Here is a 187,217-nt window from a genome sequence, read left to right on the forward strand (position 1 = left end):
AAACATACAAGCGTCGCTGGCGGCGCGATCATCCAGCGTCGAAGGAAAAGGCGAACGCCACAGAGGGCACAGAGCACACGTAAAACAAGTTTTCTCCGTGATCTCTGTGCCCTCTGTGGTGACGGTGCTTTTGATTATGGTCAGCTATCGCGCCGCCAGCGACGCTCCTACGGCAAGGGGAGGGAGTCGGGTAGGGGGGCATCAAAGCCCCGGCACCACCCGGGCGTTAAGGTGCTCAATAAAACGTTCCGGCCCCATTTCACCCAGTACCCGGGATTTGGGGATTTCGTTGCTGGCAGGGGTGAAGAATACCAGGGCCGGCAGGCCGAGGATGTTGTATTGCTCCATGATGGCCTGGCTGTCGGCGTTGATCTCGGTGATATCCACCCGGTAGAGGTCAAAGCCTTGCATTTCGGTGAGCACGGCTTCGTTGCTGAGGGTGGTTTCCTCCAGCACCTTGCAGGCGACGCACCATTCGGCGAAGAAATCCACCAACACGGGCTTGCCCGCCTGGCGGGACGCGGCGAGTGCCTGCTCCAGTGATGCCTTGCCGACAACCGTTTTCCACGGGCCGTGGTCCTGTGTGGCCGGGTTGGCTTGTTGCTGCACTGTTGCTGCCGGCTGGGTGAGCGGCTGCAAGGGTTGCAGCGGATCGCTGCCGCCACTGAGAGCGCCAACAATCATCACCGAGCCGTAGAGCGCCAGCACCAGCGCTACACCTCGCTTGAGGCGGGCCAGACCTTCGCCGGCGGCATCCAGCGCGCCAAGCTGCACGCCATAGATGGCCAACAGCAACCCGTACAGGCCGAGGGTGAGGGTGTCACTGATAATGCGGTCCAGTAGCCAGATGGCCACGCCGAGCATGACCACACCGAAGAAGCGCTTGATCTCTTCCATCCACATGCCGGCTCGTGGCAGCAGGCTGCCGCCGCCGGTACCAAAGATGATCAGTGGCACCCCCATTCCGATGGACAGGGCGAACAGTGAGGCGGCACCGGTAGCCGCATCGCCGCTGGCAGCGACATAGATCAGCGCACCCGCCAGGATCGGGGTCACGCAGGGAGAGACGACCAGTGCCGAGATCACCCCCATGAGGCCCGCGCCCAGCAGACTGCCGCGCTTCTCTTCGCCGGGTTGATGCAGCTTGTCACGCAGAAAATGGGGAAGCTGTAGCTCGTACAGCCCGAACATGGATAGGGACAGCAGAACAAAGATCACCACAGAGGTGATGATGGCAGCGGGTTGCTGAAGCAGGAACTGCAGATTCAGCCCGGCACCGAACAGGGCGACCAGCAACCCGGCCAGGGTATAGGGCACGGCCACCCCGAGAACGTAGGCGCTGCTCAGGACAAAGCCGCGAGAGGTGCTGGGCTTGTCTTGGCCGGCAATGATGCCAGACAGAATCGGCACCATGGGAAACACGCAGGGGGTAAATGCCAGTAACAGGCCGCCGACAAAGAACAGACCTACGATCAGACCGATGGACTGGTTTTCCATCCATTCATTGAAGGCATTGGCATCATCGGAATTCAGGGTGTCAAAGAAATCCGCGTCGTCAGAGGCGGCTGGGCTGGTGGACGACGCGGCGGGCGACTTTTTTTCCGGCTGGGGGCTGGCAAATTCAACGATCTTTTTGGTGGGGGGATAACACAGGGTGTCTTCGATGCAGCCCTGGTAACGCACTTCCAGTCGGGTATCTACCAGCGGCACGGATTGCAGCGGCAAGGCCAGTGACAGGCGGTGAAAGTAGACTTCCACATCACCAAAAATCTCGTCGGTCTTGGCTTTGCCCTCCGGCAGGATGAAATCGGAGAAGTCATCCAGCACGTTGCCGTTGGTATCGGTCAGGGTGAACTTGAACTGGTGCTGGTAAAGATAGAGGTTGTCGTACAACTCAAAGTCGAGCAGCACTTGCTGGTTGTCCCAGTCGGCATCGGTGACCAGTACGATGGCTTCATCTACGGTGGGCAAACGATCCTGATCGCCAAACAGGCTGTCGGCATTCGCATGGGCAGTCATAAAGACTGGTGCCAGGGCAACCAGCAGCAAGCAGTGCCGCCAAATCAACATCATCATATTCTCCCGTCCGTCCCTCAGCCCGGATTCAGACCGCGAGACAGCGCCACGGTTCCTGAGGCCACAAGCGGGGTATTGTCGTCATCTGGGGCGGGCAAGGCAAAGGGCAATAGGCTGACCGCAACAACACGCTGACGAATGCAGGAGGGTTGGGTGTTGGGCTCATCCCTCATGTATAGTGAGTGACGGACTGATCTTGGGAGTGATCATGAGTAACGAGAAGTTCAGCGAAAAAATGGGGGATGCAATGCTGGACCCCCGCAACAACCGGATCTGGAAAGGATTGATGTGGTTGCTGGTACTGCTGCTGCTGGTCGATGTGTTGCTTGGCTGGTACTGGAGCCAGGAACCTGATCTGCGCACGGTGACCCCTGTGCCCGATGCGGTGCCGGGTGAAACCACCACCCGTGAGCTGATTTTTGTTGCCGATACCTTGCTGTCCAAGCCGGGTGGTTACCTGAGTAATGACATTCTGCCCCATCGTCTGTGGCTGGATAACATGCCCAGCTGGGAATATGGCGCGCTGGTACAGGTGCGGGATTTCACCCGGGTATTGCGCCGGGACATGAGCCGTTCCCAGTCCCAGAGCCAGGAAGACCGCGACCTGGCCATTGCCGAACCCCAGTTCAACTTTGACGCCAAAAGCTGGACCATGCCGGCCACCGAAAGTGAGTACCGCCGCGGGATCAGCGCCCTGCAGCGCTACCTGGACCGGTTGACTGACGCCAACGAAAACGACGGCAAGTTCTACGCCCGTGCAGATAACCTCAACTACTGGCTCAACGAAGTGCAGAACCGGTTGGGGTCCCTGAGTCTCAAACTCAGCCAGAGCGTCGGCCGTAGCCAGCTCAACGTGGACAAGGATGGTGCCCTGGCCATGGCCAAGGTGGATGCCGACGAGGAATTTGTGAAAACCCCGTGGCTGAAAATCGATGATGCGTTTTATGAGGCCCGTGGTGCCACCTGGGCGCTTGCGCAACTGATGCGCGCAGCGGAAGTGGATTTCGCCGAAGTGCTCCGCAAGAAAAACGCCACCGTCAGCTTCCGCCAGATGGTACGCGAACTGGAAGCCACCCAGGAAACCGTGTGGAGCCCGATGATCCTCAACGGCGACGGCTTCGGCATGCTCGCCAACCACTCGCTGGTGATGGCCAACTATGTTTCGCGTGCCAACGCAGCGTTGATTGATTTGCGCAAGCTGTTGGTGGAAGGCTGAGACTTCAGTGAACAGTTAACAGTGAATAGTGAACAGCGTCGCGGGCCTGGTCTTTCAGGGTCTTCAACGCAAGAGGCCGCGCTCAAAGGTTGGGCGCGGCCTCTTGCGTTGAAAAACAGTAAAACGTTGCTCGCGCAACTGTTCACTATTCACTGTTAACTGTTAACTGTTAACTGTTAACTGTTCACTGCCATTTTCTTCCCCTTAGGCTCAGGCAGCGTCTTGCGCCATTCCTCGATCAGGGCGCTGTTGTCATCGTCCCAGGGGTGGAAGCCGGGTTTCAGGTAGGAGAACCAGGCGGGGATGATGCTGCTGATCACGCCTTTGTAGCCGAAGCCTTTCCACAGACCTTTTGCCAGGGTCAGGGGCTTCTTGTGGACGTTGTCCCGTTTGAGCATTTGCCAGGTGAAGTAGCTTGAAAAGCCGATCAGGTAGGCAGTGCTGGAGAGGAACAGCCGTTGGCGTTCCAGGTAGTTGCCGTTGACGTCTTTGTACAGGTCGTAGGCCACCGCCTTGTGTTCGGTCTCTTCGATGGCGTGCCACACCCACAGGTTCCGTACTGCCGGGTCCATCTTGTTCATCAGGTCCGGGCGGCGAAGAATGGCGTCAGCCAGAATCGCGGTGAAATGCTCCAGGCCTGCGGTGGCGGCCAGTTGCTGGCGTTTGCTCATGTGCTTGCGGGCACCAGCTAACAGTTTGTTGGTAACGGCCAGGGCCTTGCCGACGATGTCGTCGTACTTGCCATCGGCAATCAGGTCATTGAAGGCCTGGTGCTCCAGTGAATGCATGGCCTCCTGGCCGATAAAACCGGAAATGTCCTTCTGGCGATCCTTGTCATCGACCTGGTCACGCAGGGCACGAACCGAATCCACAAAGAAACGTTCACCGTCAGGAAACGTCAGCGACAGGATGTTCAGCAGGTGTGTCAGTACCGGGTCGTTATCGAACCAGTAATCATCGTGCTGTAGGCCTTCAAAAGAGAACCCCATGCGACGAGGGGTAATCGGGACCGAAGGGTGGGTGTGTTTTTTCACCAGAGACAAATTCATTTTACACTCCGGGCAATATGCCGTTGATGACATCGCTCAATGGCAACTACTATGCGATGTCATGCAGTTAATGGTCTTGTCGCGGAGGGCCAACAAATGGTGAGTTCGGGCCGTCCTTGGGGAAATGCCGGTGTTCCTGGCATTTATGTGGTGTTGCTCTATGACCTGTTGGTCTCGCTGGACCTTGATGCCCCCGCCTTGCTGGCGGGGTTGGGGGTCAGCCGGGATGAGTTGCTGGCGGTAGACCGGCGGGTATCCATGTCGCTGGCCCAGACGGTGGCGGAGCGTGGCGTGGAAATGGTGGGGGAGCGCGGTCTGGGGTTTCGCTATGCCCGGGCCATGAGTATTACCCTGCATGGGCCTGTGGGCCTGTTGGCGCTGTCCAGCGCCAGCGCCCAGGATGCACTGGATGCCGCCTGCCGTTTTCTCGGCTTGCGGGCCCCTTTTCTGGAAATTCATCAGGCCCGAAAAGGGGACTTTGCCCACCTGCAATTGCGCAGTACCCGCTCGTTGGGGATTGCTCATGACTTCATTATTGAGGCCATGCTGGTTGGGCTCGTGTTTATGGTCGAGCAGCTGCTGGAGACCTTGCCGGAGGGGACACTGATCCATCGGCAAGGTGCTGCCCCGGAGTGGCTGTCTGCGTTGAAAAAGGACGTGGGCGTGCCGGTGTTATTCGAGCAGTCCAGCGATGCCCTGATTTTCCCGTTGTCAGCGTTGGCGGCGCGGCCGCGGTTGGCTGACCCTCAAGTGGCTGCCATTGCCCGAGAGCAGTGTGAGATGCAATTTCGTCAATGGCGCACAGAAGAGGAAGGGGTGACCGCAGAGCGGATTCGCACCGCCTTGCAGGACCACCCGGCACCGCTGCCCTCACTGGAAGCCATGGCCGACCGGTTGGCGGTCTCTGCCCGAACCCTGAAACGGCATTTGCAGCAGGCCGGGCTCAGCTATCGTCAGTTGCAGGATGAAGAGCGTTATCGGCAGGCGCAACGGTTGCTGGAAAAGCCTGATCTCAGTATCAGTGAGGTGGCTTACACGCTGGGTTACAGCGATGTGGCCAACTTCTCCAAGGCGTTCAAGCGCTGGAGTGGGGTGACCCCGAAGGGGTATCGGGAACAGCGTTGAGCGGTTATCAGCTGTGAGCTACAGCTTGATTGGAAGGGCAGCCCCAGAATAGTTCCTGGGTTTTAAGAAGAACGGGAATGCCTTACAGATCGTTGAGTTCGGCGAACTCAAATAACCTATGGCCCAGTAGGAGCTATGCTTGCATGGCGACCCGAGCCCAGGCGAGGTATAGATTCCAGAGCGAATGTAATAAAGGGCCTCGCTGTCGCTCGATTCGCCATGCAAGCATAGCTCCCACAGACAGGGCATTTGAGCTCCGTTTGCGCCATGGGGGAATGTTGAACCCCTTGTAGGAACCGGAGTGCAACGGAGGTAACAGCTGCAGGCTGGCCCGAAGGGTGAGCGAAGCGAATAAAGCCAACTTGTTGGCCGAAGGGCAGTCAGGTTGGTGCCGCCTCTGCAGAGTGACCCATGCTCAGTTCGGCCAACAAGCTGGCCCTCGCGGTTTTGTCGTTGGCATGTTGCGTGATGCATGCAGCGTGTTGCAGCCGTAGAGCGGCCAATAAAAAACCGCACCCAGGGGTGCGGTTTTTTATTGGCTGGCAGCGCGGGGCGAGGTATTCGATTTCGGTATGACCTGGACCCGCGTTGCAGCTTGTAGCTTGTATCTGCCTTTCGCTTACTTGCTGCTTTCGTAAGCTTCAACAGACTTCAGGATCTCGGCCTTGGCGGCGTCAACGCCGTCCCAGCCGTCAACTTTCACCCATTTGCCTGCTTCGAGATCCTTGTAGTTCTCGAAGAAGTGCTTGATCTGTGCCAGCAGCAGCTCGGGCAGATCGTTGATGTCTTTCACGTTGTCGTACAGCTTGGTCAGCTTGGTGTGCGGTACGGCAACCAGCTTGGCATCTTTACCGGCTTCGTCGGTCATGTTCAGGATGCCAACCGGGCGGCAGCGGATTACGGAACCGGGAACCACCGGGTAAGGGGTGACAACCAGCACGTCCAGCGGGTCACCATCTTCGGACAGGGTGTTGGGGATGTAGCCGTAGTTGGCCGGGTAGAACATGGGAGTTGCCATGAAACGGTCGACGAATACGGCGTTGCTGTCTTTATCGATCTCGTACTTGATCGGGTCAGCGTTGGCCGGGATCTCGATGGCCACGTAAATGTCTTCCGGAATCTCTTTACCGGCGGGAACCTTAGCAAAATCCATGGTCTGTCCTTCTCAACAGGGTTGGTGGTGGGCGCGGATTATAGCAACGGCGAGGCCTCGCGGCTAATGGCCGAAGGTCGTAGCGGGGGAAAGAATGGGAATATGCTTATTCCGGTGCCGTCAAAGGGCACCGGGGTAAGAAAAACGGCTTATTTGCTGGCTTGCCAGCCCGGGAAATCGCCTTCCAGGAGTTTTACATGCTTGAACCCGGCGTTTTCCAGTGTGGTAGCGGCCGCACTGGCGCGACGACCGGACTGGCAGTACAGCACGATCTCTTCCTTCTTGTACTTCTCAAGCATGTCCAGGTGGTGTTCAACATTCTTTGCCGGTACCAGAATGGCACCAGGAATGTGCCCGGCAAGATATTCGTCCTCATCGCGAACGTCGATGATGATTGGGGTTTTACCCGCTTGCATGGCTTGTTTCAGCTCACTGATGCTAATGCTGTCTGCCGCCCACAGGGGCGAAGCAAGTAGCGAGCAGGTGATAACAAGGATCTGGATCAGTGACTTCATAGTTGTGACTCCTGTCGAAGGCTTTCCCATTCCTGCAGTTCCTCCCAGAGTTTGTCGGCGTCGCGAACCATGCTGGCGATGGACGGTTTGGCGGCCGGATTGGAGAAACTGGCGGCCAACGCGCGGCTGGCACACTCATAAACAAACTCTTTTCGCTGCATTTCGGCAAGGGTCTTGTTCACGGTCTGATCCTGATTTTTCTTTTCTTTGACATTAGCACCGACAAACCGGGGGCGATACCCCAGTGGACAGGATGTACACCAGTGACATTTGAGCTGTAACCCGCACAATACTCACAGACAGTTTTTCTCTGGAGCCAACGACCCATGTCCATACATGAAATTCGCCACCCCCTCGTTAAACACAAGCTGGGTTTGCTCCGTCAGCAGAGCCTGAGCACGCGCAGTTTTCGCCAGCTTACGGCTGAAGTGGGCAGCCTGCTGACCTATGAAGCGACCAGCGATCTCGAGCTGGAAGACTACAATGTGGAAACCTGGATGGGGCCGGCGCCAGCCCAGCGCATCAAGGGAAAGAAGGTCACGGTAGTGCCGATTCTGCGTGCCGGCATTGGCATGCTCGATGGGGTACTGGAATTGATTCCCAGTGCCAAGGTCAGTGTGGTGGGGGTGTATCGGGATGAGGAAACCCTGGAACCGGTGGCGTATTTCGAGAAGCTCGCCCATGACATTGATGAGCGGCTGGCACTGGTGATCGACCCGATGCTGGCGACCGGCGGTTCTCTGGTGGCGTGCATCGACATGCTCAAGAAAGCCGGTTGCAAACAGATTCGTGCGTTGGTGCTGGTGGCTGCGCCAGAAGGTATCGAGAAGGTCACGGCGGCCCACCCGGATGTGGATATCTATACCGCGTCGGTGGATCAGGGACTGAATGACGCGGGCTATATCGTGCCTGGGCTTGGTGATGCAGGTGACAAGATCTTTGGCACGCGGTAGGACGTGAACGGGAGAAAGGCATGAGCCAGGCAGGCGGTTTCTGGAACTGGAAAATCATACTGATCGGAGCGCAGATGCTGTTTGTGGCGTTTGGCGCAATGGTGCTGATGCCGCTGCTGACCGGACTCGATCCCAGCGTGGCGCTGTTCACCGCAGGCTTGGGGACGCTGCTGTTCCAGTGGATTACCCGGCGTTCCATTCCGGTGTTTCTGGCTTCTTCGTTTGTGTTTGTCGCGCCAATCTCCCATGGGGTAGAGCAGTGGGGCGTACCGGCAACCATGGGCGCGCTACTGTGTACGGCGGTGGTGTATGTGATTCTCGGGGCACTGGTGAAGTGGCGAGGCCCGGGTTTTCTGCACAAGCTGATGCCCCCGGTCGTCACGGGGCCAATCATCATGGTGATTGGCCTGAGCCTGGCGCCCACCGCCGTGAATTTCGCTATGGGCTTGTCCGGGAATGGCGAGACAGCGTTGTTTCCCTACGGTGAAGCATTGCTGGTGGCCATGATCTCCCTGCTTACCACGATGCTGGTGGCCACGCTGGGGCACGGGTTGTTCCGGCTGCTGCCTATTCTGTGCGGTGTGCTGACCGGTTATCTGACCGCCCTGTTCATGGGAATGGTGGATTTCTCCGCGGTGGGTCAGGCCAGCTGGCTGGCGGTGCCCACCTTTATTGCTCCCACGTTCTACTGGCCGGCGATTCTGTTCATGGTGCCGGTGGCGCTTGCCCCGGCCATTGAGCATGTGGGGGATGTGTTGGCAATCAGCAATGTCACCGGCAAGGACTATATTCGCAAGCCCGGTTTGCACCGCACCCTCACAGGGGACGGTGTCGCCAGCATGGCGGCGGCACTGTTTGGTGGGCCACCTAATACGACTTATTCCGAAGTGACGGGTGCAGTGATGCTGACCCGGGTGTTTAATCCGGTGGTGATGACCTGGACAGCGATCTTTGCCATTACTCTGGCCTTTATCGGCAAGTTCGGTTTGTTGTTGCAGAGCATTCCTACACCGGTGATGGGGGGCATCCTGATTCTGATGTTCGGCTCCATCGCCAGCGTGGGCATGAATACCCTGATCAAGGCGCAGGTCGATCTGCACGCTCAGCGCAATCTGGTGATCGTGGCGGTGACCCTGATCTTTGGAATTGGCGGTATGGTCATGGGTAATGGTGACTTTACCCTGCAGGGGATCAGCCTGTGTGGTCTGGTGGCGGTGGTGCTCAACCAGGTTTTGCCGGCGGCGCCGCAAATTGCCGACGATCTCCATGAGGAGCAAGCCTACGTGGAAGACCTGCTGGATCATGCCCGTGGCAAGAAAGAGCAGCCTTGATATTGCGCTGCCCTGCCGGTGGAGGGCGGTGCCCAGCCTACGGTTGCGCCAGCATCAGTTGCCAGGAGACGCCGAAACGGTCCTGCACCCAGCCGAATAACGGATTGAAGCCGTAGTCATCCAGTGGCATCAGCGCCTTGCCGCCTTCTGTCAGGGCAGCAAAGGTCTGCTTCACCTGCCTCTCTGTCTCCAGTGTCAGGCACAGGGAGGTGGAGGGGGTGAAATCAAAATCATGGGGAACCGGGCTGTCGATGCAGTGCACGGTTGCGTTGCCGATAGTAAACATCGCTTCCTGCACGCAGCCTTCCTTGCCGGGGCCGTCCGGTCCGTACCGTACCTTGCGACGCAGGGAAAAGCCCTCGATCACTTCGGCATAAAGCGCAAGGGCATCGTTGGCCTGTCCCTGGAACATCAGTTGTATCGTCAGTGCTGTGCTCATCCTATGCCAATACCTTGCGATAGTGCGCTTCCAGTGCCGTATGGCGTGGCCAGAAAGCACTGCGGGCCTGGCCGTTCAGCTCTTCAATGAGAATGCCAAGGTGGGTGTGCCAGCCGCTGGCCACGCTGGTGCGGGTATCCAGATCACCGGGCAGCTTGCGATGGGTCAGCAACAGATGGACCTGGTCCCCGTCTTCGCTGAGCTCGAAGGTGACTTCGCCCTCGTTCTCCCCCCAGGTATGAGCCAGCACATGGGGTGGCTCGAAGCGGGTGATGGTGCCGGTCAGGGTGGCGCCGTTTTCCAGATGTCGGTATTTCTCTGGAGCGGGTTGTTTGTGTCCGGACAGGTTCTGGTGGTGGAAATGGATTTCCACCGCGCCGCCAACACACTGCCCCAGCGTGCCGCCCCCCAGCCAGCGGGCTCGTTTGTCCGGATCCGTCAGATAGGCCCAGACGCGTTCGATGGGGCCGGGCAGAGTGCGCTCAACCGTGAGTGTGGTGGCGCTTTTAAATTGTACGTCCGTTTCCATGATGAACCTCCTGTCAGTCTCCATCCCTGAGTGCCTGTTCCAGCGCATCCAGGCTGTGATTCCAGAACGCCCGGTAGCGTTGCAGCCACGCCTCTGCCTCGGCCAGGGGATCGGCATTGAGTCGGCAGTGGTGTGTGCGGCCTTGCACCTCGCGCATGACCAGCCCGGCTTTCTCAAGCGCCCTGACATGCTTGGAGGCACCCGCCAGCGACATCGCATGCGGGGCCGCCAGCTCGCCGATGCTGCAGGGGCCTTGTTCAAGCTGTTGCAGCATGGCTCGACGGGTTGGATCGGCGAGAGCGGCAAAAACAGAGCTGAGATGTTGATCGTTATATTTAACCATAAGGTTTAATTTATGGCTGGCGGCGAAGACATTCAACCATATTGTTTAATAATGTCCGGTGAACCGACAGACGGTCAGACCCGCCCGAGGTTCCAGCAGCCTTGGCGGTAAAGATAACGCCGTGCATTCGTATTGATGAAAGGCTGTGGATGGGGCACCTTTAGGGAACCTCAGATCATGCAGGGTTTGTTCAGAGGCCGGATCGGCACAGGATAAACCGGTTGATCAGTGGAATCAGGGAGGTGCCTGGATGGCTCATCACAGTATCGTAATCCTATTGCAGAGGTCGGCTTTCATGGCGTTGTTATTGCCTTCGCAAGTGTTGGCATCGCCGCAATGTGCAGACGCGGTGGGTTGCGAACGCAAGTTCTGTGAAATGGAAAGGCAGATCGATGAGGCAGAAAAACAGGGTAACCGCCGTCAGGCTGCGGGGCTGGAAACCGCGTTGGCTGAGGCCAGAAAATCGTGCACGGATACGAGCCTCTATCAGGACATGGCAAGAGGATATCGATGCATCAGAATCGGATCTCGCTGAATACCGGGAAGATCTTGAGCAAGCCCGCCGGGAAGGTGATACACGAAAAGTCGCCAAATACTTGCAGAAAATAGAAGAAGAAAAAGCGGAACTGGAAGCCTTGAAGCGCGAGCAGGCGGACGCAATGCACCCAAAAGAGGGTGGGGGCATGGTGGCACCATGAGAATCAAGCGGATCATGTCGAATACCACCACGCAGGACCCGGAAAAGGCCAGGGCTTTCTACGGCGACATTCTGGGGCTGGATCTGTTGATGGACCATGGCTGGTTCCAGACCTTTGGCGGTGACGAGATGATGCGTGTTCAGATTAGTTTTGGTTCCGAAGGCGGGGCTGGCACCCCGGTGCCGGATCTTTCCATTGAGGTTGATGATCTTGAGGAGGCGCTGGGGCGGTTTAAACAGGCAGGCGTTCCCATCGAATATGGGCCGGTCGTGGAATCTTGGGGAGTGCAGCGCTTTTATGTGCGAGACCCGTTCGGCAAACTCCTTAACATTCTTCAGCACATCTGATCCTGCATTCCGGCAACGTATCACGCCTTTTGCGCCCGGTTGCGCTACAATCGCATGCTGTTTCCGACGCAAGCTCCGGGCCCGACAGCAGACAAACCCAGCATGACTCTTTCTTCCCCCATCGGCATTTTCGATTCTGGTATTGGTGGCCTGTCCGTTGCCCGTGCGGTACGTGAGCGCTTGCCGGGTGAGTCGATCTTGTATGTGGCCGATTCCTGCCATGCTCCCTATGGAGACAAGTCCGATACCTTTATTCGTGAACGTATGCATGTGATCACGGATTTCCTGCTTGCCCAGGGCGCCAAGGCCGTTGTGGTGGCTTGCAATACGGCTACCACCGCGGCCATCGCCCAGTTACGTGCGAGTTTTTCGGTGCCGATTATCGGCGTGGAGCCGGGGGTCAAACCTGCTGTCGAGGCGACCCGCAGCGGCGTGGTGGGGGTGCTGGCGACCCCGCGCACCCTGCAAACCCATTCCTTTGAATCGCTGGCGGCGCGTTTCAGTCGTGATGTGACCTTGTTGGTGCAACCGTGCCCGCATCTGGTTCGCCAGATCGAGGTGCTGGATTTCGACGGGGATGAGACCAGGGCGTTGCTGCGTGAGTACCTGGCGCCGTTATTGTCCGAAGGGGCCGATACGATTGTGTTGGGGTGTACCCACTACAACTATCTCGCCGAGCAGATTGCGGCTGTCGCTGGGAGAGATATCACGATTATCAGCACTGAGGTCGCAGTGGCCCGAGAGGTTGGCCGGCGGCTTGGTATGGCTTCCTTGCTGGCTGCCGGTGAAAACGGCGGTCAGGGCAAATTTTTCACCAGCGGCGATACCGGGTTGTTCCGACGTCAGCTGGATTGCCTCTGGGGAGAGGGTGCAGTGATGGACCTTTTCGAAGAATAAATCGGTTCCCTGTCGAAATCCCGTTTCTGGATTCGATTACTGGGTGATGGCAAAAGCCGTTTTGCCCACGTCACTCTCAGGAGAGCCAAGATGTCCCGTATGCTTTTTGTCAATTTACCGGTGGCAGATCTACCCGCCTCAATGGCGTTCTATGCTGCGCTGGGGTTTGAAAATAATCCGCAATTTACCGATGAGACTGCCGCGTGCATGGTCTGGAGCGAAGCGATTTATGTGATGCTGCTGACGCACGAAAAATGGCGGACTTTTACTGACAGGCCGATTCCTCCCTCTCATTCCAGTGAAGTGATGCTGGCGCTGTCTCATGATAGCCGTGACATTGTGGATGCAGTAAATGAGGCGGCGGCACGGCATGGCGGCAGTGCGGATATCAATCCCCGGCAGGATCTGGGTTTCATGTATAGCCGCAGCCTGGCAGATCTGGATGGACATGTCTGGGAAATGATGTGGATGGATATGTCCGCCATGGATAACGGCTAATCATAGAACAATAAAAAGGTTCATCGCGGATTAACCGGAATCGTCCACTGAAAAGACCATTCCGCAGGAACGTCGGTTATCGCGCCGCCACCGAGCGTAGCGATGGAACGCCCGCAGGGCGGCCCGAAGGGTGAGCGGAGCAAATAACCGACGCTCCTACGGGCAGGCCTCGGCAGCAGCATCTTCCCGCTAATCCGCGATGAACCTTTTTTGCCGCTTTAAGGTCGCTAGACGCTTCACTCAACAGGCCAACCCAAACGTAGGGCGGAAATCGGCGCCAGCCGATCTCCGCCGTGCCGCCGCACGCGACAAGGTTACACACCACCCTCATCATCCTGTCGGAGATGGGCTCACGCCCATTTCCGACCCACGACGGCAGAGTCACCCACGACGAATTTGCCACGCAAGGCTATCTGTAGGAGCGTCGCTGGCGGCGCGATTCCAGACCAGGATCAAAAGCCTTTTCACCACAGAGGGCACAGGGGGCACTGAGGAAAGACGGTTTTTCTCTGTGGATCCTGTGTTAAATCAGTCTTTAACGACGTGGGCTATCGCGCCGCCACCGAGCGTAGCGATGGAACGCCCGCAGGGCGGTCCGAAGGGTGAGCGGAGCGAATAACCGACGCGCCTACGGCAAGGGACGGAGAGATTCAATCGGGCAGCCACGATGAACCATAAAAAAGCCCCGCAATGCGGGGCTTTTCATGATCACGTCTGTATCAGATCTCGAAGACGTCGTTCAGCTTCTTTGTCACCGGTGCCAGCTTGAGCTTGGCGAACTGGGGCAGGCCATTCTTGTAAGGGGGGTAGGATTCGCCACCGATCAGCGGTGCAAGGTACTCGCGCGCCGACGGGGTGATGCCGAAGCCGTCTTTGCTGATGAACTTGCGCGGCATGGGCTTTTCCACGTTGGCGACTTTTTTCAGCGGGGCCTCACCGATGGTCCAGCTGTATTTCTTGGTCTTCTTGCGTTCGATAGTGGGCATCACCGCGTTCTTGCCGGCGACAGCAAATTCCACCGCAGCACGGCCGACTGCGTAGGCTTGCTCCATGTCGGTGGCTGAACCGATATGGCGGGCCGCCCGCTGCAGGTAGTCACTCACCGCCCAGTGGTATTTATAACCCAGTTCTGCTTTCACCATCTGCGCAATCACCGGTGCGACGCCACCCAGTTGTTTGTGGCCGAAGGCGTCGGTGGTGCCAGCGTCAGCCAGGAAGGTGCCGTCTTCATAACGGGCACCTTCGGAGACCACGATGACGCAGTAGCCCACTTTTTCAACGGTGGCCTGTACCTTCTTCATGAAGGCTGCCTTGTCGAAGGCGATTTCGGGGAACAGGATCAGATGCGGAGCATCGTCGTTCTCTTCCTTGGCCAGGCCCGCGGCGGCGGCGATCCAGCCTGCGTGACGGCCCATCACTTCCATGACGAACACCTTGGTGGAGGTGGCGCACATGCTGGCCACGTCCAAGGCGGCTTCACGGCAGCTCACGGCGGTGTATTTGGCGACGGAGCCAAAGCCCGGAGACACGTCGGTGAAAGGCAGGTCGTTGTCCACGGTCTTGGGTACGTGGATGGCCTGGATCGGGTAGCCCATTTTTTCTGACAGCTGGGAGACCTTCAGGCAGGTGTCAGCGGAATCGCCGCCACCGTTGTAAAAGAAATAGCCGATATTGTGCGCCTTGAAGACCTCGATCAGTCGCTCGTATTCGCGCTGGGAGGTTTTCAGGTCTTTCAGTTTGTAGCGACAGGAGCCGAAGGCACCACCGGGGGTGTACTTGAGCGCGTCGATGGCGCTTTTGCTTTCTTTGCTGGTGTCGATCAGTTCTTCGGTGAGGGCACCGATAATGCCGTTGCGGCCGGCGTAAACCTTGCCGATGACATCCTTGTTCTCACGGGCGGCTTCGATCACGCCGGCAGCGGAAGCATTGATGACGGCGGTAACACCGCCAGACTGAGCGTAGAAAGCGTTTTTACGCGCCATGTGACAGACCCCTTGGTTCGATTTGTGGGCATTCTAGCGAAGGCAGGGCGGAAACACACCCGATGTTGTCGGACGAAGCAGCTTCGAGCCATGAGCTACGAGCTACGAGACGCGGGATAGCAAGCCATCAATGTGATTCGCTGTGCCCGCGAGCATAGGGCACGGAAGGATCTGCACCTTGCGCTTTTAGCTTTTTCTGATAGCTCGTCGCTCATAGCTGGTAGCTGTTTTTCCCCCGCTCTGGAAGAATAGCGCCCCATGAATGCACTCATTACCTTGTTCTGGCGGTTAGCCATCTTTCGGGCCAGCCCGGAACACACACCCTATTCCCAGTCTGTGTTTGCGCTGGTGCTGTTGCTGTGGTCCGGCCTGCAGTTACTGGTCGGTCTGTTGCAGCAGGGCTTGCCTGCGTCATTGCTGCTGGGCAGCCAGTGGATTGCGCTGACCGTATTGCTGGGTGGCACCTTCATCATGCTGGCCTTCAAGGGGCTCGGTGGGCGCTGGCTGCAGACGGCGACCTCCCTGGTGGGGGTGGATGTGGTGTTGTCGCTGGCCAATCTGCCGTTGTTGCTCAGTGGCTGGTTGTTCGGACCCGGCGCTGACTGGGTGCAGGTGTTTATTCTGCTGCTGGTGAGCTGGCAATTGGCCGCCCAGGCATTCATTTTTCATCGTGCCTTGAATGTGGGGCCCTTCCTGGGGTTGGGCATTGCCATGGCCTTGCTGGTGGCCAGCTATGGCAGCGTGGCGGTGCTGTTACCTGCGGTAATGGCCCCGGCTGGTTGAAAAGCAGCTGCGAGCTATGAGCTATCAGCTGTGAGAAAAAGCTAAAGACCACAGGCGCCTTTTTTTACCCGCGCGGGCACGGCTTATCAGGTTGATGGCTGACTCTGTTCGCGTCTCATAGCTCATAGCTCACCGCTGTCCTCAATACCGCGTCAGCAGCTGGATCACCATGGCGGCAGCAGCGGTGCGATTCTCCACGCCCAGCTTGCGAAAGATCTGTTCCAGATGCTTGTTTACCGTACGAGGACTCAGTTCCAGGATCTGGGCAATTTCCCGGTTGGTTTTGCCGTGGGCGATCCAGGCCAGCACCTGGGCTTCGCGTTGCGTCACGTGCAAGGCGGTTTTCAGCATCTCCAGTTCGGCATCACTGTCATGGTGCAGTAAACGGAAAAGGTGTTCGTGGTTTTCGGCCTGGCCGAGATAACGCACCTGCAGGTTGCCCGGTAGCTGGTTGAGCTGTTGTCCGCGTTCCGGTTGGTGGCTCATCCACCGTTGAATCGCCTCGGCCAGCTGTTCGCGGGGAACGCCGGTCTTGTCCAGCAGCTGTTCCACTTGTGGTGTTGCCCAGCGCCATTCGCCTGCCGGGGTGGTAGAGAAGCTGGTCTGGCCCAGGCGGTCCAATGTGGTGTGGGCGCTTTGGGTCATGCGGGCGTTGTTCAGGTGGACGCGGATCCGGGCAATCAATTCGTCGGGGCGCACCGGTTTGGTCACGTAGTCGACGCCACCGGCTTCCAGGCCGCGAACCACATCTTCGCTTTCGGTCAGCCCGGTCATGAAAATCACCGGGACGGATGACAGGGAAGGGTGCTGTTTCAGCCGGCGGCAGGTTTCGAAACCGTCCAGGTTCGGCATGATGGCATCCATCAGGATCAGGTCCGGTGTCATCTTCTCGGCGATGCCCAGGGCCTGCTGGCCCTCCAGTGCGACCAGGGCGGTCAGCCCCGCCTGATCCAGTGCGTGATGAATCATGCCAAGGGAATCAGGGGAGTCGTCGACGACCAGAATCAGGTCTTTGCGTTGTTGGGCGGCGTTCATGCGGCAGTCTCCAGCAGGCGGATCACCGCCTGAAAATCAAACAGGGTCAATCGGGAATCCAGATCGCCGGCCAGGGCGGTGGGCAGTTGTCCCTTGGCTTTGGCTTCGTCCAGGCGCTCGCGAAGGGCGCTGAGGTGGCCAATCTCGGCCAGTGCCAGTAGCTCATCGCGTAGTGTCTGGTCGAGCAGGATCACCGGTTCTTCGGTAACAGGAATGCGCTTCTGCGGGGCGCTGTTTTGGTGTAGCCAGGTCAGGCCCAGTTGCCGGGCCAGGCAATCCACCAGCGCGTTCAACTTGAACGGCTTGGTGAGGTAATCATTGTGCAGCCCTTCCGGGATGTCTGGCTGGTTTTCGCGGGCGTTGCCCGACAGCATCACGATGGGCCCGCGGTAGCCCTGGCGGCGAATATGCTGGGCGGTTTCCCAGCCGCTCATGCCCGGCATGGAGATATCCATCAGGATCAGATCCGGGTTGATATGTCGCGCCAGTTGCATGCCGGTTTCCCCGTCCGGTGCTTCATTGAGCACAAAGCCCAGTGGCGTCAGCAGATCGCTGATCAGGCCGCGGTGAGAAGGGTCGTCATCGATAATCAGCAGGCTCTTTCGCTCACCGGTATAGCCGATCACTGGGCTGCGCTCCTGGTGGACGGGATCCGGGCCATTGAGGCGTGACAGCATCACCGACAAACGGAATTCACTGCCTTGCCCGGGCGTGCTGCTGACCTGAATGTCGCCGCCCATGATATCGGCCAGTAGTTTGGTGATCGTCAGTCCCAGGCCGGTGCCGTGAACACTGGGTATACCGGGCTTTCGCACGCGCTCGAAGGGGCGGAAAATCCGCTGCAAGTCTTCCTCGTCGATGCCCACGCCGGTATCGGCAATGGAGAACTCGGCCACCTGGTTGCGATAGCGGAAGGTCAGGGTGACCTGTCCCTCGCGGGTAAACTTGATGGCATTGGAAAGCAGATTGATAAGAATCTGCCGTAGCCGTTTTTCATCGGTGGTAACCCAGCCGGGGATCGGGGTCTTGCTGCGGAATTCGAAGCCGATACCTTTTTCGGCCGCCTGTAACTGGAACATGGTGACCAGCTCGTCGATCAGTTCCGGGACGCAAACCTGATTGCGATACAGTTCCAGCCGACCGGCTTCAATCTTGGAAATTTCCAGCAAGCCTTCGATCAGATCTGACAGGTGCTCGGTACTGCGACGAATAGCGCCGATGGCATCGCGGCGGTTGTCCGGGATGGTGGGGTCCTGTTCCAGCAATTGTGCGTAACCGAAGGCTGCATTCAATGGCGAGCGCAGCTCATGGCTGAGACCGGTGAGATAGCGGCTCTTGGCCTGGTTGGCGGCCTCAGCAAGCTCTTTGGCTTTTTGCAGCTCCCGGTCAGTCTTTTCGTGGGCCTTGATTTCTTCCATCAGCATGCGTGTTTGTCGGCGGCTTTCCTCCTGGGCCACCACCCGGCTTTCGTGGGCCAGCACGAACAGCCAGGCCACCACGCCGCTGATGATGATGAGAATGGCAAACACCTTGATCAGCGTGTCAGCCATCAGCGCTTGAACGTGGGGATCGCTGACCGGAATCTGGTAATACACCAGTGCCAGCAGGCCGCTCATGATCAGTGTGATGGCAACCAGCAGACCGAGGAAGTGGCCCATGCGTGACCGCAGTGGTCGAATCATGGTGTCCGGTAACAGGCCGCCGAGCCATTCCATCATTTGTTCGGAAAAACGTGCGTTGGTTTTGCAGCTGTCGTTGCAGCGGGCATCCAGCGAACAGCACAGGGAGCAGATCGGCCCGTTATAGGCCGGACAGAAGGCCATGTCTTCACGATCAAAGGTGTGCTCGCAGATACAGCAGGCGTGGCCCTCCAGCTCCCGGGTGGAATCCGGGGTGCGGGCAATGTAATAGCGGCTGCGGGTAAGGAGCGCCAGCAGGGGGGTGGTAACGAAGGTGCTGGCCAGGGCAATGAAGGAGGCAAGAGCCTCCGGTGTGGCGCCCCACAGGCCGGTCTTGGCGGTCAGGCCGATCCCGGTGGCAATGAGCATGGAGCCAAAACCCACCGGGTTGAGGTCATAGAGGTAGGCCCGTTTGAATTCGATGTGTTTGGGGCTGAGCCCCAGCGGCTTGTTGATGACCAGATCCGCGACCAGCGCTCCCATCCAGCCCACGGCCACCAGCGCATAACTGCCAAGGATGGATTCAAAGGCTCGATAGATACCGATTTCCATCAGCACCAGGGCAATCACGACATTGAAGACCAGCCAGACCACCCGGCCCGGGTGACTGTGGGTTAGCCGCGAGAAAAAATTGGACCAGGCAATGGAGCCGGCGTAGGCATTGGTGACGTTGATCTTGAGCTGGGAAAGGATGACGAAAATTCCGGCCAGCGCCAGCAGAAAGGTGGGGTTGGTGGTCACATGACTGAAAGCCACCAGGTACATGTGCATGGGTTCCTGGGCTTGTTCCAGCGGCAGGCCATGGTAAAAGGCGAGCACGGCCAGAAAGGAGCCGGCCAATACCTTAAGGCCGCCAATCACCGTCCAGCCTGGCCCGCCGCACAGCAGCGCCAGCCACCAGCGCGCCCGGTTGCCCTTGCGCGATTCGGGCATGAAGCGAAGAAAATCCACCTGCTCGCCAATCTGGGCTACCAGTGAAAACAGCACCGTGGCGCCGGCCCCGAACATGATCAGGTTGAAATGGCCGCCATCGTTGTTCAGCCCTTCAAAGGCGGTCCAGCGCGGTAAGGTTGAGGGGTCCTGAAACAGAATGAACACGAACGGCAGCAGTTGCAGCAGTACCCAAAGGGGCTGGGTCCATAGCTGGAAGCGGGTGAGGGTGGTGATGCCATGGATGACCAGTGGAATCGCCACCAGAGAGCTGACCAGGTACCCGATCGTGAGGGGAATGCCAAACAGGATCTCCAGTGCCATGGCCATGATGGCCGCCTCCAGGGCAAAGAAGATAAAGGTGAACGAGGCGTAGATCAGTGAGGTGAGCGTGGAGCCCAGGTAGCCGAAGCCAGCGCCGCGAGTCAGCAGATCGATATCCACCCCGTAGCGGGCGGCGTAGTAACTCACCGGCAGGCCAAGCAAAAAGATCACCGCCATCACCGCCACGCAGGCCGCCATGGCGTTGATGAAGCCGTAGTTGAGCGTCATGGCGCCGCCAATGGCTTCCAGTGCCAGAAAGGTCACTGCGCCAATGGCGGTGCCGGCCACCCGGCCGGCAGACCAGCGCCGGGCGCCCTTGCCGGTAAAACGCAGGGCAAAGTCTTCCAGGGTCTGGTTTGCCACCCACTGGTTGTAGCTTCGGCGTACGCGAAATATGCGCTGTTCAATGGCCATAGGGGGACCCGGTTCGGCAGCGGAAATCCCTGTCGCGGACGCCGTGTACATGTGCAAGCAGGCCATCATGGCCTGCGCAGCCCCCGGAAAACGGGGCATCTGGCAATGCTCTGATTTGATGCATATTCCATGCCCGTTTATTTACTTCGCGCCTGAGCATAGGTGGCTTTGGGTGGCCCCGGTATGCGTCAAATGACGTACCTCGATGGCGCAATCTCCGAATGGGAGGCAGGGGGGCAGATTTCCATACTCGTTGGCGAGGGAAACGACGTGCTTCCCGTGACATTCGCTGATGAGGGGTACACCAATGAAATTGAGCAAAACCCGTTCTGCTAACCAACGGTCGTCCTGGACGCGCCGTCACCTGCTGGGGGGGCTGATGGCGTTACCTGCGCTGTTTGCCTTGTCCAATTCCGCACTGGCGGACGCTGCCAATACCACCGGGCTGGCGGTGACCGACGACACGGTGAAGGTAGGTATCCTGCACTCCATCACCGGCACCATGGCGATCAGTGAGACCGGTTCTGTGCAGGCCGAGAAGCTGGCCATCGAACAGATCAACGCCTCCGGGGGTGTACTCGGTCGCCAGATCGAATATATCCAGGAAGATGGCGCCAGTGACTGGCCTACCTTCGCTGAGAAATCCCGCAAGCTGCTGGTGAACGACAAGGTGGCCGCCGTGTTCGGTTGCTGGACTTCCGCTTCCCGTAAAGCGGTACTGCCGGTGTTCGAGCAATACAACGGCATGCTGTATTACCCGACGTTCTACGAAGGTCTGGAACAGTCACCCAACGTGATCTACACCGGTCAGGAGGCGACTCAGCAGATTCTGGCAAGCATCGACTGGCTGGCCAAAGAGAAGGGTGCCAAGACTTTCTACCTGCTCGGCTCTGACTATATCTGGCCGCGTACCTCCAACAAGATTGCCCGCAAGCACATCGACAAGCTGGGCCTGAAAGTGGTGGGTGAAGAGTACTACCCACTGGGTCACACCCAGTTCAACTCCGTGATCAACAAGATCAAGTTGAAGAAGCCTGATGTGATCTTTGCTTCTGTGGTGGGCGGTTCCAACGTGGCCTTCTACAAGCAGATGAAAGCCGCCGGTGTCGATCTCACCAAAGAGAAGCCGCTGCTGATGACCATCTCGGTAACCGAAGATGAAATCCTGGGTATTGGCGGTGAAAACGTGGAAGGTGCCTACGCCTCCATGAAGTACTTCCAGAGCCTGACCAACTCCAACAACGAAGCCTTCGTGAAAGCGTTCAAGGAACGCTGGGGCGATGACATCGTGATTGGTGACGTGACCCAGGCGGCTTACCTCGGCCCCTGGCTGTGGAAAGCTGCGGTGGAAAAAGCCGGCTCTTTCGATATCGAAAAAGTGCAGGCCGCTTCTCCCGGCATCGAGCTGACCACTGCGCCTGAAGGTTATGTGCGCATTCACGAGAACCATCACCTGTGGTCCAAGGCACGAATCGGCCAGGCCCAGACTGATGGTCAGTACAAAGTGATCTACGAAACTGAAGACCTGATGGAGCCGGATCCGTTCCCGGAAGGTTACCAGTAAGCACTTGCGTTAACCGGCGCCCAGGTTTGATCGGGCGTCGGCCTTTCCTTTCCTGACCTGTTTTTTTGTCTTGCCGCTTTACCTAATCACAGTACGCCAATCACTGTTCGGGAGTACCTGCCATGTTCGCTGACTACACCATGACGGAGTTGACCTCGATCTTCGCCATGCAGGGATTTGCCGGCCTGTCGCTGTTTTCCATCTTTGTGCTGATGGCGCTGGGGCTGGCCATTATTTTTGGGCAAATGGGCGTGATCAACATGGCCCATGGTGAGTTCATGATTCTGGGTGCCTACACCACGTATCTGACTGCCCAGGTGTTTGAAAGTGTTATGCCCGGTTTATACGGGGGTTATTTCTTTGTGGCCATGATATTGGCCTTTGTCGTCACCTTTGCACTGGGGGCATTGGTGGAATGGTTGATGATACGGCATCTCTATCATCGGCCGCTGGATACCTTGCTGGCCACCTGGGGCCTGAGTCTGATTCTTCAACAGACCTACCGCAGTGTGTTCGGCGCCCGTGAAGTGGGGGTCAGCCTGCCGGACTGGATGATGGGCTCCATTGCGGTCACGGATCTGGTGGAGATCCCCATCAACGGATTGTTTGTGATGGTGCTGTCGTTGCTGATCGCCTTCGCCGTTTACCTGCTGATGTTCCGTTCCGGTTGGGGCCGTCAGGTGCGGGCCGTGGTGCAGAACCGTCCCATGGCCGAAGCTGTGGGTATCGACAGTGGCCGGGTTGACCGGGTCACCTTCGCGCTGGGTTGCGGCATCGCCGGTGTGGCGGGTAGCGCCTTTACCATGATTGGTTCCACCGGCCCGACCTCTGGTCAGCTGTATATCGTCGATACCTTCCTGGTGGTGGTGTTCGGTGGCGCCCAGAGTCTGCTTGGCACCATTGCTTCTGCCTTCACCATTTCCCAGGCTCAGTCCACCATGGAGTTCTTCCTGAGTGGTTCCATGGCCAAGGTTCTGACCCTGCTGTTTGTGGTCGGCATTCTGATGCTGCGCCCGCAAGGTCTGTTCGCCCTGAAAGTGCGTCGCTAGGAGGCTGCCATGAAAGCAAATCTGTTCATCGAATGGTTGAAGTCCCGCGAGGGCATCTACTATGTGCTGCTGGCGCTGCTGCTGGTAGTGGTCTTCCCGCTGGCACTGGAGTCTTTCCGCCTCAACATGGTCGGCAAGTACCTGACCTATGCCTTCGCGGCCATGGGACTGGTGTTGTGCTGGGGCCGCAGTGGCATTCTCAGCCTGGGGCAGGGGATCTTCTTCGGCCTGGGCGGTTACTGCATGGCCATGTTCCTCAAGCTGGAAGCGTCCAGCCCGGAGAACACCGCCATTCAGTCCACCCCGGGGATTCCTGACTTCATGGACTGGAACCAGCTCACCGCGCTGCCGTGGTTCTGGGAACCCTTCCACAGCTTTTCTTTCACCCTGATTGCGGTGCTGGCGGTACCCGCCTTGCTGGCCTTCATCATTGCGGTGGCCATGTTCAAGCGCCGTGTGGGTGGCGTGTACTTCGCCATCATCACCCAGGCCATTGCCGCCATCCTGACCATTCTGATCATCGGTCAGCAGGGCTTCACTGGCGGGGTCAACGGGATTACCGATCTGCGTACCCTGATGGGCTGGGATATCCGCACGGATGAAGCCAAGACACTGCTCTACTTCGTGTGTGTGGGCATGCTGTTTGTCTGCCTGATCGTGGGTGCCTGGGTGATGCGCAGCAAGCTTGGCCGCATTCTGCTGGCCATGCGTGACCAGGAAGACCGGGTGCGATTCTCCGGTTATGACGTGGCGTCCTTCAAGATCTTTGTGTTCTGCCTGGCGGCCATGTTTGCCGGTGTCGGTGGCGCCATGTTCACCCTGCAGGTGGGTTTCATGTCTCCGTCGTTCGTGGGCATCGTGCCGTCCATCGAAATGGTGATCCTGTGCGCGGTGGGTGGCCGCAACTCCCTGCTGGGTGCCATCTACGGTGCACTGATTGTGAATGCCGCCAAGACCTTCTTCTCTGAGTCTTTCCCGGAACTGTGGCTGTACGGCCTGGGCGTGTTGTTTATCGCTGTGGTACTGGCCTTCCCGGATGGTCTTGCCGGTCTCTATCGCCGCTATGTGATGCCGCTGGAAAGCAAACTGCCGGCCATGCTGCGCCGTGGCAATGCTGAAGCACAAACCCTGCCTGTGGAGGAAGCCAAATGAGCCCGAGCAAACAAGATTTCATTCTTGCGGTAGAAGGGTTGACGGTGTCTTTCGATGGCTTCAAGGCCGTGAATGATCTGTCCCTGTACCTGGAGCCAAAGGAAATTCGCGTGATCATCGGCCCCAATGGGGCCGGCAAGACCACGGTGCTGGATCTGATCTGCGGCAAGACCAAGGCCACGGACGGCTCCATCAAGTTCCAGGGGAAAGAGCTGACCAAGATGAGCGAGCACAACATTGTTCGCGCCGGGGTCGGGCGCAAGTTCCAGAACCCGTCCATCTATGAAGATCTCACTGTGTTTGAAAACCTGGAAGTGTCCTATCCCGCCGGACGGTCGGTGATCGGCGCGCTGGCCTTCAAGCGAGATGCTGCGGTAATTGAAGCGGTGGAGGAAGTGGCAGAAACCATCTTCCTCACCGACATGTTGCATCAGGAAGCCGCTCTGCTTAGCCATGGCCAGAAGCAGTGGTTGGAGATCGGCATGCTGCTGATCCAGAAGCCGGATCTTTTGATGCTGGATGAGCCAGTGGCGGGCATGTCTGTGGCGGAGCGGAAAAAAACCGCCGAGCTGCTGCGGGTGATTACCGAGAACCACACCGTGCTGGTGATCGAGCACGACATGCAGTTTGTCGGTGATATTGCCGACCGGGTGACGGTGATGCATCAGGGCAAGGTGTTGTCCGAAGGCTCCATTGATCACGTCAAGCAGGATCCAAAAGTCATCGAAGTTTATCTGGGACACTGACGCTGAGGCGAGGTACTGACTATGTTGAATGTATCGAATCTGCAGGTGGCTTACGGCCAAAGCACCATCATCAGCGACATGAACCTGAACATCGCCGAGAACGAAATCGTGGCGGTGGTAGGGCGCAACGGCATGGGCAAGACCACGCTGATGAAATCCCTGATCGGAATGGAAAAAATGCGTGGTGGCACCGCGCAACTTGATGGCCAGGATCTGACCGGACTGAAAAGTTTTCAGCGCGTCAAAGCCGGGCTCGGTTTTGTGCCCCAGGGGCGAATGATCTTCCCGACCCTGACGGTGAAAGAAAACATTGAAACCGGGCTGGCGGCGGTGGGTGAAAAGAAAGTGCCGGAGGATCTGTATGAACTGTTTCCGGTACTGAAAGAAATGCAAAACCGTCGCGGCGGTAACCTGTCCGGCGGTCAGCAGCAACAGTTGGCCATTGCCCGGGCGCTGGCAACCCGGCCCAAGGTGCTGTTGCTGGATGAACCCACCGAAGGGATTCAGCCTTCCATCATCAAGGACATGGCGAAAACCCTGAAACGTATCCGTGACGAACGTGGCCTGTCCATTGTGGTGTCCGAGCAGGTGCTGAGTTTTGTGATGGATGTGGCCGACCGCATTCTGGTGATCGAGAAAGGCAAGATCGTTCACGAAGAAAGTGGCGACGACGTGAACCAGGAAAAGATTGCCGCGTATCTGGCGGTATAACCCCGCCCGTTTTTTGAACCCATTTTCCAGGAGAGAGTCATGCGACACGGGGATATTTCCAGCAGTAACGATACCGTTGGCGTAGCGGTAGTGAACTACAAGATGCCGCGTCTTCATAACAAGGCGGAGGTATTGGATAACGCCCGCAAGATTGCCGACATGATCAAGGGCATGAAGCAGGGCCTGCCGGGCATGGATCTGGTGGTGTTTCCCGAATACAGCACCATGGGCATCATGTATGACCCGGACGAAATGATGGAAACCGCTGCCACGGTACCCGGTGATGAAACGGCGATCTTTTCCGCGGCCTGCCGGGAAGCCAATACCTGGGGGGTGTTCTCCCTGACCGGGGAACGTCACGAGGAACACCCGCACAAGGCGCCTTACAACACCCTGGTGCTGATCAATAACGAAGGGGAAATCGTCCAGAAATACCGCAAATGTATTCCCTGGTGCCCCATTGAAGGGTGGTATCCGGGTGATACCACCTATGTGACGGAAGGGCCCAAGGGCCTGAAGATCAGCCTGATCATCTGCGACGACGGCAACTACCCGGAAATCTGGCGTGACTGTGCCATGAAAGGGGCCGAGTTGATCGTACGTTGTCAGGGCTATATGTACCCGGCCAAGGAACAGCAGGTAATGATGGCCAAATCCATGGCCTGGGCCAACAACTGTTATGTGGCAGTTGCGAATGCCACAGGCTTTGATGGTGTGTATTCCTACTTTGGTCACTCGGCCCTGATTGGTTTCGATGGCCGCACCCTGGGTGAATGCGGCGAAGAGGATATGGGCGTGCAGTATGCGCAGCTGTCCGTGAGCCAGATCCGTGATGCCCGCGCCAATGATCAATCGCAGAATCATTTGTTCAAGCTGCTGCACCGCGGCTACACCGGCATGCATGCGTCAGGTGATGGCGACAAGGGGGTGGCAGACTGCCCGTTTGATTTCTATCGCACCTGGGTGATGGATGCACAGAAGGCGCGGGAAAATGTGGAAGCCATGACCCGCAGCACGGTAGGTGTTGCCGAGTGTCCGGTGGGCGAACTGCCGGTGGATGGCAAAGAGAAAAGTGCGGGGGGCTGATGCCTTTCATCAATGACAAGCTGGAAGCTCACCAGGAGGAGGTGGCCCGGCAGCGCTGGGCTACCGGCTCTGGGCGCATGAACCGTTTCGTGTTCGAGCCTGCTGAGGTCATGGCCCATTTGCGCAAGCACATTGTGGGTCAGCCCCAGGTGTTGGACGCCATGGCAGACATGCTGCAGGTCATCAAGGCGGATATCGGTGCGGAAGACCGCCCCCTGTCAGTCCAGTTGTTTGTCGGCCCCACCGGGGTCGGCAAGACAGAAACCGTTCGCCTGTTGGCCCAGGCGATTCATGGCAGTGCCGATGCGCTCTGCCGTATCGATATGAGTACCCTTGCCCAGGAGCACTATGCGGCGTCACTGACCGGCGCACCGCCGGGTTATGTGGGCAGCAAGGAAGGCCAAAACCTGTTCGATGAAGAAGCGATTCGTGGCAGCTTCAGCAAGCCCGGGATTGTGTTATTCGACGAACTGGAGAAGGCCAGCCCTGAAGTGGTGCGCACGCTACTGAATGTGCTGGAGCGGGGGCGCTTGCGATTAACCGCCGGCAATCGGGACATCGATTTTCGTAACAGCCTGATCTTCATGACCAGTAATGCAGGGGCCAGTCAGATTGCGGCCTTGCATCCACGCCGCTGGTGGCAGCCAGACCGTAGCCGGCAGCGCATTCCGGACCTGGTGGATCAGGCCCTGCACCGCCAGTTTGATCCGGAATTCCTGAATCGTATCGACCGTATCCTCACCTTTAATACGCTTGACCGGGACCTGGTCAGTCAGCTGCTGGATATTGAGCTGGACAGGCTCAAGCGGCAGCTTGATCGGCGGAAAGTGGTTCTGAGCCTTGGCGACGGCGCCCGACGTCACCTCTGCCGCCCAACCGACACGCGCTTTGGTGCCCGCGAGATGGGCCGGCGCATCCGCAACGAACTCTCCCCACCACTGGCCAGAGTGATGGTGGATTACCCCCAGGCCGATACCTTTGAAGCCAGAATGGAGGGCGGTTCGCTGATCGTGATCCCGGTGTAGGGACGCAGGATGCCTGATGCAACATCCCGCGCTCCGGTGGCAGGGGCAGGTTTCACCACGAAAAGCGCACTTTCCCAGGAGCTGCCCCGTTCCTTCCTTTCCCCGTTGGCGCTTTGCTCGTAACGCGAAGACGTCCCCCCTGCGTCCTGCCAACGTATCCCTTCGCCTTGCAAGCAAGGCTCCAACAACAGAAGCGGGAGTGTTGGCGGTGGAGAGTGGCTGTGGAAGTGTGCAGGTGTTGATTTTTATTTTTTCCGTCCTGCGTTCTATCAATACGTCAAATGACGTACCCCAAGTGGGACATGGGCGAATGGTGGCCATGACAGGATTTGCCGATAGTGATTCCGGAACGACGGGATTGCCTTTTCTGGTTGGCAATCCCCGTGTCAAACCGGAGGAGAGCACACCATGGCTGAAACGATCATCAAGATTGACCTGAACCAATCCCCTTACGAGAACGAGAATATTCATAACCGCTGGCACCCGGACATCCCCATGGCAAAAATGGTGAAGCCCGGTGACGACTTTATTCTGGAATGCCACGACTGGACCGGCGGCCAGATCAAGAATGATGATTGCGCCGATGATGTGCGTGATGTGGATCTGACCCAGGTGCACTTCCTTACCGGCCCGGTCGGTGTAGAAGGCGCAGAGCCCGGCGATCTGTTGGTGGTGGATATTCTGGATATCGGCACCTTTGACGAGAGTCAGTGGGGTTTCAATGGTTTCTTCTCCAAGCAGAATGGCGGCGGTTTCCTGACGGAACACTTCCCGGAAGCGCAGAAATCCATCTGGGACTTCAACGGCATGTTCACCAAGTCCCGCCATATTCCCAACGTGGAATTCGCCGGCCTGATTCACCCGGGCCTGATCGGCTGTCTGCCGTCCAAGGAAATGCTCGACGAGTGGAACACCCGTGAGAAAGAACTCTACGACACCGAGCCCGATCGCGTGCCGGGGCTGGCCAACCTGCCCTACGCGGACACTGCCCACATGGGCAAGTTGAGCGGTGATGCCAAGGCCAAGGCTGCTGCAGAAGGTGCCCGTACCGTGCCGCCCCGCGAGCACGGCGGTAACTGTGACATCAAGGATCTGTCCCGTGGCTCCCAGGTGTACTTCCCGGTCTACGTGAAAGACGCCGGTCTGTCCGTGGGGGATCTGCACTTCAGTCAGGGCGATGGTGAAATTACGTTCTGCGGCGCTATCGAAATGGCCGGCTGGATTCACCTGCGCGTCAACATCATCAAGGGCGGCATGGAGAAGTACGGCATCAAGAACCCGATCTTCAAGCCCAGCCCCATGGCGCCGAAGTATGACGACTACCTGATCTTCGAAGGTATTTCCGTGGATGAGGAAGGCAAGCAGCATTATCTGGATGTGCATGTGGCCTATCGTCAGGCCTGTCTGAACGCCATCGAGTACCTGAAAAAATTCGGTTACACCGGAGCCCAGGCTTATGCATTACTGGGATGCGCACCCGTGCAGGGGCATATCAGTGGGGTAGTGGATGTCCCCAATGCGTGTGCAACGCTCTGGTTGCCTACGGACATCTTCGACTTCGATATCAAGCCGGGGATGGATGGACCGCAACACAGCGTGGCAGGCAGTACCGACGTGCCGCTGTCCAAAGACAAGTAAACGGATAGAGAGGAGCTGATCATGCCGTTGTATGACTACAAGTGTGCCGAACACGGTTTGTTTCACGATCTGGTGCCCATGCAGGCCTCAGGCGAGTGCGCCCCTTGCCCCAGCTGTGGCGCGCTGTCTGCACGGGTCATCATGGTGGCGCCGGAGTTGCTGGACATGGCCCCGGAAAAACGCGATGCCATGGCGCGTAATGAAAAGGCCGCACATGAACCGCGTCACGGCAATCAGGCATCGGAGAAAGAGCAGGGCTGCTGTCATCACAAGCGCAAGTCCAAGCTGTTCTACACGGCAGAGGGCAACAAGATGTTCCCATCCGCCCGGCCCTGGATGATCAGTCACTAGAAGTATCGGGTTTATCGGCAGTAAACCTTCCCTTGCGGGCAACTGGATGTTGCCCGTTTTTTTATGCGGTCTACCGATTGATCAAACAGCTCCGTAGATTTGGAGACTCGCTAGTGTGAGGCGGACTGGATGCGTTCCAGTGCCGCGACCCGTTGTTGTTCCGTCTCGCTGAACATGGCATTGCGTAGTTGCGCCAGTTGCTGTTCCTGATCCTGCCGGGACAAGCCAGATGACTGAATCACCTGACGCTGCCCATGGTAGTCGTCCAGCCGCTGTTGCCAGTCTTGTCGCTGTTGGTCCAGTGCCTGCAGGCGCAAGGCTGCAGCATCACCGAAGCGCTGCTGATGCAGGGCAAACAGATCGGCGTCGTTGGCGCCAGCATCGCGAAGTTGCTGCTCATCCTGTTGCAGGGTCTGCAGGTTGGTTTGTTGTTCGAGCTGTTGCGCCAGATGCGCCGGGAGCGACTGTCGAAGCGTGCTCAGGGCTCGGGTTTTTTCCCGGTCGTCCATGGACGAAGCCAGAATGTCATGGCGCTGAAGACTGAAGCGGTCGTAACGGTCTTCGTCGGCAAACAGGGCAGCCGCATCGTCTGCGCCAAAGGTGTCATCGCGCAGTTGTTGTCGCAGGGCCAGCTGATCGCGGATAGTGCCGCTGCCGGTGGCGGCATACTCACCGCTGGCAAATTGCTGCCGATAGCGCTGATAGCGGTCATATAGGGCGAGCAAATCGTCTGCGGCTGCCTCGCCAGCGTCGCCTGTCGCCCATTGCTGCATGAGGTCACGAATCCGGGCGTCGGGCATTTCCCCGCTGAGAGACAGAAAGTAATCCATCACGGCCTTGCTGTTGCTGTCGACCACCAGTCGCCCGGCCTTGTTGATCGTGAGGGTGGCGGGCACGGTGGTGTCAGACAGGGAGGTGCTTTTCAATTGTTTGGTCAGTTGTGCAGCCAGTGGCGCCGGGGCGGTTCCAGGTTGTGTGTTTGCCGACGCGGAGTATGTCGGTGCCTCATGCGCAACGGCGGTGTGTGCCCGGCTCGTGTTGCCCGGGTAAAGCACATCAGGCACGGGCAGGTGTTTGAGGGCAATAAAGACGCCACAGGCCAGTATCAGCACTGTGGTAAGCAATGCCAGGTGTCGTTTCATGATGCGCTCCGGTCAACGGCGGGGCAGAGCCCCGCCGTGGGGGGCTTACAGGCCTGCGTTTTTCAGGCGGTTGGCATGGTTGCGGTACAGGGTCTTGGGATCGGTTTCCCAGCCCATCAGCCCAAACAGCTGGCGAATGGCGTCAGCGTGGTTGTGGTTGTAGTTGTGGCGAATGGGTTTGCCCAGATACATGCCACACACTGGTAGTACGCCGTCATGGGCTTCGCCATTGCTGAAGGCAAACTGGGTCACGGTGACCAACAGGGAATCAAACGGATCGAAAAGGTTGGTATGCACGCCGTCACCCCCCCAGGACCAGTAGCGCACGCCATTTACCGTGTGCTGGCCGCTGGTGCCACAGGCTGAGGTTGGCATGGCCTGTGGGTAACGCTGGTTGAATGCGGCAAGCCCTTCGGTGGTGGACGCTGCCAGGACATCGCGGGTGGATTGGTCCCCCGGATTGGGGCCGCCCGACAGGCTTTCCCAAAGCGCGCCAAAGGCATTACCGATGCTGTTGGCCAGGCCTTCGGTGATGCTGCCTTCCGGTACGACACCGCGGATCACATCCGCGACGGCGGTACCCCGGTTTTCACCGTGCACTGAGGTCACGGATGCAATCAGGTCAGGGCGGACGGCGGCCACATAGCGGGAGGTGGGCGAGCCCTGGGAATGGGCGATCAGATTAACTTTTTCCGCTCCGGTGACCGCCAGATAGTTCTCGATCTGGACGATCAGCTCTTCACCCCGGTACTCGTTGCTTTGCAGGGCGCTGACATTGCTTTCGTAGACCTCGGCGCCGTAGTCGCGCATATCATCGGCAATACCGTAGAAGTAATCGATGCCTGCGATGTCATCGAAGGCAATGATGCCGCCTACCAGTACGATGGGGTATCGGGTGTCGGCGTAGCTTTTGTCTTTGCCAAACCACCACCAGGCGTGGGCCTGGGACGTTGTTGCGCACAGTATCAGGGCCGCGCAGAGCCCGCGTAGCGTGATCGACATGGTGTTCTCCTGTTTGTTCTTTTATGCAGTCGGCGCCTGACTGCGGTTTTTTGTCGACGATTGGACTATAGGCGGGTTCAGTGGTACTAAACTTGTAAGAATTCGGGCATCGATTTGTCATCTGTGATGCGGCTCGCAAACCGGGCAACAGAGAGAAAAACAACAATGACAGCAGATCAGGCGCCAATGGAGTCGCCCAGCGCGACGCTTTATCTATGGCCCCAGCGCACCCTTTATCTCGGGTTTATTGGCCCGTTGTCGGCGCTCACCCAAGGCGCACACACGCTACTGTTTGGGCTCGATGGCGCGATTCCGTTTACCGTTGGCGATGACACCGTCACCACCCGTTGTGCATTGTTGCCTGCCGGTTTGACCTTCTCTGCACAAGCCGGGGAGGGACGCATTGCCTGTTGTTTTCTCGACCCTTTGGGGCGGGACTTGCTGTTTCATCAGAGCCGCATGGAACGCCATCCGAGTGGTCTGTTTCTGCCCGGAGATTTCGCACAGGAACAACAGCAAGTACTCGAACGTCTTTTTCAGGAGCAGGCGCTTGCTGATGAGGCGTATGCGGCGCTCCAGGGGATTCTGTTTCCTGCTGCTGATGAGGTGGTGCCAGGCTTTGAGGCGGATGAGCGGGTGCGGCAGGTGATCGAGCGAATCCGCCAGGACCCGACCGATAACCTGTCCAATGACGCGCTGGGCGACATGGTGGGCCTGTCTGGCGACCGGCTCCAGCGTTTGTTCAAGGACGCCACCGGGATTCCGATTCGGCGCTATCGACTATGGCATCGCCTGTTTGTGACCTCCACCATGATGGCCATGGGCAGCAGTTTGACGGATGCCGCGCTGGCGGCAGGGTTTTCGGATTCCTCCCATCTCACCAATGTGTTCAGGAACATGCTGGGCATGAGCCCGTCTATGGTATTGCGGCGTTCCCGGCAGATCCGCATTCTGGTGGGCAGCGAACCCTGTTAGCGGTTTATGTAGAATAGCGCCAACCATTCCTGATGCCGGGCTCGCCCTGGCACGATCATGACCAACAGGCAGTTTTGTCCATGCATATTCATATTCTCGGCATCTGCGGCACATTCATGGGTTCTCTGGCCCAGCTGGCCAAGGCCCAGGGGCATCGTGTCACCGGCAGTGACCAGAATGTCTACCCCCCCATGAGTGACCAGCTGGAAGCGGCGGGGATTGAATTGATTCAGGGGTATGACCCGGCACAACTGGACCCCGCCCCGGATCTGGTGGTGATTGGCAATGCCTTGAGCCGTGGCAATCCGGCTGTGGAAGCGGTGCTTGATAAGGGGCTGGCGTATACCTCCGGGGCGCAACTACTGGAAGAAGTTGTCTTGCCGGGGCGCTGGGTACTGGCGGTGTCAGGGACCCATGGAAAGACCACCACCAGCTCTATGCTGGCCTGGATTCTGGAGTATGCCGGGCTCAAGCCGGGCTATCTGATCGGTGGGGTGCCGGGCAATTTTGGCGTCTCGGCCCGCCTGGGAGAGACGCCTTTCTTTGTGGTGGAAGCGGATGAATACGACACCGCATTTTTCGACAAGCGCAGCAAGTTTGTTCACTACCGTCCGCGTACCGTGATCCTCAACAATCTCGAATTTGATCACGCCGATATCTTTGCCGATCTGGCGGCTATCCAGACCCAGTTCCATCACCTGATTCGCACTGTGCCGTCCAGCGGCCGATTGATTCTCCCCCATGGCGAAGCGGCTCTCGAAGAGACGCTGGCAAAAGGGTGCTGGAGCGAAGTCGAGCGCTTTGGAGAAGACGAAGCGCTGGGTTACCGCCTGGACAGCGAAGATGGGTCTGTTTTTACCGTGCTGGAAAACGGCGAACCGGTGGCCAGGGTCAACTGGGACCAAACTGGCAGGCATAGCGTGAATAACGGTATGGCGGCCCTGTTGGCTGCCCGCCACGTGGGGGTGACCCTGGCCGATGGCGCGGCGGCGCTTTGCGAGTTTGTAGGCGTTAAGCGGCGTATGGAATTGCGCGGCGAGGTGGCCGGTGTGAAGGTTTACGATGATTTTGCCCATCACCCGACGGCGATCGCGACCACCCTGGACGGCCTGCGCCGCAAGGTTGGTGAGGGCAAGATTCTGGCCGTGATTGAACCGCGCTCCAATACCATGCGAATGGGTAGCCACAAGGCCGCATTGGCGGCCAGCACGGGTTGTGCGGATGAGGTAATCTGGTACCAGCCGCCGGGGTTGGACTGGTCGCTGGAATCTGTACTGGCGGAGGCGCCGGTGCCTTCATCCGTCAGTGATTCGCTGGACGATATTATTGCCCGGGTTGCCACGCACAAAGGAGAGAGCCTGAGTGTGGTGGTCATGAGTAACGGCGGCTTTGGCGGCATTCACCAGAAACTGCTGGATGCGTTGGCAGACTGAGCCGGTAGCGATCATCAAGACAGGAGAGCGTGATGTTCTGGTCCGTGTTGTGGGCGTCGGTCCACTACCTCAGCATTCTGATGTTGTTCGGATGTCTGTACGGCGAGTTGCTGTTGTGGCGCACAGGCATCAATGAGCGCAACGTCAGAACCCTGTTGTGGCTGGATATTGGCTACGGACTGTCGGCGTTGTTTGTGCTGGTCAGTGGTCTGGCCCGTGCTGGCTGGACCGAGAAAGGCCTGGATTTCTACATGGCCAACCCCTGGTTTCATGGCAAGGTGACGGTGTTTGTGCTGATCGCCTTGTTGAGTCTGTACCCCACCAAGGTCTTCATGGGATGGCGCAAACAGGTGAAAGCCGGGCATGTGCCAGAGATTGATCCAAGACTGCAGAAAAACCTGCGAGGAGTATTGGTGGCGGAAATTCACCTGGTCACATTGATGCCTGTTTTGGGTGCCCTGATGGCCCGCGGCGTCGGGATGGGTTCATGAATCAGCGTGTCACTCTTGCATTCACGGGGGCGTCTGGTGCGCCTTACGGTCTTCGTTTGATGCAGTGCCTGTTGCTGGCGGACTGCGAGGTCTTTGTGATTCTGTCCAAGGCCGCGAAGGTGGTGATCGGGATGGAAACCGAGCTGGCATTACCCTCCGGAACCGGCAAGACCGAAGCAGCGCTTCGGGAATGGGCTGGCACCGATAAAGGCCGGCTGGTGGTGTGCGGGTTGGAGCAGTGGACGGCGCCGGTGGCCTCGGGCAGCGGTGCGCCAGCTGCCATGGTGGTGTGCCCCTGTTCTACTGGAACGCTTTCCGCCATTGCCTGTGGTGCCAGCGACAATCTGATTGAACGCGCAGCCGATGTGGCAATCAAGGAAGGGCGAAAGCTGATCCTTGTCCCAAGGGAGACGCCTTTCTCCGCGATTCATCTGGAAAACATGCTCAAGCTGTCGCGGCTTGGGGTGACCATCATGCCCGCCGCCCCCGGTTTTTATCACCAGCCGGAAAGCGTCTCAGACCTGGTGGATTTTATGGTCGCCAGGCTGCTGGACCACCTGGGCATTGAGCAAAGCCTGCTGAAGCGTTGGGGGGAGTGAATTATTAGCTGTGAGCTGTGAGCTACGCTTGATTGGAAGGGCAAACCCAAAATAGTTCCCGGGTTTTTCGAAGAACGGAAACGCCTTCCAGATCGTTGAGTTCGGCACCAATAAATAACCTGAGCACTCCGTAGGAGCCATGCTCGCATGGCGAACCGAGTCTAAACGAGGTAAGGATTCCAGAGCTTATGAAGGATACGGCTCGCATGGCGAACCGAACCTAAGCGAGGTTATAGATTCCAGAGCCTAACAAGACAAGGCCCCAAGCGAGACAAGGACTCCAGAAACGCAACCAAAAAACGGACCACCAAACCCGGAAACGCCCGGAACCCCCTTCGCAATCAACTCGCACCGTGCCTGTGACCACGCCACCGGGCAGCCCCGGCGACAATTGCCGCTTAACTATTGGTCAGGCTGTAATCTACCGGCGCAATAACTTTCACCGGGATGGTTTCCAGATCTTTCGGCGGTGCGTCAAAACGCAGACGAGCGACCAGTTCGGTGGTGGCGCGATCCAGAATCCGGCTACCGGAGCTTTCCACGATCTCCACCTGTTCGGCGCGGCCGCTGGCATTAATCACGAACGAAATTTTCACCGTGCCCTGCTGACGACGCATCTTGGCGCGGTGCGGGTACTGCTTGTTGTAATCAATGGTGTTACGCACCTTGGCCAGATAACGGTTGAGAATGTTATCCGTGTCGCCTGAACGGTGGACACCCTTGCCGGGGTCGCCAGCAATACCTTTTGCGCCAACCGGCTGATTCTGGGAGGCCGCTTGTTCGCTGACTTTTTCTGCTTCCTCTTCGCTGGTCTTGGCGACTTTCGGTTCAGGCTCGGCAACAGGTTCAGGTTTGGGTTCCGGCTTGGCCACAGGCTTCGGTTTTGGTTTCGGCTTGGGCTTTGCCTTGGGTTTTGGCTTCGGTTTGGGCTTGGGTTTCGGCGCGGGGGCTACCGGTTTCGGCTGCACGGGCGCGGCAGCAGGCACCGGCGCGGGCGGCGCCGAGAGGTTGATAGCAATTTCAGTGACGCCGGGTTTGGCCGGGCGCCCGCCTGCCAGTGTCAGGGCACCAACGGTGACGATGACGCTGGCGTGAACCAGAATGGACAGGGACCAGGAGAGCAATGTGCGACCGTTCATTGTGCGGCCTCACTGTTAGCGGTCAGTGCTGGTGCTTCCATGCTTTTTGCTGCGGGGTCACTCTGCGTAACCAGACGAACTTGTTCCACACCGAGTTCCTGAAGGGTTTCCAGACGTTCGCGCAGAGCGGCCATGGTAATGCCGGCATCGGCCATCAGACGCACTTCAGATTCTTCCGGATTGTCACCCAACAGGGCAACCAGGGCGGTGCGGTCCAGAGGCTCGTCATTGTCCTCGGCAAACCATTGGCCATCCGGCTTGAGAATCAGCATCAACTTGTCACGGGCTTCCTGACCATTGGCGCTCTGGCTGACGGGCGTTTCCACCGAGACAGTCGGACGCTTGGCCAGTTGCCCTGCCAACATGAAGAAAATCAACAGCAGGAATACCACATTGATCAGCGGCAATACCGGCTCCAGCGGCGGGCGCCGGGAAGAGGTTTCCATGATCATCATGGTAACAACTCCAGTTGGACGTCTTTCACACCGGCGGCCTTGATGGCATCAACGGCCGTGAGTGCTTGCTGCAGGTTGGCATCCGGGCTCACAGTTACCCACACCTTGTTTTTCTGTGGGTCCAGTCGGTCGGCGATGGCATCGGGGGTAAAGCTGACTCCGTTCAGGGTCAGATTGCCGTCGGTTTCCACCTGCACGACCAGCCATTGTTCATCAGGCTTGTTGGTGCCGTCTGCTGGCTGCACGTTTACGGGCAGATCATTGAACTGCCCGAACCGGGTGGCCAGCATAAAGAACACAAGCAAGATAAAGACCACATCAATCAGCGGTGTCAGGCTGATAAAGGGGGCCCGATGGCGTTCCGGCTCAATATGCATGCGATACCGCCGGGTCGCGATCTTCTTCTACCGGCTCGGATTCTGCGTGGATATTACGCACCACTTTGAGGCGCGAAAGGCGATCTTGCAGCTTTTCGCGGCACTGCTCGATGCTACGATCTGCCCAGTGGAAGGCTGCCAGAGTCGGAATCGCCACGGTCAGGCCTGCGGCGGTGGTCAGCAGGGCTTCCCAGATGCCGCCGGAGAGAATGGAGGGGTCTACCTGGGAGCCTGCGGTTTCCAAGGCCTGGAAAGCGCCAATCATGCCGAATACGGTGCCCAGCAGACCCAGCAGTGGTGCGATGGCACTGATCACTTCCAATACCCGCAGGCCGCCGCGCAGATCGTCCAGCGCGGTGCGTGCCAGACGCAGGCTTTCTTCCTGCCAGGCGGCTTCTTCCAGATTACGGTTTTTCCAGCACTGCCACAGCACCTGGTCGATGGGGCTGCTCAGCTTGCCCGGCTTGGCGGGCTGCTTGCCCTGACGCAGGGCGTCCAGCAGCTGGTCTGCCTGGCGGGTATTGCCGGGACGAACGCGGGCAAACTGCAGGATCTTGGAGATCAGGGTGGCCAAGGCGATCACTGACAGCAACGCCAGCACCCACATGGTGGCGCCACCGCTGACAAACCATTCGGGCAAGTGCAGAGAAATGGGAGGCATGGAAAACTCCTGCATGGGGGCCGGTGAAGAACCACAAAGACCAGCGAACCCCGGTTAGTACAACAAAAAGGCGGGCCAGATTATCCGCACGGCGAGTGACAATGATATGTCAGACAGACCCGGGAACGCTCCATGGCGCGCAAGAAACAGCGAATCAGCTTCATTCAGGGCTCGGAATGATAGGGAAGCGACGCAGTTAATGCAAGTCATTCCTATTTACAGATGGGCAGCCATGCTCCTGCCAGCGGACCGCTGACAGGGGGATGGCTGCTGGCTGGAGCGCGCCCGCAAGGTGATGAGGGCTTTGCAGTGGCCTTACTTGCGAAGCAGCCGATAATTCAGGTTGCTTTCGATCGGATTGCCATTTTCGTCCAGTAGCTCGACCGCATTGACGGCATCCCGCAGAAACTGGCGGTCACTGTCCGGATCGCTCGGGTTAATGGTGTAAACCTCCATCTGCTTGTTGTCCTGCATCCGGGTGGTCTGGCTCCAGTCCCCGCGCTCGATTGCGCTGGTGGCGACTTTGGAACCATTCATGTATTCCTCGCGCAGATGAAAGCGGGTGGGGTTGTCGAACTGGTCCCGGTACAGGGTCAGGGTGGTACGAATGCCGGAACAATCGGCACAGGGCAGCATGCCACTGTAGGTGATTTGCTGGGCGGTGGGGTTCACCGGTTCTTCCGGTTGGCTCTGACAGGCGCTCAGCAGCAGTGCGGCGCCCAGGCCAAGAATAATAGAACGGGATTGCATGGCATTGTCTCCTTCTCAGTTCCCTTCTGTCAGGAATTTAGAGGATAACGCTGCGGATCGGTTCTGGATTTAAGGTGATTTTATGAATTTATTGCAATGTTCACACCGGCCGCAGGGTGTCACAGGTGCAGGTTATGCCGGGTTATCAGGTGCAGATTGAAGTCGGCTGTTGCCAGTTCACCTTGCGGATGCTGCTCCTGCGGAAGCGGATCATGATGGGCCTGCTTGAGCACCAAAAGGCAGTGTGACAGAGCCAGCACGGTGGCAAAAACCAACAGGAAGTAGAGCAGAATCATGATGTGTGGACCTGTAAACATATCGTCCTTTAACGTTATGTCCAGGCGGCGATCAACTCTATCGTCTCTTTGTTAACAGCTGTTGGCATCCTGTAGCTTCGTTAGCGTCGTTGTCCGATGAGGATGAGGGACAGGGGCTGATGGGACTCGGGACATAGCGGTTCGCGCAGGGCGGCAACGGTGAACCCGTGCTGCTGTAACAGGTCGAGCCAGGCTGAGAGAGGGCGGAAATACCAGGGCGGGGCCGGGCCGAAGTCTCCTTCCAGTCCTTGCCAGTCGCTGCGGCGCCAACCTGCGCGGTAATCCCCTTGATGGGTCATGGCAGGATGCAAAGTCTGGATGAGTAGATGTCCCTGGGAGGAAAGCAACGGGGGTAGCTGGCGGATCAACTGCTGTACGGACTGATCACCAAAAAGGGAAAAGTTGCAGACGGCCACATCGAAGCCGCGCCCCGCCAGTGGGCCCGGCAGTTGCTCATAGGGCAGGTGTAGGTATTCACCGTCATGATGTTGCCGCCGGGCTGCGTCGACCAGGGTATCGATACCGTCCACCCCTGTGGTCTGAATACCTTGCTGGCTGACGGCACGGCTCAACCAGCCTTCCCCGCAACCGATATCCAATACCCGCTTTGGCTGCAGGGCAAGCAGTGCCTCCACTATGGCCGGGTCTGTAATGCGCCGGCTGGCGAGCGACCGGTTTTGGATCAAGGCTGTCCAGGGCGCGGCATTGCGTTGCCAGCTGTCCAGTATGACTTGCTCATTGGTATCGGTCGTCATTGCCTGGCTCCCTTGCTGCGCGTGTTCGTCCCGTCGGTACGGCGCCAAAGCGCCCCCGGGTACGGGACTACGGTTAGCTCATGGGGCTCAGTGGGCCCGCTTTCTCCACGGCTCGCTGATAGGCGGGGCGTTGCTCCATTTGTTCGAGGAAACGGCGGATGCCGGGGTAATGGTCGAGGTTGGCACGGGCACTGGCGGCCTGCAGTGGAAAGCTCATCATGATATCCGCACAGCCAGGGGTATCCCCGGTGAACCAGGTATTGGCGGACAGATGTTGCTCGATTTGCGCGAGATGGGTGTCCAATTGCGGATCGATAAAGCTGCCGATGACCTTGCCGCTGATGCCCCGGGCGATGGGCTTGGCGAAGAACGGCATGGGGGACTGGGGGATACGGCCAAAAATCAGTTTCATTACCAGCAGGGGCATCAACGAGCCTTCGGCGTAATGCAGCCAGTACCGTTCTTCAAGCCAGCGGGTATCGTCGCCCGGGGGTTGCCATGCCTCGCCGCCATAGCGACGGGCCAGGTACTCAATAATCGCGCCGGACTCCACAATTGCGGTTGCACCATCGGTAATCGCCGGCGACTTGCCAAGTGGATGGATCGCTTTCAGTTCTGCGGGCGCCAGCATGGTTTTGCTATCGCGTTTGTAGTGTTTGATCTGGTAGTCGACACCCAGTTCTTCCAGCATCCAGACAATGCGCAGTGAGCGGGAGTTTTCCAGGTGGTGGACGGTAATCATGGTGTTCTCCTGATGAAGAAAAGTCGGGGGCGGTTGCGCACCCCACAGCAATAACTTGGCGGTGGAAGGTTATTGGCCAGCGGTACGTACATCCTGCTTGCGGGCAGCCAGGTGCACTTGCTCGATCAGTTCATCCAGCACCGTCTCTGCCCCCCAGGCCCGGGCGTCATTGATCATGGCAACCACCGCCCAGGTGGTATTGTTTTCGTCCCGGGTGAAGCCGGCAATGGAGCGGACATCCTTCAACGAGCCGGTCTTGATGTGGCCCATGCCTGCCATGTCTGCATGGCCCAGCCGTCGGCGCATGGTGCCGTCCATGGCGACAAGGGGAAGTGAAGCGATCAGTTCGGCGGAAAAGCGGCTTTCCCAGGCATGCTGAAGCAGCGAGGCCATTTGTCGGGCGGTGATACGTTCCTTGCGGGATAGCCCCGAGCCATTTTCGAAAATCATGGCGGTGTCATCCACCCCCTTGTTGATCAGCCATTCGCGGATGGTGCGGTCGGCAGCGGCCAGGTCGTCAGCATCGGTTTGCTGGCGGTTTTCTGCTCCGAGCGTCAGGTAGACCTGACGGACCATCACGTTATTGCTCCACTTGTTGATGTCGCGAACCATGGTGACCAGATCCCGGGAGGACGTGGTGGCGAGTAATTCGGTGGTGTTGTCTCGCGGATGCAGCCCTTCACGGATCTGACCGGTGAGCGTGCCGCCAAGCTGTTGCCACAGGCTGACCAGCAAGGCGCCGGTATAGTCGGCCTGGTCCATCAGGGCAAGATAGCTGGCGGTAGTGCAGCCATTGGGCAGTACCCCGGTTACGGTGATGGCAGTCAGGCCGTCTTCACCTTCGCTGGGAGTGTATTCGAACTGGTAACGGCGTGGGCAGTGGCCGTATTTGCGCGGCACCATGCGGTTGTCCAGTTGTACCCCGAACAGGGAGGGCTCCATCCAGCTGTGAATGCCGCGGTCGTCGGCCCGTGACCGAATGCGTACTACATTGAGGTTGGTCAGCAGGCCGCTGGGTTTGACCAGAAACGGGGCATTGGGGTTGCCGCCGTCGTCATCGAAATCGGCGATGCCGTTGGGCAGGTTAAAGACACTGCCATCCAGTACCAGATCGCCCTGAATATGGGTGATCCCCATGGCGCGTAGCTCGCGCAACAGCAGCCACAGGCGTTCTTCGGTGAGTTTGGGGTCGCCACTACCGACAAAATACAGGCTGCCCTTGAGGGTGTCGTCTTCGATGACGCCATCGGTATAGATACGGGTATGCCACTGGTAGGTGGGGCCGAGCAGTTCCAGTGCCGCAAAGGTGGTGATGACCTTCATGATTGAGCCCGGGTTGAAGGCTTCATTGGCATTCAGGTACTGGGGCTCGCCGGGGCCATTCAGCGGGATGGCGGCCATGGTCAGGCTGTCGTGATCAAGCTTCAGCTTGTCGGCGGCGGCCAGTACAGGCTGTAAAACAGGCACTGGCTGGCTCGCCAACGACAGCGTAGGGAACAGGAACAACAGATATGTCAGCAACACGCGAGGGCTGGGTGCTCCCCGGGCGAATACAGGCAACATAGACAATAAACCCCGAAACGACGGTGAGGTAGCGATGTGCCTAGAGAGTAGCGTAAAGCAGAGTGTCGGTCAGTGGGCCAAGAGGGGAGGAATTGTAAATTCCTCCCGGCGGGGGCGAGTTACGGGTTAGGTTTGTGCAGGCCCACATCCACTCCCTGATGTTGCAGGTCCGCATGGTAGGAACTGCGCACCATGGGCCCGGATGCAACGGAGGTGAAGCCCAGTTCTTCAGCTACCCGTGCATATTCCCGGAATTCATCCGGGTGCACATAGCGTTCTACCGGAGCGTGGTGTTTGCTCGGTTGCAGGTATTGGCCGATGGTGATCATGTCCACGTCGTGGGCGCGCAGGTCGCGGATGGTGCCGATAACCTGCTCGAACGTTTCGCCGAGCCCGACCATTATGCCGCTTTTGGTGCTGACATCCGGCCGACGAGCCTTGTACTGCTTTAGCAGATCCAGCGAATGCTGATAACGGGCGCCTGGGCGAATGTGCTTGTACAGCTCGGGAACGGTTTCAATATTGTGGTTGAACACGTCGGGGGCGGTTTCCACGAGAATGTCCACCGCGGTGTCGAGACAGGGACGAAAATCCGGCGTCAGAATCTCGATGCGCGTATTCGGTGTGCGGCTGCGTACCTGACGGATGCATTCGGCGAAATGCTCGGCGCCACCGTCGGCAAGGTCATCGCGGTCCACCGAGGTAATGACCACATAGCTGAGGTTCAGGTTCTCTACGGACTCGGCCAGATGCAGAGGTTCTTCCGGGTCGAGGGCGTTGGGGCGACCGAAACCGACGTCACAGAAGGCGCAGCGGCGAGTACAGATGTCGCCCATGATCATGAAGGTGGCGGTGCCGCCGCCAAAACATTCAGGCAGGTTGGGGCAGGCGGCTTCTTCGCAGACAGTGTGCAGTTTCTGCTTGCGCAGCAGACTCTTGATGCGCTGAATCTCGCCATTGGCCGGAACTCGTACGCGAATCCAGTCGGGCTTGCGCTGATAGCCGGTTTCTTCGTTGACCATGGGGATGGTGCGTACCTTGTCCGCACCACGCAGCTTGTCACCAATCTGAACCTTGCGTTTGGCTTGTGCCTGCTCGCTCATGAAGTGTCCGTCACCGTGTGTGGCTGAGGCTGTCAGCCAGCAGAAAGAGTGGAAGGGCTATTGTACCAGTCCGGAAGGGGCGCTGTCCGTGGCGTAAGGCCAAGACGTTTGGCTAATACGGTCACCAATTGTTGCTCCATTTTCTCGCGTTCCAGGGTCACTCCCAGTGCACGCAGCGTGGTCATGGGCTGCCCCACATGGCCGCAGGGGTTGATGCGCTGCCAGGGCGACAAATCCATATCGCGATTGATGGCGAGTCCGTGATAAGTGGCGCCACGGCGGATGCGCAGCCCCAGTGAGGCAATCTTGGCGCCGTTCACGTATACCCCGGGGGCGTCATCACGGCTGGCGGCGTTAATGCCCAGATCATTGAGAAATTCGATGATGCTGTCCTCAATGGCGGTGACCAGGCCTCGGCTACCGAGGCCGATACGTTTGATGTCCAGCATCAGGTAGATCACGGTCTGCCCGGGCCCGTGATAGGTCACTTGGCCTCCGCGGTCGGAGTTCACCACCGGGATGTCGCCCGGGTTCAGCACATGTTCGGGCTTGCCTGCCTGGCCGAGGGTAAAGACCGGGGGGTGTTCCAGCACCCAGAGTTCATCCTGAGTGTTGTCGCCACGCTGGTCTGTCAGCGCACGCATGGCCTGCCAGCAGGGGGAATAGTCAACAGTGGGGAAATAACGGATGAGGGCGTCCATGGCGCGATTATAAGGCCTGCCCATGGTGTGGCGCCAACAGGAAAACGAGCATGCACCGTGTCGGATTGTCTTAGTTCAGATGAAGTATGTGGGGAGCCAGCCTGCTGGCAATGTGCCGCAGTGCCGATCTTGTGCTGCTCTGCGAGTGAGGCAAAGAAAAGCCCGGCAAAGCCGGGCTTAAGGGCAGACCCCATTCGGGGTAACAACAGTTAACCAGATACTTTTGCTGTCTGCTTTCTGTTCGGTCAGATCAGTCGATTCCCTGTTTTCTGGTTTACCAGATGCAAATTCAGTTCCTGAACGCTGATGCCGAACTCGATGCCGTCATCGTCGTGCAGGTTAATGGTTTCAAAGGCGTTGAAATGCACGGGCAGGCTGTTGGCCCGTTGCAGAATATGAGGGCTACGGGGCATCGCCGGGATGATGTCAGCAGGCGCTGGCATGCCGGCGTGACGATAGCTGTCGGATGGCGATGAGCCGTACTGGAAAGCGACGATAACCACCAGAGTGCTGAGCAGTCCCATGAGTGTCAGCATTTTCATGATGTGTATCCCCTGTGGTTGTTGTTATGGAATCGACATTACGGGGACGGTCGTGCCAGTGATAGGCGCCATTGGTGGGGGTTGGGTGTCAGGCTGTTTCCCGCGGTAACGGTGTGTAAGTGGGATATGTGACGCTGTGCACATCAGTGTGGCTGTTTGCGTGGTAGGCCTGCGGGAGAGGTGGAGGAGGGCTGGGGGCGCCCGATCTCCGGGCGCGGGTCCACTAGATCGTCATTTTGACGTGGGGACACTCGTTAAGCGCCTTATAGATTGCTTCAACCTGCTCACGATTACGCATGGTGACCTGTGCGGTAAATGACACAAAGGTTCCCTTGCTGCTCGGTTTGCTGGTCAGATGGCTGGCTGCATCAAAGTCGTCCAGATGGGTAGAGAGAATATCGATCAGCGCCTGCTCCAGCGGGGCGTCAGCGGCGCCCATCACTTTCAGTTGCATGGCATGGGGAAATTCCCAAAGGTGTTCCTGAATGGCCATGGGGCTACTCCTGGTCCAGGCCGCACAGGCGGCGTTTAAAATTCACATAGTGCCGGGCAACAGTCTTCCACACCGGGCCAGGCTGGCCGCTGCCTACCGGACTGTTGTTCAGCTGGATGATGGGAACGATCTCCCGGGTGGAACTGGTGACCCAGATTTCTTCCGCTTGCCGCAGTTGGCCCTCACTGATTTCCTGTTCTGCAACCGGCAGCCCCTCGGCGACGCACAGCTCCACTACCAGATCGCGGGTGATACCGCCCAGAATGGCATGGCACTTGGGGGGCGTGACAATGGTGCTGTTGCGCACGATGAACACATTGCTGGCAGAGCCTTCAGTGACAAAGCCATCACGAAGCAGGATGGCTTCGGCTGCACCAGCCTCCACCGCTTGCTGCCGTAGCAGGCTGTTGGGCAACAGCGAGATGGACTTGATGTCACAGCGGGCCCAGCGGATGTCATCGAGGGTGATGGCCAGTGACCCCTGCGCAGTGTCGGGGCTGTCTGCGGCGGGCACAGCCACCGGGCTTGTCATCATGAAAACCGTGGGGGTCACCGGTGGAACGGGAAACGCATGGTCACGCTTTTGGGCGGCGCCACGGGTAATCTGCAGGTAGACCGACAGATTGCCACCGCCGTTGTGTGCCACCAAAGAATCACACAGCGAGCGCCACTGCGCGGGATCATGGGGATTGTGAATGCCGATTTCTGCCAGCGAACGTTCCAGGCGCTGCAGGTGTTCGTCGAAGCGAAACAGGACGCCATTGTAGGCGGGGATCACTTCATAGACCCCGTCGGCAAACAGAAACCCCCGATCCAGCGGCGAGATGCGCGCCTGGTCGGGGGCCATGAAATTGCCGTTCAGGTAGACCTGCGTCATGCCGGTTCCTGGGGCCTGTTCACACTAATTCCGTGGCCCCTGCTGGAGTCATTTTTTTGTCCAGTAGTTCCAACCGGTGCGCAGTGTAGTGGTTCTACATAAGTAACGGTTGGAGCGGCTGGACGGAAAAAGGGCCCAGCCCTTCGGGTTGCGGCCCAAAATGCGCCACTCGTTGTTGCTCGTCGTTCATTTGGAGACACCAAACATCCCTCCTCGCGCCTAGATTGGCGCATTTTGGGCCGCAACAGGGACCACGGAATTAGTGTGAGCAGGCCCTAGAACAGGCCCTTGAAGAATAGCAGGATGTGGTGCCACAGACGGGTAAAGAGACCCGCCTCTTCGACACTTTCCAGCGCCACCAGGGGTTTTTCTACCAGAAGCTCGTTATTCATCCGAACGGTTACGGTACCGTACTTTTCCCCTTCGTTGATGGGGGCCTGCAGCTGGGGATTCACGGTGACCTCAGCCTTGAGGTTTTCATGGCTTTCGCGGGGGATGGTCAGAACCAGGTCTTCGGCAAGCCCCAGGCGGACCTGATCCTTGTCACCCATCCACAGTTCGGCGGTGTCCAGAATGTCGCCAGCGCTGTAGGCCTTGTAGGTTTCGAAGAAGCGGAAGCCGTAGGTCAGCAGTTTCTGGGATTCCCGTGCGCGGGCCCCTTCGGAATCGGTGCCCATGACCACGGCGATCAGACGCATGCCGTCTTTTTTGGCGGAAGAGACCAGGCAGTAGCCAGCTTCTTCAGTATGGCCGGTTTTCAGGCCATCCACGCTCTCATCCCGCCACAGCAACAGATTGCGGTTCTGCTGGGTGATGCCGTTGTAGGTGAATTCCTTCTCGGCATAAATATCGTAGTGCTCGGGGAAATCACGCACGATGGCACGGGCAAGAATGGCCATGTCGCGGGCGGTGGTGAAGTGGTTCTCCGCCGGCCAGCCGGTGGCGTTCATGAAGTGGCTCTGGTTCATGCCCAGGCGACGTGCGTGCTGGTTCATCAGGTCGGCAAAGGCGTCTTCGGAGCCGGCGATATATTCCGCCATGGCCACGCTGGCATCGTTACCGGACTGGATGATGATGCCCTTGAGCAGGTCGCCGACGCTGACGCGGGTTCCCTCCTTAACGAACATCCGTGAACCGCCCATTTTCCAGGCCTTGACGCTGATCGGGGCCATGTCGTCTTCGGACAGGTTGCCCTTCTGCAGCTCGGCCTCGGCGATATAGGCGGTCATCATCTTGGTCAGGCTGGCGGGGGGCAGGCGCTGTTCCGCGTTGTGCTCGACGATGATGTGGCCGCTGGCGGCGTCCATCAGCAAGTAGCCACGGGCATCAATCTGCGGGGCTCGGGGGACCATGCTGGCGCTGGCCTGCAGGGACAGGGCGGTGCCCATAAAGGTAAGGACGACGAAAAAGAAAAAACGAAACGACTGGGGGCGCATGATTATCTGCCTGTGGTTCCTTGTCAGCCTGAGAATTCAGGGGTTATTGGGGTCGGGGCTGGCTGTACTTTTCTGATGCAGTGACAGCGAAAAACCCGAAGGCTTGCAATGGCCGCATTCTAGGCGTTGCCAGCGGGAATTTGTACCGTGTCTCAGTAACTCACCGGCATGGGACGGTCAAAACCGGCATCGGCTACCAGTTGTCTTGCCTGTTGGCGCTGGCCGTCGTCGCCGTAGGGGCCGATCCACACCCGGAACAGGCTGGCCTGCTGGCGGATCTCCGTGACCATGCCCAACTGCGCTTGCAGCGCCTGTTGGAGCCTTTCTGCGCTGCTGCGGTCCTGAAAGGCACCCGCCTGAAGGTAGAGGTCGTCACCGGTTGCCGCCGCGGTGGCAGGTGCAGGTGGCGGGCTGTCTAGCGCTGCTCGCACGGCGGTGGGGACGGTATTGCCCTGGGGAGAGCTGCTGGCGGGGTTGATGGCTTCCACGCGCACCCGGCCGGTGCCCGCCTGATCGATCCCCAGGCGTACTGCGGCAGCCCAGGACAAATCGATGATGCGTTCCGAGTGGAAGGGGCCGCGATCATTGACCCGGACCACCAGGCTCTTGCCATTGTCCAGATTGGTGACCCGAACGTAGGTCGGCAGCGGCAGGCTCCGATGGGCTGCCGTGAACTGGTACATGTCGAAGGCTTCACCGCTGGAGGTGCGATGGCCGTGGAATTTTTGACCATACCAGGAGGCCTTGCCTTCTTCCACGTAGCCGTCTGCGCTGGGCAAGACCCGGTAGGTTTTGCCCCAGACACTGTAGGTTTCCGGGTTGCCGTAGCGGCTCAGGGGCTCGTGTTTTGGCACAGGCTCCTGCACGCCGGAAATGTCACGGGGTGCGTGGGGAGCGGTGTCTTGCTGCAGGCTGTAGCGGTCGGAGCCTGGCGCTCCCTGGTTGACGGCGGGGGGCTCCTTGTCGCTGTCCGGTGCGGGGGCAGTGACACAGGCGCCCAGAAAGACGCTTGCCAGGGTAACGGTGGCCAGCCTTTTCATTGTCCGCTCTCCAGTGCCTCTGCCAGTTGTCGGGACAGTTGTAACACGGCCATGGCATACAGGCGACTGTGGTTGTAACGGGTAATGGTGTAGAAGTTGTCGGTGGCCAGCCAGAATTCGGCACCGTCCGTGCCTTGCAAGTCGAGCAGGGCAACGCGGGTGGTGTCCGGGAGATCAAAACAGTATTCGCTGGCAAAGCGGCCATCGCAGCTCACCGGGGTAACGCCGGCCTGGCGCGCCTCGGCAAGGGTGAAGGAAGGTTTATAACCTTTTTTGGCCAGCGCTTCGTAGCCATTGCCCGAAAGGTGCGCGCGGGCGGCCACTGGCAGCCCCGGTTTCCATTTGTGCTCGCTGAAGTAATTGGCCACCGAACCGATGGCGTCTACCGGGTTATTGACCAGGTCGATGACGCCGTCGTTGTCGAAGTCAACGGCATAGGCCTGATAGCTGGTGGGGATGAATTGCCCAAAGCCCATGGCGCCCGCATAGGAGCCTGTGATGCTGTCGGCATCAATATGCGCACGTTGTTCCAGTTCGAACAGGGCCTGTAGCTGCTTGCGGAAGAAGGTGGCCCGTGGCGGATAGTCGAACCCCAGTGTAGCCAGGGCATCGACCACCCGGTAGGTGCCCATATGCTGGCCGTAGCGGGTTTCCACGCCAATAATGGCAAGAATAATTTCCGGCGGGACACCGTAGGTTTTCTCAGCGCGTGCAAGCGCATCCGCGTGGGTGTGGGCGAATTCCACGCCTTTCTGGACACGACTCTCCTGCAGGAAAATCTTCTGGTAGGTTGCCCAGGTATGAGTCTTTTCCGCGGGTCGGGCGATGGATTCCAGAATTTTGGGCTGGCATTCGGCGCTGTCCAGCAAGGCGCGGATACGGGCTTCGTCGAGCCCTTGTTTGACCAGCGCCTGAATCATCGGGGCGGCCAGCTCGCGGTTGGCGTAGTCACTGCTTGGTGGGCAGACGTGTTCCAGAGCCGGCTTTTCGGCCTGGGCGAGGGAAGACAGGCCGAGCAGGCCAGCGAAAATAGTTGGGTAAAGTCGACGCAACGTCGCTTCTCCTTGTTGTCTGTATTCAGTATCCAATAAGCCGGCGGTGCGTGTGTACCGACATGAGCATGCCGAAACTGGCCAGCAGCGTCACGATCGAGGTGCCGCCGTAACTGATCAGTGGCAGCGGAACCCCTACTACGGGCATGAGTCCGGTCACCATGCCGATGTTGACGAACACGTAGATAAAGAACGTCATGATCAGGCTGGAAGCCAGCAGTCGGGAAAAGGTTTCCTGTGCCTGCCAACTGATGAAAAAACCGCGCCCGACAATAATCAGGTACATGCCCAGCAGCAGACAGACACCCATGAGTCCGAATTCTTCACTCAGCACCGCAAGAATGAAGTCGGTGGAGGATTCCGGCAGGAAATCCAGCCGCGACTGGGTACCGTCGAGCCAACCCTTGCCGTCCAGTCCACCTGAGCCGATGGCAGTCTTGGACTGGATAATGTTCCATCCAGTTCCCCGGGGATCGGCTTCGGGGTTCAAAAAAGTGTCTACCCGATTACGCTGATAATCGTGCATCACGAAGAAATACATGACCGGGGCGGCGGTCACGACCAGCAACACTGCAACGGCAATGAGACGCCAGGACAGACCGGCCATAAACAGCACGACCAGCCCGCTGGCGGCAATCAGAATCGCGGTACCCAGATCCGGCTGTAGTCCGATCAACATGGCGGGGAGACCCAGCAGTAACAAGGCGGCCAACACATCGCTGAGCCGCGGGGGTAGGGTGCGTTCACTGAAATACCAGGCGACCATGGCCGGAACCGCCAGTTTCATGACCTCAGACGGCTGAAAGCGACCCGCACCGGGAATGCTCAGCCAGCGTTGCGCGCCCTTGGCTTCGGTCCCCATGACCAACACAAGAATCAGCAATATCAGGCCGACAGAGTAGATGACTGGCGCCCAGAACCGGTAGCTGCGGGGGGGGATCTGTGCCAGCACGAACATGGCGGTGAGCCCGGCACCAAAGCGAATACACTGACGAACGACCAGCTCCATGCTTTCCCCGCCGGCGCTGTAGAGTACGGTCAGGCCGCCGAGCATCAGCAGGAGCAGGCTGGCCAGCAACGGGGCGTCCAGATGCAGCCTTTCTGCCAGTCCCGGAGACAAGCTGCCTGGGGCATGGCCTGGCATCTGGCGGATAAATTCGCGCTGGCTCACGGGGTGTCTCCGCTGTTGTCGGTCAGGGTGGGCTCTGGTGCACTGGCACTGTCGCCAAACACTTCTGGCACATCCAGTTCGCCCTGCTCATTCAGTAACCACGCATCCATCACTTGGCGAGCGACCGGCCCGGCGGTGGAGCCGCCATGGCGACCATTCTCGACCAATACGGCTACCGCAATCGCGGGCTTGTCGGCGGGGGCATAGGACACCATTAACGCATGGTCCAGCATCCGTTCTGCCAGTTCGTCTTCGTTGTAGGTTTCGTCCTGCCCCACGGAGAACACCTGGGCGGTGCCGGATTTTGCTGCCATGCGGTATTTGGCGTCTACGGCCATGATACGGGCGGTGCCGCGGGCCCCGGTGACGTCCACCATGGCGTCAGTCATCTTTTGCCAATTACTTTCGTCGTTCAGAACAATGGTGTCCCGTTCTACCGGCTGGCGCTCGCCGCCCAGGGTGGGAATCACCTGTTTGCCGTGATTGGCGGTAATGGCGGTGGCGGTGGCCAGCTGTAGCGGAGTGGCGAGCATGAAGCCCTGTCCGATACTGGTATTGATGGTATCGCCATGGAACCACGGGCGGCCGCGGGCGGCTTTTTTCCATTGTTTCGACGGCATGATGCCGGTGGATTCGTTAAACAGATCAATGCCAGTGTGCAGCCCCAGGGAAAACAGGTTCATGTAGCGATGCATGCGATCAATGCCGAGCTTGAAACCCATGTCATAGAAATAGGTATCGCAGGATTGAACCACCGCCAGATGCAGGTCGACGCGGCCGTGTCCCCAGCGCTTCCAGTCACGGTAGCGGTGTGGGTCGTTTTCCAGCTGGTAGTAGCCAGGGTCGAAGATCGAGCGTTGCCAGTTGGTCACCCCGGCATCGAGCCCGGCAATGCCGAGCATGGGTTTGACTGTCGAGCCCGGCGGGTAACGGCCCTGCAGGGCACGGTTGAACAGGGGATTGTCGTGATCGTTGCGGTAGGCGGAATAATCATTGTGGCTGATGCCGGTCACGAACAGATTGGGGTTAAAGCCGGGGCGGCTGACAAACGCAAGCACACTGCCGTCGCGGGGGTCGATGGCCACCACCGCGCCACGGCGCTCTCCCAGGGCTTCATAGGCAGCCTTCTGCACGCGCATGGAAAGCCGCAGGCGCAAGTCTTTGCCGGGGACTGGAGGCTGCTCTTCCAGCACCCGCAGAATTCTGCCCCGGGCATTGGTTTCCACCTGGCGGTAGCCAACCTCGCCATGCAGGCGATCTTCATAAAAACGTTCGATCCCGGTACGCCCGTAGAAGTGGGTGCCAGCGTAGTTGCGTTGTTGCTCCAGGGTCATGGCGTCCAGATCCTGGGCATTGATGCGATTCACGTAGCCAAGGACATGGGAGAACAGAATGCCGTGGGGGTAGTGACGGATGGGGTCGGCCGAGATGCGCACGCCGGGCAGGCGAAACTGGTTGACGGCCAGACGGGCAATTTCTTCCTCTGTGAGTCGGCCACGGACAGGGACCGGTTCCCAGGGGCGACGGGCAGCGGTGCGGCGCTTGTCAAAGCGCTCCAGGTCACCGGCATCCAGCTCCACCAGTTTGCCCAGCTCGGCCAGCAGGGCTTCCAGATCCCCCGCCTGCTCAATAACCACTTCCAGTGAGAAGTCGGGCCGGTTATCGGCAAGGATGACACCGTCACGGTCGGTGATCAGGCCGCGCGGAGGCGAGATCGCCCGGGTTTGCACGCGGTTGTTGTCGCTCAGGGTGGTGTAGCGGCTGTGCTCAATGATTTGCAGCCAGAACATGCGGGCCAGCAATACGCCGGTCAGCAATAGCACCAGAAAAACGCTCACCACCAGCCGCACACTGAAGATGCGCTGTTCGTGGTGATGATCTTTCAGGGTAAGCGGTTTGCGCATAAAAGGCGTCGGGTGAGCGTAAAACGATCAGCGATGATAGGGGTGGCCAGTCAGCAACGTCCACCCCCGATACAGTTGTTCAGCCAGTAATACTCTCACCAGTGGATGCGGGAGGGTCAGGTTGGACAGGCTCCAGCGTTCCTGCATCTGGGCTGAGAGCTCCGGGCAGAGTCCGTCCGGGCCACCCACCAGAATGACCAGATCCTGGCCGATGTCCTTCAATTCGCCCAGCTTGTGGCTGAGAGCATGGGTATCCAGCGCCCGGCCACGCACTTCCAGCGCCACGGTTTTCGCGCCTGGATACTTCTCCAGGCGTTTGCGAATGGCGTCGGCCTCGCTGCGTACCAGGCTGGCAGTGTCACCCTTGGCCCGTTTGGGCATGGGGATTTCTTCCAGCTCAAGCCGCATGTCCGGCGGTAAGCGCTTTTGGTACTCGGCGAAGCCGTCATTGACCCAGCCTGGCATACGCGTGCCGACAGCCAGGAGAAAGATGCGCATGGATCAGGCGTCAGTCTGCTGGTCGCGGTTGGGGTGATGGTCCGGGTTGCGCCACAGACGTTCCAGGTCGTAGAACTCGCGGGTAGCCGGGAGCATCAAGTGAACGATCACATCGCCCAGATCGACCAGTATCCACTCTCCGGTGTCTTCGCCTTCGGTGCCGATGGGGGGGTGTTCCGCCTTCTTGGCGGCCTCGACCACATTGTCTGCCAGGGCTTTGACATGACGGTTGGAGGTGCCGCTGGCGATCACCATGTAATCGGCCATGCTGGTCACGTCGCGGACGTCCAGCTCGGTGATGTTCTGCGCTTTCAGTTCTTCCAGGGCGTCAATTACCTGTGGCAGCAGCGGGGTGTCAGCGCTCATGGGGCCTCGTGATCGGTTGAATAGGTTGTTGTCGGGACATTATACAGATGATGGCAGCGAATATGGGCGCTCACTGCAGGATCCAGTGCCGGGCAATCGCCCTTGCGTGCCAGTGCTTCCCGGATCGCGGTGGCAGAGACGTCCAGAAAGGGGCGTTTGAGCATCAGCCGTAACCCGGCGGGCTGTCCACAAAGCCCATGAGCATCACTTTCCGGAAAGGCTGCAAGCACCTCGCCACTGGCCAGTTCACTGTCTGGGCGAGGCACCACGGCTAGGTGACACAGCGTGGCGTAGTCCTGCCAGCGGTGCCAGTGGTGGAGGCTGGCAAAACTGTCTGCGCCAATCATGAACACCAGCGGGGCCTCGGGATGTTGCTGTCGAAAGTGTTGCAGGGTCTTGAGGCTGTAGCTGGGGCCTTGCTGGCGCAGCTCCCAGTCATCGACGATAAGGCTGGGGTGCTCGTGACAGGCCAGCCGCAGCATGGCGAGCCGTTGTTCGGCATCCGCTGTCGGTTGCGGGCGATGGGGCGGGACTGCATTGGGGAGCAGGTGCACAGGGGCGTCCCCCAGTACCTTTGATACCGCCCGCGCCGCGCTGATATGGGCGCGGTGGACAGGATCGAAGGTGCCGCCGAACAGGACGAGAGGGACGCTGACACGCATCACGCTACACGCAACACGCTGGAAACAGGCTTCGCGTGCAAGCGTGTTGCATCAAGCGTGTCAGCGTTATTGCCTGATATGCCCATCACCCAGTACCACCCATTTCTGACTGGTGAGTCCTTCCAGTCCGACCGGCCCACGGGCGTGGATCTTGTCGGTGGAGATGCCAATTTCGGCGCCCAACCCGTACTCGAAACCGTCGGCAAAACGGGTGGAGGCGTTCACCATCACCGAGCTGGAGTCCACCTCGGTCAAAAATTGACGGGCCCGGGTATAGTTTTCGGTGATAATCGCCTCGGTATGGCCGGAGCTGTAGCGATTGATATGATCAATGGCTTCATCCAGATCCCGAACAATTTTCACCGCCAGCACCGGTGCCAGGTATTCCTCGCCCCAGTCGGTTTCGGTGGCCTCGCTCATGCCGTCCACAATGCTGCGGGCCAGCTCGCAGCCGCGCAGTTCCACGCCGGCATCCTGATAGCGGGCGGCCAGCTGCGGCAACACTTGCTGGGCAATGGCATTGGCTACCAGCAGGGTCTCGGTGGTATTGCAGGTGCCGTAGCGCTGAGTCTTGGCGTTGTAGGCCACCTCAATGGCTTTGGCGATATCGGCCTGATCATCAATATAGGTGTGGCAATTGCCATCCAGGTGCTTGATCACCGGTACCCGGGCCTCGTTGCTGATCCGCTCGATCAGACCCTTGCCGCCGCGGGGAACAATCACATCCACATATTCGGGGTGAGTAATCAGCTCGCCAACGGCCGCCCGGTCGGTGGTCTCCACCACCTGGACTGCGGTATCCGGCAGGCCTGCCTCACGCAGACCGATGCGCAGGCATTCGGCAATGGCCTGATTGGCATTGATGGCTTCTGAGCCGCCGCGAAGAATGGCCGCATTGCCGGATTTCAGGCACAGGGCAGCAGCATCGATGGTCACGTTGGGGCGAGACTCGTAAATGATACCGATGACACCCAGTGGTACCCGCATCTTGCCAACCTGAATACCCGAGGGGCGATAGGCCAGATCTGTGATCACCCCGACCGGATCCGCCAGACTGATGATCTGCTCTAGCCCTTCTACCATGCCGTCAAAGCGATCCGGGGTCAGTTCCAGGCGATCAAGCAGAGCGGCATCCAGGCCGTTACTGCGACCGTTATCCAGATCCTGCTGATTGGCCTGCAGAATCGCGCTGCGGTGGTTGCGCAGGGCGCTGGCGATGGCCGCCAATGCCTTGTTCTTGTCGCCGGAACTGGCCCGGGCCATTGACCGGGAAGCCAGGCGAGCCTGCTCGCCCAGTCGCTGCATGTATTGCTGGATATCCATAGGGTTACAAATGTGGTTCAAATGAAGGCTGCCATTATAGCGATAACTGGCGCTTTACGCTTGCACCCAAATGATGAAGAATTGAAGGCCTTTGCTGCGCCATTGAGGCTAACTCACTGTTTTATGGCACGATTGTGCCAAAAGCGCAGCAGCCGAGGACAAATAAAACCTTGCGTGCCTGCCATCAGGCACCTTACAACAAGAACAACAGAACGGAGCCAGAGACCATGGCCATCCAGTATCAGGAGTACACCCGTTCAGCGATCAAGGCAGATCCTATCCAGCTGTGGGCAGGAGACTGGCGGATTGACTATCTTGCCTTCTCTAGCCCGGCCAATGCCCATAAACCGCCGCTACTGGTGGTGGGGGGCGCCTTTCAGAATTTCACCTCCTATAAGTACTGCGTAGAACGTATTTACGAAGATTTCCCGGTGATTCTGGTGGACCTGCCCTCGCTGGGTAATAACACTCAGATCGCCCCCGATTTGAGTATGGAAGATCTGGCGGACTTGCTGTTCGAGTTCACACGTCTGTCCGGTCTGGAGAAAGTGCATCTCATGGGCCTGTCACTGGGCTCCGCCATTGCCAGCACCTTTGCCTACAAGTACCCGGCAGAAACCGGCAAGCTGATTGTCGCCGGGATCGTTACGCGCCCTCGCAAGAGCTGGCGCATGTTGGTGGATGAATCCAAGCGAGTGCTGGGTGAGGGCCGCATGGATGAGTTCAGTCAGGCAGTAGTGCTGTATCTGGTGAACTACAACCGGATCAAGGAAACCGGCATCACGCCCACGGCGCGAAAACTGTTTTACCGGCAAATGAAAAAGCTGTCGGAGAACGAGCAAGAGCGTTATGTCATCAATGGCAGCCGTCTGTTGTCTGTGGAGGGGCTCCTCGGGTATCCGGAATGCGAGACTCTGGTGACCACCGGTGAATACGACAGTTTCACCTTGCCCTGGGAAAACGCCTCGTTTGCCGAGAAGTGCCCCAATGCGCAGTTCGTGTTGATCAAGGGCGCGGATCATTTGCCCCAGTTGGAAAAGCGTGAAGTCTCACTGGATCTTTTTTCCACCTTTCTGCGTGGCGAGTCCATCGAGAACGTGGAAGGGACCCGTTATTTCCGAAAAGGGGAGTCCAAACAGCTCGACCGCCGCCGTGCCGAGCGCCTGATTCCTTGCAACACCCGTGGCCATGTCACTAGCGAATCCCGGGTCGGTGACCGCTTTCGCTTCAACAAGCCGGTGAAGGTGGTGGACATCAACTTTTTCGGTTGTCTGATCAAGCTGGATGAGCCGGGTTTTTCCCTGGCAGACCATGCCCGCGATTGCACCCTGTATCTGGAAAGTCCCGAACTCAAGCTGGATTTGCTGGTGTTCGATTACGACGGCGAAGGCTATCTGCGTTGCCTGTTCAAACACGGCAACATCGCCCTCGCTGAACGTTTCACCGAGCTACTCAAGGACAGCCAGTATTTTTTGCGCCCCAAAAGTGAAGACAAGGTGCACCGGATTTACGGATAAGCTCGGAAGCAATTAATAGTTAATAATGAATAATTAATAGCTAAAGAAGAGCCAAGAAAAGGCCGCTCCATGTGAAATGAATGGAGCGGCCTTTTTGTTTTCGGGGTTTAGTTATTCATTATTAACTATTAATTATTCATTGCCTTTAGTCGCTTCCAGAATCCGCACCATCGGATTGCCTCTCGTGACCGGGATCGGTAACTGGCCGTAATGGTCTGCCGGATTGTGAATCAACAGGTTGTCGAAACCCTGTGCCTTGAAGTGGGCAATGGCTTCGTCGTCGGCGTGAAAGTGGAAGCCGACCTGGCTGCGCGATACTGCGCCAAGCAGGTTGCCCAGCACTTTCAGGGTGCGGTAGAAGGGCATGCCCCGATACAGCGGATAGTTGTCGGTGAGGTAAGTGCCTTGGGGAAAGGCGGACAATGCGGTTGCCAGTTTGGTCCAGAACTCTGAGATGACTGGTAGCGGGAAGTAGTTCACCAGCCCTTCCGTAATCACCACTACCGGTTTGCTCTGATCCAGCTGGCTGAGCACATGGGTCAGGCTCAGCTCGCCGTCTTCGGCAAAAATATTGATGGGCATTACCCGGTGACGATCGCTGAGCACCCCATGTTCCTGCAGCAGTTGCTGTTTGCGATGTGCCATGTCAGGCAGGTCGGTTTCCAGATAGGTGAGCTGCGGATACTGCTGGCAGAAGCGGTGCCCCCGAGGCGACAGGCCACAGGCGATCTCCACGACCTGCGTTACACCGGCTTCGATCAACTGGTGCAGGCGATGATCAATCAGATGATGCCGTTGCAGTAGAAAGGTACGGATATTGCCGCCGACAATGTGACGGCCGACAAATTCGAACGGGGCAAGAGCACCGTAGAGAAACGCGCCGCCGCGGGTGCGGAAGAACGGAGCGGAGATGCCGTCGCGGGTCCAGACGTGGCCGGTATAGAGTGCAGTAAAGCTGATCGAGGATGTGTCGCGAGGTTCGCTCATTGTTGTTCTGCTGCTGTTGATCGTGGACTGACAGGCTAGCAGAATTCTGCCATTGGGTGATGGCAGTTTGAGCCAAATATGGGGTTCGCAAGTGTCTTGTTGCTTGCAGGGGCGGCTGATCGCCTACAGGCTGGCTGCGTCGCTGTTGTGGGAGCCAGCCAGCTGGCGTAGAGCACGGCCCTACGCAGCATCGCTTGCAGGCAAGCTCCCACAGGGTGTGGTGTGACGGTAGGGAGGGGCGCTGTCAGCCGCTCTTTATATCACCATTGGGGTGGCGACCTCGTCGCGCTTTTCCTGGCCGCACAGCGCGTCGACCAGGGCAAGGGCGAATTCCAGTGCGGTGCCGGGGCCGCGGCTGGTGAGGCAGTGTCCATCCCGTACTACACGTTCCTCTAGCCGTTGTTTGTTGGGCAGGGCATCGGTAAAGAACGGATGGCCTGTGGCCTCCACATCATCCAGCAGGCCGTGGGGTGCCAGCGCCACCGCGGGGGCGGCGCAGATGGCGCCATAAAAACGGCGACTGGCTTTCTGATCCTTTAGTTTGGCGATGAGCTTCTCGTTGCCCCCCAGCGCATCGGCGCCAGGCATGCCACCGGGCAAAACGATCAAGTCGTATGGTGTGTCCACCAGATCATCAATCAGGGCGTCTGCCTCGATGCGGGTACCCCGTGCTGCCACGATGCCGGGTTTACCGGTGACGCTGGCGACGGTGACCTCAATGTCCGCACGGCGCAGTACATCGATAAGAGTGACGGTTTCGATATCTTCACTGCCGTCGGCGATAGGGATCAGGGCGGTGGGCATAATCTGACTCCAGTAGTGGCTACACGCTACACGCTACACGCTACACGCTACACGCTACACGCTACACGCTACACGCTACACGCTACACGCTACACGCTACACGCTACACGCTACACGCTACACGCTACACGCTACACGCTACACGCTACACGCTACACGCTACACGCTACACGCTACACGCTACACGCTACACGCTACACGCTACACGCTACACGCTACACGCTACACGCTACACGCTACACGCTACACGCTACACGCTACACGCTACACGCTACACGCTACACGCTACACGCTACACGCTACACGCTACACGCTACACGCTACACGCTACACGCTACACGCTACACGCTACACGCTACACGCTACACGCTACACGCTACACGCTACACGCTACACGCTACACGCAATTGGATCAGGAGGAGCGAAAAGGTTCCCGGGTTTTCCCAAAGACCAGAAAGGATTTTCAGATCGTCGCGTTGGGGCCAATAAATAACCTCTACACTACAGGGGAGGTTATCGTTCCAGGTTTCTCGGCAGGGGCTGGCCGGCCAGGCGCAGGGCAAGGTTGGTGACATGTTGCCAGGGGTCGCCTTTGGCCATGCCTTTGACGCACTGATCGGCGCGGATCGCGCTCGCCTGGGCGGCCCGCAGTTGCTGCGGGTTGAGACGGTTGGCCTGGGCCTGCATGGCGCGGGCTCGCTGTGGGGGCAGGCGTGGTGGTGGCCCGCCGCCGAGCATGCCGTCAAGAATGCGAATGTCACGGCTCAGAGCCCACAGTAATACCGGTGGTTCGACGCCTTCTGCTCGCAGGGTCTGGATGATATGCAGTACCCGATGGGCATCGCCCTGGGCGGTGGCTTCGGTGAGGTCAAAGGGGGAGTAACGGCTGGAATCGCCGACCGCCTGTTGAACATGCTCAGGGGATACCTGGCCGTTGTCGACCAGCAGGGCAAGTTTGTCCACTTCCTGGGCGGCGGCCAGCAGGTTGCCTTCGCTCCGTTCGATCAGCAGGGCAAGGGCGTCATCGCCAGCGTGCAGTCCGCGGCTGGCGAGCCGGTCCTGTAACCAGTTACGCAGTTGATTGCCTTCCACCGGCCACACCTCAATGATGGCGCCAATCTCGTCAAGGGCCGTGACCCAGGCGCTTTTTATGTCTTTGCGGCGGTCCAGTTTGGAACAGCGGATCAATATCAGGGTGTCAGGGGAGGGGTTGGCGAACAGATCACGCAGGATCTGGCTGCCGTTCTTGTCGGGGCGCTTTTCGCCAAGCACCAGTTCGAGAATCCGGCGTCCGCCGAACAAACTCATACTTTGTGCTTCATTGAGCACCGCATTCCAGTCGATGCCAGTGTCGGCGGAAAAGCGATGGCGCTCGTCATAACCCTGATCGCGGGCGGCACGGCGCAGGTCGTCCAGCAGCTCCTGTTGCTGCAGGGGTTCGTCGCCGGCGACCAGATAGACCGGCAACAGCCCTGAGGACAGATGCTTGCCAAGTTGCTCCGGACGCAGGCGCATATTAGTAGGGCTCCCAGCGCTGGGATGCGGTGGCAATCTGGTTGATCAGGCGGTAGCTCATGTCTTCGTAGAGATCGTCGCGCACCATGGTTTCTTCGTCAGAGGATGCCGTGGCGTTCTCCGGATACCAGGGCAGGGTGCGCAGTGCCATCATCCGTTTGGGCGTGGTGAGCAGGGCGCCGGTCTTGCGATCCTTGATATGCCAGTAGAGCGTGTAACGCAGCTCGATTTCGGCCTGGCGCCCCTGCGCATCCACGGCAGAGGTGCGACGCATCCAGTCCTCATCATCAATGACCAGGAGATAGGGAGATTCGCCATGCACCAGGACGCCCTGGTTTTCCAGCTCATCTTCCAGGGTATAGCGTAGCTCGGTACTGGCACCGGTAACGGTGAGGGTTTCAAGGTTGGGCTTGCTGGTGGTGCCACGCAGCTGCCAGCCGCAGGCCGACAGCAGCAGGGTCAGGATCAGGGCGGTGATACCGGCAGACGCCTTCATGGAACTCTCCATTCACACAGACCATCGACACAGGGGCGGAGATCGGCAAACACCGATCTCCGCCCTGCGGTTCAATTGGCGACGATGTTGACCAGTTTGCCAGGGACGACGATAACCTTGCGAATGGTCTTGCCTTCGGTGAATTTCTGCACGTTGGGCTCATCCTTCGCCAGGGCTTCCACGGCTTCCTTATCGGCATTGGCCGGCACATTCAGCTTGGCGCGCACTTTGCCGTTCACCTGTACTACCAGCTCGATGCTGTCTTTCACCAGGGCGCTTTCGTCCACGGTGGGCCAGCCGGCGGTGAGTACGGTCTCATCATGCCCAAGGGCCTGCCACAGGGCATGGGCAGCGTGGGGGATGATGGGGGCGAGCAGCAACACGGCCGCTTCCAGGGCCTCGTGTTTCACCGCGCGGTCTGCCTCGCCGGGACCCTCGAAACGGCTGACTTCATTGATCAGTTCCATGACGGCGGCGATGGCAGTGTTGAAAGTGTGGCGGCGACCGAAGTCATCGCTGACCTTCTGGATGGTTTCGTGGGTCTTGCGACGCAGCGCCTTGGCGTTGTCGTCCAGGCCGGTGAGATTCAGCGCAGCGGGCAGACCGGCTTCCACGTGGTCGGCCACTTGCCGCCAAAGGCGCTTGATGAAACGGGACGCGCCCTCGACGCCGGAATCATTCCATTCCAGTGATTGCTCCGGCGGTGCGGCAAACATGATGAACAGACGTACGGTGTCAGCACCGTACTGTTCGATCATTTCCTGCGGGTCCACGGTGTTGCCTTTAGACTTGGACATCTTGGCGCCATCTTTCAGCACCATGCCCTGACACAGCAGTTGCTTGAACGGCTCGTCGGAGTCCACCAGGCCGGTATCACGCAGCAGCTTGTGGAAGAAGCGCGAATACAGCAGGTGCAGGATGGCGTGTTCGATACCGCCAATGTACTGGTCTACCGGCAGCCAATAGTTGGCGGCGGCGGGGTCCAGCATGGCCTGATCGCTCTGCGGTGAGCAGTAGCGGGCGTAGTACCAGCTGGATTCCATAAAGGTGTCGAAGGTGTCGGTTTCGCGCAGGGCTGGCTGGCCATTGAGCGTCGTCTTGGCCCATTCCGCATCGGCCTTGATCGGGCTGTTCACCCCATCCATTTCCACATCGGTGGGCAGTACCACCGGCAGCTGGTCGGCGGGGGTGGGGTGCAGTTCACCGTCTTCGGTTTCTACCATGGGGATGGGGGCGCCCCAGTAACGCTGACGGGAGACGCCCCAGTCGCGCAGGCGGTAGTTCACTTTCTTCTCGCCCAGGTTGCGCTCGCTCAGCCAGGCCGCGATGGCGTCGAAGGCTTCGGCGGAGGTCTTGCCGGTGAATTCACCGGAGTTCACCAGTTTGCCTTTTTCGGTAAAGGCCTCGTTGGCCAGGTCGATGGACTCATCACCGGCAGGCTCAATCACCTGGTTGATGGGCAAGTCGTATTTCTTCGCGAATTCGTAATCACGCTGGTCATGGGCGGGTACAGCCATCACCGCGCCGGTGCCGTAGCCCATCAGGACAAAGTTGGCGATCCATACCGGCACGGGCTCTCCGCTAATCGGGTGAGTCGCGGTGAGGCCGGTGGCGATGCCTTTCTTTTCCATGGTGGCCATGTCGGCTTCGGCGACCTTGGTGTGCTGGCACTCTTCTACAAAGGCGGCCACGTCAGCACGGGTGGCGGCGGCTTTCTGCGCCAGTGGGTGACCGGCGGCCACGGCTACGTAGCTTACTCCCATCAGGGTGTCCGGACGGGTGGTGTAGACGCGCAGCGGGTCTTCACCGTCGATGGCGAACTCCAGTTCCACGCCCTCTGAGCGACCGATCCAGTTACGCTGCATGGTCTTGACCTGTTCCGGCCAGCCATCCAGTTGGTCCAGATCGTTGAGCAGTTCGTCGGCGTAATCGGTGATCTTGATGAACCACTGAGGGATGTTCTTCTGCTCCACCGGGGTGTCACAACGCCAGCAGCAACCTTCGATCACCTGTTCGTTGGCCAGCACGGTCATGTCGTGGGGGCACCAGTTCACGGTGGACTGCTTGCGGTACACCAGCCCTTTTTCGTACAGCTTGGTGAAGAACCATTGTTCCCAGCGATAATATTCTGGCGTGCAGGTGGCCAGTTCGCGGTCCCAGTCGTACCCGAAGCCCAGACGCTTGAGTTGGCCCTTCATGTAATCGATGTTTTCGAAGGTCCACTTGGCCGGGGCCACCTTGTTTTTGATGGCCGCATTTTCCGCAGGCAAGCCGAAGGCATCCCAACCCATGGGTTGCAGCACGTTTTTGCCCTGCATGCGCTGGTAGCGGCTGATCACATCGCCGATGCTGTAGTTGCGCACATGGCCCATGTGCAGGCGACCGGAAGGGTAGGGAAACATGCTCAGGCAATAGAACTTTTCCTTGCCGGCCTCTTCGGTGACCTTGAAGCTTTGGTTATCCTCCCAGTACTGCTGGGCTTGGGCTTCGATCTGATCGGGGCGATACTGTGCGTCCATCGGGTCTCTTTACTGATCAAAAAAACAACGGGTGTACGGGTTCGGAACCTTTGGCTGGCCAACAGGGCCACACTATCCAGAGGGTGCCGGCAAAGGAGACATAGGATACATGAGCTTGGCGTGGATTTCTCAATGGTCTGAGTGTCATTTGGCATTCCTCTCAGGCCCCGGTCGGGGATGGCAGGCATGGGGCTGACCTGGCTGGCGTTGATGGTGCTGGTCGGCGCCACTCTGCCTGCGGTGGTGAGGGGGCTGTTGCCACCGCTGCCGCGTCGCAATACCGGTATTTCTCCGCAAGCCGTGGTGGTGGTGGGGGCGGGGCGCCGACGCCAGAACGGCCAGGTCTCCCTCACCACCCGGGGCCTGCGTCGGTTGCAGCTGGCGGCGAGTCTGGCCAACGAGCATGGGCTGCCATTGTTGGTGAGCGGTGGCATGAACCAGGCTCCGCAGTCGGATGGGGAGCCCACGGAAGCCGCGTTGATGGCGGAACAGGTACGCCGGCGCTGGCCTGCCCTCGAGGTGATTGAGGAAGGTCAAAGTCGCAATACCTGGCAAAACGCGCTCAACAGTGCGGAGTTGCTGGCGGCCAGGGGGGTGGATGAAATTATCCTGGTGAGCGACCGTACCCATCTTCCCCGTGCCCTGCTGTGTTTCCAGAGTCAGGGGGTGTTAGCCCAGGCCGCCTGGCAAAAGCGTCTGCCGAAACATGCCTGGCGACCGTCTGCCGGGGCTCTCTCCATGGTGCCGGAAATCTGGTACGAATGGTTGGCGTTGGTGTGGTACCACTTGCGGTATCTCTGAAGAACGCGATTGGCCAACAGGGTTTCAGGTCCGGAGTGGGGCGTGGCGGTGAAGATTCGCTAGCCCAGAGCCTCTACGGCCAGGTAGTGGCTCAGGAATATCTGGCCGCTCAGCTCGCTTTCCAGCCCGGTTTTTTTCAGCAGGTCCATGACGGGGCCTTTGACTTCCGATAGATGCAGTTGCACCCCGGCGGCGTCCAGCCGGGCATTCAGGCTTTGCAGGCTTTCCACGGCGCTGGCATCCAGATGATTTATTGCGGAGCACATCAGCACCAGATGGCGCACCTCTGGCCTGGCCATGGTGCGATCGTAGAGCAGGTCTTCCAGCGATCGAGCGTTACCAAACCAGAGAGATTCATCCACGCGAATGGAGAGAAGGTGTGCCTGACGCTCCACATCGTGGCGATCAATATTGCGAAAGTGATGGGTGCCGGGGACCAGCCCGACTTCTGCTACGTGGGGCTGGCTGGTACGCCACAGAAACAGGCCCAGTGACAGCACCACGCCGATCAGCAAACCGGTTTGGACATTGATCAACAGCACTCCGGCCAGGGTGGCCGCCATGGCCACGCAGTCCGGTCGGCTGAATTGCCACAGGTGTTTCAGCTCCCGCCATTCGATCAGTGAAATGACGCTCATGACGATGATGGCGGCGAGGGTGGCTTGTGGAACGTGGGTAAACCCGCCGGTAAACCACAGGGCAACGCCGCCCATGGCAAGCCCGGCCAGCAGGCCGGTCATGGGGGTGCGGGCACCTGCGTCAAAGCTGACGGTGGTGCGGGAAAAGCTCCCCGTCACTGCAAAGCTGCCGGATACGCCACTGGCCATATTGGCCAGCCCCAGGCCCAGCAGCTCCCGGTTGGCATTGATGCGTTCGCGGCGTTTGGCGGCCAGGGCCTGGGCCAGAGAGATGGATTCCACAAAACCGATCAGCGCCAGCAGCAGGGCGGGCATCAGCACCTGCTGCCATTCGTCCTGGCTGAGTCTCGGCAGCGCCGGTTGTGGCAGCCCACCGGGGATGGTGCCGACCACGGCAAGCCCCTGCTGGTCCAGCTGTAGCAACAGGCAAAGCACCGTCGTCACCAGCATTGCGAGGACCGGTCCGGACTTGCCCAGAAAAGCGGCGAGCCAGTGGGGCAGAGAGGCGCGTTTGAGAGCCCCGGCCAGTTTTTTGGGGAGTACCAGGCAGATGATGGCAAGCATCGCGATGGCGACCGTGAGCCAGTGGGTCTCGTTAAGGTGGGAGAACAGGTTGAACCCCAGCTGGATCAGGTTCTCGCCATGGGCATCAATGCCGAGCAAATGACGGAACTGGCTGGCGGCAATCACGATGGCGCAGCCGCTGACAAAGCCGAGAATGACCGGGTGGCTAAGCAGGTTGGTCAGCCAGCCCATGCGCAGGGCCGCCATGACGACCAGGATCAGGCCTGAGAGCAAGGCCATGCCGATGGCGGCCTGCAGGAAGCGTTCCGGGTCGCCTGCGGCGATGGCCCCTGCGGCAGAGGCGGTAATCAGGGAGGTGAGGGCGGCGGGGCCTACCGAGAGTGCCCGGCTGGTGCCAAACAGGCCGTAAACGATCAGAGGCAGCATGCTGGCATACAACCCGGTTTCCGGGGGCATGCCAGCCAGCAGGGCATACGCGAGGCCCTGGGGCACCAGTAACAGGGTGACGATCAGGGCGGCAATGGCATCCCCCGTCGCATCGTCCTTGCTGTAGCGAGCCAGCCAGTCGCTGGCCGGTAGCCAGCGCAGCAGTCGGAGGGCTCGCGGCATGGATTACTGGCCCCGGCGCTGGTCGAGGCGGTCGGCCAGTTTGCTCAGGTCATAGCCGGCCTGGCCCGCGGTAGTCAGGATGCTCTGGTTATCTTGCTCCCCGGCCTGACTCAGTGCCCACAGGGTGGTGCAGCGGGTGCCTGTGCGGCAGAACGCGAGTACCGGCGTGTCGGCCAGTGAGACGATGGCGTCGAAGCCATCAATGTCTGTTTCGGCGATGTTACTGCCGACCACCGGCTGGTGGGCGTACTCCAACCCTGCTGCTTCCGCGGCGGCGGCCATTTCGGCGCTGCTGGGCTGGTCTTCACCTTCCCCGTCCGGGCGATTGTTGAGCACCGTGCGGAAGCCGGCATCGGCTACGGCTTGCATGTCTTCCGGGCGCAGCTGGGCGGAGACAAAAAGGGTGTCGGTCAGCTTCTTGAAATCGGTCATAGGTTTCCCTTGATAGCGTTGCCGTTAGTTGTCGGAGGCGATCAGCTTACGCAGTTGTGGCGCCGATCTCATCCTTGGGCGGCAAACAGGTTCAATGGAATTTTGAGGTACTGCACGCCGTTGTCTTCTGCTGGCGGTAGATGGCCTGCCCGCATGTTGACCTGTACCGATGGCAGAATCAGTCGCGGCATGTCCAGGCTGGCATCGCGGGTTTCACGCATGGTCACGAACTCGGTCTCGCTGATGCCGTCGTGGACATGAATGTTGTGCTGGCGCTGTTCGCCCACGGTGGTCTCCCAAATGAAATGGTCGCGGTCGTCGGGCAGGTAGTCGTGGCACAGAAACATGCGGGTGGCGTCGGGCAAGGCCATTAGCGTCTGGATAGAGCGATACAGGGTACGGGCATCACCGCCGGGGAAGTCACAACGGGCGGTACCGTAATCGGGCATGAACAGGGTGTCGCCCACGAACACCGCATCGCCGATGACATGGCTCATGCAGGCGGGGGTGTGGCCGGGCGTGTGCAGGGCCCTGGCCTGGAGATTGCCGACCCGATAGGTCTCTCCATCCTGAAACAGGTGATCGAACTGACTGCCGTCCCGGGCGAAGTCACTGCCGGCGTTAAAGGTCTTGCCGAAGGTGTCCTGCACCGTGCGGATGTGTTCTCCAATGGCCAGCTTGCCGCCCAATTGCTGCTGTAGCCAGGGCGCAGCAGAGAGATGGTCGGCATGGACATGGGTTTCCAGCAGCCATTCCACGGTCAAGGACTGCTCACGTACGAAATCGACAATGCGCTGGGCGCCGCTACAGGAGGTGCGGCCGGCGTTGGCAGCGTAATCCAGCACCGAATCCACAATGGCGCAGTGACGGGTTTCCGGGTCGGCCACCACATAGCTGACGGTATGGGTGTCCTGATCGAAAAAAGCAGTGACATCGGGCCGGGACATGGGATCTCCGTAGGTCGTCGGACAAGATCGGATGCCCTATTTTCAGGCGATTACGGGCCGAATGTCAAATAAGGTTATAAGCTTATTCCCAAAAGAGATATTAAGTGAGGCTTTTCATCCTCAGTGTCCAGCCAGCCAGGATCAGCAGCCCGGATACCAACAGCCATGGCCATACACCGGTGGCCATGAACGGGGTTACCCCAGCTCGCGGTTGGTAGTGGCTATAGAGCACATCGCGGGTGAACTGGGGCAGCTCATCCACCACCTTGCCGTGATGGTCAATCACCGCGGTGACTCCGTTGTTGGTGCCGCGCAACAGCCAGCGGCCGGTTTCCAGTGCGCGCATGCGGGCCATCTGAAAATGCTGGAGGGGGCCGGCAGAGGTGCCGAACCAGGCGTCGTTGCTGATGGTGATCAGGGCATCGGCATCATGGCTTCGTTGCGCCACCAGTTCCGGATACAGAATTTCATAGCAGATAAACGGGGCGATGGTGTGACCCATAGCCGTCAGGTTGGGTTGCTGGGGATCTCCAGGGGTAAAACTGGACATGGGCATGTCGAAAAACGGGATCAGGCCGCGTATCAGGGATTGAAGAGGAACATATTCCCCAAATGGCACCAGTTTTTGCTTGTGATAAACCCGCTCATGGCCCTGGCCATCATCCAGGGGGATGGACGCAATGCTGTTGTAATAGGTAACACCGCTGTCGCTCAGGGTCCGCCAGGGCACACCGGTGATAAAGCCGCCGCCACGTTCGGCCAATGCTTTACCTTCGCTTTCCACAAACGGCGTGATGGCCTGGTACAGCTCGGTGAGGGCGGATTCTGGCCAGATGACCAGATGGCCGTCAGGGATGTGGCTGGTCAGTTCATGGTAAATCTCCCGGGTGCGCGAACGCATGGAGGTTTGCCACTTGAGGTCCTGGGGAATGTTGCCCTGCACCAGCGCGACCTTTTGGTTCTGGCCCGTGGCCTGGGTGAATTGTACGAAGTGCGAGGCTGCCGTGATGACCCCGAGCAGTGAGATAACGGCCAGGCTGGTCAGGCGGGGGGTACCGGCGGTCCGGCATTGCACCGCACAGCTTGCCAGCAGTACCGCGGTGAGCGTCAGCAGCCAGACACCGCCAATAGGCGCGAGGGGGGCAAACGGGGTGTCGATCAGGGCGTAGCCGGCATAAAGCCAGGGAAAGCCGGTCAGGAACCAGCCCCGGAACCAGTCGATCAGCAGCCAGCAGCCGGCAAACGCCAGCGCGGCGCGTCCCAGTCGCCAGCTGGCATAGAAGGCAAGACCATTGAAGAGCGCCAGAAAGGCGGCAAAGAGCGCGGTAAAGGGGATTGCCATCCACAGGGGCACGAAGCCGTAATCATGCATTGAAACGTGCACCCAGCTTACCCCGAAACCGAACATGCCCAGCCCGTAGAGCCAGCCACGCAGCATGGCTTCACGGGCGCTGGGGGCGTGACGCAGGCTCCAGAAGCTGGCGCCGATGCTGACCAGCAGCAGCGGCCAGAGGTCGTAGGGCGCAAAGGCAAGCGGAAATAGCAGGCCGGCAATCAGGGCCAGCAGACGGTCACGCATGGGTATCCTTGTTTTATAGCCGCCTGGCGGCCAACGGTAGAGTCTGTGCAATGGATTGAATAAAGTAGCGGACATAATAACGTTCAACCGCCGGGGGGCAGTTGAACTTTCAACTGGCCCAGGCCTGAAAGGGCAGCGGCGGCTTTGGGGGCATCATAGTGAATCACCCTTGCAAGTACCATCCGGCCACGGAGGCGCTCTGGTTTTGTCGTCATGATGGTCTGTTTCTGTGTCAGCAGTGTGTGGATGGCCGGGAAGACAATCTGGTGGAAGCCCGCTGCCTGTTGTGTAACCAGGATGTGGAGGCCACCGGGCAGTCGGGCGGTGGCCCTCTCTGGCAACAACTGGAGCGTTGCCTGCGGTTGCCCTTCACTCCAGTGCTGTTGCCTGTGTTGCTGGTCTGGGGGCTGGTGGCCGCCTTGATTCCGCCGGTGCCTGAGCTGCTCGCCTTGACCTTGCTGGGCGGCGTGCCGGCATTCGGATTCGGGCAGGCGATCATGGCTGCCCGGACCCATCCGCGCCGGGGGCGGGCGGTGGTGGCTGTCCCTGGCTGGGACGCGTTGTCTTCAGGGCAGGGCTGGAAAGGGGCCTTGTTGCAAGCAGCCCCGGCGTTGCTGGTCATGCTGATGGCCGGGGCGGTGATGTGGTTCTTCTCTGTGCCGGCGGGATTGGTGATGGGGGCCCTGTTGTTGTTACTGGTACCCGCCCTGTGGTTGGCGATCCAGGTGCAGGGCGCCGAGCCAGGTTCTTATGCGGCGGCTCCTGCCTATCTGGTGAGTGTGCCCCGTGACTATGCCGTGGCGGCGGGTCTGGCTTCTCTTGGCGGGTTGCTTGTGGTGGCTGTGTTGCTGGTAGCGGTAGATGTGATGCCGAGCCCGCTGGTGCAGGGGCTCGGCGGTGTGCTCGCGGCTGTCTGGTGGTTATCGTTGGCGGCCCTGTGCGGCGAAATGCTGGGCCGCCATGGGCGGTTGTGGGGCATCAATACCGGGAGCGCGAGAGTGACCACCCCACTGGCCGCTCGACGCCAAAACGTACAGCTATGTGCGGGGCGTTACGACAAGGTATTGCTCAGCACTGCCAAGGTCGTGAAAACCAAAAAGGCCACCGTGGCCGATTGGCAGCGTCTGGACCGATTGCTGCAGGTGCTGGGACGTGAGGATGAGCGACAGGCCAACGCCGAGCCCTATCTGGATGCGCTGGTGAGCGCGGAGAACTGGTCCGCTGCCCGGCAACTGATCGCCGAGCAGCAGCAACGTCAGCCGCAATGGTTGCCGGGCGATCCCGGGCTGCGGTTGGTGTTGGCGCGGGGGCTGTATGACGTTGATCCTAAATTGGTGGTCAATCTGCTCAAGGAAATGCACGAGCGCCACCCGGAGTTTTCCGAGTTGGGTAATGCCTACCTGCTACTGGCCCGTGCGTTGGCAGAAAAATTCGGGCTCGGTGGCAAGGCTGAGCAGTACCTGCGCTTCGTGGAAAGCCATTGCCGCGATGCCAGGCTACGGCAGCAGGTAGCGGAGTACAGAGCGGCCTGGGGGGCGTAGCGATCTGGGCCGCTATGGTTCACTGTGTTGTGGGGTGGCTGTCCCGATAACGTTGTTGTAGCTGTGAAATCAGGTTTTCCATGGAGGTTGCCGAGACGCTGGTGGGGTTGCCGTTCAGGGTGGCCGATACCGGTATGGAGACTCCGGCTGCCGCCACTGCGGTTTCCTTGTAACCACTGAGCAAGTAAAGGTTGGCCTTGCTCGAGGCGAGTTCGTCCGCACTCACGTTGGCTGCGTTGAGCAGTTTCAGCGGGTCGGTAATAAAGGCGGTTTTTGCGATTTTCAGGCCGGTCAGCAGATTGGCGTTACGCAGGATTTTTGCCTCTTCCATAATCTTGGCCTGATTGACGGGAAAGTCATCGGTGGCCAGATACAAATCAAAGTGGACCTGACTTTTGGCCACGGCAAAGTCGGCCAGTGCCAACCGGAATGATTCGATATCGGCGAGGGCTTGATCATCACCGGGAGCGAGTGAGTCCTGTTGCCAGCGTTGCGCCAGGGGTTGATCGAAGCCTGCGATAAACTGGCCATAACGTGCTGCACCAATGAGGCTGCCTGAAGGCGGTAGCTCAGAGAGCAGACGCTGGCTGTCCAGTGCGAAGACTTTCAGATAATCCGCAGCGGGGAAGCGCTCATCGAAGTTATCCATCTTGAGAATGAAGTAGGGATATTGCTGTGGCACCACGGCGCTGTAATGGGTTTTGCTGTCTTGCGACCAGTGCTGGCTACGGTTGAGCAAGGAGAACATATCGGCACTCACACCATCGCAATCGAGTGTGTCTGCCTGAACGGACTGGGTGCCATTCATCAGCCGTGTTGTGGCGGCATAGAGGCCATCACTGTCAGCCAGAGTGGCCTGGTCCATGCGCAGGCTAACGATGGGGGCGATGCCCTTGCCGTAGGTAGCGGGTAACCCGGACCACGTGCCGGGATGAAAATACGGATCCACATAACTGAGGAAGTTCATGCAGATGTCTGCGGGCAGTCCGGGGTAGGGACGTTTCTGGGTGAGTTTTCCGTTGCTATCCAGCGTCAGTACCGTGGGCTCCAGAACGATGTGTGCATTGTCGGCAAGCTGGTCCTGCATCGCCTGATACAGGTACAGCGCATAAAAACTGGTTTTTTCCAGACTCTGTTGCAGGGCCTTGGGGTTAATGTCCAGTTGACGTTTGAATTTGGCCACCATCTTTTGTTCTTTCTGATCCGCCATTCTGGCCATGTAGGGCGTATGGTCGGCAAACAGGGTGGCAATAGCGTCGCGGTGTTGCGGTTCGATCCCCGCGGGATAACGAATGCTGATGACCGGGAGGGTCGTCGTTGTCTGATTGAGAGAGGGAGCCGGCTGATAGTAGCGGTCCGGCAGATTGTTGCGGGGAATGTCGGCGCTGTTACATCCGCTGATACCTGCCACCAGCAGGCCGAAGGCTGTGATTCTTTTCAACATGGGTATTCCTTTATCGTCAGCGGGTCAGTGCTTTGGCTCGATGGGAGAGCCCTTCTTTTTCCAGCGCCTGACGCAGGGTTCTGATTGCACTCTTGCGGGACTCATGGTCATCCAGTTGCCCCACCAGCGCTTCCGCCTGCTGGAACTCTCCGGCCCGGGTCAGGGTTTTGACCAGCTGCCAGCCGGCCTGGGTTTCGATGGGGGTGTGACTGCGTTGGCGGAACTGTTTCCAGCATTGGCTGACCTGGGTCGCCTGTCCCGGGGCATCAGCGGGGTGGCTGAACAGGGTGTTGGCCAGGTGCTGCCAGGCAAGTTCCTCTTGGGCCAGTTGCAGTGCGGTGAATTGCCCGGTGAGCGCATCAAACTGCTGCGGCTCGCTCTCCAGAAGGTTGCCGAACGCGTTGGCCGCAGCCTCGCCGTCCAGTCGGGCGAGGGCTTCCCAGCCCTGGGTTAATCCCTGTTGCTGTTCCGGGGTGAGCGCCGGTGCCGCCTGGGTGTCAGTTGCATCAAAGGATTCGCGGGGCAGCAGTATCTGAACCAGCAGCGCGCTGCCAGCCAGCGCAATGATGCCGGCGCACAGGGCGGGCAGCAGAGGGTCGGCCTGCAGGGAAAGGGCAGCCAGCAGGGCGGCGGGAAGTGCCCACAATGCCACGGCGGGAAGCGTCAGTTGTTTGCCGTTGTCACCGGGTAACGTCAGCGACAGGGGCGTTTTCTGGCTGGCGATGGCTGCGCCGAATAACCCCAGCAGGGCGGGAGCGGCGCCATGCAACGGCAGTTGGCCAGGCTGTGCCAGTAGCAGATAGCCGCCACCGGCAAGCAGGCAGCCGGCAATCCAGACCAGCAAGGTTTTGCCATGACCGATGCGCTGTTCCAGCGGGGCGGCCAGAGGCACCAGTAGTGCCAGTGCCAGCAGCGTCAGCCAGAGCGGGGCGCCGGTGAGCGGAGCGGTGAAAAAGTGGGCCGGTCGCGGGGCCTGATCGGTGAGCCCCCAGCGATACAGGGGGCTGCTGGCCAGTTGTGCGGGGACTTGTGACCGCAAGGTCTTCCACTGCTCTCTTTGTGAGGCAGTCCAGAAATCTCGGGCGCGGGCGTCGCTATCGGCAACAAAATCGTTAGCGAACAGGGCAGCTGCGTAGGCGTGGTGGTCACCCTGGCTGAGCTGTTGTTCCAGCCGGCGGGCTTGCTCGCCCTGGCCGTTGAAGCGTAGCCAGGAGAGGTAGTTATCCCATTCCAGCTGTTGCAGTCCGCTTTGTGCGTACCAGACCAGTGCGGGTTGTTTGCCTTGCCCGCTATTGAACAGCGCGCCTGCCAGCAGGCAGAGCGCCAGTGTCAGGATAACCCAGGGCAAGCGCTGCCAGATGGCGGTGTCAGCTTTCTGCCTCACTGACGATGTTGTCATCCTGTTCTTCCCCCGGCGGTGTCACCCGCAGCAATCTTATTGTTCTGCCGTCGGCGCTGAGTACGGTGAAGAGATAGCCGTTCAGCTCCACGCTTTCATCCCGTCCTGGCAGGCGCCCGAACTTCTGCATCACCAGTCCCCCGATGGTGTCGAACTCTTCATCGCTGAACTCGCAGTTGAAGTGTTCGTTGAAGTCGTCGATGGGCGTCAGGGCCTTGACGGTATATTCCTCGTTATCCAGATCCTTGATCAGGTAATCGTCTTCTTCGATATCGTGCTCGTCTTCGATTTCTCCGACGATTTGTTCCAATACATCCTCGATGGTGACCAGCCCGGCCACGCCACCGTACTCATTGACGACGATGGCCATGTGATTGCGGCTGATACGGAATTCCCGCAGCAGGGAATCCAGTCGTTTGGACTCGGGTACTACCATAGCCGAGCGGATGTGATCCTTGATGGCAAAACGGTCCATACGGGCCGGTTCGAGGATCAACGGTAGCAAATCCTTGGCCAGCAGAATGCCAATCACTTCATCCGGATCGTCGCCCAGCACCGGGAAGCGGGAATGGGCACAGTCGATGATCGTTGGCAGAAAGTCCCGAGGGTCGGAGCTGGCCTTGATACTGACCATCTGGGAGCGGGGGATCATGATTTCCCGCACCTGCATGTCGGCCACACCAATGGCCCCTTCAATGATGCCGAGGGTGTCCCCGTCGATAACGTCGCTGTCGCGCATGGAGCGCATCAGGTCCAGTAATTCGCTCCGGTCTCCCGGAGTGGAAGAGAAAAACTGGCCGACACGCTCCAGCCAACTTCGGCCGGTACCGTTATCCGAGTAATCGTCTGACATCAGGGGGCTTGCTCCGTGTTGTGGTCGGGCCCGGCGTAGGGGTCGGAATAGCCCAGTTCGCCAAGCGCTTGAATTTCCAGGTTTTCCATGACGGCAGCGTCGTCGTCATCAATGTGATCATAGCCCAGCAAGTGCAGAACGCCATGGGTGACCATGTGAGCCCAGTGGGCATCCAGAGCCTTGCCTTGCTCGTCGGCTTCACGGCGAACTACGGCATCACAAATGATGATGTCGCCAAGCAGGGGGTCAATGGCATCCTGTGGTAATCCTTCCGGCATTTCAAACGGGAAGGAGAGCACATTGGTGGGTTTGTCCTTGTCGCGGTAGTCGCGATTCAACTCGCGAATTTCACTCTCATCGACAATCCGCAAGGTAATATCACCAACCACACCGCCTGCGGCGCGGCTGGCATTGCGCACCCATTCGCACAGGTGGTTTTCGTCGGGGGCATCCGGAGCGTCGGTGGCCCACTGGATCTCAACGGTCGGGGTCGGTATCCCGTTCATGACGGTCGTAGGCCTCTACAATGCGTTGAACCAGCGGATGGCGAACCACATCCTTGCTGTCGAATCGGGTGATGCCGATACCTTTCACCTCTTCCAGGACTTCCAGGGTATTGATCAGCCCAGAGCGTTGATGGCGGGGCAGGTCAATCTGGGTAACGTCACCGGTGATCACGGCACGGGTGCCGAAACCAATACGGGTGAGAAACATCTTCATCTGTTCCGGGGTGGTGTTCTGGGCTTCGTCCAGAATCACAAAGCTGTTGTTCAGGGTGCGGCCGCGCATGTAGGCCAGCGGAGCGACCTCGATCACCATGCGCTCCATCAGCTTGGCCACTTTTTCGAAGCCCAGCATTTCATAAAGGGCGTCGTAAAGGGGACGCAGGTAGGGATCGATTTTTTCGGCCAGGTCGCCGGGCAGGAAACCCAGCTTTTCGCCCGCTTCCACCGCCGGGCGCACCAGCAGAATACGCTGGACTTCGGCTCTTTCCAGGGCGTCGACGGCACAGGCTACGGCCAGCCAGGTCTTGCCGGTGCCGGCCGGGCCAATGCCGAAGTTGATGTCGTGCTGGCGAACCTTCTTGACGTATTCGCGCTGGTGTTCGCCGCGGGGTTTGATACGCACCCGACGGGTACGAATTACCACCTCGTCGGTGGGAAAGGCGACGGTGTTGTCGGCCTTGTCAGCCACGTTGGATTGCTGCAGGTGCAAATGCACCATTTCCGGGGTCAACTCGGTGCCGTCACGGGTCTGGTCGTACAGCTCGTTGAGGATGGCCCGGGCCGCTTCCACCAGATCCGGCTCGCCGGCCAGATGAAACTGGTTGCCGCGGTTATGAATATCCACGTGCAGCCGGTTGGCGATCTGCTTGATGTGCTCGTCCAGATGGCCGCAGAGGCTGGCCAGGCGACGGGAATCGTTCGGTTCGAGGCTGATGTGCTGTGAAGCGAGTGGTGTGTCCAAGATGGAAAAGGTGGCCCTTCGGGCTGTTGCGGTGGCTTCCAGAATACCCCGAAGCCAGGCTACGGGGAAGCGAAATTCGCGGTGCAGGCTAGCGCGTGTATTGACCATCAGCAAGCCCGCCGGGGCGAATGTCGAACAACCGGCAGGGGGCTCCAAGACGCAGGGCTTTACCGTAAGTCATCAAAGCCTTACTCAATGTTACATCCGTTGGCGTTGTCTGCGGGTATCAGCAGCAGGATCTCGCGTCCCCACCAACCGGCTGTGGGCCGGAATTGATATCCATCAAGGAGATAACGCATGAATGCGAACGGCAAAGGTTTTTTGTGGCTTTCACCGCTGGCCATGGCGGTAGCGCTGGCAGCCTGTGGGAGTGACGATAACGACCGGGGACGGATTACCCTCCCGGGTGAGCAGCCGGGCAATCAACTGCTGGTGATGCATAACGGCAGCAGCAATGCCGGACAGGTGGATCTGCTGGATGGCCGCCTGAATGTGATCCAGACATTTAACGCCGATGCCAATGAAGGCATTGCGCTGGACCTGCTGGGGAATCTCTATGCCGCCAACGACAGTGGTGGCGCCCCGAGCCGTTTGCAAGCGCTGCACAAGGTGGTGGAGCGCAGTGATAATGCCTCTGCGGTCTCGACTCTGGATCGCTCCCTGCCTGCCGCGGGGTCTATGACACTCAAGGGGATTGCGATTGCCCATGAAGCAGGGTTGGTCATGGCGGCCAATCTGGGTGGCAACAGTATAGAAGTCTTTGGTACTGCCGCCGGTGAAAACGCGGTTCCGCTGGCCAGTACTCCCTTGGCGGGCAACGCCTGGGATCTGGTATACGACGAGCCATCTGATCGGCTGTTTCTGGCCATGACCAATGGCACGGTGGTGGTCGTGGACGATTATGTGGCTGGCGGGTTCATGGCGACTCCGTCACGTACCCTGACCCCGGATACGGCCGGTACGGTCTCTAATATCCACGGTATTGCCTACCAGGCGGACACCGATACGTTGGTGATTACGGATGTGGCTGACGCTGCAGTCGCTGATGACGGGCGCTTGTATGTGATTGGTAATGCTTCCACGGCTAATGGCACGGTAACCCCCTCCCGGTCCCTGTTTGGCCCGGCCACGATGATGGGTAACCCGGTGGACCTGGTGCTGGATGGCGACAAGGCGTACATCGCGGAAAAATCCAATGATGCGGTGCTGGTCTACAACAATGTGGTCTCCGGTAATTCGGGTGATGTGGCGCCGGATAATGTCGTCGACAGCACCAAACCGGAGTCTCTGGTGCTGGTGGTCAACCAGCCGGTGCTGGCAGACCTTTCTGACATTGATGAAAGCGGCACGGGCTTCACAGGCGTTGCGGTGACCAGTAATGCGCCAGCGTCACCCTCGGACCCGGATGTCGTGGTGCTGGACCTCGATCTGGGCGCCATGCAGCGTGGCTTTACCACTGGACTGGATCGCGAAAGCCTGGGGTTCAATCAAATGGGCGATGCCTACATCACCTATGACACCGGCTTGGCGGTGATCAACCGCCTGGCCACGGGCCGTGATGGTGAAATGTTTGCTGCCAGCCGCGATCGGCTGATTGAGGGCGCCAACACCGGATTGTCATCACCCAAAGGATTTGATGTAGCGGACCAGCAGGGCTGGGTGCTGGTGACCGATAATGGTGACCCGGCGGTGCGGGTCTATGGTGCTCAGGCCGGTGGCGATGTGGCCCCTCTATTCAGTACTTCCTTGAGTGTGGCGCCCTGGGATCTGGATTATGACCCCGATGAAGACCGGCTGTATGTTGCGCTCACCGATGGTTCGGTGGCGGTCTTCGACGAGTACAGCACTCGCCGTGGCAGTGCGGGAGCTGACAGGGTCATCACTCCGGCAGAGGGCGGGGTGGCCTTTGCCGCCCCCACAAATCTTCACGGTATCGTGCATGTGGCAGAAACCGATCAGCTGATTCTTTCTGATGTTGGCAGTGGCGCAAATCCTACCGATGGCAAGTTGTACGTGCTTGGCAATGCGTCTGGTGCTGATGGGCTCACGGAGGTGTCGGTGCGCATTGATGACGGTGATAATAATGCGGTTGGTGCCACCCAGCTGGGCAACCCGGTGGATATTGCCTTCGACGGTGAGCATCTTTATGTGGCGGAGAAGTCCCAGGGCATGGTGCTGCGTTTCGACAACATTCTGTCCTCCACTGGCGGCGATGTGGCGCCGTCACTGACCTGGATGCAGTCCGCTCCGGAATCCGTGTCACTGATCAGCGATGATCTTGGGCGCAGCCCGGAGTAACGGTAAGCACAGCCTGTCTTGACACGGTCTTCTCGTGGGGTGGTGGAGTATCAAGGCTCCATTACCCTTTCGGGAAACCGTTTCATGGATGATATCTCCGCAGATCTGGAGGCCGGCAATGCCCTGATGCAGGCATGCGCTGGTGGCGATCGGCAGGCCTTTCACCAACTTTATCTCAATGAGGCGCCGCGCATGCTGGCCTTTGCGCGGCGCTTTACCGGTGAGTCAGCTTGCGCCGAAGATGCCCTGCAGGACACCTTTGTACAGGTCTGGAAAAACGCTCACCGTTTTCGCCATGAGCGAGGCAGTGCACGCGCCTGGTTGTACGGATTACTCCGCTACCGTTTGCTAAACCAACAACGGCGGTCATCGCGCTACGAAGTCGGTCATCTGCCAGATGAAAGCTGGCCGGATCCGGGGTTGTCTCCCGAGCAGTGCTCGCTGGCAGACAATGATCGCAAGGTGATGATCGAATGTCTCAAAACACTGCGATTGGAGCGTCGTCGCCCCATCCTGATGGCTTACTACATGGGGCTGTCCTATGAACAGATAGCGGATTCTCTTGCGGTGCCGCTGGGGACCATCAAGAGCCGTATTCGATCTGGATTAAAAGGGTTACAGGAGTGTTTGCGACTATGATTCCTGATGATCCGCAGGAACGGCAGCTACTGATTGCCGAGCATGTGCTGGGATTGCATGACCCGCAACGCCGCCAGGAGATAGATGCCTGGCTGGCGCAAGATGAGGACGCGTCGCGGCTGGCTGGTCACTGGCAGGAACACTGGCTTGGGGCAGCAGAGCTGCTTGAACCGGCCCCGTTGCCTTCAAGGTTGTGGCGCCGGATTGCCCGTCAGGCAGGTGTGGCACCTTCCCGTTGGCAGTGGGTGTGGCAGAGTCCTGTTGTGTGGCGCACGGTGAGTGCAAGCCTGCTGGTCGTGGTGGCCTTGCTGTTGGGGCCCTTGCGTCAGCCAGCACCGGTCTACACGGTGATCTTGCAGGCGCCGGGAGAGGCTGCTGCGCCGGGTTGGCGAGTCACGGTCTCCGCGTCAGGTGACCTGCAACTGATTCCTCTGCAGGAGGTGGCGTATCCCCGTCAGCACAGTGTCCAGTTCTGGACCCTGCAAGATCCGGCCAAGGGACCGCGATCGCTGGGGCTGGTGGAGCGGGGCCAGCCGGTAGTGATTCCTGCATCGCAGGTGGGAGAGGTGAAAAGCGGGCAGCTGTTTGAGCTGACCCTGGAACCCCCCGGCGGTTCGCCGGGGGATCGTCCAACCGGGCCGGTGTTGTTTATCGGCCGTGCGGTGGCTTTGTAACGTGGCTATTACCCCGGGTTGCGTGGGTCCGTACCGAGCAGGGAGTTGCTGTAGGCTTCGGCGATGGTGACGTCCACGAACTTGCCAATCAGGTCCGTGTCGTCGCAGCGGAAGTTCACTACCCGGTTGTTCTCGGTGCGGCCCTTGAGCTGGCCAGGGTCCTTCTTGGAAAAGCCGTCGACCAGAATGCGCTGGGTGCTGCCCACCATCTTGCGGGAGATGTCCTGGGCATTCTGGTTGATGCGTTGCTGAAGAATCGCCAGCCGCTGTTTCTTGACCTCCATGGGCACGTCGTCTGGCAGGTCGGCTGCCGGGGTGCCGGGGCGGGCACTGTAGACAAAGCTGAAGGACATATCGAAACCGATCTCGTGGATCAGGTTCATGGTGTCTTCGAAGTCGCGGTCGGTTTCACCGGGGAAGCCAATGATGAAATCGGAGCTAAACGAGATATCCGGGCGAATCCGCTTGAGCTTGCGCAATTTGCTCTTGTATTCCAGCACCATATGGTTGCGCTTCATCATGGCGAGAATGCGGTCGGAACCGGATTGCACGGGCAGGTGCAGGTGGCTGACCAGCTCGGGGACTTCGGCGTAGACCTGAATCAGGGCATCCGAGAATTCCACCGGGTGGCTGGTGGTGTAGCGAATGCGGTCGATGCCATCGATGTCACGGATCAGCAGGATCAGGTCGGCCAGATCCAGTACCTCGCCGTTGGCGCCCTGGCCACGGTAGGCATTCACGTTCTGCCCCAGCAGGTTGACCTCGCGAACGCCCATTTCTGCCAGGTGTTCGATTTCCGCCAGTACCGGCTGTACCGGGCGACTGACTTCTTCTCCCCGAGTGTACGGCACCACACAGAAGGTGCAGTACTTGGAGCAGCCCTCCATGATGGACACAAACGCGGTCGGGCCGTCGACGCTGGGCTCGGGCAGGTTGTCGAACTTTTCGATCTCCGGGAAGGTCACATCGATGGCCAGTTCACGGGTGCTGGCGGCCTGGGTGATCAGCCCGGGCAGGCGGTGCAGGGTCTGGGGGCCGAAGACCACGTCCACATAGGGGGCCCGGTCACGGATGGCGTCGCCTTCCTGACTGGCCACGCAGCCGCCGACGCCGATAATCATGTCGGGCCTGGCTTCCTTGAGCTTTTTCCAGCGGCCAAGCTGATGGAAGACCTTTTCCTGGGCTTTTTCCCGGATCGAGCAGGTGTTCAGTAGCAGAACATCCGCTTCATCAGGGTTGTCGGTCTGCTCAAGGCCGTGGCTGGATTCGAGCAGATCCACCATGCGGGTGGAATCGTACTCGTTCATCTGGCAACCGTGGGTCTGGATGAAAAGCTTGCGTGCCAAGGGGCACCTCCATCTATGGTGGCCACCCTTTTGGGTTGCCTCACCGTCGAATAGCGTCAAAATGGGCGCGGATTATATCAACCGGAGCGATCATGCGAAAACTGCCGTACATCCTGCCGATGCTGTTACTGGTATTGCTGGCCGGGTGTGACAAGCCGGAAAGCGACCTGCCTGTAAATACTCGCCTGGGGGGTGAGTTTACGCTGACTGACCAGGACGGGCAGCCCTATACCCACGCGGACCTGAAGGGCCAGGTCTCGGTCCTGTTCTTCGGTTATACCCATTGCCCGGATATTTGCCCGGCGGTACTGGCCCGGGTGGCGCAGGTCTATCGGCAACTGGATGAGGCCGGGGAGGCAGAAGGCTTCCAGCCTGTTTTCATTACCTTTGATCCGGAGCGGGATACGGCCGAACACCTGAAGCAATACCTGCCCTGGTTCAAGGCTGACATGATTGGCCTGACCGGTAGCCTGGAGCAGATTCGGCAGGTTGCGGAACAATACGGGGTGGTGTTCATCAAGGGCCAGGAAAAACAGGATTACCTGTTTACCCATAGTGACTATATCTATCTGCTGGACGATCAGGCGCGGGTGCGCAAGCTGTATCCGGCGGATTTCAAGATTGATGAGGTGATAAACGATGCGAAAAGCCTTCTTTAAGGGACTGCTTGGCGGTTTGCTGGTGTTGGCGGTGCAGGGCCATGCTGGCGAAATTGAAACACTTGAAGTGAATGATGCCTGGTTGCGTGCAGCGCCACCGGTTGCCTCATCCATGGCGGGGTACCTGACCTTTACCAATGAAGGGATACAGCCAAGAACCGTGGTGGGCATTACCAGTGACTTTGCCGGGCATGTGATGTTGCATGAAACGGTGACCCGGGACGACGGCACCCGTGCCATGCAGCATCTTCACCGTTTGACGGTGGCACCGGGAGAGACGGTCACCTTGGCGCCGGGTGGCAAGCATTTGATGTTCATGGATCTCAAACGGGTGCCGGGCGAGGGTGAAGCGGTGCAAGTTTGCTTCGATGTGGAGGTGTCTGTGGATTGCGAGACGATTCCGGTGCGAAAAGCGGCCCCATCGGACAGTTGAAGGAACGTTCCAATCCAGCATAATGCCATGCTTTTGTCGTAGCCTATTATCATCCCAATGGGCTAGTTAGGCATGGGAGAGTCATGAAACGCATCGTATTTGCCGTTTTGGCGGTATCAATGGGGAGCAACACGGTGTGGGCGGAGACGCCACACAGTGATGTGGAACAACAATTACAGGAATACGAACGACGCCTGCAGCAACTGGAGAGTGATCAGTACCACTCTGCGGTGGATGATCGTTTGCGTATCAACGGGTTTATCTCTGCGGGCATGAGTCAGGCAAATGCGGACACCACCGCAGGCGAGGCAAGTCATATCGATGGCGCGGATGACGATTGGAGTCATGATGCCCTCACCCGTGCCGGGATTCAGTTCAATGCCCGGATCAATGATCGTGCAGAGGCGGTGGTGCAGTTGTTTGCCTCCGGTCAGGACGATTTTGACGCCGAGATTCAATGGGGGTACCTGGACTACGACCTCACGGACACGGTAGCCATCAAGGCGGGCCGGATTGTGGCGCCGTTTTATATGCACTCCCAGTATGTTGATGTGGGCTATGCCTATCCCTGGGTCAGCCCCCCGGCTGAGGTGTACCAGCTGGCACCGATCAAGACCATGGAAGGGATTGAAGCCGCCTGGTCATTCAACACCGGGGCCTTGTCTCATCGGCTGGCCGCGTTCTGGGGGTCCAGCACGGTCGATGGTGGGCCACGGACTGGCAACGCCAACTTTCAGGCAGACGACCTCAGCGGGATTAACCTGACGAGCCGTTGGCAGGACTGGAGTTTCCGCGCCTCGTATTCCGGTGCATCAGTTACCGTTCCCCAGGACGATCTTAATGCGCTGGTGCCGCCTGCCCCGCTTCTTGGGCTGACACTGGATGATGTCTACACCTATTTTGCCGGGCTCGGTCTGCAATATGACGACGGTAGCTGGTTTATGGCCACGGAAGTGGCTCGCCTGAGCTTCAGCAACTGGTATCCCAGCAGCGAGAGCGGTTACGTGTCGGTGGGCAAATATCTGGGCAAATGGATGCCGCTGGTGACCTGGGCGGCGGTGTATCCGGACGAGCTCGATGAGCAGTTGCCGGGTGCCCTCAATGATGGCCTGGCAGAGCGCCAGAAGAGTTGGACCGCAGGGTTACGTTATTCCCTGACGGATGCCATCGCACTGAAGGGGGAGTACAGCTACTACTATGATTTTTCGGATGAAGACGTGACGACCAATGGCTTTTTTGTCGTGACTGATGGCGGGGCGTTGGAAAACGATCATGCCAGCGTGGTACGTCTCAGTATGGATCTGGTTTTCTAGGGAGTGGAAAAAATGAAAAGTCTTCTGGTTGTCTTCTTTCTGCTCCTGACGGGTGCTGCACAGGCTGGCATCGTGGTAGTGGTTTCCAAAAGCAGTGATCTGGCAGGGTTGACCCGCAATGAAGTGCGTCAGATCTTTAATGGCCAGCTGAATCGGGTTGGCGAAGTGTCCGTGAAGCCGTTGGATATGCCGGTGGCCGCGAGCCAGCGGGAGCTGTTTTACCAGCGGGTCATGGGCAAGTCCGTAGAGCAGATGAAAAGCTACTGGGCACGCATGATCTTTACTGGCCGGGGTATGCCGCCGCGGGAAGTCTCCAGCGATAGGGAGATGACACTGTTGGTGGGGTCTGATCGGCATTTCATCGGTTACATGGACGAGGCCGATGTTACCTCGGATCTCAAAGTCGTGTTCCGGCCTTGAGAGACTGCTTTTCCCTGCTCCCTGCGAGGGGAGCAGGGGGAAAGCGTTTTAGGTTTTCCCTGTTGTGGTGGTCGTCCTGGTTGCCCCCTTGCCCTGAGCAGCAGTATATCGCTGTCTTCCTGACCGTCTGTTTTCCTACCCGTTTTGGGGTGCTTTTCCTCTGTTGGTGGTGTGGCTCTCATCGTAGACTGCTGCCATGAAACGACCCCTGCTTGTCTTGCTGCTGATTGCCCCGATTTATGTTCTGGCGGACTGCCGGGATCTTGCCCCCGATCGTGGCGTGCCGGTGGCCAGTGAGGGTGAATGGATGCTGGCAACCCTGAATCTGTGGCGTCTTCGTGATGCCGTCAAGGATGCGGATCTGGATTCCCCCTTGCCGCCCAAGCGGGTTGAGCAGCGTTTGGATGCCATTGCCCGATTCATCACGACACACCTGCAGGCCCCTCATGCGCTGGTGCTTCAGGAAGTGGAGAATCGCGCATTGCTGGATTCACTGGCTGAGCGGTTGACGGCCAGCGGTTATCGTTACCGTTCTGTGCTGATTGAAGGCAACGATCCTTCCGGCATGGATGTGGGCTTGCTGTACCGTGCGCCAGTGGTGTTGGAAAACCCCCGTGCCCTTTTTGCCGCAGAGCCATTTCAGGGGCACCCGCTTTATTCTCGTCCGCCATTACGGGTGTCGTTGCAAGCGCCCATGAAAGCGGATCTGGTGATAGTGCACCTGCGCAGTGCGCGTGATCTGGCCTCGTCGAGGGTGTTCGAGAAGCGCAGACGGCAGGCGGCACGTCTCGCACAATGGGTTGGCAATCAGACAGGGCCCGTGATCGTGGCGGGTGATTTCAACAGCACCTGGGGTGCCGGTCGCTTCTCGGACAGCTATCGGCAATTCGCGCTTGCCGGCCTGTTCAACGTTTGGCAGGCATTGGAACCCTCGGAGCGTTACTCCTACCGTTACCGCTGTCGCCCCCAGGCACTGGATCATGTCTGGTTGTCTCCCACGCTGAAACATCGTCTTAAAGCGGTAGCGGCCAGTCGCGGGAACGCCGGGCGCTACAAGAGCCTGTATGGAACAGATGGCGTATCACCAGTTTCTGATCACGATGCGCTGGTGGTGTATTTTGAGCGCTAGACGGTGAGTGTCGGAAGTCGGAGCGGGTAAACGTGCGTGGGGTGGGGTGGCGTATGTTGCATGAAGCAAGCATGCGTAAATCGGGTTAAAAAGACGCCGCGGGGTTGCTTGCGTGTTTGCGAGGACCAGGGAGAGCCCCGCGGCGTTGAAACAGTGGGCGGCAGTTGCCGCCCGAGATGCCGTGCAGTGCTTACAGCGGGAAGCTGTAGCCAACAACGAACAGCGGATCCTGCTCATCGGTAACCGGGGCAGCAGACTCGCTATCGACAACCTTGGACACAGTGAAGGTCAGGTTTTCGATGGGAGAGTAGCTCAGGTCAACGTGGGCATAGTCGCTGTCGTCAGCGTCGAACATGAACGCACCCGCAGTGATAGCGAACTTGTCGTATTCGTAACCCAGAGTCAGGTACAGGTCGTCACCGAAGTTCTCGTCTTCGGAATCGCTCAGATCGTTGGCGCTGACATAACCGGTCAGGCTGAAGCCTGCGACGCCTACGCTGGCAATCAGTTCAGCCAGCTCACCTGCGCCTACATCATCTTCCGGGTAAACGTAGGTCCAGTAGGAGATGTCGTAGCTCAGGCCACCTGCTTCGCCGCCGAAACCGGCATAGAAGTCAGTTTCAGTGGAAGTGGTGCCTGCAGAGTTAACAGAGGTACCAGCGGAGGATACCCAGGTACCGGCGTAGAAGCCTACGTCGGTGGTGAAATCCAGGCTGCCGGAAACGTTTGCAGTACCAGCAGACACGTCCTGACCACGCCACAGGTACATGCTGGCAATGCCCAGGCTACCGCTGATTTCTGCAGCAGCAATGGCAGGCGCCATTACGCTGGCAGCTGCAACCGCAGAGGCGATAACCGTTTTCTTCAGACCAAATACGTTCTTCATGTGCAACCCTCTTAACAAGTCTTAATTGTTCAAGTGTGCGCTAGTGGCGCACCGCCTATCAGGCTCGCATAAGCTATTGCAGAGAGCGTGCCAGTTTTTATTTTCTTTTTTAAAACAGAGGGTTGCTGTTTTGTTGGGGAGGAGGAAGGGGTGTAAAGAGGCTGCAATAGAGGTATTGGTGCACCGTTATTGTGCGGTGCACCAAATTGGTATGTTGTTTATGGGCATTCCCAGTCAACCCGGACGGCATCGGCAGACTGACCCTTGCTATCGGTAATGGATAGTCCGCACTGTGCCTGGCTGTAATTGAACACCGCTTGATAGTGCTCGCCAGCAACGGCCTCAAATTGCAGCGCGACCCGGCAGCGGTCGCGCTGGGTGCTGTTGGGATGTTTCTGGTTGTAGATGATACCGACCCGAGTCTGGCTGGAAGGGGCCAGAGTGGTGGTCACTTCCGTGCTCTTTTTCATGGTCTCAAGCAAGTCGTTGAGCGCGTCTCCGCCCATGGGTTTCTGGGCGATGGAGTACTCGGTGGACTGGAAGCCCTTGCCCGGAACACAGATAGCCGGTTGGGCCGCGGTATCGTTACTGGTAAAGGTGATCTGGGCTGTGTCGTCACCGTAGGGGGCCTGATAACCAAAGTTCTGGCAGCCTGCAAGGACCAGTACCAGAGCCGGAGCGAATCGTTTCATACCTGAAATTCCTGAGATCGGGTTTGGGCAAGTGTAAGCCAGTGAGCCTGATGACCCAACTGTGTGCATCAAAATGATGCAAATCCAGGGCCAGCTTCATGAAGTCTCACTATTGGTGGCTGAACCAGTGCTGTATTGCCTGATGGCTTAGCTGTTTACGCTCGGCAGGTGAGGGGAGCCAGTTTCCGGCATTGGCGGTCATGGCGGTGAGAAATTCGAACAACGGCAGATGTTGGCGCAGCACCCGGTGGTGGCGATGAGAGATTACCGGGTTGAAGTAGCCAAAGAAGTCGAGCATTTGCCGGGGATTCTTGCGCACCCAAAGCCAGGAGCCCATTTCCAGTGTAAAGGGCAGAAAGGTATGCGCTGGCGCTTTCTCTTGAGCGTCATCGTAGAGGTAGTCCCACAGGTCGCCATGAGTGGTGTAGTTAACGGACTGAGGTTCAATCAGGTAGGGGTGATGATGAGGGTAGGTGCCCTCCAGGGTTTGTTTAAGCCGGTAGACCTCGCCAATGTGTGGAATGGGCCTGTGGCTACGGGCGTAGCAGCACCATATTCTGTCCCGGCGCCCAAAGCCGCTGTGGCAATCAATGCTCATGGAGAAAGGCGCGGGAAACAACTTTTCCTGCACCACCCTGGCCACGGCCTGAGCTTCTGGCTCCATGGGGTCGCCGCTCTTTCCTCTGTACCAGGGAAGGTGTCGGGAAATGCGATGCCCACCTACCAGAAACGGTACCTTGCCCATGGCATCCACCGGGGCGTTACGCATTAGATCAACCCCGTTGGGATTGCTGCGGGTGCGGTTCCAGATGCCGCCGGGGTTGATCATCGGCATGAACACCAGCCGCACCTGCTCGAGTCGCCGGTGGAGCTGATCATCCCACTGCAAGCGATGGATAAGGCTATGCAGCCATGACATCAGAACCTGGCTGCCAATCCGTTCGACGCCGTGAACGCCACCGAAAAAACCAATCACCGGAGCCCGGGGAGCGGTGGATCCCATCTCGATAACTTTGATGGGCAGGCTGATCTTTCCCATGGGAACGTCATGAACGGTACTGACCCGCAAATGCCGTTTGCCATGCCGGATCAGGGATTCCAGCTCCAGCAGTTCCGGCAGGTGGCGTTGCAACAGGTAGAGTCGTTCTTCCATAGGCGGGGCAGGGCAGGAGCAGAATGTGTCGGAGAGGTTACTGCAGGGAGGTAACAGAAATGTGAAAGCTCACAGCTATCAGCTATCAGCTATCAGTTGTGAGCTGTGAGTTACAAGCTACAAGCTACGCTTGATTAGAAGGGAAATCCAAATAGTTCCGAGGTATTTTGAAGAACGGAAACGCCTTCCAGATCGTTGAGTTCGGCGCCAATAAATAACCCGAGCACCTAGTAGGAACGTAGCGCAGCGAAGTAACGCACGCAGTGCGGCCCCGAAGGGGTGAGCGAAGCGAATAACCATGCTTGCATGGCGAACCGAGCCTAGGCGAGGTATGGATTCCAGAGCTTATGAAAGACACGGCTCGCATTGCGAACCGAGCCCATGCGAGGAAAGGCACAACCTCAATCTTTTTTCCGCAGCCATCCATTATTGGTTCGCTGCTCGTTACTCGAAACTCCCTTCTGACACCTTTGCCTCGCTAGCGCTCGGATCGATTGCAGGCAAGCGCCTAAAGCTGGATGCAGAGAAAACGGGAGGTGCTTTCACCAAACCGTGACCATCCTGTCAGCGATCTGTCATTCGACAGGCATAGCGTGCTCTCAACGGGAATGATCAGAAACCTGGGAACGTCTGCGATGGCATCCACTCTGGATTCTGCTTTTACCTTACGGACCGGCGATATACTGCTGTTCTCCGGACGCGGGGTGACCAGTGAGGTTATTCGGCTGTTTACCCGAAGCCCCTGGAGCCACATTGGCATGGTGGTGCGACTGCCGGAATGCAGCGAACCGCTGGTGCTGGAGTCCACCACGTTGGGGGAGTCGGTAGATATTCGACTGGGGAAACCTGTCGCGGGGGTGTCACTGGTATTCCTTTCCAGCAAGTTGGCGGATTATCCCGGATCCGTTGCTGTGCGACGTCGCCTTGGGCCTGATCTTTCTGACCGTCAGGACAGGCTACTGCAGCGTTTGGTCAGGCGGTTACTGCATCGTCCTTACAAGAATTACCTGCTCTGTAATGCCATTGATGTTTTGACCGCGTTTCAGCGGAAGCCGGACCGGCGCGGTTGGTTCTGTTCAGAGCTGGTTGCCGAGCTCTATCGCCGCGTGGGTTGGTTGCCGCCTGATACGCGCGCCAGCACGCTGGTACCTGGCCACTTCGGATCTCGTCACATGCGTTTGCAAAACGGCAAGCTTGAGCCGCCACTGTGGCTCAAGCAGGGACCGGGTTGTGAACGAATTCAGGTTAGAGCCAGCGTCGAGTGCGATTACGGTATTGTTGCCAGGCCTCACCAAACTGCTGTTCATGAAACGCTTCTTCTGCGGCAATCACATGTGAATGTATGACCCAAAGCACCGGGAGCTGCATCAACAGCATGCCTGCACTTTGTTGGCTGAGCGCGGCAGCGATGGCCAGCAGGCTGAAGCCAAGATAGATCGGGTTACGGCTCAGTGCGAAAACGCCCGTTGTCAGCAGTGTGCTTGCCGCGCGGTGAGGCATGAGGGTTGTCCTCGCCCGTCGTAACTGGAGGGCCGCGAGTGCTACCAGTAACAGTCCGGATACAGCAAGCAGGCTGGTCAGCCAGACGCTGCCGGGGAATTGGACAGCCGGGAAATGAATTGCCCTGTCGATGCCATAGCCCATTAACAAGCCGCCGAGATACAGCGCTGGCGGGGGCATCATTACCTGAGGGTGATCGAGAGACATAAGATTGATTAACCGTTTATGCGATGTTTGATGTTCACCAGTCTAGCGGACAGATGAAATGGACAGAACGGAAAAAGAAAAGGCAAAAGTTTTCAAGGAGGACTATTGATCCCTTTCGAAAAGCTGGGTTATGGTAATTCCATTCCCGCCCTTGCGGGAGTGATCGCGATCAAAAGCTGTTAACAGCTGAATGCAACTGAACCGCCAAAAGGCTTAAAACCAGGGCGGCAGGGGGCAGGCGTCACTCTCGCAATTTCAGACCTGACGCTCACCGAATGCCGCCAAACCAACGCAACCGTACCGTTTAACGGCACAGGGGATACGCATGGAAGAGCGCGCGGCCAGACTCCACACCCTTTCCACCAGCCACTACGCGAGCGCCAGCCAGAACGACAGCACCATCGAGCAAGAACAGAAAAAAACCTACGTCATCGATACTAACGTCCTGATCCACGACCCCAACTCCCTGTTGAACTTTGAAGAGCACCGCGTGGTGATCCCCATGACGGTGCTGGAAGAACTGGATAAGCTGAAAAGCGGTAAGTCGCATACCGCCGCCGATTGCCGGGCGGCTATTCGCCAAATCGACAAGGTGCTCGGCCACGCCACGCCGGAACAGGTGGAGGCCGGGATTCCCATCCCGCGCGGCCCGGATAACTCAACCCAGGGCACCCTCACGGTACTCATGTCGAGCCTGGAGGACATCAAGGCTCCCCTGCCGGATCACCTGAACGATAACCGCATCATCAACGATGTGGTCGCCATGAAGGCCCAGGCCCCGGATGAACGCTTTATCCTGGTGACCAAGGACATCAACATGCGTCTCAAGGCGAGGGCCTGTGGAATCGAGTCCGAGGACTACCACAACGATCAGCTGGTCACGGATATCAAGCAACTGACCCGGGGCTATTTTGAGGTGCCCGGCTCGTTCTGGGACCAGGTGACCCAGGTGGAAACCGAGCAGGACGGACCGGACACCCTGCATTATCTGTCCCACGGCTTGCTGGTGAGCGAGATTCTGGGGGAAGAGGTCTATCCCAACCAGTACATCATTGATGAGCAAGGCTTTGTCGGCCGGGTCATGCATATCGAAAACGGGGTGGTGACCCTGAAGCATTACAAGGCAGACAGCATGCTGGAGCAGGAGGCATGGGGACTGAAGCCCATGAACATCCAGCAAGCCATCGCGCTGCAATTATTGCTCGACCCGGATGTGCATCTGGTCAATCTGACGGGGGCGGCAGGCTCGGGGAAAACGATTCTGGCGCTGGCTGCGGCCATTGAAATGACGGTGGAGCAGAAGCGCTTCAACAAGATTATCGCCACCCGCTCCACGCCACCGCTGGCTGAAGATCATGGTTTTCTGCCTGGTACCGAAGAAGAGAAGATGGATCCCTGGCTGGGGGCGATCAACGATAACATCGAAGCCCTGCACCTGAACGATGAGAATCCCACGGGCAGCATTCAGTACGTCAAAGAGCGCGCCAATATTCAGTTCAAGGCGATGAATTACATCCGTGGCCGAAGCTTTCAGAAGTCCCTGATCCTGATCGACGAAAGCCAGAACCTGACCCCCCATCAGATGAAAGCCATCATCACCCGGGCAGGCGAAGGATCCAAAGTGGTGTGCCTGGGCAACCTGGCCCAGATCGACACCCCTTACCTCTCGCCCACCAGCTCCGGGCTCACCTACATGACTGAACGCTTCAAGCGTTTTGTCCATGGCGGGTCGGTGCAGTTGAATGGAGTGCCGAGATCGTTGTTGGCGGAATATGCGGAGTCCTTCCTCTAGTTAACAGTTAATAGTGAACAGTTAACAGCGAAATACTCGCGGTAAATTTTTTCTTTTCACCAATGAAAGAGGCCGCGCCCAGACCTTGGGCGCGGCCTCTGTGCTCTCAGCGCACAGCAATGCCAATGCGCGTCGCTGTTAACTGTTCACTATTAACTGTTAACTGCCTCAACAACTTTTTTGCACGCCTCCGACCCATAAAAATCCTCCACCACCCATTCCACGAACGGCTCCAGAACGCCTTGTTCTACCAATACAGTGGCACCTTTGGCGAGCGCCGGGGTGGTGATGGCGTGGACCCGTTGTTCACTGATCTGCATGTTTTCCAGCAGGGTCTTGAGGGGCAACTGGCTCAGAGAATCCACGGCGGCCCGAATACCGACACCGACCAGGCGACGGGTGTAATCCAGCCGGGCGCTTTCGTCACCGATGAGACAGCCTTGCTCAATGACGTCGCCAATGGTGGCCTTGGGAACCAGGGCCAGGTAGTCAGCGGGCTTCAGTGGGGCGACCCGACGGTAACCGTCTCGGGCAAGTTGTTCGATGCGTTCGTTGGTGAGTTGTTTATTCAGCCACTGCTCGCCGGTTTTCAGGGTGACGCGAATATTTTTTTGAAGATAGGTACGGATGGATTCTTCCATGCCGCCCATGGCCTTTCCGACCACACTCTTGCGGCCCATCTTCATCACACTACTGACGCCTGGCAGCTTGGCCAGGGCATTTTCTTCCAGAAGAAAGTTCTTGATGCCGGTGTACAGCATCTCGCTGACCATCTCACTGACCAGAGGGTGGTTCATTGCGGCATGTACGGCTTTTTCTCGCAAGGTTTGCAGTTGCAGGGCCTGTTCGAGAATGGCTTCAAAGTGTTCTTCGCGCAGCAGCTCACCCAGGGTGGCGTCATCGCGTTCGGCAGTGTCCCAGACGGCCAGGGTGACATCGGTGACGACTTGCTGAAGTCCCTGGGCGCTCAGGGCGTCTTGCAGCCAGGCATCCACCACCTGGCAGAGGCTGTCGGCGTCAACCAGCTTTCCCAGCGGCACATCGGTGAGCAGGGCGCTGGCTTGGCTCATCATCGCCTGCCAGTGTTCGGGGGCCTGCAGTTGTTGGGTCAGGTGAGTCTTGTGGGCGTCACGCAATGCGTTGATCAGAGAGCTTGAAGCCATGATGAATATCTCTTTGTTATTGGTGTGCGGCCTGCGAGTCAGCGTGGGGCGCAGGGCGTTCGCAATGATGGCTTCCTATACTGCGCTATCACGCTTGATGTGTATGTAACTGGGTTGACGTGAAATCAGGGCGCTAGTGCGAATGTGTCAGATTGGGTGATTTTCGTTCAAGAACCGTTGATCCTCCATTCGCTTCATTTTGTCGATACGCATAAGCATGCATTGGTTTTCTCTGCCTATTCTGGGGGCGTCCCCGTTGGCTTACAGACCAGTTAAGTCCAGCAGTGGTTGCGGCACCGGGGGCAGGGGATTGCGGCTGTTTTCGCTTGCCATATTGACGTAGCGCAATGCCCATTGGCTGCTTGTGGCGTTCAATGATGTCCAGCCTCAGAGAGAGTGGGATGCAGGCGCCACAGCAGAATAGTGCTAACGAAAGGGGAAAAATATGAAGCTGCGAGGACAGGGAAAAAACGCGATGGCTCTGGTCGCCTTGATGGCGGCAGGACCCGCATTGGCTCATGAAGCAGGGGATTTCATTGTGCGTTTTGGGGCAATTCAGGTTGATCCCGATGTCAGTAGTGAGACGTTCGATTCTGCCATGCCCGTCGTGGGCGGGTTGGGGGTGGACGTGGACGACGATACCCAGTTGGGGCTGACTTTTGCCTATATGGTGACCGACGCCATTGGGGTAGAGCTGGTGGGTGCGACGCCATTTACCCATGACATTATTCTGGATACCGGTGGCAGCGGTGTCGTGATTGGTGAAACCAGTCATTTACCTCCGACCTTGCTTGCCCAGTATTACGCGCCGTCGGTTGGCCCGGTAAGGGCGTATCTCGGGGCGGGTATCAACTACACGCTCTTCTTTGAGGACTCCATTGATGATGGCGTGGTCAGTCCGTTGCTGGGTGGCGCAGATGCCGACGTCAAGCTCAGTAATTCCGTGGGCTTTGCCTGGGAAGTCGGGGCGGATGTGGCGATCAATGATAACTGGCTCTTCAACGTGAGCGTCTGGAATATCGATATCGACACCGAGGCCCGGTTGTACGTCAATGATGCCCGGGTAGACAAGATCGATGTGGAAATCGATCCATGGGTGTACATGGTCGGGTTGGGCTACCGCTTCTGATTCGTCACTGTGACAGGGGCAGGGGACTGCCGAGCAGGGTGATCTGGTTTCAGGTCAGATTGCCCTGCTGACAGGGAGCTTGCCGCCCACGTCTATCAGGCGGTTTCCTCGAGAGTCTCCGGAAATTGCTGGCGAAAGATGTCGTAGCCGCCATCGAGACTCACGGCCTGAAAACCTTGTTCGCCTAGCCAGTCAGCGGCGCCCTGGCTGCTGTTACCGTGGTAGCAGTAGATCACCAGGGGACGCTCCCGGCTGGTGTCAGCCAGGAACTGATCCACGTTGGCGTTGCTCAGGTGGATAGCCCCGCGCAGATGCCCGGCGGCGAAGCTGGCGGGATCGCGGATGTCCACGAACAGGGCGTTGCCGTCATCAAAGCGGGCCTTGCCTTCCGCAGGGCTGATCCGTTCAGGCATGGTTTTCCTCTCGTTCCTGCAGCAAGTCTGCTGGAGGGTATTCGCATTCCAGCTTCATGCTGATGGCATTTTCCAGTTCGGGCAGCAGGAAGGCATCGTCTTCACAGGCGAAGCTGATGGACATGCCACTGGCGCCCGCGCGACCTGTACGGCCGATACGATGCACGTAGTCTTCCGGGTCTTCCGGCAGGTTGTAGTTCACCACGTGGGACACGCCGTCGATGTGGATGCCTCGCCCGGCCACGTCGGTGGCAATCAGCACCTGCAGGTCGCCGGAGCGGAAGCGCTCCAGTGTCTTCATGCGCTGGTTCTGGGGCACATCGCCAGAGATCATCGAAACCTTGAGGCCTTTCTTGTGCAGGCGGTCGTTGATGCGGCGGGTAATATCCCGACGGTTGGCAAACACGATCACCTTGTCCATGTTCATGCCGGTAATCAGGTTGTACAGCAGCTTGAACTTGTCGTCGGTGTTGGTGATATAGACCTTCTGCTCAACACGCTCAGTGGTGACCTGTGCCGGCTCGATTTCTACCACTTCGGCGTCCTGGGTCCAGCGACGGGCCAGATTCATCACATCGTCGTTGAAGGTGGCCGAGAACAGCTGGGTTTGGCGGTATTTGGTGCGTGGCGTCATGCTGACAATACGCTTCACGTCTGGAATAAAGCCCATGTCGAGCATGCGGTCGGCTTCGTCCAGAACCAAAAATTCCACCCGGTCCAGCCACAGGTCACGGCGTTTGGCAAAATCCAGCAAGCGCCCGGGTGTGGCAACCAGAATATCGATTTCCCGGCTTTGCAGGCGTTCCTGTTGGCGGTTGAAGTTCATGCCGCCGACCACGCTCATGACCTGCAGGTCGGTGTACTTCGCCAGCCCTTTGGCGTCCTTTTCGATTTGCATCGCCAGTTCGCGGGTAGGGGCGACGATCAATGCGCGGGGCTCACCGGCGTAGCGTTTCACTTCCAGCGGGTGCTTGAGCAGATCGTTGATGACGGTCAGCAGGAAGGCGGCGGTTTTACCGGTGCCTGTCTGGGCGCGACCAATGGCGTCGGCGCCGGCCAGGGTGTGTTCCAGCACCTCGGCCTGAATGGGGGTGCAATACTGGAAGCCAAGATCGGCAATCCCGCGCATCAGGCGCAGGTCCAGATCAAAATCGTGAAAGCGGCGTTCGCCGTCTTTTTCGGGGACCGGGAACTGATCCAGGGTCCAGGCGGTTGCCTTGTCTTTTTGCATGTATTCGCTCAGTCTGAATGCGAGTGGTTTGTTGTAGAACCTGCTGCTTGTCGGGCAGGTCCAAGGTTCCGGCCAGCAGACCGGCCCCGATCCTCTAAACCACCTATTGTAGAAAAAATAGCCAGCGCTGTCAGAGGATCTTGAGCATGAACATGTTTCGCGGGGTCATTGTAGTGTTTTGGCTGGCGGTATTGTTAGCCATTTTCGCGGATTTACCGGTACCGTTCGACCGTTTGTTACTGAGCGCGGGGGCGGTGGTGGCCTTTTTACATGCCCTGGAGCTGGTGGGGTTTGGGGTCTGGATCCGTCGCCGAGGGCTGTTTCACTGGCGTGACGGGGTGATGATCATGATCTTCGGGGTGCTCTACCTCAAGCCTCGCATGCGCCGTGCCCGCCAGGCTAGCGTGTAAAAACCAGTATCCGGTTGTTGGCGGGCATGGCGTGGTCTGCCCGCAGCGTAGCGCCATGGCGTGAAAAGGCCTCAACTACCCATTCCTGATCCCTGATCCCACGGTGGCTACCGGCTGCCTTTAGCCACGCGTCGAAACGGGCATTGGATTCACTGGTATAGCGACCGTCGTAATTGAACGGGCCATAGACCAGAAAGGCTCCTCCGGCTTCCAGTCTCTCGCATCCTTGCTTGATACAGCGAGATACCTGTTCTGCACTCATGATATGGAAGGTGTTGGCGGTAAAGAGATAACGGTAGGGACCAGCAGGCCAGTCGCCGGACACGTCCAGTTCAAGAGCGGGCAGGGAGCGGTTGGCCGGCTCTTGCTGCCAAAGGCGGATGCCTGGCAGGTTGTCCGCCACATCTGATGCTTGCCACTGCAGGTGAGGAAGCTGGGCGGACAGCCAGGCAGCATGCTGCCCGGTGCCCGAACCGATTTCCAGCAGCGCCCCCGGTGCCTGGCAGTGCTGTTGCAGCACGGCCAGGATCGGCCCCTTGTTGTTTTCGCAGGCCTGGGAAAAAGGGCGCTCGGACACGGTTACTTCTTGCTCATGTACTTTTGGCCCATGGCGATCAGCTTCTGGTAGCTGGTCGGCAGCAGGCGCTGCATGGTGTCCACTGCCACCGCATCGGAACCGATCAGGACCCGGCGCTTGTTGCCTCGCACCCCTTTGAGAATGGTGCTGGCGGCTTCTTCCGGGGTGGTGCGGAACAGTTTCTCGAAATCCTGAATGGACTGTTCCTTGTTGGCACCGGTGATGCGCTCCACGCCCTCGCTCATGCGCGCGGCCTTGGCGATGTTGGTTTTGATGCCACCGGGGTGGATGGAAGTACAGGATACCGGGCTACCTTCCATTTCCAGTTCGATGCGCAGCGATTCGGTGAAGCCGCGTACCGCAAATTTGGCAGCGTTATAAGCTGACTGGGTGGGAATGCCGACCAGACCAAAGATGGAAGACACATTGATGATGTGCCCCTCGCCGGACTGCTTCAGGTACGGCAGGAACGCCTTGGTGCCGTACACCACGCCCCAGAAATTGATGTTCATTAGCCACTCGAAATCGTCGTAGCTCATGTCTTCCACGGTGGCGCCCAGGGCGACACCGGCGTTGTTGAAGATCAGGTTGGCGTAACCGAAATGGTTCACCACGTCGTCGGCGAAGTCATAGAACGCCTGGCGGTCTGCCACGTCCAGTACTTTGGTCAGCAGGCGGTCTTCGGCCAGGCCGAGATCCTTGGCGGTCTGCTTCAGGCCCGCTTCGTTGATATCGGAAAGGGCGAGTTTGGCTCCGCTGGCGGCCAGTTCCTTGGCCAGTGCACGGCCGATACCGGAACCGGCACCGGTGATAACGGCAACCTTGTCTTTAAAATTCTTCATGATGACTCCGTGTTCAAGTCCCGTGGTCGATGGGCACCGAGTGTAGACACTTTGTCACTGCCGAATGGGCCAATCCTGTCCGACAGGATCGGCCCGGTATGGCATCACCGCCGGTTATGGCGGTCGCTGTAGCTATACCAGCGCTTGTGGGCACGCATGGGTAAGGGGTTGTGCAATGAGCGCATGGCAGGTCTTCATCAGCCGATCGATGTCTTCCTCGTTGCAGGGTATGGGCTGTGGAGCATGCAGCGTTAATGTGGCCTGGTGGCCAGGCTGTAGCCGCGCGGTGCCGGGTGGCAGAATATCAAAGGTGCCAGTCAGGGTGACAGGCAATACCGGCAGTTGCAGCTCTTGTGCCATTTTGAAGGCGCCTTTCTTGAAGGGTTTGAGCTGCCCGTCACGACTGCGGGTGCCTTCAGGAAAAAACAGCACACTGGCGCCATGACTCAGCCGTACCCGTGCCTCGTTGAGGCTGGCGATGGCGGCGTCCCGGTCGCTTCGGTTGATAAAAATATGCCCCAGCTTTTCGCAGCAGATGCCGATCACGGGCACCTTGCGCAGTTCATGTTTCATTACCCACCGAAAGTCCACGCCCAAATAGCCGTAGAGAACAAAGATATCGAACTGACTCAGGTGGTTGGCCACGATGACGTAACTCTGGCCTGGCTGCAGATTGTGGTGGCCAAACTGGTCTACCCGCACGCCGCTGTACAACAGGCAGAGGCGTGCCCAGGGGACCGCACTGTAGCGGGCAACACGGTCGGCAGGCAAAAAGGGCACCAGGGCCAGACAGATCGCTCCGCAGACCAGAGTGGTCGCTGCCATCAGCGGTACAAAGATCAGCCAGCTATAAAGAAAATAGAACAGCCGTGTCATGGATGGGTACGCTCCAGAAGGACGGATAGGTACCCATGTTAAGGGAGGTGTGGCCGAAAATGACAGGGTGATAATCACTTTGTTACGTTTTCATTATCTCCCTTTCGGCCTTTACAGAGCGTTTTGGGTTGGCGCGCTTTCCTCTGGTGTCAGCGGGGCGGCAGACTCAGGTCGTCCCGGGCCGCGCAGATCCAGATAGTCATAGTAGCGGTTCTGGTATTCCGGTTTCATGACGATGCGTCGCAACCGCTCAAGGGTGAAATACGGCGCGTCACGCAGCAGGATGTTGGCAATCCAGGCGGGGATATACCCCCCGGGATCGAGAATGATCTCGTAGACCATTTCCACCTCGTCATTGCCAATACGGGTAAAGCCCAGTTTTCCCCACATTTCCGGGAACCGGATGTAGTCATTATTGGGAGGGAGGGCATCCGGGCGATTGATCAATTCGATCATCACCGACTCTTCCTCGTCGTTGAGGATCTGGTGCACCTTGGCACGCAGCACGGCCTCGCGATCGGCCAGCGGCCAGGGGAGCTGGGTGGTAAACCGCAGGCTACGATCGAGCGGGCCTTGCCGGTCAAACTCTTCGGCGCTGTCAATGAAATGCAGCCATTTCGGGTAGGAGGCATAGTCATTCATTAATGCCACCAGTGCATATTCGTCTTTGAGAGTGAAGCGAGTGGTACCCCGGAAGGTTTTCAGTCGTGATTCATCACGATGCTTCATGTAGACCTGAATACCATTGCGTTCGCTGACCAGTTTCCAGTCGTTGTCGTCTTCAGCGTGGGCTGGCAGGCACGACAGGGCCAGCAATAATGCCAGCCAGGCAATTGCAAAACGTTCCATTGCAGAATGCAGAGTCCTTGGTGCTGTTCTTCGAATAATGTCTGTCATCATTATGACATCGCCCAGTCGCTGTGAACACATTCTGATCAAAAGCCAGTGGAGGAGTTCACAACTTCGGACGGTCGGCAGAGATGGCTTGGTCAATGGCAGGCAATTTACTGATCAGCAGCGAAATCGACTCGTCTTGTCTATTCTGATGTGCCGCAGGGCAGGCTACGGTGGCACTGGCGTGCGATTCATGGACAATAGGCGCGCCAATCATTGATATAACGACTTGTCCTTTATGTTGAAACGCGCTTTTCATCTTGTAGTGGGGATGGCCCTGGTGGCGGGCTACTATGCTGCTTCACCCTCTCACATATGGCGTCCGACGCCTCCCCTGATACCGGACATGCCTGCGGTCGATACGCAGTATGACGGCCAGTGGGCGGGGCAATTTGCCTCCGATGCCGATACCCGCCTGGTGCATGCGCCGTCCATGGTCGAATTACCGGATGGCAGGCTGAGAGCCTTCTGGTTCGCCGGTACCCGTGAAGGGGCGGCGGATGTGGCGATTCACAGCGCGTTGTTTGACCCCGCCGCTGACAAGTGGACTGACGAAGCCGTGGTGGTGACCCGGGAACAGATCGCGGTGGGCTGGAACCGGCATGTCCGCAAGCTGGGCAATGCGGTTCCCGTTCTGGATGACGATGGCCGCATGCGACTGTTTGTTGTCGCAGTCAGTTTTGGTGGCTGGGCAGCCAGTCGCATCGTGGTGCTGGAATCTGACGATCAGGGAGAAACCTGGTCGTTCGACAAGGCGCTGGTCACGACCCCGTTCCTGAATATCAGTACCCTGGTCAAAACGCCCCCGGCGCAGTACGCAGACGGCACTATCGGCCTGCCCGTTTATCACGAAATGATTGGCAAATACGGTGAGATCCTACGTCTCGACGAGGACAGCCGGATTCTTGGTCGTGCGCGTATTGGTCACGGCCGCAAGGCGATCCAGCCTCTGGTGCTGGTGGATGCTCCTGACCATTCGGTGTCTTTCCTGAGAAACGAGAACGAGCCCAACAACGGCTATCTGTATCAATCCGACAGTGGCGATGGGGGATGGCAATGGTCGCCGCTGGAATACTCCCGTCTGGAAAATCCCAGCGCGGCAGTGGGTGGTGTGGTGCTGGGCAAGAATCACTGGCTGCTGGTGGCCAACTGTAACCGGGAAGAGCGTGACGATCTGTGTATCCGCGAAACCCGGGATGCGGGGGCAACCTGGCAGGTCGCCTGGACCTTGCATGACCGTGAGCAGTGGCGTGACGAGAAGTTGACGACAGGCCAGTACGAAGCGCTGATTCGCGATGAACTGCAGGCGGAAAATGCTCCGGACAACCCGGATGTGTTGTTGGAGAGGGTCAAGGCCAATAAGTGTGATCAGCGACATGGTTGCCGGTTCCAGTATGACTACCCCTACATGATTCGCGCCCGCAACGGGGATCTGCACGTGCTTTACACCTGGAACAAGAGCGCGATTCGTCATGCCTGGTTGCCGGCTGGTGAGAACCCGCCGAGCCAGCCAGACATTGCATCCCCCTCAGACAAGGAGCGCCAGAATGACCATTGATCTGTTGATTACGGCACTGGTGCTGGTGGCGGTACAGCTGCGAATCAGTGCGTCACTGCTTGAGCGCAAACCCCGTATCGTTTTGGCGGTGCTGGTCTTTGTCTGGGCGCTGCTGCCCTACCCGTGGGGGCCGGCGGCCTGGGTGAATAGCTATCTGTCGGGGTTCAGTATTGCCAGTGGTTTACTGGCCATTCTGGCGATCAAGCACCGGATCACCGGCTACTATTGGTTGCCGGTGGGGCAGTTGCGCAGTGCCTGCCTGATGCTGGTGGTGCTGGCGCTTTGGTTCTACCCGACCAGTATGGGTTCCTCCTATGCGGACCCCTATGCCATGGGGTTTGGTGACTTTGCCTTGAGCACAGGGCTGCTGTTGGTTGGGCTGGTAGGCTGGGTCACCCGTGCTTACGCCTCTTGCCTGATCCTGGTGGCGGCGCAGTTGGCCTTTCGGGCCGATCTTCTGGTCAGTGATAACCTCTGGGATTACCTGCTCGACCCCTGGCTGGTGTGCTGGGCGGTGGGTTGGCTGTTACGGGACCGCTTGTTGCGGTCCCGTGGCGAGTGTCAGGAAGACCGGGCTGACGTGGCCCGGGCAGACCACAGTGATGCGGCCAGATAACCCACGACAAACATCAGTACGTTGCCGATCAACCCGGTGTAGTAGAGATCAAAGGGGGCGCTCAGCGCCTCCGGCAACATTCCCTTGTTGGTCAACACGGTCCAGCCGGTAAAGGCCAGAGTACAGGCAATGCCGCACCAGGCGGCCCGTTCATCGCCACGCTGGCTGAAGAAACCAAGAAGATACAGCCCCAGCATCCCGCCGCCGAGCAGCGAGACCAGAATGGTCGAGGTGTCCTGCAGGGTCTTGGTGTCAGCGCCATTTAGCCACAACGCGCCAGCGATCATCAGGGCTGTCACCGCGACGGCAATGGTCCAGGCCGCTTTCAGGTAGTGGCGATCGTCTTCGCCGGGGCGCAAATGCCGACGGTAGAGGTCGACCACGCTCACCGTTGTCACCGAATTGATACTGGAATCCAGAGAACTCATGGCAGCCGCCAGAGCGGCGGCGATTACCAGGCCGGCCACGCCGGCAGGCAGGTAGCCGGTGATGAAATGCGGCATCAGGGTTTCGGCACGGGCCTCGCCATTCAGAATGGCGCTGGCCTGAGCATCCGGGAATGTTTCAAAGAACACCCAGAGCGCGGTACCCAGAAACATGTAAAAAGCCCAGATCGGCAGGGCGGTGAACAGATACACCCACAGGCCGCGACGGGCTTCCTGGGTGGATTGTGAGGCGCAGTATCGCTGCACCGTGTTCTGATTACTGGAGTATTCGGTGAGCCAGTTGGTCAGGCCGATCAGCAGCATCATGGTGGCCGTTTTTTCGCTCAGCGACAGTGACCAGGAGGTCTCACCGGGAGCGCCATTCTCCCAGGGGGCCAACGCAAACTTGCCGGCCGCCCCGGCTTGATCGACGATCTGGCCCAGACCGCCGGGCAGTGCCTCCAGAATCACCCACAAGCAGAGAATCCCACCCAACAGCAGTACCACAGTTTGCAGCACATCGGTCCAGATCACCGCATCGATACCGCCAATCACGGTGTATAACCCCACAAAAAGCCCGCCGAGCACAATGGCTGTGGTGGGCGACAAGCCCGTGACTTGCTGAATCAGCAGGGAAAGCAACCACAGGATCATGGCCAGGCGAACCACCTGTGCCACCAGAAACGCTACCGCCCCGTAGACCCGTACTGAGGGCCCGTAGCGCATTTCCAGAAATTCGTAGGCGCTGGTCATGTTGCCGCGGCGGAAAAACGGCAGAAATACAAAGGCCGCCACCAGGATCGCAGGCAGTAATGCCAGATTGGGAAGATAGCGTAGCCAGTCAGTTTTAAAGGCGTCGGCGGGGTAGGCCAGAAAGGTGATCGAGCTGATGGAGGTGCCCACCAGCGACAGGCCGATCACCCAGCCTCGAAAGCGACGCCCGCCGACAAAGTATTCTTCGGTAGAGGTGTTACGGCGAGAGAAGTAAATGCCAATGCCCAGCACGATACACAGATAACCGGCCAGGACAATCCAGTCTGCGATTGCCAGTGTCATTGTTGTTATTCCGGGTCGGGCAATCGGGGCGGCAACAGGGTTGTGTTGCGAGCCCCGAAATGCGTTCGGGGTTACTGCTCGATATAAACGTTATCGGCCTGTTCGCCACGGTCGGACATGCGCGTGTCGAAGCGAACCCGGGTGCCGGTCCGCAGGCTGCGTCGGCCACCATTCTGAACGGCCTTGAAGTGCACAAACAGCTCCTCACCCTTGTCGGTCAGGATGAAACCGAAGCCCTTGTTGGGGTTGAACCACTTCACCTCACCGCGTTGCTGGCCGCTTCCGCCCGTTGGCAGTGGCAATTTTGCGGGCACCAGCTTCGCAAACGGAATCAGCGGCAGCAGGTAGACCAGGGCGGGGATCCACAGCCACCATTGGTCGGCGAATACCGCGTTGCCGTGGCTGGCGACCAGACCTGCCAGGTAGAAAAACACTGCCACATGCAGCGGAACCCGCTGCGGGCCGCCCAGCAGGCAGGCCAGGTTGACCGCCGCGGCCAGCAGCAGGCCCAGCCCGGTTTGTTGGCTGTGAATGTTGGAGACCTGCACAAACGCCAGATTCTCGTGGATAGTGACAACAGCCATTTCCGGGGCGAAAAGCAGCCAGGCGCCGGGGATGGCCAGTAACAGTGCCGCAGCGATATAAAATGCGGTCAGGGGTTTGGAAACATTCATGGACTAGACATTACCTTGTTGAAAAAATGTATTCACAATGATGAAAGTGTCGAAAACCGCCGGATAAAAAGGAGGCGGTGAAGCAGGGCGGCGCGGTACCGGGCCCGGTTTGGGCTTGTCAGCGCTCTGTACGACCGTGCAACTGGCGCATTGTACCCAAGCCGGCAGGGAAACTCATGTGGAGTCACATTGACTGATTATCCTTTTCTCAAGCCCGCTTTTGTTGCGGCACTGGAAAGTGGCGGGGCGGTGAGCCCCCAGCGCGGCTGGGGCCCCTGTCATCAAACGCTGAATCAAGGCTGGTTGCCCCTCTACGCCCGCAGTCATTCCCGTGGCGAGTATGTCTTCGATTACAGCTGGGCAGACGCCTATCAGCGCCATGGGCTGGCGTACTATCCGAAGTTGGTGACGGCGATTCCGTTTACGCCTGTGGTGGGGCCCCGTTGGCGTGGCACCCTGAATGCAGACCAGATTTGGGGGGCGGTTAGCGAGCAAATGGAGCAGCAGGGCGCCAGTGGCTGGCATGTGCTGTTTCCTGACAGGGCGTGTCGAGAGCAGCTGTCGACATTACCCCTGATTGCCCGGCAGGCCTGCCACTTTCGCTGGTTCAACCGTGATTATCAGGACTTCGAAGACTTTTTGAGCCGGTTCCAGTCGCGAAAGCGCAAGAACCTGCGCAAGGAAAGGCGCCGCATTGCCGAGCAGGGCATCGCTGTCACACGTTTACAGGGCGGGCAAATTACCGATGAGGATTGGGCTTTCTACTACCAGTGCTATGCCAGCACTTACCTGAAACGTGGGCAGCTCCCCTATCTGGATGAAGCGTTTTTTGCGGCGATTCGTGAGGCCATGGCGGATCAGCTGATGTTGGTGTTGGCGCGTCGTGGCCAGCAGCCATTGGCGGCGGCCCTGTATTTTCAGGATGGCGACTGTCTTTACGGTCGTTACTGGGGTTGCCTTGAAGAGTGCGACGGGCTGCACTTCGAGCTCTGTTACTACCAGGGCATTGAGCATGCCATTGCGTCCGGACTGTCAGAGTTCGACCCCGGGGTGCAGGGAGAACACAAGATCCTGCGCGGTTTCGAACCGGTGATTACCTGGTCGTTGCATCACCTGCGTGAGCCTGCCTTTCAGCGAGCCATTGCTGATTTCTGCCGGGAGGAGGCCGAGCACGTGCAGCGTTACCGTGACGAGGCGCGTTCGTTGTTGCCCTACCGGCGTGGCAGTGACTGAATCAGGCCGCGATCAATTCTTCGCGGTGAAACAGGATCGCCATCGTCACACGATCACACAGATCGGCATCAGGGTGGTCCGGTGATTTGGGGCCCAGTTCGGCGGTGACATCGTCCAGCTCGCTGGCGCTGTCATCATTGAGGTCGGCGAGGAATTCCCAGACATGCTCGTGGTGGTCGATCAGGGTGCCAGTGTAGATATCATCATCGAACAGGCATACACCCGAAAATACCGTGGTATCGGGGTTAAAACCGTGGCCGCGTACCCATTGGGTCAGGGCAGGGCTCAGGGTACCGCTCCGCACCTGTGAGGTGATGTGCTCTACGGCGGCCCAGGCATTGCGAGTGCTGACTTTGTTGAATTCCATGTCCTTTCAACCTCTCCCTACAATGACCTGATTCTGCATGCACAAACGTGCTAAAAAATAGGCGATTTGCGTAACTCAGTGTAAGCCTTTTCCTATTTTTGAAGAGGATTCACTTCGGCAAAGCGATCAGTGGTCGCCAAAACAGGGTGGAAGGGGGCATTCCAGCAGGGAGGACAGGGCGCGCAGCATTTCCCGCTCCTGACTTTTCAGCTCGCCATCATCCATGGCCAGGTCGACGGCGCTGTCGATGATAGGACCCTTTAGCAAGGGGGACAGATCCGTCAGGCGGTCGACAGCCTGAAACAGCTTGTCGCTGCTGCAGTGGGTCAACGGGAGCAAGGTACGCCCGGCAGGAAGGAGTCCCTGGGTATAGCGGCTGAACAATGCCGTGCCCGTGTCTTGTGTGGCGCCACTGGCCCACACCAGCAGGGAAAAGAGTAGCTGCAGTTCTGCCGCTACCGCGCCATAGCGATGAAAACGGGTGTGCCGGTTGCGCCCCGCCCGCTCGCCAAGTTGTTGCCTTGCCAGCCCCAGCAACGCCCATTCAAACAAGCTGAAGGTGTTGTCCGCTTTGGCGAGAGACTCCAGTTCAGCAAGTAGCTGTTCGCGGGCGGCACGGGGTTCGTTCTTCAGTGCGGGCAAGGCCAGATCAATGACCGGCAAGCGGAGGGTGGCGCCCAGGGGGCGAAGTGCTTCTGCCAGTGTCTCAAGGGCAGGCTGCTCGTCAGCCAACCCTGCTTGACGAAGCTGGTGGGCCGTGTCGTTGCGATTGCTGGCCAGAATCAGGGCCAGCAATGCCCTGCGGGCACCTTGCGGCTGGCGCAGGGACTGGCGAATTTCCTCTGGCAGTTGCGCCAGCGTGGTCTGTGCCCAATCAATGTCGGCGTCTTTGACGGTCCCTACCTGACTGGAGACCCGGGCAGGGTTGGCGCCCGGGGCGAAGCCCAGAGAACCGTCCACATTGGCAGCCTGTGGCGCTGACGGTGGGTTGGGTGACGGGTCGCCGGATTGTCTGGCCCGGGCCCTGGCTCGCGCAACCCAGCCCTCACCCAGAGCGGTGAGGCGTTCATCAACCGGCGGGTGCGTGGAGAGCCAGCGTTGCAGGTGCATCTTGACGGGTAGCACAAAGCACATATGGCTCATGTCTTCCGCATGGGCGTTGGCAAGATAGGAGCCGCCGTTGTTGCGCACCTGGATCAGGGCGCCGGCCAAGCCATCGGGGTTACGGGTGAATTGCACGGCAGACGCATCAGCCAGCAGCTCCCGCTGACGGCTGATAGCCGCCTTGATCAGGCGTCCGAAGAACAAGCCCACATAGCCGATGACCATCAGGGCCAGCCCGACAATAACCAGATTGCCCTTGTTGTTGCGTCTGGACGATCGGGACTGATGACGCTGGCTGTGAAGCAGATATTCGCCGACTTTGCCCACAGCAAGAATGCCGGCAAGCACTGCCACCATCCGCAGGTTGATGCGGATGTCAGCATTGAGAATGTGGCTGAATTCATGCCCGACAATCGCTTGCAGCTCGTCCCGTGAGAGTTTGTCCAGGGTGCCCCGAGTGACCGCGACGATGGCTTCTGAAGGACGGAAGCCGGCGGCAAAGGCGTTGATGGCCGGTTCCTGCTCAAGCACGTAGATTCTGGGTGCCGGGATGCCGGCAGCGATGCTCATCTCTTCCACCACGTTAAGCAGACGCTGCTCGCTGTTATCGGTGGTGGTGGCGTCGATTGGCTTGGCGCCCATCATCTCGGCGAGGGCGGGGCCGCCCTTGCGTAGCTGCCAGGTTTTCACCAGACAACCGCCGACAATGACCACAAAGGTGCCGAGCGCGATCCAGGCCGTAAAGGGATGAGCCCAGGGAGCCTGAAGAGAGACTCCCGCGCCGGAGAAATGCAGGATCAGCAGCATGGCGGCGGTCACGCTGGCGATCACTGCCACCACTGCCACGACGAAATAGAGCACCAGCAAGCCGGTTTTACGCCGGGCACGTTCCTGGTGTTGGAAGAAATCCATGGTCTAATCTCAGCGGATCAGAAACCGACCTTGACGGCCTTGCGGGCCTCTTCGTTCTCGATCTTGAGCAGCTGGGCTTCCTTGAAGCTGCCGAACAGTCCGCCAATAAAGTTTTGCGGAAACTGCTCGCGGTAGGTGTTGTAGTTCATGACGGCATCGTTGAAGGCCTGCCGTGCAAAGCCGATGCGGTTTTCGGTGCTGGTCAGCTCTTCCATGAGCTGGCTCATGGTCTCGTTGGCTTTCAGGTCCGGGTAATTTTCACTGAGGGCGAAGAAGTTGGCGAGGGAGCCGGACAGCATGGATTCTGCTTTGCCGAGTTGGGCCACGGCGCTGGCGTCATCGGGGTGGGCGGCGGCGGCCTGTTTGGCGCTGGCCGCCTGATTGCGCGCCTCGATAACCTGAGTCAGGGTCTCTTTCTCATGACTCATATAGGCTTTGGCGGTCTCCACCAGATTGGGGATCAGATCATGGCGGCGCTGTAGCTGCACGTCGATCTGGGCAAAACCGTTTTTGAAGCGGTTCTTGAGGGCGATCAGTCGGTTGTATACAGCGATGATGTAGATAACGACGGCGGCGATCACGCCAAAGAAAAGCAAAGTGCCCATGCGGGTGGTCCTTCCCCAAGCAGAGATGATTGTCGCTCTAAACTACTGCAAAAGTACCAGTGGGGAAAGGTGGTTCTGCGCCGAAGCCGTTGCGGAGTATCAGTACTTGATGCCCCACTTGCGGTACAGGAAGCCCATGATCCAGGCGGGTCCGATCATCAGATACTGGATGTCTTCAAAGAACGAGGGTTTCTTGCCTTCGACCTTGTGGCCCCAGAACTGGCCGATCCAGGCGAGTACAAAGACCACCAGTGAAAACAGCCCGACGCTGATGCCGATCGAGGTGATCAGGCCAAGCCCGGCCAGGCAGATAACACTGAAGACCAGCATGCCGAGGGCGATAGGTTTGGAGAGGCGGGCGTAGTAGGCGGTAACGAACACTAGCGCCAGGCAGGCCCAGAAGCCGGTGAAAAGGGGGGCGGGTATCGCCCAGAGAAAACCGACGATGGTGAAAAAAAATCACCGGCACGCAGACAAAATGCACTTTCTTGTTGGTGGGGTTCTGGTGGCTCTCGCCATAGGCGTCAAGCCAGTCATCCATGCTGCGGGTTGCCATGGTTGCCTCCCGGTAATTTTTCGATGCTGACAGTATAGCGCGATGTGGTGGGCAGGATGCGAGGGGGCAATTGATAACGGCGCGGAAGGGCTGGCCAGGAATCTGAAAGCAATGAGGCCGCGCCCAAAGTCTGGGCACGGCCTCTCGCGTCTGAAAACCTCAAACCTGGCTCGCGCCAGTTATCAATTATCCATTATCAATTGGTTTTTACGCCCCCAGCCAGATGGCTACGTCAGTGGGTTTTACGGGAAGGTAATGATCCACCAGCAGAGCCGTGAACAGGGCAAAGAGGTAGGTGATGGAGTAGCCGAACGTCTTCATGGGAAGTTTCGGGTCATCTGAAAAGCGCAGCCGCACAGCGTGGTACAGGAATACCAGGCCCAGAATCAGCGCGGCCAGCAGGTAGATCAGGTCACTCATGCCGGTCAGGTAGGGCAGCAAGGTGCAGATGAACAGCAGGATGGTGTAGTACAGCACGGATTCCCGGGTAAAGGGGATGCCGTGGGTGACAGGCAACATGGGGATGTCAGCCTTGGCGTACTCGTCCTTGCGGTGGATGGCCAGCGCCCAGAAGTGGGGAGGGGTCCAGACGAAGATGATCAGCACCAGCAGCCAGGCATAGGGGTGAACGTCGCCAGTCACGGCAGCCCAACCCAGCAGCGGCGGGATAGCGCCGGCAATACCGCCGATCACGATGTTTTGCGGGGTCGCCCGTTTCAGGTACAGGGTGTAAATGAACGCATAACCGACGAAACCAAACAGGGTCAGCCAGGCGGTCAGTGGATTGACCAGGAAATACAGCATGATCATGGACGCCGCCGCCAGCAGAACGGCAAAGGTAATGGCGGCTTTCGGACTGAGCTTGCCGGCGACCAGAGGCCGCTTTTCGGTGCGAGTCATGATCGCATCGATTTTCTGATCCATGATCTGGTTGATGGCCGCAGAAGACATCATGGCCAGCGTGAGACCAATAAAGGACGGAATAAAAATATCCAGCGGCACCATCCCCGGGGGATCGGTCGCCAGGAACATGCCCGCCACGGCGGTGACCATCAACAGCATCACTACGCCCGGCTTGGTGAGGGCAAGGTAGTCGCGCCAGGTTGTAGTATCGCTCATGATTTTGCTCCTTCCTGTCGCGGATTGCGTATGCCGCATTTCACATTGATGGCACGGATAAACAGTACCAGTGATGCGAGCAGAATAACGGCTACAAAATTATGGGCAACGGCCACGTCCAGAGGGACCGCAAACACCACGTTACTGATGCCGAGGGCGAGCTGAACGACCAGCAAGGACAGGATGGTCAGGGCGAAGTTACGGAAGAAGGTGCTGCGGGCGCGCAGCAGGATTTTGGCAACCAGCGCCAGTACCAGCAGGGTCACCAGTAAAGCGCCAAAGCGGTGCATGACGTGAATGGTGGTACGAGCGTGATTATCGAGGACACCGTATTCAAAATCCGGTTGATCATGCTCATGGCCCCAGAAGATAAAGGCTTCCTCGAAGTCCAGACGCTCCTGCCAGCCTTCTTCGCACACCGGCAGTTCGGTACAGGCCACAGCGGCGTAGTTGCTGGCGGTCCAGCCGCCCAGGGCAATTTGCAGGATCAGCGCGGCCAGTGTGATGGAGGCCAGGGGCTTGAGCATCCGCACATCGCAGTCGTTGAGAAAGCTGGGCCAGCGGAACACCCGTGCGGTCAGCAGCACCAGCAGGGTAAAGGTGGTAAAGCCTCCCAGCAGGTGCAGCATCACAATGGTGGGCTGCAGCCCCATGGTGACGGTCCACATACCCAGAATGCCCTGGAAAATCACCAGAGCGACCAGGAACAGGGGTAACTTGAGCGGTTGCTTTTCCCGCTTGCGGTTAATAAAGGAAAGCACCGCAATGACGATGATGACCAGCCCCAGGGTGGAGGCGAAGTAGCGGTGTACCATCTCCGGGACAGTCTTGTGAGCTTCGCGCAGACTGCCCGGTGTTACTTCATTGGTGGTGTTGACGTGGTCGATGGCTTTGCGCACGTCCAGATGGCCGTAACAACCAGGCCAGTCAGGGCAGCCAAGGCCAGCATCAGACAGCCGGGTCCAGGCGCCAAGGGTGATCACGCCTGCAGCAAGAATAACCGCCAGAACGCAGAAGCCGCGCAGCCAGCGCTGTGAAGAAGTCGGGGTTTGCATACCAGCAGCCTAATTAACCGATCAGGGACCCTTTAAGGGTGCGTTTGAGATCGACGCGGATGTTCTCCGCCTCTTCCAGGGTGGCATCCATGTTTTCGTGCGTGGGATAACGCATGAAGATCTGGCCGTCCGGGCTGACCAGAAAGATATCGCCCACCGGCAGGCTCTCTGCCGGTGCGTACACCGGCGCAAGCGCCTGCCGTACGGTGTCCGGGGAGGCATGTACAGAGACCATGCCTTCCACATTGTCATTCAAGAATTGGCTCAGGCTTTCTTGCGCTGGCGCGGTGTGCAGGATAACCCGGCGAACCCGGTCAATGTCCTCACCCAGCGTCAGCCTGACCTGGCGAACCTGGTAATAGAGCGCGTTCTTGCAGCGGGTATCACAATCGCCGTCTGCTATATAAAGGATGGTCCACAATCCGGTCATGTCCTCGCCGGTGTAGTCGCCACCCTTGTTATCGCGCACCTGCAGGTCGGCGATGTCGATATGGGGGATTAGCAGCTGGCCTTTGTTGGTCCGTGGCATCTCCCGCAGATCGATCAGATAGCGGCCTGCCAGGGCAAACAGAATAAAGGGGCTGATGATGGCAACCAGGGTAACGATGTTCTTCGTTTTCGGTGACATGGTCTGTTCTGCTTCCCGGGGCGAATTTAACGGCCCTGTTGCTGAGTGAGACGCTTACGTTGTGCCCGGCTGGCGGCGAACAGGAAAATCACCAGTGCCGCGATGGCCAGGCAGAGCCACTGCAGGGCGTACGCCTTGTGCCGTTCGGGGCCCATGGGCGTGACGTCCTGCCAGTGGCGGGGCAGGGGTGTCAGGCCGCCCAACGCCAGTTCCGGGGTGACCCGGATTTCAAAGGGCGCCAATTCTACCCCAAGTTTTTCGCCAATGGCGTCAAAATCCACTTTTTGCACCCGTAATGGCCACTGATTGTCAGGCAATGTCTCCTCCTGGAGGACAAAGGCATCGCCAGAGGTGTGATAGACCGTCCCGGTGACGGTCACAGCGTCTTGAATAGCGGGAATGTCTGGCAGGGTTTGGCGGCTGGGGCCACGAGGCAGCCACCCGCGGTTGATCAGTACCCACTGACCTGCCGTCGTTTGCAGGGGGCTGAGTAAGTGGTAGCCGGCCACGCCGTTCAGGGTGCGGTTATCGAGCAAAACCGGATGGGCATTGTCCACCAGGCCGTTCAGCCGAGCTGAACGGTGCAGGGGTGAGCTGTCTTGCAGCAAGCTATGGAGGTCGGCAGGTGGCAGGGCCGCGCGCTGCGTTTGCTGTTCAAGCCAGACTCGCTTTTCTTCGGCGCGATCCAGTTGCCACCAGCTGAGACGTAAACAGATGCCGACCACCACGAACAAGGCAGTGAAGGCGATCAGGGTCATCCAGCGTGAACCGTTACGGGGGCTTGCCATGATCAGAGGCTCCTTGGGGAGGGCCAGTGATGTCGCGGACTGCACCATCTTTGGTGGGCAGTGCTGCGGCCGGTCAGTACAATGGCGGCACATTCTACATAGGACGGCTCAGGAGTACAGGTGTGGCGTCCCTCAAGGAGTCAGGCATTTCATGTGGTGGGTAAAACTGATTGTTATCGTGTTGCTGCTGGCAGCGGTGTTTTCTCTGGGGCGCGCCCTGATGGGGCTGGTGCAGGGGGACAGCAAGTCAGGCAAGACCATGCGTGCGCTCGCCTGGCGGGTAGGGTTTTCGGTAGTGATCTTCCTGTTCATCCTGTTCAGCATGATGATGGGCTGGATTGCGCCCCATGATGTGAACCCGACGCTCCGCTATGGGCAGCCCATCGAGCAGTCCCAGGCTCCGTCTTCCGCGGCTCCAGCTGGGCTGGAATCGGGCGAACAACCGTAAAAGCCCCGTAAAACCTGGGCTCGGGGGCGAACCGGCCACGGCGAACAGGCTCAAACCAGAGAATCCAGTAATAACAGGGGAGCCCTGTCATGTTTGTGATGCGTTTGATTCTGGCGGTGTTTATTCGACTGGTGGCCCGTGCTGAACAGGGGCCAGCGGTGGCGGACGGAGAGTCGGCAGGGGCGTTCCCGGTGAAAGTCTCCCGGTAAAAGAATTTTGTCCTGCTGGGGAACTTCTTCCCGCTGCAGTGTTCTTATTACCTGAAAGCAATACGTTTTCTCCTCCAAAAAAATATCAGGCAACCCTCGGGCGTTCGAGTCAATCGGCGCCCTATTTTTTTGTCGGTGCTGGTGGGTACGGAAAAGGGGTGATGTTGGAGGCTTTGCTATCGGTAATTTTACCTGGTCCGGCCTGGTTCACCTCGTCTATCCGGATCACGGCATGCAGGGGAATGAAAGAACGGGTGACATCCCCAAACAGGTTCCGCAGCTTTTCCTGGGCTGGGTCCACCACCACCCCGGAGCGCTCACCAAACACAAACGCCTCCACTTCGATAAATCCGTAGAGCTCACTTTGATATAGCTGCGAGGCATAGATCTCCATAACTTCACCGTTGTTATGGAATATTACCCGGTAAATCTGACGCTCTTCCGGCATGGCTATCTACCGCCCCGTTAATGGAAAATGGCCGCGGAGTCTAGCACAGGGAGTGACCGCGCATATGCCTGAAATCCCTACCATTTGGCTGGACTTTAATAACCTGAATGACTACAGTTGGCGCCCATAAATGCAATGGGACATTTTGCCGCACCCATGGCAACCCGGTGGGATCCAGGCAGTTGGGTACTAGCTGTTTGATTTTATTGGTGTTTGTGCTCTGTGCGATAGCAACAATCGGCCACCCCCTTGGCCGTTGCTGTCCAGGGACAGGTGTGGGGCGGGTCTCGCTGTATCAATCCTGAAACTTCGCTTTCCAGGTGCCGGTGACGGCAAAGAACAAGCGTGCCCATATAGAGGCATCGCTGGGGAAAACAGGGAGCAAACGCATGCAGTCAACTCTGTTCCACCGCGCGGCGGTCGGTCTCACGTCACTGATGATCAGTGGCATGACCTTCGCCAGCGACTGGACCGAACGTTCCAATCTTGATCTGCGACCCGGTGTCACCGCGGTCAGCCAGGAAATTCAAGACCTTCATACCACCGTTCTCTGGATCGTGACCGTTATCGGTCTGCTGGTGTTCGGCCTGATCGTGTTCTCCATGATCCGCCATCGCCGCGCCAAGAACCCCAATCCGGCCACCTTCCACGAGCATGTGCTTCTGGAAGTCCTGTGGACCGTGATTCCCTTCGTGATTCTGATCGCCATGGCCGTGCCGGCCACCCGCGTGCTGGTCAAACTGGACGACACAGCAGAATCCGAGCTGACGGTGAAGGTGACCGGCTACCGCTGGAAGTGGAGCTATGAGTACCTGACTTACGAAGACGACAACGATATTGGCGTGTCCTTCTTCTCCAACCTGGCGACCCCGCCGGAACAGTACAACAACCCGGTGCTTGCCGGTGGCCTGTTCCCCTATGGCACCGCGAAGGATCGGGTCGGTCAGGAAGCTCCCGAGAAAGACCACAACTATCAGTTGGAAGTGGACAAGAAGCTGGTCATCCCGTCCGGCCAGAAAGTGCGTTTCCTGGTGACCTCAGACGACGTGATCCACTCCTTCTGGGTGCCGGACTTCGGTGGCAAGAAAGATGCGATCCCCGGCTTCGTCAACGAAACCTGGGCATTGGTCCCGGAAGGCAAGGAAGGCACCTACTACGGTCAGTGTGCTGAATTGTGTGGCAAGAACCACGCCTTCATGCCAATTGCCGTGGAAGTGGTGACCCAGGCGGAATTCCGTGACTGGATCGCCGAAGAGAAAGAAAAAGCCGCATCCGGCCCTGACCTGACACCGTTCTCCGGTCTCGACCAGGCCATGGAAGAAGGTCAGCAGGTTTACGCCTCTGCCTGTGCCCTGTGTCACGGTGCCAACGGTGAAGGCGGTATTGGTCTGCCGTTCGCGGGCACGGATTTCGCCACCAAGAGCGAACACCTGAACGAACATATCGATGTGCTGGTGAATGGCCGTGCTGCCATGCCTGCATTCAAGGCTCAGCTGACTCCGCGCCAGATTGCGGCGGTAGTCACCTACGAGCGTAACGCTTTCGGCAACGACACCGGCGATCTGATTCAGCCCGCCGATGTTAACGACCACGAATAAGGGAGGGGATAGCAATGTCTACTGCAGCTGCAACCCATGATGATCACCACGATCATCACCACGCCCCGACCGGCCTGAAACGCTGGCTGTTCAGCACCAACCACAAAGACATCGGTACCCTGTACCTGTGGTTCAGCTTTGCCATGTTCCTGGTTGGCGGTTTCATGGCCATGGTCATTCGTGCCGAGCTTCTCGAGCCCGGCATGCAGTTCGTGGATCCGGAGTTCTTCAACCAGATGACCACCGTGCACGGTCTGGTCATGGTGTTTGGTGCGGTAATGCCCGCCACGGTTGGCCTGGCCAACTGGATGATCCCGCTGATGATTGGTGCGCCGGATATGGCGCTGCCGCGGATGAACAATTGGTCCTTCTGGATCCTGCCGTTCGCCTTCGGCATCCTGATCTTCGCCGTGCTGATGAGCGCCTTTGGTGCCGGTAACCCCAGCGCGCCGAACTTTGGCTGGACTTTCTACGCGCCGCTGTCGACCAAGTACGGTCCGGCATCTACCGACCTGTTCATTCTGTCCGTTCACATGATGGGTATCTCCTCCATCATGGGTGCGATCAACGTAGTAGTGACTGTCTTCAACATGCGTGCCCCGGGCATGACCCTGATGAAGATGCCGCTGTTCGTGTGGACCTGGCTGATTACCGCCTTCCTGCTGATTGCCGTTATCCCGGTATTGGCCGGTGCGGTGACCATGATGCTGACAGACCGTCACTTCGGCACCAGCTTCTTTGATGCTGCTGGTGGTGGTGACCCGGTACTGTTCCAGCACGTGTTCTGGTTCTTCGGGCACCCTGAGGTGTACATCATGATCCTGCCGAGCTTCGGCATCGTGTCAGCGATCATTCCGGCCTTTGCCCGCAAGCCGCTGTTCGGTTACGCCTCCATGGTGTACGCGACCGCGTCCATTGCACTGCTGTCCTTCGTGGTATGGGCTCACCACATGTTCACCGTGGGCATGCCGCTGGCCGGTACCCTGTTCTTCATGTACATGACCATGCTGATCTCCGTACCCACCGGTGTGAAGGTATTTAACTGGGTTGCCACCATGTGGCGCGGTTCCCTGACCTTTGAACTGCCGATGAAGTGGGCGATCGCGTTCGTGATCCTGTTCACCTGTGGTGGCCTCTCTGGTCTGATGCTGGCGATCACGCCGGTGGACTTCCAGTATCACGATACCTACTTCGTCGTGGCTCACTTCCACTATGTACTGGTGACCGGTGCCATCTTCTCCATCTTTGCTGCGGCCTACTACTGGTTGCCCAAGTGGTCTGGTGTGATGCCGAGCAAGCTGCTGGGTGAGCTGCATTTCTGGAACTCCCTGATTTCCGCCAACCTGCTGTTCTTCCCGATGCACTTTGTGGGTTTGGCCGGTATGCCGCGTCGCTACGCTGACTACGCGCTGCAGTTTGCGGACTACAACTTCTGGATTTCCATCGGTGGTTTCTGGTTCGGTCTGTCCCAGGTGATCTTCCTGATCGTGGCCATTCGTTGTGCCATGAAGAAGGGTGAGCCGGCGCCGGCCAAGCCTTGGGATGGTGCGGAAGGTCTGGAATGGGAAGTGCCGTCTCCGGCGCCGTTCCACACTTTCGACACTCCCCCGGTTATCAAGTAACGGACACGGAACGAGGGCACTATGAGCGACAATCAGCCTCTCAGCGTGGAAGAACGCAACAAGCGTACGCTGAAAAAGCTGGTGATCTGGGCGGTGGCCATGTTTGGCTTTGCCTTTCTCATGGTGCCTTTTTATAACGTGATCTGTGACATCACCGGACTGAACGGAAAGACATCCAGTACGGCAGCTACGCAAGCCCCGGAAAAGGTGGTAGCTGATCGTACCGTGACAGTGGAGTTCATTACCCAGAGAGGGGATGGCATCAGCGGTGAATTCACCTCTGAGACCAAACGGGTAAAAGTCCACCCGGGTGAAATCACCCTGGTGCATTTTTACGCCACTAACCCCACAGGCTCGGACATGGTGACCCAGAGCATCCCGTCGGTAACCCCGGGGGAAGCCGCGCGGTACCTGCACAAGACACAGTGCTTCTGCTTCGATCAGCAGACTCTGGCGGCAGGCGAGCGCAAGGACATGCCGATGATCTTCTATCTGGACCCTGAAATTCCGCGTCACATCAATCAATTCACTCTGTCGTACACGATCTTCGATGTGACAGAGCGGGTCGCCGGTAAAAACAACAGCGTGGCTGTGAACTGATAACAGCCGGTTGTAGAGGAGAATTTTGATGGCTACTGACAAGTATTACGTACCGGAAAGCAGCCCCTGGCCGCTGACTGCGTCCATCGGTCTGTGCATGACCGCGGTGGGCGGCGCACATTTCATCCAGCAAAGCACCATGGCAGATATGGCGCCGAGCTTTAGTGGCAAGCCGCTGTTCTTCCTGGGCCTGGCCTGGCTGCTGGTGGTTCTGGCTCTGTGGTGGCGCGATACCATCAAGGAATCTGTTGGTGGTCTGCACAGCAATCAGCTGGGCGGTTCCTACCGTCAGGGCATGCTGTGGTTCATCTTCTCCGAGGTGATGTTCTTTGCCGCCTTCTTTGGCGCCATGTTCTACACCCGTTGGCTGATCATCCCGTGGTTGTCCGGTGAAGGTTCCGGTGCCATGACCCACGAACTGCTGTGGCCGAACTTCCAGGCCATGTGGCCGCTGACGGAAACCCCGGACGGCACTACCACCACCCCGATGGGTGCCTGGGGCCTGCCCGCCATCAATACGGCGATCCTGTTAGTGTCCTCTGTCACCCTGACCATCGCCCACCATGCTCTGCTGGAAGGCAAGCGCGGTACCCTGATTCTGTTCCAGGCGGCCACGGTTGTCCTGGGGGTGATCTTCCTGGGCCTGCAGGCGCTGGAATACGTTCACGCCTATGACATGGGCCTGACTCTGGACGCTGGTATCTACGGCAGCCTGTTCTTCCTGCTGACCGGTTTCCACGGTGCCCACGTGACCATTGGCACCATCTTCCTGTTCATCACCCTGATCCGCGTACTCAAGGGGCATTTCAGTGAAGATAATTGCTTTGCCTGGGAAGCGGGTGCCTGGTACTGGCACTTTGTGGACGTGGTATGGCTGTTCCTGTTCGTGACGGTCTACTGGTTGTAATTTCCAGTACGACAGGCTTCACGCAAAAAACCCGCTTCGGCGGGTTTTTTTGTGGGCTTTTGTTTTGCTCATTCACCATGCCCCGGCCGGGGTCGCTTCAATCTTCATACCAATACCGGCTAACTGTTTTTCGCGATTGCGTGTTCAGAACCGGTGTTCGGTCCCTCTTACTGAAACAAGAGGTCAGGTGACGGTCACCGACCAGGTTTCTGTTGGAGCGATCATGAAGACCCCATTCTCTCTCTCTGCCCTGTTTTGCGCCGTGTTGGTGACAGGCTGTGCCAACAAGAATGTCGATGTCACACCGGTTCCTGATGACATCACGCTACCTGACTGGGTATTGAACCCGCCAAATGACGCACAGTTTGTCGGCACAGACTGCACGGCATTCAACGGCAACATGAATATCAGCAAGCAGGCTTCCTCTGCCAACGCACGGTTGGAGCTGGCCCAGCAGATTTCCGTTGCGGTGGATAGCCTGGTTGAAACCATGGCGAACCGTACTGGTACGGGCAGCGGCCGTGCCGCTGAGGGCTCCGATTTCACAGCGGTTTCTGAGCAGCTGACCGAACAAAGCCTGGATGGCGCCATCCTTGATGCGGTGGCCTTCGGCAAGATCGAAGGTGACACCCAGCTGTGCACCATGTGGGTTCTGAATGGCGATCGCAGCAGAGTTCTGTTTGACAGTCTTGTGTCTGCGCAGGGGGCAACACTGGATGCACGTGATGAGGATGTCCTCTATCAGCAATTTCTGTCTTCTCAGGCTCGCCAACGTCTGGATGCCGCCCGTAACCGGGATGGCGAGAGCTTCTGACCTCGAGAACGTAAAAACCAACGGGATCATCCACTGAGAGAAGGCAGGTGCAGCATGTACAAGATGGCATTGACTACCTTGGGGACGTTATTGCTCGCGCAGCAGGGGCTGGCAATGGAGGAGTTCTATACCGCGCCGGGGGCCCGGGCCATGGCAATGGGCGGGGCATTCACCGCGGTGGCCGAAGACAGCAGTACGGTCTGGTACAACCCGGGGGGGCTGGGATTTCTCTCGGGCATGGATGTCACTCTGGACTACGGCACCGTTGTGGTTGGCAGCGAAGATGTGGGATCAGCGAGCGGATCAGACATTGCCCTCTATGACACGGAAAGCGAGTTGAAGTATCTCGGTTTCAGTGGAAAGGGATTCGGTATGGCTTATTTTCGTCCCTATGACTTTCATTCCTACGGGAAGGATGACAAGGGCGATATTACCCGTATCCGCACCGAATACAGTGAGCTGAAGTTCGGTTTCGGCGTGGATCTGAATGATCATGTGGCAGTCGGTGGCAGTATCGACATGATTAGTCAGAGCACGGATTCCGATTGCGAAAGCTGTGATGAAAACGATGAAACCGGTTTTGGCTACACCCTTGGGGTGCTGGGAAAGTGGAAAATGGATGCGGCGCGAAAGACCGAGTTGCGTGCCGGGGCAACCTGGCGATCGGGTACGGATGTGGACGCGTTGCTGGGAGAGTTCGAGGATCTGCCCAACCGTCCGCAAGTCCTGAGTCTGGGATTGGCGGTGAAGCGGCCGTTTGATCTCGGTGCGGGGTGGGGGATGTCGGCGACCGGTTCAGTGCAGTTTGATGATATCGCCTACAGCAAGGTGTTGTATCTGGGACAGGACGGCATCGAACGCTCCGACAACCGCATTGCGGTGGATCATGAGCGCATTGCCTACGGTGCGGAGTTCCAGTTCATCACACCGTCCAACCAATCTTTCTTTATTCGTGCCGGGGGGTATGACTCTGAAGCGGAAGGGGATGCGGCGCCCCTGCTTGACGGTAGCAATGACCGTTTTCGTCCTTATTCCTCGGGCGTAGAGGCGGTGACAGCAGGGCTGGGCGTGTATCTGGGGGACTGGATTGTGGATTACGCCATGGAGCAACGGACTATCCTGAAATCGGACTATGCAGCGGTTCAGGATCAGGATGAGACGTTACATAGCCTGTCGATTTCCCGAGCCTTCTGATGATTATCGCGATGGGGGCTGGCCTGCAGGGCCGCGTGGCCGTGTACCGATACCTGATTGGCTTTCTGTTGGTGTTGTTTGCCCAGTCTGGTTGGTCTGGGGCATCCGAGGCGTTGGGTTTTTATCAACGTGGCTATCAGGCTGAGTCACGCGGGGCCTTTGAGGAAGCCATTGAGTGGTATCGCAAGGCCATTGCCGAGCGTGACGGGGATGGCCGAATCACGTTTCCCGGTGAAGTCAGTTATGAGTGGTATGAGACACCCAGGGGGATGGCGCGCAGGAAAATCGAAAGTGCCTCACGATCAGAACCGTATTTCCCGGCACAAAGAATGAACGCCTTGCTGGCCAAGCAGGAAGCGGCACAAATCGCCGCCCGCTCGCAACAGCAGAAGCGGGACAAGTTCATCAACCCGCCTGCTTTGCGGGTAGCGGTCGAGCTGCTGGACGCAGGAAATGATCGCATTGTTGACGGTGGCGAAAACGGAAAACTGCTGGTGACGCTGACTAATCACGGGGGCTCTGCAGCAGATAATGTGGTGCTGACAATTCGCCGCAGTGATAGCGATTTGTCGCTGCCGTCGCAGATCCCGCTGGGCACTGTCGGTGCTGGCGACAGTGTGGTGCGAGCCATTGCGTACCAGGCGGGAAAACGTCTGTCGGGCGGTACCCTGTCGCTTCGTCTGACGGCAAAAGACAGTGATGGCTTTGAGGCACCCGAATCGGTTCTGGAGTCTGTTGCCCGTGCCTATCAACCCGCCCGGATTCTGGTTCGCTCGCCATCCATTCGCCGTGGTGAAGGTAACCTGCTGATTATCGGCTACGAGCTGGTGAATGCAGGGAGAGGCGCTGCCCGAGACGTGGACCTGACACTGAACCTGAAAAGTGATGCCATCCTGCGCGATGACGCTGACCGGCATCGTCGTATCGCGGCGATTTCCCCCGGTGAGAGCCTGCCGGTCGAATTTGGCCTTTACACCAGTCGAGCCCCCGGTGATGGGCTCGAGATCGGGTTGACGGTGCGTGAGGCACAAGCGACGTCGGAACAGGATACATCACTGGCGCTGATGGTACCTGCTGGTGCGTATTCATCTGGTGGGGAGCTGCTGGCCAACTCCCCACCCCTGGGCGCCAGTGAGATTGAAAATGTCAGTCTTGCGATACCTCAAGGGCTGCGTAGCGAATCCCTGGCGGTGGGGGTGGTAATTGGCAATGGGCGTTACCGTCATCTCGATGCGGTGCGGTTTGCTCATCAGGATGCCCGAGTGATATCGGACCATGTTGTGCAGGCAATGGGTTACCCCGAAGAGGGGGTGAAGCTCCAGCAAGACATGACTACCCGGGATTTTCGTCGCCTGTTTGGTACCCGCGAACGCGGCTTCCGTGACGGTTTGCTGTATCGCAGGGTTGAGCTAAACGCCCGGCGCAGGGAGAACCCACCGGTGTTTGTCTATTATTCCGGGCATGGGGCGCCCTCACTGGACGAGGATGGCAAGGCCTACCTGGTGCCGGTGGATACCACCTTGCGCGATCTCCCGTATGAAGGCTATGCCCTCGAGGACTTTTACGACAGCCTTGCGGCCCTGCCCAGTAATAATGTCACAGTGGTACTTGATGCCTGCTTTTCCGGCGCCAGTAACGACGGTTTGCTGCAGAAGGATATCAGCCCGGCCTTGCTCCGCAGTGCCGGAAGCATCACCCCGGCCAGCATGAGCGAGGCGTCCATCTTTACCAGTACCTCGCCCAATCAGGTCAGCTATTGGTTCAACGAAGGGCGCCACAGTCTGTTCACTTACTTCTTTCTGAAAGGCCTTCGTGGTGCTGCCGATGATGATGGCGATAACCGTATCACCAGTGGAGAGCTGCACCAGTATCTGGGTTGGAATGTGGCAGATCATATTCTCGAAACCCGTAAGCCCAGCGACCAGACACCGCAACTGGTGGGCAACAAGGACAGACTGCTGGCGGTCTATTCGGGGGAACAGCCATGAAGCCGTTCTCGTTATCCTCAATGGTCACAATGATGGTGTTTACGGCCCTGTTATTGACCAGCGGCCAGGCCGTGGCCTGGTTTGGCCAATCGACACCTGTGCGGGAAGTGGAACCCTGTGCCGGCAAGCTGAACGCATTGAGTGGCACGACCGAAGCGGCGTTCAGGATCCGGGGCTATGGAGAAGGGGAGAATTTTCAGCAAGCCAAGGTCGAGGCGCTGCGCGATATTGCCGAGCGTATTCAGGTTCGGGTGACCGGCCGGAGTGTGTCCAGCACGCACATGGCGGGTGAGGACGCCAGCGCGTCTTTTCTGTCGACCGCTACACTGGAAACCACCTTGCGCATCGACAGTGCTGTGCAGGTTTGCTCGCACCATTCAGTGAAGGGCGATCGGTGGCACGCAGTATTCGAGTTCGATAGCCGGAGTGCGGTGCAGCGATTGATCGCCACCCTGAATGAGACGTTTCACGGCCAGCCGGTGGTGCTGGACGGAAACCCGTATTTGCTGGAATCGCAGTTGGTGAATGAATTGCGGGCGGGGCTGACAGGCAAGGGCGCAGAAGACGCCATGACGGTGTGGGTCGCCCTCAAACGGTTGCATGGCGGCTGGTATCTGTCTGCCGGAGAACACCAGGTTCGTCTTGCCCCGCAGGATATTCTTCAGGCGATTTATTTTACCGGCAGCCAGACACTGCTGTTGTCGCTGATCAAAAAGACCGGGGCCAGTGCCAGTGTCGACCAGCTGCTGGAAGGGGATGCCTTTGCACTGCGGGTAGACAGTACCCAAAGCGGTTATCTGTCCCTGTTCAATCTTTATGCGGACGGCCGGGTGTCGGTCTTGTTTGCCAATGGGCTGGTGACGGCAAACAAGGCAGAGATCGTTCCGCAGGAGGAGCTGACCTTTGAAGCGGCTCTGGCCGAAACAGACAAAGCGACGCGGGATCTCTATCTGGCGGTGCTATCGGACCAGCCGCTTCCTCCTTCAACCCTACATCAATTGCGTTTGGGGCAGGGGCTGGTCGAGGGGGAAGACAGTTACCAGTTGCCCATTCTGCTGGCGCTGTTGACGCAGGTTAACCCCAGGGTGGCGTCCACGATGGTAACAACCTTGCCAAAGATGGGGGCGGTACGGTGAAAGCATGGTTGGTGATGTTACTGCTTGTGGGCCTGATCGATGCCAGTGTGGCATCAAGCGCTGGGGGCGACAGTTTTTCGCAATGGAAAGCTGCCCAACAGCGGGCCTTTCAGGATCAAATGACGCGACGGCAACAGCTGTTTCGCAACATGCTTTCCGAAGACTGGACGGCCGTAACGGCCGAACCGGGACAGGTGCGCGACCCGTTTCCCAAACCGTTTAGCCCTCCGGTGAAAGACGGTGGGCAGAAGCCTCTGGCGGTGCCTCTCGCGGACGACATGCCAGAGGTGATCACAGATCCTGTGCCGTTATTGCCGCAGCAAGGAAAGGCGCTGGTGTTTCTTGGTCACTCTCTTCTTGCTCCTGAATGGGAATGGGCAACGGTTTCTGACTACGACTCCCCTAAAGGATTAGTGCGTGGCTACGAACGATTGACTACCACCCGGTATCAGGACACCGTCCGTTGGTTGCGTGAGCAGCGCCGGGGGTTGGCGTTAGGGGACTGGGGGCTGTGGAAATTGGTGCAGGCCGTCAGTGAGAGCGGGCACAGTACCGATGGGATGCAGGCAACCGTGCGGCAATGGTTCTTGTTGTCTGAGCTGGGTTGGGATGTGCGCCTGGGCTATAGACAGAGCAAAGTGGTGTTACTGGCCCGAACCGCCCAGCCAGTGTACGGGTTGGCCTACTACCCGGTTGACGGGCTGGCCTACTACGACCTGGCGGATGTGATTTCGGCTGGTGAGTCATTATTGATCCACGGTCAGGTCAGCGATTCACAGCCCGTGGACTTTGCGTTCTATCGCCATCCGGTCACCGTTCCCGATCTACAGGAAAGGCAGTTGCGCCATGGCGATGAGATGTTGTCCCTAGAGTTTGATCGTGAGCTGGTTCGCTATTATCAAGGGCACCCGACGGTGGATCTGGCATTCTATTTTGCCGCCCCCCTGAGTGAGCACGTGGCGCAATCATTGCGTGCTTCGTGGGCGAGGCTGGAGGGACGCTATACCCGGCCGCTGGACAAGCTGAATGCGCTGATGCGGTTGGTCCAGTTCGGGCTGCCCTATGAAACGGATCAGGAGCAGTTTGGTCGGGAGTACTATCAACTGCCGGACGAGTTACTGTTCCATCCGGCGGCGGATTGTGAAGACCGATCGATCTTTCTGGTACAGGCGTTACGCCTGCTGCTCAAGGTCAACGCAGTGGGGCTGCTCTATCCAGGGCATGTTGCCGTTGCCGTCGATATGCCCGGTGAGGGTGACCGCCAGACTGTGGGGCGGACTGCCTGGCTGGTCGCGGACCCGACCTACATTGGCGCCCTGGCAGGACAAACCATGCCGGCGTTTGCAGGGGTGATCCCCGAAGTGATTGGCGCACCGGTCGCGGGGCGGTGGTCGTCGATTACTTCCGGCGGAGCTGGCGGTTAAGCCATTGGCCAATATCCCGAATTTGCTCCAGACACACCATATGTTCCATGGGGTAGTGGTGATATTCCGGCTCAAGGCCCATGTCTTGCAGGCTTGCGACGGCGCGCCGGCCGAGCTGTTCCGGGACCACCGGGTCCATGCTGCCGTGGCTGACCATGACTGGCAGTTGGCGATTGGCTTCGCTGGGCGTGACCGGCATGGCCATATAGGTGGAGAGGGTGAGTAGCCCCGCCAAGGGGCTCGGGTGGCGTAGCGCACACTGATAAGCCACCGCGCCGCCCTGGGAAAAGCCGGCGATAACAATGCGATTGCTGGCAATGCCCCGTTCGATTTCCCGCGCGATCAGGGCGTCCACGGCGTCAGCTGAAGCGAGGACTCCGTGTTCATCCACCTTGCGGTCGATGTCCATGGCGAGAATATCGTACCAGGCGGGCATCACCATGCCGCCGTTGACGGTGACCGGGATGTTGGGAGCATGAGGGAAGAGAAACCGCACAGGCAGATCTTCAGGTAGCTGCAGCTCTGGCACGATGGGCTCGAAGTCGTGGCCACTGGCGCCCAGGCCGTGCAGCCAGATAACACTGGCCACGGCAGGCTGGGTCGGTTCGATTTCGATGCAGTTGAGTCGTGCGGTCATGATTATTCTCCTGCGGCAACAATGACGCGGACAGCATTGAGCTGACACTGGGCATCGCCAATCAGCTTTTCCAGTTGCGCGGTCTGCTGTTCCAGTGCGGTGATTTCTTCATCACGCACCGCCGGATTCTTGGCCTGCAGGGCCTTCAAACGGGCAAGTTCATGGTTCTGCTCTTCGCGCATGGCAATGAGTGCGGCTGCCACCACGTCGTCAGCTTCCTTGCACGCAGCCACGTCATTGGCCTTGAGCAGTTTTTCCAGCAGCGTTTTCTGGCTAGAGACAATCTTGCGGCTGAGGGCCTTGTCCATCTTGTGGCACTGCTGGCTGAGCCCCTCATGGCTGATCGCCTGGCTGATGTTCTTGCCGTTGGCATCGAGCAGGTGACGGATCACGGTGCAGGGCAGAAAGCGGTCTGCCTGCAGGTAACGGGGGGCCATGGATTCCACCGTGTAGATAGCTTCGATCAGCAGGGTGCCGGGTTTGATGCGGGGATTCTTCAGCAGGCTGACGGCGGCCTTGCCGCGGTTTTCGCCAAGGATCATTTCCAGGCTGCCTGTGACCATGGGGTGTTCCCAGGTCATGAATTGCATGTCGTCCCGGGCCAGCGCGGTGGCACGGTCGTCGGTCATGGTAATCCCTTCGTCCGGCAGACCGGGGAAGGCGTCGCGCATGTGCGGGCCAGGCTTGAGGATCACGGCGGTATCGGAATGTTCTTCCTGATCCACACCGTAACGATCGAAGACACGTTGCATGAAGGGCAGGGGAGACTGGGCATCGGCTTGCGCCAGCTCGTCCCGCAGTGCATCGGCACGATCTGTATCGCAGGAACTGAGTTCCAGCAAACGGTCGCGACCGGTTTCCATCAGGGTGTGCAGTTCATCCGCGATCACACGGGTGTCGGCGACCAGCGCATCAATGGCGGTGTATTCCGGGTCGCTGCTCAGCAGCGGCTCGAGCGCATCGCGGCTGCGCAGGTAGATATCGTGGCCGGCCGGGTTGGTGTGCTCAAAGGCATTCATGCCCTCGTGGTACCAACGGAACAGCACTTCCTGGGCGTGCCCTTCAAAGTAGGGAACATGAATCTGGATATCTTCGCGCTGCCCGATACGGTCCAGTCGGCCAATGCGCTGCTCCAGCAGATCCGGGTTTAGTGGCAGGTCCAGCAATACAAGGTGATGGGCAAACTGGAAGTTACGCCCTTCAGAGCCGATCTCTGAGCAGATCAGCGCCTGGGCGCCATCCACGTCATCGGCAAAGAAGGCCGCAGCGCGGTCCCGTTCAATCAGGTCCATGTCTTCATGGAACATGGCGATGTTCATGCCGAGTTTGTAGTTGCAATGGGCATGCAGGTCGCTGGCGGTATGGCGGCTGGCGCAAATCACCAGCACCTTGTCGTGGCGGTGCTGTTTGAAGAACTGCTCCAGCCACGTTACCCGTGGGTCCAGCGTGCACCAGCGATCATCGTGGTACAGGGTTTCCGGGTGAAGGTGGCCTTCCAGTTCTTCGTCCTGATCGTAGCGATACTCATCAGGGAGTGGCAGAGGACTGCCGTGGACGTGCCGCAGCGGGAAACCGGCAATATTGTGGCGGGTATTGCGGAACATGACCCGACCCGGGCCTGAGCGGTCCAGCAGCTCGGCGAGCACACTGTCGCGGGCATCGGGTGTAATCTCCATGTCGGGCAGCAGGGCCTTGGCTTTTTCCACCAGGGCGGAGTCCCAGTCTGGCTGGTCGTGCAGCTCGCCGGCCAGTTGGGCGATCTCCTGATAATGGCTCTGTTCTTCCCGGAAGGCCTCAAGGCTGGGGTAGCGGTCCGGGTCCAGCAGTCGCAGACGGGCGAAGTGGCTTTCCAATCCCAGCTGTTCTGGGGTGGCGGTGAGCAGCAGCAGGCCGCGAGCCTGTTGGGCAATGGTTTCCACCCGTAGATAGGAGTCACTGGGGTGTTGTTCCGACCAGGCCAGGTGATGGGCCTCGTCCACCACCAGCAGGTCCCAGTCAGCGCTGGCCAGCTGGTCGATATCGCATTCGCTCAGGAAGTCTGTGCTGCACAGGATCAGTTGTTCCGACAGGAAGGGATTATCATTGTTGGCTGGCGCTTCGCCTTGTTCCTCGCCGAGGCGCTCTTCCTCAATAATCTGCGCCAGCATGTCCTTAATGCTGGTTTCCGGCTGCAGGGCCTCCAGACGTTCCGCATCGAAGATGGAAAAGTGCAGGTTGAAGCGGCGCACCATTTCCACAAACCACTGGTGCACCAGCGGTGATGGCACTACCACCAGCACCCGGCTCGCGCGGCCGGTGAGCAATTGCTGATGAAGAATCAGGCCCGCCTCAATGGTTTTGCCGAGCCCGACTTCATCGGCCAGCAATACCCGCGGGGCATAACGGCTGGCGACCTGATCGGCAATGTATAGCTGATGACCAATATGATCGATTCGCGGGCCCCGCAGCCCCTGGATGCGTGATTGCTGCTGCTGGCAGTGGGCATTGAGGGCATCCACACGCAGTTCGTACCAGCGGTTGGAGGCCAGCTGGTTGGAAAGTAGTCTGTCCAGGGCCGAATTCAGTTTCAGGGTATGGCCCAGCAGGGTCTCGGGTACCGGCTGTACGTTGTCTGTCTCGCCGGCCGGGTGGGCCATGTAGACCTTCAGGCCGTTCAGCTCATTGACCTCGGCAACGGTCAGTTCCAGCTCATCCCCGGTACGGATGGTGTCGCCCACATCAAAGGTCACCCGGGACAAGGGGGCATTATTGATGGCGTAGGTCCGCTCTTCTTCAACCGCCGGGTATTCCACGGTGACAAGCCGGTAATCCAGCTCCTTGATGATACCGAGACCCAGTTCGGTTTCGGATTCGCTCAGCCAGCGCTGGCCGGGGGTAAAGTCACTCATACTCACTGCCGGTTGATTCCTGGGGAGGCGAATTATACGGGTTTGGGATTGCGCCTTCGATGCCTGAGCGCAACTCATTGGCCGGACGGCGCTATCCGGGAGGGGCTGCCTCGCTGAAAGCAGGTGGGTTGCGGTATGCTGGCAAGCGTTTGAATCACTATTGTGACCGTTATGGCCGATATCCTTCCTTTCAAAAAACCGGTTAGAAAAGCCCCGCGCAAGGGGATGTGTCAGCACGGCTTTCATAAGTGGGTTGTGTGCAAGGAAAAGCAGTTTGATGTGAAGCAGGGGCGCCTGGTGACGGTGCATCGTTGCGAGCGGTGTGGCAAGCAGAAGGTGACGGCGCAGTAATCCCCGCTATGGTCTTATACGCATACCTCCAGTCCCTGAAGTGGCCCGGTTTAGCGCCTCATTAGAGATTTCAGTGGCGTTTTTGAAAAGATTCGTACCATAATCCCAAATTAGCATAATGAGACCTGGTGCACACTGTTGCATTTGTTGCAGGGTCCAAGAATAACAACAACGGAATTTGGGTATGGCCACGGGAATGCACTCCTCACAGGGCTTCAGGCTACTGGTTATGGTATTGCTGGGTGTCACGGTTGCTGCTTGCGGTGGCGGTGGTGGTGGCTCGTCTGGCGGCGGCGGGGGCAGCGTTCAGACACCTGCGCCGGTGGACCCGGACCCAGACACATCGTCGCCTCCCGACCTGGATGAATGGCTACGTCAGGTCATTGTTGACCGTGGACTCACGGGTGACCCGGCTACGCCTCGTCAGAGGCAACAGAAAACCCCGGCCCAGGATCCGCTGATCAAGTTGGGGCAGTTACTGTTTTTTTCCCATACTCTCTCTGGTGATCTCACTGCGTCGTGCGCAAGCTGCCACATGCCTGACTTCGGGGGCAGCGATGCCCTGTCACTGGGGGTCGGTGTGTCTCCTCTGGATGCGTCTCAGGTCGGCCCACCCCGCAGGCTCAATAGCCTCAATGACCAGGATCCCGCCGCGGATGGCAAACCCAACATGCACCGCAACAGCCAGACGGTATTCAACGCGTCCTTGTATGACCGCAGCCTGTCCTATGACGGGCGGGTGTTTGTACTCGATAAGGAAGTCCGGGCAGGGGGGAAGGGCCAGTCCATCCGCACCCCGGAAACGGGTAACCTTTTTGACGTTTCTGCGGCGGATGGGCTGCTGGAAGTCTTCTCAAAATTCCCCCTGACCAACCACAATGAAATGCGGGCTTACCTGTTCAGCTCCCTGTCAGAAGAACAGTACCGTGAGCATCTGGTCGCCCGTTTGCGTGGCGAGGTGGATACAGATTTTTTATTGCCGCAGGGGCGGGATAACTGGCTCGCCTTGTTTCGTGCTGCGTTTCAGCAGCCGGATGCAGATGCCGTTGATGTGATAACGCTGGTGAATGTGCAGCGCGCGCTGGCGGCATACATGGGCTCCATGATTTTTATCGAGAGCCCATGGAAGCGATATATAGAAGGAAATGACAGCGCGCTCAACGCGACAGCGAAAAAAGGGGCTCGCTTGTTCTTCGCTCCTCGTGAGGAGGGAGGGCTCGATTGTGTGGCCTGCCACAGCGGTGATTTCTTCACCAACGAAAAATTCTACAACGTGGGGTTCCCGCAAATCGGCCGTGGTTTTATGCGAGCGGAAAAAGACGATATCGGTCGTTGGAACAGTACACGGGTGGAACAGGATCGATATGCTTTCCGGGTTCCGAGTTTGCTGAATGTGCAGGTAACCATGCCTTACGGGCATGCTGGGACATTTGATGATCTTTCTGAGGTGATTCGATATCACGCGAACCCTCGTCAAGCGTTGAGCGGATTTGATTTCTCCCTTCAGCAAATATCCCAGTTTCTTGGCATGGCAAGTTACGATTATGCGCCAGACCATAGCGCGGCGGTGCAGGCGGCATCCAGTTTCGCTCTGGCAGAAACGTTGCTGCCAAACCGGGAGCTCACAAATTCAGAAGTGAATGCGCTAACCGTTTTCCTGCGCACGTTGACGGATGATTGTGTGAAAAATCACACCTGCCGTAATCAGTGGCGCCCGGAAGCCGGAGAGGATCCTGACGGCAACATGCTTGTGGTAGGTGAGAACCCACCGGCGGATCCCACCTTGCCGGTGGAGCCGGATCCAGACCCGGAGGATCCACCGGTGGAACCGGGCGATTACCCCAAAACGGTAGCGCTGAATTTCACTGCACCGGGGCTTGATACCTTCGCTGAATTAGCCAGCTGTAGCGAAGCGCCCTCCATGGTTGCGGTGAATTCAGGGTTGTCGGTTTTTGTGCCGCGGCACCTGTTTTCCTTTGGGCTCTATGATCTGATCGGGCGCCCCCTTCATCCCCATGGCTTTGATGCGGGTACCTGGAATCTGGATTCGGTCGTCAGCATTGAGCCCACCATGATTGCCGGTGGTGTCAGTGCAGCCTATATGGATGACGACTGCTGGCTAGACCTGGTGTATGCCGGTGGAGATACCTCCGGGATGGTATTCTACCGTAACCGGGGTGGTCAGTTAGGCTTTGATGCTGTGGACTTGTTGACGGACGATCCTGGTGGGAAGTTTACCGGCTCGGCAATGATTGACCTGAATGGGGATTACCGCCGGGAAATGCTGCTGGGGAACCTGCAACAGAAAAAACTGCCGATCTATTCGAGCAACGAAGATGGGGATTACTATCCTGTCGCGACCTTGAGCATGAGCCGTAACACCTATGGGATGTCATTTGCGGATGCCAACCATGATGGTTACCCGGAAATGTTTTTGGCCCACTGGTCCCCGGGCAATGTACTGACTGCGCCTGTTTTCTGGGTCAATAATGGTGGTGCCGAGGTAGAACACAATGATGTGGCGGCCGGGTTGTCCAATAATGATTTGTCCCAGACATGGAATTTTTCTCCACAATTTGCCGATATCAATGCAGATGGCGAACTGGACCTGTTGCTGGGGGCCGATTTCGGGACCAGTGTGGTGATGAAGGGCAAGGGTGAAGGAACATTCGAAAATATTACCGACAGAACCATCATTACTGATGAAAACGGCATGGGCTCCGCGTTGGGCGATTATGACAATGACGGTGATCTGGATTGGTTTGTGACCTCCATTTTTGACCCAAGTGGTGAAGCGGAAGCCAACTGGGGTATCACCGGCAATCGTCTGTACCGTAATAACAGTGTTCAGGGTGATCTGATTCTGGAAAATGTCACTGACATAGCCGGAGTGGCGGATGGCAACTGGGGTTGGGGCGCCTGCTTTGCAGATTTCAACAATGATGGTTTCCTCGATCTTTTCCACGTGAATGGATTTGGCGCGATACCGGAATCCACCTCATCGTCCGAGTTTGGCCAGGGGATGATTGAGCAGTACAAGACCATTACCCAGGAGTACTTCGACTCTCTGCCCCGGTTGTTTATCAATCAGGGGGATGGAAGTTTTACGGAAGAAGCGGTGATGTGGGGCATCTTGCTCCCCAGTGAGGGGCGCGGCATAACCTGCCTGGATCATGACCGGGATGGTGATATTGATGTGGCGTTACTGGATCATTCCAACGGGTTGCAGTTCTTCAGTAACCAGGTTGGGCATGGTTTCGACAGGCGTTTCCTGTCTGTCCGTTTGGTTGGGGAGTCGCCCAATACCGAAGCCATTGGCGCCAGAGTGCAGGTCACTGCCAATGTCGGCGGCGAGTTCGGCATGCAAACCCAGACCCGCTTCGCCATGGCCAACACCAACTTCAATGGCCAGAACCCGCCGGATATGCATTTTGGCTTGGGCTCGGCCATGAGTGCGGACCTGACCGTCAGCTGGCCCAGTGGTGAGCGCTGGGCGTGTGATGATATCGATACCAATCGCTTTTTGATCTTCGACCAGCGTAGCCGGCCGGCCAGCTGTACGGCTGCTCCTTGAAGCAGCTATCAGCTTCCAGCTTCGAGGAAAAGATAAACCCAATGTTTTTCACTCGTAGCTGGAAGCTGATAGCTGGTGTTCTTCAATCCAACACCATGATCGCCTGTCCCGCATTGATTTGCTGGCCCTCCTGGCGTGCAATGGCCACAACCTTTCCGGAAGCGGGGGCATAGATCTCGATTTCCATCTTCATGGATTCCAGTACGGCCACCACGTCGCCTTCGTTCACGGTGTCGCCCTCGGCCACATTCAGCTTCCAGATATTCCCCGCGGTGGGGGATTCCACCGGGGTGCCTTCCACTTCGTCAGTGCCATTGTCTGCATCGAGATCCTGTTCAGACTGGAAGTTGATCTGGCCGCTTTCCACCCAGCGCTGCAGCTCTTCGTCAAAGGCCTGGTTGCGTGCATCGGTAAAGCTGGCAATGTCTTGCTGGTTGTCATCCAGAAATTGCTGGTAGGCACTCAGGCTGAAGGTGGTCTCTTCCACCTTGATCGGGTATTCGCCTTTGGGGAAGTCCCGACGAATCTGGTTGAGTTCGTCGTGGCTGACTTCGTAAAAACGAATCTGATCGAAGAAGCGCAGTAACCAGGGTTGTTCGAAGGCCTCGGTCTTCCGGTAGCGATTCCACATCTGCAGGGTACGTCCGACGAACTGGTACCCCCCTGGCCCTTCCATGCCGTAGACACACAGGTAGGCACCGCCGATACCCACCGAGTTTTCGGCGGTCCAGGTACGGGCGGGGTTGTACTTGGTGGTGACCAGACGATGGCGCGGGTCGTAGGGCGTGGCGACGGGGGCACCCAGATAGACGTCACCGAGCCCCATCACCACATAGCGGGCACTGAACAGGATCTCTTTGACATCGGCAATGCTGTCGAGCCCGTTGATACGACGAATAAATTCCAGATTGGAGGGGCACCAGGGGGCATCCTTGCGCACTGACTGCATGTACTTTTCGATGGCCTGATGGCAGGCCTCGTCATCCCAGCTCAGAGGGATATGCACGATACGCGAGGGCACTTCCAGGTCGTCCTGCTTTTCCAGTTCCCGTTCAGCGCGAGCAAGGAGCGCCAGGAGTTGTTGCCGTGGCAGTGTGAGCGGATCGAAATGAATCTGCAGGGAGCGGATACCAGGTGTGAGTTCTATCACCCCGTCCAGTTGCTGTTCTTCCAGCCACAACATCAATGCATGGGCGCGGAAGCGAAGACGCAGGTCCAGGACTAGCGGCCCGTATTCCACCAGCAGATAACGGTCACCGGCGGCCCGGTAGGCGACCTCTACCCCGACGTCACTTTCGCTCAGGGATGCCAGTACCGGTGTGGTAATGGTGCTGCCTGTCGTGGTATGGATCGGCGCCGTCAGGTCGGTAATGCAGGCAGTTTGCTCCGCGGCCAGGGCGTCTGCGTCTTCGAGAGTAATGGCCTCAAACCGCAGGGTGTCGCCCGCTTTTAATTGTCCCAGTTTCCAGCGATCAGCCAGCACCACGGTAGCGGGGCAAACAAAGCCACCCAGGGATGGCCCGTCCGGTCCAAGGATGACCGGCATGTCGCCGGTGAAGTCCACGGTGCCGACGGCGTAGGCATTGTCGTGGATGTTGGACGGGTGCATACCCGCTTCACCGCCATCACTGCGCGCCCACTGAGGCTTGGGGCCAACCAGTCGAATGCCGGTCCGGCTGGAGTTGTAATGCACCTGCCAGTCGGTGGAGAAAAACATGGCTATGTCGTCGTCGGTGAAAAAATCCGGCGCGCCGTGGGGGCCGTAGATGACTCGCAACGTCCAGTGTTTGCCCAGGCCCGGCTTGAGCGTTTCAGGGACGTTCAGCACAGGGCTTTCGCCGGTATCGGCAGCGTAGTGCAATACATCGCCGGTGCGCAGGGCACGGCCGCCATGGCCGCCGAAATGCCCGAGGGTAAAGGTGCTGCGGGAGCCCAGATAGGGCGTGCATTGAATGCCGCCAGCAAGACTCAGATAGGCACGTGCGCCTTCACCGCGAACCTTGCCCAGTTTCAACACCTGGCCAGGGTGCACGGTAATGGCCTGATAGCAGGCAACGGCGTCTCCATCCAGAGTGGCCTGCATGTCCGCGCCGGTGAGGGCAATGCGGGTGGCCTGGTTGAACCTGAGTGTCGGACCGTTAAGGGTGAACTCAAGGCCGGCAGCCTCTTCGTCATTGCCCAGAAGGCGGTTGCCGAGACGGAAGCTGAGGCTGTCAAATGGCCCTGATGGGGGGACGCCCACTGGCCAGTAGCCGCTGCGACCGGGGTAGTCCTGCACGGTGGTAAGTGTGCCGCCGGCCAGCACATCCAGAGTGTGGGGCTGATAGAGAAAGTCATTCAGGTACCGCGTGGTCATGCGACCGTCTGCAAACACCGGTTCTGCCAGAATGGTGCGCACATACTCACGGTTGGTTTCGATGCCTTCCAGCGTGATGGCATCCAGTGTTTTGCTCAGTGCGGCGAGCGCGGTCTCGCGATTGTCCTCGTGGACGATGACCTTGGCCAGCATGGGATCGAACAGCGGCGAAACCGTCAATCCGGCTTCAATCCAGTGGTCAATGCGGCACTGTTTGCCATCTGTGTCGGGGAACGTAACGGCAGTAAGCAATCCCGCGCTGGGCTGAAAATCCTTGTTGGGATCTTCGGCATAAACCCGAGCCTGGATGGCATGGCCCTGAGGCTGGAACGGACCGAGGCTGTCCAGTGCCGGCAGGTCGCCTGCGGCGAGCTTGACCATCCACTCCACCAGATCTACGCCGAAGATTTGTTCGGTCACACCATGTTCTACCTGCAGGCGAGTGTTCACTTCCAGGAAATAAAAGGCATTGGTGTCCTGATCGAGAATGAATTCCACGGTGCCCGCGTTGCGGTACTGAACGGCTTCCATGAGGACGCGGGCCGTGTTTTGAAGATCATTGCGCACTGGGTCGGGCAAATTGGGGGCGGGGGTTTCTTCCAGAACTTTTTGGTGGCGGCGCTGGGCGGAACAGTCACGCTCGCCCAGTGTTACGGCCTTGCCGTTGCCGTCGCCAAACACCTGCACTTCAATGTGGCGGGCGCGGGCGATGTATTTTTCGATAAAAACGCCGTCGTTGGAGAAGTTGTTGGCGCTGAGACGGCGCACGGTATCCCAGGCTTTGTTGAGGCTTTCGGCGCTGTCACATACCTGCATGCCGATGCCGCCACCGCCGGCGGTGCTTTTCAGCATGACCGGATAGCCGATCTCTTCGGCAGCGTTGAGGGCGGCTTCTTTGTCGGTCAGCAGACCGGTGCCGGGCAGGAGTGGAACGCCGGTTTTTTCTGCCAGGGCGCGGGCGGTGTGTTTGAGGCCGAAGGTATTCATCTGCTCAGGCGTGGGCCCGATAAAGGCAATGCCTCGTGCTTCACACCCTTTGACAAAATCCGGGTTCTCACTGAGAAAACCGTAGCCGGGGTGGACGGCATCAATGCCATGTTTTTCCATCAGGGCAAACAGTTTGTCCTGATCGAGATAGGTGTCGCGGGCACTGCCGTCACCCAGACAGTAGGCTTCGTCAGCCTGGCTCACATGCAGGGAATCACGGTCAGCTTCAGCGAATACGGCAATGGCTTTCACGCCCAGGGTGCGTAGTGTGCGCGTTACCCGGGTGGCGATGGCTCCGCGGTTGGCAATCAGAACAGTCTTGAACATGGCATCGTCTCTTCGACAGGTAACGGGTCGTCCCGTTATTGAATCCTTTGGCCGCTGAGGTCGTCCCCAGGGAATACTGCGCCAGGGTTAATCCCAAATCAGTACTTCAATCGGGGTCGGGTTGTAGCCGTTACAGGGATTGTTCAGCTGTGGGCAGTTGGAAATCAGCATCACGGTATCCATGCAGGCGGTCAGTTCCACGTATTTTCCCGGTGCTGAAATGCCGTCGGCGAAGGTCAATCCGCCTTCTGCAGTGACCGGCACATTCATGAAGAAATTGATGTTGTGGGTGATGTCCTGTTTGGCCAGATGGAATTCCGGGTGGGCGTTGATTGCCAACATCCAGCTATCCCGGCAGGCATGCATGCAACGCTTTTCCAGATCGTAGCGGACCGTGTTGCTTTCGGTGGCACAGGCACCGCCAAGGGTGTCATGTCGACCGCAGGTATCGGCCACGATTTCCAGTAATGGGTTCATGCGGTTGGTCATCAACACAGTGCCCGCCGTCAGGTACACATTGCGCTGTTCGCGAAGGGTGTCCATGGCGCTGTAGCGCTCGGCCGGGTCTGCGGCACTGTAGAACAGCGTATCGGCAGCCTGGTTTCCCTCAAGGTCCAGCAGTCGGACGGTTTGCCCTGCTTTGACGGTGCGAATGAAATAATCACCTGCTGCAACGGTTTCGCGAAAGCTGGCCTGTTCCGGTTGTCGTGAACTTTCTTTGATCATTTTTCGTTCCTTGTAGCTTGAAGCTTGTCGCTTGCAGCTTTTACAGCCCGAGGTGATACAGGCGGTTGTTCTCGAAGGCTCTGCCATTTTCCGGGCGGAAATTTTTGCAGTAATCATCGTCGCTGACCGGATCGGCTTTCAGCATGTCTATCTGCACCGGCTTCATGGGATAGTCTGTTGCCGGGTTGAGCGGGTGTGGGCAGGTGTGCAGGATTACCAGCGTATCCATTTCAAACCGCAGGGTGACGCTGGCTCCGGGGCTGGCTGCTTCAGGATCAAACTGCAAACTGCCGTCATCGGCGGCGGCCACTTTTGAAAAAAGATTCAAATTGGCTGCCATGTCGCGCTCGGTCAGGCCGTACTTGGCCAGCTCGGTGAGGAAGCTGTGTTCACCGCTCAGGGTCCACTGATTGTGATGGTCCTGGTAGGAGCGCACCGGGTATTTCTGCTGCAAGGTTTTTTCGCTGAGGGTGCCGCAGACGGTTTCATGCCAACCGAAATTATCCTCAACAATAGAAGCGAACACCCGACCCATATCGGAATACAGGCAGTTGCCCCGGGTCAGTTTGAAAGTGTGTTGGCCCTTGAGGGTATCCGGTGCGTTGTAGCGTTCCAGCAGGGCTTCCGGGTTGTACATCAGTACGGCCAGATTGGCGCCGCCTTGCAGATCGGTGAAGCGCAGCTGCATGCCGCGACGCACCCGCAGCGACCAGTGGGCGCTGCCGGGCAGGGTGGTGGTGTAAAGGCTGTCGCTCATGATGAATTCCTTGGCCTTTCAGAGGGTGTCGTTAAGCACGCGACTGGTGCGGGTCACGCGCTGGTTGATGCTGGTCAGGGTGCCGTTCTCACAATCGCCTACCGGCAGGTCATAAGTCACACGGGCGCCATAGGCCCCGGGGGCTTGCGGATCCAGCCGGGGTTTGTCGAAGACCCACAGGCGGGTGCCCAGATAAAACCCTTCGGTGATGTCATGGGTGATCATGAACACCGTGAGGCGCTGGGATTTCCACAGGGACAGCACCAGCTTGTGCATGTCGGCACGAATGCCCGGATCCAGTGCGCCAAAAGGTTCGTCCAGCAGCAGGATGCGTGGACGCTTGATCAGTGCCTGGGCCAGCGCCAGACGTTGCTGCATGCCCCCGGACAATTCATGAGGGTACTTGTCGGCAGCCGGGCCGAGTCCCACGGACTCGAGCATCTCCAGGGCATCCTTGCGTAGCTGTTTGCGTTTTTTACCTACGCTGATACCGAGCCAGCGACTGCTTTCCAGCTCGCCTCCCAGCATCACGTTTTCCACTGCGGTGAGATGGTTGAGCACGGAGTAACGCTGGAACACGATGCCCCGGCTGGCGTCAGGTTCGGCCGGGAGAGGCTGGCCATCCAACAGCAGTTCGCCGCGGGTGGCGTCTTCGGTGCCGAGCAAGAGTTTGAGGAAGGTGGTCTTGCCACAGCCGGAGGCGCCGACAATGGTGACAAACTCGCCCTCCTCGACAGTGGCGTTAAGACGTTCCAGGACGACCTGATCGCCGTATTCCTTCCACAGGTTTTTCATTTCGATAATCGCCATGGGTATCGCTCCTTAGTGCCCTTTCTGGTGGAACCAGGGGTAGCGCCATTGCGAATAGCGGCTGAGTAAAAAGTCGATGACAAACGCCAGAAAAGTGATCCACACCACGTAAGGCAAGATCACATCCATGGCCAGATACCGGCGCACCAGAAAAATCCGGTAGCCAAGCCCTTCCGTCGCGGCGATGGCTTCTGCGGCAATCAGGAACAGCCATGCCGGGCCCAGTGACAGGCGCACCGCACTGATCAGTCGCGGCATCAGTTGTGGCCACACCAGTCGGGTGATGATCTGCCAGGTATTGGCGCCCAGCGTTTGCATCTTGATGATTTGTTCGGCGGGAATTTCCCGTGCTCGCTGTTGCAGGTCCCGGATCATGAAGGGGGTAATCCCGATAATGATCAGCATGACCTTGGCCAGTTCGCCCAGACCAAAAATAATGAACAACACCGGCAGGATCGCCATGGGTGGGACCAGCGAGAGGCCGGTTACCAGTGGCGAAAAGGTGGAACGCACCAGCGGAATAGTGCCATTGCCAATACCGACCACCACCGCTACCAGGGCACTAATGGCAACACCGATGCCGAGCCGTTGCAGGCTGGCTAGCGTATCGGCCCAAAGCAGATATTCACCACTGCGTTTGCTGGGTTCGAATGCCATGCGGTCGATGGCCTGAACAAAACTGTCCAGTGCAGGCAGCAGCTTGTCGTTGGGGTTCTCCGCCAAGCGTGCATCAGACGCCACCATGTAGGCGACTATCAGCAGCAGGAATGGCAGTAGCCCCAACGCCCAGCTCAAGGCGTTGCCGGGTCGGCGGTTGATCAGTTTCTTCATGATGAATCCCGGTGTGGTTTAACAGCCTGTTAGACGTCAGACGCCCGGCTTCAGACGTCTGACGTTTTTCTCTTACAGCGTTCCGTCGGCCGCCATGGCCATGTAGTCCGGGATGAAACGCAGCTGGATGTTGCTGTCGCTACCGAATACCCCGGCCGGGGTTTCGATGCCCACAAAACCCGCATCCGGTGCGCCTTCGCCGAGCAGGCCGTGCTCAAACGAGAACTCCGCGACTTTCTGCATGGTGTCTTTCAGCTCAGCACTGTTGACGAAGGCAACGGCCTCGCTGGGCTGATAGAACATGCGGGTGGAGGCCAGTTGCGCCTCATAGCCGGCCAGGTCGGTGCCAGAGGCTTTGGCCATGAAGGTACGGGCGGCCTTGCCTGCCTCGTTGTCGGCGGACATGGTGGCCATGATTTCGTACCAGGCACCGGTCAGTGCCTTGCCGAAGTCCGGGTTGGCGTTGAGGGTGTCGGTGTTGACCACCATCAGATCGATGATTTCACCGGGAATCTTCGACGAGTCGAACACCTTGTGACTGTCTGGCATGGCCGTGATTTCGCTGAGTAGCGGGTTCCAGGTAGCGACCGCTGTGACATCGTCCGTAGTGAAGGCTGAGACCATATCGGCGTCTGAGGTGTTCACCACCGTCAGGTCTTTCTCGCTCAGGCCAACCGTATCGAGGGCACGGGCCAGCAGGTAATGGGAAACGGACAGCTCTACCAGGTTCACGTTCTGGCCCTTGATATCGGCCAGCTTGTCGGTGCCTTTCAGTACCACACCGTCGTTGCCGTTGGAGAAGTCCCCCACGATCAGGGCGGTGGAGTCCACGCCGCCGGCAGCCGGAATGGTGAGGGCGTCCATGTTGGTCATGGCGCAGCCGTCATAGGCACCGGCGGTGTACTGGTTGATGGATTCCACGTAGTCATTGATCTGCACCACGTCGATCTCGATGTCGTACTTGTCAGCCCATTTGTCGACGATTTTCTGCTGGGCACCGAAGTCCCAGGGCATCCAGCCCACATAGATGGACCAGCAAATGCTGAAGGAGTCTTTGGCCATGGCACTGGCCGGGGTCAGGACGGCAAACAGGGAAAGTGCTGCGGCGGCAGCGGTGTTGCGTACGGAACGGGTCATGTCAGACCTCCTTGGCTACGGACGGAGAGGAATCCAATGACACTGCTGTCATCGTGCTCTCCCGGGCTTTTGTCCCGCCGTGTAACCTTCTGCCAAGTCAGTCTGTGAAGGTCGCCAGCTCTCGGACCAGGCATCACCCTGAAGCAGGTGACCGGAACCCTAGCTGTCTATTGGTGCAAATTGTATTGAGTGCGTGATGGCAGCGTGGCCATTCGATTCCTCGACGGAGTGTGCTGCAAGTGGGGTGCCAACCTTTTCATTGCCAAGGAATTCAGCGGGTTAGCTGTTGGGGCCTGGTGGGGTGGGGAGGTTTGAGGGGAAGGCGCGATTTAAAATGGGGCATTCGGGTTGGGAATGCCCCGTGTTGGTGCTTTATTCCGGGGTGGCGGCAAGGAAGTCCATCAGGGCCTCCCAGCTGGCCTGATCGGCATGGGCGTCATAGCCCACCGGCATGTCAAAGCGTTCTGCTACTGCGTCGGCACCGGGGTTGGTAAAGCTGTGCTTCACGCCGGGAAAACTGAGCAGTTGCAGGTCGACGCCAGCGGCGGTCATCTCGGAGACAAAACCACTGACCTGCTCGGCAGGCACCATGGGATCGGCCTGACCGGTGGCCACCAGCACCCGGGCTTTGACCTCGCCGGCCTTGGCGGGCTGTTCTGTGCCGAGGCTGCCGTGGAAACTGGCGACACCCGCCAGGTCTGTGCCCCTGCGCGCCTGATGCAGAACCACCCCTCCGCCAAAACAGTAGCCAATGGCATACAGCCGTGCCGGATCGACCTGCTGTTGTTTAAGCATCAGGGTGCGGGCGGCCTGGAAACGTTGATTCATCTTTTCAGGGTCCGCCATGGCGGCTTCCATGAAGGCCTTGGCGTCTTTGGGGTGGGTGGCCACCTTGCCGGTGCCATACATGTCGATGGCCAACGCTGCATAGCCTTGTTTGGCGAGCATGCGGGCACGGGCACGGGCGTAGTCGTTCAGCCCCCACCATTCGTGGATAACGATCACGCCTGCGGAGGGGTTTTTCTGTTTGTCGTTCAGGTACATCACCCCGGTACCCAGATTGTCGGGGAGAGTGATTTGCGTTTCGATGATGTCCGCCTGCACGGTTTGCCCCAAGACCAATAGCACGAACCACAGCCCTAGCCGTTTCATTGCCTGTCCTCTTTCAAGATTAACAAAGTGGTTGAATCAGTTTTCCTGCCATACCCAGCGCAGGGGTTCGCCAAAATCATCGTAGACCAGCTTGCGACGTGGTCGGGGGGCCAGACGCTGGCGTTTTGGCTTGTGTTTTCGCGCTTCCTTGCGTGAATCAATGGTGGCTGCAACCTGGGTCAGGTCGGTGCGACGAGGCTCTTTGGGGCCGTTGAACAGCACCGTCTGGTGGCCCTTGCCGCTGATGGGGTCGGCACCACTGACGCCGGAGGCGACCTCCTGAATGGATCCACCTTCTGCCAGGAATCGTTGCATATCGCGTTCCAGGCGATGACGCTGTATTTCCTTGCTATTACGAACCTTCACGGGACTGATCCCAGGTTGTGAGTGGAATTATCCACCATATCAGGGTCCGCCGCAGGCGGCTACTGGCCCTCGGGTGGTTTGCCGAGTGCCTGGCGAATGGCGGTTTCCAGCTCTCCTCCGCGGGGTTGGGCAGAGGAGGGGAAGTGTGTGATGACATCACCGTTGGCAGAAACCAGATACTTGTTGAAGTTCCAGCCCGGCGCTTGCGTGGCGGCATTGAGCACCTGGAACACGGCGTTGGCCTGATCACCTTTCACCGAGCTGGTGGCGGCCATGGGGAAGGTGACCCCGTAGTTGATATAGCAAATGTCGGCGACGGCGGATTCGCTGCCCAGCTCCTGGTTAAAGTCGTTGGACGGAAAGCCGACGATCACCAGGCCATCTTCCTTGTAGGCCTTGTACAGGGCTTCCAGCCCTTTGAATTGCCCGGTGTAGCCACATTGGCTGGCGGTATTGACGACCAGTGTGGTGCGGTTGCGGGTCATTTCGCACAGATCAAGCTGCTTGTCCGAGTGCAGCTTGCGCACCGTGACATCCAGTGCCGCGGCGCAGCTTTGCTCCGCGTGGCTGGCGGGGCTAAGCAGAAACAGACTGAACAGGGCGGGGATCCATCGCATCATCATTGATCGTCTCCATTCGGGATGCACTGAGCTTCGCGGAATTCCAGTAAAGATAGCGCGAAGAGTTTCACATTATCGTGGCTTCAGGGCTTCGCCGTCGAAGTGGACGTCTTTGAGGCTATGACGCATGAAGGTGCGAATGTTGGCATGGTCGTCGCCTTCCGGGTTGCTCAGCACATGGTCGCGGAAGAAATGCCCAAAGCAGGCCAGGGTCTGCTCGTCGTTCAGGTTGTGCAGCTTGGCGAACGCGAAGATCTTGCAGGAGCCCTCGTTGGTCCCTGCTTCATTGATCACCATGTCGTCACCGCTGCCATTGGTGAAGCGGGTCGGGGTGTAGTCATAGTGCTCGTCAATGGCGGCCTGGACCTGCTCAAATGCTACCACTTCAGGCATCAGGTTCAGGGCAAACAGCAGGGTTTCGACGGAATTGCTCATGGGGAATCCTGTTCCGGTTCAAAACGCAGAAGGGTAGCGCTATCCCCGGAACAGGGGAAGGCCGGTGGCCCCTTATTGGGCGGCGGCAGGGGCAGCAGGCAGGTTGCGGGCGCCCAGCGGATTACAGTTCTTCAGTACCACCCGGCCCTGCAGCATGTTGCCGCGGGAATACTCACGGAAGATGCATTCGTTGGTGGCAGGGTCGTAGTCCTCGATCCACAGGTTGTCATCTTTCCAGGTGGCATTGAGGTGGTAGTGTTCCTCAGGGATGGTGATGCTCATGGTGCCGCCAAAGCGCTTGACGAACACTTGTTGGAGCCAGAAATAGTAGGCGAGGGTGGAGACCAGCCAGATGATCACGGCGATGATGATGGCCGGCTTCCACTTGCCGGCGCGAGCGCCGATACCGACCAGGGCGGCGATGACCAGAGCGGCGACAAGAAACCAGTAGAGATACGTAATCATTTTTCATCCTTGTTGTCTGTAACGTCTCTGGCATCATAGCAATGATTTCGCGGGCAGATGTAAAAGCATGCAACAGTGGTGGGTGTATATGGTGCGTTGTGCCGACCAGTCCCTGTACACGGGGATCTGTACCGAACCCGCTCGCCGTTTCCATGAGCACAACCATAGCCCGAAAGGGGCTCGCTACACGCGGGTGCGACGTCCTGTGGTGCCGGTACTGCTGGTACCCGGCGGGGATCGCTCGTCGGCCTCGCAGCTGGAGGCGAGACTCAAACGGCTGAATCGGGCTGGCAAAGACCGCTTGCTGGCCGCGTTGCGTGAGGAGAAGCGTCGTGCCCCGCTGTCGATCTGGTTGGACGATGCCTGAATTCAACATGAATGGAGAACACAGTAATGGCCTTGTGGCGTAGTGTGGTGCTGGTAATGCTGGCGGGTTGGTTGAGTGGCTGCGGGATCAACAATATCCCCACCTATGATGAGCAGGTAAAAGCGGCCTGGAGCCAGGTGGAAAACCAGTACCAGCGTCGTGCTGATCTGATTCCCAATCTGGTGAACACGGTCAAGGGCTATGCCAGTCATGAGCAGGAAGTGCTGGTGGATGTGACCCAGGCGCGGGCCAAGGTGGGGTCTATTCAGGTGGATGGCAACCTGCTGGACAACCCGGAAAAACTGCAGCAGTTTGAGCAGGCGCAACGCCAGCTTGGCTCTGCCTTGCAGCGCTTGATGGTGGTAGCAGAGCGTTATCCGGATCTGAAAGCCAACCAGAACTTCCTGGCGTTGCAGTCGCAGCTGGAGGGCACGGAGAACCGCATCAGTGTGGCTCGCCGGGACTATATTGCGGCGGTGCAGCAGTACAACACCGAGATTCGCACTTTCCCGGGCCGGCTGTGGCACAGCTTCCTGTACAGCGACATGGACATCCGCGAGACCTATGAGGCGACCTCGGAAGGGGCCGACCAGGCACCGGCGGTCAGCTTCGACTGATGCGCGTTTTCCTGTTTCTCAGTCTGCTGTTGGCGTCTCCCCTGTGGGCGGCGCCGACGTTCCCCGAGCTTAGCGGCCGTGTGGTCGATGAGGCAGGCCTGTTAACCCCGGCCCAGACGCAGAGCCTGACCCAGGCGTTGGCGGGGGCCGAGCAGAATACCTCGAATCAGGTGGTGGTGGTCACCCTGTCGGATCTGCAGGGCTATGACATCGCCGACTACGGTTATCAGCTGGGCCGTCACTGGGGCATCGGCAGCAAGGACAACGATAACGGTGTTCTGCTGATTGTGGCTCCCAACGACCGCAAGGTGCGTATCGAGGTGGGCTATGGCCTGGAAGGTTCGCTCACCGATGCGCTGGCCAGCGTGATCATCCAGCAGGAAATTCTGCCCGCCTTTCGTCAGGGGCAGTTTTATGGCGGCATCCAGGCTGGTGTCACGGCGATTCTGGCTGCCATCAAGGGTGAGTATGCCGGCACCCCGCAGCCACGGCAGAAAGTGTCCGGGCTGAAGGCGCTGGGCATTCTGGCGGTGATGATCGTGTTGACCTTCCTGCTCTCCTTCGGGGGCGGTGGCGGCCGGGGTGGTCGTCGCGGTGGCTTCATGTTCCTGCCCATGCCCATGGGGGGAGGAGGTTTCGGCGGTGGTGGTTTTGGTGGCGGCGGCTTCGGCGGCGGCGGTGGTGGTTTCGGTGGCGGTGGCGCCTCCGGTGGCTGGTAAGGGAGACAGGTAGTGTTACTGGATAAAGCCGCCCAGGCGGCATTGGCCGAGGCCATCAACGAACAGGAAAAACGCACCGATGCCGAGCTGGTCACCGTGCTGGCCACGCAGGCAGATGATTACCGTTATGTCACTTTGTTGTGGGCGGCGCTGCTGTCTCTGCTGGTCCCTGCGGCGCTGCTGTTTTTGCCACACTGGCTGACCGCCTTTGAGGCGCTGCTGCTGCAATGGGGTATGCTGCTGGTGCTGGCGGTGCTGTTCCGCTGGAAGCCCCTGCAGTTCCGTTTGGTGCCGCGTCGCCTGCAGCATTTGCGGGCTGCCAGCCTGGCGCGCAACGCGTTTTTGCAACAGGGGTTGCATCGTACCCGGGATGCCACTGGCGTGCTGATTTTCGTCAGCGAAGCCGAACATTATGTGGAAATCCTGGCGGACCAGGGGATTGCCCAACATGTCGGTGATGACGAATGGCAGGCGATAGTGGATACCTTCATTTCCCGGGTCAAAGCCGGGCAGACGGCACAGGGCTTTCAGGAAACGGTAACGGCCTGTGGTGACAAGCTGGCTGCCCATGTACCCGCAACCCGCCAGAAGAACGAGCTGCCCAATCATCTTGTCATTCTCTAGACCATGATTCTTCAGGAGCAAGGCCGGGCGACAGTGCCGTCCCGGCCACGGCTTCCCGGTCACTGCAATATCTGGAATATGAGAAAACGGGATAATTGCGTCTTTTCCTGAATTCGGGTAACAACATTAGGGTCTGTTAAGGAGCTCGAATAACGATAACCGCCTTCCCGCCCACTGTGGTGGATGCGGCGGACGTCATCTCAAAGCAGCCAGGCTGTCGCTTTGAAGGCGCAAGGAGAGAGACGATGAAACTGTTCCGCGAAAAAAGCAGCGCCAGTAGTGCGCCAACGCCCCCGGTATTGATTACCGAATCCACCGATATTGAACGCCTAAAACACATTGCACGAAATACTGCTGCATTCGATTTGGGTGTGCAGTCTGTGGAGTGGGAGCGGGAAACGAGTGGTGCTGCGGATTGCCTGAGACTGCGGCTCAGCGACGACTACTATTTCGTTATCCGGCCCTGAGACTGCGGGCAACCCAGGTTCGTCGTCAACGGCTCGCCAGAGGGAGGAAGATCCTCCCCTCTGGCCGCTTGTCCGGTTCAGGCGTTAGCCCTGGCTCCGCTCGCGTTGCCTTTAACGCCCTCGCTTTTGTCGTGCCTGAGCCCATAAACTCATGGACACATGTCGGTACCGTTGGTTTCGATAGCACCGGTGATGGTGTAGGTGCTGACGATATAGCAGCGGGCGATATTGGCGGTATTACCGGTGCCTGAAAGGTTGGTGATGGTGACGCCTCCGGCAAGCAGGTAGGTATGGATATCTGCGGTTGACACGGTGCCGGAAAAGAACAGCGTATTATCGGAAAAGTCGATATAGCTATTGTTGTCGGTAAAGGCGAGCGCCTGCCCCGTGCTGCCATTGGCCACGACCGTGGCGTTGTTGTTGCGGATGGAAATATGGTGGCTGTTCTTTATCAGAAAGAGCGCAGCGGTGCTGGCAGAGACCTGTGAGTGCAACACATTGTCGTGGATCTGAACATTGGACACGTTATCCATTTGGGCGATCACAGCGGAGCCGCTTCGGCTGATGCTCGCCTGGACGCCCACCAGGCTGCTGTTGTTGGCCATCTCAAAAAAACGGTTGGGGCCGCCGCTGTCATTATCGCCTTCGCCGGTAATGCTGGCGGATGGTGTCGTGAGGTTGACGATTTTCCCAGAGGGGGTTTTGGCCAATAGTGTCGATTTCCCCAGAATGTCCTGACCGTCCTGCAGTACCGCGAGCTGATTGATGTCGGTGTAGTCCCCATTGAGAATGACGGCCGTGTTGGCCCCGGCGGCATTGATCGCGGTGGCCAAATCTGTGCCATTGCTGATGCTGGTGCTGTCTAGCACCGTAATGCGTTTGCCTTCGGCTGTTTCGGTGATGTGCTCTGTTCGACCGTAGGCCCCGGCCTGGCTGACCACATCCACATCACGAATCACCGGGTCGGTCATTCTGCGCTCCATGGGCGTTGGCTGCCTGCTGCCGCGTTCTGGCCCACCGAGGGGGATGCTCAGGCGAACCAGCCCAAACGTCTGGCTGCCACGGGGATCATCGTGCTGGTGCTCCAGCCCCAGGGATAACCGCGCCCCTTGCCCTAAAAACGGAACGTCATTGAAATTCATGTCCAGCCGGGTGCGCGGCCCCTCTATCGTCTCTGCCTTGCTGTCAGTGAAACGGTAGCCACCCGCATATAGCCGTAGTTGGTGGGCGGCATCGCGCTTGAATAGCGGGAGTCGCCAGCCTATCTCTGCATCGAAGCCACTCATGCTGCGTTCTTCACCGGCACGATAGGTGAAACCCGTGCCAGTGAATTGCGTGACGCTGGCGCTGTCCGCTTCGTGCTCGGTGGTGCCGACAGGAATATAGCCATTGGCCCGGAAGTCCCAGTTCAGGGACAGGGCTTCCACGCCGAATGTGGCCTGGTTGAAGTGGTTGTCGCCGGGTGTTCTGCGACGGTCGAAATAGCCGTAGCCGCCCAGGTTCCAGCCCGTGTCCAGCATGTGACGCAGGCCCAGGCCCGCATTGCCTTCGAGGCTGTCCTGATTATCGAAGCGTCCACGCAGATTGGCGAACAGGAGGGTGTCGTTGTTCTGCCATACAGGAAAGAACAGATCGGCTTCGCCGAGACTGCGATCGGTGCCGGGTTTGCCTTCCACCCCGATTCTGGGACTCCATTTGTTCTGTGTGACGGGCGTTTGCGCGCTGGCAGTCGTTGTGAGGGTGAGCACAGTGGCAGGCAGGATACAGATCAGAAACCGATTCATTCTTTCCCCCAGGGTTCAGACGCGTGCCTTTCTCTGATGGCACTGCGGATGAGATTCCGTTATTAGCGGGCATGCACGTATCGGCGCTTGAGCCTGAAGGGCGCGAACCCGGCGTACTGTCGAAAGCCCACGGCGCGACCACACCACGACGGCGTTGGGTGATGGCCGGACAGCTTCCGGATAGTGGGTGCTCCAGATCGTACAAGGTACCGGGGTAGCCTTGAGGCGAAGACTGGCAGCGATGGGAGGAATACAAAACATACACAGCACTGTGACAGGTGTCCAGATTGCCTGGTGTGCGCTTATTCCATGGGGCTGCTGCTTTCGTCTCCGGTCACATGCTTTAGTTCATAGGTTTTGGCCGCCGCCTTGTCTAGACTGGCAGGCAATGCTGCCGTGTTGGCAGATGAAAAGGATTTCATTTTGACAAGGAGTCAGGCAATGCGTATCGCCCCCCTGTTTTCGTTTCCTGCCGCGGCAATGGCCGTTTTACTCTGGCTTTCCGGTTGTGCCTCTACTGCGGAGGATGCGCTCCCGGAGCCGTCGATGCAGACAGAGGAAATTCATAACGAGGGTGAGCCGGGCAGTGCACAAGTGCGTCGTCTCGATCTGGTTGCCCTGGTCACAGCCATCAATCACGACACCCGGGAAGTGACGCTCAAGAATGACGTGGGCGAAAGCACCACTCTGACCGTCGGGCCGATGGTAGAGAACCTGGATCAGGTGGAGAAGGGTGACAAGGTTCATGTGGTGTTTTACGAGCAAATGGTCGTTTATGCCCGGCCGCCGGGTAGCGGGGCCGATCTGGGCTCTGCCTTGCTCATGGAGAGTGCAGAAAAGGGCCAGAAACCGGCTGGCGTGATTGCGGAAGTGGATGAAATCGTTGCCGTGGTCACGGCGGTGGATCTTGAAAAACACACCGCGACGCTGCGCTTCCCTGACGGTAGCGAGGAACCCTTTGCCGTGTGGCCAGACGTGGAACTGAAGGAAGAGCATGTCGGTGTGGAAGTCGTCATTCAGATGACGTCGGCGGTGGGCGTCAAAGTCGACAAGATCTGATCGGCGTGGATTAGCTGCTGTTCCGCCCTGGTCCAAGCGGGGGAGATTGCCTGTGTTTGTGCGGCTCTCCCCTCAAGGGGCGTTCCTGCACCCAGTTGTTGTCAGCACGGAGTCAGAAGGGAGTGGTTTGGCAGAAGCCTCGCCTTGTATTGCAGCTTGAGGCTTGTGGCTTGCCGCTCTGGCATGTTGCGCAGCAGCCGCGAAGCGGCCACAAAAAAGGGCTGGAGATCACTCTCCAGCCCTTTTTCATCGTTTGGTAGCAAGGGGCGGACTTGAACCGCCGACCCCAGCATTATGAGTGCTGTGCTCTAACCAGCTGAGCTACCTTGCCATTCGAGGCCGCGAATTCTCCGTGAGGCAGGTGCGGGTGTCAAGCCTTCCCGGTGGCGGCTGCACAATGTTTAGACAGTTGCTGGCAAGCGGGAGGAAATTCTGCCATAGTGGCACTTTAAACGATAATGATTCTTGTTTATTATCTGTTAAATACTTGACCAAAACGGTCGGGATTATTAGTCTCTTTCGTTAAATACACGCAAAAAAGGTGTGGATATGCGTCTAACCACAAAAGGCCGCTATGCCGTGACCGCCATGCTGGATCTGTCATTGCACGCTGCCGCCGGCCCGGTGTCACTGGCGGACATTTCCGAGCGTCAGGGTATATCCATTTCTTACCTGGAGCAGTTGTTTGCCAAGCTGCGCCGCAATGGACTGGTCAGCAGTGTGCGCGGTCCCGGTGGCGGCTATCAGCTGAGCCGCTCCAGTGAGGATATTGATGTGGCTGCCGTTATTGCTGCGGTGGACGAGTCCGTGGATGCGACCCGTTGCGGTGGCAACGGTGATTGCCAGGAAGGCGATACCTGTTTGACTCACCACCTCTGGTGCGATCTGTCAGACCAGATTCAGGCTTTCCTGACCGGTATTTCACTGGGTGAGCTGGTGGCTCGCCAGGAAGTGCGGCAGATTTCCATGCGTCAGGATCGTCAGCAGCAGCGCTTGCCCGTCAGTAGTCTATAATTCGCGCCTCACAGCCAACCATTCCTTGTAGTCAGCCATGAGCCAAGCCGTTTATCTGGACTATGCGGCAACCACCCCGGTCGATCCGGCGGTGGTTGACGTGATGGTCCGCCATCTCGGTCCTGAAGGGACTTTTGCCAACCCCGCGTCTCGAAGCCACCTGTACGGTTGGCTGGCAGAAGAGGCTGTGGAAAACGCCCGTCGCCAGGTCGCCGATCTTCTTAATGCCGACCCCCGTGAGGTGGTGTGGACCAGTGGTGCCACTGAGGCCAATAACCTGGCCATCAAGGGGGTGATCGATGCCCGTGGTGGTGGCCATGTGATTACCTCTGCTACCGAACACAAGGCGGTTCTCGACGCCTGCCAGTGGCTGGAGCAGCAGGGGCACCCGGTGAGTTACCTCAAGCCGTCCAGCGATGGCCGGGTGTCGGTCGACGCGGTGCGTGAGGCGATGCGCGAAGATACGGTGCTGGTGTCGGTGATGCATGCCAACAACGAGACCGGGGTGATCAACGATATCGCGGCAATAGGCGCGCTGTGCCGGGAGAGGGGGGTGTTGTTCCATACCGATGCCGCCCAAACTGTTGGCAAGTTGCCCTTGGATGTCCGCGCATTGCCGGTGGATCTGGTGTCTGTGTGTGCGCACAAGATTTATGGTCCCAAGGGTATTGGCGCGCTGTATGTGCGCCGCTCTCCTGACGTTAGGGTGATGGCCCAGATCCACGGTGGTGGTCATGAGCGCGGCATGCGTTCTGGCACCCTGGCGACTCATCAGATTGTGGGTATGGGCGAGGCGTTTGCGTTGGCTGGCCGTTTGACGACGGAAGAGGGGCCACGCATTGCCGCACTGCGTGACCAGCTGTGGGAGGGCATTGCTGGATTGCCGGGCCTCAGCATCAATGGCGCTGGAGCGCCGCGTCTGCCTGGCCATCTGAATGTGGCCTTTGCGGGTGTGGATGGCGAAATGTTGATGACCGCCCTGAATCAGGTGGCGGTGTCTTCTGGCTCGGCGTGTACCTCGGCATCTCTGGAGCCTTCCTATGTTCTCAAGGCGATGGGCATTGCGGATGCCTTGGCCCATGGTTCCATCCGCTTTTCAGTCGGGCGTTTTACCACAGAAGAGGATATCCAGCGGGCCGTGGCCAATGTGCTGGAGGCAGTGGGGCGCCTGCGGCAGGTGGCGTAAGCGACCTGCCATCACACAATGTGACCCTGATTGTCACCCCTGCGTGACGGGGGTCTCTTTTCCAGGCTGGGCGGTGTGATTGTCGGGCCGAATGGTAGCCATTTGGGTATGCGTTTTGCTGGATATAGGTATTAACCGGCAAACAGGGTGGCTGTCATGCACGGGGCAATCGTATCCAATTTCAAGCGTTACCTGGACGAGTTTCTCGGGGAAGGGACCTGGGGAGAGGTGATCAACGACGCAGGGCTAAAAGGGAAAACCTATCTTCCTGTTGCGCTGTACCCCGATGGTGAAATGGAGGCGTTGTTGGCGGCAGCGGAAAGGGCAACCGGGCTGCGCCGTGATGATCTGTTGGCAGACTTCGGGGAATGGGTTATCGCCCCCATGATGCAAATGTATCAGGCGGTCATTCCTGCCGGCGCAAATGCAATCGATTTTCTGCTCAATCTTCAGCAAACCCACGAACGTATCGTGCACATGAAAGACCCTTCTGCCAGTGCGCCGGCCATTGTGGTCAACCGCTGTGGTAGCGATCTGGTGGAAATTCGTTATGCCTCGCAGCGCAATATGGGGGCGATGGTGCCCGGGGCGGTGAAGGGCGTGGCGGCCTGGTTTGAGGAGGAAGCCGCATTGCTGGCCTGTGAACCTGGGGACGGGGAGGAAGTACGCTTCGTGTTCCAGTTCAGCGAGGCGCACTCCAGCGCCCGCCAGGCGGTATAAACGTTAACGTTCAATCCACCCGGGAGTGGATTTAGCCGTCAAGTTGCTCGGCCTGATGACGGATCTTGGCCACCATGGCGCGCAGGCCGTTGCCACGGGTGGGGCTGAGATGACTAAGCAGGTCGATGCGGTTGAAGAAGCCGTCCATGTCGTATTGCTGAATGGCCTTGGGGGCTTGACGGTTGAGCGCCGAGAGCACAATGGCGGCCAGGCCTTTCACGATCAGCGCATCGGAATCGACCGCCAGATACAGCTTGCCGGCGTCGCTGTCGTAGTCGGTTTCCAGCCACACCTGGCTTTGGCAGCCGCGCACAAAGCGGTCTTCGGTTTTCAGCTCGTCGGGCAGGCCGGGAAGCTGCTTGCCCAGGTCGATGATATAGCGGTAACGCTCTTCCCAGTCGTCAAGAAATTCCAGATCTTCGGCAATGTCGTCAGCGGTGATATCACTGCCGAGGGTGATGCTGCGGATATCAAAAGACACGTCGTTGAGCTCCGTGGTCTGACGCCGTTAGTCCGGCGTCTGGCGCAAGAATGAAAAGCCAATATTGGGGGCGCCAGGCTTTCTTCAAAAAATGCCCAGTTCCAGTTGGGCTTCTTCGCTGATCATGTCGCGGCTCCAGGGTGGATCGAATACCAGGGCCACTTCCACCTTGTCCACATTGGGGACCTTGCCGAGACGGTCTTCCACGTCTCCGACCAGTACGGGGCCCATACCACAGTTGGGTGCGGTGAGAGTCATGCGGATTTGTACCACGTTCTGGCCGTCCCGCTGGATCACATCGCAGCCGTAGACCAGCCCCAGTTCCTTGATACTGACCGGAATCTCTGGGTCGAAGATGGTTTGCAGGGTATTGTCCAGGTCGTCCTGACGCACGCTGCCATCTTCGTTGGCGGGCGCAAAATTCAGCTCCAGCGGTTCCTGGCCGATAGCATCGGCATCGGTGCCATCTATGCGGGCCATGTTGCCGTTGATGGTCACGGTATAGGTGCCGCCCAGCGCCTGGCGCAGGTTGACGAAGCTGTTTTTGGGGATGGTAATGCGGGTGCCATCCGGGACTTTGCGGGCCGGAACATCACGTTGAACGATGACCGTGCGTTGTTCCTGTGACTTGTTTGTTTCAAACAAGGGTCAGACCTCGTCGACAGTAAAGCTTTCGCCGCAGCCACATTCGCCGGTGGCATTCGGATTGCGAAACTTGAACAGGCTGTTGACGCCCTCGGTGACGTAGTCGATGACGAGGCCATTGAGCATGGGCAGCCACTTTTCCGGCACGTACAGGTTGACCCCGTCAATCTGGAAGAGTGTGTCGCCGTCTTTGGCGTCTTCAACGAAGTCAAGCACATACATGAAACCGGAGCAGCCGGACTCGTCCAGATCCAGACGGATGCCGGCGGCATTGGCGCGGGCGATTTCACGCAGCGCCTGTTTGTTGGCAGCGTCGGTCAGGTGGAGCGTGATCTGACCGGGGGTAAAGGTCTGAACCGTCATGGGTGTTACCTACCTTGCGTAATGCATGGTTGAGCTTCCGTAGGAGCGTCGCTGGCGGCGCGATAAACTGCGCTTGCTGATCGCGCCGCCAGCGACGCTCCTACAGTGAAGGTGGGTGCCAGGGTTAGAGAAAGGTTTTCACCTTCTCAAGCGCCGCAAACAGGCGGTCCACCTCATCAAGAGTATTATAGATCGAGAACGAGGCCCGCACAGTGCCGGGAATACCGAGGCTGTCCATCAGCGGCATGGTGCAGTGGTGCCCGGTACGGACGGCGACGCCTTGTTTGTCCAGCAGCATGCCCACATCTGCCGGGTGACCACCGTCCAGCAGGAACGACAGCACACTTACTTTACTGGCGGCGGTGCCAATGATTTTCAAGCCATCAAAGGCGTTTGCCTGTTCGGTGGCGTGGGCCAGCAAGGCGTTTTCGTGGGCTTCCAGTGCGGCACGGTCCTGGCCGTTGAGCCAGTTGATCGCTGTGCCCAGCCCGATAGCGCCAGCAATATTCGGGGTGCCGGCCTCGAATTTGTAGGGCAGCTGATTCCAGGTGCTTTTTTCGAAGGTGACCACTTCGATCATCTCGCCGCCGGTCTGGTAGGGCGGCATGGCTTCCAGCAGCTCGCGGCGGCCGTACAGCACGCCAATGCCGGTGGGGCCAAACAGCTTGTGGCCGGAGAAGGCGTAGAAATCTGCCCCCAGATCCTGCACATCGACCGGGAAGTGGGCCACTGCCTGGGCGCCGTCCACCAGGGTAATGGCGCCTGCGGCTTTTGCCTTGGCTACCATGTGTTTCACCGGGTTCAGCGTGCCCAGTGCATTGCTGGCATGGCCGATGGCCACGATTTTGGTCTTGTCGCTGAGCAGTGAATCAAAGGCGTCCAGATCCAGGCTGCAGTCGTCGTGTAGCGGGATCACCTTGAGGGTGGCGCCTGTGGCCAGGCAGGCCTGCTGCCAGGGCACAATGTTGGCGTGGTGTTCGCTGGTGCTGATCAGCACTTCGTCACCGGGCTGCAGCTGCTCGCGGGCCACACACTGGGCAACAATGTTGATGGACTCGGTGGTGCCTTTGGTCCAGAGGATCTCTTCGCGACTGGTGTTAAGGAAATCCGCCACGGTCTGGCGCGCACCTTCGAACTGGCCGGTGGCCTCGTCACTCAGGTAATGGGCGCCCCGGTGCACATTGGAGTTCACCCCGCGATAGTAGTTCTGCAGGGCGTCGAGCACCGCCACTGGTTTCTGGGTGGTGGCGCCATTGTCCAGATAGACCAGTGGCTTGCCGTTGACCTGCTGGTCCAGAATCGGGAACTGGGCGCGCAGGGCGTGGATATCCAGTGCCTTGGCGGTCACGCGGCATCAGCTCCCGCCGGGCTGGCCTGGGTCAGCTCGGCTTCCAGCCACGGGGTGGCCCACTCGGCCACTTTTTCGTGGGGCAGGGCCATCAACAGTTCGTTGACGAAACCCAGGCTCAGCATGCGCTTGGCTTCGGCAGCGGCGATGCCCCGGGATTGCAGGTAGAACTGCTGCATGGCGTCGAGCTGGCCGACGGTGGTGCCGTGGGCACATTTCACATCGTCGTTGTAGATTTCCAGCTCCGGCTTGGTGTTGATTTCCGCCCCGGCGTTGAGCAGCAGGTTCTTGTTGGACAACTCGGCATTGGTACCGCTGGCACCCGGGTGAATATGGATGCGACCGTTGAACACGGCCTTGCCGCTTTCGCCTGCCAGACCTTTGAAGTTCTGGTCGGACTCGCAGTTGGGCACGGCGTGTTCCACGCACATCTGGTTGTCCACGTGGCCCTTGTTGCGGACCACGAAGATGCCCTTCATGTTCAGCTCGGCACCACTCTTGTTCACCAGTGCGTGCACGTCGTTGCGGCGCAGACGGTTACCGGTCATCAGCTGGTAGCTGTCCACGGTGCTGACGCCCTGCTGATCAATGACCAGGGTGCCGATGTGCAGGGTGGAAGCATGCTCACCCTGCAGGCGGTAATGGGTCAGTTTGGCATTGTCAGCCGTGATCAGGGCGGTCACGGCATTGGTCAGTGCCTGACCCTCGGCGTGGTAGTGCTCGATAACGGTGGCTTCGGCACCGGTGTTGAGCTTGACGATCACGCGGGGGTTGCAGTGTGCCGGCGCATCGCTGGCGGACTGGATCTGCACATGGATGGGCTGCGCAACGCGGGTGTTGGCGGCGACTTCCAGGACCACGGCGCGTGCCACTGCACTGTTGTACAGGGCAAACGGGGTTTCCAGGCCGTTCACCTCGGGGCTTTCGTGATGCAGGCTGACACCGTCGGGCAGGGTGCTGCCGGTCAGGGCGCCATTGGTAATGGAGACCACGCACTCACTCAGCGCCGGTAGCGGCTGGGCAATGTCGCCAGCGGCGACGCCATTAAGGTGGCCATCGGCCAGTGCCTGCAGCGAGGTGTATTTCCAGCGTTCGGATTTGCGCTGCGGGAAGCTGGCGCCTTCGAGGGCATCCAGCACCACACCTTCGCTGCCGTTGCGACGGGCGTTTGCCAGCGCCTGGGTTTTCAGTTCCAGCGCCAGTTCATTGGCGGAGACGGTCATGCGGACTCCTCTTCTCCGGTGAGCCAGCCATAGCCTTTCTGTTCCAGTTCCAGGGCCAGTTCCTTGCCGCCGGACTTGATGATCTGGCCGTTGTACAGCACGTGTACGAAGTCCGGGACGATGTAGTCCAGCAGGCGCTGATAGTGGGTAACCAGCACGATGCCGCGTTCCGGGCTGCGCAGGGAGTTGACGCCTTTGGCGACCACCTGCAGCGCGTCGATGTCGAGGCCGGAGTCGGTCTCGTCGAGCAGCGCCAGCTTGGGCTCCATCAGCATCATCTGCATGATTTCGTTGCGTTTCTTTTCGCCGCCGGAAAAGCCTTCGTTAACACCGCGCTTGAGGAAGCTGGCGTCCAGGTTGACCTGTTTGCAAGCGGCACGAGCCTGGCGAAGCAGGGTTACGGAGTCCCACTCTTCCTTGCCCTGGGCGCCGCGCACGGATTCCAGGGCGGCCTTGAGGAATTCCATATTGGAGACCCCGGGGATCTCGACCGGGTATTGGAAGGCCAGGAACAGACCAGCCTGGGCGCGTTCTTCCGGCTCCATCTCCGCCAGGCTGTTGCCTTCGAACAGGGCTTCGCCACCGGTGATCTCGTAATTGTCACGGCCTGACAGCACATTGGCGAGGGTAGACTTGCCGGAGCCATTGGGGCCCATGATGGCGTGGACCTCGCCCGGATTAACGGTCAGGTTCAGGCCTTTAAGAATCGGCTTGTCCGCCACGGAGGCGTGCAGATCACGAATTTCCAGCATGTTTCGATGCGCCTTTCGGTTGGGCCGGGTTTCCCGGCTCCGGGTTGATTCAGGGTTCTGTGGGAGCTTGCCTGCAGACGATTTGGCCTTGGCCAATGCAGTTTCGCTTGCAGGCAAGCTCCTACGGCGTAGTTAGTGTCGGGGCCTAGCCCACTGCGCCTTCCAGGCTGACTTCAAGCAGCTTGCCGGCTTCTACCGCAAACTCCATGGGCAGTTCCTTGAAGACTTCCTTGCAGAAGCCATTCACGATCATGGAGACCGCTTTTTCCGGGTCGATACCGCGTTGGCGACACAGGAACATCTGGTCATCACTCACCTTGGAGGTGGTGGCCTCGTGTTCGATGGTGGCCGTGGGGTTTTTCGACTCGATATAGGGGAAGGTGTGTGCGCCACACTGATCGCCCAGCAGCAAGGAATCGCACTGGGTGAAGTTGCGGGCGTTGTCCGCACGGGGGCTGATGCGCACCAGGCCCCGGTAGGCGTTCTGGCTGCGCGAGGCAGAGATGCCCTTGGAGATGATGGTGCTCTTGGTGTTCTTGCCCAGGTGGATCATTTTGGTGCCGGTGTCCGCCTGCTGCATGTGGCGGGTCAGGGCCACGGAGTAGAACTCGCCGATGCTGTTGTCGCCACGCAGGATCACGGAAGGGTACTTCCAGGTGATGGCAGAGCCGGTTTCCACCTGGGTCCAGCTGATCTTGCTGTTGTCGTGGGCCACACCGCGCTTGGTCACGAAGTTGTAGATGCCGCCCTTGCCATTTTCATCGCCGGGGTACCAGTTTTGAACGGTGGAGTATTTGATCTCGGCACCGGGCAGGGCAACCAGTTCCACTACTGCTGCGTGCAGCTGGTTTTCGTCACGCTGGGGGGCGGTGCAGCCTTCCAGGTAGCTCACATAGCTGCCTTCGTCGGCAATGATCAGCGTACGTTCGAACTGGCCGGTGTTGGCTTCGTTGATGCGGAAGTAGGTGGACAGCTCCATGGGGCAGCGTACGCCTTTGGGGATGTACACAAAGGAGCCGTCGGAAAACACTGCACTGTTCAGGGCGGCGTAGAAATTGTCGCCCTGGGGAACCACAGAGCCCAAATACTTCTTCACCAGCTCCGGGTGTTCCTTGATGGCTTCGGAAATGGAGCAAAAGATCACCCCGGCCTCGGCCAGCTTCTCTTTGAAAGTGGTGAATACCGAGGAGGAATCGAACACCACGTCCACAGCAACCCCGGCCAGCATTTCCTGCTCATGCAGAGGAATGCCAAGTTTTTCATAGGTGGCAAGCAGCTCAGGATCCACTTCGTCCAGGCTTTTCGGGGCGTCATCCAGGCTTTTGGGCTTGGAGTAGTAGGACACCTCGTTGAAATCGATGGGCGGGTGCTTCAGGTGTGCCCAGCTCGGGGAGGGCATTTCCTGCCATTTGCGGTAGCTGTCCAGCCGCCATTCCAGCATCCATTCCGGCTCGCCTTTCTTGGCAGACAGAAAGCGGATGACATCCTCGCTCAGGCCCGGGGGCAGGGTCTCGGTGTCCACCTGGGTGGTGAAACCGGCCTCGTAATTGGAGCGAATCAGCTTGTCCAGTTCGGCTTGGCTCATAGATCAGCGCCTGCGGTCCAGAAGTGTAAGTGAATACCAGAGTAATTTAGTCGGGTATTATACGCCTTTCGCGGGCGCTGTCGAATGGAGGCGGGGGCTGAAAGGCCGTGGCCCGGTGACGGCGGGGCGGTGCGTGTCCGACGGGCGGCAACGGTATCATAATTCGCCCTGCTTGCGTATAATCCGCCGGTTCCAGGGGGTTGCTGCGTGGGCTGCTTTGCCAGTCTGCCGATCACCCCTGTCATTGCCCCGGGGAGCCGTTTGGGTTTCCGAGGACCATTTAACGCAAATCTGGAGTGAACAGACTGATGGCTGTTGAGCGCACCCTCTCTATCATCAAGCCTGATGCCGTGGCCAAGAACGTAATCGGCGACATCGTTGCCCGTTTCGAAAAGGCTGACCTGAAAGTGGTTGCCATGAAAATGGTACACCTGAGTGACGAGCAGGCGGGCGGTTTCTACGCCGAGCACAAGGAGCGCCCGTTCTTCAAGGATCTGGTGTCCTTCATGACCAGCGGTCCTGTGGTTGTTCAGGTTCTGGAAGGCGAAGACGCTGTAACCAAGAATCGTGACCTGATGGGCGCTACCAACCCGGCAGACGCTGCGGCTGGAACCATTCGCGCTGATTTCGCTCAGACCATTGACGAGAACGCGGTACACGGCTCTGACTCTACCGAGTCTGCCGCCCGCGAAGTGGCCTACTTCTTCTCTGACGAAGAACTGTGCCCGCGCACCCGCTAATTTCAGCGGTGTAGCTCTGTCTGCCACGGCCCCGGCCGTGGCAGACTTGTATACAGGCACTGGAAATTGCCTGACTGGAGAATGCCATGACTGTCCAACAGAAAGTCAATCTGCTCGGTCTTGATCGCCCGCAAATGGAAGAGTTCTTCCTGAATATGGGCGAGAAGAAGTTTCGTGCCCAGCAGGTGCTGAAATGGATCCACCATCATCAGGCGGATTCCTTCGAGCAAATGACCGATGTGGGCAAGGCGTTGCGCCAGAAACTCGCCGAGGTCGCCGAAATTCGCGGTCCGGAAGTGAGCCACGAAAGCATCAGCCGTGATGGCACCCGCAAGTGGGTGTTTGCACTGGACAACGGCGGTGCCGTGGAAACCGTTTTTATTCCCGATGGTCGTCGCGGCACCCTGTGCGTGTCGTCCCAGGTGGGCTGTGCCGTGGATTGCAGCTTCTGCTCCACGGGCAAGCAGGGCTTTCAGCGAGACATGACCAGCGCCGAGATTATCGGTCAGGTGTGGCAGGCCGCCCGTTCTTTCGGCCCGCGTCGTAACCTGGGTGAGCACCCCATTACCAATGTGGTGATGATGGGCATGGGTGAACCGCTGCTGAATTACGACCGCGTGCTGACCGCCATGCGCATCATGAAGGATGACCTTGGTTACGGCATCGGCAAGAAACGCATTACCCTGTCTACCTCCGGGGTGATTCCGAAGATGGACCAGCTCAGTCAGGATCTGGATGTGGCGCTGGCGGTAAGCCTGCACGCCCCCAATGATGAGCTGCGTAACGAACTGGTACCGCTGAATCGCAAGTATCCGCTCAAGGAGCTGATGGCGGCCTGCAAGCGTTACACCAAGAACATTTCCCACAAGCACAACACCATTACCATGGAATACGTGATGCTCCGGGATGTGAACGACAAACCGGAACATGCCCGCCAGTTGGTTAAACTGCTTAACGGTATTCCGGTGAAGGTGAATCTGATTCCTTTTAACCCGTTCCCGCATGCCGGGTACGAGCGTTCACGCAAGAGCGATATTCTGGAATTCCATAAGTATCTGAATGACAATGGATTGTTGACGACGGTACGGACGACTCGTGGCGATGATATTGATGCCGCCTGTGGTCAGCTGGTGGGGCAGGTGCAAGACCGGACCCGGCGCAGTGAGCGCTGGAAGGAATCCATTTTTCACCGCTCCGAAAACTCGGATAACAATACAGCGCAAGCCTAATGACTCTTTTTATTCGCGGTTTTGCGGGCCTGCTTCTGGCAGGCCTTTTGACCACCGGGTGTGTGACGGTGGAAACGGGCAAGCAGGAAGTCAAGATCGACGAAGCGGTGACCAGCCGCGTGGCGGCAGGGCTTCAGTATCTCCAGCAAGGTAACCCGGCCGAAGCCCGCCGTCATTTTTCCCGGGCGCTCGAACTCAATGATGACAGCGCCATCGCGCACAACGCCATGGCGCTGCTCTATAAATATGAGCAAGATCCCGAGCTGGAAGAATACCACTACAAGAAGGCGCTGAGTGCTGATCGCAAGTACTCTCCGGCGCTGAACAACTACGGCACCCTGTTGTTCTCTCGTGGGGATTACAAAGAGGCGCTGGACAAGTTCGACAAGGCCGCCAATGACCCCAGTTATGATGGACGGGCCAGTGCCTGGGAAAATATGGGGCGTTGCTACCGTGAGCTGGGTCGTGATGAGGAGGCGCAAAAGGCCTTTATCAAGGCGTTGCGACTGAATCCCCGTTCTGTGGTGCCAAACCTGGAGCTGGCTGATCTGTATCACAGCGAAGGCAATGCCCGTCTGGCCTGGGATTATTACAAGCAGTATCTGCAGCGGACCAATCGCCAGAGTGCCCGTTCGCTATGGCTGGGTATCCAGCTTGCCAGTGCCCGTGGCCTCAAGGACCAGCAGTCCAGCTATGAGCTGGCACTGGAAAATCTCTACCGCCGCTCGCCAGAGTACCGTGAGTGGCAGACCTGGAAGCAAGCCAAAGCGGAGGGTGGACAATGAGTGAAGACATGGTTGTGCTGCCCGGTGAGCGTTGCCGAAAAGCCAGGGAAGCCATGGGCTGGACCCCGGCAGAAGCCGCCAAGCGCATGCACCTTTCACAGACCTATCTGCTGGCGCTGGAAGCAGACGATTACGAGCGGCTCCCCGAGGCAACCTTCGTCAAGGGCTACCTGAAAAACTACGCCCGCTTGTTGGGTTTGCCCGCAGATGAGGTGGCCAATACTTTTCAGCAAATGGTCAACGAGGATGCGTTCAACAAGCCTCTTGAATTGCCGTCCATGCCTCTCAAGCGGGGCTTGCTGTCACGGCCCTGGGTCTGGATTGTGCTGGTCTTGCTCGTGGTGGTCATCGGTCTGTTAGCCTGGCCGGAAGGCCGTGAGGACGCGGCTGTCGTCGAGGAGAGTACCCAGCAGGAGCCGCTGGCCTCTCAGGCCTCGGACGATGAGGCCGCTGAGTTAACGGACTCGGTCGATGACCGTTCCGGCGCCGAGGCTGATCAGGTATTTCCTGAGGGCAGTGAAGAGATGTTGCCGGTTGACGAGCCTGTCGAGCCGGCGCAGCCTGAACCTGAGGCAGAGGTGGGCACCGTGGCGCCCTCGATGCTGGCGGACAACGGCCTTGATCGTCTGATTCTGGTCTTTTCCGCCAATTGCTGGGTGCAAATCACGGACGCCTCAGGGCGTACATTGCGACAGGGTGAGCAGCAAGCTGGCGCCTCCCTGCAACTGGATGGCCAGGCACCTTTCAATGTCACCTTGGGTAATGCCGGCGCGGTGTCTGATATTCACCTTAATGGCGAGGCTGTCACCTTGCCGACGGATTCACCCGGTAAGGTTGTCCGCATCACCCTTCCCTGATTCGCGAGACCAGGAAACACCATGGAACCGGAAGTCAAAATTGAGCGCCGCAAGACCCGGCAGATCTTTGTCGGCAAGGTGCCGGTGGGTGGTGACGCGCCCATCTCCGTGCAGAGCATGACCAACACCGAAACCTGTGACGTGGACGCCACGGTTGGCCAGATCCGCCGGCTGCAGGATGCGGGGGTCGATATCGTCCGGGTGTCTGTGCCCAGCATGGAGGCCGCTGACGCCTTCGGCAAGATTCGTTCACAGGTGGATGTGCCGCTGGTGGCGGATATTCACTACGATTACAAGATTGCGTTGGCAGTGGCGGAAAAAGGTGTGGACTGCTTGCGCATCAACCCCGGCAACATTGGCCGGGAAGATCGCATCAAGGCTGTCATTCAGTGTGCCAAGGACAAGGGGTTGCCCATCCGTATTGGTGTGAATGCGGGTTCCCTGGAAAAAGAACTGCAACGTAAGTATGGCGAGCCTACGTCGGATGCGCTGGTGGAGTCTGCTCTGCGGCATGTGGACATTCTCGATCGTCACGATTTTCAGGACTTCAAGGTCAGTGTGAAGGCGTCCAACGTTTTCATGACGCTGCAGGCTTATCGCAAGCTTTCCGCTCAGATTGAGCAGCCTTTGCACCTTGGTGTGACCGAGGCCGGGACGTTCCGTTCCGGTACCGTAAAGTCTGCCGTGGCCTTGGGATCCCTACTCATGGAAGGGATTGGCGACACCATCCGAATTTCGCTGGCCGCAGATCCGGTGGAAGAGGTTCGGGTGGGTTTCGATATTCTCAAGAGCCTGAATCTACGCAAGAAAGGCGTAAACATCATTGCTTGCCCCAGTTGCTCACGGCAGAACTTTGATGTCATCAAGACCGTCAACGAACTGGAAGCACGGCTGGAAGATATCAACGAATCCGTGGATCTGGCGGTGATCGGTTGCCTGGTGAATGGGCCGGGCGAAGCCCGCGAAGCCGATGTGGGCCTGACCGGCGGCACCCCGAATAATCTGTCCTATGAGGATGGCAAGAAGAGCCATCACGTCAGCAAGGATGACCTGGTCGATGAGCTGGAGCGCATGGTTCGCGCCAAGGTAAAAAAACAACGCGAAGATGAAGCGAAAGGCATCATCGCGAGAAGTGAATGACTGCTCGGACGTCGGGTGTCTGACGACTGACGCTTGAGCTCGGAAGGTTTTGCGTCAGACGTCTGGCCTCCGACGTCTGACGTTTTTAGCAAGGAATTTTCGTGAGTAAAAAGATTACTTCCATTCGCGGCATGAACGATATCCTGCCGGAGCAAACCGGCCTTTGGCAGTGGCTGGAAGGCAAGGTGCGCGATGTGTTGGCCAGCTATGGCTACCAGGAAATTCGTATGCCTATTGTGGAGCAGACGGATCTGTTCAAGCGCAGCATCGGAGAAGTGACCGATATCGTCGAAAAAGAAATGTACACCTTTGACGATCGCAACGGTGACAGCCTGACCCTGCGCCCCGAAGGCACTGCCAGCTGCGTACGCGCTTGCGAAGAGCACGGTTTGCTCTACAACCAGATTCAGCGTTTGTGGTACACCGGGCCCATGTTCCGTCACGAGCGGCCGCAGGCTGGCCGCTATCGTCAGTTTCACCAGATCGGGGTGGAAACTTTCGGTATGGATGGGCCGGACATCGACGCTGAAGTGATTCTGATGACGGCGCGTTTGTGGAAAGTCCTGGGCCTGGCCGACAAGGTCACCCTGGAGCTGAACTCGCTGGGAGATGCCGATGATCGTGCCCGCTACCGGGACGCGCTGGTAGCCTATTTGCAGGAGCATGTAGAGCAGATTGACGAGGACTCCCGCAAGCGTATCGAGCGCAGTCCGCTACGAGTACTGGACAGCAAGGACTCAGGCACCCGCAAAGTGCTGGAAGGGGCGCCGCAGTTGGCGGATTACCTCAATGAGGACGCCCGCGCCCATTTTGAGAGCTTGAAAGCCTTGCTTGATGCCAATGGCATTGCTTATAAAGTGAACCCGTATCTGGTGCGCGGGCTGGACTATTACGGCAAGACCGTTTTCGAGTGGGTCACCGACGCGTTGGGCGCCCAGGGCACCGTGTGTGCTGGCGGTCGTTACGATGGTCTGGTGGCGCAGCTGGGCGGCAAGCCCACCCCGGCAGTGGGTTTCGCCATGGGGGTTGAGCGACTGATTCTGTTGATTGAGCAGAACCGTCCGGAACTGTCGGCGCCGGTTGACGTCTATGTGATGGCCATGGGGGATGTATTGGCTCCCACCATGGCATTGTCCGAGCAGTTGCGCGATGCGCTGCCCGACCGTGCAGTGCAGCTGCATTGTGGTGGCGGCAGTTTCAAAAGCCAGATGAAAAAAGCAGATCGCAGTGGTGCGGCCATTGCCTTGATCATCGGCGAAGATGAGCTTGCCAGTGGTGTGGTAATGGTGAAACCGTTACGTGGCCAGGGCGAACAGACACAGGTAGCACAAGGGGATATCGCCAACGCGGTCATATCCCTGCTGGAGTCATAACGGCACCGGCGGGTTAACATTCAGACACCGGGGTCGCGCATTCCGGACAATAAAAAAGGAAAGGAGATCAGGGTGGTCGATTACATCCGTGACGAAGAAGAGCAGGCGGAACTGCTCAAGAACTGGTGGCAGCAAAATGGCACTGCCGCCATCATTACCATCGTGTTGGCGGTGGCCGCTCTGATCGGTTGGCGGGAGTGGCAAGACCACAGTGCCGGGCAATCGGCTGAAGCTTCTGCCCAGTATCAGGAAATGTTGCGTGAGCTGGTCGCCCCGGAACAGGATGTGACCTCCATCACGGCCAAGGCCGATGCCCTGATTGAGGCCTACCCGAAAACTGCGTATGCCGACTATGCGCGCCTGGCCAAAGCCAGCCTTGCAGTACAGTCCGGTGAGTTTGATCCGGCGGCGGAGCTGCTGCAGTCAGTTGCCAGCAACGGTGCCACCGACGCCATCGAATATACCGCGGCTTTGCGCCTGGCTCGTGTCTACCTTCACCAGCAAGCTTGGGACAAGGCGCAGACCCAGCTGGACAAGCGCTACCCGGAAGCCTTCAACGGCATGGCACTGGAACTGCGCGGTGATCTGGCCAAGGGCCAGGGCGATGCCGAAGTGGCGGTGCAGCGCTATGAAGAAGCGCTGGCTGCGCTCCAGGACGGCGGAGAGAAAGACCGCGTGCAAATGAAACTGGACGACCTGAAGAGCTAAATGAAATATTTCCTCCTTCCCCTGATGCTGGCCAGCCTGGTGCTGGTCGGCTGTAGCTCCAACCCCAACGCCATTGAACCCAACGATCTGCCTGACTTCGAGGCCAGCTACAAGGTCAAGCGGCTGTGGAGCGAGGGTGTGGGGGACGGAATTGAAGACAGCCAGCTCACCCTGCGCCCTGCGGTAACTACTCAGCAAGTCATTGCTGGCGATGTCTTTGGCGATATCTACGCGGTAAGCCGGGACAAGGGCAAGCGTTTGTGGCGCAAGAAAACCGGTGATCGCATTGCTGGTGGGTTCTATGCCGGCTACGGCATGGTGCTTTACGGTACCCGAGAAGGTATGGCTGTGGCGCTGGACGCTGAAACGGGTGATGAGCTATGGCGTACCCAGCTCTCCGGTGAAGCGCTGGCCATTCCTGTCAGCGATGGCAGTCTGACGATTTTCCAGACCCAGGATGGTCATGTGGTGGCGTTGGACGCCGCCACGGGCGAGCAGCGTTGGGACTATGAAACGCCGGTGCCGACCCTGACCCTGCGGGGGCTGGCGCAGCCCACCATTGCCAATGATCGTGTGTATGCCGGCTTTGCCAATGCCAAAGTGGCGGCACTGGATCTCGCCTCTGGTGGGCCGGTCTGGGAACAGCGTATTGCCGAAGCCACCGGCCGCTCCGAGCTGGATCGTCTGATCGATGTGGACAGTAACCTGATTGTGGAAGGCGGTGGGGTGTTTGCCGTGTCCTTTCAGGGCCGCATCAGCGTCATGGATCAGGACAGCGGTCGCCAATACTGGGACAAAGACATGTCCAGTGCCCTCAATATCAGCACCAGTGGCAGCGGAAACCTGTTCGTAGCAGATGATGTGGGCGTGGTACGCGCAGTAGACCAGCGCGGGGGGGCGGTACTGTGGAAACAAGATAAACTCTACGGTCGACGCCTTACCGGCACGGCCTACCAGGATGGCCTGGTGGCGGTGGGGGACTACGAGGGCTACATCCACTGGCTGAACGCTGACGATGGCAGCATTGTGGCGCGCAAACGCCATGATGGTGACGGCTTTGCCGGCACCCCGGTCAGTTATGACGGCACCCTGTATGTGCTGGGCTATGACGGTAAACTGTCTGCCTATCAGCTGACGCCACGTTAGCACCATCCGGCCAACCTTCTCAGAACGCCCTGCAGGATTGCTCCTGTGGGGCGTTTTGCGTAAAGCGTACAGACACGTTTCGCGTTACCATAGTGCCCAAACACCCTTGCAGAGACATCTATGAAACCGGTCATCGCCCTGGTGGGGCGGCCCAATGTGGGCAAATCCACCCTGTTCAATCGACTCACCCGTACACGTGATGCCTTGGTGGCAGACTTTCCGGGCCTGACGCGCGACCGTAAATACGGTGACGGGCGCATGGGGGATTACCCCTATACCGTGGTAGATACCGGTGGCATTGGTGAGAATGAGGATGGCATTGATGCCCCCATGACAGACCAGTCCCTGCGCGCCGTAGGGGAAGCGGATCTGGTGCTGTTCATGGTGGATGGCCGCGCCGGTCTGACCGCAGCGGATGAGCAGATCGCGGGCGAATTACGCAAGTTGCCCAAGCCAACCTATCTGGTAGTCAACAAGACTGATGGCATTGATGCCGATACCGCCATGGCAGACTTTTATGCCCTGGGGATGAGCGACGTGCTGCCCATCGCGGCCGCCCATGGGCGTGGCGTTCGCAGCATGATTGAAACCGTCATGGAGGCGTTTCCGGATCTGGAGCCGCTTGATCCTGAGCAGGAAGCCGAGAGGCCCCGGCAGGATGACAGCATCCGTGTGGCGGTGCTGGGGCGGCCCAACGTGGGCAAGTCCACCCTGATCAACCGCATGCTTGGTGAAGAGCGGGTCGTGGTGTTTGACCACGCGGGGACCACTCGAGACTCTATCGAAATTCCCTTTGAGCGCATGGGCAAGCCCTACACGCTGATTGATACGGCCGGGGTACGTCGTCGTGGCAAGGTCTACGAGATGGTGGAGAAGTTCTCTGTCATCAAGGCCCTGCAGGCCGTGGAGGCCGCTCAGGTGGTGGTCATTGTGATCGATGCCCGGGAAGGCATTACCGATCAGGATCTTCACCTTTTGGGCTATGTTCTCGATAGCGGTCGTGCGCTTATGATTGCAGTGAATAAATGGGATGGCCTGGAAGCGGACCACAAGGAGCGGGTGCGCGTGGAGCTGGGGCGTCGGCTGGAATTTGCCCCCTGGGTGAAGATCAAATTTATCTCAGCCCTGCATGGCACCGGCGTAGGCGACCTCTGGGGCATGGTGGAAAAAGCCTGGGACAGCGCCTTTATCAAGGTTGGCACCAACGAAATGACGCGGATCATGGAGTCCATCACCGCCGGGCATCCGCCGCCGCGTAATGGCCGTTTCCGTGCCAAGCTGCGTTTTGCGCATATGGGGGGCAACAATCCTCCCACCATCGTGTTGCACGGCAACCGCACCGAGTCGTTGCCCAACACCTACAAGCGCTTCCTGGAAAACCGTTTTCGTGAAGCCCTGCAGCTGGAAGGCACACCGATCCGGCTGGAATTCAAATCCGGCTCCAACCCTTATGAGGGGCGAAAGAATGAGCTCACCGAGCGTCAGGCCCATAAGCGGCGCCGTATGATAAAACGCATGAAGAAGTGACGAATCGCCTGGGGAGGGCTGATCATCAAACGCTGGGGGAAGAGGGGATGTATTGTTGCAGGTGCGCTTTTGCCTGCCAGCCTGTGGGCCATGGAGCCCATGATGCCTCTTGCCGAGCAGCCGGGTATGGTGCTCACTCCCGCACGGGTCAGCCAGCCCCAGTCTGAGGCGCCCGCCAGTGTCACGGTCATTGATCGAAACCTGATCGAGGCCAGTGGCGCCCGTGAACTCTATGAAGTGCTGAAACTGGTGCCCGGCATGACGGCCATCAAAGTGGATGGCAATGTCCCCACGGTGGCTTATCACGGTACCCAGGCGCGGGATTCCCGTCGTATGCTGGTGTTGCTGGATGGCCGTAGCCAGTATCAGCCAGGGCTGTCCCGGGTCAGCTGGAATGACATGCCCGTGGATATCCGGGACGTGGAACGCATTGAGGTGACACGCGGCCCGGCAGCGGCGGCTTATGGTGCCAACGCCTTCACGGCAGTGGTCAATATCATTACCCGTGATCCGCGGGATATCAGCAAGCATTCCGTGTCTGTCCGCGGGGGGAATAATGGCATTCTGGATGGTCGCGCCGCTGCTGTGGGTCATGGTGACAACAGCGCCTGGCGAGCCTCGGTGTCACGCCGCGCGGATGACGGTTACGACGAACCGTTTGAAGGCGAGATTCGTCCGGATCGAAAGCGGATTGAAACCCTGAACAGCGAGTGGCTCTGGGAAGTGGATGACCGCAACACCTTTTCGGTGCAGGCGGGCGGTAGTCAGAGCTGGCTCGAGCGCCAGCAAGAATCCGGTGTTGCCGACATTGGCAATTACACCCATGACCCGGTTCAACAAGGGGAGAAGGCATTTCTGTCGCTGGAATGGCAGCATGTCTTTTCGGCGACTCATCAGCTCAAGCTGAGTACCTACGGGCAATACAGCAACGAAGCCACGGGGTTTGGGGTTTGTTACCTGGATCCGTTTACCGGGCAGCCTGGTCCCGGTGGCGGGCTGTTGTTCTCCAGAGAGCTGCGCGAGCTGTATCTGCAAAATGGAGGCGATACAGGGGCTACCTTTTCGGCCGTGCCATCAAGCGCGGCTGTCTTGTCTCGTTACGGTACCCTTCAAGGCGCGGTGGGCAATTTCTGTGCTGACAGTGAACTGGACTTGCAGGAAGAGCGCTATGATCTTGAAGTGCAGGATACCTGGCAGATCAATGAACGTTTGCGACTGGTCAGTGGTGCCAATCTGCGTCACGACCGTGTCAGCTCGGATAGCTATCTCTCCGGTACTGAAGATAATCTCAGTTACCGGCTGTTTGGGAATCTGGCTGTCGATGTGTTGAGCCCGCTGACCCTCAACCTTGGTGGGTACTGGGAGCGGGACCAGATCAGCGGTGAGCACTTCAGTCCCCGTGGGGGTGTGAGTTGGCGTGTGGCGCCAAGCCATACCTTGCGTTATGTCTATTCTCGCGCGGTGCGTACCCCGGACATTTACGAAGATCAGGCGCACACCAATATTGAGGCGATGGAGATGTCTCAGCCCTTCGCCAGTAACCCCAATGGCCTGTTGGGATGGTCACCTGCCTATTTCTTTATTACCCAGAGTAGCCCCGGCACCCTCAAGCCAGAGAAAATTCGTTCAGAGGAAGTGGGTTATTATGGCCAGTTCCGTTATCTGGAACTGGACGTACGCTACTTTCAGGAAGAACTCACTGATCTGCTCAGCCATGCGTTGAATCCGTTCGAGTTTGAACCCAATAATGAGGGCTGGGTAAACCACCAGGGAACGGAAGCTCAGCTGACCTTTCGGCCCACGGTCAATCATCTTCTCCGGCTGACCGGGGCGCACATTCATACCCATACCAACAAGAAGACCGAGAGCCGAATTGCGGCCAGGGATTCTGGCAGTGTCCTGTGGGCGTGGCAGTTTGCTTCCCGCTGGGGGCTCTCTACGGCGTATTATCAGGCCAACGACTATAACGACTATCGTTACCAACGGGCGGATTTGCAAATCCGTTTCCGTCACCGCGCGGGTCCGGCGGAGCTGGAGTGGCGAGCGGTGGTTCAGCATGCGCTGAACAAAGAACCGATTGTCTTCGAGGAAAACCAGTACCAGGAAGACAGGATGTGGCTGGAGCTGGAGATGAAGATCTGATGCGACAGGGACGACATTGGCTGATAGCGCTGCTGCTGGTGCTGGCGGCCCCGTCCCTTTTTGCCCAAATACCTCCACTAGCTGTGTATGTGGAAGGCTCTGAGGGCAACTTTCGTCGCGGTTTCATACAGGCGTTGAGCGCAGATGCCCAGCCGCTGGACTTGGTGGCCTCTGTGGATGACAGCGATATGCTCATCGGGCTGGGGGATGAGGCCTTTAGCCGAGCCCTGACCCATGGCAAGCCGGTATTGGGGGTGTTTGTCAGCCGTGCCCTTGCCGAAAAGGTGGAGCGCAAGGGGTGTCACTGCGCAGCGATTTGGGCGGGAGTAGCGCTGGATGATCAGCTCGCCATGCTGGAAAACATGATGCCGCTGGCGCGTAAGGTGGGCGTGATACTGGGAGAGAACAGTGCCTGGTCAGAAGGGGCGCTCCAGGATTATAGCGGCCGGCTGAGTCTGTTTCCCATGGTTGTCTCCCCGCGCAATGAGCTGGGGGATGTATTGCGAGAGGCCTTGCCGGATCTGGACGTGCTGTTGTTGCCGGTGGATGAATCCTTGTTTGGCCCGACCGCAGCAAAACTTATCTTGCTGACCAGCTACCGCTTGCGGCGACCGGTATTCGGTCCAGAGCAAAGCTATGTTCAGGCGGGTAGCGTCGCCAGTCTCTATGCCAGTGGAGGAGATCTGGTATCAGAAACCCTGGTGCATCTGGAATCGTTCCGAAAGCGCAAGCGGTTCCGTCGGTCCGGTTTTGTGCACACCCCCTCGGTGATCGTTAATGAGCATGTGGCTGGCAGCTTTGACATGCGCTACAGCAACACCGACGCGCTGCGCGATGCGCTGGAGATGCTGCCATGAAAAAGCAGGCCGGCATTCGCAAGCAGCTTCAGATTCTCGGTGTGGTGCCCGCACTGTTCATGCTGGGATTGTTACTGGTGGCGCTGACCTGGCAGCGATTCGAAGATGCTGATCGCGATTTACAGGCGTTGGGCAGCTTTATGGCCCAACAGATCGCGTCTTCCTCGGAGTATGGGGTGCTGGCGGGCAACTACGGTGACTTGCGCCGCCAGGCGCAGCTGGCCATGCAGCAAGCCGATTTGCAGTATGTGGTATTCCGTGATGACAAGGGCAAAGTGCTGCTTTACGAGGGGCGCAATGATCAGCCCCGTACTCAGGGCATTATGGAGTTCCAGTCTGGCATCTATCAGCAGCCGGTGGCGGAAACCGATACCTTGCGGCTGGCCCTGGATGACAACCTTGAGCCGGTGCGTATCGGCTCTGTAGTACTGGGTATGTCCAACGCCAGATTGCTGGCCCGGCAAAAGGAAATCCTGCTGGCCAGTTTGATTCCTGCGTTATCTGCCACCTTGCTGGGCTTGTGGATTGCCCAGTACTTGGCACGCCAGATTGCGTCACCGATCAATTATCTCTCGGGGTTGCTGAGGACCCTGCGTCACGGTGATTACCATGTGCGGGGAACCAGCCGTTTGCACGGTGAATTGGGCGAACTGCAGGATGACATTAATCAGCTGGCTGGTAGCCTTGAGACCGCTCATGAGGACCAGCAGTTGGCCATGGGTGAATTGAAGGCAGCACACCAGCAGGCGCAGAGTGCCAGTCAGGCAAAAAGTGATTTTCTTGCCATGATGAGCCACGAGCTTCGTACTCCCATGAACGGGGTGCTGGGTATGCTGCAGCTGCTGGAGGAAACTCGCCAGAGCGACGAACAGCATGAATACACCCAGGTAGCGCTGGAATCCACTGGTCACCTGCTGGATGTGATTAACGATATTCTTGATTTTTCCCGTATCGAAGCCGGTCGCATGGACCTGGATCCCATGTACTTCGAGCTGATGCCATTGCTGCAGAACTGTCTCTCCACTTTCCGTTATCTGGCAGAAAAGAAAGGCATCTATCTGCACCTTGAGGCCACCGGGCTTATCAATGATCGTGTTGTACGCACCGATCCGACCCGTTTGCGACAGGTGCTGAATAATCTGATCTCCAATGCCATCAAGTTCACCAGTGAAGGTGGGGTAACCGTGAGGGTGGCCGGTGCCCGTGTAGAACCTGACTGGCTGGATCTGAAACTGTCGGTGGAAGATACCGGCATTGGGATTCCGCAGGAAAAACAGGCGCAATTGTTCAAGGCATTTTCCCAGCTGGATTCCTCTACCTCTCGACGTTTTGGCGGGACGGGTCTGGGGCTGGCCATTGCCCGTCGGCTTAGCGAGATGCTGGGTGGCCAGCTGACCGTGGATAGCTCAGAGAGTGGTGGCAGTACGTTCACACTGACGCTGCGGATGCTGTTCCGGGAAGACATGCCAGAGCAGAATGAAGTGGTGCTGATTAGCGGTGAACCTGAGCCGCGCACGCTCAGCGGTCTGGTGCTGCTGGTGGAAGACAACGAAGTGAACATGATGGTCGCTCGCCGCATTCTTGAGCAAATGGGCGTGACGGTGGTCACGGCTATCAATGGCAAAGAGGCGCTGGACAGGGTCAAGCAACGGGATTTTGACTGCATCCTCATGGATGTGCAGATGCCGGTGCTCGACGGCATGGAGGCAACGCGTCAGCTCAGGCAGTGGGAGCGGGAGCAGGGCAGGGCACCTATTCCGGTCATTGCCCTGACCGCCAACGCCATGGAAGAAGAGCGTGAGCGGTGTTTAACCGCAGGCATGGACGACCATCTGGCCAAGCCGTTCCGCCGTCAGCAACTCAGTCGTGTGCTGACCCCGTATCTGACCCCTGAACGTGCTCAATCCGGGCGCTGAACTCCCCGTCTGTCAGGCGTGTGGTGATGGTGTCGCCGGGTTGCAGCTGTGCGGCGGAGCGCACGGCGTCCTCCCCTTTGAAGGTAATGCTGTAGCCCCGCGCCAGGGTTCGCAGCGGGCTCGCGGTATCCAGCCGTTTTCCCAGTCCTCCCAGTCGGACTTGTTCCTGCTGCAATTGTCGCAACAGCGGGGCGGGTAACCGTTTATTCAGGCTGTCCAGTCGTTGTTGTCGCTCGGCCAGCACTCGCTGTGGGGACTGTCTTGCCAGTCGTTGCTGGCTGGGCTTCAGGCGGCTGCCAAGCAGGTCCAGACGATGTTGCATCTGGCGCTGCAGGCGAGCGTGGAGTTCGTCCAGGCGCTGGCTGCCTTGCTCCAGCGAGTGACGCGGGGAGCGCAACCGTTGGCGCAGGTGTCGCAGGCGATCGCCGGGCGTGCGCAATTGTTGGGCCATGACCCATTTCAGACGACGTTGCAGGGTGTTGAACCGCTGGCTGACCACGGACAGATCCGGGCTCACCAGTTCGGCGGCAGCAGACGGGGTCGGCGCGCGCAGGTCGGCGGCAAAGTCTGTCAGCCCGGTATCGACCTCGTGGCCCACTGCCGAGACGATGGGAATCGGACAGGCGGCCACGGCCCGGGTCAGGGCTTCGTCGTTGAACGCCCAAAGGTCTTCCAGGGAGCCGCCACCACGGCCGATGATCAGTACGTCGCACTCATTGCGTGCGACCGCGGTGTTGAGCGCCTGTGTCAGCTGGGCAGGGGCATCGGCCCCCTGGACAGCGGCAGGATAGATGACCACCGGGATCGATGGGCAGCGCCGCTTGAGAACCTGAAGAATATCGCGGATGGCAGCGCCGGACGGGGAGGTGATCACGCCAATCTGTCGCGGCCAGTCCGGCAGGGCCTGCTTGCGCTCCTGGGCAAACAGGCCTTCTGCCTGCAGCTGGGCCTTGAGGGCGTCAAATCGGGCCTTGAGCGCGCCTTCCCCGGCGGGCTCCATGTGTTCCACCACAATCTGGAAGTTGCCGCGCGGGACATACAGGGTGACCTTGGCCCGTACCAGCACCTGCTGGCCATTTTGCGGATGGAAATCCAGCAGCCTGTTACGGTTTCGAAACATGGCCCCATTAATCTGGGCGCGGGCATCCTTGAGGCTGAAGTACCAGTGACCGGAGGCAGGCCGGGAGAAGTTGGACAGCTCTCCCTGCAGCCAGATCAGCGGAAAGGAGCCTTCCAGTAGTCCCTGGGCTTCCAGGTTCAGCTGGCTGATGGAAAGGGGGTCGGTACGCGATGAAAAACTCATCGCGGGAGAGTAGCGACTTTCGCCGCCGCCCGCTACTGTCTGGATTGTGTACAAGGGGCGAAATGACGTATAATCGCCCGCTTAATTTCCGGGGGTGGCCCGGCGAGACTCAGGGATAGCCCAGAGGCTCCCAAGCCGCCTTGACCGGCGGCACCCGGGTCCCCTCCTTAACTCCGGGTGCGCCTGACAGAACCCCAATCAGCGGTTCAGGTCAGAAACCCTCTCACTTCCTACGGTGCAATATGCTCAGAATCGTGCAAGAAGCATTGACGTTCGACGACGTTCTGCTTGTACCCGCCCATTCCAATGTGCTGCCCAAGGATGTGTCCCTGAAGAGCAAATTGACGCGGGACATTTCTTTGAACATCCCTCTGGTGTCTGCAGCCATGGATACGGTCACCGAGCACCGCCTGGCCATTACCATGGCCCAGGAAGGCGGCATCGGCATCCTCCACAAGAGCATGGACCTGGAAGACCAGGCGCGAAATGTGCGCATGGTGAAAAAATACGAATCCGGTGTGGTGAAAGACCCGATCACCATCGGTCCTAAAGCCACCGTGGCGGAGTTGCTGCGCCTGACCGAAGCCAACAATATCTCCGGGGTGCCGGTGGTCGAAGGCGACAAGGTGGTGGGTATTGTCACCAGTCGTGATACCCGATTCGTCACCAACTACGACCAGCACGTTGAAGACATCATGACCGGCAAGGACCGGTTGGTGACCGTGCAGGAAGGCGCCGGCGCAGACGAAGTCCAGCTGCTGCTGCACAAGAACCGTATCGAGAAGGTGCTGGTGGTCAATGATGCGGGTGAATTGCGCGGCATGATCACCGTGAAGGACATCGAGAAGGCCCGCAAATATCCCAATGCCTGCAAGGACTCTCAGGGCCGCTTGCGCGTGGGGGCCGCGGTGGGCACGGGCGCCGGTACGGATGAGCGTGTGGCCGCACTGGTTGAAGCGGGTGTCGACGTTATCGTTGTGGATACCGCTCACGGTCATTCCCAGGGCGTTATCGACCGTGTCGCCTGGGTCAAGAAACACTTCCCGGATGTGCAGGTTATTGGCGGCAACATTGCCACCGCGGCAGCGGCAAAAGACCTGGTGGCGGCGGGTGCCGATGCGGTGAAAGTCGGTATCGGCCCGGGTTCCATTTGTACCACCCGTATTGTTGCGGGTATCGGCGTGCCACAGATTTCTGCCATTTCTGACGTGGCGGCCGCCCTGGACGGTACCGGCGTGCCGCTGATTGCCGATGGCGGTATTCGTTTCTCCGGTGATATTGCCAAGGCTGTGGCGGCGGGTGCCAGCGCCATCATGATCGGTTCCCTGTTGGCAGGAACGGAAGAAGCCCCGGGTGAAGTCGAGCTGTACCAGGGGGGCTACTACAAGGCCTACCGTGGCATGGGCTCGTTGGGTGCCATGTCGGGCAAGACTGGCTCATCCGACCGCTATTTCCAGGATGCGGCGGCCGGTATTGAAAAGCTGGTGCCAGAAGGTATCGAAGGCCGGGTGCCCTACAAGGGGCCGATGAGCGCCATCGTTCACCAACTGATGGGTGGCCTGCGTGCCTCTATGGGCTACACGGGCTGCGCCACTGTCGATGAAATGCGCACCAAGCCCGAGTTCGTGAAAGTGTCTGCCGCCGGGATGAAAGAGTCCCACGTGCATGACGTGACGATTACGAAGGAAGCTCCGAATTATCCGGTTGGGTGATTCGAGGTCTATCGTGACTTGAAAGGGGTCGGACGTCTGAGGTTGGACGTCTGACGCCAGAATCGGTCGGAGGCATCTCCGGCCGTTTTGTTTTTTTAAAGCGTCCGACGTCAGACATCCGACGTCCGACCCGTAACCAACAAGGCCCGGTGCCAGCCGCCGGCAACCACCGCGGGATTGAACCCCATGCAAGACATCCATGCCCAGCGCATCCTTATTCTGGACTTCGGTTCCCAGTACACCCAGCTGATCGCCCGTCGTGTGCGTGAAATCGGGGTCTACTGTGAAATTCGTGCCTTTGACATGACCGCAGAAGAGATCAGCGAGTTTGCGCCCAAGGGCATTATCCTGTCGGGTGGTCCTGAGTCTGTGACAGCGGCTGAAACCCCGCGTGCACCGCAGGCGGTGTTTGACGCTGGCGTGCCGGTGTTGGGTATCTGCTATGGCATGCAGACCATGGCCGAGCAGTTGGGTGGCAAGGTGGTCGCGGGTGAGAAACACGAGTTTGGTTACGCCCGGGTGGAAAAGGCAGAAAGTAACCGCCTTCTCGATGGCATTGTCGACCATGAAGAGCATGCCAGTGAATTTCTGGATGTGTGGATGAGCCACGGGGACCGTGTCGGTGCGACACCGGACGGCTTCAAGGTGATCGCCACCACCGGCAGCTGCCCGATTGCCGGCATGGCCAACGATGAAAAGCGGTTCTATGGCATCCAGTTCCACCCCGAAGTGACACATACCCTGCAGGGTGGTCGGCTGCTCGAGCGTTTTGTCCGTGAGTTGTGTGACTGTGAAGCCCTGTGGACCCCCAGCAATATCATCAACGACGCTATCGAGACCATCCGCGAGCAGGTGGGTAGCGACGAGGTGATCCTCGGTCTGTCCGGTGGCGTGGATTCCTCAGTGGTGGCGGCGCTGCTGCACAAGGCCATTGGTGAGCAGCTTACCTGTGTGTTTGTGGACAACGGCCTGCTGCGTCACCAGGAAGGTGACCAGGTGATGGAAATGTTTGCCGACAACATGGGCGTGAAAGTGATCCGTGTGGACGCGGAAGACAATTTCCTCGGCAAGCTGGCCGGAGAGGCCGACCCGGAGAAGAAGCGCAAGATCATTGGTAATACCTTTATCGACATCTTCGATGAAGAAGCGGGCAAGCTGAAGAACGCCAACTGGCTGGCCCAAGGCACCATCTACCCGGATGTGATCGAGTCCGCCGCCAGCAAGACAGGCAAGGCGCACGTGATCAAGAGCCACCACAATGTGGGCGGCCTGCCGGAAGACATGAAGCTCAAGCTGGTGGAGCCTCTTCGTGAGCTGTTCAAGGATGAGGTGCGCAAGATCGGTCTGGAATTGGGCCTGCCCTACGACATGGTCTATCGCCACCCCTTCCCGGGTCCGGGCCTTGGGGTTCGTATCCTTGGTGAAGTGAAGAAGGAATACGCCGACACCTTGCGTCTGGCGGACCATATCTTCATTGAAGAGCTGAGAGCGGCGGGGCTGTACCACAAGACCAGCCAGGCTTTTGCGGTGTTTTTGCCAGTCAAATCCGTGGGCGTGGTGGGCGATGCCCGCCGCTACGAATATGTGGTCGCGCTGCGTGCGGTGGAAACCATCGACTTCATGACCGCTCGCTGGGCACACCTGCCTTATGAATTCCTGGAGCTGGTCTCCAGCCGCATTATCAATGAAATCCCTGGCATCAGCCGGGTGACCTACGACATTTCGTCCAAGCCGCCAGCCACGATTGAGTGGGAGTAAGGCCGGATCAGCGAAAAGGGCGGCCTGTGGCCGCCTTTTTTGTTGGCGGTCAGGCCGTTTTGCTGCTTGAAAAACAAGCGGATTTGCTTAAAATACGCAGCCTTCCCGGAATTCGGGGCCGCTGAGACGGCTTCCGGATCGTGAGCAGAGTCTCACTGCCGGGCAGAATTCATTCCGTTTCAGTCAGTTGCGCGCTTCAAACCAGCGGGTTTGGGGTTGTTGTGCCCATTGTAGTGGCATACAATGCGCGCCTTTACTGGGGCGGCGAGGCGTCGCCTCATTGTCTAAAACAGAGTGGAGGTTCACGACATTAAGCGTGGAGGCAACAAGGGCCGCGAGCAACGCGCCCGGATCAATCAGCAAATCCAGGGAACCGAAGTTCGGTTGATCGATGTGGACGGTGAGCAGGTAGGGATTGTCAGCCTGCAGGATGCACTGGACAAGGCGACCGCGAAGCAACTGGATCTGGTAGAAATCTCCCCTGGTGCGGAACCGCCGGTTTGTCGAATCATGGATTACGGCAAACACCTGTTTGAGGCGAAGCAAAAGGCCAAAGAGGGGCGCAAGAAGCAGCGCCAGACTCAGGTCAAGGAAATCAAATTCCGTCCCGGCACCGATATCGGCGACTATGAGGTGAAACTGCGTAACCTCAGAAAGTTCCTCGAGGCCGGCGACAAAACCAAGATTACCGTCCGTTTCCGCGGCCGGGAAATGGCTCACCAGGAGCTGGGCCGGGAACTGCTCGAGCGTATCGAGAAGGACCTGGAAGAGTTCGGCACTGTGGAGCAACGCCCGAATATGGAAGGTCGCCAGATGATCATGGTGATCGGCCCGGGCAAAAAGAAGAAGTAACCCTTTCTGATTCGGAAAGTGTTACTCCCTAAATTAACCAACTTGAGAAGGTACCATGCCTAAAATCAAGACAAATCGTGGGGCTGCCAAGCGTTTCAAGAAAACCGCCTCCGGTTTCAAGCGCAAGCAGGCATTCAAAAACCACATTCTGACCAAGAAGTCCTCCAAGACTATCCGTCAGCTGCGTCCGAAAACCGAGGTACATGAGTCTGATGTAGCTCTGGTTAAACGCATGATGCCCTACGCATAACTGATACGGATCTGGAGACTAGACAATGGCACGAGTAAAACGTGGTGTGCAGGCCCGTCGTCGGCACAAGAAAATTCTCAAGCAGGCTAAAGGCTACTACGGTGCCCGCAGTCGTGTATTCCGTGTAGCGGTACAGGCCGTTACCAAAGCCGGTCAGTACGCTTACCGTGACCGTAAGGTTCGCAAGCGTCAGTTCCGTCGTCTGTGGATTGTGCGTATCAACGCCGCTGCGCGTCTGAACGGCCTGTCCTACAGCCGTCTGATCGATGGCCTGAAAAAGGCATCCATCGATATCGACCGTAAAGTACTGGCGGACATCGCTGTTCGCGATCAGGCAACCTTTAGCGCTTTGGCCGAGAAAGCCAAAGCGAGTCTCACCGCCTGATTCACTGTTTCGTCCTGAACGAAGCAGCATACTCAACGGGGGAAGAGCTCGCGCTCTTCCCCCGTTTTTGTTTAAAAGACCAGCTACAAGCTACAAGCTGCAAGCTACAACGCGGCTTCAGCGTTGTGCTATTCGAAAGCCTCAATGCCGCGCCCGAACGTAGCGGCGCGGGGAAAGCGGTTTCGGATGGCAACAGTCGCGAACCGTGTTGAAGCTTGCAGCTTGAAGCTTGCAGCTTATAAAAGACTGCGGAGTCTTCGATGGAAAATCTCAATGCCCTGGTCGATGCCGCCTTGGCAGAGGTAGAGCAGGCTGGTGATATCCGGGCCCTGGACGATGTGCGGGTGAAATACCTGGGCAAGAAAGGGGAAATCAGTGCCCTGATGAAGGGGCTGGGCAAGTTGAGCGCAGAAGAGCGCCCCAAGGCCGGGGCGGTCATCAATGAAGGCAAGCAGAAGGTTCAGGACGCGATTACCGCTCGCAAGACCCTGCTGGAAGAAGCCGCCCTGGCCGAACAACTGGCCAGTGAAACCGTGGATGTGACACTGCCCGGTCGCGGTGAGATGCCGGGCAACCTGCATCCCGTGAACCGCATGCGCCGCCGTATCGAGGATTTCTTCCTGCGTCTTGGCTTCGATATTTCCGAAGGCCCGGAAGTGGAAGATGATTTCCATAACTTCGAAGCGTTGAATATTCCTTCCCATCACCCGGCCCGTGCCATGCACGACACCTTCTATTTTGGTGATGGCCGTCTGCTGCGGACGCACACCTCACCGGTGCAGGTGCGCGTGATGGAGCAGGGCAAACCGCCGTTCCGGATTATTGCGCCAGGGCGTGTGTACCGGTGTGACTCCGACCTCACGCACACCCCCATGTTTCACCAGGTGGAGGGGCTGCTGGTAGACAAGGACATCACCTTTGCCGACCTGCGTGGCACCGTGGCGGAATTCCTGCGTTTCATCTTTGAGGTGGAAGACCTGCCGGTGCGCTTCCGTCCCAGCTATTTCCCGTTCACCGAGCCCAGTGCGGAAGTGGATGTGGGCTGTGTGAGCTGCAGTGGAGAAGGGTGCCGTGTGTGCTCCCATACCGGTTGGCTGGAAATCATGGGTTGCGGCATGGTGCATCCGAAAGTGCTTGAGCACGGCGGTGTCGATGCCAGTGAATACAGTGGCTTTGCCTTCGGTATGGGGATTGAGCGTATCACCATGCTGCGTTACGGCGTGAACGACCTGCGGTTGTTCTTTGAAAACGACACCCGTTTCCTGTCTCAGTTCAGCTGACACATTCACCACAGAGCCCACAGGGCACACAGAGAATGACTCTGTGCCCTCTGTGGTAACAAGACGCTAGTAAGGATTTGAACATGCTCGTAAATGAAGCCTGGTTGCGGGAATGGGTTAACCCCGCGGTTGATACGGACACCCTGGTGAAGCAGCTGACCATGGCTGGTCTGGAAGTGGACGGCGTGGAACCGGCGGCGCCGGTATTTTCCGGTGTCGTGGTGGGGCAGGTAGAAAGCTGCGAGCCGCACCCTGATGCGGACAAACTGCGCGTCTGTCAGGTGAGTAACGGCTCGCAGACAGCTCAGGTGGTGTGCGGCGCCAGCAATGTCCGCCCAGGCCTGAAAATTCCTTTCGCGCAAGTGGGCGCCAAGCTGCCCGGTGACTTCAAGATCAAGAAGGCCAAGCTGCGTGGCGTGGAATCCAACGGCATGCTGTGTGGCGCCTCCGAGCTGGGTCTGGAAGACCTCATCGATGGCTTGATGGAGCTGCCAGACGATGCGCCGGTGGGTACGGATTTCCGGGAGTACCTGCAGCTGGATGATGCGGTGATCGAGGTGGATCTGACCCCGAACCGCGCAGACTGCCTGAGCGTGCGCGGTATCGCCCGCGAGCTGGGGGTAATGAATCAGTGTCCGCTCACCGAAGTCGCCATCAGCCAGGTGACGCCTGCGATTGATGACACCCTGACCATCACCCTGGCTGACAGCGATGCCTGCCCGCGTTATCTCGGCCGGGTCATCAAGGGCGTTAACGTCAAGGCTGACACCCCATTGTGGATGGTCGAGCGCCTGCGCCGGGCCGGCCTGCGTACCATCGACCCGATTGTCGACGTGACCAACTATGTCCTGCTGGAACTGGGCCAGCCGCTGCATGCGTTTGATCTGGCCAAGATCAGCGGCGGTATCACCGTGCGCAAGGCCAAGGCTGACGAGACACTGGTAACCCTGGACGAGCAGACGCTGACGCTGCGGGATGACACCCTGGTGATTGCCGATGACAGCGCCGCGCTTGCCGTGGCCGGTGTCATGGGAGGCCAGCCCTCCGCGGTCACCGAACAGACCCAGGACATTTTCCTGGAGTGTGCGTTCTTTGCGCCGCTGGCGATTGCCGGCAAGGCCCGTTCCTACGGCCTGCACACCGACTCTTCTCACCGTTTTGAGCGCGGGGTTGATCCGCAATTGCAGCAGGATGCGATTGAGCGTGCTACCGCGTTGATCCTGGAGATCGCCGGCGGTCAGCCAGGGCCTGTGTGTGAGGCCGTGGAAGACGCCAAACTGCCACGGCAGGCCGAGATTGCCTTGCGCGCAGAGCGTATCGAAGGGTTGTTGGGCATGGCATTGCCCGCCGAGCAGGTCGAAGACATCCTTGGTCGTCTGGGCATGGCCATCACGCCCGCCGCCAGCGGTGATGCCTGGACCGTGCTGGCGCCGAGCTGGCGCTTTGACATGGCCATCGAGCCCGACCTGATCGAAGAGCTGGCGCGGATCTATGGCTATGAAAAGCTGCCGAGTCGCGTGCCGGCAGGCTCTCCGTCGGGCGATACCGTCGGCGAGAATGTGGTGGCAGTGCGCCGTCTGGCCGATACCTTGATCGATCGCGGCTATCTTGAAGCGATTACCTATACCTTTGTGGAGCCGGGTTTGCTCAAGCAGGTGGAGCCTCGCGTTGAGCCGCTGCCGCTGCTCAATCCGATTTCTGCTGATCTGGGCGTTATGCGCACCACGCTGCTGGCCGGTTTGTTCAGCACGGCGCGCCACAACCTGAACCGTCAGGCGGATCGTCTGCGTCTGTTCGAGACCGGCCTGCGTTTCATGCCTCAAGCGCAAGGCGAGCTGGAACAAACCCCGATGATTGCCGGGCTGGTCTACGGCAGCGCCCAGCCGCAAAACTGGGAAGGCAAGCGGGCGGCAGACTTCTTTGATCTGAAAGGGGATGTGGAAGCCCTGCTCAGTCTGTCCGATGCCAGCGCGTTCAGTTTTACCGCGGGTGAGCATCCTGCCCTGCACCCGGGGCAGACGGCGGCCTTGAGTCGCGGTGGTGAGGTGGTCGGCTACCTTGGCCGCATCCACCCGCGCCTGGCGGCAGATCTGGACCTGCCGGCCAACCTGTATGCCTTTGAGTTGGCGCTGGCGCCACTGCAGCAAGGAATACTGCCTCACTTTGCCGGTGTTTCCGATCAGCCGCGGATGCGTCGCGACCTGGCTTTTGTCGTGGACGCTGGCGTTCCGGCAGGGGATTTGGTGGCAGCGGTTCGCGACACCTGTGACGAACGTCTCACTGATGTTCGGATTTTCGATATATATCAAGGTGATAGCATTGGTGAAAATCGCAAAAGTCTCGCCTTGGGCTTGACCTTCCAGGACCGTTCGCGCACTCTTAAGGATCAAGAAGTCAACGACTTGGTGGAGGCTGTTGTTTCTCAAGTAAAACAGCAGTTTAACGCCACTTTGAGGGATTGATTCAGGGATTTGGGAGTCTTTTCATGGGTGCGCTGACCAAAGCGGACATGGCCGAGCGCCTGTTCGAAGAGCTTGGCCTGAACAAGCGCGAAGCCAAGGAAATGGTGGAAATGTTCTTCGAGGAAATCCGCCATTCCCTTGAGAGCAACGTTCCCGTGAAACTCTCCGGCTTCGGTAATTTTGACCTTCGCGACAAGAGCGAGCGACCCGGCCGTAATCCTAAAACCGGTGAGGAAATTCCCATCACCGCCCGACGGGTTGTGACCTTCCGTCCAGGACAAAAACTAAAACAACGGGTTGAGGCCTATGCTGGAACCAAGCCATAACGACGAACTCCCGGCGATCCCGGGTAAGCGTTATTTCACCATTGGCGAAGTCAGCGACCTGTGCGATGTGAAACCACACGTACTGCGCTACTGGGAGCAGGAATTCCCCCAGCTCAAGCCGGTGAAACGACGCGGTAACCGTCGTTACTATCAGCGCCAGGACGTGCTGATGATCCGCCAGATTCGCAGCTTGCTGTACGATCAGGGCTTCACGATCGGTGGCGCGCGTCAGCAGCTTACCGGCGGTGCCAACGCGGAGCAGGCCACCCAGTATCACCAGCTGATCAAGCAAATGATCACCGAGCTGGAAGAAGTGCTGGACGTACTCAAGGCGTCCTGACGAGTCATACGTGACGCGCCATGCTTCAGCATGACGATCAAGCCCCGCCAGCCTGCTGGCGGGGCTTTTTCATGCATTGACCCCATGGGCCGATCAAACCCTGAGCAAACAGCATCTTGCAGGTTCCATCCCCCCATCAAATCCGCTATTATGCACGCCGCTTTGGTAGCCAGTGGTTGCCAGACATCTCGGGGCGTAGCGCAGCCTGGTAGCGCACTTGCATGGGGTGCAAGGGGTCGGAGGTTCGAATCCTCTCGCCCCGACCAAATAAAGGTCGGGAAAACAACAAGATAGGCCGGTCATAGATGACTGGCCTTTTCTTTTTCTGGGTCGTCGCCATAATTTTCGTCATCTGGTCGCCGTTTGGTTGCCGTTTCTCAATTGCTACCTGTTCTGGTTGCCATTTCGGGTTGGCGGTTTTTTCTATGGTTGGCTAGAAGTCGCCTTTCTCGAAGGCGTGCAGAACCCAATCTTCAACAATGTCGTGCCTTGATCGCTTTTGCCGTTCCGCAATTTTATCCAGCTTCTCCTTTGCTTCTTCTATGAACAGATAGAAAGGCCGCGTTGGCGGAAGCCTCGGCCGCTTAACAGTGACCGATCTGGTCGAGCAGTACCTGACGGAAGCTATTGAGGACCGGACGGCGGCAGCCCCCGAACCGGGGATAAGCTGAGGGTGCCAGGGCCAGGAAGCCCAAAGGACAGTGGGAGGTGCGACGTACTCTCCATAATGACGCTGTCCTGGTTTAGTAGACCACTACACTTATACGTACGGTCCGTGCTGGACTGGCTCGCATGGGGTGCACGAGTGAGGTGGCTGAAGTTATCTTGGGGCACTCACGAAAGGGGATTGAGGGGACTTATGACCTGCATGGATATAGGCTGAATGTCGAGAGTGGTTGCAGCGATGGGCTGCTCATATGCAGTTGCTTATCGAGAAGTAGCCAGCCCTTATACTTTTGAATATTTCTTGGTGAGGGGGGCTTCGTCAGCATTAGCTTTGCTCTCATACAGGTTTGCTCCTGCTAGGGGGAGAGAGAGAGGTTCCGGCTGGATGATATTGGTCTCCGGCATTTGGAGGGCTTCAATTGAGGGGGAGGGCTGTCGTAATTGCCCTTTCTCAGCCAGGAGCAGGAGTTTTTCCTGTATCAGATCCTCAATGACCTTGTTTTGGGGCTTGTAGAGGTTTTCGGATAGCGTTTTTAAGTTTTCAATCGCCCTAGTGCTGAGGACCATGTTGATGTTCTTCTGATTGGTTAATCTTAGCTTGGTTCTGTATTTGTGTTGGTTCCAGGCGGTTTTGATTCTGGCTGTCAATTTGGCACCTTCGCTTCCGCAAAGGGCGTCTAACACAGCCATTTTCTCGACAACGTGCCCGCGATCATCCTTCACTACTACCCTTCCGTTCCCATCCTCGCCAATGCTCTTAAGGGCGTGCTCTACTAGTAGTCGTTGCGCCACTTTATTCTTATTCAGATAACGCGCTAGCCATGACACGTGCTCTCTATCTTTTGTATTGATCCAGCGGTTGAACGCTTGTCTGGATAGCTCGACTTGATCATATGCAGTGTGCATGGGGCTTAAACTCGCAAAATTACATAGTAACAATATAGTTTTGAAAAAGTATCAATGCTGTCCGGTTAAAGTCAAATAAATGACGCATTAACGTCATATTATGGTTATGGCTATAAAGTTTTTAATATAATAAAAACAGTGTGTTGGTGTGGTTAAAGCAAGGGTAGCCTGCCATGGCTATTGCTACTAGTTACCGGGTAATGCCAACTTCAGGTTGTCGGTAAATAGATATATAGAGGTTGTCGTCCAGCCCACTTGTTGAAGGCTGGGATACCCAATCAGGATTATTAGCTGTCTGGCTCCCTAAAGCCGGGCAGCGGTATTTACCTACCTTGGTGCCGGTCGAAAGTTACACGCAGGCATCTCCTATGAGTAAACAATTCTCATAGGAGAAATTAATGATTAACCGGCACCCTCTTAACACCAACCTTTCCCTACACCACACAGGCTCCTGGCATGGCTTTGAGGTCCAGCTTCAGCATGGACCTTTAGTGCATGAATACCTGTACCGCTTCAAAGAGACCCTGGATTGGTCATTGTCTGAACACCCTCGAACGTTGGCTGTGAGACTCGATCTGCGTCTGCCTGAGCGTCATCACTTTCAGCTGGAGTTTGTGATGGGTCGATTTATCAGCTCGTTGCGAGAACAAGTAAAAGCTGACGTTAATCGTAGACGTAGCGAAGGTAAGCGGGTCCATGACACCGCTGTCCGGTATATCTGGGTACGAGAGCAGGACAGCAGCGATCAACCTCATTTCCACGTCTGCCTGTTCTTTAACAAGGATACTTACCGGCAGCTAGGGAGCCTGCCTTCTGCGAAGGGGGAAGGGGCTGCAATGCCTGATCCGGACGTGCCGCGTGACTTGTTGGCGGACAGGCCAGCTAAGAACCTTGCCGAGCGCATTGTGAAGGCATGGTCACGAGCCGTCGGGTTGGGGGCAGATGAGGGGAGTGGATTGGTCCACTTCCCCTACAGCTGCGTATACCGAGTCAATGTGGGTTCAGCTGGTGGGGAAGCTGAGGTGGCGGGTTTATTTAGCCGCATCAGCTACTTGGCGAAAGCCAAGACCAAGCAATACGGGATGGGGATCAGACATTTCGGTACCAGCCGGAGATAGGAGTGAGTAAAAAAATACAGGCGAGCGCTATCTCATGAGTTGAAGGAGAGTCTCATGAAGATCATGCGTTTGAAGGAAGTCATGGACACCACCGGGTTGGGCCGTTCGTACATCTACAAGTTGGCCAGTGAGGGTGCCTTCCCCAAGCCGGTGCAGTTGGGCGGGCGAGCCTCTGGGTGGGTGTCTGACGAGGTGGAATCCTGGATTTTGGAGAGAATTGAAGAAAGGGATCGTTTGGCGGGGGAGTAAAAGGTAGGCAGCGGCTCTCTGTCGAGCCGCTGTATTGGGGGTGGTTAGGCGCCGAAGCTGTAGGTGCCAGCCCCTTGATCGGTTTCGATTTCAGCCTCAAGAACGTCGCAGTCATTGTTGACTTGGATCTTGGCTGTTTTTCCAAATTTGATTGTCTTGGGCAGTTGGCTTCTTCCGTTGTATTTGATGACGCGGCATTCCCCCCGGTTGACGGTGACCTCCTGGATTTCCACTTCTTCTACGAGGCTTCGAATCGTCACGTACTTGGGGTTCATTCCATATCCCAAGCCTGTATGGCTGGTAGCGGAACCGACCTCAATGACCTCCGAGAGATCGGAGCAGCCGGAAAGAGTGATGGCCATTAGGGCGGCAGCGAAAGCGGTTTTTCTCATGGTTAACTCCTTGTTGTAATTGATAAAGCTGATTGAAGCTGGCGGCGGTTTGCTAAAAAGAAGTTGCTACGGCTTATCCATTTCTGCATGTGGCAATAGCATCATTGATGTAGGGCTGAAGTTTTGATTTGGCTTCACCAGATGAAACGTCTTCTGGTGGAGCTCCCTCGTTTACTGCGTAATTAGAAAGAACATCTGTGTATACGCAGCCGCAGAAATCGGGGTTTTGAAGGTCATCCAATGTGATCTGATCAGTGCAAAGGGAAGTGACACTCTTTTTAAAGGTGTTTTCCGGTTCATCTGCGCAACCAGCCATTAAAATGGACGCAATAAGTGGCAATAAAGAGAAGGTCTTCATCGTTGTCTCTCTTCTGGTGTCGATGTGGGGTGGCCTGCTGATTGCAGGCCTTGATGAGGGTGGGGCTACTTGCCTGGTAAATGTCTGGTTGTTAAACCGTCAGCATCAGTGCAAAGCAGGCTAGCCAGACAATAAAGTAGGCCAGATTGTGTTTAAGAGCCTTGGCCCTTTGGTACAGGTAAACGGGGATTAGCCAGGTCATACCTTTGAACTTACTGGTATCAATGCCGGATTGCTCCAGGCGCTTTTCATCCCAGAATGACAAGGCGAGGTTGAGGGCCAGGGTGATATACCAGAACTCAGCACTCGACAGTGCTTGTTCTATCCGGTATTCGCTGCCGTTATAGACCATGCCAGCGACTATGGACTCAAAGATCAGGCCAATGAGTGGTGCAAAAGCCAGAACCCACACGACGGTATTGTTAACGTGCTCCCCGCTCAGAGGAGGGGGGGCGGTCTTGTCCAGGTGGGCTGCTAATTCTGTTGTTTCAAGTTTCGTCCAGTCGGACAAGCCGTTTCGCCATACAACGGCGCCGCGAGTGATTTCCCCGCTGGTGATCAAACTGATCATTTCCTGTTCAGAAAACCCTCCTTTGCGTTGGCCGCCGCTTTCGTAGAACCAGGGCTTCTGTGTATCCGTTGCTTCCATGTTGGACCTCTTTTCATTTTTTAGTGATTAGGGAGGTATAAAGGGGTAGCTAACCGTCCTGGCTAGCCGGCTGTGCTGAATCACTTCCCCCAAAGTGACTTGGGCCCGAAAACGGGTTCGGGCACACAGTACCGCAAAAGTATCGCAATGCGACACTTTGTGAGTCAAGTTCAGCGATACGACACAGGTATCGCTCTGCCGTAGCGTTGCTTCATCTATTTGGTGGAGTGGGCGTGATGAGTTTTCCCGAGCGCCTGAAAGCGGCCCGGTTGGCATTGGGGCTGACTCAGGAGCAGCTAGGTTTTGAGTTGGATGTCACCAAGTCCACGGTCTCCGCTTGGGAGAATGGCCGTGATGCCCCGGGGTTTCGGTATTTGCCTGCTTTGAAGCAGGCGTTAGGGGTTTCTCTGGACTTCCTTATATGCGGGATTGCTGAGGACAGTGCCGCAGACCCAGCAGGCACTTACGGCGCGGAAGTTCGCAGTGAGACTGAAGCTGATTTGCTCAAGCGTTACCGCAAACTTTCACGCAGCCGCCAGGAAGGCCTGAAGGCACTTCTTGATTAACCGGCAGACTGCTTGCCAGCCAGCTTATTGCTAAGCGCGGCTGTGGATTGAGTGCTGGATTCCCTGGCTTGAGTTGAGCCCTCGCCTGAAAACTCCTCCACTACCTGCAGCCCCTCATCTTCCGCATACTCGAACTGCGCATTCATCAGGCCCGCCTGGGCGACCTTATCCAGTTCGGCCTGGCTGATTCCCAGAGTCTCGCGTCCTTTCGCTTCTTCCCGTGCATGGGTGACAGCGTCCTTCATGTCCTGATCCGCTCTCAGGGTCAGATCCACGTAGTAGATCGGTGCCCGATGGCTCTGGGTGGTGCTCTTGCCCCGTAGCTTGAGCTCCAGCGGTAGCGTGGCCAGGTTGCCGCCACTGATGGCATGGAAGTAACGCAGGCGAGCGGCGAGGGTGCGGATGCTGTTGTAGCCAGTAGTCCGGAACACAAAGCAGCCCAGTTCATCATCGTCACCGATCTGGACGTACAGTCGACCATAGGGCTTGCACAGCCCATGGCTGCCGTAGTCACACAAATCCGGTGACGGGCAGGGCAGGGATTCCAAGCCTTTGTCAGTATGACGTCGGCAGTTCTCCCCATCTCCAGCGCACAGCGGCCTGCCGCTCTTGCGCTCGAAGAAGGTGTACTCGGCCCTTAGGTTCAGGTCCGGGTCATTGAAGGGCAGGGTAATGGGAATGCTGCGCAGCTTGCTGCCCTGGGTTTCCTTACGCAGGGCCTCATCAAGCGGGTGAGGCAGCCAGCCCTCCTTGGTCTGGATCTGGGTGGTAATGGTGAACTGATCGTCTTTCTCCGGCAGACGCTTGCCGTT

Annotated in this window: 186 protein-coding genes, 2 tRNA genes, 1 pseudogene and 1 riboswitch; of the genes and pseudogenes, 86 read left to right on the forward strand and 103 right to left on the reverse strand. The window is 58.4% G+C overall.

Annotation, left to right across the window (positions count from 1 at the left end; all coding sequences use genetic code 11):
- Nucleotides 1–201: 201 nt before the first annotated feature.
- Nucleotides 202–2,073, reverse strand: a complete 1,872-nt coding sequence (dsbD, locus tag A15D_RS02930; RefSeq protein WP_102790707.1) for a protein-disulfide reductase DsbD — start codon at nucleotides 2,071–2,073, stop codon at nucleotides 202–204.
- Between the two features lie 211 nt (nucleotides 2,074–2,284).
- On the opposite strand from dsbD, the gene A15D_RS02935 reads away from it, so the two are divergent.
- A complete protein-coding gene (locus A15D_RS02935) occupies nucleotides 2,285–3,292 on the forward strand; it encodes a DUF2333 family protein (RefSeq protein WP_031226136.1) in 1,008 nt (335 codons plus the stop codon).
- Between the two features lie 176 nt (nucleotides 3,293–3,468).
- Here A15D_RS02935 and A15D_RS02940 read toward each other — a convergent pair whose 3' ends face one another.
- Nucleotides 3,469–4,341 carry a metal-dependent hydrolase gene (locus A15D_RS02940; RefSeq protein WP_102790708.1) on the reverse strand — a complete coding sequence of 291 codons (873 nt, stop codon included), beginning with the start codon at nucleotides 4,339–4,341 and terminating at the stop codon, nucleotides 3,469–3,471.
- A 96-nt stretch (nucleotides 4,342–4,437) separates the two neighbouring features.
- On the opposite strand from A15D_RS02940, the gene A15D_RS02945 reads away from it, so the two are divergent.
- Nucleotides 4,438–5,466 (forward strand): AraC family transcriptional regulator, encoded by a 1,029-nt coding sequence (locus A15D_RS02945; RefSeq protein ID WP_102790709.1) that lies wholly within the window; start codon nucleotides 4,438–4,440, stop codon nucleotides 5,464–5,466.
- A gap of 619 nt (nucleotides 5,467–6,085) precedes the next feature.
- Here A15D_RS02945 and ppa read toward each other — a convergent pair.
- The 3 genes from ppa to A15D_RS02960 form a co-directional block, all read right to left on the reverse strand.
- Complete coding sequence (gene ppa / locus A15D_RS02950) at nucleotides 6,086–6,619, reverse strand: inorganic diphosphatase (protein WP_022986785.1); 534 nt, start codon at nucleotides 6,617–6,619, stop codon at nucleotides 6,086–6,088.
- Between the two features lie 149 nt (nucleotides 6,620–6,768).
- Nucleotides 6,769–7,134, reverse strand: a complete 366-nt coding sequence (locus A15D_RS02955) for a rhodanese-like domain-containing protein (protein ID WP_233192035.1) — start codon at nucleotides 7,132–7,134, stop codon at nucleotides 6,769–6,771.
- Nucleotides 7,131–7,316, reverse strand: a complete 186-nt coding sequence (locus A15D_RS02960; RefSeq protein WP_102790711.1) for a hypothetical protein — start codon at nucleotides 7,314–7,316, stop codon at nucleotides 7,131–7,133. Before A15D_RS02960 ends, A15D_RS02955 begins: the two co-directional genes overlap by 4 nt.
- 144 nt (nucleotides 7,317–7,460) lie before the next feature.
- Between A15D_RS02960 and upp the strand changes: the two genes are divergently transcribed.
- Complete coding sequence (gene upp, locus A15D_RS02965) at nucleotides 7,461–8,087, forward strand: uracil phosphoribosyltransferase (protein ID WP_102790712.1); 627 nt, start codon at nucleotides 7,461–7,463, stop codon at nucleotides 8,085–8,087.
- A gap of 20 nt (nucleotides 8,088–8,107) precedes the next feature.
- Nucleotides 8,108–9,418 carry a uracil-xanthine permease family protein gene (locus A15D_RS02970; protein WP_102790713.1) on the forward strand — a complete coding sequence of 437 codons (1,311 nt, stop codon included), beginning with the start codon at nucleotides 8,108–8,110 and terminating at the stop codon, nucleotides 9,416–9,418.
- A gap of 37 nt (nucleotides 9,419–9,455) precedes the next feature.
- Here the strand turns inward: A15D_RS02970 and A15D_RS02975 are convergent, their stop codons facing one another.
- The 3 genes from A15D_RS02975 to A15D_RS02985 are packed head-to-tail and all read right to left on the reverse strand — an operon-like array spanning nucleotide 9,456 to nucleotide 10,729.
- Nucleotides 9,456–9,857 carry a VOC family protein gene (locus A15D_RS02975; RefSeq protein ID WP_102790714.1) on the reverse strand — a complete coding sequence of 134 codons (402 nt, stop codon included), beginning with the start codon at nucleotides 9,855–9,857 and terminating at the stop codon, nucleotides 9,456–9,458.
- Between the two features lies 1 nt (nucleotide 9,858).
- Nucleotides 9,859–10,386, reverse strand: a complete 528-nt coding sequence (locus A15D_RS02980) for an SRPBCC family protein (protein ID WP_102790715.1) — start codon at nucleotides 10,384–10,386, stop codon at nucleotides 9,859–9,861.
- Between the two features lie 13 nt (nucleotides 10,387–10,399).
- On the reverse strand, nucleotides 10,400–10,729 hold the full coding sequence (locus A15D_RS02985) for a helix-turn-helix transcriptional regulator (protein ID WP_102790716.1): 330 nt from the start codon (nucleotides 10,727–10,729) through the stop codon (nucleotides 10,400–10,402).
- 376 nt (nucleotides 10,730–11,105) lie between these two features.
- Between A15D_RS02985 and A15D_RS17500 the strand changes: the two genes are divergently transcribed.
- The 5 genes from A15D_RS17500 (at nucleotide 11,106) to A15D_RS03010 (ending at nucleotide 13,169) form a co-directional block, all read left to right on the forward strand.
- On the forward strand, nucleotides 11,106–11,264 hold the full coding sequence (locus tag A15D_RS17500) for a DUF1090 family protein (RefSeq protein WP_369825813.1): 159 nt from the start codon (nucleotides 11,106–11,108) through the stop codon (nucleotides 11,262–11,264).
- The gene (locus tag A15D_RS17505; protein ID WP_369825814.1) at nucleotides 11,236–11,427 is read left to right on the forward strand and encodes a DUF1090 family protein; all 192 of its coding nucleotides are present in this window, start codon (nucleotides 11,236–11,238) and stop codon (nucleotides 11,425–11,427) included. Before A15D_RS17500 ends, A15D_RS17505 begins: the two co-directional genes overlap by 29 nt.
- Complete coding sequence (locus A15D_RS03000) at nucleotides 11,424–11,774, forward strand: VOC family protein (RefSeq protein ID WP_102790719.1); 351 nt, start codon at nucleotides 11,424–11,426, stop codon at nucleotides 11,772–11,774. Before A15D_RS17505 ends, A15D_RS03000 begins: the two co-directional genes overlap by 4 nt.
- Before the next feature lie 102 nt (nucleotides 11,775–11,876).
- Nucleotides 11,877–12,671 carry a glutamate racemase gene (murI, locus tag A15D_RS03005; protein WP_102790720.1) on the forward strand — a complete coding sequence of 265 codons (795 nt, stop codon included), beginning with the start codon at nucleotides 11,877–11,879 and terminating at the stop codon, nucleotides 12,669–12,671.
- Nucleotides 12,672–12,761: 90 nt separating this feature from the next.
- A complete protein-coding gene (locus A15D_RS03010) occupies nucleotides 12,762–13,169 on the forward strand; it encodes a VOC family protein (protein WP_102790721.1) in 408 nt (135 codons plus the stop codon).
- Between the two features lie 719 nt (nucleotides 13,170–13,888).
- On the opposite strand, the gene A15D_RS03015 is transcribed toward A15D_RS03010, so the two are convergent.
- Entirely contained in the window at nucleotides 13,889–15,151 is a 1,263-nt protein-coding gene (locus tag A15D_RS03015; protein ID WP_102790722.1) for a 6-phosphofructokinase, read from the reverse strand.
- Nucleotides 15,152–15,409: 258 nt separating this feature from the next.
- Between A15D_RS03015 and A15D_RS03020 the strand changes: the two genes are divergently transcribed.
- Complete coding sequence (locus A15D_RS03020) at nucleotides 15,410–15,934, forward strand: hypothetical protein (protein ID WP_102790723.1); 525 nt, start codon at nucleotides 15,410–15,412, stop codon at nucleotides 15,932–15,934.
- 141 nt (nucleotides 15,935–16,075) lie between these two features.
- Here the strand turns inward: A15D_RS03020 and A15D_RS03025 are convergent, their stop codons facing one another.
- Nucleotides 16,076–16,969 carry a DNA-binding response regulator gene (locus A15D_RS03025; protein ID WP_102790724.1) on the reverse strand — a complete coding sequence of 298 codons (894 nt, stop codon included), beginning with the start codon at nucleotides 16,967–16,969 and terminating at the stop codon, nucleotides 16,076–16,078.
- Nucleotides 16,966–20,316 (reverse strand): ATP-binding protein, encoded by a 3,351-nt coding sequence (locus A15D_RS03030; protein WP_102790843.1) that lies wholly within the window; start codon nucleotides 20,314–20,316, stop codon nucleotides 16,966–16,968. The genes A15D_RS03025 and A15D_RS03030 overlap by 4 nt, the downstream gene beginning before the upstream one ends.
- A 307-nt stretch (nucleotides 20,317–20,623) precedes the next feature.
- On the opposite strand from A15D_RS03030, the gene urtA reads away from it, so the two are divergent.
- From urtA to A15D_RS03075, 9 genes are all read left to right on the forward strand, one after another.
- Nucleotides 20,624–21,880 (forward strand): urea ABC transporter substrate-binding protein, encoded by a 1,257-nt coding sequence (gene urtA / locus A15D_RS03035; RefSeq protein ID WP_031227146.1) that lies wholly within the window; start codon nucleotides 20,624–20,626, stop codon nucleotides 21,878–21,880.
- Between the two features lie 122 nt (nucleotides 21,881–22,002).
- A complete protein-coding gene (urtB, locus tag A15D_RS03040) occupies nucleotides 22,003–22,929 on the forward strand; it encodes an urea ABC transporter permease subunit UrtB (RefSeq protein WP_022986797.1) in 927 nt (308 codons plus the stop codon).
- 9 nt (nucleotides 22,930–22,938) lie between these two features.
- Complete coding sequence (gene urtC / locus A15D_RS03045) at nucleotides 22,939–24,081, forward strand: urea ABC transporter permease subunit UrtC (RefSeq protein ID WP_102790725.1); 1,143 nt, start codon at nucleotides 22,939–22,941, stop codon at nucleotides 24,079–24,081.
- The gene (urtD, locus tag A15D_RS03050) at nucleotides 24,078–24,827 is read left to right on the forward strand and encodes an urea ABC transporter ATP-binding protein UrtD (RefSeq protein WP_022986799.1); all 750 of its coding nucleotides are present in this window, start codon (nucleotides 24,078–24,080) and stop codon (nucleotides 24,825–24,827) included. Before urtC ends, urtD begins: the two co-directional genes overlap by 4 nt.
- Before the next feature lie 21 nt (nucleotides 24,828–24,848).
- Entirely contained in the window at nucleotides 24,849–25,538 is a 690-nt protein-coding gene (gene urtE / locus A15D_RS03055) for an urea ABC transporter ATP-binding subunit UrtE (protein WP_022986800.1), read from the forward strand.
- Nucleotides 25,539–25,577: 39 nt separating this feature from the next.
- Entirely contained in the window at nucleotides 25,578–26,624 is a 1,047-nt protein-coding gene (locus tag A15D_RS03060) for an aliphatic amidase (RefSeq protein WP_022986801.1), read from the forward strand.
- The gene (locus tag A15D_RS03065; protein WP_102790726.1) at nucleotides 26,624–27,649 is read left to right on the forward strand and encodes an AAA family ATPase; all 1,026 of its coding nucleotides are present in this window, start codon (nucleotides 26,624–26,626) and stop codon (nucleotides 27,647–27,649) included. Before A15D_RS03060 ends, A15D_RS03065 begins: the two co-directional genes overlap by 1 nt.
- Before the next feature lie 408 nt (nucleotides 27,650–28,057).
- Nucleotides 28,058–29,287, forward strand: a complete 1,230-nt coding sequence (gene fmdA / locus A15D_RS03070; protein WP_022986803.1) for a formamidase — start codon at nucleotides 28,058–28,060, stop codon at nucleotides 29,285–29,287.
- Nucleotides 29,288–29,308: 21 nt separating this feature from the next.
- Nucleotides 29,309–29,638 carry a zinc ribbon domain-containing protein gene (locus A15D_RS03075; RefSeq protein ID WP_022986804.1) on the forward strand — a complete coding sequence of 110 codons (330 nt, stop codon included), beginning with the start codon at nucleotides 29,309–29,311 and terminating at the stop codon, nucleotides 29,636–29,638.
- Nucleotides 29,639–29,748: 110 nt separating this feature from the next.
- On the opposite strand, the gene A15D_RS03080 is transcribed toward A15D_RS03075, so the two are convergent.
- Both A15D_RS03080 and A15D_RS03085 read right to left on the reverse strand, forming a co-directional pair.
- A complete protein-coding gene (locus A15D_RS03080) occupies nucleotides 29,749–30,780 on the reverse strand; it encodes a lipase secretion chaperone (RefSeq protein ID WP_102790727.1) in 1,032 nt (343 codons plus the stop codon).
- Nucleotides 30,781–30,825: 45 nt separating this feature from the next.
- Nucleotides 30,826–31,782, reverse strand: coding sequence for a triacylglycerol lipase (locus A15D_RS03085; protein WP_102790728.1), 957 nt, complete (start codon nucleotides 31,780–31,782; stop codon nucleotides 30,826–30,828).
- Between the two features lie 165 nt (nucleotides 31,783–31,947).
- Here A15D_RS03085 and A15D_RS03090 point away from each other — a divergent pair, with 165 nt between their 5' ends.
- From A15D_RS03090 to A15D_RS03105, 4 genes are all read left to right on the forward strand, one after another.
- A complete protein-coding gene (locus A15D_RS03090; protein WP_233192037.1) occupies nucleotides 31,948–32,757 on the forward strand; it encodes an AraC family transcriptional regulator in 810 nt (269 codons plus the stop codon).
- An 80-nt stretch (nucleotides 32,758–32,837) separates the two neighbouring features.
- Nucleotides 32,838–34,190, forward strand: a complete 1,353-nt coding sequence (gene mpl / locus A15D_RS03095; RefSeq protein ID WP_102790730.1) for a UDP-N-acetylmuramate:L-alanyl-gamma-D-glutamyl-meso-diaminopimelate ligase — start codon at nucleotides 32,838–32,840, stop codon at nucleotides 34,188–34,190.
- A gap of 32 nt (nucleotides 34,191–34,222) precedes the next feature.
- Nucleotides 34,223–34,681, forward strand: coding sequence for a DUF2214 family protein (locus A15D_RS03100; RefSeq protein WP_102790731.1), 459 nt, complete (start codon nucleotides 34,223–34,225; stop codon nucleotides 34,679–34,681).
- A complete protein-coding gene (locus A15D_RS03105) occupies nucleotides 34,678–35,280 on the forward strand; it encodes a flavin prenyltransferase UbiX (protein ID WP_102790732.1) in 603 nt (200 codons plus the stop codon). Before A15D_RS03100 ends, A15D_RS03105 begins: the two co-directional genes overlap by 4 nt.
- Before the next feature lie 398 nt (nucleotides 35,281–35,678).
- Here the strand turns inward: A15D_RS03105 and A15D_RS03110 are convergent, their stop codons facing one another.
- From A15D_RS03110 to A15D_RS03220, 23 genes are all read right to left on the reverse strand, one after another.
- Nucleotides 35,679–36,419 carry an energy transducer TonB gene (locus tag A15D_RS03110; protein ID WP_102790733.1) on the reverse strand — a complete coding sequence of 247 codons (741 nt, stop codon included), beginning with the start codon at nucleotides 36,417–36,419 and terminating at the stop codon, nucleotides 35,679–35,681.
- Nucleotides 36,416–36,874, reverse strand: coding sequence for a biopolymer transporter ExbD (locus tag A15D_RS03115; protein WP_102790734.1), 459 nt, complete (start codon nucleotides 36,872–36,874; stop codon nucleotides 36,416–36,418). Before A15D_RS03115 ends, A15D_RS03110 begins: the two co-directional genes overlap by 4 nt.
- Entirely contained in the window at nucleotides 36,871–37,251 is a 381-nt protein-coding gene (locus tag A15D_RS03120; RefSeq protein WP_022986813.1) for a biopolymer transporter ExbD, read from the reverse strand. Before A15D_RS03120 ends, A15D_RS03115 begins: the two co-directional genes overlap by 4 nt.
- Nucleotides 37,241–37,912 carry a MotA/TolQ/ExbB proton channel family protein gene (locus A15D_RS03125; RefSeq protein WP_102790735.1) on the reverse strand — a complete coding sequence of 224 codons (672 nt, stop codon included), beginning with the start codon at nucleotides 37,910–37,912 and terminating at the stop codon, nucleotides 37,241–37,243. Before A15D_RS03125 ends, A15D_RS03120 begins: the two co-directional genes overlap by 11 nt.
- 315 nt (nucleotides 37,913–38,227) lie before the next feature.
- Nucleotides 38,228–38,662, reverse strand: a complete 435-nt coding sequence (locus A15D_RS03130; protein WP_102790736.1) for a copper resistance protein NlpE — start codon at nucleotides 38,660–38,662, stop codon at nucleotides 38,228–38,230.
- Between the two features lie 119 nt (nucleotides 38,663–38,781).
- On the reverse strand, nucleotides 38,782–38,958 hold the full coding sequence (locus A15D_RS17235) for a hypothetical protein (protein ID WP_158245777.1): 177 nt from the start codon (nucleotides 38,956–38,958) through the stop codon (nucleotides 38,782–38,784).
- 101 nt (nucleotides 38,959–39,059) lie between these two features.
- A complete protein-coding gene (locus A15D_RS03140) occupies nucleotides 39,060–39,734 on the reverse strand; it encodes a bifunctional 2-polyprenyl-6-hydroxyphenol methylase/3-demethylubiquinol 3-O-methyltransferase UbiG (protein WP_102790738.1) in 675 nt (224 codons plus the stop codon).
- Nucleotides 39,735–39,807: 73 nt separating this feature from the next.
- Nucleotides 39,808–40,476 (reverse strand): glutathione S-transferase, encoded by a 669-nt coding sequence (locus tag A15D_RS03145; protein WP_102790739.1) that lies wholly within the window; start codon nucleotides 40,474–40,476, stop codon nucleotides 39,808–39,810.
- Between the two features lie 69 nt (nucleotides 40,477–40,545).
- On the reverse strand, nucleotides 40,546–42,000 hold the full coding sequence (gene dacB, locus A15D_RS03150) for a D-alanyl-D-alanine carboxypeptidase/D-alanyl-D-alanine-endopeptidase (protein ID WP_233192039.1): 1,455 nt from the start codon (nucleotides 41,998–42,000) through the stop codon (nucleotides 40,546–40,548).
- Between the two features lie 158 nt (nucleotides 42,001–42,158).
- Complete coding sequence (gene lipA / locus A15D_RS03155) at nucleotides 42,159–43,142, reverse strand: lipoyl synthase (RefSeq protein ID WP_102790741.1); 984 nt, start codon at nucleotides 43,140–43,142, stop codon at nucleotides 42,159–42,161.
- A gap of 32 nt (nucleotides 43,143–43,174) precedes the next feature.
- Nucleotides 43,175–43,843: a lipoyl(octanoyl) transferase LipB gene (lipB, locus tag A15D_RS03160; RefSeq protein WP_102790844.1), complete on the reverse strand. Its 669-nt coding sequence runs from the start codon at nucleotides 43,841–43,843 to the stop codon at nucleotides 43,175–43,177.
- Nucleotides 43,844–44,088: 245 nt separating this feature from the next.
- Nucleotides 44,089–44,385, reverse strand: coding sequence for a hypothetical protein (locus A15D_RS03165; protein ID WP_102790742.1), 297 nt, complete (start codon nucleotides 44,383–44,385; stop codon nucleotides 44,089–44,091).
- Between the two features lie 223 nt (nucleotides 44,386–44,608).
- Nucleotides 44,609–44,878 (reverse strand): YbeD family protein, encoded by a 270-nt coding sequence (locus A15D_RS03170; protein WP_102790743.1) that lies wholly within the window; start codon nucleotides 44,876–44,878, stop codon nucleotides 44,609–44,611.
- Between the two features lie 4 nt (nucleotides 44,879–44,882).
- Entirely contained in the window at nucleotides 44,883–45,755 is an 873-nt protein-coding gene (locus A15D_RS03175; RefSeq protein WP_102790744.1) for a D-amino acid aminotransferase, read from the reverse strand.
- A 275-nt stretch (nucleotides 45,756–46,030) separates the two neighbouring features.
- Complete coding sequence (locus tag A15D_RS03180) at nucleotides 46,031–47,191, reverse strand: D-alanyl-D-alanine carboxypeptidase family protein (protein WP_102790745.1); 1,161 nt, start codon at nucleotides 47,189–47,191, stop codon at nucleotides 46,031–46,033.
- A 152-nt stretch (nucleotides 47,192–47,343) separates the two neighbouring features.
- A complete protein-coding gene (locus A15D_RS03185) occupies nucleotides 47,344–48,231 on the reverse strand; it encodes a septal ring lytic transglycosylase RlpA family protein (protein WP_102790746.1) in 888 nt (295 codons plus the stop codon).
- Nucleotides 48,228–49,283: a lytic murein transglycosylase B gene (mltB, locus tag A15D_RS03190; RefSeq protein WP_102790747.1), complete on the reverse strand. Its 1,056-nt coding sequence runs from the start codon at nucleotides 49,281–49,283 to the stop codon at nucleotides 48,228–48,230. The genes A15D_RS03185 and mltB overlap by 4 nt, the downstream gene beginning before the upstream one ends.
- A 25-nt stretch (nucleotides 49,284–49,308) precedes the next feature.
- Complete coding sequence (gene rodA / locus A15D_RS03195) at nucleotides 49,309–50,454, reverse strand: rod shape-determining protein RodA (RefSeq protein ID WP_022986828.1); 1,146 nt, start codon at nucleotides 50,452–50,454, stop codon at nucleotides 49,309–49,311.
- On the reverse strand, nucleotides 50,451–52,358 hold the full coding sequence (mrdA, locus tag A15D_RS03200; protein WP_102790748.1) for a penicillin-binding protein 2: 1,908 nt from the start codon (nucleotides 52,356–52,358) through the stop codon (nucleotides 50,451–50,453). The genes rodA and mrdA overlap by 4 nt, the downstream gene beginning before the upstream one ends.
- 27 nt (nucleotides 52,359–52,385) lie before the next feature.
- Nucleotides 52,386–52,856: a 23S rRNA (pseudouridine(1915)-N(3))-methyltransferase RlmH gene (gene rlmH / locus A15D_RS03205; RefSeq protein ID WP_022986830.1), complete on the reverse strand. Its 471-nt coding sequence runs from the start codon at nucleotides 52,854–52,856 to the stop codon at nucleotides 52,386–52,388.
- A gap of 3 nt (nucleotides 52,857–52,859) precedes the next feature.
- Complete coding sequence (gene rsfS, locus A15D_RS03210; RefSeq protein WP_022986831.1) at nucleotides 52,860–53,222, reverse strand: ribosome silencing factor; 363 nt, start codon at nucleotides 53,220–53,222, stop codon at nucleotides 52,860–52,862.
- Nucleotides 53,219–53,884 (reverse strand): nicotinate-nucleotide adenylyltransferase, encoded by a 666-nt coding sequence (gene nadD, locus A15D_RS03215; RefSeq protein WP_102790749.1) that lies wholly within the window; start codon nucleotides 53,882–53,884, stop codon nucleotides 53,219–53,221. The genes rsfS and nadD overlap by 4 nt, the downstream gene beginning before the upstream one ends.
- A 66-nt stretch (nucleotides 53,885–53,950) precedes the next feature.
- Nucleotides 53,951–55,207, reverse strand: a complete 1,257-nt coding sequence (locus tag A15D_RS03220) for a glutamate-5-semialdehyde dehydrogenase (RefSeq protein WP_102790750.1) — start codon at nucleotides 55,205–55,207, stop codon at nucleotides 53,951–53,953.
- 227 nt (nucleotides 55,208–55,434) lie between these two features.
- Here A15D_RS03220 and A15D_RS03225 point away from each other — a divergent pair, with 227 nt between their 5' ends.
- Nucleotides 55,435–56,724 carry an alpha/beta fold hydrolase gene (locus A15D_RS03225; RefSeq protein ID WP_102790751.1) on the forward strand — a complete coding sequence of 430 codons (1,290 nt, stop codon included), beginning with the start codon at nucleotides 55,435–55,437 and terminating at the stop codon, nucleotides 56,722–56,724.
- A gap of 132 nt (nucleotides 56,725–56,856) precedes the next feature.
- Here A15D_RS03225 and A15D_RS03230 read toward each other — a convergent pair whose 3' ends face one another.
- The 5 genes from A15D_RS03230 to leuS all read right to left on the reverse strand — a co-directional run bounded on the left by A15D_RS03230 (nucleotide 56,857) and on the right by leuS (nucleotide 63,045).
- Nucleotides 56,857–57,711: a class I SAM-dependent methyltransferase gene (locus tag A15D_RS03230; RefSeq protein WP_102790752.1), complete on the reverse strand. Its 855-nt coding sequence runs from the start codon at nucleotides 57,709–57,711 to the stop codon at nucleotides 56,857–56,859.
- Between the two features lie 255 nt (nucleotides 57,712–57,966).
- Nucleotides 57,967–58,515: a DJ-1 family glyoxalase III gene (locus A15D_RS03235; protein WP_102790753.1), complete on the reverse strand. Its 549-nt coding sequence runs from the start codon at nucleotides 58,513–58,515 to the stop codon at nucleotides 57,967–57,969.
- 513 nt (nucleotides 58,516–59,028) lie between these two features.
- A complete protein-coding gene (gene holA, locus A15D_RS03245) occupies nucleotides 59,029–60,030 on the reverse strand; it encodes a DNA polymerase III subunit delta (protein WP_102790754.1) in 1,002 nt (333 codons plus the stop codon).
- 1 nt (nucleotide 60,031) lies between these two features.
- Nucleotides 60,032–60,526 (reverse strand): LPS assembly lipoprotein LptE, encoded by a 495-nt coding sequence (gene lptE / locus A15D_RS03250; RefSeq protein ID WP_102790755.1) that lies wholly within the window; start codon nucleotides 60,524–60,526, stop codon nucleotides 60,032–60,034.
- A gap of 71 nt (nucleotides 60,527–60,597) precedes the next feature.
- A complete protein-coding gene (leuS, locus tag A15D_RS03255; RefSeq protein WP_102790756.1) occupies nucleotides 60,598–63,045 on the reverse strand; it encodes a leucine--tRNA ligase in 2,448 nt (815 codons plus the stop codon).
- A gap of 186 nt (nucleotides 63,046–63,231) precedes the next feature.
- Between leuS and A15D_RS03260 the strand changes: the two genes are divergently transcribed.
- Nucleotides 63,232–63,846 carry a YdcF family protein gene (locus A15D_RS03260; RefSeq protein WP_102790845.1) on the forward strand — a complete coding sequence of 205 codons (615 nt, stop codon included), beginning with the start codon at nucleotides 63,232–63,234 and terminating at the stop codon, nucleotides 63,844–63,846.
- Nucleotides 63,847–63,905: 59 nt separating this feature from the next.
- Here the strand turns inward: A15D_RS03260 and A15D_RS03265 are convergent, their stop codons facing one another.
- The 4 genes from A15D_RS03265 to lnt all read right to left on the reverse strand — a co-directional run bounded on the left by A15D_RS03265 (nucleotide 63,906) and on the right by lnt (nucleotide 68,576).
- Entirely contained in the window at nucleotides 63,906–65,618 is a 1,713-nt protein-coding gene (locus A15D_RS03265) for a SulP family inorganic anion transporter (protein WP_102790757.1), read from the reverse strand.
- 3 nt (nucleotides 65,619–65,621) lie between these two features.
- Nucleotides 65,622–66,050 (reverse strand): TIGR01244 family sulfur transferase, encoded by a 429-nt coding sequence (locus A15D_RS03270; RefSeq protein ID WP_102790758.1) that lies wholly within the window; start codon nucleotides 66,048–66,050, stop codon nucleotides 65,622–65,624.
- Nucleotides 66,051–66,118: 68 nt separating this feature from the next.
- A complete protein-coding gene (locus A15D_RS03275; protein ID WP_102790759.1) occupies nucleotides 66,119–66,997 on the reverse strand; it encodes an MBL fold metallo-hydrolase in 879 nt (292 codons plus the stop codon).
- A gap of 100 nt (nucleotides 66,998–67,097) precedes the next feature.
- Nucleotides 67,098–68,576, reverse strand: coding sequence for an apolipoprotein N-acyltransferase (gene lnt / locus A15D_RS03280; RefSeq protein ID WP_102790760.1), 1,479 nt, complete (start codon nucleotides 68,574–68,576; stop codon nucleotides 67,098–67,100).
- Between the two features lie 158 nt (nucleotides 68,577–68,734).
- On the opposite strand from lnt, the gene A15D_RS03285 reads away from it, so the two are divergent.
- Complete coding sequence (locus A15D_RS03285) at nucleotides 68,735–70,117, forward strand: B-box zinc finger protein (protein ID WP_102790761.1); 1,383 nt, start codon at nucleotides 68,735–68,737, stop codon at nucleotides 70,115–70,117.
- Between the two features lie 19 nt (nucleotides 70,118–70,136).
- Here the strand turns inward: A15D_RS03285 and A15D_RS03290 are convergent, their stop codons facing one another.
- Genes A15D_RS03290 through A15D_RS03310 form a run of 5 tightly spaced genes read right to left on the reverse strand, consistent with a single transcriptional unit; the run spans nucleotide 70,137 to nucleotide 75,280 of the window.
- On the reverse strand, nucleotides 70,137–71,561 hold the full coding sequence (locus A15D_RS03290) for a hypothetical protein (RefSeq protein ID WP_102790762.1): 1,425 nt from the start codon (nucleotides 71,559–71,561) through the stop codon (nucleotides 70,137–70,139).
- A 16-nt stretch (nucleotides 71,562–71,577) separates the two neighbouring features.
- The gene (locus A15D_RS03295; RefSeq protein ID WP_102790763.1) at nucleotides 71,578–72,960 is read right to left on the reverse strand and encodes a rhomboid family intramembrane serine protease; all 1,383 of its coding nucleotides are present in this window, start codon (nucleotides 72,958–72,960) and stop codon (nucleotides 71,578–71,580) included.
- Entirely contained in the window at nucleotides 72,929–73,813 is an 885-nt protein-coding gene (locus A15D_RS03300) for an HlyC/CorC family transporter (RefSeq protein ID WP_102790764.1), read from the reverse strand. Before A15D_RS03300 ends, A15D_RS03295 begins: the two co-directional genes overlap by 32 nt.
- Nucleotides 73,813–74,319, reverse strand: a complete 507-nt coding sequence (ybeY, locus tag A15D_RS03305; protein ID WP_102790765.1) for an rRNA maturation RNase YbeY — start codon at nucleotides 74,317–74,319, stop codon at nucleotides 73,813–73,815. The genes A15D_RS03300 and ybeY overlap by 1 nt, the downstream gene beginning before the upstream one ends.
- Nucleotides 74,291–75,280 carry a PhoH family protein gene (locus A15D_RS03310; protein ID WP_031227158.1) on the reverse strand — a complete coding sequence of 330 codons (990 nt, stop codon included), beginning with the start codon at nucleotides 75,278–75,280 and terminating at the stop codon, nucleotides 74,291–74,293. The genes ybeY and A15D_RS03310 overlap by 29 nt, the downstream gene beginning before the upstream one ends.
- Nucleotides 75,281–75,577: 297 nt before the next feature.
- On the opposite strand from A15D_RS03310, the gene A15D_RS03315 reads away from it, so the two are divergent.
- The 3 genes from A15D_RS03315 to A15D_RS03325 all read left to right on the forward strand — a co-directional run bounded on the left by A15D_RS03315 (nucleotide 75,578) and on the right by A15D_RS03325 (nucleotide 78,891).
- Nucleotides 75,578–77,578: a hypothetical protein gene (locus A15D_RS03315; protein ID WP_102790766.1), complete on the forward strand. Its 2,001-nt coding sequence runs from the start codon at nucleotides 75,578–75,580 to the stop codon at nucleotides 77,576–77,578.
- Between the two features lie 84 nt (nucleotides 77,579–77,662).
- The gene (locus A15D_RS03320) at nucleotides 77,663–78,217 is read left to right on the forward strand and encodes an RNA polymerase sigma factor (protein ID WP_102790767.1); all 555 of its coding nucleotides are present in this window, start codon (nucleotides 77,663–77,665) and stop codon (nucleotides 78,215–78,217) included.
- The gene (locus tag A15D_RS03325; protein ID WP_102790768.1) at nucleotides 78,214–78,891 is read left to right on the forward strand and encodes an anti-sigma factor domain-containing protein; all 678 of its coding nucleotides are present in this window, start codon (nucleotides 78,214–78,216) and stop codon (nucleotides 78,889–78,891) included. Before A15D_RS03320 ends, A15D_RS03325 begins: the two co-directional genes overlap by 4 nt.
- Nucleotides 78,892–78,899: 8 nt before the next feature.
- Here the strand turns inward: A15D_RS03325 and miaB are convergent, their stop codons facing one another.
- Nucleotides 78,900–80,237 carry a tRNA (N6-isopentenyl adenosine(37)-C2)-methylthiotransferase MiaB gene (miaB, locus tag A15D_RS03330; protein WP_022986855.1) on the reverse strand — a complete coding sequence of 446 codons (1,338 nt, stop codon included), beginning with the start codon at nucleotides 80,235–80,237 and terminating at the stop codon, nucleotides 78,900–78,902.
- A 92-nt stretch (nucleotides 80,238–80,329) separates the two neighbouring features.
- Here miaB and A15D_RS03335 point away from each other — a divergent pair, with 92 nt between their 5' ends.
- The 5 genes from A15D_RS03335 to A15D_RS03355 all read left to right on the forward strand — a co-directional run bounded on the left by A15D_RS03335 (nucleotide 80,330) and on the right by A15D_RS03355 (nucleotide 84,191).
- Entirely contained in the window at nucleotides 80,330–80,896 is a 567-nt protein-coding gene (locus A15D_RS03335) for an SCO family protein (protein ID WP_102790769.1), read from the forward strand.
- Nucleotides 80,877–81,329 carry a copper chaperone PCu(A)C gene (locus A15D_RS03340; protein ID WP_102790770.1) on the forward strand — a complete coding sequence of 151 codons (453 nt, stop codon included), beginning with the start codon at nucleotides 80,877–80,879 and terminating at the stop codon, nucleotides 81,327–81,329. Before A15D_RS03335 ends, A15D_RS03340 begins: the two co-directional genes overlap by 20 nt.
- Nucleotides 81,330–81,412: 83 nt before the next feature.
- Complete coding sequence (locus A15D_RS03345; protein WP_102790771.1) at nucleotides 81,413–82,642, forward strand: hypothetical protein; 1,230 nt, start codon at nucleotides 81,413–81,415, stop codon at nucleotides 82,640–82,642.
- A 12-nt stretch (nucleotides 82,643–82,654) separates the two neighbouring features.
- Nucleotides 82,655–83,062: a hypothetical protein gene (locus A15D_RS03350; protein ID WP_102790772.1), complete on the forward strand. Its 408-nt coding sequence runs from the start codon at nucleotides 82,655–82,657 to the stop codon at nucleotides 83,060–83,062.
- A gap of 196 nt (nucleotides 83,063–83,258) precedes the next feature.
- Nucleotides 83,259–84,191, forward strand: a complete 933-nt coding sequence (locus A15D_RS03355) for an endonuclease/exonuclease/phosphatase family protein (protein ID WP_102790773.1) — start codon at nucleotides 83,259–83,261, stop codon at nucleotides 84,189–84,191.
- A gap of 190 nt (nucleotides 84,192–84,381) precedes the next feature.
- Here the strand turns inward: A15D_RS03355 and A15D_RS03360 are convergent, their stop codons facing one another.
- The 4 genes from A15D_RS03360 to A15D_RS03380 form a co-directional block, all read right to left on the reverse strand.
- The gene (locus tag A15D_RS03360) at nucleotides 84,382–85,077 is read right to left on the reverse strand and encodes a TorF family putative porin (RefSeq protein WP_102790774.1); all 696 of its coding nucleotides are present in this window, start codon (nucleotides 85,075–85,077) and stop codon (nucleotides 84,382–84,384) included.
- A gap of 218 nt (nucleotides 85,078–85,295) precedes the next feature.
- Nucleotides 85,296–85,769, reverse strand: a complete 474-nt coding sequence (locus tag A15D_RS03365; RefSeq protein ID WP_102790775.1) for a hypothetical protein — start codon at nucleotides 85,767–85,769, stop codon at nucleotides 85,296–85,298.
- A 109-nt stretch (nucleotides 85,770–85,878) separates the two neighbouring features.
- The gene (locus A15D_RS03370; RefSeq protein ID WP_102790776.1) at nucleotides 85,879–86,922 is read right to left on the reverse strand and encodes a M14 family zinc carboxypeptidase; all 1,044 of its coding nucleotides are present in this window, start codon (nucleotides 86,920–86,922) and stop codon (nucleotides 85,879–85,881) included.
- A gap of 1,245 nt (nucleotides 86,923–88,167) precedes the next feature.
- Entirely contained in the window at nucleotides 88,168–88,629 is a 462-nt protein-coding gene (locus tag A15D_RS03380) for an isoprenylcysteine carboxylmethyltransferase family protein (protein ID WP_369825812.1), read from the reverse strand.
- Nucleotides 88,630–88,954: 325 nt separating this feature from the next.
- On the opposite strand from A15D_RS03380, the gene A15D_RS03385 reads away from it, so the two are divergent.
- Nucleotides 88,955–90,421 (forward strand): PhoH family protein, encoded by a 1,467-nt coding sequence (locus tag A15D_RS03385; RefSeq protein ID WP_022986865.1) that lies wholly within the window; start codon nucleotides 88,955–88,957, stop codon nucleotides 90,419–90,421.
- A 152-nt stretch (nucleotides 90,422–90,573) separates the two neighbouring features.
- On the opposite strand, the gene A15D_RS03390 is transcribed toward A15D_RS03385, so the two are convergent.
- On the reverse strand, nucleotides 90,574–91,584 hold the full coding sequence (locus A15D_RS03390) for a hypothetical protein (protein WP_102790778.1): 1,011 nt from the start codon (nucleotides 91,582–91,584) through the stop codon (nucleotides 90,574–90,576).
- A 445-nt stretch (nucleotides 91,585–92,029) separates the two neighbouring features.
- Here A15D_RS03390 and A15D_RS03395 point away from each other — a divergent pair, with 445 nt between their 5' ends.
- Nucleotides 92,030–92,713 carry an OmpW family protein gene (locus tag A15D_RS03395; RefSeq protein ID WP_102790779.1) on the forward strand — a complete coding sequence of 228 codons (684 nt, stop codon included), beginning with the start codon at nucleotides 92,030–92,032 and terminating at the stop codon, nucleotides 92,711–92,713.
- Between the two features lie 95 nt (nucleotides 92,714–92,808).
- Here A15D_RS03395 and glpE read toward each other — a convergent pair whose 3' ends face one another.
- Complete coding sequence (gene glpE, locus A15D_RS03400) at nucleotides 92,809–93,126, reverse strand: thiosulfate sulfurtransferase GlpE (protein ID WP_102790780.1); 318 nt, start codon at nucleotides 93,124–93,126, stop codon at nucleotides 92,809–92,811.
- A complete protein-coding gene (rhlB, locus tag A15D_RS03405; protein WP_022986869.1) occupies nucleotides 93,119–94,357 on the reverse strand; it encodes an ATP-dependent RNA helicase RhlB in 1,239 nt (412 codons plus the stop codon). The genes glpE and rhlB overlap by 8 nt, the downstream gene beginning before the upstream one ends.
- Nucleotides 94,358–94,503: 146 nt before the next feature.
- Between rhlB and A15D_RS03410 the strand changes: the two genes are divergently transcribed.
- Nucleotides 94,504–94,767 carry a DUF1145 domain-containing protein gene (locus tag A15D_RS03410; RefSeq protein WP_022986870.1) on the forward strand — a complete coding sequence of 88 codons (264 nt, stop codon included), beginning with the start codon at nucleotides 94,504–94,506 and terminating at the stop codon, nucleotides 94,765–94,767.
- On the opposite strand, the gene A15D_RS03415 is transcribed toward A15D_RS03410, so the two are convergent.
- From A15D_RS03415 to A15D_RS03430, 4 genes are all read right to left on the reverse strand, one after another.
- Nucleotides 94,757–95,344 (reverse strand): DUF938 domain-containing protein, encoded by a 588-nt coding sequence (locus A15D_RS03415; RefSeq protein WP_102790781.1) that lies wholly within the window; start codon nucleotides 95,342–95,344, stop codon nucleotides 94,757–94,759. The genes A15D_RS03410 and A15D_RS03415 overlap by 11 nt on opposite strands.
- A gap of 2 nt (nucleotides 95,345–95,346) precedes the next feature.
- Entirely contained in the window at nucleotides 95,347–96,186 is an 840-nt protein-coding gene (locus A15D_RS03420) for an SDR family oxidoreductase (protein WP_102790782.1), read from the reverse strand.
- A 132-nt stretch (nucleotides 96,187–96,318) separates the two neighbouring features.
- On the reverse strand, nucleotides 96,319–97,062 hold the full coding sequence (locus tag A15D_RS03425) for a lysophospholipid acyltransferase family protein (protein WP_102790783.1): 744 nt from the start codon (nucleotides 97,060–97,062) through the stop codon (nucleotides 96,319–96,321).
- A 111-nt stretch (nucleotides 97,063–97,173) separates the two neighbouring features.
- On the reverse strand, nucleotides 97,174–97,911 hold the full coding sequence (locus A15D_RS03430; RefSeq protein ID WP_102790784.1) for an START domain-containing protein: 738 nt from the start codon (nucleotides 97,909–97,911) through the stop codon (nucleotides 97,174–97,176).
- Nucleotides 97,912–98,302: 391 nt separating this feature from the next.
- Between A15D_RS03430 and A15D_RS03435 the strand changes: the two genes are divergently transcribed.
- Entirely contained in the window at nucleotides 98,303–99,514 is a 1,212-nt protein-coding gene (locus A15D_RS03435; RefSeq protein WP_233192042.1) for an exo-alpha-sialidase, read from the forward strand.
- Nucleotides 99,504–100,130: a hypothetical protein gene (locus A15D_RS03440; protein ID WP_199175744.1), complete on the forward strand. Its 627-nt coding sequence runs from the start codon at nucleotides 99,504–99,506 to the stop codon at nucleotides 100,128–100,130. The genes A15D_RS03435 and A15D_RS03440 overlap by 11 nt, the downstream gene beginning before the upstream one ends.
- Here the strand turns inward: A15D_RS03440 and A15D_RS03445 are convergent.
- Together A15D_RS03445 and A15D_RS17485 are read right to left on the reverse strand one after the other, a co-directional pair.
- Entirely contained in the window at nucleotides 100,076–101,611 is a 1,536-nt protein-coding gene (locus A15D_RS03445; protein ID WP_102790786.1) for a sodium:solute symporter, read from the reverse strand. The genes A15D_RS03440 and A15D_RS03445 overlap by 55 nt on opposite strands.
- A 71-nt stretch (nucleotides 101,612–101,682) precedes the next feature.
- Nucleotides 101,683–102,285 (reverse strand): cold shock domain-containing protein, encoded by a 603-nt coding sequence (locus A15D_RS17485; RefSeq protein ID WP_022986878.1) that lies wholly within the window; start codon nucleotides 102,283–102,285, stop codon nucleotides 101,683–101,685.
- A gap of 189 nt (nucleotides 102,286–102,474) precedes the next feature.
- Here A15D_RS17485 and A15D_RS03455 point away from each other — a divergent pair, with 189 nt between their 5' ends.
- A complete protein-coding gene (locus A15D_RS03455; RefSeq protein ID WP_102790787.1) occupies nucleotides 102,475–103,518 on the forward strand; it encodes a GNAT family N-acetyltransferase in 1,044 nt (347 codons plus the stop codon).
- Between the two features lies 1 nt (nucleotide 103,519).
- Here the strand turns inward: A15D_RS03455 and A15D_RS03460 are convergent, their stop codons facing one another.
- From A15D_RS03460 to A15D_RS03495, 9 genes and pseudogenes are all read right to left on the reverse strand, one after another.
- Nucleotides 103,520–103,885 carry a hypothetical protein gene (locus tag A15D_RS03460; protein WP_102790788.1) on the reverse strand — a complete coding sequence of 122 codons (366 nt, stop codon included), beginning with the start codon at nucleotides 103,883–103,885 and terminating at the stop codon, nucleotides 103,520–103,522.
- Between the two features lie 126 nt (nucleotides 103,886–104,011).
- On the reverse strand, nucleotides 104,012–105,901 hold the full coding sequence (locus A15D_RS03465) for a M48 family metallopeptidase (protein WP_102790789.1): 1,890 nt from the start codon (nucleotides 105,899–105,901) through the stop codon (nucleotides 104,012–104,014).
- A 17-nt stretch (nucleotides 105,902–105,918) separates the two neighbouring features.
- Complete coding sequence (locus tag A15D_RS03470; RefSeq protein WP_022986882.1) at nucleotides 105,919–106,506, reverse strand: LemA family protein; 588 nt, start codon at nucleotides 106,504–106,506, stop codon at nucleotides 105,919–105,921.
- A gap of 99 nt (nucleotides 106,507–106,605) precedes the next feature.
- Entirely contained in the window at nucleotides 106,606–106,887 is a 282-nt protein-coding gene (locus tag A15D_RS17440; protein ID WP_255407656.1) for a DUF962 domain-containing protein, read from the reverse strand.
- A 115-nt stretch (nucleotides 106,888–107,002) separates the two neighbouring features.
- Nucleotides 107,003–107,062, reverse strand: a pseudogene (locus A15D_RS17510) (hypothetical protein); the annotation flags it as partial.
- Between the two features lie 207 nt (nucleotides 107,063–107,269).
- A complete protein-coding gene (gene cyoE / locus A15D_RS03480; protein ID WP_233192044.1) occupies nucleotides 107,270–108,181 on the reverse strand; it encodes a heme o synthase in 912 nt (303 codons plus the stop codon).
- A complete protein-coding gene (locus A15D_RS03485) occupies nucleotides 108,178–109,236 on the reverse strand; it encodes a heme A synthase (RefSeq protein WP_102790791.1) in 1,059 nt (352 codons plus the stop codon). The genes cyoE and A15D_RS03485 overlap by 4 nt, the downstream gene beginning before the upstream one ends.
- Before the next feature lie 13 nt (nucleotides 109,237–109,249).
- A complete protein-coding gene (locus A15D_RS03490; protein WP_102790792.1) occupies nucleotides 109,250–109,864 on the reverse strand; it encodes a hypothetical protein in 615 nt (204 codons plus the stop codon).
- Nucleotides 109,865–109,890: 26 nt separating this feature from the next.
- On the reverse strand, nucleotides 109,891–110,652 hold the full coding sequence (locus A15D_RS03495; RefSeq protein WP_233192046.1) for an SURF1 family protein: 762 nt from the start codon (nucleotides 110,650–110,652) through the stop codon (nucleotides 109,891–109,893).
- A gap of 151 nt (nucleotides 110,653–110,803) precedes the next feature.
- Here A15D_RS03495 and A15D_RS03500 point away from each other — a divergent pair, with 151 nt between their 5' ends.
- Nucleotides 110,804–111,100, forward strand: a complete 297-nt coding sequence (locus A15D_RS03500) for a twin transmembrane helix small protein (RefSeq protein ID WP_102790793.1) — start codon at nucleotides 110,804–110,806, stop codon at nucleotides 111,098–111,100.
- 330 nt (nucleotides 111,101–111,430) lie between these two features.
- Here A15D_RS03500 and A15D_RS03505 read toward each other — a convergent pair whose 3' ends face one another.
- Nucleotides 111,431–111,757: a DUF1820 family protein gene (locus tag A15D_RS03505; RefSeq protein ID WP_102790794.1), complete on the reverse strand. Its 327-nt coding sequence runs from the start codon at nucleotides 111,755–111,757 to the stop codon at nucleotides 111,431–111,433.
- Nucleotides 111,758–112,146: 389 nt separating this feature from the next.
- Here A15D_RS03505 and coxB point away from each other — a divergent pair, with 389 nt between their 5' ends.
- From coxB to A15D_RS03550, 9 genes are all read left to right on the forward strand, one after another.
- A complete protein-coding gene (gene coxB / locus A15D_RS03510) occupies nucleotides 112,147–113,355 on the forward strand; it encodes a cytochrome c oxidase subunit II (RefSeq protein ID WP_102790795.1) in 1,209 nt (402 codons plus the stop codon).
- A 14-nt stretch (nucleotides 113,356–113,369) separates the two neighbouring features.
- The gene (gene ctaD / locus A15D_RS03515; RefSeq protein WP_102790796.1) at nucleotides 113,370–114,977 is read left to right on the forward strand and encodes a cytochrome c oxidase subunit I; all 1,608 of its coding nucleotides are present in this window, start codon (nucleotides 113,370–113,372) and stop codon (nucleotides 114,975–114,977) included.
- Nucleotides 114,978–114,998: 21 nt separating this feature from the next.
- Nucleotides 114,999–115,577 carry a cytochrome c oxidase assembly protein gene (locus A15D_RS03520; protein WP_102790797.1) on the forward strand — a complete coding sequence of 193 codons (579 nt, stop codon included), beginning with the start codon at nucleotides 114,999–115,001 and terminating at the stop codon, nucleotides 115,575–115,577.
- A 28-nt stretch (nucleotides 115,578–115,605) separates the two neighbouring features.
- Nucleotides 115,606–116,484, forward strand: a complete 879-nt coding sequence (locus tag A15D_RS03525) for a cytochrome c oxidase subunit 3 (protein WP_022986894.1) — start codon at nucleotides 115,606–115,608, stop codon at nucleotides 116,482–116,484.
- A gap of 223 nt (nucleotides 116,485–116,707) precedes the next feature.
- On the forward strand, nucleotides 116,708–117,298 hold the full coding sequence (locus A15D_RS03530) for a hypothetical protein (RefSeq protein WP_102790798.1): 591 nt from the start codon (nucleotides 116,708–116,710) through the stop codon (nucleotides 117,296–117,298).
- 63 nt (nucleotides 117,299–117,361) lie between these two features.
- Nucleotides 117,362–118,492 carry an OmpP1/FadL family transporter gene (locus tag A15D_RS03535; RefSeq protein ID WP_146026837.1) on the forward strand — a complete coding sequence of 377 codons (1,131 nt, stop codon included), beginning with the start codon at nucleotides 117,362–117,364 and terminating at the stop codon, nucleotides 118,490–118,492.
- Nucleotides 118,492–120,480 carry a caspase family protein gene (locus A15D_RS03540; RefSeq protein ID WP_022986897.1) on the forward strand — a complete coding sequence of 663 codons (1,989 nt, stop codon included), beginning with the start codon at nucleotides 118,492–118,494 and terminating at the stop codon, nucleotides 120,478–120,480. The genes A15D_RS03535 and A15D_RS03540 overlap by 1 nt, the downstream gene beginning before the upstream one ends.
- Nucleotides 120,477–121,616 carry a DUF4384 domain-containing protein gene (locus tag A15D_RS03545; RefSeq protein WP_146026838.1) on the forward strand — a complete coding sequence of 380 codons (1,140 nt, stop codon included), beginning with the start codon at nucleotides 120,477–120,479 and terminating at the stop codon, nucleotides 121,614–121,616. Before A15D_RS03540 ends, A15D_RS03545 begins: the two co-directional genes overlap by 4 nt.
- Nucleotides 121,613–123,040, forward strand: coding sequence for a hypothetical protein (locus A15D_RS03550; RefSeq protein WP_102790801.1), 1,428 nt, complete (start codon nucleotides 121,613–121,615; stop codon nucleotides 123,038–123,040). Before A15D_RS03545 ends, A15D_RS03550 begins: the two co-directional genes overlap by 4 nt.
- Here the strand turns inward: A15D_RS03550 and A15D_RS03555 are convergent.
- Together A15D_RS03555 and rapA are read right to left on the reverse strand one after the other, a co-directional pair.
- A complete protein-coding gene (locus A15D_RS03555) occupies nucleotides 123,015–123,677 on the reverse strand; it encodes an alpha/beta hydrolase (protein ID WP_102790802.1) in 663 nt (220 codons plus the stop codon). The genes A15D_RS03550 and A15D_RS03555 overlap by 26 nt on opposite strands.
- A gap of 2 nt (nucleotides 123,678–123,679) precedes the next feature.
- Nucleotides 123,680–126,565: an RNA polymerase-associated protein RapA gene (gene rapA / locus A15D_RS03560; protein WP_102790803.1), complete on the reverse strand. Its 2,886-nt coding sequence runs from the start codon at nucleotides 126,563–126,565 to the stop codon at nucleotides 123,680–123,682.
- Nucleotides 126,566–126,736: 171 nt separating this feature from the next.
- On the opposite strand from rapA, the gene A15D_RS03565 reads away from it, so the two are divergent.
- Nucleotides 126,737–126,916, forward strand: a complete 180-nt coding sequence (locus A15D_RS03565; protein WP_102790804.1) for a hypothetical protein — start codon at nucleotides 126,737–126,739, stop codon at nucleotides 126,914–126,916.
- A gap of 184 nt (nucleotides 126,917–127,100) precedes the next feature.
- The gene (locus A15D_RS03570) at nucleotides 127,101–130,490 is read left to right on the forward strand and encodes an FG-GAP-like repeat-containing protein (RefSeq protein ID WP_102790805.1); all 3,390 of its coding nucleotides are present in this window, start codon (nucleotides 127,101–127,103) and stop codon (nucleotides 130,488–130,490) included.
- 82 nt (nucleotides 130,491–130,572) lie between these two features.
- On the opposite strand, the gene uca is transcribed toward A15D_RS03570, so the two are convergent.
- The 11 genes from uca to A15D_RS03625 all read right to left on the reverse strand — a co-directional run bounded on the left by uca (nucleotide 130,573) and on the right by A15D_RS03625 (nucleotide 141,459).
- Entirely contained in the window at nucleotides 130,573–134,160 is a 3,588-nt protein-coding gene (gene uca / locus A15D_RS03575) for an urea carboxylase (RefSeq protein WP_102790806.1), read from the reverse strand.
- Nucleotides 134,161–134,247: 87 nt separating this feature from the next.
- A complete protein-coding gene (locus A15D_RS03580; protein ID WP_102790807.1) occupies nucleotides 134,248–134,886 on the reverse strand; it encodes an urea amidolyase associated protein UAAP2 in 639 nt (212 codons plus the stop codon).
- Nucleotides 134,887–134,926: 40 nt separating this feature from the next.
- Nucleotides 134,927–135,643: an urea amidolyase associated protein UAAP1 gene (locus A15D_RS03585; RefSeq protein WP_102790808.1), complete on the reverse strand. Its 717-nt coding sequence runs from the start codon at nucleotides 135,641–135,643 to the stop codon at nucleotides 134,927–134,929.
- Between the two features lie 18 nt (nucleotides 135,644–135,661).
- A complete protein-coding gene (locus tag A15D_RS03590; protein ID WP_102790809.1) occupies nucleotides 135,662–136,453 on the reverse strand; it encodes an ABC transporter ATP-binding protein in 792 nt (263 codons plus the stop codon).
- A gap of 12 nt (nucleotides 136,454–136,465) precedes the next feature.
- A complete protein-coding gene (locus A15D_RS03595; protein WP_102790810.1) occupies nucleotides 136,466–137,284 on the reverse strand; it encodes an ABC transporter permease in 819 nt (272 codons plus the stop codon).
- Between the two features lie 72 nt (nucleotides 137,285–137,356).
- Entirely contained in the window at nucleotides 137,357–138,421 is a 1,065-nt protein-coding gene (locus A15D_RS03600) for a putative urea ABC transporter substrate-binding protein (protein WP_102790811.1), read from the reverse strand.
- A gap of 56 nt (nucleotides 138,422–138,477) precedes the next feature.
- A riboswitch (guanidine-I (ykkC/yxkD leader) is annotated at nucleotides 138,478–138,595 on the reverse strand.
- Between the two features lie 198 nt (nucleotides 138,596–138,793).
- Complete coding sequence (locus tag A15D_RS03605; protein WP_102790812.1) at nucleotides 138,794–139,573, reverse strand: dienelactone hydrolase family protein; 780 nt, start codon at nucleotides 139,571–139,573, stop codon at nucleotides 138,794–138,796.
- A gap of 36 nt (nucleotides 139,574–139,609) precedes the next feature.
- The gene (locus tag A15D_RS03610) at nucleotides 139,610–139,939 is read right to left on the reverse strand and encodes a hypothetical protein (protein ID WP_031227189.1); all 330 of its coding nucleotides are present in this window, start codon (nucleotides 139,937–139,939) and stop codon (nucleotides 139,610–139,612) included.
- A gap of 59 nt (nucleotides 139,940–139,998) precedes the next feature.
- Entirely contained in the window at nucleotides 139,999–140,562 is a 564-nt protein-coding gene (locus tag A15D_RS03615; RefSeq protein WP_102790813.1) for a glutathione peroxidase, read from the reverse strand.
- 69 nt (nucleotides 140,563–140,631) lie between these two features.
- Complete coding sequence (locus A15D_RS03620) at nucleotides 140,632–140,994, reverse strand: HopJ type III effector protein (RefSeq protein WP_022986914.1); 363 nt, start codon at nucleotides 140,992–140,994, stop codon at nucleotides 140,632–140,634.
- 72 nt (nucleotides 140,995–141,066) lie between these two features.
- Nucleotides 141,067–141,459: a hypothetical protein gene (locus A15D_RS03625; RefSeq protein ID WP_102790814.1), complete on the reverse strand. Its 393-nt coding sequence runs from the start codon at nucleotides 141,457–141,459 to the stop codon at nucleotides 141,067–141,069.
- 67 nt (nucleotides 141,460–141,526) lie between these two features.
- Here A15D_RS03625 and A15D_RS03630 point away from each other — a divergent pair, with 67 nt between their 5' ends.
- The 5 genes from A15D_RS03630 (at nucleotide 141,527) to A15D_RS03650 (ending at nucleotide 144,253) form a co-directional block, all read left to right on the forward strand.
- On the forward strand, nucleotides 141,527–141,826 hold the full coding sequence (locus A15D_RS03630) for a GIY-YIG nuclease family protein (RefSeq protein WP_022986916.1): 300 nt from the start codon (nucleotides 141,527–141,529) through the stop codon (nucleotides 141,824–141,826).
- A gap of 26 nt (nucleotides 141,827–141,852) precedes the next feature.
- Nucleotides 141,853–142,443 (forward strand): LemA family protein, encoded by a 591-nt coding sequence (locus tag A15D_RS03635; RefSeq protein WP_199175746.1) that lies wholly within the window; start codon nucleotides 141,853–141,855, stop codon nucleotides 142,441–142,443.
- The gene (locus A15D_RS03640) at nucleotides 142,443–143,162 is read left to right on the forward strand and encodes a YgcG family protein (RefSeq protein WP_102790816.1); all 720 of its coding nucleotides are present in this window, start codon (nucleotides 142,443–142,445) and stop codon (nucleotides 143,160–143,162) included. The genes A15D_RS03635 and A15D_RS03640 overlap by 1 nt, the downstream gene beginning before the upstream one ends.
- Nucleotides 143,163–143,174: 12 nt before the next feature.
- The gene (locus A15D_RS03645; RefSeq protein ID WP_102790817.1) at nucleotides 143,175–143,786 is read left to right on the forward strand and encodes a TPM domain-containing protein; all 612 of its coding nucleotides are present in this window, start codon (nucleotides 143,175–143,177) and stop codon (nucleotides 143,784–143,786) included.
- 245 nt (nucleotides 143,787–144,031) lie between these two features.
- Nucleotides 144,032–144,253 (forward strand): hypothetical protein, encoded by a 222-nt coding sequence (locus tag A15D_RS03650; protein ID WP_102790818.1) that lies wholly within the window; start codon nucleotides 144,032–144,034, stop codon nucleotides 144,251–144,253.
- A gap of 149 nt (nucleotides 144,254–144,402) precedes the next feature.
- Here A15D_RS03650 and A15D_RS03655 read toward each other — a convergent pair whose 3' ends face one another.
- Nucleotides 144,403–146,037: an inverse autotransporter beta domain-containing protein gene (locus tag A15D_RS03655; RefSeq protein ID WP_102790819.1), complete on the reverse strand. Its 1,635-nt coding sequence runs from the start codon at nucleotides 146,035–146,037 to the stop codon at nucleotides 144,403–144,405.
- A 441-nt stretch (nucleotides 146,038–146,478) separates the two neighbouring features.
- Between A15D_RS03655 and A15D_RS03660 the strand changes: the two genes are divergently transcribed.
- The gene (locus A15D_RS03660; protein ID WP_102790820.1) at nucleotides 146,479–147,096 is read left to right on the forward strand and encodes a hypothetical protein; all 618 of its coding nucleotides are present in this window, start codon (nucleotides 146,479–146,481) and stop codon (nucleotides 147,094–147,096) included.
- Nucleotides 147,097–147,350: 254 nt separating this feature from the next.
- Here A15D_RS03660 and A15D_RS03665 read toward each other — a convergent pair.
- A tRNA-Met gene (locus tag A15D_RS03665) sits at nucleotides 147,351–147,427 on the reverse strand.
- A gap of 218 nt (nucleotides 147,428–147,645) precedes the next feature.
- Between A15D_RS03665 and iscR the strand changes: the two genes are divergently transcribed.
- From iscR to A15D_RS03680, 3 genes are all read left to right on the forward strand, one after another.
- The gene (iscR, locus tag A15D_RS03670; protein ID WP_022986923.1) at nucleotides 147,646–148,110 is read left to right on the forward strand and encodes a Fe-S cluster assembly transcriptional regulator IscR; all 465 of its coding nucleotides are present in this window, start codon (nucleotides 147,646–147,648) and stop codon (nucleotides 148,108–148,110) included.
- 37 nt (nucleotides 148,111–148,147) lie between these two features.
- Nucleotides 148,148–149,296 (forward strand): IscS subfamily cysteine desulfurase, encoded by a 1,149-nt coding sequence (locus A15D_RS03675; protein WP_102790821.1) that lies wholly within the window; start codon nucleotides 148,148–148,150, stop codon nucleotides 149,294–149,296.
- A 156-nt stretch (nucleotides 149,297–149,452) separates the two neighbouring features.
- Complete coding sequence (locus A15D_RS03680; RefSeq protein WP_102790822.1) at nucleotides 149,453–150,016, forward strand: heme NO-binding domain-containing protein; 564 nt, start codon at nucleotides 149,453–149,455, stop codon at nucleotides 150,014–150,016.
- Between the two features lie 31 nt (nucleotides 150,017–150,047).
- On the opposite strand, the gene A15D_RS03685 is transcribed toward A15D_RS03680, so the two are convergent.
- The 7 genes from A15D_RS03685 to sufB all read right to left on the reverse strand — a co-directional run bounded on the left by A15D_RS03685 (nucleotide 150,048) and on the right by sufB (nucleotide 156,413).
- Nucleotides 150,048–150,497 carry a SufE family protein gene (locus tag A15D_RS03685; RefSeq protein WP_102790823.1) on the reverse strand — a complete coding sequence of 150 codons (450 nt, stop codon included), beginning with the start codon at nucleotides 150,495–150,497 and terminating at the stop codon, nucleotides 150,048–150,050.
- A gap of 84 nt (nucleotides 150,498–150,581) precedes the next feature.
- Nucleotides 150,582–151,142 (reverse strand): putative Fe-S cluster assembly protein SufT, encoded by a 561-nt coding sequence (sufT, locus tag A15D_RS03690; protein WP_022986927.1) that lies wholly within the window; start codon nucleotides 151,140–151,142, stop codon nucleotides 150,582–150,584.
- A gap of 3 nt (nucleotides 151,143–151,145) precedes the next feature.
- Nucleotides 151,146–151,505 carry an iron-sulfur cluster assembly accessory protein gene (locus A15D_RS03695; protein ID WP_022986928.1) on the reverse strand — a complete coding sequence of 120 codons (360 nt, stop codon included), beginning with the start codon at nucleotides 151,503–151,505 and terminating at the stop codon, nucleotides 151,146–151,148.
- Between the two features lie 124 nt (nucleotides 151,506–151,629).
- The gene (locus A15D_RS03700; protein ID WP_102790824.1) at nucleotides 151,630–152,853 is read right to left on the reverse strand and encodes an aminotransferase class V-fold PLP-dependent enzyme; all 1,224 of its coding nucleotides are present in this window, start codon (nucleotides 152,851–152,853) and stop codon (nucleotides 151,630–151,632) included.
- The gene (sufD, locus tag A15D_RS03705; RefSeq protein WP_022986930.1) at nucleotides 152,850–154,076 is read right to left on the reverse strand and encodes a Fe-S cluster assembly protein SufD; all 1,227 of its coding nucleotides are present in this window, start codon (nucleotides 154,074–154,076) and stop codon (nucleotides 152,850–152,852) included. The genes A15D_RS03700 and sufD overlap by 4 nt, the downstream gene beginning before the upstream one ends.
- A complete protein-coding gene (gene sufC, locus A15D_RS03710) occupies nucleotides 154,073–154,828 on the reverse strand; it encodes a Fe-S cluster assembly ATPase SufC (RefSeq protein WP_022986931.1) in 756 nt (251 codons plus the stop codon). The genes sufD and sufC overlap by 4 nt, the downstream gene beginning before the upstream one ends.
- A gap of 145 nt (nucleotides 154,829–154,973) precedes the next feature.
- Nucleotides 154,974–156,413 carry a Fe-S cluster assembly protein SufB gene (sufB, locus tag A15D_RS03715; protein ID WP_022986932.1) on the reverse strand — a complete coding sequence of 480 codons (1,440 nt, stop codon included), beginning with the start codon at nucleotides 156,411–156,413 and terminating at the stop codon, nucleotides 154,974–154,976.
- Nucleotides 156,414–156,721: 308 nt separating this feature from the next.
- Here sufB and ndk point away from each other — a divergent pair, with 308 nt between their 5' ends.
- From ndk to A15D_RS03775, 12 genes are all read left to right on the forward strand, one after another.
- On the forward strand, nucleotides 156,722–157,153 hold the full coding sequence (gene ndk / locus A15D_RS03720; protein ID WP_022986933.1) for a nucleoside-diphosphate kinase: 432 nt from the start codon (nucleotides 156,722–156,724) through the stop codon (nucleotides 157,151–157,153).
- 86 nt (nucleotides 157,154–157,239) lie between these two features.
- Nucleotides 157,240–158,382, forward strand: a complete 1,143-nt coding sequence (gene rlmN / locus A15D_RS03725; RefSeq protein WP_022986934.1) for a 23S rRNA (adenine(2503)-C(2))-methyltransferase RlmN — start codon at nucleotides 157,240–157,242, stop codon at nucleotides 158,380–158,382.
- The gene (pilW, locus tag A15D_RS03730; RefSeq protein ID WP_102790825.1) at nucleotides 158,382–159,167 is read left to right on the forward strand and encodes a type IV pilus biogenesis/stability protein PilW; all 786 of its coding nucleotides are present in this window, start codon (nucleotides 158,382–158,384) and stop codon (nucleotides 159,165–159,167) included. The genes rlmN and pilW overlap by 1 nt, the downstream gene beginning before the upstream one ends.
- Complete coding sequence (locus A15D_RS03735) at nucleotides 159,164–160,024, forward strand: RodZ domain-containing protein (protein ID WP_102790826.1); 861 nt, start codon at nucleotides 159,164–159,166, stop codon at nucleotides 160,022–160,024. The genes pilW and A15D_RS03735 overlap by 4 nt, the downstream gene beginning before the upstream one ends.
- 21 nt (nucleotides 160,025–160,045) lie before the next feature.
- Nucleotides 160,046–161,164 carry a flavodoxin-dependent (E)-4-hydroxy-3-methylbut-2-enyl-diphosphate synthase gene (gene ispG, locus A15D_RS03740; RefSeq protein ID WP_102790827.1) on the forward strand — a complete coding sequence of 373 codons (1,119 nt, stop codon included), beginning with the start codon at nucleotides 160,046–160,048 and terminating at the stop codon, nucleotides 161,162–161,164.
- Between the two features lie 101 nt (nucleotides 161,165–161,265).
- Nucleotides 161,266–162,537, forward strand: a complete 1,272-nt coding sequence (gene hisS / locus A15D_RS03745; protein WP_102790828.1) for a histidine--tRNA ligase — start codon at nucleotides 161,266–161,268, stop codon at nucleotides 162,535–162,537.
- A gap of 72 nt (nucleotides 162,538–162,609) precedes the next feature.
- Nucleotides 162,610–163,245 carry a tetratricopeptide repeat protein gene (locus A15D_RS03750; protein WP_233192048.1) on the forward strand — a complete coding sequence of 212 codons (636 nt, stop codon included), beginning with the start codon at nucleotides 162,610–162,612 and terminating at the stop codon, nucleotides 163,243–163,245.
- Nucleotides 163,246–164,391, forward strand: a complete 1,146-nt coding sequence (gene bamB / locus A15D_RS03755) for an outer membrane protein assembly factor BamB (RefSeq protein ID WP_102790829.1) — start codon at nucleotides 163,246–163,248, stop codon at nucleotides 164,389–164,391.
- A 120-nt stretch (nucleotides 164,392–164,511) separates the two neighbouring features.
- On the forward strand, nucleotides 164,512–165,918 hold the full coding sequence (gene der, locus A15D_RS03760; protein ID WP_102790830.1) for a ribosome biogenesis GTPase Der: 1,407 nt from the start codon (nucleotides 164,512–164,514) through the stop codon (nucleotides 165,916–165,918).
- Nucleotides 165,919–165,987: 69 nt separating this feature from the next.
- Nucleotides 165,988–168,060 carry a TonB-dependent siderophore receptor gene (locus A15D_RS03765; RefSeq protein WP_233192050.1) on the forward strand — a complete coding sequence of 691 codons (2,073 nt, stop codon included), beginning with the start codon at nucleotides 165,988–165,990 and terminating at the stop codon, nucleotides 168,058–168,060.
- Nucleotides 168,060–168,917, forward strand: coding sequence for a hypothetical protein (locus A15D_RS03770; protein WP_102790831.1), 858 nt, complete (start codon nucleotides 168,060–168,062; stop codon nucleotides 168,915–168,917). The genes A15D_RS03765 and A15D_RS03770 overlap by 1 nt, the downstream gene beginning before the upstream one ends.
- On the forward strand, nucleotides 168,914–170,833 hold the full coding sequence (locus A15D_RS03775; protein WP_102790832.1) for an ATP-binding protein: 1,920 nt from the start codon (nucleotides 168,914–168,916) through the stop codon (nucleotides 170,831–170,833). The genes A15D_RS03770 and A15D_RS03775 overlap by 4 nt, the downstream gene beginning before the upstream one ends.
- On the opposite strand, the gene xseA is transcribed toward A15D_RS03775, so the two are convergent.
- Complete coding sequence (gene xseA / locus A15D_RS03780; RefSeq protein ID WP_102790833.1) at nucleotides 170,778–172,136, reverse strand: exodeoxyribonuclease VII large subunit; 1,359 nt, start codon at nucleotides 172,134–172,136, stop codon at nucleotides 170,778–170,780. The two genes, A15D_RS03775 and xseA, sit on opposite strands and share 56 nt — an antisense overlap.
- 242 nt (nucleotides 172,137–172,378) lie before the next feature.
- On the opposite strand from xseA, the gene guaB reads away from it, so the two are divergent.
- The 10 genes from guaB to A15D_RS03830 all read left to right on the forward strand — a co-directional run bounded on the left by guaB (nucleotide 172,379) and on the right by A15D_RS03830 (nucleotide 181,767).
- The gene (gene guaB / locus A15D_RS03785; protein ID WP_102790834.1) at nucleotides 172,379–173,848 is read left to right on the forward strand and encodes an IMP dehydrogenase; all 1,470 of its coding nucleotides are present in this window, start codon (nucleotides 172,379–172,381) and stop codon (nucleotides 173,846–173,848) included.
- A 186-nt stretch (nucleotides 173,849–174,034) separates the two neighbouring features.
- Nucleotides 174,035–175,606 carry a glutamine-hydrolyzing GMP synthase gene (gene guaA, locus A15D_RS03790; RefSeq protein WP_022986947.1) on the forward strand — a complete coding sequence of 524 codons (1,572 nt, stop codon included), beginning with the start codon at nucleotides 174,035–174,037 and terminating at the stop codon, nucleotides 175,604–175,606.
- A 294-nt stretch (nucleotides 175,607–175,900) separates the two neighbouring features.
- Nucleotides 175,901–176,458, forward strand: a complete 558-nt coding sequence (infC, locus tag A15D_RS03795) for a translation initiation factor IF-3 (RefSeq protein ID WP_022986948.1) — start codon at nucleotides 175,901–175,903, stop codon at nucleotides 176,456–176,458.
- A 55-nt stretch (nucleotides 176,459–176,513) separates the two neighbouring features.
- Nucleotides 176,514–176,708 carry a 50S ribosomal protein L35 gene (gene rpmI, locus A15D_RS03800; RefSeq protein ID WP_022986949.1) on the forward strand — a complete coding sequence of 65 codons (195 nt, stop codon included), beginning with the start codon at nucleotides 176,514–176,516 and terminating at the stop codon, nucleotides 176,706–176,708.
- A gap of 25 nt (nucleotides 176,709–176,733) precedes the next feature.
- Nucleotides 176,734–177,093, forward strand: coding sequence for a 50S ribosomal protein L20 (gene rplT / locus A15D_RS03805; RefSeq protein ID WP_022986950.1), 360 nt, complete (start codon nucleotides 176,734–176,736; stop codon nucleotides 177,091–177,093).
- A gap of 260 nt (nucleotides 177,094–177,353) precedes the next feature.
- Nucleotides 177,354–178,373 (forward strand): phenylalanine--tRNA ligase subunit alpha, encoded by a 1,020-nt coding sequence (gene pheS, locus A15D_RS03810; protein WP_022986951.1) that lies wholly within the window; start codon nucleotides 177,354–177,356, stop codon nucleotides 178,371–178,373.
- Between the two features lie 83 nt (nucleotides 178,374–178,456).
- On the forward strand, nucleotides 178,457–180,835 hold the full coding sequence (pheT, locus tag A15D_RS03815; protein WP_102790835.1) for a phenylalanine--tRNA ligase subunit beta: 2,379 nt from the start codon (nucleotides 178,457–178,459) through the stop codon (nucleotides 180,833–180,835).
- A 23-nt stretch (nucleotides 180,836–180,858) separates the two neighbouring features.
- Nucleotides 180,859–181,161, forward strand: a complete 303-nt coding sequence (ihfA, locus tag A15D_RS03820; protein ID WP_022986953.1) for an integration host factor subunit alpha — start codon at nucleotides 180,859–180,861, stop codon at nucleotides 181,159–181,161.
- Nucleotides 181,142–181,501, forward strand: a complete 360-nt coding sequence (locus A15D_RS03825; protein ID WP_022986954.1) for a MerR family transcriptional regulator — start codon at nucleotides 181,142–181,144, stop codon at nucleotides 181,499–181,501. Before ihfA ends, A15D_RS03825 begins: the two co-directional genes overlap by 20 nt.
- 189 nt (nucleotides 181,502–181,690) lie before the next feature.
- Nucleotides 181,691–181,767 (forward strand) — tRNA-Pro (locus tag A15D_RS03830).
- 167 nt (nucleotides 181,768–181,934) lie between these two features.
- Here the strand turns inward: A15D_RS03830 and A15D_RS17515 are convergent.
- On the reverse strand, nucleotides 181,935–182,165 hold the full coding sequence (locus A15D_RS17515; protein ID WP_146026843.1) for a ribbon-helix-helix protein, CopG family: 231 nt from the start codon (nucleotides 182,163–182,165) through the stop codon (nucleotides 181,935–181,937).
- A 284-nt stretch (nucleotides 182,166–182,449) separates the two neighbouring features.
- Nucleotides 182,450–183,073 carry a hypothetical protein gene (locus A15D_RS03835; protein ID WP_146026839.1) on the reverse strand — a complete coding sequence of 208 codons (624 nt, stop codon included), beginning with the start codon at nucleotides 183,071–183,073 and terminating at the stop codon, nucleotides 182,450–182,452.
- A 398-nt stretch (nucleotides 183,074–183,471) separates the two neighbouring features.
- Between A15D_RS03835 and A15D_RS03840 the strand changes: the two genes are divergently transcribed.
- Together A15D_RS03840 and A15D_RS03845 are read left to right on the forward strand one after the other, a co-directional pair.
- Nucleotides 183,472–184,191, forward strand: coding sequence for an inovirus Gp2 family protein (locus A15D_RS03840; RefSeq protein ID WP_102790837.1), 720 nt, complete (start codon nucleotides 183,472–183,474; stop codon nucleotides 184,189–184,191).
- A gap of 54 nt (nucleotides 184,192–184,245) precedes the next feature.
- A complete protein-coding gene (locus A15D_RS03845) occupies nucleotides 184,246–184,440 on the forward strand; it encodes an AlpA family transcriptional regulator (protein WP_102790838.1) in 195 nt (64 codons plus the stop codon).
- Between the two features lie 44 nt (nucleotides 184,441–184,484).
- On the opposite strand, the gene A15D_RS03850 is transcribed toward A15D_RS03845, so the two are convergent.
- The 3 genes from A15D_RS03850 to A15D_RS03855 all read right to left on the reverse strand — a co-directional run bounded on the left by A15D_RS03850 (nucleotide 184,485) and on the right by A15D_RS03855 (nucleotide 185,839).
- The gene (locus tag A15D_RS03850) at nucleotides 184,485–184,832 is read right to left on the reverse strand and encodes a hypothetical protein (protein ID WP_102790839.1); all 348 of its coding nucleotides are present in this window, start codon (nucleotides 184,830–184,832) and stop codon (nucleotides 184,485–184,487) included.
- A gap of 73 nt (nucleotides 184,833–184,905) precedes the next feature.
- Complete coding sequence (locus A15D_RS17140; protein WP_146026840.1) at nucleotides 184,906–185,190, reverse strand: hypothetical protein; 285 nt, start codon at nucleotides 185,188–185,190, stop codon at nucleotides 184,906–184,908.
- Nucleotides 185,191–185,281: 91 nt separating this feature from the next.
- Nucleotides 185,282–185,839 carry a DUF4339 domain-containing protein gene (locus tag A15D_RS03855; protein WP_102790840.1) on the reverse strand — a complete coding sequence of 186 codons (558 nt, stop codon included), beginning with the start codon at nucleotides 185,837–185,839 and terminating at the stop codon, nucleotides 185,282–185,284.
- Nucleotides 185,840–186,075: 236 nt separating this feature from the next.
- Here A15D_RS03855 and A15D_RS03860 point away from each other — a divergent pair, with 236 nt between their 5' ends.
- The gene (locus tag A15D_RS03860) at nucleotides 186,076–186,405 is read left to right on the forward strand and encodes a helix-turn-helix domain-containing protein (protein WP_102790841.1); all 330 of its coding nucleotides are present in this window, start codon (nucleotides 186,076–186,078) and stop codon (nucleotides 186,403–186,405) included.
- Here the strand turns inward: A15D_RS03860 and A15D_RS03865 are convergent.
- Nucleotides 186,402–187,217: hydrolase or metal-binding protein (locus A15D_RS03865; protein WP_102790842.1), on the reverse strand; the 816-nt coding region annotated here is incomplete at its 5' end. The two genes, A15D_RS03860 and A15D_RS03865, sit on opposite strands and share 4 nt — an antisense overlap.

This window comes from Alcanivorax sp. MD8A (assembly GCF_002888555.1).
In the GTDB taxonomy this organism is placed as follows: Bacteria; Pseudomonadota; Gammaproteobacteria; order Pseudomonadales; family Alcanivoracaceae; genus Alcanivorax.

What these genes read in the sequence shown, in the direction of transcription:
- A15D_RS03275 (WP_102790759.1), bottom strand. Translation starts at nt 66,997, where the DNA reads ATGTCCCGGCCCGATGTCACTGCTTTTTTCGATCAGGACACCCATACC.
- A15D_RS03105 (WP_102790732.1), top strand. Translation starts at nt 34,678, where the DNA reads ATGAATCAGCGTGTCACTCTTGCATTCACGGGGGCGTCTGGTGCGCCT.
- rsfS (WP_022986831.1), bottom strand. Translation starts at nt 53,222, where the DNA reads ATGAGCGCTGACACCCCGCTGCTGCCACAGGTAATTGACGCCCTGGAA.
- A15D_RS03270 (WP_102790758.1), bottom strand. Translation starts at nt 66,050, where the DNA reads ATGACCGATTTCAAGAAGCTGACCGACACCCTTTTTGTCTCCGCCCAG.
- A15D_RS03630 (WP_022986916.1), top strand. Translation starts at nt 141,527, where the DNA reads ATGCAACAGTGGTGGGTGTATATGGTGCGTTGTGCCGACCAGTCCCTG.
- leuS (WP_102790756.1), bottom strand. Translation starts at nt 63,045, where the DNA reads ATGGACGCACAGTATCGCCCCGATCAGATCGAAGCCCAAGCCCAGCAG.
- A15D_RS03145 (WP_102790739.1), bottom strand. Translation starts at nt 40,476, where the DNA reads ATGATTACCGTCCACCACCTGGAAAACTCCCGCTCACTGCGCATTGTC.
- A15D_RS03430 (WP_102790784.1), bottom strand. Translation starts at nt 97,911, where the DNA reads ATGGAACGTTTTGCAATTGCCTGGCTGGCATTATTGCTGGCCCTGTCG.
- A15D_RS03600 (WP_102790811.1), bottom strand. Translation starts at nt 138,421, where the DNA reads ATGACCCGTTCCGTACGCAACACCGCTGCCGCCGCAGCACTTTCCCTG.
- guaA (WP_022986947.1), top strand. Translation starts at nt 174,035, where the DNA reads ATGCAAGACATCCATGCCCAGCGCATCCTTATTCTGGACTTCGGTTCC.
- A15D_RS03390 (WP_102790778.1), bottom strand. Translation starts at nt 91,584, where the DNA reads ATGGCTTCAAGCTCTCTGATCAACGCATTGCGTGACGCCCACAAGACT.
- A15D_RS03775 (WP_102790832.1), top strand. Translation starts at nt 168,914, where the DNA reads ATGAAAAAGCAGGCCGGCATTCGCAAGCAGCTTCAGATTCTCGGTGTG.
- der (WP_102790830.1), top strand. Translation starts at nt 164,512, where the DNA reads ATGAAACCGGTCATCGCCCTGGTGGGGCGGCCCAATGTGGGCAAATCC.
- A15D_RS03325 (WP_102790768.1), top strand. Translation starts at nt 78,214, where the DNA reads ATGATTCCTGATGATCCGCAGGAACGGCAGCTACTGATTGCCGAGCAT.
- A15D_RS03625 (WP_102790814.1), bottom strand. Translation starts at nt 141,459, where the DNA reads ATGATTACGTATCTCTACTGGTTTCTTGTCGCCGCTCTGGTCATCGCC.
- ihfA (WP_022986953.1), top strand. Translation starts at nt 180,859, where the DNA reads ATGGGTGCGCTGACCAAAGCGGACATGGCCGAGCGCCTGTTCGAAGAG.
- A15D_RS17485 (WP_022986878.1), bottom strand. Translation starts at nt 102,285, where the DNA reads ATGAATGTTTCCAAACCCCTGACCGCATTTTATATCGCTGCGGCACTG.
- A15D_RS03445 (WP_102790786.1), bottom strand. Translation starts at nt 101,611, where the DNA reads ATGACACTGGCAATCGCAGACTGGATTGTCCTGGCCGGTTATCTGTGT.
- glpE (WP_102790780.1), bottom strand. Translation starts at nt 93,126, where the DNA reads ATGCCTGAACGGATCAGCCCTGCGGAAGGCAAGGCCCGCTTTGATGAC.
- ispG (WP_102790827.1), top strand. Translation starts at nt 160,046, where the DNA reads ATGGAACCGGAAGTCAAAATTGAGCGCCGCAAGACCCGGCAGATCTTT.
- A15D_RS03355 (WP_102790773.1), top strand. Translation starts at nt 83,259, where the DNA reads ATGAAACGACCCCTGCTTGTCTTGCTGCTGATTGCCCCGATTTATGTT.
- pheT (WP_102790835.1), top strand. Translation starts at nt 178,457, where the DNA reads ATGCTCGTAAATGAAGCCTGGTTGCGGGAATGGGTTAACCCCGCGGTT.
- rlmH (WP_022986830.1), bottom strand. Translation starts at nt 52,856, where the DNA reads ATGCGCATCTTTCTCCTGGCTGTCGGCACGCGTATGCCAGGCTGGGTC.
- A15D_RS03555 (WP_102790802.1), bottom strand. Translation starts at nt 123,677, where the DNA reads ATGACCGCACGACTCAACTGCATCGAAATCGAACCGACCCAGCCTGCC.
- A15D_RS03030 (WP_102790843.1), bottom strand. Translation starts at nt 20,316, where the DNA reads ATGGCCATTGAACAGCGCATATTTCGCGTACGCCGAAGCTACAACCAG.
- A15D_RS03585 (WP_102790808.1), bottom strand. Translation starts at nt 135,643, where the DNA reads ATGAGCGACAGCCTTTACACCACCACCCTGCCCGGCAGCGCCCACTGG.
- sufC (WP_022986931.1), bottom strand. Translation starts at nt 154,828, where the DNA reads ATGCTGGAAATTCGTGATCTGCACGCCTCCGTGGCGGACAAGCCGATT.
- A15D_RS03435 (WP_233192042.1), top strand. Translation starts at nt 98,303, where the DNA reads ATGCCTGCGGTCGATACGCAGTATGACGGCCAGTGGGCGGGGCAATTT.
- A15D_RS03300 (WP_102790764.1), bottom strand. Translation starts at nt 73,813, where the DNA reads ATGTCAGACGATTACTCGGATAACGGTACCGGCCGAAGTTGGCTGGAG.
- A15D_RS03570 (WP_102790805.1), top strand. Translation starts at nt 127,101, where the DNA reads ATGGCCACGGGAATGCACTCCTCACAGGGCTTCAGGCTACTGGTTATG.
- A15D_RS03060 (WP_022986801.1), top strand. Translation starts at nt 25,578, where the DNA reads ATGCGACACGGGGATATTTCCAGCAGTAACGATACCGTTGGCGTAGCG.
- coxB (WP_102790795.1), top strand. Translation starts at nt 112,147, where the DNA reads ATGCAGTCAACTCTGTTCCACCGCGCGGCGGTCGGTCTCACGTCACTG.
- mpl (WP_102790730.1), top strand. Translation starts at nt 32,838, where the DNA reads ATGCATATTCATATTCTCGGCATCTGCGGCACATTCATGGGTTCTCTG.
- A15D_RS03165 (WP_102790742.1), bottom strand. Translation starts at nt 44,385, where the DNA reads ATGAAAATGCTGACACTCATGGGACTGCTCAGCACTCTGGTGGTTATC.
- A15D_RS03440 (WP_199175744.1), top strand. Translation starts at nt 99,504, where the DNA reads ATGACCATTGATCTGTTGATTACGGCACTGGTGCTGGTGGCGGTACAG.
- rapA (WP_102790803.1), bottom strand. Translation starts at nt 126,565, where the DNA reads ATGAGTGACTTTACCCCCGGCCAGCGCTGGCTGAGCGAATCCGAAACC.
- holA (WP_102790754.1), bottom strand. Translation starts at nt 60,030, where the DNA reads ATGCGCCTGCGTCCGGAGCAACTTGGCAAGCATCTGTCCTCAGGGCTG.
- A15D_RS03855 (WP_102790840.1), bottom strand. Translation starts at nt 185,839, where the DNA reads ATGGAAGCAACGGATACACAGAAGCCCTGGTTCTACGAAAGCGGCGGC.
- lipB (WP_102790844.1), bottom strand. Translation starts at nt 43,843, where the DNA reads ATGGACGCCCTCATCCGTTATTTCCCCACTGTTGACTATTCCCCCTGC.
- A15D_RS03425 (WP_102790783.1), bottom strand. Translation starts at nt 97,062, where the DNA reads ATGACACGGCTGTTCTATTTTCTTTATAGCTGGCTGATCTTTGTACCG.
- A15D_RS03580 (WP_102790807.1), bottom strand. Translation starts at nt 134,886, where the DNA reads ATGATCAAAGAAAGTTCACGACAACCGGAACAGGCCAGCTTTCGCGAA.
- A15D_RS03825 (WP_022986954.1), top strand. Translation starts at nt 181,142, where the DNA reads ATGCTGGAACCAAGCCATAACGACGAACTCCCGGCGATCCCGGGTAAG.
- pilW (WP_102790825.1), top strand. Translation starts at nt 158,382, where the DNA reads ATGACTCTTTTTATTCGCGGTTTTGCGGGCCTGCTTCTGGCAGGCCTT.
- A15D_RS03100 (WP_102790731.1), top strand. Translation starts at nt 34,223, where the DNA reads ATGTTCTGGTCCGTGTTGTGGGCGTCGGTCCACTACCTCAGCATTCTG.
- A15D_RS03860 (WP_102790841.1), top strand. Translation starts at nt 186,076, where the DNA reads ATGAGTTTTCCCGAGCGCCTGAAAGCGGCCCGGTTGGCATTGGGGCTG.
- A15D_RS02975 (WP_102790714.1), bottom strand. Translation starts at nt 9,857, where the DNA reads ATGAGCACAGCACTGACGATACAACTGATGTTCCAGGGACAGGCCAAC.
- A15D_RS03010 (WP_102790721.1), top strand. Translation starts at nt 12,762, where the DNA reads ATGTCCCGTATGCTTTTTGTCAATTTACCGGTGGCAGATCTACCCGCC.
- ppa (WP_022986785.1), bottom strand. Translation starts at nt 6,619, where the DNA reads ATGGATTTTGCTAAGGTTCCCGCCGGTAAAGAGATTCCGGAAGACATT.
- rhlB (WP_022986869.1), bottom strand. Translation starts at nt 94,357, where the DNA reads ATGCAAAAAGACAAGGCAACCGCCTGGACCCTGGATCAGTTCCCGGTC.
- A15D_RS03620 (WP_022986914.1), bottom strand. Translation starts at nt 140,994, where the DNA reads ATGAGCAATTCCGTCGAAACCCTGCTGTTTGCCCTGAACCTGATGCCT.
- A15D_RS03175 (WP_102790744.1), bottom strand. Translation starts at nt 45,755, where the DNA reads ATGACGCAGGTCTACCTGAACGGCAATTTCATGGCCCCCGACCAGGCG.
- uca (WP_102790806.1), bottom strand. Translation starts at nt 134,160, where the DNA reads ATGTTCAAGACTGTTCTGATTGCCAACCGCGGAGCCATCGCCACCCGG.
- A15D_RS03845 (WP_102790838.1), top strand. Translation starts at nt 184,246, where the DNA reads ATGAAGATCATGCGTTTGAAGGAAGTCATGGACACCACCGGGTTGGGC.
- bamB (WP_102790829.1), top strand. Translation starts at nt 163,246, where the DNA reads ATGAAATATTTCCTCCTTCCCCTGATGCTGGCCAGCCTGGTGCTGGTC.
- xseA (WP_102790833.1), bottom strand. Translation starts at nt 172,136, where the DNA reads ATGAGTTTTTCATCGCGTACCGACCCCCTTTCCATCAGCCAGCTGAAC.
- A15D_RS03500 (WP_102790793.1), top strand. Translation starts at nt 110,804, where the DNA reads ATGTGGTGGGTAAAACTGATTGTTATCGTGTTGCTGCTGGCAGCGGTG.
- A15D_RS03360 (WP_102790774.1), bottom strand. Translation starts at nt 85,077, where the DNA reads ATGAAGAACGTATTTGGTCTGAAGAAAACGGTTATCGCCTCTGCGGTT.
- A15D_RS03340 (WP_102790770.1), top strand. Translation starts at nt 80,877, where the DNA reads ATGCGAAAAGCCTTCTTTAAGGGACTGCTTGGCGGTTTGCTGGTGTTG.
- A15D_RS03295 (WP_102790763.1), bottom strand. Translation starts at nt 72,960, where the DNA reads ATGACAACATCGTCAGTGAGGCAGAAAGCTGACACCGCCATCTGGCAG.
- A15D_RS03290 (WP_102790762.1), bottom strand. Translation starts at nt 71,561, where the DNA reads ATGTTGAAAAGAATCACAGCCTTCGGCCTGCTGGTGGCAGGTATCAGC.
- A15D_RS03505 (WP_102790794.1), bottom strand. Translation starts at nt 111,757, where the DNA reads ATGCCGGAAGAGCGTCAGATTTACCGGGTAATATTCCATAACAACGGT.
- lptE (WP_102790755.1), bottom strand. Translation starts at nt 60,526, where the DNA reads ATGAAGGCGTCTGCCGGTATCACCGCCCTGATCCTGACCCTGCTGCTG.
- urtE (WP_022986800.1), top strand. Translation starts at nt 24,849, where the DNA reads ATGTTGAATGTATCGAATCTGCAGGTGGCTTACGGCCAAAGCACCATC.
- A15D_RS03850 (WP_102790839.1), bottom strand. Translation starts at nt 184,832, where the DNA reads ATGAGAAAAACCGCTTTCGCTGCCGCCCTAATGGCCATCACTCTTTCC.
- pheS (WP_022986951.1), top strand. Translation starts at nt 177,354, where the DNA reads ATGGAAAATCTCAATGCCCTGGTCGATGCCGCCTTGGCAGAGGTAGAG.
- A15D_RS03540 (WP_022986897.1), top strand. Translation starts at nt 118,492, where the DNA reads ATGATTATCGCGATGGGGGCTGGCCTGCAGGGCCGCGTGGCCGTGTAC.
- fmdA (WP_022986803.1), top strand. Translation starts at nt 28,058, where the DNA reads ATGGCTGAAACGATCATCAAGATTGACCTGAACCAATCCCCTTACGAG.
- A15D_RS03015 (WP_102790722.1), bottom strand. Translation starts at nt 15,151, where the DNA reads ATGGCGCGTAAAAACGCTTTCTACGCTCAGTCTGGCGGTGTTACCGCC.
- dsbD (WP_102790707.1), bottom strand. Translation starts at nt 2,073, where the DNA reads ATGATGTTGATTTGGCGGCACTGCTTGCTGCTGGTTGCCCTGGCACCA.
- A15D_RS02970 (WP_102790713.1), top strand. Translation starts at nt 8,108, where the DNA reads ATGAGCCAGGCAGGCGGTTTCTGGAACTGGAAAATCATACTGATCGGA.
- A15D_RS03075 (WP_022986804.1), top strand. Translation starts at nt 29,309, where the DNA reads ATGCCGTTGTATGACTACAAGTGTGCCGAACACGGTTTGTTTCACGAT.
- A15D_RS03025 (WP_102790724.1), bottom strand. Translation starts at nt 16,969, where the DNA reads ATGAACGCCGCCCAACAACGCAAAGACCTGATTCTGGTCGTCGACGAC.
- A15D_RS03315 (WP_102790766.1), top strand. Translation starts at nt 75,578, where the DNA reads ATGAATGCGAACGGCAAAGGTTTTTTGTGGCTTTCACCGCTGGCCATG.
- A15D_RS03090 (WP_233192037.1), top strand. Translation starts at nt 31,948, where the DNA reads ATGACAGCAGATCAGGCGCCAATGGAGTCGCCCAGCGCGACGCTTTAT.
- A15D_RS03675 (WP_102790821.1), top strand. Translation starts at nt 148,148, where the DNA reads ATGAGCCAAGCCGTTTATCTGGACTATGCGGCAACCACCCCGGTCGAT.
- A15D_RS03495 (WP_233192046.1), bottom strand. Translation starts at nt 110,652, where the DNA reads ATGGCAAGCCCCCGTAACGGTTCACGCTGGATGACCCTGATCGCCTTC.
- rplT (WP_022986950.1), top strand. Translation starts at nt 176,734, where the DNA reads ATGGCACGAGTAAAACGTGGTGTGCAGGCCCGTCGTCGGCACAAGAAA.
- nadD (WP_102790749.1), bottom strand. Translation starts at nt 53,884, where the DNA reads ATGCGTGTCAGCGTCCCTCTCGTCCTGTTCGGCGGCACCTTCGATCCT.
- A15D_RS03420 (WP_102790782.1), bottom strand. Translation starts at nt 96,186, where the DNA reads ATGAAGAATTTTAAAGACAAGGTTGCCGTTATCACCGGTGCCGGTTCC.
- A15D_RS03615 (WP_102790813.1), bottom strand. Translation starts at nt 140,562, where the DNA reads ATGATGATGCGATGGATCCCCGCCCTGTTCAGTCTGTTTCTGCTTAGC.
- A15D_RS03470 (WP_022986882.1), bottom strand. Translation starts at nt 106,506, where the DNA reads ATGGGCACTTTGCTTTTCTTTGGCGTGATCGCCGCCGTCGTTATCTAC.
- A15D_RS03235 (WP_102790753.1), bottom strand. Translation starts at nt 58,515, where the DNA reads ATGCCCACCGCCCTGATCCCTATCGCCGACGGCAGTGAAGATATCGAA.
- A15D_RS03130 (WP_102790736.1), bottom strand. Translation starts at nt 38,662, where the DNA reads ATGCAATCCCGTTCTATTATTCTTGGCCTGGGCGCCGCACTGCTGCTG.
- A15D_RS03490 (WP_102790792.1), bottom strand. Translation starts at nt 109,864, where the DNA reads ATGTCACCGAAAACGAAGAACATCGTTACCCTGGTTGCCATCATCAGC.
- A15D_RS03530 (WP_102790798.1), top strand. Translation starts at nt 116,708, where the DNA reads ATGAAGACCCCATTCTCTCTCTCTGCCCTGTTTTGCGCCGTGTTGGTG.
- A15D_RS17140 (WP_146026840.1), bottom strand. Translation starts at nt 185,190, where the DNA reads ATGAAGACCTTCTCTTTATTGCCACTTATTGCGTCCATTTTAATGGCT.
- A15D_RS03225 (WP_102790751.1), top strand. Translation starts at nt 55,435, where the DNA reads ATGGCCATCCAGTATCAGGAGTACACCCGTTCAGCGATCAAGGCAGAT.
- sufD (WP_022986930.1), bottom strand. Translation starts at nt 154,076, where the DNA reads ATGACCGTCTCCGCCAATGAACTGGCGCTGGAACTGAAAACCCAGGCG.
- cyoE (WP_233192044.1), bottom strand. Translation starts at nt 108,181, where the DNA reads ATGAGCGATACTACAACCTGGCGCGACTACCTTGCCCTCACCAAGCCG.
- A15D_RS03605 (WP_102790812.1), bottom strand. Translation starts at nt 139,573, where the DNA reads ATGAAACGGCTAGGGCTGTGGTTCGTGCTATTGGTCTTGGGGCAAACC.
- rlmN (WP_022986934.1), top strand. Translation starts at nt 157,240, where the DNA reads ATGACTGTCCAACAGAAAGTCAATCTGCTCGGTCTTGATCGCCCGCAA.
- iscR (WP_022986923.1), top strand. Translation starts at nt 147,646, where the DNA reads ATGCGTCTAACCACAAAAGGCCGCTATGCCGTGACCGCCATGCTGGAT.
- A15D_RS17235 (WP_158245777.1), bottom strand. Translation starts at nt 38,958, where the DNA reads ATGATTCTGCTCTACTTCCTGTTGGTTTTTGCCACCGTGCTGGCTCTG.
- A15D_RS03120 (WP_022986813.1), bottom strand. Translation starts at nt 37,251, where the DNA reads ATGCATATTGAGCCGGAACGCCATCGGGCCCCCTTTATCAGCCTGACA.
- urtC (WP_102790725.1), top strand. Translation starts at nt 22,939, where the DNA reads ATGAAAGCAAATCTGTTCATCGAATGGTTGAAGTCCCGCGAGGGCATC.
- A15D_RS03260 (WP_102790845.1), top strand. Translation starts at nt 63,232, where the DNA reads ATGGGGCTGACCTGGCTGGCGTTGATGGTGCTGGTCGGCGCCACTCTG.
- A15D_RS03085 (WP_102790728.1), bottom strand. Translation starts at nt 31,782, where the DNA reads ATGTCGATCACGCTACGCGGGCTCTGCGCGGCCCTGATACTGTGCGCA.
- A15D_RS03185 (WP_102790746.1), bottom strand. Translation starts at nt 48,231, where the DNA reads ATGAAAAGGCTGGCCACCGTTACCCTGGCAAGCGTCTTTCTGGGCGCC.
- murI (WP_102790720.1), top strand. Translation starts at nt 11,877, where the DNA reads ATGACTCTTTCTTCCCCCATCGGCATTTTCGATTCTGGTATTGGTGGC.
- A15D_RS03680 (WP_102790822.1), top strand. Translation starts at nt 149,453, where the DNA reads ATGCACGGGGCAATCGTATCCAATTTCAAGCGTTACCTGGACGAGTTT.
- A15D_RS03365 (WP_102790775.1), bottom strand. Translation starts at nt 85,769, where the DNA reads ATGAAACGATTCGCTCCGGCTCTGGTACTGGTCCTTGCAGGCTGCCAG.
- A15D_RS03655 (WP_102790819.1), bottom strand. Translation starts at nt 146,037, where the DNA reads ATGAATCGGTTTCTGATCTGTATCCTGCCTGCCACTGTGCTCACCCTC.
- A15D_RS03180 (WP_102790745.1), bottom strand. Translation starts at nt 47,191, where the DNA reads ATGCGCCCCCAGTCGTTTCGTTTTTTCTTTTTCGTCGTCCTTACCTTT.
- rpmI (WP_022986949.1), top strand. Translation starts at nt 176,514, where the DNA reads ATGCCTAAAATCAAGACAAATCGTGGGGCTGCCAAGCGTTTCAAGAAA.
- A15D_RS03460 (WP_102790788.1), bottom strand. Translation starts at nt 103,885, where the DNA reads ATGGAATTCAACAAAGTCAGCACTCGCAATGCCTGGGCCGCCGTAGAG.
- A15D_RS03545 (WP_146026838.1), top strand. Translation starts at nt 120,477, where the DNA reads ATGAAGCCGTTCTCGTTATCCTCAATGGTCACAATGATGGTGTTTACG.
- A15D_RS03020 (WP_102790723.1), top strand. Translation starts at nt 15,410, where the DNA reads ATGAATGCACTCATTACCTTGTTCTGGCGGTTAGCCATCTTTCGGGCC.
- ctaD (WP_102790796.1), top strand. Translation starts at nt 113,370, where the DNA reads ATGTCTACTGCAGCTGCAACCCATGATGATCACCACGATCATCACCAC.
- A15D_RS02985 (WP_102790716.1), bottom strand. Translation starts at nt 10,729, where the DNA reads ATGGTTAAATATAACGATCAACATCTCAGCTCTGTTTTTGCCGCTCTC.
- A15D_RS03590 (WP_102790809.1), bottom strand. Translation starts at nt 136,453, where the DNA reads ATGGCGATTATCGAAATGAAAAACCTGTGGAAGGAATACGGCGATCAG.
- A15D_RS03110 (WP_102790733.1), bottom strand. Translation starts at nt 36,419, where the DNA reads ATGAACGGTCGCACATTGCTCTCCTGGTCCCTGTCCATTCTGGTTCAC.
- ybeY (WP_102790765.1), bottom strand. Translation starts at nt 74,319, where the DNA reads ATGAACGGGATACCGACCCCGACCGTTGAGATCCAGTGGGCCACCGAC.
- A15D_RS03115 (WP_102790734.1), bottom strand. Translation starts at nt 36,874, where the DNA reads ATGATGATCATGGAAACCTCTTCCCGGCGCCCGCCGCTGGAGCCGGTA.
- A15D_RS03335 (WP_102790769.1), top strand. Translation starts at nt 80,330, where the DNA reads ATGCGAAAACTGCCGTACATCCTGCCGATGCTGTTACTGGTATTGCTG.
- A15D_RS02935 (WP_031226136.1), top strand. Translation starts at nt 2,285, where the DNA reads ATGAGTAACGAGAAGTTCAGCGAAAAAATGGGGGATGCAATGCTGGAC.
- A15D_RS03320 (WP_102790767.1), top strand. Translation starts at nt 77,663, where the DNA reads ATGGATGATATCTCCGCAGATCTGGAGGCCGGCAATGCCCTGATGCAG.
- urtA (WP_031227146.1), top strand. Translation starts at nt 20,624, where the DNA reads ATGAAATTGAGCAAAACCCGTTCTGCTAACCAACGGTCGTCCTGGACG.
- A15D_RS02940 (WP_102790708.1), bottom strand. Translation starts at nt 4,341, where the DNA reads ATGAATTTGTCTCTGGTGAAAAAACACACCCACCCTTCGGTCCCGATT.
- A15D_RS03080 (WP_102790727.1), bottom strand. Translation starts at nt 30,780, where the DNA reads ATGAAACGACACCTGGCATTGCTTACCACAGTGCTGATACTGGCCTGT.
- A15D_RS03695 (WP_022986928.1), bottom strand. Translation starts at nt 151,505, where the DNA reads ATGACGGTTCAGACCTTTACCCCCGGTCAGATCACGCTCCACCTGACC.
- A15D_RS03520 (WP_102790797.1), top strand. Translation starts at nt 114,999, where the DNA reads ATGAGCGACAATCAGCCTCTCAGCGTGGAAGAACGCAACAAGCGTACG.
- A15D_RS03345 (WP_102790771.1), top strand. Translation starts at nt 81,413, where the DNA reads ATGAAACGCATCGTATTTGCCGTTTTGGCGGTATCAATGGGGAGCAAC.
- mrdA (WP_102790748.1), bottom strand. Translation starts at nt 52,358, where the DNA reads ATGCGCAAACCGCTTACCCTGAAAGATCATCACCACGAACAGCGCATC.
- A15D_RS03770 (WP_102790831.1), top strand. Translation starts at nt 168,060, where the DNA reads ATGCGACAGGGACGACATTGGCTGATAGCGCTGCTGCTGGTGCTGGCG.
- A15D_RS03535 (WP_146026837.1), top strand. Translation starts at nt 117,362, where the DNA reads ATGGCATTGACTACCTTGGGGACGTTATTGCTCGCGCAGCAGGGGCTG.
- guaB (WP_102790834.1), top strand. Translation starts at nt 172,379, where the DNA reads ATGCTCAGAATCGTGCAAGAAGCATTGACGTTCGACGACGTTCTGCTT.
- A15D_RS03840 (WP_102790837.1), top strand. Translation starts at nt 183,472, where the DNA reads ATGATTAACCGGCACCCTCTTAACACCAACCTTTCCCTACACCACACA.
- A15D_RS03595 (WP_102790810.1), bottom strand. Translation starts at nt 137,284, where the DNA reads ATGAAGAAACTGATCAACCGCCGACCCGGCAACGCCTTGAGCTGGGCG.
- A15D_RS03565 (WP_102790804.1), top strand. Translation starts at nt 126,737, where the DNA reads ATGGCCGATATCCTTCCTTTCAAAAAACCGGTTAGAAAAGCCCCGCGC.
- A15D_RS02980 (WP_102790715.1), bottom strand. Translation starts at nt 10,386, where the DNA reads ATGGAAACGGACGTACAATTTAAAAGCGCCACCACACTCACGGTTGAG.
- A15D_RS17500 (WP_369825813.1), top strand. Translation starts at nt 11,106, where the DNA reads ATGGAAAGGCAGATCGATGAGGCAGAAAAACAGGGTAACCGCCGTCAG.
- A15D_RS03000 (WP_102790719.1), top strand. Translation starts at nt 11,424, where the DNA reads ATGAGAATCAAGCGGATCATGTCGAATACCACCACGCAGGACCCGGAA.
- A15D_RS03525 (WP_022986894.1), top strand. Translation starts at nt 115,606, where the DNA reads ATGGCTACTGACAAGTATTACGTACCGGAAAGCAGCCCCTGGCCGCTG.
- A15D_RS02945 (WP_102790709.1), top strand. Translation starts at nt 4,438, where the DNA reads ATGGTGAGTTCGGGCCGTCCTTGGGGAAATGCCGGTGTTCCTGGCATT.
- lipA (WP_102790741.1), bottom strand. Translation starts at nt 43,142, where the DNA reads ATGAGCGAGCAGGCACAAGCCAAACGCAAGGTTCAGATTGGTGACAAG.
- upp (WP_102790712.1), top strand. Translation starts at nt 7,461, where the DNA reads ATGTCCATACATGAAATTCGCCACCCCCTCGTTAAACACAAGCTGGGT.
- A15D_RS03660 (WP_102790820.1), top strand. Translation starts at nt 146,479, where the DNA reads ATGCGTATCGCCCCCCTGTTTTCGTTTCCTGCCGCGGCAATGGCCGTT.
- A15D_RS03220 (WP_102790750.1), bottom strand. Translation starts at nt 55,207, where the DNA reads ATGGATATCCAGCAATACATGCAGCGACTGGGCGAGCAGGCTCGCCTG.
- A15D_RS03140 (WP_102790738.1), bottom strand. Translation starts at nt 39,734, where the DNA reads ATGACGACCGATACCAATGAGCAAGTCATACTGGACAGCTGGCAACGC.
- A15D_RS03350 (WP_102790772.1), top strand. Translation starts at nt 82,655, where the DNA reads ATGAAAAGTCTTCTGGTTGTCTTCTTTCTGCTCCTGACGGGTGCTGCA.
- A15D_RS03265 (WP_102790757.1), bottom strand. Translation starts at nt 65,618, where the DNA reads ATGCCGCGAGCCCTCCGACTGCTGCGCTGGCTACCGGCCAGCGACTGG.
- A15D_RS03640 (WP_102790816.1), top strand. Translation starts at nt 142,443, where the DNA reads ATGCGCGTTTTCCTGTTTCTCAGTCTGCTGTTGGCGTCTCCCCTGTGG.
- lnt (WP_102790760.1), bottom strand. Translation starts at nt 68,576, where the DNA reads ATGCGTGACCGTCTGCTGGCCCTGATTGCCGGCCTGCTATTTCCGCTT.
- A15D_RS03230 (WP_102790752.1), bottom strand. Translation starts at nt 57,711, where the DNA reads ATGAGCGAACCTCGCGACACATCCTCGATCAGCTTTACTGCACTCTAT.
- A15D_RS03170 (WP_102790743.1), bottom strand. Translation starts at nt 44,878, where the DNA reads ATGGCCATTCAGGAACACCTTTGGGAATTTCCCCATGCCATGCAACTG.
- A15D_RS03380 (WP_369825812.1), bottom strand. Translation starts at nt 88,629, where the DNA reads ATGTCTCTCGATCACCCTCAGGTAATGATGCCCCCGCCAGCGCTGTAT.
- A15D_RS03410 (WP_022986870.1), top strand. Translation starts at nt 94,504, where the DNA reads ATGAACATGTTTCGCGGGGTCATTGTAGTGTTTTGGCTGGCGGTATTG.
- A15D_RS03735 (WP_102790826.1), top strand. Translation starts at nt 159,164, where the DNA reads ATGAGTGAAGACATGGTTGTGCTGCCCGGTGAGCGTTGCCGAAAAGCC.
- A15D_RS03125 (WP_102790735.1), bottom strand. Translation starts at nt 37,912, where the DNA reads ATGCCTCCCATTTCTCTGCACTTGCCCGAATGGTTTGTCAGCGGTGGC.
- A15D_RS03395 (WP_102790779.1), top strand. Translation starts at nt 92,030, where the DNA reads ATGAAGCTGCGAGGACAGGGAAAAAACGCGATGGCTCTGGTCGCCTTG.
- A15D_RS03635 (WP_199175746.1), top strand. Translation starts at nt 141,853, where the DNA reads ATGGCCTTGTGGCGTAGTGTGGTGCTGGTAATGCTGGCGGGTTGGTTG.
- ndk (WP_022986933.1), top strand. Translation starts at nt 156,722, where the DNA reads ATGGCTGTTGAGCGCACCCTCTCTATCATCAAGCCTGATGCCGTGGCC.
- urtB (WP_022986797.1), top strand. Translation starts at nt 22,003, where the DNA reads ATGTTCGCTGACTACACCATGACGGAGTTGACCTCGATCTTCGCCATG.
- A15D_RS03835 (WP_146026839.1), bottom strand. Translation starts at nt 183,073, where the DNA reads ATGCACACTGCATATGATCAAGTCGAGCTATCCAGACAAGCGTTCAAC.
- A15D_RS02955 (WP_233192035.1), bottom strand. Translation starts at nt 7,134, where the DNA reads ATGAAGTCACTGATCCAGATCCTTGTTATCACCTGCTCGCTACTTGCT.
- urtD (WP_022986799.1), top strand. Translation starts at nt 24,078, where the DNA reads ATGAGCCCGAGCAAACAAGATTTCATTCTTGCGGTAGAAGGGTTGACG.
- A15D_RS03465 (WP_102790789.1), bottom strand. Translation starts at nt 105,901, where the DNA reads ATGGATTTCTTCCAACACCAGGAACGTGCCCGGCGTAAAACCGGCTTG.
- A15D_RS03370 (WP_102790776.1), bottom strand. Translation starts at nt 86,922, where the DNA reads ATGGAAGAACGACTCTACCTGTTGCAACGCCACCTGCCGGAACTGCTG.
- A15D_RS03385 (WP_022986865.1), top strand. Translation starts at nt 88,955, where the DNA reads ATGGAAGAGCGCGCGGCCAGACTCCACACCCTTTCCACCAGCCACTAC.
- A15D_RS03650 (WP_102790818.1), top strand. Translation starts at nt 144,032, where the DNA reads ATGAAACTGTTCCGCGAAAAAAGCAGCGCCAGTAGTGCGCCAACGCCC.
- A15D_RS03065 (WP_102790726.1), top strand. Translation starts at nt 26,624, where the DNA reads ATGCCTTTCATCAATGACAAGCTGGAAGCTCACCAGGAGGAGGTGGCC.
- sufB (WP_022986932.1), bottom strand. Translation starts at nt 156,413, where the DNA reads ATGAGCCAAGCCGAACTGGACAAGCTGATTCGCTCCAATTACGAGGCC.
- A15D_RS03485 (WP_102790791.1), bottom strand. Translation starts at nt 109,236, where the DNA reads ATGCAAACCCCGACTTCTTCACAGCGCTGGCTGCGCGGCTTCTGCGTT.